The sequence below is a fragment of the Vibrio sp. MMG023 genome (genome assembly GCF_021654215.1).
GTDB lineage: Bacteria > Pseudomonadota > Gammaproteobacteria > Enterobacterales > Vibrionaceae > Vibrio > Vibrio jasicida.
The window spans coordinates 230,687-461,372 of sequence record NZ_JAKFZP010000005.1 but is presented as its reverse complement, the minus strand read 5'-3'; the positions used below and the strand labels follow the sequence as shown (position 1 = coordinate 461,372).

Annotated in this window: 169 protein-coding genes and 1 pseudogene (2 of these 170 cut by a window edge); 90 read left to right on the top strand and 80 right to left on the bottom strand. The window is 44.2% G+C overall.

Annotation, left to right across the window (positions count from 1 at the left end):
* The 11 genes from L1076_RS18435 to L1076_RS18385 all read right to left on the bottom strand — a co-directional run.
* Window positions 1-921, bottom strand: the 5' portion of a protein-coding gene (locus tag L1076_RS18435; RefSeq protein ID WP_038874979.1) for an O-antigen ligase family protein. It extends 447 nt beyond the left edge of the window; the window shows 921 of its 1,368 coding nt (coding positions 1-921); it begins with the start codon at window positions 919-921; the stop codon falls past the left edge of the window.
* Window positions 918-2,348, bottom strand: a complete 1,431-nt coding sequence (locus L1076_RS18430) for an oligosaccharide flippase family protein (protein ID WP_237304237.1) — start codon at window positions 2,346-2,348, stop codon at window positions 918-920. Before L1076_RS18430 ends, L1076_RS18435 begins: the two co-directional genes overlap by 4 nt.
* Entirely contained in the window at window positions 2,341-3,513 is a 1,173-nt protein-coding gene (locus tag L1076_RS18425; RefSeq protein WP_038872662.1) for a glycosyltransferase family 4 protein, read from the bottom strand. Before L1076_RS18425 ends, L1076_RS18430 begins: the two co-directional genes overlap by 8 nt.
* Window positions 3,514-3,523: 10 nt before the next feature.
* Window positions 3,524-4,708, bottom strand: coding sequence for a glycosyltransferase (locus L1076_RS18420; protein ID WP_237304236.1), 1,185 nt, complete (start codon window positions 4,706-4,708; stop codon window positions 3,524-3,526).
* Between the two features lie 152 nt (window positions 4,709-4,860).
* Window positions 4,861-5,940, bottom strand: a complete 1,080-nt coding sequence (locus tag L1076_RS18415) for a glycosyltransferase family 4 protein (protein ID WP_237304235.1) — start codon at window positions 5,938-5,940, stop codon at window positions 4,861-4,863.
* The gene (locus tag L1076_RS18410) at window positions 5,915-7,441 is read right to left on the bottom strand and encodes a sigma-54 dependent transcriptional regulator (protein ID WP_038872671.1); all 1,527 of its coding nucleotides are present in this window, start codon (window positions 7,439-7,441) and stop codon (window positions 5,915-5,917) included. The genes L1076_RS18415 and L1076_RS18410 overlap by 26 nt, the downstream gene beginning before the upstream one ends.
* Window positions 7,442-7,719: 278 nt before the next feature.
* Window positions 7,720-8,103: an Hpt domain-containing protein gene (locus L1076_RS18405; RefSeq protein ID WP_237304234.1), complete on the bottom strand. Its 384-nt coding sequence runs from the start codon at window positions 8,101-8,103 to the stop codon at window positions 7,720-7,722.
* A 12-nt stretch (window positions 8,104-8,115) separates the two neighbouring features.
* The gene (locus tag L1076_RS18400) at window positions 8,116-8,802 is read right to left on the bottom strand and encodes a CpsD/CapB family tyrosine-protein kinase (protein ID WP_237304233.1); all 687 of its coding nucleotides are present in this window, start codon (window positions 8,800-8,802) and stop codon (window positions 8,116-8,118) included.
* Window positions 8,802-10,901 (bottom strand): SLBB domain-containing protein, encoded by a 2,100-nt coding sequence (locus L1076_RS18395; protein WP_237304232.1) that lies wholly within the window; start codon window positions 10,899-10,901, stop codon window positions 8,802-8,804. Before L1076_RS18395 ends, L1076_RS18400 begins: the two co-directional genes overlap by 1 nt.
* Window positions 10,898-11,746: an OmpA family protein gene (locus L1076_RS18390; protein WP_039977309.1), complete on the bottom strand. Its 849-nt coding sequence runs from the start codon at window positions 11,744-11,746 to the stop codon at window positions 10,898-10,900. The genes L1076_RS18395 and L1076_RS18390 overlap by 4 nt, the downstream gene beginning before the upstream one ends.
* A 26-nt stretch (window positions 11,747-11,772) precedes the next feature.
* The gene (locus L1076_RS18385) at window positions 11,773-12,093 is read right to left on the bottom strand and encodes an STAS domain-containing protein (RefSeq protein WP_038872685.1); all 321 of its coding nucleotides are present in this window, start codon (window positions 12,091-12,093) and stop codon (window positions 11,773-11,775) included.
* A gap of 316 nt (window positions 12,094-12,409) precedes the next feature.
* Here L1076_RS18385 and L1076_RS18380 point away from each other — a divergent pair, with 316 nt between their 5' ends.
* Complete coding sequence (locus L1076_RS18380) at window positions 12,410-13,252, top strand: DNA ligase (RefSeq protein WP_237304231.1); 843 nt, start codon at window positions 12,410-12,412, stop codon at window positions 13,250-13,252.
* Between the two features lie 30 nt (window positions 13,253-13,282).
* Here the strand turns inward: L1076_RS18380 and L1076_RS18375 are convergent, their stop codons facing one another.
* A complete protein-coding gene (locus L1076_RS18375) occupies window positions 13,283-14,314 on the bottom strand; it encodes a DUF3080 family protein (protein ID WP_237304230.1) in 1,032 nt (343 codons plus the stop codon).
* Between the two features lie 106 nt (window positions 14,315-14,420).
* Window positions 14,421-15,791 carry an MATE family efflux transporter gene (locus L1076_RS18370; protein ID WP_038872695.1) on the bottom strand — a complete coding sequence of 457 codons (1,371 nt, stop codon included), beginning with the start codon at window positions 15,789-15,791 and terminating at the stop codon, window positions 14,421-14,423.
* A gap of 281 nt (window positions 15,792-16,072) precedes the next feature.
* Here L1076_RS18370 and L1076_RS18365 point away from each other — a divergent pair, with 281 nt between their 5' ends.
* On the top strand, window positions 16,073-16,684 hold the full coding sequence (locus tag L1076_RS18365; RefSeq protein ID WP_045423534.1) for a riboflavin synthase: 612 nt from the start codon (window positions 16,073-16,075) through the stop codon (window positions 16,682-16,684).
* Between the two features lie 107 nt (window positions 16,685-16,791).
* Here L1076_RS18365 and L1076_RS18360 read toward each other — a convergent pair whose 3' ends face one another.
* Both L1076_RS18360 and L1076_RS18355 read right to left on the bottom strand, forming a co-directional pair.
* Window positions 16,792-16,986: a CPXCG motif-containing cysteine-rich protein gene (locus L1076_RS18360; RefSeq protein WP_038872701.1), complete on the bottom strand. Its 195-nt coding sequence runs from the start codon at window positions 16,984-16,986 to the stop codon at window positions 16,792-16,794.
* Between the two features lie 251 nt (window positions 16,987-17,237).
* Window positions 17,238-18,104, bottom strand: a complete 867-nt coding sequence (locus tag L1076_RS18355; RefSeq protein WP_039977305.1) for a fructosamine kinase family protein — start codon at window positions 18,102-18,104, stop codon at window positions 17,238-17,240.
* A 224-nt stretch (window positions 18,105-18,328) separates the two neighbouring features.
* Here L1076_RS18355 and L1076_RS18350 point away from each other — a divergent pair, with 224 nt between their 5' ends.
* The 22 genes from L1076_RS18350 (at window position 18,329) to L1076_RS18245 (ending at window position 63,970) form a co-directional block, all read left to right on the top strand.
* Window positions 18,329-19,297: a response regulator gene (locus tag L1076_RS18350; RefSeq protein WP_038872772.1), complete on the top strand. Its 969-nt coding sequence runs from the start codon at window positions 18,329-18,331 to the stop codon at window positions 19,295-19,297.
* Window positions 19,297-20,259: a GGDEF domain-containing protein gene (locus tag L1076_RS18345; RefSeq protein WP_038875011.1), complete on the top strand. Its 963-nt coding sequence runs from the start codon at window positions 19,297-19,299 to the stop codon at window positions 20,257-20,259. The genes L1076_RS18350 and L1076_RS18345 overlap by 1 nt, the downstream gene beginning before the upstream one ends.
* A gap of 245 nt (window positions 20,260-20,504) precedes the next feature.
* On the top strand, window positions 20,505-21,464 hold the full coding sequence (locus tag L1076_RS18340) for a hypothetical protein (protein ID WP_237304229.1): 960 nt from the start codon (window positions 20,505-20,507) through the stop codon (window positions 21,462-21,464).
* A 392-nt stretch (window positions 21,465-21,856) separates the two neighbouring features.
* Window positions 21,857-25,180 carry an STY4851/ECs_5259 family protein gene (locus L1076_RS18335; protein WP_237304228.1) on the top strand — a complete coding sequence of 1,108 codons (3,324 nt, stop codon included), beginning with the start codon at window positions 21,857-21,859 and terminating at the stop codon, window positions 25,178-25,180.
* The gene (locus L1076_RS18330) at window positions 25,181-31,582 is read left to right on the top strand and encodes a DEAD/DEAH box helicase (RefSeq protein ID WP_237304227.1); all 6,402 of its coding nucleotides are present in this window, start codon (window positions 25,181-25,183) and stop codon (window positions 31,580-31,582) included.
* 127 nt (window positions 31,583-31,709) lie between these two features.
* Window positions 31,710-34,586, top strand: a complete 2,877-nt coding sequence (locus L1076_RS18325) for a DEAD/DEAH box helicase (protein WP_237304226.1) — start codon at window positions 31,710-31,712, stop codon at window positions 34,584-34,586.
* Between the two features lies 1 nt (window position 34,587).
* On the top strand, window positions 34,588-39,546 hold the full coding sequence (locus L1076_RS18320) for a hypothetical protein (RefSeq protein WP_237304225.1): 4,959 nt from the start codon (window positions 34,588-34,590) through the stop codon (window positions 39,544-39,546).
* A gap of 709 nt (window positions 39,547-40,255) precedes the next feature.
* Window positions 40,256-41,290: a hypothetical protein gene (locus tag L1076_RS18315; RefSeq protein ID WP_237304224.1), complete on the top strand. Its 1,035-nt coding sequence runs from the start codon at window positions 40,256-40,258 to the stop codon at window positions 41,288-41,290.
* Window positions 41,291-41,429: 139 nt separating this feature from the next.
* Entirely contained in the window at window positions 41,430-41,693 is a 264-nt protein-coding gene (locus L1076_RS18310) for a hypothetical protein (protein ID WP_237304223.1), read from the top strand.
* A gap of 181 nt (window positions 41,694-41,874) precedes the next feature.
* Window positions 41,875-44,634 carry a hypothetical protein gene (locus tag L1076_RS18305; RefSeq protein WP_237304222.1) on the top strand — a complete coding sequence of 920 codons (2,760 nt, stop codon included), beginning with the start codon at window positions 41,875-41,877 and terminating at the stop codon, window positions 44,632-44,634.
* A 1-nt stretch (window position 44,635) separates the two neighbouring features.
* Window positions 44,636-45,355, top strand: coding sequence for an OmpA family protein (locus L1076_RS18300; RefSeq protein WP_061008655.1), 720 nt, complete (start codon window positions 44,636-44,638; stop codon window positions 45,353-45,355).
* Window positions 45,352-46,494: an HNH endonuclease signature motif containing protein gene (locus L1076_RS18295; RefSeq protein WP_237304221.1), complete on the top strand. Its 1,143-nt coding sequence runs from the start codon at window positions 45,352-45,354 to the stop codon at window positions 46,492-46,494. The genes L1076_RS18300 and L1076_RS18295 overlap by 4 nt, the downstream gene beginning before the upstream one ends.
* A gap of 183 nt (window positions 46,495-46,677) precedes the next feature.
* Window positions 46,678-53,094 (top strand): DEAD/DEAH box helicase, encoded by a 6,417-nt coding sequence (locus tag L1076_RS18290; RefSeq protein WP_237304220.1) that lies wholly within the window; start codon window positions 46,678-46,680, stop codon window positions 53,092-53,094.
* Between the two features lies 1 nt (window position 53,095).
* Complete coding sequence (locus L1076_RS18285) at window positions 53,096-55,231, top strand: UvrD-helicase domain-containing protein (RefSeq protein WP_237304219.1); 2,136 nt, start codon at window positions 53,096-53,098, stop codon at window positions 55,229-55,231.
* A 190-nt stretch (window positions 55,232-55,421) separates the two neighbouring features.
* Window positions 55,422-56,552 (top strand): PcfJ domain-containing protein, encoded by a 1,131-nt coding sequence (locus L1076_RS27070; protein ID WP_237304218.1) that lies wholly within the window; start codon window positions 55,422-55,424, stop codon window positions 56,550-56,552.
* Between the two features lie 291 nt (window positions 56,553-56,843).
* Window positions 56,844-59,174 (top strand): AAA family ATPase, encoded by a 2,331-nt coding sequence (locus L1076_RS18275; RefSeq protein WP_237304217.1) that lies wholly within the window; start codon window positions 56,844-56,846, stop codon window positions 59,172-59,174.
* Entirely contained in the window at window positions 59,174-60,118 is a 945-nt protein-coding gene (locus L1076_RS18270; protein WP_237304216.1) for a hypothetical protein, read from the top strand. The genes L1076_RS18275 and L1076_RS18270 overlap by 1 nt, the downstream gene beginning before the upstream one ends.
* 213 nt (window positions 60,119-60,331) lie before the next feature.
* Window positions 60,332-60,934, top strand: coding sequence for a hypothetical protein (locus L1076_RS18265; RefSeq protein ID WP_237304215.1), 603 nt, complete (start codon window positions 60,332-60,334; stop codon window positions 60,932-60,934).
* Window positions 60,935-60,946: 12 nt separating this feature from the next.
* Complete coding sequence (locus L1076_RS18260) at window positions 60,947-61,387, top strand: DUF488 domain-containing protein (RefSeq protein WP_237304214.1); 441 nt, start codon at window positions 60,947-60,949, stop codon at window positions 61,385-61,387.
* Window positions 61,384-62,001, top strand: a complete 618-nt coding sequence (locus L1076_RS18255; protein WP_237304213.1) for a DUF4326 domain-containing protein — start codon at window positions 61,384-61,386, stop codon at window positions 61,999-62,001. The genes L1076_RS18260 and L1076_RS18255 overlap by 4 nt, the downstream gene beginning before the upstream one ends.
* Window positions 62,002-62,087: 86 nt before the next feature.
* Complete coding sequence (gene csm6 / locus L1076_RS18250) at window positions 62,088-63,218, top strand: CRISPR-associated ring nuclease Csm6 (RefSeq protein WP_237304212.1); 1,131 nt, start codon at window positions 62,088-62,090, stop codon at window positions 63,216-63,218.
* 407 nt (window positions 63,219-63,625) lie between these two features.
* Window positions 63,626-63,970 carry a DUF3802 family protein gene (locus L1076_RS18245; RefSeq protein WP_038875014.1) on the top strand — a complete coding sequence of 115 codons (345 nt, stop codon included), beginning with the start codon at window positions 63,626-63,628 and terminating at the stop codon, window positions 63,968-63,970.
* 34 nt (window positions 63,971-64,004) lie between these two features.
* Here the strand turns inward: L1076_RS18245 and L1076_RS18240 are convergent, their stop codons facing one another.
* Window positions 64,005-64,493: an NlpC/P60 family protein gene (locus L1076_RS18240; protein ID WP_039977304.1), complete on the bottom strand. Its 489-nt coding sequence runs from the start codon at window positions 64,491-64,493 to the stop codon at window positions 64,005-64,007.
* A gap of 139 nt (window positions 64,494-64,632) precedes the next feature.
* On the opposite strand from L1076_RS18240, the gene L1076_RS18235 reads away from it, so the two are divergent.
* From L1076_RS18235 to L1076_RS18205, 7 genes are all read left to right on the top strand, one after another.
* On the top strand, window positions 64,633-66,651 hold the full coding sequence (locus tag L1076_RS18235; RefSeq protein WP_237304211.1) for a methyl-accepting chemotaxis protein: 2,019 nt from the start codon (window positions 64,633-64,635) through the stop codon (window positions 66,649-66,651).
* A gap of 207 nt (window positions 66,652-66,858) precedes the next feature.
* Complete coding sequence (locus L1076_RS18230; protein ID WP_038875021.1) at window positions 66,859-67,272, top strand: NUDIX domain-containing protein; 414 nt, start codon at window positions 66,859-66,861, stop codon at window positions 67,270-67,272.
* Window positions 67,262-67,678 (top strand): NUDIX domain-containing protein, encoded by a 417-nt coding sequence (locus L1076_RS18225; RefSeq protein WP_054756120.1) that lies wholly within the window; start codon window positions 67,262-67,264, stop codon window positions 67,676-67,678. The genes L1076_RS18230 and L1076_RS18225 overlap by 11 nt, the downstream gene beginning before the upstream one ends.
* A complete protein-coding gene (locus L1076_RS18220; RefSeq protein ID WP_054756122.1) occupies window positions 67,675-68,151 on the top strand; it encodes a hypothetical protein in 477 nt (158 codons plus the stop codon). Before L1076_RS18225 ends, L1076_RS18220 begins: the two co-directional genes overlap by 4 nt.
* Window positions 68,152-68,301: 150 nt before the next feature.
* Window positions 68,302-68,628, top strand: a complete 327-nt coding sequence (locus tag L1076_RS18215) for a YceK/YidQ family lipoprotein (protein ID WP_237304210.1) — start codon at window positions 68,302-68,304, stop codon at window positions 68,626-68,628.
* Between the two features lie 201 nt (window positions 68,629-68,829).
* Complete coding sequence (locus L1076_RS18210; RefSeq protein ID WP_020197396.1) at window positions 68,830-69,210, top strand: hypothetical protein; 381 nt, start codon at window positions 68,830-68,832, stop codon at window positions 69,208-69,210.
* A gap of 39 nt (window positions 69,211-69,249) precedes the next feature.
* Window positions 69,250-69,468: a hypothetical protein gene (locus L1076_RS18205; protein WP_038872726.1), complete on the top strand. Its 219-nt coding sequence runs from the start codon at window positions 69,250-69,252 to the stop codon at window positions 69,466-69,468.
* A gap of 6 nt (window positions 69,469-69,474) precedes the next feature.
* On the opposite strand, the gene L1076_RS18200 is transcribed toward L1076_RS18205, so the two are convergent.
* Window positions 69,475-69,699, bottom strand: a complete 225-nt coding sequence (locus tag L1076_RS18200) for a hypothetical protein (protein ID WP_050566735.1) — start codon at window positions 69,697-69,699, stop codon at window positions 69,475-69,477.
* The gene (locus tag L1076_RS18195; RefSeq protein WP_237304209.1) at window positions 69,696-70,514 is read right to left on the bottom strand and encodes a sterol desaturase family protein; all 819 of its coding nucleotides are present in this window, start codon (window positions 70,512-70,514) and stop codon (window positions 69,696-69,698) included. The genes L1076_RS18200 and L1076_RS18195 overlap by 4 nt, the downstream gene beginning before the upstream one ends.
* A gap of 183 nt (window positions 70,515-70,697) precedes the next feature.
* Between L1076_RS18195 and L1076_RS18190 the strand changes: the two genes are divergently transcribed.
* From L1076_RS18190 to L1076_RS18180, 3 genes are all read left to right on the top strand, one after another.
* Window positions 70,698-71,447 (top strand): tRNA-uridine aminocarboxypropyltransferase, encoded by a 750-nt coding sequence (locus L1076_RS18190; protein WP_237304208.1) that lies wholly within the window; start codon window positions 70,698-70,700, stop codon window positions 71,445-71,447.
* Window positions 71,448-71,620: 173 nt separating this feature from the next.
* On the top strand, window positions 71,621-72,529 hold the full coding sequence (nagK, locus tag L1076_RS18185) for an N-acetylglucosamine kinase (protein WP_005445828.1): 909 nt from the start codon (window positions 71,621-71,623) through the stop codon (window positions 72,527-72,529).
* Window positions 72,530-72,745: 216 nt separating this feature from the next.
* Window positions 72,746-73,243, top strand: coding sequence for a hypothetical protein (locus L1076_RS18180; protein WP_039977297.1), 498 nt, complete (start codon window positions 72,746-72,748; stop codon window positions 73,241-73,243).
* 73 nt (window positions 73,244-73,316) lie between these two features.
* Here L1076_RS18180 and L1076_RS18175 read toward each other — a convergent pair whose 3' ends face one another.
* The 6 genes from L1076_RS18175 to L1076_RS18150 form a co-directional block, all read right to left on the bottom strand.
* Window positions 73,317-73,589 carry a DUF2960 domain-containing protein gene (locus tag L1076_RS18175; RefSeq protein ID WP_237304207.1) on the bottom strand — a complete coding sequence of 91 codons (273 nt, stop codon included), beginning with the start codon at window positions 73,587-73,589 and terminating at the stop codon, window positions 73,317-73,319.
* 74 nt (window positions 73,590-73,663) lie between these two features.
* Window positions 73,664-75,442, bottom strand: a complete 1,779-nt coding sequence (locus tag L1076_RS18170; protein WP_237304206.1) for a bifunctional molybdopterin-guanine dinucleotide biosynthesis adaptor protein MobB/molybdopterin molybdotransferase MoeA — start codon at window positions 75,440-75,442, stop codon at window positions 73,664-73,666.
* On the bottom strand, window positions 75,439-76,026 hold the full coding sequence (mobA, locus tag L1076_RS18165) for a molybdenum cofactor guanylyltransferase MobA (RefSeq protein ID WP_237304205.1): 588 nt from the start codon (window positions 76,024-76,026) through the stop codon (window positions 75,439-75,441). Before mobA ends, L1076_RS18170 begins: the two co-directional genes overlap by 4 nt.
* Window positions 76,004-76,723, bottom strand: a complete 720-nt coding sequence (locus L1076_RS18160) for an energy-coupling factor ABC transporter ATP-binding protein (RefSeq protein ID WP_005441550.1) — start codon at window positions 76,721-76,723, stop codon at window positions 76,004-76,006. The genes mobA and L1076_RS18160 overlap by 23 nt, the downstream gene beginning before the upstream one ends.
* Before the next feature lie 43 nt (window positions 76,724-76,766).
* Window positions 76,767-77,465: an ABC transporter permease gene (locus tag L1076_RS18155; protein WP_005427748.1), complete on the bottom strand. Its 699-nt coding sequence runs from the start codon at window positions 77,463-77,465 to the stop codon at window positions 76,767-76,769.
* A gap of 6 nt (window positions 77,466-77,471) precedes the next feature.
* Window positions 77,472-78,290, bottom strand: coding sequence for a substrate-binding domain-containing protein (locus tag L1076_RS18150; RefSeq protein WP_005441551.1), 819 nt, complete (start codon window positions 78,288-78,290; stop codon window positions 77,472-77,474).
* A 343-nt stretch (window positions 78,291-78,633) separates the two neighbouring features.
* Here L1076_RS18150 and L1076_RS18145 point away from each other — a divergent pair, with 343 nt between their 5' ends.
* Both L1076_RS18145 and L1076_RS18140 read left to right on the top strand, forming a co-directional pair.
* On the top strand, window positions 78,634-80,085 hold the full coding sequence (locus tag L1076_RS18145; protein ID WP_038872736.1) for a sigma-54 dependent transcriptional regulator: 1,452 nt from the start codon (window positions 78,634-78,636) through the stop codon (window positions 80,083-80,085).
* A complete protein-coding gene (locus L1076_RS18140) occupies window positions 80,075-82,117 on the top strand; it encodes a cache domain-containing protein (protein WP_039977293.1) in 2,043 nt (680 codons plus the stop codon). Before L1076_RS18145 ends, L1076_RS18140 begins: the two co-directional genes overlap by 11 nt.
* Window positions 82,118-82,224: 107 nt before the next feature.
* Here L1076_RS18140 and L1076_RS18135 read toward each other — a convergent pair whose 3' ends face one another.
* Both L1076_RS18135 and L1076_RS18130 read right to left on the bottom strand, forming a co-directional pair.
* Window positions 82,225-83,103 (bottom strand): mechanosensitive ion channel domain-containing protein, encoded by an 879-nt coding sequence (locus L1076_RS18135; protein ID WP_038872738.1) that lies wholly within the window; start codon window positions 83,101-83,103, stop codon window positions 82,225-82,227.
* A gap of 2 nt (window positions 83,104-83,105) precedes the next feature.
* Entirely contained in the window at window positions 83,106-85,451 is a 2,346-nt protein-coding gene (locus tag L1076_RS18130; protein WP_237304204.1) for an ATP-binding protein, read from the bottom strand.
* A 400-nt stretch (window positions 85,452-85,851) separates the two neighbouring features.
* On the opposite strand from L1076_RS18130, the gene L1076_RS18125 reads away from it, so the two are divergent.
* The gene (locus tag L1076_RS18125; RefSeq protein WP_038872740.1) at window positions 85,852-87,444 is read left to right on the top strand and encodes an ABC-F family ATPase; all 1,593 of its coding nucleotides are present in this window, start codon (window positions 85,852-85,854) and stop codon (window positions 87,442-87,444) included.
* Between the two features lie 284 nt (window positions 87,445-87,728).
* Here L1076_RS18125 and L1076_RS18120 read toward each other — a convergent pair whose 3' ends face one another.
* Entirely contained in the window at window positions 87,729-88,553 is an 825-nt protein-coding gene (locus tag L1076_RS18120) for a formate dehydrogenase accessory sulfurtransferase FdhD (RefSeq protein WP_038875099.1), read from the bottom strand.
* A gap of 320 nt (window positions 88,554-88,873) precedes the next feature.
* On the opposite strand from L1076_RS18120, the gene L1076_RS18115 reads away from it, so the two are divergent.
* The 10 genes from L1076_RS18115 (at window position 88,874) to cobB (ending at window position 98,713) form a co-directional block, all read left to right on the top strand.
* Window positions 88,874-89,338 carry a DUF3305 domain-containing protein gene (locus L1076_RS18115; protein ID WP_237304203.1) on the top strand — a complete coding sequence of 155 codons (465 nt, stop codon included), beginning with the start codon at window positions 88,874-88,876 and terminating at the stop codon, window positions 89,336-89,338.
* Window positions 89,328-89,951: a DUF3306 domain-containing protein gene (locus L1076_RS18110; protein ID WP_237304202.1), complete on the top strand. Its 624-nt coding sequence runs from the start codon at window positions 89,328-89,330 to the stop codon at window positions 89,949-89,951. Before L1076_RS18115 ends, L1076_RS18110 begins: the two co-directional genes overlap by 11 nt.
* Window positions 89,952-90,261: 310 nt before the next feature.
* Window positions 90,262-91,923, top strand: coding sequence for a 4Fe-4S dicluster domain-containing protein (locus tag L1076_RS18105; protein ID WP_005441573.1), 1,662 nt, complete (start codon window positions 90,262-90,264; stop codon window positions 91,921-91,923).
* Between the two features lie 9 nt (window positions 91,924-91,932).
* Window positions 91,933-92,565 (top strand): molecular chaperone, encoded by a 633-nt coding sequence (locus tag L1076_RS18100; protein WP_012127966.1) that lies wholly within the window; start codon window positions 91,933-91,935, stop codon window positions 92,563-92,565.
* Between the two features lie 73 nt (window positions 92,566-92,638).
* Entirely contained in the window at window positions 92,639-92,839 is a 201-nt protein-coding gene (locus L1076_RS18095) for a twin-arginine translocation signal domain-containing protein (protein WP_005427585.1), read from the top strand.
* 10 nt (window positions 92,840-92,849) lie between these two features.
* A complete protein-coding gene (locus tag L1076_RS18090; RefSeq protein WP_033006499.1) occupies window positions 92,850-95,705 on the top strand; it encodes a formate dehydrogenase subunit alpha in 2,856 nt (951 codons plus the stop codon).
* 11 nt (window positions 95,706-95,716) lie between these two features.
* Entirely contained in the window at window positions 95,717-96,325 is a 609-nt protein-coding gene (fdh3B, locus tag L1076_RS18085; RefSeq protein WP_005427693.1) for a formate dehydrogenase FDH3 subunit beta, read from the top strand.
* 13 nt (window positions 96,326-96,338) lie between these two features.
* Window positions 96,339-97,391 carry a formate dehydrogenase subunit gamma gene (locus tag L1076_RS18080; RefSeq protein WP_042600801.1) on the top strand — a complete coding sequence of 351 codons (1,053 nt, stop codon included), beginning with the start codon at window positions 96,339-96,341 and terminating at the stop codon, window positions 97,389-97,391.
* Complete coding sequence (locus L1076_RS18075) at window positions 97,375-97,791, top strand: hypothetical protein (RefSeq protein WP_038875061.1); 417 nt, start codon at window positions 97,375-97,377, stop codon at window positions 97,789-97,791. Before L1076_RS18080 ends, L1076_RS18075 begins: the two co-directional genes overlap by 17 nt.
* A gap of 190 nt (window positions 97,792-97,981) precedes the next feature.
* Entirely contained in the window at window positions 97,982-98,713 is a 732-nt protein-coding gene (gene cobB, locus L1076_RS18070) for a Sir2 family NAD+-dependent deacetylase (protein ID WP_038872748.1), read from the top strand.
* 179 nt (window positions 98,714-98,892) lie between these two features.
* Here the strand turns inward: cobB and L1076_RS18065 are convergent, their stop codons facing one another.
* The 5 genes from L1076_RS18065 to potA all read right to left on the bottom strand — a co-directional run bounded on the left by L1076_RS18065 (window position 98,893) and on the right by potA (window position 104,034).
* A complete protein-coding gene (locus L1076_RS18065; protein WP_038875062.1) occupies window positions 98,893-99,930 on the bottom strand; it encodes an extracellular solute-binding protein in 1,038 nt (345 codons plus the stop codon).
* Window positions 99,931-100,173: 243 nt separating this feature from the next.
* The gene (locus L1076_RS18060) at window positions 100,174-101,205 is read right to left on the bottom strand and encodes an extracellular solute-binding protein (RefSeq protein WP_038872754.1); all 1,032 of its coding nucleotides are present in this window, start codon (window positions 101,203-101,205) and stop codon (window positions 100,174-100,176) included.
* Between the two features lie 102 nt (window positions 101,206-101,307).
* The gene (potC, locus tag L1076_RS18055) at window positions 101,308-102,078 is read right to left on the bottom strand and encodes a spermidine/putrescine ABC transporter permease PotC (protein WP_005389180.1); all 771 of its coding nucleotides are present in this window, start codon (window positions 102,076-102,078) and stop codon (window positions 101,308-101,310) included.
* A complete protein-coding gene (potB, locus tag L1076_RS18050; RefSeq protein ID WP_237304201.1) occupies window positions 102,078-102,938 on the bottom strand; it encodes a spermidine/putrescine ABC transporter permease PotB in 861 nt (286 codons plus the stop codon). Before potB ends, potC begins: the two co-directional genes overlap by 1 nt.
* Entirely contained in the window at window positions 102,919-104,034 is a 1,116-nt protein-coding gene (gene potA / locus L1076_RS18045) for a spermidine/putrescine ABC transporter ATP-binding protein PotA (protein ID WP_009706100.1), read from the bottom strand. The genes potB and potA overlap by 20 nt, the downstream gene beginning before the upstream one ends.
* A 401-nt stretch (window positions 104,035-104,435) precedes the next feature.
* On the opposite strand from potA, the gene L1076_RS18040 reads away from it, so the two are divergent.
* The 4 genes from L1076_RS18040 (at window position 104,436) to ttcA (ending at window position 107,834) form a co-directional block, all read left to right on the top strand.
* A complete protein-coding gene (locus L1076_RS18040) occupies window positions 104,436-105,233 on the top strand; it encodes a hypothetical protein (protein ID WP_038872759.1) in 798 nt (265 codons plus the stop codon).
* Entirely contained in the window at window positions 105,226-106,062 is an 837-nt protein-coding gene (locus L1076_RS18035) for a glucosaminidase domain-containing protein (protein WP_045404413.1), read from the top strand. Before L1076_RS18040 ends, L1076_RS18035 begins: the two co-directional genes overlap by 8 nt.
* Before the next feature lie 17 nt (window positions 106,063-106,079).
* Window positions 106,080-106,742, top strand: coding sequence for a DUF2987 domain-containing protein (locus L1076_RS18030; RefSeq protein WP_237304200.1), 663 nt, complete (start codon window positions 106,080-106,082; stop codon window positions 106,740-106,742).
* A gap of 198 nt (window positions 106,743-106,940) precedes the next feature.
* Entirely contained in the window at window positions 106,941-107,834 is an 894-nt protein-coding gene (gene ttcA, locus L1076_RS18025; RefSeq protein ID WP_038872920.1) for a tRNA 2-thiocytidine(32) synthetase TtcA, read from the top strand.
* A 125-nt stretch (window positions 107,835-107,959) separates the two neighbouring features.
* Here ttcA and uspE read toward each other — a convergent pair whose 3' ends face one another.
* The 10 genes from uspE to ccoN form a co-directional block, all read right to left on the bottom strand.
* On the bottom strand, window positions 107,960-108,907 hold the full coding sequence (gene uspE / locus L1076_RS18020; RefSeq protein ID WP_038872922.1) for a universal stress protein UspE: 948 nt from the start codon (window positions 108,905-108,907) through the stop codon (window positions 107,960-107,962).
* Between the two features lie 181 nt (window positions 108,908-109,088).
* A complete protein-coding gene (locus L1076_RS18015) occupies window positions 109,089-109,835 on the bottom strand; it encodes an FNR family transcription factor (RefSeq protein WP_038872924.1) in 747 nt (248 codons plus the stop codon).
* Between the two features lie 90 nt (window positions 109,836-109,925).
* On the bottom strand, window positions 109,926-110,603 hold the full coding sequence (locus L1076_RS18010) for a sulfite exporter TauE/SafE family protein (RefSeq protein ID WP_038881923.1): 678 nt from the start codon (window positions 110,601-110,603) through the stop codon (window positions 109,926-109,928).
* A 9-nt stretch (window positions 110,604-110,612) separates the two neighbouring features.
* Window positions 110,613-110,777 (bottom strand): cbb3-type cytochrome oxidase assembly protein CcoS, encoded by a 165-nt coding sequence (gene ccoS, locus L1076_RS18005; protein ID WP_054757377.1) that lies wholly within the window; start codon window positions 110,775-110,777, stop codon window positions 110,613-110,615.
* 15 nt (window positions 110,778-110,792) lie between these two features.
* Window positions 110,793-113,156: a heavy metal translocating P-type ATPase metal-binding domain-containing protein gene (locus tag L1076_RS18000; RefSeq protein ID WP_054757379.1), complete on the bottom strand. Its 2,364-nt coding sequence runs from the start codon at window positions 113,154-113,156 to the stop codon at window positions 110,793-110,795.
* A gap of 4 nt (window positions 113,157-113,160) precedes the next feature.
* Window positions 113,161-113,637, bottom strand: coding sequence for a FixH family protein (locus L1076_RS17995; RefSeq protein ID WP_038881926.1), 477 nt, complete (start codon window positions 113,635-113,637; stop codon window positions 113,161-113,163).
* A gap of 89 nt (window positions 113,638-113,726) precedes the next feature.
* On the bottom strand, window positions 113,727-114,701 hold the full coding sequence (ccoP, locus tag L1076_RS17990) for a cytochrome-c oxidase, cbb3-type subunit III (protein ID WP_038881927.1): 975 nt from the start codon (window positions 114,699-114,701) through the stop codon (window positions 113,727-113,729).
* Entirely contained in the window at window positions 114,701-114,877 is a 177-nt protein-coding gene (locus L1076_RS17985) for a CcoQ/FixQ family Cbb3-type cytochrome c oxidase assembly chaperone (protein ID WP_009706108.1), read from the bottom strand. Before L1076_RS17985 ends, ccoP begins: the two co-directional genes overlap by 1 nt.
* Window positions 114,878-114,886: 9 nt before the next feature.
* The gene (gene ccoO, locus L1076_RS17980) at window positions 114,887-115,507 is read right to left on the bottom strand and encodes a cytochrome-c oxidase, cbb3-type subunit II (protein ID WP_237304199.1); all 621 of its coding nucleotides are present in this window, start codon (window positions 115,505-115,507) and stop codon (window positions 114,887-114,889) included.
* A gap of 12 nt (window positions 115,508-115,519) precedes the next feature.
* Window positions 115,520-116,947: a cytochrome-c oxidase, cbb3-type subunit I gene (gene ccoN, locus L1076_RS17975; protein WP_033006505.1), complete on the bottom strand. Its 1,428-nt coding sequence runs from the start codon at window positions 116,945-116,947 to the stop codon at window positions 115,520-115,522.
* A 256-nt stretch (window positions 116,948-117,203) separates the two neighbouring features.
* On the opposite strand from ccoN, the gene L1076_RS17970 reads away from it, so the two are divergent.
* The 4 genes and pseudogenes from L1076_RS17970 to L1076_RS17955 form a co-directional block, all read left to right on the top strand.
* Window positions 117,204-117,560: a hypothetical protein gene (locus L1076_RS17970; RefSeq protein ID WP_038881928.1), complete on the top strand. Its 357-nt coding sequence runs from the start codon at window positions 117,204-117,206 to the stop codon at window positions 117,558-117,560.
* Between the two features lie 113 nt (window positions 117,561-117,673).
* Window positions 117,674-118,861 carry an FIST N-terminal domain-containing protein gene (locus L1076_RS17965; protein WP_054757381.1) on the top strand — a complete coding sequence of 396 codons (1,188 nt, stop codon included), beginning with the start codon at window positions 117,674-117,676 and terminating at the stop codon, window positions 118,859-118,861.
* A complete protein-coding gene (locus tag L1076_RS17960; RefSeq protein WP_237304198.1) occupies window positions 118,851-120,581 on the top strand; it encodes an ATP-binding protein in 1,731 nt (576 codons plus the stop codon). The genes L1076_RS17965 and L1076_RS17960 overlap by 11 nt, the downstream gene beginning before the upstream one ends.
* Window positions 120,582-120,894: 313 nt before the next feature.
* Window positions 120,895-121,233: pseudogene (locus L1076_RS17955) on the top strand (ISNCY family transposase); the annotation flags it as partial.
* Window positions 121,234-121,334: 101 nt separating this feature from the next.
* Here L1076_RS17955 and L1076_RS17950 read toward each other — a convergent pair.
* The 4 genes from L1076_RS17950 to matP form a co-directional block, all read right to left on the bottom strand.
* Window positions 121,335-122,549, bottom strand: coding sequence for an HDOD domain-containing protein (locus L1076_RS17950; RefSeq protein ID WP_237304197.1), 1,215 nt, complete (start codon window positions 122,547-122,549; stop codon window positions 121,335-121,337).
* A 131-nt stretch (window positions 122,550-122,680) separates the two neighbouring features.
* Window positions 122,681-123,004 carry a hypothetical protein gene (locus tag L1076_RS17945; protein WP_104026305.1) on the bottom strand — a complete coding sequence of 108 codons (324 nt, stop codon included), beginning with the start codon at window positions 123,002-123,004 and terminating at the stop codon, window positions 122,681-122,683.
* A 113-nt stretch (window positions 123,005-123,117) separates the two neighbouring features.
* The gene (locus L1076_RS17940) at window positions 123,118-123,429 is read right to left on the bottom strand and encodes a DUF3634 family protein (RefSeq protein ID WP_237304196.1); all 312 of its coding nucleotides are present in this window, start codon (window positions 123,427-123,429) and stop codon (window positions 123,118-123,120) included.
* A gap of 11 nt (window positions 123,430-123,440) precedes the next feature.
* The gene (matP, locus tag L1076_RS17935) at window positions 123,441-123,890 is read right to left on the bottom strand and encodes a macrodomain Ter protein MatP (protein WP_045404428.1); all 450 of its coding nucleotides are present in this window, start codon (window positions 123,888-123,890) and stop codon (window positions 123,441-123,443) included.
* 211 nt (window positions 123,891-124,101) lie between these two features.
* Between matP and L1076_RS17930 the strand changes: the two genes are divergently transcribed.
* Both L1076_RS17930 and fabA read left to right on the top strand, forming a co-directional pair.
* Entirely contained in the window at window positions 124,102-125,742 is a 1,641-nt protein-coding gene (locus L1076_RS17930; RefSeq protein WP_105068092.1) for a Lon protease family protein, read from the top strand.
* 70 nt (window positions 125,743-125,812) lie between these two features.
* The gene (gene fabA, locus L1076_RS17925) at window positions 125,813-126,331 is read left to right on the top strand and encodes a bifunctional 3-hydroxydecanoyl-ACP dehydratase/trans-2-decenoyl-ACP isomerase (RefSeq protein WP_038872958.1); all 519 of its coding nucleotides are present in this window, start codon (window positions 125,813-125,815) and stop codon (window positions 126,329-126,331) included.
* A 129-nt stretch (window positions 126,332-126,460) separates the two neighbouring features.
* Here the strand turns inward: fabA and rmf are convergent, their stop codons facing one another.
* The 14 genes from rmf to L1076_RS17855 form a co-directional block, all read right to left on the bottom strand.
* Window positions 126,461-126,634 carry a ribosome modulation factor gene (rmf, locus tag L1076_RS17920; RefSeq protein ID WP_005532367.1) on the bottom strand — a complete coding sequence of 58 codons (174 nt, stop codon included), beginning with the start codon at window positions 126,632-126,634 and terminating at the stop codon, window positions 126,461-126,463.
* A gap of 170 nt (window positions 126,635-126,804) precedes the next feature.
* The gene (locus tag L1076_RS17915; RefSeq protein ID WP_237304195.1) at window positions 126,805-128,544 is read right to left on the bottom strand and encodes a DUF3466 family protein; all 1,740 of its coding nucleotides are present in this window, start codon (window positions 128,542-128,544) and stop codon (window positions 126,805-126,807) included.
* A 7-nt stretch (window positions 128,545-128,551) separates the two neighbouring features.
* Window positions 128,552-130,471: an ABC transporter ATP-binding protein gene (locus L1076_RS17910; RefSeq protein WP_237304194.1), complete on the bottom strand. Its 1,920-nt coding sequence runs from the start codon at window positions 130,469-130,471 to the stop codon at window positions 128,552-128,554.
* Window positions 130,449-130,700, bottom strand: a complete 252-nt coding sequence (locus L1076_RS17905; protein ID WP_038872965.1) for a glutaredoxin family protein — start codon at window positions 130,698-130,700, stop codon at window positions 130,449-130,451. The genes L1076_RS17910 and L1076_RS17905 overlap by 23 nt, the downstream gene beginning before the upstream one ends.
* A 22-nt stretch (window positions 130,701-130,722) precedes the next feature.
* Complete coding sequence (gene rlmKL, locus L1076_RS17900) at window positions 130,723-132,849, bottom strand: bifunctional 23S rRNA (guanine(2069)-N(7))-methyltransferase RlmK/23S rRNA (guanine(2445)-N(2))-methyltransferase RlmL (RefSeq protein WP_038872968.1); 2,127 nt, start codon at window positions 132,847-132,849, stop codon at window positions 130,723-130,725.
* A gap of 512 nt (window positions 132,850-133,361) precedes the next feature.
* Entirely contained in the window at window positions 133,362-133,904 is a 543-nt protein-coding gene (locus L1076_RS17895; RefSeq protein ID WP_237304193.1) for a cell division protein ZapC, read from the bottom strand.
* 164 nt (window positions 133,905-134,068) lie between these two features.
* Window positions 134,069-135,079 carry a quinone-dependent dihydroorotate dehydrogenase gene (gene pyrD, locus L1076_RS17890; RefSeq protein WP_038872975.1) on the bottom strand — a complete coding sequence of 337 codons (1,011 nt, stop codon included), beginning with the start codon at window positions 135,077-135,079 and terminating at the stop codon, window positions 134,069-134,071.
* A 305-nt stretch (window positions 135,080-135,384) separates the two neighbouring features.
* Window positions 135,385-140,226 (bottom strand): NAD-glutamate dehydrogenase, encoded by a 4,842-nt coding sequence (locus L1076_RS17885; RefSeq protein WP_104034529.1) that lies wholly within the window; start codon window positions 140,224-140,226, stop codon window positions 135,385-135,387.
* A 199-nt stretch (window positions 140,227-140,425) separates the two neighbouring features.
* The gene (locus tag L1076_RS17880; protein WP_078607003.1) at window positions 140,426-140,644 is read right to left on the bottom strand and encodes a DUF2835 domain-containing protein; all 219 of its coding nucleotides are present in this window, start codon (window positions 140,642-140,644) and stop codon (window positions 140,426-140,428) included.
* A gap of 66 nt (window positions 140,645-140,710) precedes the next feature.
* Entirely contained in the window at window positions 140,711-143,317 is a 2,607-nt protein-coding gene (gene pepN, locus L1076_RS17875; RefSeq protein ID WP_237304192.1) for an aminopeptidase N, read from the bottom strand.
* Between the two features lie 232 nt (window positions 143,318-143,549).
* Window positions 143,550-144,215: a hypothetical protein gene (locus L1076_RS17870; RefSeq protein ID WP_054757164.1), complete on the bottom strand. Its 666-nt coding sequence runs from the start codon at window positions 144,213-144,215 to the stop codon at window positions 143,550-143,552.
* Window positions 144,216-144,425: 210 nt separating this feature from the next.
* Window positions 144,426-146,420 (bottom strand): carboxy terminal-processing peptidase, encoded by a 1,995-nt coding sequence (gene prc / locus L1076_RS17865; protein ID WP_005440088.1) that lies wholly within the window; start codon window positions 146,418-146,420, stop codon window positions 144,426-144,428.
* Window positions 146,421-146,437: 17 nt separating this feature from the next.
* Window positions 146,438-147,064 carry an RNA chaperone ProQ gene (gene proQ, locus L1076_RS17860; RefSeq protein WP_038872990.1) on the bottom strand — a complete coding sequence of 209 codons (627 nt, stop codon included), beginning with the start codon at window positions 147,062-147,064 and terminating at the stop codon, window positions 146,438-146,440.
* A gap of 98 nt (window positions 147,065-147,162) precedes the next feature.
* Window positions 147,163-147,636 (bottom strand): GAF domain-containing protein, encoded by a 474-nt coding sequence (locus L1076_RS17855; protein ID WP_038881975.1) that lies wholly within the window; start codon window positions 147,634-147,636, stop codon window positions 147,163-147,165.
* Window positions 147,637-147,728: 92 nt separating this feature from the next.
* Here L1076_RS17855 and L1076_RS17850 point away from each other — a divergent pair, with 92 nt between their 5' ends.
* From L1076_RS17850 to rsmF, 4 genes are all read left to right on the top strand, one after another.
* Window positions 147,729-149,525, top strand: a complete 1,797-nt coding sequence (locus L1076_RS17850; protein WP_045420910.1) for an ABC transporter ATP-binding protein — start codon at window positions 147,729-147,731, stop codon at window positions 149,523-149,525.
* 24 nt (window positions 149,526-149,549) lie between these two features.
* On the top strand, window positions 149,550-150,797 hold the full coding sequence (locus L1076_RS17845; RefSeq protein ID WP_038872999.1) for a paraquat-inducible protein A: 1,248 nt from the start codon (window positions 149,550-149,552) through the stop codon (window positions 150,795-150,797).
* The gene (locus L1076_RS17840; protein ID WP_237304191.1) at window positions 150,790-153,444 is read left to right on the top strand and encodes an MlaD family protein; all 2,655 of its coding nucleotides are present in this window, start codon (window positions 150,790-150,792) and stop codon (window positions 153,442-153,444) included. The genes L1076_RS17845 and L1076_RS17840 overlap by 8 nt, the downstream gene beginning before the upstream one ends.
* 132 nt (window positions 153,445-153,576) lie before the next feature.
* Complete coding sequence (gene rsmF, locus L1076_RS17835; RefSeq protein ID WP_237304190.1) at window positions 153,577-155,013, top strand: 16S rRNA (cytosine(1407)-C(5))-methyltransferase RsmF; 1,437 nt, start codon at window positions 153,577-153,579, stop codon at window positions 155,011-155,013.
* 324 nt (window positions 155,014-155,337) lie between these two features.
* On the opposite strand, the gene L1076_RS17830 is transcribed toward rsmF, so the two are convergent.
* The gene (locus tag L1076_RS17830; protein WP_038873007.1) at window positions 155,338-156,174 is read right to left on the bottom strand and encodes a S1-like domain-containing RNA-binding protein; all 837 of its coding nucleotides are present in this window, start codon (window positions 156,172-156,174) and stop codon (window positions 155,338-155,340) included.
* A 182-nt stretch (window positions 156,175-156,356) separates the two neighbouring features.
* Between L1076_RS17830 and L1076_RS17825 the strand changes: the two genes are divergently transcribed.
* Window positions 156,357-157,709, top strand: coding sequence for a hypothetical protein (locus L1076_RS17825; protein WP_038873010.1), 1,353 nt, complete (start codon window positions 156,357-156,359; stop codon window positions 157,707-157,709).
* Between the two features lie 25 nt (window positions 157,710-157,734).
* Here L1076_RS17825 and L1076_RS17820 read toward each other — a convergent pair whose 3' ends face one another.
* Window positions 157,735-158,226: a DUF4442 domain-containing protein gene (locus tag L1076_RS17820; protein ID WP_038873013.1), complete on the bottom strand. Its 492-nt coding sequence runs from the start codon at window positions 158,224-158,226 to the stop codon at window positions 157,735-157,737.
* Between the two features lie 396 nt (window positions 158,227-158,622).
* Here L1076_RS17820 and L1076_RS17815 point away from each other — a divergent pair, with 396 nt between their 5' ends.
* Both L1076_RS17815 and L1076_RS17810 read left to right on the top strand, forming a co-directional pair.
* Window positions 158,623-159,675: a 3-deoxy-7-phosphoheptulonate synthase gene (locus L1076_RS17815; protein WP_038873016.1), complete on the top strand. Its 1,053-nt coding sequence runs from the start codon at window positions 158,623-158,625 to the stop codon at window positions 159,673-159,675.
* A 32-nt stretch (window positions 159,676-159,707) separates the two neighbouring features.
* Window positions 159,708-160,190, top strand: coding sequence for a YajQ family cyclic di-GMP-binding protein (locus tag L1076_RS17810; protein WP_237304189.1), 483 nt, complete (start codon window positions 159,708-159,710; stop codon window positions 160,188-160,190).
* Window positions 160,191-160,295: 105 nt separating this feature from the next.
* On the opposite strand, the gene L1076_RS17805 is transcribed toward L1076_RS17810, so the two are convergent.
* On the bottom strand, window positions 160,296-161,216 hold the full coding sequence (locus L1076_RS17805) for an NAD(P)-dependent oxidoreductase (RefSeq protein ID WP_039976839.1): 921 nt from the start codon (window positions 161,214-161,216) through the stop codon (window positions 160,296-160,298).
* A gap of 461 nt (window positions 161,217-161,677) precedes the next feature.
* On the opposite strand from L1076_RS17805, the gene L1076_RS17800 reads away from it, so the two are divergent.
* From L1076_RS17800 to L1076_RS17780, 5 genes are all read left to right on the top strand, one after another.
* A complete protein-coding gene (locus L1076_RS17800; protein WP_038881965.1) occupies window positions 161,678-162,706 on the top strand; it encodes an amino acid ABC transporter substrate-binding protein in 1,029 nt (342 codons plus the stop codon).
* 82 nt (window positions 162,707-162,788) lie between these two features.
* A complete protein-coding gene (locus tag L1076_RS17795) occupies window positions 162,789-163,994 on the top strand; it encodes an amino acid ABC transporter permease (RefSeq protein ID WP_038873025.1) in 1,206 nt (401 codons plus the stop codon).
* A gap of 1 nt (window position 163,995) precedes the next feature.
* The gene (locus tag L1076_RS17790; RefSeq protein ID WP_039976838.1) at window positions 163,996-165,093 is read left to right on the top strand and encodes an amino acid ABC transporter permease; all 1,098 of its coding nucleotides are present in this window, start codon (window positions 163,996-163,998) and stop codon (window positions 165,091-165,093) included.
* Window positions 165,094-165,116: 23 nt separating this feature from the next.
* Complete coding sequence (locus L1076_RS17785; RefSeq protein ID WP_038873031.1) at window positions 165,117-165,866, top strand: amino acid ABC transporter ATP-binding protein; 750 nt, start codon at window positions 165,117-165,119, stop codon at window positions 165,864-165,866.
* A 342-nt stretch (window positions 165,867-166,208) separates the two neighbouring features.
* The gene (locus L1076_RS17780; RefSeq protein WP_005446774.1) at window positions 166,209-166,871 is read left to right on the top strand and encodes a Bax inhibitor-1/YccA family protein; all 663 of its coding nucleotides are present in this window, start codon (window positions 166,209-166,211) and stop codon (window positions 166,869-166,871) included.
* Between the two features lie 75 nt (window positions 166,872-166,946).
* Here the strand turns inward: L1076_RS17780 and L1076_RS17775 are convergent, their stop codons facing one another.
* Window positions 166,947-167,303 carry an antibiotic biosynthesis monooxygenase gene (locus L1076_RS17775; protein WP_038873032.1) on the bottom strand — a complete coding sequence of 119 codons (357 nt, stop codon included), beginning with the start codon at window positions 167,301-167,303 and terminating at the stop codon, window positions 166,947-166,949.
* 419 nt (window positions 167,304-167,722) lie between these two features.
* Here L1076_RS17775 and L1076_RS17770 point away from each other — a divergent pair, with 419 nt between their 5' ends.
* Complete coding sequence (locus L1076_RS17770; protein ID WP_038873035.1) at window positions 167,723-168,052, top strand: TusE/DsrC/DsvC family sulfur relay protein; 330 nt, start codon at window positions 167,723-167,725, stop codon at window positions 168,050-168,052.
* A 47-nt stretch (window positions 168,053-168,099) separates the two neighbouring features.
* Here L1076_RS17770 and yccX read toward each other — a convergent pair whose 3' ends face one another.
* Complete coding sequence (gene yccX / locus L1076_RS17765; protein ID WP_038881962.1) at window positions 168,100-168,372, bottom strand: acylphosphatase; 273 nt, start codon at window positions 168,370-168,372, stop codon at window positions 168,100-168,102.
* Window positions 168,373-168,462: 90 nt separating this feature from the next.
* Between yccX and L1076_RS17760 the strand changes: the two genes are divergently transcribed.
* Together L1076_RS17760 and L1076_RS17755 are read left to right on the top strand one after the other, a co-directional pair.
* The gene (locus tag L1076_RS17760) at window positions 168,463-169,866 is read left to right on the top strand and encodes a methyl-accepting chemotaxis protein (RefSeq protein ID WP_104026296.1); all 1,404 of its coding nucleotides are present in this window, start codon (window positions 168,463-168,465) and stop codon (window positions 169,864-169,866) included.
* 186 nt (window positions 169,867-170,052) lie between these two features.
* Window positions 170,053-171,246, top strand: coding sequence for a class I SAM-dependent methyltransferase (locus L1076_RS17755; RefSeq protein ID WP_042605434.1), 1,194 nt, complete (start codon window positions 170,053-170,055; stop codon window positions 171,244-171,246).
* A gap of 67 nt (window positions 171,247-171,313) precedes the next feature.
* Here the strand turns inward: L1076_RS17755 and L1076_RS17750 are convergent, their stop codons facing one another.
* Entirely contained in the window at window positions 171,314-178,636 is a 7,323-nt protein-coding gene (locus L1076_RS17750) for a Calx-beta domain-containing protein (protein ID WP_237304188.1), read from the bottom strand.
* Window positions 178,637-179,029: 393 nt separating this feature from the next.
* Here L1076_RS17750 and L1076_RS17745 point away from each other — a divergent pair, with 393 nt between their 5' ends.
* Both L1076_RS17745 and L1076_RS17740 read left to right on the top strand, forming a co-directional pair.
* Complete coding sequence (locus L1076_RS17745) at window positions 179,030-180,346, top strand: TolC family outer membrane protein (protein WP_237304187.1); 1,317 nt, start codon at window positions 179,030-179,032, stop codon at window positions 180,344-180,346.
* Window position 180,347: 1 nt separating this feature from the next.
* Window positions 180,348-180,971 carry an OmpA family protein gene (locus L1076_RS17740; protein ID WP_038873742.1) on the top strand — a complete coding sequence of 208 codons (624 nt, stop codon included), beginning with the start codon at window positions 180,348-180,350 and terminating at the stop codon, window positions 180,969-180,971.
* 82 nt (window positions 180,972-181,053) lie between these two features.
* Here the strand turns inward: L1076_RS17740 and L1076_RS17735 are convergent, their stop codons facing one another.
* Window positions 181,054-196,656, bottom strand: coding sequence for a tandem-95 repeat protein (locus L1076_RS17735; protein WP_237304186.1), 15,603 nt, complete (start codon window positions 196,654-196,656; stop codon window positions 181,054-181,056).
* Window positions 196,657-197,059: 403 nt separating this feature from the next.
* On the opposite strand from L1076_RS17735, the gene L1076_RS17730 reads away from it, so the two are divergent.
* From L1076_RS17730 to L1076_RS17715, 4 genes are all read left to right on the top strand, one after another.
* A complete protein-coding gene (locus tag L1076_RS17730) occupies window positions 197,060-198,370 on the top strand; it encodes a TolC family outer membrane protein (protein WP_038867610.1) in 1,311 nt (436 codons plus the stop codon).
* Between the two features lie 3 nt (window positions 198,371-198,373).
* The gene (locus tag L1076_RS17725) at window positions 198,374-198,988 is read left to right on the top strand and encodes an OmpA family protein (RefSeq protein WP_038867609.1); all 615 of its coding nucleotides are present in this window, start codon (window positions 198,374-198,376) and stop codon (window positions 198,986-198,988) included.
* A 113-nt stretch (window positions 198,989-199,101) separates the two neighbouring features.
* On the top strand, window positions 199,102-199,455 hold the full coding sequence (locus tag L1076_RS17720; RefSeq protein ID WP_038867608.1) for a DUF2750 domain-containing protein: 354 nt from the start codon (window positions 199,102-199,104) through the stop codon (window positions 199,453-199,455).
* A gap of 191 nt (window positions 199,456-199,646) precedes the next feature.
* Complete coding sequence (locus L1076_RS17715; RefSeq protein ID WP_038867605.1) at window positions 199,647-201,614, top strand: GGDEF domain-containing protein; 1,968 nt, start codon at window positions 199,647-199,649, stop codon at window positions 201,612-201,614.
* On the opposite strand, the gene queC is transcribed toward L1076_RS17715, so the two are convergent.
* The gene (queC, locus tag L1076_RS17710) at window positions 201,571-202,269 is read right to left on the bottom strand and encodes a 7-cyano-7-deazaguanine synthase QueC (protein WP_038867603.1); all 699 of its coding nucleotides are present in this window, start codon (window positions 202,267-202,269) and stop codon (window positions 201,571-201,573) included. The genes L1076_RS17715 and queC overlap by 44 nt on opposite strands.
* A gap of 14 nt (window positions 202,270-202,283) precedes the next feature.
* A complete protein-coding gene (queE, locus tag L1076_RS17705) occupies window positions 202,284-202,934 on the bottom strand; it encodes a 7-carboxy-7-deazaguanine synthase QueE (RefSeq protein ID WP_237304185.1) in 651 nt (216 codons plus the stop codon).
* A 164-nt stretch (window positions 202,935-203,098) separates the two neighbouring features.
* Here queE and L1076_RS17700 point away from each other — a divergent pair, with 164 nt between their 5' ends.
* A complete protein-coding gene (locus L1076_RS17700; RefSeq protein ID WP_237304184.1) occupies window positions 203,099-203,908 on the top strand; it encodes a Cof-type HAD-IIB family hydrolase in 810 nt (269 codons plus the stop codon).
* Window positions 203,909-203,965: 57 nt separating this feature from the next.
* Here the strand turns inward: L1076_RS17700 and L1076_RS17695 are convergent, their stop codons facing one another.
* The 4 genes from L1076_RS17695 to L1076_RS17680 form a co-directional block, all read right to left on the bottom strand.
* Complete coding sequence (locus tag L1076_RS17695; protein ID WP_045406308.1) at window positions 203,966-205,396, bottom strand: bifunctional NUDIX hydrolase/phosphatase PAP2 family protein; 1,431 nt, start codon at window positions 205,394-205,396, stop codon at window positions 203,966-203,968.
* A gap of 305 nt (window positions 205,397-205,701) precedes the next feature.
* Window positions 205,702-207,243: a trypsin-like serine protease gene (locus L1076_RS17690; RefSeq protein ID WP_237304183.1), complete on the bottom strand. Its 1,542-nt coding sequence runs from the start codon at window positions 207,241-207,243 to the stop codon at window positions 205,702-205,704.
* 200 nt (window positions 207,244-207,443) lie between these two features.
* The gene (locus L1076_RS17685; protein WP_038867591.1) at window positions 207,444-207,926 is read right to left on the bottom strand and encodes a GNAT family N-acetyltransferase; all 483 of its coding nucleotides are present in this window, start codon (window positions 207,924-207,926) and stop codon (window positions 207,444-207,446) included.
* A 121-nt stretch (window positions 207,927-208,047) separates the two neighbouring features.
* Complete coding sequence (locus L1076_RS17680; RefSeq protein ID WP_104029077.1) at window positions 208,048-209,610, bottom strand: arylsulfatase; 1,563 nt, start codon at window positions 209,608-209,610, stop codon at window positions 208,048-208,050.
* A gap of 159 nt (window positions 209,611-209,769) precedes the next feature.
* Here L1076_RS17680 and L1076_RS17675 point away from each other — a divergent pair, with 159 nt between their 5' ends.
* Entirely contained in the window at window positions 209,770-210,687 is a 918-nt protein-coding gene (locus L1076_RS17675; RefSeq protein ID WP_104038409.1) for a LysR family transcriptional regulator, read from the top strand.
* 23 nt (window positions 210,688-210,710) lie between these two features.
* On the opposite strand, the gene L1076_RS17670 is transcribed toward L1076_RS17675, so the two are convergent.
* The 7 genes from L1076_RS17670 to L1076_RS17640 all read right to left on the bottom strand — a co-directional run bounded on the left by L1076_RS17670 (window position 210,711) and on the right by L1076_RS17640 (window position 220,848).
* A complete protein-coding gene (locus L1076_RS17670; RefSeq protein ID WP_237304182.1) occupies window positions 210,711-212,594 on the bottom strand; it encodes a propionyl-CoA synthetase in 1,884 nt (627 codons plus the stop codon).
* A 240-nt stretch (window positions 212,595-212,834) separates the two neighbouring features.
* The gene (gene prpF, locus L1076_RS17665) at window positions 212,835-214,022 is read right to left on the bottom strand and encodes a 2-methylaconitate cis-trans isomerase PrpF (protein ID WP_237304181.1); all 1,188 of its coding nucleotides are present in this window, start codon (window positions 214,020-214,022) and stop codon (window positions 212,835-212,837) included.
* Window positions 214,023-214,045: 23 nt separating this feature from the next.
* Complete coding sequence (gene acnD / locus L1076_RS17660; protein WP_237304180.1) at window positions 214,046-216,655, bottom strand: Fe/S-dependent 2-methylisocitrate dehydratase AcnD; 2,610 nt, start codon at window positions 216,653-216,655, stop codon at window positions 214,046-214,048.
* A gap of 133 nt (window positions 216,656-216,788) precedes the next feature.
* Window positions 216,789-217,931, bottom strand: coding sequence for a 2-methylcitrate synthase (gene prpC / locus L1076_RS17655; RefSeq protein WP_237304179.1), 1,143 nt, complete (start codon window positions 217,929-217,931; stop codon window positions 216,789-216,791).
* A gap of 120 nt (window positions 217,932-218,051) precedes the next feature.
* Entirely contained in the window at window positions 218,052-218,948 is an 897-nt protein-coding gene (prpB, locus tag L1076_RS17650) for a methylisocitrate lyase (protein ID WP_050940856.1), read from the bottom strand.
* A 12-nt stretch (window positions 218,949-218,960) separates the two neighbouring features.
* Window positions 218,961-219,680, bottom strand: a complete 720-nt coding sequence (locus L1076_RS17645; protein ID WP_038884161.1) for a GntR family transcriptional regulator — start codon at window positions 219,678-219,680, stop codon at window positions 218,961-218,963.
* 277 nt (window positions 219,681-219,957) lie between these two features.
* Entirely contained in the window at window positions 219,958-220,848 is an 891-nt protein-coding gene (locus L1076_RS17640) for a hypothetical protein (protein WP_237304178.1), read from the bottom strand.
* Between the two features lie 134 nt (window positions 220,849-220,982).
* Between L1076_RS17640 and tssI the strand changes: the two genes are divergently transcribed.
* The 10 genes from tssI to tssF form a co-directional block, all read left to right on the top strand.
* Window positions 220,983-222,965, top strand: coding sequence for a type VI secretion system tip protein TssI/VgrG (gene tssI, locus L1076_RS17635; protein ID WP_237304177.1), 1,983 nt, complete (start codon window positions 220,983-220,985; stop codon window positions 222,963-222,965).
* Window positions 222,965-223,573, top strand: coding sequence for a hypothetical protein (locus tag L1076_RS17630; protein ID WP_237304176.1), 609 nt, complete (start codon window positions 222,965-222,967; stop codon window positions 223,571-223,573). Before tssI ends, L1076_RS17630 begins: the two co-directional genes overlap by 1 nt.
* Window positions 223,570-223,872, top strand: a complete 303-nt coding sequence (locus L1076_RS17625; protein ID WP_005426629.1) for a PAAR domain-containing protein — start codon at window positions 223,570-223,572, stop codon at window positions 223,870-223,872. Before L1076_RS17630 ends, L1076_RS17625 begins: the two co-directional genes overlap by 4 nt.
* Window positions 223,873-224,073: 201 nt before the next feature.
* Window positions 224,074-225,522: a type VI secretion system ImpA family N-terminal domain-containing protein gene (locus tag L1076_RS17620; protein ID WP_237304175.1), complete on the top strand. Its 1,449-nt coding sequence runs from the start codon at window positions 224,074-224,076 to the stop codon at window positions 225,520-225,522.
* A gap of 33 nt (window positions 225,523-225,555) precedes the next feature.
* Window positions 225,556-226,077: a type VI secretion system tube protein Hcp gene (locus L1076_RS17615; RefSeq protein ID WP_005443647.1), complete on the top strand. Its 522-nt coding sequence runs from the start codon at window positions 225,556-225,558 to the stop codon at window positions 226,075-226,077.
* Window positions 226,078-226,097: 20 nt separating this feature from the next.
* Window positions 226,098-226,601, top strand: coding sequence for a type VI secretion system contractile sheath small subunit (tssB, locus tag L1076_RS17610; protein WP_005443648.1), 504 nt, complete (start codon window positions 226,098-226,100; stop codon window positions 226,599-226,601).
* The gene (tssC, locus tag L1076_RS17605; protein ID WP_005451931.1) at window positions 226,601-228,079 is read left to right on the top strand and encodes a type VI secretion system contractile sheath large subunit; all 1,479 of its coding nucleotides are present in this window, start codon (window positions 226,601-226,603) and stop codon (window positions 228,077-228,079) included. The genes tssB and tssC overlap by 1 nt, the downstream gene beginning before the upstream one ends.
* A 227-nt stretch (window positions 228,080-228,306) precedes the next feature.
* On the top strand, window positions 228,307-229,701 hold the full coding sequence (locus L1076_RS17600; protein ID WP_237304174.1) for a type VI secretion system contractile sheath large subunit: 1,395 nt from the start codon (window positions 228,307-228,309) through the stop codon (window positions 229,699-229,701).
* On the top strand, window positions 229,701-230,123 hold the full coding sequence (gene tssE, locus L1076_RS17595) for a type VI secretion system baseplate subunit TssE (protein WP_005451929.1): 423 nt from the start codon (window positions 229,701-229,703) through the stop codon (window positions 230,121-230,123). The genes L1076_RS17600 and tssE overlap by 1 nt, the downstream gene beginning before the upstream one ends.
* Window positions 230,116-230,686 carry the start of a type VI secretion system baseplate subunit TssF gene (tssF, locus tag L1076_RS17590; RefSeq protein ID WP_237304173.1) on the top strand. Its footprint extends 1,181 nt past the window's final position, so 571 of the gene's 1,752 nt are visible here — the first part of the coding sequence; the start codon lies at window positions 230,116-230,118; its stop codon lies off the right edge, out of view. The genes tssE and tssF overlap by 8 nt, the downstream gene beginning before the upstream one ends.

The window sequence follows — 230,686 nt, the reverse complement described above, 5'->3', positions numbered from 1 at the left end:
CCCTTCTTCCGCGGCACCGCCAGACGAGCGGCCAGAAATCCCTGCAACGGCATAAAGAACGAGCGCCCCAACCAGCCCTAGAGAGATAACTAACGCTTTGCTTTTGATGTGTTTAAACGCGAAGTACGCAAAGACAGAAAGCGCGCCAAGTAGGCCTCCTCGGCTTTGTGTTTCTAATATCGCGAAGAACAACACGACACAGGTGATCAATGCAAACAAGCGAAGAACAAAGCTGGCTCTTTTCTCTAGCAATTGGCTAACAGTAAATGCAAGTGGGAACATCAGTACTAAAGATAAATCATTTGGATCACCAAGTACCGAACCTAAGTCGCGGCTGATGGTCACGCGTGAGCCTTCGACCAATCCTATACCATTACTCGCGTTAGACAGGGCGGTTAAGCCAACCAATAGTCCTGCTAGCATGATGGCTTTCGACATTTGAGCAACTTGTTTTGGTGTGGTGATGAGCCAAGTTATCGCTAGCGTCATTACGATGATCTTCCAATAAACACTGTTGAATTCATCAATCGCAACAGGGCGGTTTGAAGCGAATGCTACGCCTAATGTCACCAGAACCCAAAAAATGGATAGCCATTTCAAGCAAGGGTGCCAAAACGCAATAATTTGACGGCTAATCAATAAATGAAATGACAAGGCCATAAGAGCCCCAAGTGAAAGCAGCAAAGGAATTTTGAAGTTGTAAATCACCGGAAAGGTTTCGTGAATCCGAAAGAAAGAAAAAATCACAAACAGAGTCACGAACCAGAAGGTTTGGTTGAGAACAAACAAGATAGCCAATGGCGCAAAACAAAGTACGAGAATCAGAATTGGATTTGGCATCACTAACCATAACAGCGCGATACACGTCGTGAGCGCGATCGCGATGATGGACTGCTTCATTCTCAATTCAGCGCTGATCATAGCGGTGTTCTCTTCATTTGGCCGCGCCACTTGAGCCAAAAGTGGTGCACGTTACTTTTGGTTTGCGCATCAAAGTAACGAAACGCTATGGTCGCGATGAGCACGCAACTTGTGAAACATACCAGCATGATAAGTGGGGTAGAACCGGCTGAATGAATCAAGAATAACGACGCGCCAGCAAGGATATGTAGTATTACCATTAAGCTCAGGTGGAAAGGGAGCTTCATGCATTGTTGACCAATGCTAAAGGTCAACGCCAGTCGACAAAGCTGAGCATAATAAAGAGCGATAAACACACCGAAGATCCCTAGTGCTGATAAGCTGAACAACATCGCAAGACCAATTGCGGCCGGTATTGCATTAATGCCCATTAACCAGTGGGTCTTCCTTTTGTATAGGATGCTAATACACAGCAAGTCACTCCATTCTTTAAGTAGGGCTATCGGTAAAAGAAACAGAACATAAAGCGACGCTTCTCGATACGCCACAGGCAAGAAATTGTTGATAATGATTACGGCTAATGAGCCTACGACTACGACTAGAAATGTCAGATAAATCATACCTAGGTGGGTGATTCGCGTCGCTTCGTTGGCGCCCTTTTTCTCTAAAATCGAAAACCGTCTTGGCGACCACCACATGGCAAAAGGTTGTGCCAAAAAACACATACCAATTGCGAATTTAAATGCGATTGTGTACACCCCTAGCGTTGCTAACGATGCATTTGCCCCAATAAACCAACGTTCTGCACCATTTAAACAAAACATGATTAAGCCCGAGCACATAATGGGATAGCAGTATTTAAAGAATTGTTTTGTCGAGATAAAACTCGGAAGAACCAATTGATAGCGATTGATGAAGTGTAACCAAATTAATTGTGCCGCAGCAGCGAGCAGCCCACCAAGTAAGACGGACAGCACCGTTTGGCTAAATTGAAGCGCGATGATAATGAACGCCGCTTGAAGTGCCGTGGTCGTCACCATCACATACAACAAGGTTTTCGCCTTGTCGTCTTGTAGTCTTAGCCACGCTGTCCCTATCGCAATCGCGCCCTCGAAAGCAATGGCAACTAAGGCAACCATCCATTCTGTCTTAGTAAAAGGTTCTGGTACGGGCATAACAACGATGATCGTAGCCAAGACCAAAGCGATAGGAACAGAGATAAGCAATGAAAGAGAGTAAATTTGGTCTAGCAGTGACTTCCTTTTCTGCGGGTCGTCTTCCACGCCAGCGAAGCGATTTAGGGCTTCATGCAACGCTAGGCTAATGATTAAAGCAATCACAATACCAACAGACGCGATGATTTCCATTTTACCGATTTGTTCCGGTGTCAAATATTGCGGAAGTATTGGTAGCATGATTAAGCTAATGCTCTTGTTGATCACCAGTGCAATGGCAAAGAGTGACATGTTGGTCATTGCTCTAGACATGGTCATATCCTTTGACGTTGTTGCGCTTTTTCGCGCTGGATTCGTTTTGTTGTTCTGGGCCTGAGCACAAATGCTGAGTGATTGGGAAGTAACAACGTTCAGCCGTATAAAGTTGAGCGACATTGAGTGCTTCGATTCCCATCGTTACCTTTAACCATGGAGACTCATTGAGTAAGCGAATCGCGTTGTGCAGTGAGGCCGCGTCGTTGGGTGTGTATTTGATGCAATTTTTTCCGTCAGTAAGGATTCGATCCCAGTAACTATCATCATGTGGAATTACCACACACATTCCTGCGGCTAATGATTCCAAAATTGCAAGACCAAACGGCTCATTCTCTGCTGTTGCAACAAACACACCACATTGTGCTCTTAGGTCATCAAGGTTTGCTGGTGACTCGTACCAATCGACGCCTTTTGCAGTTAAATCAGGGGTTAAGCATTCATCATCAATTAGGTTGGGTTGGATATAACACACGGTTGCTTTGAAGTTTGTGCCGTTTTCCAATTGAATGGCGTCTAAGAGCAAGTCGACGTTTTTGCGTTTTAGGAGAGTCGCTGCCCAAAACACGCGAGAGGACATAGGATTCGCTTGCTTTGGCCAACGCTCTGAAGAGAGACCGTTAACGAATGATGAGGTATTTAGGTCTGCCCAGTAACGTTTAACTGCAGCAATGGGTTGGTTGAGATACGCTTGCAATGCGTGGATTATGGATTCGCGACAACTTGCCAAGTAATAGATACTGGTTGCTTTTGTGACGCAATAACCTGCAGATCGTGATTTACCAACCGATTGGCTGATGATTTGAACGATTGGTTTACGGTTCAATAAGCGCAATAGATACAAAGGCATATCGTTGTTGGGATTAGAAAGGCCGAGTAGCCAATCAATTTTGGGTAATCTGCACAAGATGAACAACAATTGGAAAAGGTAAAACCCATTCATTAACCAATAAGCCAGGCCATGCTGAGAAATAATCGGCGAGCGACGAACTTTAACGACTTGAATACGTTCGTCATCTTTCAGTAACCGATTCCAGTGCTCTGGGTGAGTCGTTGCGACATAACCGACGACATCTCGCTGATCGCACTGTTTTAAGAGTTCAGCATTTGCTGTTTTTGAACCGCTTTGCAACGGGATAGTGTCCAACATCAGTACGTATTTCATGACCCTATCCTCAATTGTGTTTTAGCCAACGAGGCATAGGTTTAAGACTGTGCGTGGGTGGTATAGAAGCCGTAGGCTCATGTGCCAGCTCTGCATGATAAATTGACTCTATCGCGTTCACCGAAGCCGAAACGGTAAGGTGTTGCGTCGCGTAGTGATAAGCATTGTGAGCAATTTGATTTCGCAGCGGAGCATCATTTAGCATGCGCTGCACAGAATTGAGTAGACCGGCCATCCCATGATTGGAATACAGAAGAGCACTGTGATTGTGTTCGACTAATTCAGGGATAACACCGATTTTTGGGGCCACGATAGGCAATTTTGCTAACGCAGCTTGCCCAATCACCAGACCGTAGTCTTCTTCGTAAGCACCACTGATAAAGGCGTCGACGTTGCCTGTCATCCATGAGTCTTTGTTATGCTGTTCCCCGACAAAATGCACACGGTCTTCAACACCAAGATCCGCTGTGAGTTGTTGTAAGGGGGCTTTTTCTTCCCCGTCTCCAACAATCACAAGGTGCGGATTATTCTGATGATAGTTGTGCATGTGAATCGCGCGAATCAGGCGATCAAAACCTTTACTTTTAATCAGAGCACCAACGGATAGGAAGGCGAAAGCGTTTTTTGGGATACCGAGGTAGTCCTTCACATCAACCGACGGTTCATTTCGGTTTAACGAAACGCCATTGTGGATCACGTGTAAGTTCTCTTTTGGGTAGCCGTCGCGGGCCAGCTCTTGGCTTATTCCCTTACTGACACAGATCAGCTTTGGCGACATGTGCAAGTCAAGTGAAAACCGATCACGGATGGGATAATGGCAATGCAGCTGCGTAACCAAAGGTATGTGGTTCATTTGTGTCGCCAGACACATCCACTGACAGGTCGCACCACTGTTCACATGCACAAGATCGATAGCGTGCTTTTCGATGAGTTCAGAGCCTTGCTTGATAAGGCGATTCCATGCGCTGATGTCCCAGCGGGGCGTACTCCAGCCTCCGACTAACTTGAAGGGAGAATATTGAGTTTCAATCCCCATCTCTCGGCATTTTTCAATTAAAGGCTCACAGTTCGTCCAGACATAAGGCAAGAACTGCTCACGATCAATGCGCGACAAAAGATCAAGTAATACAACTTCGTTGTGGCGAAGCCAGTTGTCGCCATAATGAACATATAGAATGCGTTTTGGAGTAGCCATCGTCGTCACCTCGGTTTGCCCTTTTGTTTACTGGGATACTGCAACCGAGATGCCAAACCTTATCATTTGTTTAAGTTACTGATTTAATGGAGTAAAGATGTTTAAGAGTAGGTAGGGGAAAGCAAGTTTTTCATAATGAGAATGCATATGCATCAAGTTTGATTTTCAATTTGATAGCGTTCAATCAAAATAGGAATGATACTTTGTGAAGAATACTGCTCCGAGATGGTCTTAATGGCCTTTTTGCGAATAAGCGATTGGGTATAGGTGCTCATGGTTATCCAATGGTTGAGCTTGTCTATCAAATTGAGAATATCTGGCGCAATAAATCCATTACTGCCATCTTCAATAAGATCAGATAATCGGCCGACATTTAGGCTGAATACCACAATTCCTCTCGACATCGCTTCTAATGCCGCCATTGGGAGGCCTTCATAGCGAGAAGAGATAATCAATACGCCAATATTGTTCCATACCGCGTTCATGTTGTGTTGATGCCCATGAAACACAACATTACCGGGCGCTTGTTGGGCAAGGTCTTTTCCTTCAGGACCGTCGCCGTAAATAGAAAACTGACGATCAGGAAAATGCTTCGCGATGTCGATAAAGCGATCCGCGCCTTTTTCATGGCTCAATCGACCAACGAATGCGATTTCTTTATAGCTGCTGTTTTGTGCAGGAAGTGAAACAAAGTTGTTCAATAGCTCGGTTTTTATCGGCAGTTTATTTTGAATACTTTGGCTAACCGCAAAACAATGATCGGACAAACGACCGCTATAACGATCAAGCCAATCGTAAAACCACACTTTTCCCGTTGGTGTTTCTCCGGCATGGTAGGTAGAAATAAGACGAGGGAAGGTACGTGTAAACAGTTCGGCGCTGCGCGCAAGTAAGCTCGCTTTGTAGCCGTGAGTGTGGATAACGCTTGGTTGATGCTCAGCAACCGCAATGGTAAGTCGTTTTACCGCAATGACAGAATGTGTGTCATTATTCTTGGGGCAAAGTTGGTGTAAGTAGCTTACGGGAACATCGGAATCGGCCAACCTAGAAACAAGCGATGCTGGTGGGTTGTACTCAACCACCAATACCACTCTAACGTGGACATGAAATGCTTGTAATCCTTTGGCAAGCTCAAGGACGTGACTTTCTATGCCACCAAAAACGCGGCTGTCGAGTAAAATCCAAACCTCGCCAGCGACAGGTATCTCACGATTGTTCGAGATTAGCCTCATCCGCTTCCCACGCTTGTTTTTTACGATAAACAGTAGATGGACTCAGCTCTAACATTACCGCGGCGTTGAGTACGTTACCATCGCAGTAGGCTATCGCATTTTGAATTGCTTCCCGTTCCACCTTCCACATCGGTCGAATGGTGCCATCCGTATTAAAGTACGGCGACGCGACTTGTGCAGAAGCACTCATTGGTATCGGTTCGGGTCTGGTTACCGGTTCTTGAGGCAGCATATCGGTAGCGATATGTTCAACGGGCTGTATTGGAGAAGGCTTAGCAACGGTGGTCGGTGCGGGTTCTACGGGCTGCGTAATTACACGTGCTTTTGATGGCTTGCGAGTTAGCTGCGCGGGTAGATGCGCGACGGTGACTTTGTCTTCATTGTTTAACACCACGATGTTACGGATGATGTTTTGCAATTGACGAACATTCCCCGGCCAGTCGTAATGTTTGATCACGTACTGTGCTTCATTATCGATATTGTTGAACTTCTTTTTGTCCTGCTTGGAGTAGGTGGTCAGAAAATGCTTAGCAAGAGTGACAATGTCACTACCTCGTTCTCTGAGTGGCGGCATATCAATAGGTACAACATGGACGCGATAGTATAAATCTTCGCGGAAGCGGCCTTCTTCGACTTCCGTAAGTGGGTCGCGGTTTGTCGCACAGATGATGCGAACATCCACTTTCATTTCTTTGGTCGCGCCAAGTGGCGTGTAAGTGCCTGTTTGTAGAAAACGGAGCAACTTTTTCTGCATTTCCAATTCCATCTCACACAGTTCATCTAGGAAGAGGGTTCCACCATGAGCAACGGTTGCTGCACCTTTCCTATCTGTTGTTGCACCAGTAAATGCGCCTTTAACGTGACCAAAAATTTCGCTTTCCATTAAATCTCGTGGAATCGCACCACAGTTGATGGCAATAAAGGGTTTATCACGACGATCACTTTGACGATGGATTGCTTCGGCACAGACTTCTTTACCAGTACCACTCTCACCAACGATAAATACACTAGCAGAGGTTGGAGCGACAGCATCAATGGTTTTGTAGACGGCTTGCATTGGCAAACTAGAACCGATGAATCCATGGTAATTGTGTCGGTCGAAGGTAGATTGAATGTTTTCTACTAAGTTTTCTAACTTGGCACGTTTAAGGTGAAGTGCAACAGAGGTCTTGAGTCGGTCTGCATTGATGGGCTTTTCAAGAAAGTCTTCCGCACCTTTTTGAATTAAACCTACCGCAATGTCTACGCTGCCATGTGCGGTTGCAATGATGACTGAAGTTGGAATTTCATTCTCATTGATCCAATCAAGAACGTCTTCCCCGGACATATCGGGTAATTTTAAATCGAGAATGATGAGTTGCGGTTTACTTCTCTCAATGAATTGGATGGCCTCACGTCCAGTTTCTACGTGAAAGATGTCGTAAGGTTCGTCCTTGACATACTGTTTGTATAGTATGGCTAGTGAGGTAGAGTCCTCTACCAATAACACCCTTGGTCTCATAGTCCTTTCCCAACTTTTATTCGTTTTCCGTTTAAACCTTTAATCAGTACTGACACTGTATTGGTTCTAACGTTGCTTTGTCAGCTTGTGAGTCAGTTCGCGAGAATGAATAGTTGTCGTACTCTCAAGCAGATAGCTTCTTTTCTATTCTCATTTTGAGAATCGTTATATTTAAGTATTAGCACAGGTTGGGAGTCTTGCAGAAAATTCTTTATTTTTTAGCTAATTAAATAAATCAATATATACCCAAGCATGTTGAAGTTACTCAGGTATAGGCCTTAATCCTCAAATCCTTGTTCCTTTCTCTGATTCAAGGCAATAAAGGAATTTTCGGCGAGTTGCGGCAATGATTGGCATAGGAGTAGGGCTTGTTGAGTTTCACCTTCCACGCAGTGTTTCTCAATGGTTCTCGCATGTCGAGAAAGGGTACGGTTCCCTAGAGCAAGTGCGGAGCTGCCTAGAGTGTGCACCTCAAACTCTAGGGTGTTGATATTGCAGGTTTCTAATGCTTGTTTGATCTTTTCTACCCGTTCGCGAGACTCGTCGATGTAGTGCTCAATGAGTGTGGGCATTATCTCAGCGCACGTATCTTTGATCATTTGTTGAAGAATCAATTCATCGACCAATTCAGGCTCTACGGCCAAACCTGTGTGATTGTTCATTGGATACGCTCCCTATAAGGTAAATAATTCGCTGTCTTTAATCTGTTGCGATATTTTTGCTTTTAACTTGTCTGGCAAAAAGCGCAGCTTTTTTACCTGACGAATCAATTCGCCTTTTAAGCCTGCATTGTGCTTCATGTTTAATACCGCCCCAAGTAGGTTGGCGTTACTGTTCTCTAATAGTTTTTTGGCTTGGTTAATTTGTGTAGTTGTGGTCGAACCGTAACTGGCGACTAATATGCTCGCATCACAGACGCCTGCAACCACTTGAGCGGGGATGTTATTACGATTTAAGCTCAATAATGGTGAGGTGTCGATGACGACACGATCATATTGGTCCAACCAAGTCTCAATGACTTTTTTAAGCATGGTTGGATCGCGATAAGCGAGTTGCGTGCTGGCCATCGATGGGGCCGTTAAGCCGACTAAGGTCTGATGATCTTCTTCTCTTGCGATGAGCTGTCCGATACCGTCTTGCTCAGGAAATTGATGCACCGTATTGTATGCAGGCTTGAACAAGTTCAAATCCACGTAAAGCGTGTTATGCCCTGCAAGAATCAAACGCTCGGCCAAAGCGGAAGCCACGGATGTCACGCCGTCTTCGGATTGACAAGCGACGATGCATAGGGATCGATGGCCTTTTAATTCGCCCTGTAAGTAGATTTGTTCGATTTCAGCATGAGTCGCAGGAATAGTCATTACAGCGCTCCTATTAACACAATGGTGGTCGTGATTTGCAAAAGGTCACGTAAGCCCGCCCGTGCTTTCTCTGCAAAACTCTCATCTTTGTGTGGAATATAGATAGTGTCGCCCGCGCGGATAACCGGAAGGTCATAAATGTTAGCGGTTTTACTAAACTCGGTTAGGTCGAATGTACGAGCTTGGCCTTGGCAACAAGACATGTTGACCACGCTAATTTTTTCTACGTAAGCGTTATCACTTGGTCCTCCGGCTTCTGCCAATAGGTCAAGGATTGTCATATTGTCATTAAATACGTAACGACCTGGGTCTCTCACTTCGCCCAACACTCGTACGGTCGATTCTTTTGAGCGGTCAAGCCAGTTCTTATTCTTCTCAGGGATGTAGATGGTGTCGCCCGGGCGAACATCCGGCAAGATGTTTTCATCACCGGTTTCAAAATACATCGATAGGTTTAATTTGCTGACTTTAGCGTAACCAAGACCACGGTGCGTTACTCGAATATTATGAATATCGGCATCTTTCGTTGGGCCGTCAGCCGCAGAAAGAATGTCGAGAAAGTGCATCTCGTTGGTAAAACGGTAGCGGCCTGGAGAGTTGATTTGTCCAAAAACATAAATAGACGCATCTGAACTTTGGCTAACCCATTGTGATTTGTTGTCTGTTGGATCATCTGGCAGGGCATGAATTCGAACCACGGTTCCTGCAGATACGCTCGGTAACTTGGAGGTTGGTGAACCTTGTAGGATGTACTTGTCCAAATCAAACTGAGTCATCTTACCGTTATTCGCCACTTCTATTTTGCTGGTGTCTGCGTGGCGAGTTGGGCCGCCAACGTGGGCGAGTAGGTCAATCAAATCCATTTCATTGGACCATTCGATTCGACCTGGACGAACCACTTCCCCCATCACTGCGACAGCTCGGCTTGGTGCGACTTTCAACCATGATTTTTCATTCATATCGGTTTTCTCAGGTACGAAAATAGCGTCTCCTGAGGATATTGCAGGCGGTCTCGCAGAAGTGAGCCCCTCTGTGTGTGCCGTAAGGTCGAATTTGATCACTTGTCCGTTCGCTTTAATCACACGGATTTGGCGGGATTCAGCAAAACGAGTAGGGCCGCCAGCGTTAGCGAGAATGTCCATAAAGCTCGCGCCTTTTTTGCCTTCAAATGCTCCAGGGTTTGCGACTTCACCCATAACATAAACAACATTGGCACCCGCTTTTATCTCTTCCTCTTGCTTAGGCACAAAGATGGTTGCCCCTGGTAAGATGTCTGGTAGTAAGTTGGAATCACCTGAGTCTAGGTAGCGCTTTAGGTTAAAAATCACTGGTGTATTGTTGGTGATCACACGGATTTGTTCGACACTCGCGAAGCGCGTAACACCACCCGCTCGCATCACAACGTCGACGAGTGTTGTGTTTGGCTTGTATGTGAATGAGCCGGGTGCGTTCACCTCACCAAACACTTTGATAGCTTTCGTTTCATCTGCACTGTCGCCAGAGTTGGCCAGTTTAGCAGCGTCAAATTCTTGCTCTATGTTACCAACGAGAGGAGAGGCAGGGACGAAGAGAACATCCAGAGATTCAAGCGTCGGCAGTTGGGTGTCATCACCAGTATCAAGGAAGCGTTTGTAATCGAATTCGATGTTCTTGTTACCGCGCTTGACGATGATTTTATCCAGCTGCGCACCAGCACGGAGTCCACCGGCTTCGTATAGGAACATTTGAATGTTAGAGCCGGCTTGTAAAGTGTATTCTCCGGGTTTGACCACATAGCCTTGAACGGATATGAGTAGTTGCTGCTGCTTGATGAAAACGCGCGCGTTGTTCACGTCTCGATAAACGGATTTCAGGTTTTCGATAATCACATCTTGAAGTTGCTTTTCATTATATCCAGCTACAAATACAGGTCCGATTTCCGGTAGGCTGATGCGACCTCGTTTATCGACTTGGAAGCCTTTGTTTAGTGAGGCTTCTCCTGGAAGGTTGATTTGGACTAAATCACCGACTTTAACGACATCGTCTTCCGCAGCCCAACTCGCATTTATGTTGATCATGCAAAGTAACAAAAGGGCGACAATCGATTTGAGGATGCTCATAGCGTGTCTCCCATTTCTGTTGTGCTGTCAGAATTTGAGTTGAGTACTTCAATGCTTACTCGACGGTTGGTCAAGCGAACCGCTGGTGTTTGTCCTTCGTAGAGTGGGAGCTTTTCACCCACGGATTTTGTTTGCACGCGGTCAGAGGTGATACCGAAGACATTGAGGTATCGTTTTACTTGTTCTGCACGTTCTTGTGCGAGCTTTTGGTTGTATTCCGGTTCGCCAGTAACGTCGGCATGACCGGTTACCACCAAGGAGAGAGAAGGGTGCTCTCGTAAAATGTAAGCCGCTTCCGCAAGGTGCCCCATGTACTTTGGATTGATTTCGGCAGAATCGACGGCGAACTGATTATCGATATTGAGCAGGTCATAGACGTCAGCGACGATGTTCAAGTCGCTGCGCAGAGCTTCAATGTCTTGCGGCGGCGAGCAAGTGGTTTGAGAGAGCACGTAATCAAGTTGTTGTTCTAGTTGGCTCAATCGACGACGCTGAATCACGATATCGTTTGCAGCATCAAGTAAAAGCCCGCCCTCGAGTTCTCTTGCGATTCGATTTTGCTTTTCTAATGCTTGCACTACGGCAGCAGGGAAACACCATCTTGCGCCTTCATCAATTAAGGCATCTAAATGTAGTTTTGTGAGTTGCCAATCGAAGCGAAGCCCATGCTCTGGGCCAAGAGGCTCATCAGGCATAACCGGTGAAAACTGATAATTCTCGATAGAAATATCTTGGTAACTTTCCGCCATGCCGCCCTGACCATGATCGGGGTAGCTAAACGCTGAGCAACCAACAACGCCGACAACGAGACCGCTCATTACACTTTGTCGTATTAGATTCACCATGCCAACCTCCGTATTAACCGGTGTTTTTAGTGGCCTTTTGAATTGACGGGAATCGCATGATTGATACGTAACAGGCTCATTATCTCTAACGGTTGTCCCGATACGTTTTCGATTATCATACTGCGTTCACGTTCAACTAGGCGCTTATATAAATAAACAATGGCACCAATCCCTGAGGAATCAAGAAATTGGACGTGTTTGAGGTTGATTTCGACTTCCTTGTGATCATCGCTGTGAATTACCTCATCAATATGATGCTGAGCTTGACGACAGCCTTTTGCGTCTAAATCACCAAAAAATTCGATGGTCAATGTGTTTTGGTCGGTTTCCAATTTTCGCAGTTCCATTGTGCATTCTCCATTAACAAACTGTCTGCTTGGTATAGAGCACGGAACATGCCAAGAATAAAAGCTCATAAAAACATACAGTTACTTATGCAAGTTCTTGGTTTTTATATTGAGAATTAAGGCGATTTCATTTTGAGAATCAAAAACGCATACAGATCGAAGAATTTATAAATGCTATTTCGATCTGAACTTTATGTGCTCGTTTGCATTTGCTTGCTTATGAGTGTTGCTGTAGATCGTAGAATGCAAAATGTTGAGTAGGTTAATTGATCGACTTACGGTTCAATGGAGATGCTTTTTTGTACAAGGTCCCCACATGCCATTAAGAATGACATTGATTGCCCTCGCTGTAATTGCTTCTGCTCAGCCACAAGCTGATCCTAATTTACTTCCACCTGTCTCTTTAGCTGAATCATACCAAGATGGTATCGATGTCTCTCAGTATTGGTATAGCGAGAAACTGGATGGGATTCGAGCGTATTGGACCGGTCAACATCTCGTTACACGCAACGGCAACCGAATTTACGCGCCAGAGTGGTTTACCAAGGTATTGCCAGATTACCCTTTGGATGGCGAGTTATGGGCTGGTCGAGGAAATTTCCATCTTGTTCAACAAACGGTATTGGATAAAACGCCAGTAGAAGGCGCATGGCGACGAATCGATTTTATGGTTTTCGATATGCCGTATTCTGCGGGTGATTATCAAAAGCGCTACTACAACATTCAAGATCTGGTGTTTACGATTGACGCCCCTCATATTAAATACGTTGAGCATCGTGCAATTCAAGATGAGAAACATTTGTTCACGCAATTGGACCGAATTTCGCAATCTGACGGTGAAGGTGTGATGTTGCGAAAGGTATCAAGCCGATACCAAGCGGGTAGAGGTAGTGATTTACTCAAACTTAAGCGTTATGAAGATGCAGAGGCCTTAGTATTGGGCTACAAACCAGGAACTGGTCGTTTATTGGGTATGATGGGCGCCTTGTTGGTTAGGTTGCCTGACGGCACTGAGTTCTACATTGGTAGCGGCTTTACCGATGACGTTCGAAAAACTCCTCCTCGAATAGGATCTACCATTACGTTTCGCTACAACGGTTTTACCCATAATGGCAAACCAAGATTTGCCCGATTTTTAAGAGAACGGGCTTCACAATAAATCTAAATAACGGCGTATAAACGGCTTGAGCTAACTATTTCCGATTTTCACACCACAACGTTTAAATAGATTTTTCCAAAATTGCACATGCTTCATTGTTTCCTCACGAAACTGATCGTGTGCTTTTTCTATTCCATAGTTTGCACCATGAGCTTGCATTCTCTTTTCAACAAGGGAAAGTCCCCCGTCGAGTTGCTGATAGGTACTGTCGACGTATGCCATGTAAGGTTGAACTTCTGCAACATAAATTGTTTGGAAGACGTTTCTCAAGTAACGAAATGGAGTGGTATCACGGTTGGCACCACAAATGATTTTGTCTTGGTTTGCTTCGAGCATGTGTGTGGTTTGTTCTAACCAATGAGTCGCATCGATCAAAGTGTAATAGAGTCGACCAACGAGACGTGTTTTTTCGATCTCTTCTTGGTAGTTCACAATGGTCACATCGGGCAAGCGAGAAAGAGTGCGATATGGTGTTTGATACATTTCATCCAAAGCAAGGAAAGCATCTCGTACGTGTGCAACTTGGTCTTTGCTTTCCAATGGTAACCATTCAGATCCTGTTAGCTGTTTGCGCATGGCATCGCTAGTCAGCAACATATTGTCGAGATGCACTGTTAGATGGTGCCACTTCTGGTCGTACAAACCGTTCAGCTTTGTATTTTCTTCATCACTCAATGGGTAATCACTCAAGCAGCCATTCAGTGTTCTCAGCAGGTTGATTTGATAATCAAAGTCGTAAAAGGCGTCTTGAACTTTACCCAGTTGAGAGTTTTTTTCTGCTAATAAATTAAACAAACCACATTGACGCAGTTGGTAGCTTTCGAGTAAGCCAAGTGATAGACGAGGGAGTTCTTGAAACAGTTCTCTTTTGTCAGGAATAGTGACAGCAGGAGAGGCTTCTAACTCCGATTCCGACGTATCTAACACATTTGCTAGGCGTTGATTGTATTTTTCGAAGACCGCTTTCTCTGGGTTAAACCAGTCGTTGCACCCACTGAGTAAGGTTGTCAGTAGTACAAGCGCCGCAGCAACAAGGGAGCTTCTTACAGGGGAACTTCTCACAGCATTTCCTTTTTAATCACTTAGATAAGTATACCGCTTAACGAATATGAGAGATCAAAAAAGCCAGCGAGTGCTGGCTTTAAAATTTGGCGGGTTGAAGTTCGAGTTATTGCTGAGAGAAATTCAACTGAACTTCTGGCTCTTGATGGTGCATCCAACGTAAACGAATACCCAATAGGAAAGCCGCTGAAGATAGGCCTATGATGAAGCCCAACCAAAAGCCTTGTGCGCCCATTGGTTCAACAATCCAATCTGTGCGGCCAAGAATGTAACCAATTGGAAGTCCCAATAACCAGTACGCAACAAAGGTACGGTTGAAGATTGCACGCATGTCTTTATAGCCACGTAGTGCACCAGCAGCGATAACCTGAACCGCATCAGTGCATTGGTAGATTGCAGCAAACAGCAATAGCACCATCGCTAGTTCGATAACTTCTGGGTTATTCGTGTAAAGCAAAGCGATTTGCTCACGGAACAGAACCGTAAGAATCGCGGTCATCATTGCTAACGCTAAACCGACCATGACGCCAACACGAGAAGCGACGCGTGCGCCATCGACGTTTTCTTCCCCTAGACGGTGACCAACACGAATACTGACTGCGGCACCCACACTCATTGGCAGCATAAACACCAATGAAGAGAAGTTAATGGCGACTTGGTGCGCGGCAACAATGATTGAACCTAATGGAGAGACCAAAAGCGCGACCACTGCAAACAATGTCACTTCAAAGAACAATGCAGCGGCAACAGGAAAGCCGAGCTTAAACAGACGAATCTGAGCTTTCAGCTGTGGCTTATGAAATTCGCCAAACAGATTGATGCTTTTTAGACGAGCAGACGTAGTCACATAAAGGAAAAGCAGCCCAAACATCACCCAATAAACGATGGCGGTTGCGACGCCACAACCAACACCACCAAGGGCTGGCATACCAAATTTACCGTAAACGAAAATCCAGTTTAATGGGATGTTCAACATTAGGCCGATGAAACCAATCACCATGGCAGGCTTGGTTAGCGACATGCCATCAGTAAAGCTGCGTAACGTTTGGAACAATAAGAAAGCGGGTACCGCAAAAATAACCGCGTGGATGTAACCAACGGTTTTCTCTGTCATCGCTGCTTCTACATCCATCAATCCAAGTATGAACTTAGTTTGGAACAAAACGCCGATAATAGGGATGCTGATCAACAATGCCAAAACGATGCCTTGTTGGATCTCAAAAGGAATTTTTACTCGACGGCCAGAACCATTTAATTGAGCGACAACAGGTACAAGGGCCATCAATAAGCCAACGCCAAATAGAATTGACGGTAACCAAATACTTGCTGCAACAGATACCGCAGCCATGTCAGTAGCACTGACGCCACCAGCCATGACGGTATCCACAAACCCCATCCCGGTTTGCGCGACAGAAGCGATCAACACAGGGGTCGCCAGTTTAATAAGACTCGATGCTTCTTCTTTATAGCGATGCACGAAATACTCCAGAGCGGAACAATAAGTTGAAAATGAAATAAGTTGAAAAGATAGGGAGTACTCGAGGACAAAAGATGTGATGAACTGATCTGATGGTTGATTTTAGTCACTATAAGGTGAAAAAATGCCTCGGAGGAACTCCGCGCAGATGATAAACAATTGTATGCCCAGATGCCATACCCACAAGATAGGGATTTTTGGTTAATTGATAGACAATGGTAAAAACAGCTTGCGAATGTTCGTTCTAGCTATCAGTCGCATCTAACAAATAGGTAAAGAGAATGTTTACAGGAATAGTTCAGGGTACGGCTAAAGTCGTTCAAATCGAAAAAAAAGAGCGCTTTCAAACTCACGTTATCGAACTTGAAGGCTCGTTAAGCGAAGGGCTAGAGATTGGAGCCTCGGTCGCACACAATGGTTGTTGTTTAACCGTCACCAAAATTGAAGGAACGCACATCAGTTTCGATCTAATGCAAGCGACCTTAGCTCTTACAAACCTAGGTGAATTGATAGAAGGCGACAGCGTAAATATTGAGCGAGCAGCTAAGTTTGGTGATGAGATTGGTGGCCACAGTATGTCTGGGCACATCAGTTTAATGGGCGAAATTGTTGATGTGATTGATACGCCAAATAACCGCACCATTTGGTTTACACTGCCGCAAGAATCGATGAAATATGTACTGGCTAAAGGGTACATCGGTTTGGACGGTTGTTCACTGACCATCGGCGAAGTCGAAGAGAATCGATTCTCGGTGCATTTGATTCCGGAAACCCTGCAAAGAACCTTGTTTGGTGCGCGCCAGGTTGGAGAGAAAATAAACATTGAATTTGACCCGCAAACTCAAGCCATCGTCGATACGGTTGAACGTGTATTAGCAGCAAAGCAGTTGTAAGGCGTTTACTTATGACCGGAAACAAGAAAGGAGCTTAACCGCTCCTTTTTATATTTTGTGTAGATGTTTACTTCATGTGGATGATTACTCGGGGGGATTAAAGCTCTCTATTCGTAGTTATCGTCAATGAACAGTTCTACCTTTTCGTGCATCTCATCCACTTTCATGTTGAGGTGGATGGCGTGGCAGCACGCAGGGCAGTCGTCATAAAACTCTTGGTTACCATTACTTGCATCTAAAGTGATACCGATAGAGTGCCCACAGTGAGGGCATTTAACATGTCTTTCAGTGTAATTTTGCATACAAAAACTCCTAGTATTGCAGGGCTTTTAATACTTTGGTGTCTCGAAAATTCAGCCCTTGAACACTCGTCTTCTCTCTGGTTCAGAGATTCAAATTAAGTCGAGTTACTTTGAATATTAGGTGCTGTTGTTGCTAATTGAGTCGAAATAAGTACAAAAGTTGACCCCAAACTCATGATTGAGCTTGGGGCCTCAAACTAGGGTGATATGCGTCGAATTTTTACATTCGGCAATGATCTTTCCCTTCCAGATCAATAAGAAATAATCTTCTTAATTATCGATTGGGCCTGTTCAAGATAGTGACCTCCGAACAAGTTACAATGATTGAGGATGTGATAAAGGTTGTAGATGTCTTTTCGTTCATCATAGCCTGCGGGTAATGGCGCAACGGATTCATATCCCTGATAAAACTCCGGTTGGAACCCACCAAACAGCTCAGTCATCGCGATATCACATTCACGATCTCCCCAATAGCAAGCAGGGTCAAAGCAGATAGGGCCAAATGGTGTCAATGCCGTGTTCCCATTCCATAAATCACCGTGAAGCAATGATGGCTCTGGAGCGTGATTGGCTAAAAGCTGTTTTACCACATCAATAAAGTCATCGATATCGACGAGGGTGACACCTTTTTCTTTCAGCAACTGTAACTGCCAACCTATTCGTTGCTCAGAAAAAAAGACACACCACTTTTTATGCCATTGATTTGGTTGAAGGGTAGAGCCTATGTAATTATCGGAATCAAATCCGAACTCTTTCTGTTCTCCCCACAAATGTAAACGCGCCAGTTGCTGGCCAAACTTAAAGCTGTGCTTTGCATCTTCAAGTGGTTTGGTTGGTAGGTAATTCAGGATCAAGAATGAGTGGGTTTTGGTTTTGCCCGCTAACACGACTTCAGGGACAAAAACCGTCGAGGTTTCACGTAACAAGTGAAGGCTTTCTACTTCAACTTCGAACTTAGATAAAAAATCTCGATCATTGAGTTTGACGAAATAGCGCTGTTCTCCGTCATTGATCATGTAACTCTCATTGATGTCTCCACCAGAGAGGCGTGTCTTCTCAGTGATTTGATATTCGAACATCAAGGTATCAGAAAGCTGTTGCGATATTGCTTGCCACATACAAAACCTCGCTTATCTATTTGACCAACAATAGTTTAGGATAAACGGCGGAAGATTGACGCGCAGTTGAGCAAACTTCGACAATAAAACTGCTGCACATAGTAGAAAATGTGCATAAGTGTGAATCATGTCGCCTATAACCCTATGATTTATGGACTTAACATATGGAGCTATTGGTATACAACGAGTATTATTATTTTTTTGACTTTAGTTCCATTGGTGGCATGAAAATACTGATTTGTGATGATTCGGCGGTAGCACGAAAGTTGATATCCCGTTCCATCGTACACGAAACATCATTGCACCTGATCGAAGCCCAAGACGGTTACGAAGCGTTGACGATTCTAGCGGAACAAAATATTGACGTTTTGTTTCTCGATTTAACGATGCCGATTATGGACGGGTTCGAGGTACTAGAGTCTCTACCGGTCAGCAATTATCCCACTCAAGTTGTCATCATTTCTGGTGACGTTCAGCAAGAGGCTAAACAACGTTGTTTAGATCTTGGCGCAATCGACTTTATCGCCAAGCCTCTGTCAGAAGAACAGGTTATCCCGCTATACGAAACGTTAGGGTTGCAATACGCATTTAGCTCGAGTGGGAATGCAGCGCCAGCCCCCGAAATTGAGATTACCCCTCTGGCGAAATTTCGTGAAGTCGCCAACATCGCGTTAGGTAAGGGTGCTGCGATTATGGCCGACCATCTTCATGAGTTCATTCAACTGCCAGTGCCCCACGTTGGTCCATTGTCGTATGGAGAACTGCATATGACGTTAGTGGATGTGATCGGTCGAGACAGTTCAGTTGCCGTTGCTCAGCGATTTGTTGGTGGTGGTATCCATGGTGAAGCTTTAGTTTGTTTGCGTGGTAAAGACATTAATCAAATCGGAGAGCGCCTTGGTTATTTACTTGAGTTCACTCGGCACAACGAGATTATCCTAAATGTGTCGAATCTTTTGGTATCTTCATTCTTAACGTCACTGGGTACACAGTTGGATAAGCAATTTTCGTTGCGCCAGCCTGCCATTATAGAAAACGTCATTCCATACAATGAAGAGAAGAGTGAATCTGGTGAACTCTTTACCATCGAATACACCTACATGGCAGAGGCGCTCGATTTTGAGTGTGAAGTTCTGTTTTTGATAGATAAATCATCCGTAGAAATCATCTATGAAATTATGGAGCTAATCTAATGTCCGAAATTACGCTGGACATAGCAGACTTTCATTGGGTTACCCAAATACTCGATACCATGGACTCAGGGCTCATCGTATTAGATGAAGACTATAAAGTCTGCGTGTGGAACAGTTTTATGCAGTCTTATAGTGGCATACTATCGCAGAATATCCTCGGTGAATGTTTGTTTGACCATTTCCAAGATTTACCCCGAACTTGGCTAGAGACCAAGCTCAAAACGTCCGCGGATTTAGAAACTCGTTCATTTTCAAGTTGGGAAAACCGTCCATACCTTTTTAAATTCAACAACTTTTCGCCGGTTTCCAACAGCAGTCATTTGATGTTCCAAGATATTGTTATCACGCCGTTACGCTCGTTATCAGGCGACGTGAGCCACATAGCCATTCAAATCAACGATGTCTCGGAAACCGCGCGTAATAGAATCCACTTAAGAGAAACCAACCAACACCTGTCTGAAATCAGCCGCAAAGATGGATTAACCGGATTATTTAACCGTGCTTATTGGGAACAGTCACTGAAGGAAGAATTCAATCAACTTAAAGTGATGGAAGGGTCGTGCTCATTGGTTATTTTTGACATCGACCATTTTAAAAAAGTCAATGATACCTATGGTCACCATACTGGGGATGAAGTAATCCGTCGGACGTCCAGTTTATTGCGGAAAACCGCACGCAGTAGCGACGTGTGTGGGCGTTTTGGTGGAGAAGAGTTTACCGTTTTATTGCCACATACCAACCAAGAACAAGCGTCCTATTTCGCAGAGCGTCTTAGAAAACGAATTGAGCAAGAAATTGTGAAAGTTGAAGACTTTTTGATTAACTACACGATAAGTATCGGTGTTTGCGAGTATAAATCTAACTTTGAGAGTCACACACAATGGCTGAAGAGTGCCGATGCAGCGTTGTATCGCGCGAAAGAGAATGGACGCAATCAGACTTGTTGTCATCAAGACGACTAACCTAATTGGTTGAAAACCATTCAGGTCTAGTTATGGGCTTAACAAGTTAATCTAATGCAAAAAGATCTAGTACTCATTTTAAAGTAATTTAAAGAGAAGCTTGTTAATTAATTTTCCCTTACGGTGCCTTTGAGTGAGGATTGGAGGTAAAGTCAAATCAATCTCATAAGCTTACGAACCTCAATTCATCAAAAAACATCACTAATATACCTCTCAACGAAACGATTCATTGAGAGGTATTTTTTATGTGTAAACAAGCAACGTTCAGCAAATATCAAAAACGCGCGATTAAATTCCTGTCTGATTACTTAGGTGCAGATACCCCATTTTCCTACGAAAGAACACAAACTAACCATCTCAAAGTATTAATTGATGGGGTAGCGAAGCCCATCTTCACTGGTTCGACGCCTTCGGATTGCAAATCGATAAACAACTTCATGGCGGAAGTAAAACGAGAAGTGAAGGCAAGCAAGCTAGAAAGCGAAAGTACACAAAACATCGCGGCACCGATGCAATTGCCAAATCCAATTAAATTGTCGCAAGACAGACTAATCCAAACCTGTGTGAAATCATTGCGTGCTCGAATCGACACGATGAAGTCGAAAGAAGAAGAACAAGTACTGTCAAGCAAATCTCTCAACGACGTGGGTGAATATCGTCTATCGGTTATTAAACATGCGATATCACTGGCGCTTCAAGCTCGTAAGCAAGGAGCGTATATCAAATCAAAAGAGATGAAGGCCATAGAATCAAAAATCTTAACGCATTTGGATTTCATGATGCCAACATTGGCTTATTACGCAGAATTGTTAGAGAGCACAACAAAGTATCAAAACAATGGTGCTCAATCTAAAGCAGCAAAAGAACCCTCAACTAACAACGTCATTAAGTTGGAAGGTACTGCCAAGCCCGAGACTAAAAAGGAAAACAGCTTGGTGGGAGAAGAGCCACAACCGGAGGTCAATATGAAAAACAATAAGAACCAGCAAAAAGGTGGTTCAGCCTCCGAGTTGATGGCTATGTCTCCAAACAACCGTATTTCGTTGTTACGTCAATTGTCGAAAACAGCGGCACTGCAGCTGATTGATGATGTGAACCAAGCATTAGCAATGAACCGCGAGCAAGACATTGCAGAAGTGGTTGGCATGATAAAAGAGAAAGATTTACCACTAGAAGCAATCATTTCACGCTTAGAGGCCGCTTAAGGGGCTCAATTAAATAATGTAATTTGAATATAAGTTGTCAAATTTAAACACTTTAGCTCAAATCTGGAGCAATGATGATTCTAAAACTAGATATTGCTATCTATTTTGAAGATCGCCCTTGATATTGAGTTTGGTAAAGCATGTAGCAGGCAGAGCTATATGCTACCATGTACTCAATACGTAGTATGCTCTCGTAGCGGGGCAACAACCAATATCATGAATAGGTTGGCATCAAATAAGGATTTAGTTGGAGTATTCATATAGCTCATAGGTATTAACAGAGCGATGAAGGCGAGGGCATGGATGCTGTGTTATTTTCCCCAAAATATAATCTGTCGTTTAGTTGGGCGAATTTTAGAAATTTAGGTATTCGTTTAAAGGCACTTTAAGTTATGTATCGAAACCCGTTGTACTCGGTTTTGCATAGTATTTTTGCTGTTAATGGGCATTCTGTCCCTAGTGGCTTACCTCTATATCGCTATCGTTGTAGTGACGAGCAGTATGAACAGCTGAAAACACTTCTCTCAAGTCATAATCAGTCTATGCGTCAAGGTAGGCGCGCTCCTCTCTATGTTCATGAGGCGTTTTGTTTGTTTTGCTCGGAATGGGTTCGCCGAAATCATTTAACGGGGCACGTAAAATGGTCTGACATAACGGAAGCTTTAGATTGGCCGAACTTAAGTAGCAGTACACTCACTTATCTGACTGAAAGTGGTTTAAAGTTTTGGAAAAGACCACTACGAACTAAAGGTAACAAACCAGCTTACCTATTAACACTAGTGTTGGAAGGTGGACTTCCTCTGAAAATGGTTTCTACAAATGAGGGGACATTAGTAACTTACTTCCGCAAAGTGTTAACAGCTATTCGCCAAAACACTCAGCAGACTGTTGATGTATATGAGTTGGCGGCGAGCTGTGAAGAGTTTCTACCAACATCTCTTCGTAATGATGTTGTATTTAACTTAGCTGGTGAGTTTTGCCGAACGCTAAATGATTTAGCTCGTCAGGTTGATGTATCGCGTTCTGACGTTGTTTATAAAATTAAAGCTAACGATAAAAACTGGTATAAGCAGCTTCCTGTGGTGTTGAGTGAAGTTGATGCAGAAAAGCTAGCTAAAGCCGTATTTGCAAGTGACTCATCTTCGACATCGAATGTTCGCTCGTCTCTTAGGATCCAGCGAGAGTGGATCAAAGAAGATGACATTTGGTTTTGTGAGACAACGTTCAAGTTACCTTTGCAAGTAAAAACTAAAGTTTTAGAAAATCACTTCAACCTTAATCCAAACAGCAAGGCGACTAGATTGGTTCTAGCGTGCACATATTCAGATGAAGCCAAAACGCTAGCTTTACTTTCAAAGCACGATGAAGACATCTGGAGTGTTGAAAAGTATGCGGCAGCCAATGACATTATTAGTGGGCGACATTCACTAAGTGAGTTTAGCTTTCAACTGTTTGATGGTGGTACAGAGTTAGGTGCTTATGTACCAGTTGGTGGCGAGGCGTTATCTGGTGACCTTCCTTGGGTCTTAGAGCCGCTTGATGAGGATATGACAAAGCTACGATTGATCGGTAGCGGAAGTCTATCTGCGAAGTCTCCAAGTGTATTTTTAGCTATGCCTTTATCTAACAGTTTTATTACCTTAGATAGTGATGGTGATTTTGGCATTCCTGAATTGATTGATAACTGTGAAAGGTTCTTAACTCAGGTGCGCGGTGATTACATTGTTACGCTTGAAGATGGCGTTCGTTGTAATATCAAGACAGGACAGGTTGAAGATGAAGTGCCTCACTTTGTTTTTGGTCGAACCGCTTTTAAGAATATCTTCAGTAAGTATCCAATATTTGTTGGTGAACCCATTATATTTCAAGTTATGGGGGCAGAATATCAACGTGTTAATACGGAGTCTTTTGTCTGGCGTCGCCTGAGACCTGGTCAGGCCGAGTGGATTCCTTGTTCAGAAAGAAAGCCTTTAGGTAAAGTAGAAATTAGACAAGTAGTCGATGGTGTCGTTCGTTACAGCTCTCGCTGTGTAATTGTGCCTGAAAACGCCAATGTATCTTTGCTACCCAAAAGTGAGGTTTCTGGAGTAGTTCGATTCGTAGGATTCAAAGACGCTAAGCTTGAAGATCTTCACGAGGGGGAGTTTTATGAATCCCATTCTGATTTTTCAGAGAATGATATTCGCCTAGAGGTTTTGTCGAAGTCTCAGTATAAACAGTCCCTTAAACTCAAAATTAGCTGGCCTGATGTTGAACCGGTGGAGCTTTTGATCCCATTCCCAGCTAAAGGCAGTCGATTTGTTAGTTTTGATAAGAATCTTAGCGACTTAGTTTCGGTTGGTCATCTTTTTGGTATGAGAGCGGAAGGCATTGAAATTGACGGTCAGGATGAAAAGTATTGGGTTGAGGCTGAAAAATCGTTATCAGGCCTCCAATCCCCTTCAAACGGGGCTAACTTACTCAAGATCAAGTTTCCAATGCTGGGGACTGGTAGTGAGGGGACAAAAGAGCTGTCGTTAGCATGCATGCAGCGACCCGTTCAAAGTCTACTATCAGCGGCTGAAACGGATGAAGTCATTAACTTGCGCGCTTATTCTGCAGGGACCAAGGAAAGTACACTTTCAATCGGTCGATATTCATTGATTTTGTCTTGTCATAGTAGTGGTATCAGCTTGACGCCTGAGTCAATGCAGAATCTTAATGATGATGTTTCAGTGTTTGCCATGAATTTGTCATCGTTAGATCAGGAACTTATACAGCTAACCTTTTCGGAGCATGGCGGGGTTGAACTATATAACTTAGCTGGAAAACAAGGTGCTTGGCTGCTCTATTGTGAAAGAGATGGTGTTGTTGTTTCCAATCAAACTATCGTAAACAACATTGAGAACGAAGGTGAAGAAAGTTTAGTATCGCGTTCACTGTACTGTGATGACGCCGCTACAAAATTCCTTGTTGAGGAACTGAGCTCATTTGCGTCTGTAAGTTGGTATGAATTACTCAAGAAACTGATTGGTATGGGGCGTTTCGATGCCAAGACATTTTCGATATGTAATCAACTGAAAAAGAACAACAAACAGCTGATAAACCTCCTGTTCATTTCTACGTTTACCGGTAACTATGAGCAAATATATGGCTTAGAGAATCAACTTGGTTTCAGTTGGGGCTGTATTTCGCTAGAAGACTGGGAAGCCGCAGCAGAAAAGCTGGTTTTGGATACTAAAAACGATCCAAATATGTTTGTTGGCATGTTAGCGATGATGCAAATTCCTTTGCGAACACTGGCTCACCGAGATTGGCGCATCAGAACAGGGGTCAATATTGTTCTTAGACACTTATCCAAAGAGATCGGTCAGCCAATCGAATTAGTGGAGGACGCAACGCAGGAGCAAGTCAAAGCTGCTATTCAAGATCTTATTCGACTTGTCGACAATCTTGCTCGAATTGATGGTTATGCTAGAGACGTTTACATAAATGCATTGAGTACAAATAAGGAACTGTCCAAAGCGGTAGATAACTATTGGGCGACTCGACAGTATTCGATAGAAGTATCCAATCTTCTGAATCACGTGATGCTCTCTGCTGCTTTCACGTTATTACGGGCTGATGAAGCTAAGAAATATATAAAACTAAACACATTATTTAACTTGGCCTACCAACAAGCTCCTGAGCATTTTGGTCCAATTTTTAATTTTTTTCAGAATAATTTGGTGAAATAGATGACGCAGAATAGGCATTTAGAATTCGCTCCTCTACTGGAACAACTGCAGAAACGTTCAGAACGTTCGGTTGTTAGTCAATATGCTTTTAAGAGTAAAGCTCTTACCTCATTTTTGCGGAATGCACTGTCCTCTGCGCCAGGTTCTGAAAGCGCGCTAATGGCTGATCCTGTATTTGAGGCAATGTTCCCTTGGCAGCAGGCAGATGAAACGATGAACTCGCTTAAGGGCTCATTACTCTCAGAGCATTTGGTTGATGTTCTTAAAGGGATAGAGGCGCCTTTCAAGCACCAATTGACAGCTTGGCGTTCTATTTTGGAAGAAGGTAAATCAACCTTGGTCAGCAGCGGTACGGGTTCTGGTAAAACCGAATGTTTTATGGTTCCGATTCTGGAGGACCTTGTTCGCCAACAAAAAGCTCGGAAGGGTAAGCTTATCGGTACTCAGGCTTTATTCCTGTACCCATTAAACGCTCTGATCAACAGTCAACAAGAGCGACTCTCTAAATGGACAAAAGAGTTTAGAGGAGATATTCGCTTTGCTTTGTACAACGGTGAAACAGAACGTTACCGCTCTAAGGTTAAAGAGCAACAATTAGATCATCCGGAACAGGTTCTGAGTAGAGAAGAACTTTGGCAATATCCGCCTTCGATTCTTGTAACCAACGCGACAATGCTTGAATACATGTTGGTCCGTAAAGAAGATCAGCAACTGATCGAGCAGTCAAAAGGTATGCTCAAATATATCGTTCTGGATGAAGCTCATACTTATGTTGGTTCGCAGGCGGCTGAACTTGCCTTATTGCTACGTCGCGTGATGCAAGCTTATGGGGTAGGGCCTGGAACAGGTTATCCAGTTCAAGTTATTGCTACATCGGCAACTATTGGTGAAGACACGGCTGAAGGAAATAGAACACTTGCTAAGTATCTTGCTGCTCTTGCGGGTGTAGAAGATGCTGAAGTAGAACAAAAGGTGAAAATTGTCCGCGGTTATCGTGACATTCCAAAGCTACCTGCAATTGAGATCGCTAATTTGGACTTTCCATTTGAGCATGTTGGTCGTCTTAAAGCGCTTACTAGAGAAGAATTGTATTCCACGCTAAGCAACTACACGCTAACCCGATTATTGCGACAGGTTTTTTCTAATGACCCGAGGGTATTAGAGCAGTTTAATTTAACACCAATGCCTGCTTACCAGCTTTCAACATTACATCGTGTTGCTAAATCGGTTGATTCATCTATTACCAAGCAGCAGGTTCTAACTGTACTTGATCTCATGACTTATGCCATGAATGGTGAAGCATTTACGCCGCTACGTATGCACGCGTATTTGCGAACAACTTCAGGCTTATGGGCATGTAGTAACCAAAGTTGCTCTCACAAACATGAGACCTTACAGTCTGACGATTGGAACTTTGGCAAAGTATTCACCAATCTCAAGCACAACTGTGAATGCGGTGCGCCAGTCTTTGAGCTTGTAAGCTGTCAAGGATGTGGCACATCCTATTTGGCGTGTGAGGAAAAGTTACATCAAGGCAATACTTATCTCCGTTCCCGCATATTGGATTTTGATGAAGATGAGTTTGTTTTAGATATCGAGCAACCTGAAAGTGACGCTGATGAAGAAATTGGTGGCACTGGATTTGAGCGCATGCTCGGTGAAGGTGGGGAACCTTTTAAACTGGGGATTGGACGCGAAAATCTTGGTCTGTTGTCACCCAAAGAAGGAAACGCCATCAACATTGGTTTATTGAGACCGCTTCAATCAGCGGACGATGGAGAAACCCGCAGTCATTTCCGATGTGGATGTTGTGGCGAGAAAGAAACTAAAAACGGTGGATTGTTCCGCTATGCACGACTTGGTGCACCTTTCTTCCTGGGTGACATGATTCCAACCATGCTCGATTTTTCTCCTGCACCACAAGAGAAAGATCAACGTATGGGTCCGAGTCAAGGTAAGCGCCTTTTGACGTTTACCGACTCTCGTCAAGGAACGGCACGAATCTCAGCGAGACTTCAGCAAGACGCAGACCGAAATACTCTAAGAACATTGACTTATCATGAGTTGGTAGAAACGTCGACAGGTGATGCGGGCGTCGATTTTTCTGTAGAATTTGAGCCGCTTTGTAAAGAGCTTGATGGGCATCCAATGACAGCCATGACAGCGGCGATCATCAGAAAGTTTCTGGCCGGAGAAGAAGTGCCAGCACATGAAAGGACGATGTTGGAATCGATTCCATCAATGTTACCGATGTGGGGTAAACCTGAGTATGTTGAGTCTTTCCAGCAAGCGCTAAAAGGGACAGCTAAGAATTCAGGGGTATTGCTGAGCTGGAAGCAAATGGCTCAACAGTTGGCAAATAGCCGTTCTGATTTTGACACGATGCGTGGTCGCCTCAACAAATTGTCTGGCCTAAATCTTGACAAAGAACAGTACGCTGATTTCTGTTTGTATACAGAGTTCGGTCGTCGCCCTAAGAAAACGTGGTCATTGGAAAGTCTTGGACTGGTCTCTGTTCAATACCCTGCACTTGAGAAAATTATTACAGTTCCGAGTGAGTGGAAGCACCTGCTAACGGATACCGATAGTCAAGTAGCCGAATGGCGTAACTTCTTAAAGATCATTCTGGATTTCTACCTTCGTGAAAACAGTGCGGTATTCTTTGATAACGAGCATTACCAACGATGGATGGGGGCGCGCTTCCCAAGAAAGATTCTTCGTGGTCCAGCGGTTGATTTTGCAGAGCAACGCCGTGATTTGCTATGGCCAAAGTTTAGGAAAAAACAACATAACCGCATCATCAAACTGCTGGTGGCGGCTTTTCCTCAGATCCTTCCGGAAGAGGCTTTTTGGCGAGAGAGCGTTAATCATTTGATGGTCTCAGCGTGGGAAGCGATCAAGCCTATGTTGCATTCACTTGAATCTGGTTATCAACTCAACCTCAAAGAGCAGGTGGTGTATGCAACGCCGAAGAAAGTGTGGATTTGTCCTTATACGAGAAAAGCACTGGATGTGACTCTTTGTGGTTATTCACCTTATTTGCCAAACAAAGATATCCGTGACGTTTTCAAAGCAACACAAGTTGAAATGCCTGCTATTCCGAACAAGCATTGGCGCAATGAAGATGACTCAACGATCCCTAAAGCAGAACGGTTAGCGTGGCTAGAAAGCAACCCGGTGGTATTGGAAGCGCGTCAGCAAAACATGTGGCCGAACCGAAGCGACAGGATTGCAGCGAAAGAGTCATGGTACCGATTAGAAGAACACTCAGCGCAACAAAGCTCAGAGGTAAACAAATCGAATGAAGCTCTGTTTAAAGAAGGCAAAGTCAACGTTCTAAACTGTTCTACCACGATGGAAATGGGGGTAGATATTGGTGGCATGTCTCTTGTTGCTATGAATAACGTTCCGCCGGCGCCAGCTAACTATTTGCAGCGTGCTGGTCGTGCTGGTCGCCGAGGAGAAACTGCAGCGGCGGCTGTGACACTATGCAAAAACACCGCTCATGGTATGGAAGTGTTCGAAAATACACTGTGGCCATTTGTCGTGACGTGTCAGCCACCACAAGTTCGTTTGGAAAGTGAAGCGATAGCACTGCGTCATATTAATGCATTCGCGTTAGGTAGTTTCTTACACCAAAAATCGAATGATGCCACCAAACTGAACTGTGAATGGTTCTTTGAAGGCGACGTGAGTCAGTGTGAAAAATTCGTTTTATGGCTAAAGGATCTTGCTCAAGAAGGCAACTCAAGTGACTGGGCAAAAGGGACTGAGCGCATTGCCAAAGGTACCGCAATTGCCCATTTGTCGACCAAAGCATTGCTTGTAAAAGTGATATCATCCATTGAATTTGTTCAAGAGCGATGGCTCGACCAGCTTCAAATTATGTTGGATAACATTGAGTTACTGAAGAATGAGGATAAAAACTGGCAAAACTCACCAGCTGGAAAAGCGGTGTTGTTCCAGCTTCGTGATTTCCGCGGGGATTATTTGTTCTCATCGCTTGCAACTAAAGCGTTTTTACCGGGGCATGGTTTCCCTGTTGGTGTTGTTAACTTCAATTATCAAACTATTGAAGATTTGAACTTTAAGAAGATCTCAGAAAACGATGCTAAAGCGATCGCTGCACCAGAAAAAGAGCGAAAAAGTTCACGTAACTTTGCATCAATGCCAAGTCGTGACTTGCCAACAGCACTAAGAGAATACGCTCCTGGAGCCGATGTTGTATTGGGCGGAAAGGTGTATCGTAGTGCTGGGGTTATGCTAGGCAAAGTCTTGGCTAGTGGGCAGGAACTTAAGGGAGATTCACAGCACCTGCCTTTCTTCTGGCATTGTTCGTCTTGTGGTGCAGGTGCTACTCAGCAAACCATGCCAAGAGTATGTACACACTGTGGTTCAAAGCTAAAACAAGATGACATCAATCGCTACTTACAACCAATCGGATTTGCCACGGATATTCGTTATCAATCGCATAATGACGTGAACCAGCCAAAACAGATGCCGTTTAAGCAGCCAAGGGTGCTGTTACCAGTATCGCAGTGGCTACCTCTACCGGATCCAAGTATGGGCCGTTACCGTTTTAGCAATAAAGGTGAGATTTATCACTACTCGAACGGTGAGTGTGATTTGGGGTATTCAGTTTGCCTTAGCTGCGGCCGAACGGAATCTCAATCTCAAGAAGGGAGAAAGCCACGTTCACTCATCAATCCAGAATTAGAGAACACACACTTTCGTTTACGAGGCGGTAAATCAACTAATGATGGTGATGGTAGAGAAGCCAAACTTTGTCACGGCAGTGTAATTACTGACCTACAGCTTGGATATAGCGCTCAGACAGACGTGATCGAAATCCAGCTAAAAGATATGGATGGTATTTCAATTAGCAATGACACTGAAGCTTGGTCGCTAGTTGTTGCGTTGCGTGAAGGTTTAGCCCGTCACCTGGGGATTGAAACGTCAGAATTGGGGCTATCGGTTCAACAAGCACAAGATGAGCGTGAAGAGTTTACATACTCCTTGTTTATCTTTGATAAATCGGCAGGGGGCGCAGGTTACGCGGTACAACTGGTAGATTGTTGGAAAGCTGTATTTGAAAAAGCACGTGATGTATTGGATTGTAAGTGTGACAAGGCGTGCCATAACTGTTTGTTGAGCTACGACACGCAATTCTTTATCGATAAGCTCGATCATTCTGAAGCGTCGCGATGGGTAAGTCCAGAAATGGTGAATCGCTTGGAGTTAGGCTCGCACCTAAAATATCTTGGTGAAAACAGCGTTTTTGAGACCCTTTCAATGACCGATAGACTTCGTTTGGAGCTATCAAAGGGTAACGTACTTCGTTGTGGCGTTCTTTTGTCAGGGAACGCGGCAGAGTGGCAACTGGACCGTTGGCCACTATTTGAAGATATGATCCGATACGCTGCCAATAATGACGGTAACGTGCAACTTATGTTGACCAAGGAAGACATGGAACAACTTGACAGCTCGGTGAAATCTCAGCTGGCAGGTCTACAAATGTTACCAGGCGGGGCAGTGGATATTCGCATCGTTGATGAGAAGTATTTGTCTGCAAAGGAAGGTAAGCGTATCGCTTGGTTAGACAAAGGTTCAACCTTTACCGAGTGGGCGGCGGCACCTAACGTTGATACCTCATTATCAGGAGCGTGGGGACGCGTATCTGATGGTGTGGTTGTCTCAGCAAATCAGGTGGAATGTGCGTTAGCAAATGTTGGCGAATCAGTGCAGCTTGAAGCCTTGCAACCAATGGATCCTGCTACGGATGTACGCATCACATTTACCACAGAGTTTGATGGTTCGATTGATAGCTTTGGCGAAAGATTCTGGTCAGTATTGAGCAAGCATCATCCAGATTTTGTAAATACAGTTAGGGCGGGTACTAAGGTGAAGCGAGTTAGCTACAACGACCGTTTCCTAAAAAGCCCTGCAACGGTAAGACTGATTGGCGAAATCATCACCAAAATTAATGAGTACGCTGATTGCACAAATGCTTCTTTGCTGGTGTCCGCAAACAGCCTTGAAACGCAAGAGAGCTATTCTCAGAGAATCTTCCAAGATTGGAATGACAACATAGCACGAGAAAATGTACTTCGTATTTTGCTAAATGACGGCTACTTGGGGCAAAGCTGGGAAGGTGACATCAGCTTCTTTGCTGGTGGTTATGGTGAAGTAGGGCATGGACGTGAACTAGAGATTGAATTTGAAGATGGAACAACGGCATACGTTTTGTTCGATTACGGTTTAGGCTTTTGGCGCGTGGATGGCTACAGCAGCTTCGACTTCTTTGATGAAGAGGAACGACAGGCGCAAAAGCTGGCCGCAATGAAATACGATTTGGTCGCACCTGAAAGTATGTCTAGCTATATGATTGTTGGATTTAAATAAGGTAATCAGAGCAGATTTTGATCGCTTAGGTATAAAGCAAGGTTTTCATCATGGAGACCTTGCTTAAACTCCCCTAATATATGCAGCAAAATATCGATGCTATCGATTTTGCTGAGCAGAGAACATCATGTCACAAACAAATACACACTATGCGCCCGGAATGCGAATCGTCATCCGTGATGCGGAATGGGTTATTCAAAAAGTCGATCACAGTTCCGATGGAGGACACCTCATCACTTGCGAGGGGATCTCAGAACTGGTTCGTGGTAAAGAAGGTCGTTTCTTAACATCGCTTGAAGGTGATGTGGAAGTGCTAGACCCAAAAAACACCAAACTTGTGGAGGACGACTCTCCAAGCTACAGCGCATCCAAGCTTTATATAGAAAGTATGTTGCGCAGCCGAGTTCCGACAGATGAAACTGTTCACATGGGACACAAGGCTGCGATGGATCCGCTGCCATTTCAGTTAGACCCAACGAAAATGGTGTTACAACAACCGCGACATCGCATTCTGATTGCCGACTCTGTGGGTTTAGGTAAAACCCTTGAGGCAGGGATCCTAGTCTCTGAACTGATCCGCCGAGGCAAAGGAAAACGTATCCTTGTGCTTGCGGTAAAATCGATGCTAACCCAGTTCCAAAAAGAGTTTTGGAGCCGTTTTTCTATCCCATTGACTCGCCTGGATTCGGCGGGCTTGCAAAAAGTGCGTAACCGAATTCCAACCAACCACAACCCGTTCCACTACTATGACAAAGCAATTATTTCAATTGATACGCTTAAGCAAGATGTAGAATACCGTCATTATTTGGAGCAAGCCTACTGGGACATTATCGTTATCGATGAAGCGCATAACGTCGCTGAGCGGGGTTCGCATTCACAACGTAGTAAGCTTGCAAAATTGCTTTCTCGTCGCAGTGATACCCTAGTCATGTTGTCTGCAACACCACACGATGGTAAAGCAGAGAGCTTTGCCAGCTTGATGAATATGCTGGATGCGACGGCTATCGCTAATCCAAGTGAATACAGCTATGACGATTTTAAAGACAAAAACCTGATTGTTCGACGTTTCAAAAAAGACGTAAAAGATCAGATGAAAGGCGAATTTCCTGAGCGTAACATCCAATCAATCTATGCGAATGCGAGCTCGCAAGAAGAAGAAGTCTATCGTCGACTGGTAGCGGCATCGCTCAAGAGCATGGACAGCAGCAGAAAAAGCAGCCGCCTGTTTAAAGTGACGTTGGAAAAAGCACTGTTCTCTAGCCCAATGGCGTGTTTATCGACAGTTGAAAATCGTATTCGAAATCTGGAAAAGAAAAATGATCCTGATTTTTATGATGATATTAGCGAGTTGGAATCGCTAGCATCCGCTTTACGCAATATTGATAAGCAGAGTTTCAGCAAGTACCAGTCTTTACTGGGTACGATTAAAAATGATCTGAAATGGAAAAAATCTCAGGGTGATGACCGTCTGGTTATCTTTACTGAAAGCCTAAAAACGTTAGATTTTCTGTATAACAACTTAAAAGAAGACCTAAAAATAAGCGATGGTGCGATTGCGCAGCTTCATGGTGGTATGTCTGATACCGATATCATGCAAGTGGTCGAAGATTTCGGTAAAGAGAGTTCAAAACTGCGTTTGCTGGTTTGTTCGGATGTCGCGTCTGAAGGTATCAACTTACACCATCTCAGCCACAAAATGGTCCACTTTGATGTGCCATGGTCATTGATGGTCTTCCAGCAACGTAATGGTCGTATTGACCGTTATGGTCAAACGCATCAACCACAGATCCGCTATTTGCTGACTCAAAGTGTTAATGAGCGCATTCGTGGTGATATGCGAGTTTTGGAAGTGTTGATTGAGAAAGATGACCAAGCGCAGAAAAACATCGGTGATAGCTCTGAGTTCACCCGTTCTTACTCTCAGGAAGAGGAAGAAGCGCAAGTCGAAAACGTTATGTTTAGCGACGAAAACGACTTCGATGCAGCGGCATACTTAGAAAGCTTCTATGACTCAAATATTGAGAGTGATGAAGACGATATTTTTGCCGGTTTCTTTGATGACTCTCCAGTCAGTGAAGATCAATCAGAAGCGAAAGAGATGGTGAGTTTGTTCAATGATGATTTGGAATATTGTCAGCAAGCACTGAAGTACCTTAAGCATCAAGGGCAACATATTATTTCAGAAACCGATGACTCTGGAGTGCTATCGCTGTTTGCGCCTAAAGATTTGCGCCAACGCTTCAAATTCCTACCGCCTGAAATTCAGCCAACGGAAGAGAACAAATACACCTTGCGTTTAAGCAATGATTTAAACGTGATCAATCATGAGATTGTGCGCTGTCGTGGAGAGCAAACCGCATGGCCTGGTATTCAATATTTGTGGCCAATCAACCCAGTTGCACAGTGGCTCGGTGACAAAATGATGAGTGCCTTTGGACGCCATCAAGCGCCTGTACTGCGAATGCCAGCGCAGTTTGACAATTATGAAGATCACTTTGTCTTATCTGGCTTGTTCCCAAACCGCAAATCTCATCCAGTGGTTAACCCGTGGTTAGTGGTGAGTTTTGAAGATGGCGAATTAAGTGGCATCGAACGTTTTGAAGATTTCGTTGAAAAGCATCCTTTCCACGTTAGCACACTATCGAACAAAGGCGGAGAGCGTGTTCACGAACGCCAAGAGGAATTATTGGGTCGTGCAATCGACGCAGCATTACCGTATTTGCAATCCATTCGTGATGATGTCGAACGAGATCTCGACAAAAAGCTCACCGATCAAATGGACAAGCTAGAAGCACTTAAAAACAAACAAATTCAACAGCTCGAATTGGACTTTGGTGACAGCAAACAAGCGGAAACTATCGTGCAGAGCCGTAAGGCCCAACGCGAGCGAGAAATTGAACAGATATTTAATGAATATCTGCATTGGATTGAAGACACCATGACCACCGAAAAAACGCCGTACATTCAGTTGGTGGCGGTACTAACAGGCGCTGAGGGTTACTAATATGGCACTGGTTGGCATTTCAAACGAAAACGACTTCTACTCTCACCACTATCTCAGCGAGATTTTCGTTGGTGATATTCGTGGCGTATTAGAAGGTTGGCAACAAAAAGAAAACGAAGCGCGTGAACAAGAGCGAACCGAGCGTGAAAAGGGTGGAAATCCAGTTAAGGGCTACCGTACACCTTTTGAAGCGCTGCGGAGCTACTCGGGTGAGTATTTTCGCCAACTGAATCAAAACAAAACGGCAAAGGGTGAAACCAAGCGTCTGAGCGATCAACGCAGCCGTTGGTCACCGGTTTTAAATGCATTGGGTTATGAACTTAAACCTACCTCCGTATTGATTGATGGCGCAGAGTTGCCAGTGCTATCGGCTTATCAAGATACGCAAGGACAGCCTTTACTGTGGATCGTAGAAGCTCATGATTTGAGCGGTGATGATGCAGATCCTCTTTCATTACCATTACTGACTAGCCAGTTAGCAACAGTTAATGAAGAAAGCCAGAAATCACTTAAGCAAAATGCTCATGGTGAACTTCTGACATGGCAAGACTTGGTGTCGAAGAAGGTATTCAGTGCGCAAGAACCGCCTCGCTGGGTACTTCTGCTCGGTAACCGTCAGTGCTTGCTGCTTGACCGCACTAAATGGGCGCAAAACCGCCTGCTTCGTTTTGACATTGAAGAAATTCTTAGCCGAAAAGAAGCCGATACGCTAAAAGCCACTGCAGCATTGCTACACAAAGATTCGATTTGCCCAGAGCAAGGTCAAAACCTGCTGGATAATCTCGATGAAAGCTCGCACAAGCATGCTTTTGCCGTGTCTGAAGATCTCAAATACGCGCTGCGTGAATCGATTGAACTGTTGGGTGATGAAGCAGCCAAGCAGCTGATCGAAAGAGGCTTCACCTATGAAGGTAAGAGTAACATCGATCCGAATCAGTTGAGTTTGGAATGCTTGCGATACATGTACCGCATGCTTTTCTTATTCTACATCGAAGCCCGACCAGAGCTGCAATATGCGCCGACAGATTCGGAAACCTATCTGAAAGGCTACAGCCTTGAAGCACTGCGTGAGCTGGAAATGGTGGATCTCACCACCGAAGAGTCTCGCAATGGTCGCTACATTCATGACAGTTTACAAATGCTATTCCGTTTGGTATCGAACGGCTTCAGTGGCAAGAAAACCTCATCTCGTGACAAAAAGAAAGGCGAGCGTGATGAAGATCTGTTTGCAGAAACCAGCCACTCATCGCTAGTAAACAGTTTCAGTATCCGTAAGCTGGAAAGCCACTTGTTTGATAATGAACGCATGCCGTATTTGGGCCGCGTGATCTTCCGTAACGAAACCCTGCAACGCATTATTGAGTTGATGTCGTTAAGCCGCCCAGGTAAAGGAAAAAACAAGCGTCGTGGTCGCATCTCTTATGCACAGCTTGGTATTAACCAATTAGGTGCGGTGTATGAGGCGCTGCTTTCTTACCGTGGCTTCTTCGCTAAGACCGATTTGTACGAAGTGAAGAAAGAAAAAGAAGAAGTCAATGAACTGGAAACGGGCTACTTTGTCACTGCTGAGCAGCTGGCGGATTACAAAGAGGGTGAAAAAGTCTTCAACAAAGACGGCTCACTGAAATGCCACCAGCGCGGCAGTTTTATCTACCGTATGGCAGGGCGCGACCGTGAAAAGTCGGCTTCTTACTACACGCCAGAAGTGCTCACCCAATCTTTGGTGAAATACGCATTGAAAGAGCTGTACAAAGAGCAGATTGAACAGCTTGAAAGCGCAAGTGAAAAAGCAGACAAGATCCTCACTTTAAAAGTGTGCGAGCCTGCAATGGGTAGCGCAGCGTTCTTGAATGAAGCGATCAACCAACTGGCTGAAAAGTATCTTGAACTGAAACAGCTCGCTGAAGACAAACGTATTCCCCAAGAGCAATACACCCGTGAACTGCAACGTGTGAAGATGTTCATTGCCGACAACAACGTCTACGGTGTCGATTTGAACCCGATTGCGGTAGAACTGGCCGAAGTGTCGCTGTGGTTGAATGCCATCAGTGATGAAGCGTTTGTGCCTTGGTTTGGCTATCAGCTCTATAACGGTAACTCGCTCATTGGTGCGCGCCGTCAGGTGTTCTCAACCGGCGATCTTGCTTATAAAAAAGCCAAAGACCCAAGTTGGCTAAACATTGAGCCAAAACGTTTAGGTCATAGCGACTCACGTAAAGATCAAGAGGTGTACCACTACCTGCTGCCAGACAATGGCATGGCGGACTACAGCGATAAAGTGGTGAAATCGCTCAAAGAGAGTGAAATCAAAACCATCACTAATTGGCGCAAAGAGTTCGTCAAATCGTTCACGCCAGATGAAAAAGCCCAACTGCTGCGCATCTCAAATAAAATCGATGAATTGTGGCAAGAGCATACGGCGCAGCGCCATAAAGAGCGTGACATTGTCACTGATAGCCTAAAAGTGTGGCCAGAGTCTGAACACTCAGAGCAGCTCAGCTCCACTCACAGCAAAGATGCACTGCTGAAAAAATCTCAGCATGAAGGCTCAGCCGTTTATCCACGCTTAAAAATGGTGATGGACTATTGGTGTGCACTTTGGTTCTGGCCAATCGACAACGCCAATGATCTGCCAAGCCGAGCGGAATACCTGGGTGAAATCGAACAGGTGCTAGAAGGCTATACGGTGACAGAAGCCGTAGTGACTGAGGAAAGCTCAGGTCAAATGGCGATGTTCGCTGAAGGCAGTCAACAAACACAAGATCTGTTTTCTACCAACAGCAGCGGTGTAGTCAATAAGAACTTCTTGTATGGTATTTTCCCGCGTTTGCGTAAAGTGGACGAATTAGCAGCGCGTTATAAGTTCTTCCATTGGGAGCTTGAGTTTGCGGACATTTTTGCAGATAACGGCGGTTTTGATCTGATTCTTGGTAACCCACCTTGGCTGAAAGTGGAATGGCAAGAAGGCGGCATTATGGGTGACTATGAACCGCAATTTGTGCTGCGTAAGTTTTCGGCATCCAAGTTGAATACGTTACGTGAAGAAACGCTGCTGCGTATGCCAGCATTAGAGCAAGCCTATTTCTCAGAATATGAAGAAGCATCAGCCACGCAAAACTTCCTAAACGGATTGGTTAATTATCCAGAGCTGAAAGGTATTCAGACCAACCTGTATAAGTGTTTCTTGCCGCAAGCTTGGCGTATTTCCAATGAAGTTGCAGTTAGTGGATTTATACACCCAGACGGCTTGTATGATGACCCTAAAGCAGGATCGTTTCGGTCAGAGGTTTACCATCGACTTTTAGCACACTTTCAGTATCAAAATGAAAAGAGCTTATTCGCAGAGGTTGGTCATACTACTATTTTCTCTGTTAACATCTATGGGAAAAGAAAATCTACAGTTTATTTTGATCACATGGCCAATATTTTCACACCAACTTCTATAGATAGTAGTTACCTACATGATGGAAGTGGTGCAATACCAGGTATCAAAGATATTGATGTGGTAAATGGGAAGGTCATATCGAGCTGGAGCATTGGTGCGCATTTAGAGCGCATAGTAAAAATAACAGATAAAGAGCTTAGTTTGTTTTCTAAGTTGTACGATAAAAGCTCTGAAAGTATATATTTTGCAAAGCTTCCTGCTATTCACTCAAAGTCACTTATTTCAGTTCTAGAAAAAATTAAAGGTGAGCAATCTGACGATAGGTATAAATTAGGCGATTACATTATCACTGAAATGTGGCATGAAACAAATTCTCAAAAAGATGGGACAATTGAGAGGGAAACCCATTTTTCAAATAGTATAGGCAGCCTTCTGATCTCAGGTCCGCATTTTTTTGTTGGTACACCAATATATAAAACCCCTAGGCGTGTTTGTTCTGAAAAAGGGCATTATGATAACGTTGATTTGATTGAGATATCTGAAAATTATCTTCCAAGAACCAATTATAAAATTTCTTGTGATCATTTAGAGTATCTAGCTCGTTCTCCAAGAGTACCATGGTTGGAGAGCGAGCACTCTGATGCCCGATATACAACTGAATATTATCGAATGGCAAGTCGGGCGATGATAGGTCCTTGGGCTGAAAGAACAATGATAAGTTGCATTATACCTCCAGGCGTTGGTCATATTAATGGTGTTCAGACTGCCGCATTTAAATCAAATGAGTTACTTTTATCAACAACATTTTTTGGTAATAGTATCGTTGGTGATTTCTTTATAAAGTCAACAGGTAGACAAAACCTCCACAGTATATGGGAAGCTTTTCCAAAAGTAGATCTTAAGCCCGATCTTCTGATTCGTGGTTTAGTCCTCAACTGTTTAACTAAAGAATACAAGTACTTGTGGGAAAAGGAGTTTGATTACATAAATGTATCCAGTTGGGCAAAGGATGACTCTCGGCTACCTAACAGTTTCTTCCAAAACTTAACCCCAGAATGGCATCGTGATTGTGCGTTACGTACCGATTACGCTCGTCGTCAAGCATTGGTAGAAATTGATGTGTTGGTTGCAATGGCACTGGGAATGACCTTGGAAGAGTTAAAAACCATCTACCGTGTTCAGTTCCCAGTAATGCGCCAATATGAGGCGGATACTTGGTACGACCAAACTGGCCGAATAGTGTTTACCGCATCAAAAGGCTTGGTCGGGGTAGGTTTAGACCGTAAGTTCAACAAGAAAAACGGTTTTACCACCACGATTGAAAACGGTGTGTATGAGAATCGCGCTCAAGGTTTGGGCTCAAAAGCCGAACCGCTGACAGACACTAATGTGCAACTGGGCTGGGAAGATATCCGTGAACTGAAATCCGGTAAGGTTTACAAAGCCTACATGGATGACACCCAACCAGGTGGCCCAGTCGAGCGCACAATCGAATACGTTGCCCCATTCGACAAGTGCGACCGCGAACGCGATTACGATGTGGTTTGGGCCGAGTTTGAGCGGCGCTTTAAGTAGCAAATTACATAAAATATAAGTTGGTTGTAACTGACTTCTGATATAACCCGCGAAAATCAGGGCCTCAGTGCTCTGGTTTTTTTTCGAATGTTTAATGATTGCATGAGGAAACGATGTTCGAGCCAATATTCTCAGAACCTCTAAGCGACGAAGAGATCAAAGAAATCATTAACACCTGTGATGATAATGTTTCCACTAACTGTTTAGGGTGCGCAGCTTGTGAGGTTTGCCCGTACCTAAGGCGCTCATTTGAGTTAACTGAGCATTATTAAACTTGCACTTAATAGTAAACACCCCACGAACCCGACGGGGGATTTGCTAATGGAAGACATGCTGCACAGCAGAGCTACGCCATTGAATACATCGCGCCATTCGACAAGTGCGATCGCTAACGCTACTACGATCTGGTGTGGGCTGAATTTGAGTGGTGCTTTAAGCAATAAATTACATAAAATATAAGTTGATCGAAATCACACTTCTTCCTTATAATCCGCGCGAAAACCAGAGCCCTAGTGCTCTGGTTTTTTTGTGGGATTTTGAGTCCTCGAACCATCACCTTAGCAACACTAAGACTTTGTAAGCTTATGAAAGCATATTATTCGATCTATTTGATAAGCTTATCAACGTTAGGACAGTTCAGGTTTCCTATTACCTTAATTCGTTTGTTATTCGTTAACGGATTTGTATAAAGCAGTAAAAATTAAAGTTAATGAGCACGTTTGTTAAAGAATATAAGCATACCGGCAACTCTATTTTAGCGTATAAAAATGCTGTTGATTGCAGCAGTAAAACTAATAAGGAAATTGCTGACGGCGCATTTAAGTATTTTGATGAAGTGTATGAAGAATTGGAATTCTTTGTACCAGCTAAAAATAAAAGATCAGTACTTAAGAATGTAGGTAAAGCAATGGGGGCTATGGTTTCTCTTGGTGGCTCCTTTATGCTCGAACTGCATAATAAGCATTACACTGATATGTATGAGGCGATCTATAAGCCGGCTTTTGAGCGTATAAAAGCCATTGAAGCGTCTACAAACGAGAGCCTATCTTCTATTGGTGTTGATCTGAGTCGTTTGAAAAACACGCTTAAACCAGTAGAAAAGATTCTTAAGTCAAAATCGAATGTACGCTCAGTCCAGAAGCGAACTTTGAATCAATTTGATAGGTTCAACTCAGGTTTTAATACTTCGCTCAACGTTGGCTTTGGTGGTCTTGTTGGCGGCACGACCGCGCTTGGCGCGTGGGGGCTGGTTTCTTTGATTGGTTCTGCCTCTACAGGTACCGCAATCTCTTCGCTATCCGGTGTTGCTGCGACTAACGCAACGTTAGCTTGGTTTGGTGGCGGCTCACTCGCAACGGGGGGCGCAGGTATGGCAGGCGGCTTTTGGGTGCTTGGTGGGATCTTAGTCGCGCCGATGGTCTTCTTTTCTACTAGAAGCTCTTACAAGAAAGTCGAAAAAGTAAAAGAGCAGAAAGAGACGCTAATTCAAGAAGCAGACAAGTTGATCTGCTATACAACGGAAGCTTCTAATCAATTGATTGCTGCTAGAGAGCATGCTCTTCGTGTGAAGACGCTTGTGAATGAGTACGTACCGAATATTGAAAAAGAGCTCAATACATACAGAAACAATTGCTCATTTTTTAGAGAATTATTTGGTTTAAAAATGAAGCCAGAACAAGAGAAGTCATTCCATAGACTCAACTTACTCACTAATGAGTTATTAGAAAAGTTAGGAATGAACTGAAAAATCTCGCTTCTAGAATTTACAGAAGTGCAGAAAATAATAGTAAGTTGATAAATTCTTGTTTATTTCGTATTTACATAAAAGTGTATCAAATCATCCAGAACTTTAACTGGATTGGTGTTAGTTATTGGTGACGATAATGAAAGAAAAGTTAAGGCGTGTGTTTATAAAATTAAAGGTGTTTGTTATTAATAACTACCTTTCTATTTTTGGTTTATATTTGATTCTTGCTGGTGCCGCGATGATTTCTAAGGGGTATTGGATCAATGGTTATACCACAGAACCGGAACACCTTAGACTGGCTTTGAACGATGCGCTTCAAGAAGTCGCTGGAGCAATTATATTATTCTCTGGCGTGTTCAGTTTTGTAATGGATAGGCGATTCCGAAGAAAAAATAACTAAGATGACAGCATTACCGAAAATGCTCAATTTATTAACTTAAAGAACCCATAAGCTCAAACCAGAATAGACCAACGTTGGTACACTTCTGCGTTTGTGGTTAAATCCCGGCAGCCTATCTGCGTACTGATTTCAAACGGCGTTATGCCTGTTTTTTTAAACCTTACAATATATTGTCTTAATAATGAGTGAATATCTATCCGGCTTGATTGCCTCTGTATCTGCAAATGCATTTTCTGATCTGTTTATCTACATCATTGGTGCTGTTTTTGTCTTTAGTTTGTTCCTAGCTTTACTAGGGAAAGCAAATGGGTTTGTGAGTGGTGCTCCTAACCTAATGACATCACTAGGTATTCTGGGGACTTTTGCCGGTATTGTTGTCGGCTTGATGGAGTTCGACCCTCAAAACATTGATGGCAGTATTTCGTTACTATTATCAGGTTTAAAAACGGCGTTTTTGACCAGCTTGGTCGGTATGTGCGCCAATATTGCTTTTAAAGCCATTGAACCCTTTATTCCTGCTAAAAACGTGGTCGTAGAGGGGGTTGGTCCTGATGAAATATATTCAGTGATGGACCAACAACTGAAGGTTTCTCAGTCACTGGTTGATTCAATCCGAGGCGATGAAGAGTCTTCTTTAGCTTCACAAGTTCGTTTATTGCGAAGTGATGTGAACGATGGCAACAAGTTGGTTAAGAACGAGTTGTCTGAAATCAATGCCCACCATAAGAACACTGTTGAGAGTCTGTCACTGATGCACACGTCGCACTCTGCATTTAGTGAGCGATTATGGGATGAGATGGATAAATTTGGTGAGATGCTATCTAAATCTGCCACCGAACAGGTTATCAACGCACTAAAAGAAGTGATTGTCGATTTTAATAACAATTTGACAGAACAATTTGGTGAAAACTTCAAACGTCTTGATGACTCGGTGAAAAAATTGGTTGATTGGCAAGAAAATTATCGTCAACAACTCAAAGAAATGGCCCATACGTACCAGTTAGGTGTTGATGCGATCGCGTATACAGAAAAATCCGTTGCCCATATTAGCGAACGCACGGAAAGTATTCCTAAAACCATGGAAAAACTGCATGCCGTTATGGAACTTGGGCATGGACAAGTAACTGAGCTTGAACAGCGTTTGGATGCATTTAAGGAGCTACGTGATAAAGCCGTTGAGGCAATGCCAGAAATTCAACGACAGCTAGATGACACCATGACAGTGATCAGTAGTTCAGTTTCTGCTGCATCAAGTCATTATGAAACCATGCTTTCTGAATCGAAAGCGATGATCGACAGCTTTAGCGATGAGCATAAACTGGCTACTCAGCAGTTTACCGAGTCTACGGGGCAGGGTATCGATACAATGACTTCTGAGCTAAGTGTAGCATTGTCGAACATGAATGACTCAATTACCAAGACGATAGATGAATCGGGTAGCCAATTACTTTCTACCGTTGAAGGAAGTATGAGTAAAGTGACGACATCGGTCGAGTCTACATGTGCTTCATTTGACCAGCTTATAAACCAGACAAACGAGACAATCAGCGATTACACTGCCTCTGCTCAAGAAACGTTGAAAGCGGCAAATCAACATTTAGAAAGCGCAAAAGAAGAAACGCGTATGGCGATGGATGATTTTGCATCGGCGCATACAAGCGCGACGCAGCAGTTTTCAACGACTGCCGATGACAATATTCACAAGATCAATGTGGGCATAGAGAGTGCTGTTACTGAGTTCTCTACAAAAGTAAACGAGACAGTCGATGCTGTTGGCAAGTCACTCATTGAAAATACAGAAAACTCTCTGTCTCTGGTTTCTGTAGCCGTTCAGGCATCTTCAGAAACATGTGAAAAGTTGATTGCTGACACCAACGACACTATTGAACAACACGCGTCTTGCGTTCAACAGTTGCTGAGTTCAGCAAATGAACATATGGAAAAAGTGGGCGAAGAAAATCGCGTTGCTTTGGATAATTTTGCCTCTGCTCATACCAGCGCGACTCAGCATTTCACGACGACGACTTCTGACGGCATTCAATCCATCAATGATGGTATCGAATCTGCGGTTGGAATGTTCACGACTAAAGTGGCTGAAAGCGTCGATGCTGTTGGACACTCTTTAGTAGAGAGTACGGAGAGTGCGATGAACGATATTTACAATATGGTTGGAGAGTCAATAGAGACGTTTGAAAAAATGAACGAGTCTTCGCACTCACTTATTGACCAATATGGTAAAGACTTTAGTGAAGCGCTAGTACGCTATTCATCAACAGTGAAAGACAATTTGCAAACTATCAAATCTGAGTTGGATGCAAGTGCGGTTGCGATGTCTGACGAACTTAAACAAGGAGCTAGAGAGCTTGCTGGTTCGTTAGTTGAGAGTGCTGATGACATTAGTTGCCAAATGGGGGATGCATCCGCCCGTGTTCAATCGATGATTGAGTGCATCACCAATCAAACAACAGAAATACAAAATAGCCTACGTAGTGCGATGATTGATTTGAATGATAACGTGCGTGAAATGGTCAATGATGTTGCAACATCATCGGCCGATACCGTAGAAATTCTTGCAAAAAGTAACGAAGACTTAAGTCAAAGAACACAGCAAACACAACAACACATGGTCCAAGGAATCAAAGAGTTGCAAGATCGCCTTGAGGGGGTTCTAGAAGAAATCTTTGAAGCTCAGGTGCGTGAAGTGAAGCGAACATTTGAAAGCCTTGAGGAACAAGTGATTGATAGCGTTGCACAAACGGGCCAAGCGGTTGAGAAGCAAGTAGAAGTACTGGATCTTCAAATGCAGCAAGAGATTAACCGTGTCATTAATGAGATGGGACAAGGTCTTGCAACGGTAACTCAACAGTTCACTCGAGACTACGGAAAATTGACGAATGAAATGAAAACAGTTGTCGGCAGTGTAACTAAGTTGGCGAGCTAATATGAGCAATTTGTTTGGTAAAAGGTCGGCCTCTGCTGATGGAGGCGACCACTGGATGTCAGTATCAGACCTTATGGCAGGTTTGATGATGGTGTTCTTGTTTATCTCAGTGGCACTGATGCGAGATGCAATGAATGAACGAGACAAGATCAAAGAAGTCGCTGTTACGTATGAGAAAACACAGGAAGCCATTTACCTTGCTTTGGTCGAAGAGTTCTCTGAAGACCTTGAGAAGTGGGGTGCTGAAATTGAACGAAGTACTTTAAGTTTAAACTTTACCGCACCGGACGTTTTGTTCGCCAACGGGAAATCAGATTTAAGCAGTAAGTTTGAGGTCATACTGAGCGACTTTTTCCCGCGTTATTTGCAGGTATTGAATAAATATAAGCCGTCGATACAAGAAATAAAAATTGAAGGTCACACATCAAGCCGTTGGAACCATGATTCAACAGATTATGAGGCCTACTTTAACAATATGAACCTATCACAATCTCGCACAAGGGCTGTTTTAGGTTTTGTGATGAGCCTTGATTATGTTCGCAATGACCACTTTAACTACTCTTGGGTTAAACAGTATGTGGCAGCCGTTGGTTATTCTTCTTCGAAGGTTATTAAAAATAAATATGGTGTAGAACTTGCCCAGCGGTCTAGGCGTGTTTCGTTCCGCGTAATAACCAATGCCGAAGAGCAAATTCGTAAAATTTTAGGGGGAGAGGAATGAAGCTCTCCTTTGATATGGAAGCGTTACGTGCAGCCATTGAGCTTATGCCTCCTGATAAGCCTGGACAGTTCAACCTACAATACACGCCAACTAATATCGACCCAATTGATATTGAACTGGGTGAAGGTAAGGTTGTAGAGCTTAAGGATGTCGATACTGATTCTGGCCTCCTTAGTTACAAAGGCCGTCAGGTACTACTTTATATACAAGATGTGGGCACTTCGGTTACTGCTGCGTTGAATAACCCAGAAAAAAGTGGCCCTAAATACCATGTAGCGGATTGTGCTAAGTTGAAGGGTATGAGGACCCAAGGCCTGTTTGAGCGATACGTGGTGACCAACGATGTGAGCGGTGAGTTTTTGATTACAGGGACAAACTATATCGATGGTAGGGATATAGAAGGGAAAGCGAAACTAAAAGTATGTAAGTCTTGCATCAGAGCCCTTAACTATCAGGGCTACGGGACTGGCGATAGGGTACGCAAAGAAGCTGTTTTCAATGGATTTGATATGGCGCGCTTCTTCTCCACGTATAGTTCGGTGTTTCCTCATATTCCAAAAAGACAGTCTGGAGATACCCGTAATGATCATACCGACGATTGGGAGAAGCTTTCGAGGAGCTACAAACAAGAGAAAAAGTACTGTTGTGAGAAGTGTCAAGTTGATTTGAACAAGCATAAACTCAAGTACAATGTTCATCATGTTAACGGTATTAAATATGATAACTCACCATCGAATTTAATAGGTTTATGTGCTGACTGTTTGAGTAAAGAAAAAACAGCTAAAGAAGCTTATGTCATGCATGACGTTCGGCAGTTAATCGCTACGCTTCGTAGAGAGCAGGGCTTGACCAATGACCTTGGCAGTTGGGACGACGTCTTTGAAATGACGGACCCAGCTGTACACGGTGTGTTGCATCATTGTCAAAAGGCGAGAGTGAAAATGCCTGAGCCTGGCTATGACGTTCAAAACGCGAACCAAGAGATTGTTTCGATGCTCGAGTTAGCATGGCCTAGTCGTAAATTTGGTGTTGGCATTGCGTCTCGAGACCTTGCAGTCGCGAATGAAAATGGTTGGTATGCCATTAGCGTTCACGAGTTTTTGAGCGATACCAAAAAAGCATTTACTTGCATAGGATAGTATATCAGGCCTCATTAAGAGGCCTTTGTTGCTTTATGGCCATACGCTCAACAAGGATTGATTCAGATTTGAACAGAATTGGCTAAAAAACTAAGTAGAAAGTTGAGTTAACAAATTATTAGGCTGTTTTATCGATGCATTTAGCAATAAAATTAGCGGGTTAGTTAGGATTGGGAAAAACACATGCTGCCATCAGTCGTTAGTGAGCAAGTAGTTAAAACATTAAGAAAGTACGTTAAATCAGCATTTAACATGAATAGTCCTTGTTTTGAGAGTGAGAGCTATTCGATGATGGAGTCTTTCTTACAAGATAAAGAGAACTTAGTTAAAGGGCCGTATTTATCTATTCAATTGCCTTTTAGGCAAAGTGAACTGTCATTAGACTATTTTGACCATCTTTCTCTTCCATTCACTCCATACGCGCACCAGGCTATTGCGTATCAAAGGTTATCATCTGAAAGCCCACTATCGACGTTGGTAGCAACAGGGACAGGCTCAGGCAAAACTGAGTGTTTCCTTTATCCGTTATTGAACTTTTGTGCTGGTCAGCAGAACAAAGGGGTAAAGGCAATCGTCATTTATCCGATGAACGCGCTAGCGACGGATCAGGCGAAACGCTTTGCTTCTACGATATACAAAGATGAACGCTTAAAAGGCAAGGTTAACGTTGGTTTATTTGTTGGTGGAGAGCAAGCCGATACTGCTTCGACCAACATGGGGCCAAATGAAGTTATTACGTGTAAACACCATTTAAGAAAGAATCCACCTGATATTTTGTTAACCAACTATAAGATGTTGGACTATTTGTTGATGAGGCCAGAAGACCAGACTCTTTGGCAACATAATGAACCTGGCACTTTAAAATATTTGGTTGTTGATGAGTTACATACTTTTGATGGAGCCCAAGGCTCGGACCTTGCCTGTTTGGTGCGTCGATTAAAGTATCATCTGTCTGTTGACGATCAAGGTTTTGCATGTGTTGGCACTTCTGCAACTGTAGGTGATGATGTGAGCGCGCTACTCGAGTATGCGGGCAGTATTTTTGACTCTCAGTTCGAAGAAAGTTCTGTAGTCAAAGAGGATAGATATCGCTACGAGGAATACTTAAAAGACGCATCGGTTAAATATTTTACTTATCCTAGCTTCGGTGAATTTGAAAAACTCGATTCAGCGGTGTATTCCTCAGAAGTTGAGTATATCAATGCCCAATTAGCGTTATGGTTTCCAGAAAACTCAATTTTGTTGCCTATTGATATCGATAGTGATGCTGGTCGAGCCACTCGAATTGAATTGGGGCTAGCGATTTTATCACATCGCTTTTTTCATTCTTTGCTCCAGATGATTAACGGAAAGATTGCTTCCTTTAAAACACTGTCCGCAGACATGAGTTCTGTCTTTTCAATCTCAGAAGAGGAAGCTGGTCGGGTAATTCAAAGCTTTTGCTCTTTAATATCAATTGCCAGAAACTCCGTCGAAGAAACATCAGAAAAGCAAAAACAAAGAGTGCAAGAGGGTAAACCACGACCTGTACTGCCATTTCTACAAGTACGTCACCAACTTTGGTTTCGTGAACTTCGACGTCTTGTTGCTAGCGTCAATCCTGAGCCACGCCTGAATTTTGGGGACGACGTCTCTGATGATATGTTGGACAAATATCTCCCCGTCATTAATTGCCGTGATTGTCATGCAACAGGCTGGGGTAGCTTTGTCAAAGGTCAAGTAGAGCAGCTGGAAAACCAGATTGATGTATTTTATCGATTGTTCTTTGGGGCGAACCATAGTATTCGAGTCGCGTTCCCGCTTGAAGATAACGATGACACTCCTGGCAAAGGTGTCATAAGGCGTATCTGTACAAAGTGTTTATCGTTAAATAGTGATGGTCAGACTGCTGGATGTAAGTCTTGTGATCACTCTGAGTTAGTCAGGGTTTTCCTACCGGATCAAATTAAGATTAGTGAGAAAAAAGGACCGCATTTTAGTAATGACTGTCCTTATTGCCAGAGCAAAAATGGCCTATCAATTGTGGGTGCTCAATCTGCAACATTGTCTGCTGTTGCTATTAATCAGATATATAGCAGCCGTTATAACGAAAACAAGAAGCTGATAACTTTTTCTGACTCGGTGCAGGACGCTGCTCATCGAGCGGGGTTCTTTTCATCTCGAACATGGCCACTAATGATGCGTGGCCATATGGGCATGGTGGCCAAATCTACTGAAGGCATGAATCTGTATGATTTTGCAAGAGAAGTCATCGATGTGGCGAAAAAGAGCTGTGGCACAACGGAATCATTTGCCGCAACTTTTATTGCGCCTAATATGGAATGGCTCAACGACTATCGAGAGATGGTAGAAAGTGGCGAGCCCTTGCCAGTGAATAGTGCTTTACCAACGCTTGTCGAGAAACGTTTAAGTTGGGAAGTATTTAGTGAGTTTGGTCTTAGGGCTTCAATTGGTCGCACGCTCGAGAGAACGGGTGAATATACAATTGATGTCTGTGATGAGGCTTTAATTGGGCTAACTTCTCGATTACATACAGCATTGATGGACGAATTGGGCTCTGAAATTCAAGGTGTTAACGATACCGATGTTCTTCATTTCTGTTTAGGTTTACTACATCGTATGCGTAACAGAGGAGCGATTGTTCATGAGTCATTGACCCGTTATATCGCTGATGGAGGTGAAACGTACTACCTGACTAAAATTGATAAACAAACTTCAAAATACATGCCGAACTGGGGTAATAAAACTCGAACCCCGGCATTCCTGACTTTTGAAAAGAACAAGCGTTTTGACCAGGTCATTGCCACAAAGTCTAAACATACTTGGCACCAAAATTGGGTCATTAAGTGCTTTGGCAAACATGACAACATCATGATTGCGAATCACACTCAAACCATTTATCGATTGACGCTGGAGACTTTGAGGAGAGGCGGCATCCTCCAAGAACTTGATGTTAAAAGTTATAAGGCTTGGGGTATTGACTCTACCGCGCTGAAAATCACTTCAGTAGTTGCAGCTCTCGGTTGTGATCATTGCTGTGAACAGTTAATTGTTCCTGAGGCTGCATTAGGCTATTGGAAAGGTAAGGCATGTGTCAGAGAATCCTGTCAGGGTCATTTCACTGTTGATAAACAGTTACCAGAAAAAGAATGGTCACATTCGCAAGTTTGCCGAGTCAATGCTGCAGAGCATACTGGCTTGCTAGAGCGTACAGTGAGAGAGCAAACCGAAAATGCCTTTATTAACGATGGTAAAGCATGGTCGGTAAACTTGTTGTCAGCGACTCCAACTCTCGAAATGGGTATTGATATTGGTGATCTTTCGTCAGTATTGCTTTGCTCTGTGCCGCCTGCTCAAGCTAACTACTTACAACGAATTGGACGTGCTGGTCGTAAGGATGGTAACGCGTTTAACATGACTGTTGCAGAAGGTAACGCGCACGATCTGTTTTATTTTGAAGAGCCTGTTGAAATGATGGCGGGTAGCGTTAGTGCCCCTGGCGTTTTCTTAGATGCTTCAGCCATTCTTGAGCGACAGCTCACCGCTTTCTGTATGGATCGCTGGATTAAGACCGGTATTGATAGTAGTCAAATTTGCAAACGCGTTAAACAGATGTTGGATGCAACTGAAGCGGGCTTGAGAGACCAGTACCCTTATAACTTCCTCTCTTTTGTTGACAGTCATAAGGAGACTTTGTTTGAACAGTTTACTCAAGTCTTTCACTCTCTATCTCCATCATCATATGAAAAGTTAAAGTCTTTCATTTTAGGATCGGATATTGAATATGGATTAGCACCAAAGATACAAGAGTCTTTGGAGATGTTAGTTAAAGATCGCAAGTCGTTGAAGAGTCGTGCGGAAAAACTAAAACGAAGTATTGATAAACTTAAATCCTCTCCGGTTAAAGATCAAAACTACCAAAATGATTTGAACGAATTAGAGAATGAACGTAATGCTCTCTTGGCTTTACTTAGAGAGATTAACAGTAAAAATACCCTTAACTTCATGACAGATGAAGGGTTGTTACCGAATTATGCATTCCCAGAAGCTGGTATCACGTTGCGTTCTGTTCTTTGGCGCAAGAAAGACACCGTCGAGGTTGAAGATGGTAAAAGTCAGTATGTTACTTCAACATTTGAGTACGAACGACCAGCAGCGGCAGCAATTTCTGAGTTAGCGCCAACCAATCATTTTTATGCCGGTGGGCATAAGGTTGAAATTGAACAAATCGACATGAAGGTCTCTGAGCCTGAAACATGGCGAGTTTGTAGTCACTGCAACCACAGTGAGCTTTTAGAGAGCGACCAGTATTCAGCGTGCCCTAAGTGTGGACACCCTGGGTGGGCTGACGCAGAACAAAAGTTGCGCATGCTGAAACTCCGACAAGTCTATGCTCGTTCTAGCGTCCGAGATTCAAAAATTACAGATGATGCAGATACAAGGACGCCAGCTTTTTTTCAGAGACAAATGCTTGTTTCCTTTAAGCCGGAAGACGTTGAGTTCGCGTATCAAGTACAAAACAAATCCATCCCATTTGGCTTTGAGTACATACGTAGAGTTTCTATGCGTGACATTAACTTCGGCAGCTCAGTTGAAGAAGCGAATGAATTTAGTGTTGCGGGTGAGAAGAAAAAGAAGACGGGCTTTAAAGTGTGTTCTGACTGTGGTTTTGTTCAAAAGAGCAAGGGACCAGAAGCTCACGATATAAGCTGCAAATACCGTGGAACGGTGATGGAAGCAAAGTATGAAGACTTCCTGTTTCTCTATCGCCAGCTTGAATCTGAAGCGATACGCATTCTTTTGCCCGTTAGCGGCTATGGTAATGGACAAGTGACGGAAGCCTCATTAAGCGCGGCTCTGCAATTGGGCATGAAACGTTACTTTAAAGGTAGTGTCGATCATATTAAAGGCATCATTTATCGAGAGCCTGAAGATTCGGGAGAGAGCTACAGACACTATCTAGTGGTTTATGACTCTGTTCCAGGAGGTACGGGGGCGCTGAAAGAGCTAATGCAAGAGCCAGAAAACTTACTTCTTCTTTTGAAAGAAGCGTTATCGGTGATAGAAAATTGTGGCTGTGCGTCTGAAGGTAAGGATGGATGTTATAAATGTGTTTATGCGTACCGTGACCGAGGAAAAATGCGGTCAATATCGCGTGAGCACGCGAGAAGTTTGTTAAGGTCGATACTTGATGATGAAAGTGCATTAACGCAAGTTAAGTCTCTCTCTGATATCTCACTAAACAAGATGCTGGAGTCAGAACTTGAAAGGCTCTTCGTAGATACGCTTCAACAAACCGTGTCTGAATTTGTTGTCACGAAAGAGTACGCACGAGGGAAGGCTGCTTGGATTGTGTCATCCAAACTTAACAATAAATCGTCTTGGCAATTAGTCCCTCAAGTGAGTCTTGGGGACAAAGATGGGGTTTGTATTGATACACGCCCTGACTTTGTTTTGTATCCATCTTCAGAATTAAAGAATGTGAAGCCAATCGCTGTATATTTGGATGGTTTTGCACACCACTATAATATTGTTTCTGATGATGTTGAGAAACGAAATGCAGTATTAGATAGTGGAAAGTACAATGTCTGGACTCTTTATTGGAATGATCTGGCAAAACAAGACGCGAAACATGTGCGAGAGGTCATAGGCATAAGTCGACAGGATGTTGCAGCGAAAGACAGTAAGGCGCATTACAAGCAGTTTTTAAGTACAAATTATCAGACATTGAGAGATTCTTATGAGAATCAAAATAGCTTTTCTCTTTTGAAACGCTATCTTCACGATCCGCTTGAAATGTCAATGACTTATCAGCAGGCCATGTTTGCAAGCAGTTTTTATTGGCTCTCGATTTCTGCATCGAAAGATCTGGCTAGAAAAAACAAGTTTGAATACGAAATGCGAGAAAACGCGGAGCCGAGTAGGTTGCCCGATCTGTGCTTGGAAGGCCCTTATTTCTTTGGCGGGCTTTTGGATTCACTTGGCACATCCCAACGAAGTATTGAACTCGCCGCTGTTATGCCAGCTGAAGTTTACGTCAACGTTGTTGCAGGGAAAGTTCGCGGTCAGTGCCCTTATGATTATGCTGAAGCTTTGACACGTTTACACGCATGTTTTGATGACCGATTCCCAGAGGATGATGGTTATGAGCAAGCATTGTATGGGTACTGGCGATTAGTAAACCTTGGGCAATTTTTGAGTGATTTCTCATTTACTTCGCACAAATTGCTTGTGCAAGGCAGCACCAGTTCAGCGGTGAAAGGTGGAGATACAGAAGTTTCGATTGATGCTAGAACAGAGGTTGTAATCACGGATGATTGGGCTGAGCTAATCGAACTAGAGGTTATTAGTGAGACAGTAGTTATTGCAATGTTGGAGCTTGAGATCCAAATTCCAGAAGTCGGTTTTGCTCTCGTCGGTGCTGAAGGTGAGATAGTTGCCGAAGCTGAATTAGCATGGGCTGATTACAAAATCGCACTTTTACTTCCCGATATGGAAAGCGATAAAAAGTTATTTGTTGAGAAGGGCTGGAAAGTAGTCGTTGGTGACTTAACTGATCAGGCTTTAAAAGAACTAAAACAATATATGGGTAATGATTAACATGACTGCAGTTGAAATGCCAAAAGTTGCTATCGCGGGAGACTTCTTGATGTCTTTTGCAAAAATTCCTAAGCAACAGCAGAAGAAAGTTCAAGAATTTATCAGTAAGTTCCGCCAAAACCCAATGAGTAGCGGTATTAACTATGAAAAGATTCGCGATGCTAAAAGTTCTAATGTGCATTCTGTACGGATAGATCAAACTTATCGCGGCATAGTGTTGAAGCCAGAAAAAGGCAACATCTATATGCTTATGTGGGTAGCTCACCACGATGATGCTTATGATTGGGCTCGCCGTCATGATTGTTTGATCCACCCATCTACAGGGGCAATTCAAATCGTAGAGGTTAGCAACGTCGTTGAGGAACCTAGAGTTGATACATTAGAGTCTCGTATCCAAAAAGCACTCTTTAATGATTTCTCCCGAGAGCAAATTCTTGCCCTGGGTATTCCGAGTGATTTTATTGATGCTGTAATGGCAGTGTGTTCTGAAAAAGATCTCGAGTTACTTGAGAAAAAACTACCGGCAGAATCTTATGAGCCTTTATATCTGCTTGCTGCGGGTGAGGATTATGAGGATCTTTTAGCTACTTACAATGAATCCCATGGTGAAACCGTCGATGTTACGGACTTTAACGCTGCTTTAGAGAGAGCTTCTTCTCAGCGTAACTTCCGAATGGTTACTGATGATTTAGAGCTACAAAAAATGTTGAACGCTCCACTCGAAAAGTGGCGAGTATTTTTACACCCAAGCCAGAGAGTTCTTGTTACACGAAAGGCGAAAGGGCCTACACGTGTTCTAGGTGGGGCAGGCACGGGCAAAACCGTGGTTGCAATGCATAGAGCAGTTCATTTGGCTGAACAACTTTCTACAAGTAAGTCTTCATCAAAGGTGTTGTTTACGACGTTCACAAGGAACTTGGCGTCAGATATTAAAGCCAATCTCAAAAAAATTGCTAGTGAGGATCAACTAGCAAGAATTGAAGTCTCCAACATCGATGGTTGGATTTCTCGGTTTTTGAAGCGATTTAATTACGACTACAAAGTTGTTTATGACAATGACAAAGAGCGCAAACTTTGTTGGGATTACGCTATTGATTTAGCGCCCTCTGAGCCATATTTCCCAGAGTCTTTTTATGAAGAAGAGTGGCGACATGTGGTTCAACCGAATGGTGTAAAAGCTAAGTCGGAGTATTTTAGTGTGAGCCGTGTCGGCAGGGGAACACCTCTGAGTCGGATTCAACGAGCGAAAATTTGGCCGGTCTTTGAAGAGTTTCGTAATCAAATGAATCGTAAACGGTTACGAGATATAAACGAGGCAATGCTTGATGCTATTGAAATTATCAAAGAGCAAAAAATTACGCTGCCTTATTCATCGATTATTGTCGATGAGGCTCAGGATATGGGGAGCCAAGCGTTTTCACTATTGCGAGCAATTGTCCCTGAACAAGAAAATGATATGTTTATTGTTGGTGATGGCCATCAACGAATCTACCGTAACAAAGTCGTATTAGGGCGATGTGGAATCAATGTACGTGGACGTCGATCTCAAAAGTTGAAAATCAATTATCGTACCACTGAGGAAACAAGACGTTTTGCCACTTCAATTTTAAATAATGTCCAAGTTGATAACCTGGATGGCGAATTGGATAGATCATCAGATTACTTGTCCCTATTCCACGGAGAGATGCCAGTCGTTAAAGTACTGCCATCATTTGATGAAGAGGTATCGTTCCTTAAGCAACAGCTTGATATGTTGTTGGCAAATGATGTGCTTTTGAAAGATGTTTGTTTAGTTGGCAGGACTAACTTTGTCAGGGACAGCTACGCTAAGTCTTTAAATGAATTGGGTATCCAAACTCACGCATTATCTGCAGACAGTGCTGACAGCGATAAAGAAGGGCTTCGTGTTGCAACTATGCACCGTGTCAAAGGTTTGGAATTTAAGTATATTTTGATTGCAGGGGTAAACAAGGACGTAATTCCTCTCAAACAAGTGCTAACAGAAGATCCAGTAGAGAAGCGAGACTACGATTTTAATGAAAGAGCGCTTCTTCATGTTGCCGCGACGCGAGCAATTAAAGGGCTTTATGTGACGGCATCTAACAACCCTAGCCCTTATCTTGCAGATTTTGTCTAAGAGTTAATTCAATTTAACTTTATCGCCGTTCATATCGTATCGAAACTATGAATTGATTGACGGTGTTTTCCGAAAATAGAGCATGGTTACGACTGTACCCATGCTCTAGTTCGTAAGCTTACAAACCTCCCTGATTGACGCATTAGATCTATACTGAGGACTGGTTTTTACATTTCATTCTGGTTTTATAGTGAATAACGCAACGATTACGCTACCAACGACAATGTTAGGGTTCAATTACGATATTGAGTTGGAACATTGGCAGAAAAACCTACATGGTTACCGAGTATTCTCTGATGGGAAAAAGGTACTGCTCGATGGGGGGCTAGGAATAAGCCTGAATTTACTGTTTGGGGACAACCAGTACGAAACTTGGCTTGATGGTATTCCTCAACACTATCTAACAGCCTCTAGTGCTTTTGCTGAATACCAGTATCAAATGCTTTGGTTGGCGGCAAATTGCTTTGAAGCGGCGCAGTTGTTAGAGGGTCGCCCGATATTATTGGCATTGATATGCGCCAAGTACAGTGTTGATAACGATGCTGCGCTTGAACTTGCTAAGCAAGGGCAACGAGAAATTTTAGCTCAGCTTGGCTTGGATTCATCTAAAGCAGTATTGAAGTTCATCGACAAGCTGGCACTTGATTTTGAGTATTCTAGTGAGTTGAAGCATGTACTCAAGCAACTGGACGCTAACTTTTCCCGGTTCAAGGTTTTTAGTCACTACAAAGCGGTCACCTATAGTGCGCTTTTACTAGACCATAGCCACCCATTTCTTACCGGAACGAATCTAGGGCGTTCAATAGCAGAACAGCGCCAGAGCGTATACAGAAATATGATGGCGTATATGAGCGATACTTTGCGCCTAGGGAATGCAATAGGCATTAACGATCCAGTTCGTCATGTTGAGAGGCTGAGCAGCGTAGAAGATTTGATTGAGTTACATGATGCTTGGGTTGCTCGACAAATAGATCTTCGCTTTGAAGCAATGAAGCCTGAGAGAACGGAAGTTCCATACCCTAAATGTTTAGCTGATGGATACGGTATTTCACAAATCGTCGATTTTGAAGATTTATGTGCAGAAGCTAAAGAGCAACTTCATTGCATTGCGGTATACCACAACCGAATTGCAGCGGGTCATTACGCCGCATTTCGTATGGAGTATCCAGAGCGAATGACCATTGGCGTAAGCATAAACCCTAAGAAAGCGTACCCTTATGAGGTTCAACAGATAGCGGGATATAAGAACGCCGTACCAAGCGAAGAAACACGGAGTGTAGTTCACGAGTGGTTCGATGCTTGTAAGCAACTGAATTGTTGATTAAGAATCATACGACGGTCTTTAATTTCTATATTCAATCGACCAAGTAAAACTTATCTTCGCAACTTAATATAATGCGACCAGTTTGGGTTTCCTATGAGGAGACTGTACTGTGTCGCAGTGCCAATGGTTACACTACTGGTGAGTACGTATGGAACTTACCATCACCGCTGAAACCAAAGTTAAATAGTTACGATTACCGAACGTAATCTTACAAGCAAAATTGGGTTATTTCCGCCTTGTCGATCAAGCTCGACTTTGTCATACTCGAAAAAAATATGAAAAATTAGTATGGCATTTGATACTTTCACCTTTAGTAACTTTAAGAGCTTTGGTCCAAAGCCGCAAACCATCAACCGAAAGCCTCTCACTTTAGTTTACGGTCCAAACAGCGTCGGTAAGTCTTCTTTGTTGCATGCTATGATGTTAGCCGGCTATCAAGCGAACAATATACAACCTATCCATAAAAGTAGTCATTTCGCTGGTGATGTATTAAATCTAGGCGAAGGTAACAATTTTATTCATAAGAAAGCTAAGTATACCAGCTGTACATTGACTTACCGTTACAAGTCAGACCGTTTTTTAGATCACTTTAGAGGCAGTGGCTATCCAATTGCAAAGTCGTTAAAGGATAATGGTTTTAATATTGCTGATTTTACGTTTGAAAAATACATCACTTTTATTAAAAATATAAATTTGATGGGATATGTTTTGCCTAATCGTATAGTTTTATCTATGGCGATTGCTAACCCTAATGATTTGAATCTTGAAAGACATATTAAATATAACAAAAAGTATTTCAATCCAATGTTTAAAAAGTGTGGAGTGATAAGTTCAAAAGAAAAGCTTGCTTCTCTAATAGATGAAATTTCAAATAAGGCAAATAAAAATTACGACATTGAAAATATAAGTTTAAAATCGCTTATATCTATGTTTGATCTAGAGTTGTACAAGAATGAAGTTGATCAAGATTTTCTATCAAGCCAAGAATATGTTTTTTTGCGTGATGCATATCAATTATTTGGAAAGGACGTTTTTAAAGATAAATTTGAGTGTTTCAGTTATAACGCGTCGATAAAAAGAGCATTGAATAACAAGGGTTTTATTAAATTACTGTACGATATTGATATTAAAAACCACACATTGTCAAATAATGTTGATTGTATCAGTAGCTCTTTTAATGAGTTGGAACGAGCTCTAATTCATGTTATTGAATATTACACATATCACGAAGTTAATGCGCTTATTAAATGGGCGAGGGTATACACTTCAAGTGATGAGTCATCCGAGCAATTTCTTGATTATGAAAGAATATTGAAGAAACACTATGACGAAACATATGTTGAACTAGAGAAGTTAATAACTACTCCATTTTGCTCATCATTTGAATTGGAGTCGAAATTTAGTTATGGAAATAATCTTAAAGTATGTAAGTCTTCGAAAATAGAGCGGTCATCTATTGATGATGGAGCTGGTGAGTTACAAAGTAATAATTACTTTATTGATATGGTAGATAAAGTATCTCTAGAAGAACATTTTAAATTTCTCTCAGTCATATTTAGTGACGTCAATAGTAATATAGAAAGTGTTTACCCATACCTGCAAAACTCATTTTCTGGTGTAAACTACACCTTGAAGTGTGAGTCTTCAATACAATACTTTTCTCCTTTGCGTTTACTTCCTACTAGGTTAGATCTACAACTAAAAAGAGTTAAAGCCAATAAGCGTGAGGGTAAGCCACTACGAAATAGCACAATTTCTGATTTTACGAATAGTTTGGCTGTCAGACTTTATCTTGCTTATGTTCGCTCTGAACTTAGTGAACGAATGATACAAAAACTACCAAAAATATTCGTTGGTATTTTTATTAAGAAAGGAAAGTTTAATTACTTGCCTAGAATTTTTGCTGCTTTGTTTAGCTTACCTTATATTATTCCAAGACTTTTTAAAACCGACCAGCGATTTGTTGATGTAATTAATGAGTTCAAAGGTCAGAAATATAAAAAACGACTTGGTCGAGCTGAAAATAGCTTGCAGTTGTGGCATAGCCTAATTACTGACCCGTCGCACTTAGAGTCTGTTAATGATTGGCTTAGGGATGAGCGTAAGATCAATAACAGGTACCAAATTGTCGTACTAGACGGCGGTCAGAAGTTAAAACAACTTGCATTTAAAGATATGCAAAACGGTACACTGGTTTACCCTCAAGATATGGGGCTGGGAATTTCACAAATTCTACCGATCATTTTAGCATCAAAAATCCATCGCGAGCACAAAATCTACATCGAGCAGCCTGAACTCCATTTACATCCTGCTATGCAGTGTGAGATAGCTGATGATTTCATACAAAGTGTCAATGAACGAGATAATGAGTTTATTATCGAGAGTCATAGTGAACACATGCTACTTCGAATAATGCGTCGTATGAGAGAAACCGCTAATGGTGATCTTGCGCCAGATAGTCCACTCGCTCTTACGCCAAGCGATGTTTGTTTGCTTTACGTGGATAATAATGGTGAACATACCTATGTGAATGAACTTGAGTTAGATGAAGACGGTACATTACTTGATCCTTGGCCGAATGGCTTTTTTGAAGAGGGATATAAGGAGCGTTTTGCATAATGCTGAAAGAAGTATCATTCACTCCTCAAGTGTTCAGCCGTGATGTAATTGGAGATTTCTTATGGCGAGACGTATTACGTTTACTTGAGTTACTCAGTGACAGCGGGATCATTGTAGGTGCGCAAAAATCTGATTGGATTAAAGCTGTTTATGCTCAAATTGACAGTTTGGATGACAAACCCAAAAGCAAACTACTCGCAACACTATCGTTACTAAAAGAAAGAAATCGGCTTGTTTCGCATCCAAAACTTGATGATTGCCAACCTGAATCAGAAGAGGAGTGGCTTCAGGTTATTGAAAATATCCATGCTATTCGACATTTAGATACAATCTATTCTTCTGTAGGGGATAGTAGTAATACTAAGCATATTGAAGAGCTTGAAGATATCAATCTCTACAAAGAATATGGCGTCTCTGGTTCAACACAATTGCCAACAACAGGTAGTGTGTTGAAAGCGGTGCTTTTGCCATTTTTAAGCTACGCTAGAAAGCTCACTATCATAGATCCATATTTTCATTTGGATCAGGAAAGATACCAAGAGACTCTGATGCTTATTGCGCAGAGCTTTCGAGAACGTAGAGGGAAATATCAAGCGGGTAAGATTATTATCAATTGCAAATGGGATTCAAATAAAGAAGATTTTCGGTTAGGAGATTGGCGTAGGTTTCTCGCTCAATTGCATCTGAAGCAACACCACGAATGCACAGTGAATATTTGGCAACCTCAAAAAGGTTCAACAAAAATGCATGATAGATACATAATCACTGATCAAGCTGGTCTAGTAAGTGCTGCCGGTTTAGCCCGTGATAACAACCAAAACTCTGAATGGTCGCTTAAAAACTACGCAGAACTAGGGAGAATACTCGCACAATATAAGCCCAATTCTTCGCCTTTTGTATTGAAAGGGGTTGTTGATAGGCATGGTATAACGATATTAAATTAAATTTCTCCTATCATTTAATTTGTGAATATTTAGAGCTGACAGAGAGTAGGACTCTGTAGGCAGTTAATGTTTTTATAGCTCGATGCAAACAGACAATACATCACTTCGTAAGCTTATAAAAAATTGTTTCACCGCATAAATATTAATATACCTCCAGAACGATGAACTGTCTGTGAGGTAAGCAGTGTGTGCCTGAATCAATCGAGTTGCACAATGGTTGTGTTAGCGAATTCCATTAAAAAAGGTCAACGTTGTGTGGCTGGAAAATGTTTAGAAACCAAGAAATGGATTCGTCCGGTTGCTACACCTTTTGGTGCTGAGTTGACTACTATTCAATCTAGTGCTCGAAACCCATATGGAATTTATCCTGTAAAGACATTACAGAAGGTAAACATTTCATTTAAGGGAGCAGTACCGCTCGAAAATCAACCCGAGAATAGACTAGTAGATGGGTCTGAATGGCAACAGCGTTACAACGTTTCAAAGGATGAATTGACCCAGTTCTTGGATTACCCGAACAGCTTATGGGGACCTGGAACTCGTGTGAGTTATAGCGATATACAAAGCAAGTTGGTTCATGTAGAGCAGTCGTTATTCTTGGTGCGAGTTGATAATTTATCGCTTTACACTGCGGACTTTGGCTCTAAACGCAGAGCGACATTTTCATACAACGGATTCGATTATGATCTGCCTGTTACGTCACCTAATTTTGATGATTTAGTGTACAAGCAAGATGGCCTGATGGGCATTCTTTGTATTAGTCTTGGGGAAAATTACCAAGGGAATTGCTATAAAATTATTGCAGCTATCTATTGAGCAGGAAATGAAATGAAGATTTATACGATAGGCTTTACAAAGAAAAATGCGGAACGTTTCTTTTCGTTATTGAAGTCAAACGGTGTTGAAACTTTGATAGATGTAAGATTGAACAACGTATCTCAATTAGCCGGGTTTGCTAAAAAAGATGACTTAAAGTACTTCCTTAAAGAACTATGCAGTATTAACTATATTCATATGCCTGTATTTTCTCCCACGAAAGAGATCCTAGATGGTTACAAGAAAAAGAACCTTGATTGGAGAGAGTATGAGTCTCAGTTCAACCAGTTATTGACGGAGAGGAATGTGCATAACTTGTTTGAACCTGTTGAGTTAGATGGTGTTTGCTTTCTGTGTAGTGAACATGAAGCAGACCGATGTCATAGACGCCTAGTCGCTGAATTTATTGCAAAAAACGTTGACGTTGATATAGAGATAGAGCACTTACAATGATGAATACAGTATTAGTTTTATATCCAAAAGCGTTTAATTGTCAGTCAAAATTTAATAGGAAGCTGATTAACATTACCCGTAATATGAGTCACTACCGTTTAGTTTGCTTAAATGATTATAGAGGGTTGATTCGTCATTATTCGGCGGACTTTAATGTGAGTATGTCAGTAGAGAAAATATCGCTTGAAGATTTAGACTTTACCCATGCAATAGTTTTTGATGATGGCGAAGAGTTCGTTCAGCAGGTTCAAACTATTGAGGCACTAAATCGCCCGCTAAGGGTTATTAATGTATCAATTACGCGAGTGATTAACATAAAAAACAACCCAGAATTTAAAGAGACTTCCACAGATTCATATGAGTACATAGGGCGGGGCTCATATTGGGGAAATCCACACTCGATGTTTGAAACGTTTGAAGATAGTGATGAAGACCCGCGTGATGCTGTTATTCGAATGTTCAAGTATGACTTCGATTACGATAAGTTTTTGAATATTGATAAGAACAAGGTTTATGAGCTCGCAGGTAAACGCCTAGGCTGTTTTTGTAAGCCACAGGCTTGTCATGGTGACATCTTAGCGGACTATCTTAATCAGTGGGATGATGGAAAATAACTGCTTTAATACTTAAAACAATAAGTACTGCATCATTCGCTGATAGTCGTTTAATTCAAACAAGAAAGATTCTCAAGAAATAATTTATGAAAAACATACTGTTATCAACAACTGGGGCAAGTCCTCAAGTTCTTACTGAAACTCTGTTTGCAATAGCGCAAAGTGGACGTCCATTTCCAGATGAAGTGTATGTGATCACGACAATGAGTACCAAAGACATGCTACTCAACGGTTTGATCAGGGATGGGCACTTAGAAGCATTAAAGAATGAATATGAACTTCCAGAGTTTAAATTTGATGAGCGCAACGTTTGGTTAATAGAGAACGATAAAGGCGAATTCATTGATGATGCTAAATCCATAGAAGACCAGACTTTTATGGCCGACTTTATTACTCGTAAAGTTTATGAACTGGCTCTTGATGGAAACACTGCCATCCATGCATCATTAGCTGGTGGGCGAAAGACAATGGCATTTTATTTTGGCTATGCAATGTCTATGTTTGGTAGGGCCCAGGATACACTAAGTCATGTTTTTGTTGATGATGACTACGAATTTGTCAGAGATTTTTGGTATCCGACTAAACAGCCAAAATGGGTAACTGGTAAAAATGGACAAGGGGAAATAGACGTTAGTCAAGCCACGGTAACTCTCGCAGAAATACCGTTTGTGCGAATGCGAAATGCCATTGACCAACATATTTTCTCAAACATGGCGAATCTATCATTTAGTCAAACGGTGGCCATGCTGAACTCTTCTCATGAAGAGAAGGTCGCAGTTTCCATCGATATGTCATCAAAACTGCTCTCTGTCCATGGTGTAGATGTTGTGTTTACAGCAAAAGAACTCGCTTTCTATCTGTGGCTATTTGATAAAGGCGAAGCAGGGCTCCTAGTAGACCGCGACTTTGAAGATAAAGAAGAGCACGGCAGAGAGTTTTTAAATTATTATCAACAGATTGCTAAAGATCCTAGAGTCTTCGGTACGTTTGGTACGACACCTGAAGACTTCAAAGAAAACCAGCACACATCATTGGTTGGAATGGGGAAGGATTTTCTTCAACCTATTTGCTCAAACATAAATAAAAAGTTGAAAAAAGCGTTGCCAAGCCAGACCGTAAGTAAATTGGAAATAAAGTCCCAATCACACAAAGACAATCAGCGTTATGCAGTGTTGTTTTCTCAATCAGACGTAGTGGTTACTAGGGGTAAGGTGTAAATGGTAAGTCGACTCAAGTTCACCTAGGTTCATCGTGTGTGATGTTTGTAATTGTACTTTAGTAGGAACTAACAACTACAATCGCCTAATTAAGGGCTGATGTGTGAGGGATACCAGTTTAGCAAGCCTTGTAACTCTCAATGAAGGCTGTATGGAGCTTTAGCGAAGCGCTCCTCAATTTTACTAGTGTATATTACCTATATGTGAACCTCTTTACATTGTTTGTGGATGAAATCGAGTTCACAGGAAAGCCGTTGTAGTTTCTAATCTGGTTGATTAAAAAATATCCGGTTAGTGTGCCAGTTCTCATTAATATGAAATAAGTTAATGAAATTTTCTCGGCATGTCTTACTATTGAAACTAATTCGCTTTCATCTTCGAAGGCTTGCATTAAACGGAGAAAAACAGTGGTTGTAGAAACCGATGGATATCTCGCTCTTATAGAGCACCTGTCACTTAACTTAGATATTTTCACGTCTGAAATTGGTGACACAGGATCAGAAAGCATCGAAGATGTCGTGAATGACATGGTGGCGTCGAACATCATGGCGATTTTCGAACAAAACCCAGAACTGCATTCAAGTGTACGTTTCAAGCTACTTAAAGAAGCGGATGCCGTCGTTGAAGACCTTGGCGAAGTGTTAGCTGGCGTTTGGGGTAAGAAAGCGACCAACGAGCAAATTGCATTCCTTGATGAATACATTGCGCTAGTGAAAAACTTATTTGATACCGCTGTCGCGACTTACGATTGAATCTAGTCTCTCGTCATTTCGATCTAAAGAGGAGTTACATGGTAACTCTTCTTACTTGCCAAAACTTCGATGCCCAATAAGGGTTGTCTATTCTTGAAATGATCACGCCTTTCGATGTAGAAGCGTGCATAAACTGCTTATTCCCTAGATAGATACCAACATGGTAAGTGGTTCTTCTTGTTTTGAAAAACACTAGATCACCCTGTTGTGCATCTGACCAGCTCATCTCTACGCCTTGCTTAGATTGCTGTCTTGTCGTTCTTGGTAACGACATTTGATATGCCTCGACAAAGGCTTTCTGTACGAAGGCAGAACAATCAATACCAGACTTTTTGGTTCCACCCAAGCGATAAGGCGTGCCTTCCCACTCATCATAAAAGTCGAACAGGCCCCGATTGTCGGAGAGCAGTTCAGTAACAGGAAGAGAGACCTCAGCTTGTGTTTCTGGATCGGGGGCGGACGAACATGCACTAAGTAGTACACTGATTATCAAAGGAAAATAAATACGACGCACATCACCCACCTGTCATCCCTACAACTTAAAACTGAAATATTAATGTCATGACCAATACCTAGTATGGGCAGCAAATTACGTTTTGTCTCACTTCTGTGACGAATAAACGGAAAGTTGATTCAAACCCAAGAAAGAACATTAATTGATTATGACAACGCGCAAACGTCTACGCTTTTCTTTTTCACTGATTCAAACGATCAGTGCAACATTTTTAACTATCATCGCTCTTGTTATAGCTCTTTCTGTCTCAAGTTTCAAAGGAATGGAGCAGGTTGGCGAACAATTTGAAGAGTTGTCTCAAAAAGCGTTACCGATGGCGATGGCAAATGCGACACTGACAAGAAATGTTTTAGAGCAAGTAAAGTTGCTTAACTATGGAATGCAAATTTCTGATCCAGATGAACTTCCTCTCATCACCGCCAAAATTGACGCTCTCGCACAGCAAACTGAAGGTTTAATAGAACAAACATCGGGAGTCGCGGAACATTTATCTAACATGTTACAAGTAAATGTTCAGGAGTTGCATCAAGTCACCAATTCCATTTTATCGAAACAATCTGCGGTGATTAAAATGCAAAGCGACATTAACTCGGCCGTTGGTGGGTTTCGGTATGGGTTAAGTTCGATTGGTCCAGAGATGAACCGTATCAGCTCGTTTCTCAGCAACGACAACCCTGAATCGAGTGATGCGGCAAATCGATTCATTGCATCCGCGAGCTCGATGGAAAGCACTTTCTTGGTCATGATGATGCAAACCGAGCTAGAGAAAGCGGAGCAAGAATACAGAGAAATGCGAAACCGTATCGCTGGTATAAATCTCGCTTACGATGACTTCAAAGAATGGCACCCTGAAGTGACTGAGTTCGCCAGCCTAACAGCACCTTATGAGATGGTACAGGCAGGCTTCAAAGATGACGGGGTTTTGCGTTTGATTCTGGCGAAACTCGAACAGAGCGAACAGCAAAAAGTGGAGTTTCAACGTGCCTCTCAGCTCTCAAACGAAACCATGTATTTGCTCGACCAAGTATCTGATTCCGCCTCAGCGTTGATTGATGAGCGTGAAACTATTGTCCACAGTACCATTCAAAACGTCAGCTTAATGGTTGTTGTTGCCGCTGGCGTCATCTCGCTTGTGGTGTTAGCGACTTGGTTTGGCCTCCGTACTTGGATCAATCGAGGGTTGAAAAACATCCTTACTCGTCTCTCCGCTTTAACGGAACATGATTTCCGAGATAGAGCGCAAGAGATTGGCCCGTTTGAGCTTAAAGAAGTCGCACGCAAACTCAATCAAGTTATCGATTCAACACACGATTCGATTTCTACCGTCACACGTAACTGCGAAACCTTGTACCAAACCGCTGAGATAAGCCACGATGCGGCCGAGCAAACAAATCAAAGCTTAACTGTGCAAAATGAAGCGCTAGCGAGCATGGTGACGACCATTACTCAGTTAGAAGCATCGATTAGAGAGATCGCGACGGTGACAAATGCCTCTTCCGAAGATTCGCATTTAGCGACAGAACACACAGTGAAGGGGGTTGGTGTGGTAGAGCAAAACCGTCAGCGTTTGGAGTCTCTTGAAAGCTCCCTTAATTTGAACGAGCGGTCGATGTTAGAACTCGACCAACGAGTTAAGCAGATCCGCGAGATGGTAGACATGATCAGTGGTATTGCTGATAACACCAACTTACTTGCTTTGAATGCGGCGATTGAAGCGGCGCGTGCAGGGGAGCAAGGGCGAGGTTTCGCAGTCGTCGCCGATGAAGTACGCCAGTTAGCGAGTGATACGTCCCAACAAACCACAAATATTCGAGAGATGATGAATGAGCTGGTGGCTGCCGCAGAACGTTCACGTAAAGCGGTAAGTGAGTCGCGTGAAGAGATGGCGCATGCACTTCAATCGAGTCATGAAGTAAAGTCGGCTTTTTCGGATATCGATGCGGCGGTTCGACATATACAGCTACGTGTCGAACAGATTTCTGTTGCGACAGAAGAGCAAGAACGAGCAACAGCCGATGTATCGCAAGCCATTACACATATTTCTGACCAAGGTGAATACACTAAACTCCAATTAGAATCCATGGTTGAAAGCTCGGAACAAGTCGCAGACATCGCGGGGCACCAACAAGCGATGCTGCATAAATACGAACTGCATCAGGTGAGTTGATCCAGCATTAGGTAAGACCAAACCAACTTCCAATACGACCAAAGGCAGGGCATCGCTCTGCCTTTTTATTTTTTGACTCCAAGAGTGAGTGACCCAAATCGCAAATTGATTAACGGCACGGGAGAAATGTGTCATTAGTATTTGTTAATTCTTTGTTGTCGCTTCAGGGTTGTTAGAATGTTCCGTTAAATCAAGGGAGTGAGATGAATGCCGGAGCGAGCAAGTTTGATATTAATAAACGATCACCGAGAAGTTTTATTGATTGAACGAGTGAAGGGCGATAGACACTATTGGGTGTTTCCTGGCGGTAGTGTAGAGGATGGAGAAATTCTTTCTGAAGCGGCGAAACGCGAGGCACTGGAAGAAACCTCTATAGAGCTGACATCGCTCACACCTGTGTTTCAGATTCAAAATCAAGGCCGAAAGGATCATTACTTCTTATCCCATATCGGCTCAGCCACCCCTACGCTAGGTAGTGGCCCCGAACAACAAAGGCAATCGGCTTCCAATCAATATATTTTGAGATGGGTGAATTTTACTGAGCTAGCCATGTTGCCTCTCTTTCCAGTCGAGGCGAAACAAATATGCCTTCAGAGCGAGGAGGTACTCTGTGGTCGATAAAGTGTGTCCTCTGGTGTTACGAAAACAAAACCGCGAGATTCTTATTTTCAAACATCCTCTTGCGGGCGTTCAGTTGGTGAAAGGCACTGTTGAACCCTTCGATTACGACTTCTTCAGTGCGGCAAAAAGAGAATTGGCAGAAGAGTCGGGCATCGAATTGGTCAATCACACAACCTACTTAGGGGCTTGGGAGAGTGGGTTTAAAGAGCAACTTTGGCATTTCGTTTTGTGTGAATGTGAAGCATTGCCGGAACATTGGGTCTTCCACACTCAAGACGATGGTGGGCATGATTTCGAATTCTTTTGGCATGAAGTTACGAACGACATTTCTTCTCGTGCGCATCCTGTTTTTCAACGTGCTTTAGAACAGGTTCGTGAACTTATCCGCCTTGGAGCAATGAAGTGAAAGTTGAAATCGGTAATCACACGAATGCAGAGTTACTTAAAGAACTCAAAGAACAACGCATTCAATTCAATCCGTTTGCCTTACAGCTGTTTGAAGACCAAATGATACAAACCAAACAAGGTGGCCAGACATTGTCTGTATTGGTAACAACGCCTTCGGAATTGGGGGCACCTTTTGGCGCAACGCTGGCTGAGCTTCTTGCTCATGCAGCTCTGAAAGGGCTAGAGCCTTGTCCGCTCGCCGTCGCACCATACTTGTTACTTCAAGGTATTTCACTCACAAAAGACGAATACAAAACGCTAGCTTCTTTGCCTCTTGCTCAGGAAGAGACCTATCCCAGAGGTTTGTATTTGCGTAAGCGGGATGATGGTGTTTGGCTAAGAGGTTATCGATGTGATGATGCTTTTATCTTTCCTCCTTCGATGAAGTTTGTGTTCATTGATGCGAAGACTAAAGAGGGGGAGCAATATTGACGTTTGACTATTACTCGTTCCCGACAATTTCACTGGGAGATTTGTTGCAGCTTCTAAACCACATCCAAACGTCACATCTCACGTTTATCAGCAGTAAGCAAAGAAATACGTAAATCATTCTCACGAAGGAAACACAAACAAGGAAAGTTCATGAAAAAACGACTCGTCATATTGGCAGCCATTGTGTTGCAAGGTTGTGCCACGATAGAGACCCTAAACCCAACAAACAATCATGTGAGAATCTCTCATGAGGGGAAACGGAGCTACTGCGAGGAAATTCCAAGAGTTTATAGTGGAGTGAATTACAACATGTGCTTGTTGAATGGTGAGCCTAGCTATTCTGAAAACACGGGTTCCAAACTAGATGGGGTGCCTTTCTTTGTGTTTGATACTGCTTTTTCAGCGTTGGCTGATACCTTATTCCTACCATACACAATAACGATGCAGGCGCAGAAAGGGCCAATAGAGGTTAATTAAGCTTTCAAGCGAACCATCAAACCAAACGCTATGCTTTTATCAGGAGCGAAATGATAAGGAAGAACAGCCATTTTTGTTCTTTCAACCTCTCACGTACGGTTTAAAGGCACTGTCGCTCTCAAAAATGGCGTTGAAATTACAATTATTTAGCTGATTTCTATATGCTTTGCGCATTCATTCAGATAAGGAAAGGAAACGATAATGGATAAATTCGTACTGTTTCTCCTATGCCTTTGCCTGACAGTGGGTGGTGTCATCCACATTTACGACAATATTGTCGATGGCTTTTTGCCTTACGATTTTGCCCCAGGCTGGTTAAACATGTATTGGAGCGCGCTTGGTCTCCTTGATTTACTCGCCGTTTATTTGCTGATTAGGCACCGCCGGACTGGGTTGGTTTTACTGTTATTGATTATGTTGAGCAGCGTAGGCTTTAACTCTTATGCGCACTATGGATTGGGCGTATTGGAGAGCAGTGGACAGCTGCAATGGCAAACGTTGTTGTTAGGGTTTTCTATTGGAGTATCAATTTGGCTGTGGAATTCGCAAAAGCATCGCCATTCACGTCAGATATTCCGTTAATTATTGTTTTGTTATTAAGTATTTTTACAGGGATGAGAAATGGACAATTTTAAGGATCTCGCGAGCTTCGGAATTTTTGCCGCGCTATCGGGCTTTAGTTTTGGCGCAATCTTTTTTGGTGCTGCATTTGTTTACGCAGCCATCAATAAACAACAGGATGTGAGTGTATTCGCCATCTCTTCAATTGTTCTTGGGATTATCGGTTTGTTTGTTGGTGTGACCCAATCAAACAAAAAACGCGATTTGATTAAAGCCTAACGGTTTCTATTCAATCCGAAATACATTGGGATGAGTTGCGGTCGCGTGTTCGTGATACATATCATCTAGGTAGGTCAGTAACTCGTCTTCATCGAGAAAGGGCGGCACTACAAAGTCTCTGATTGGGCGCTTTATCGAAGTTTCCGAATCGATATAAAGCGTCCAAATCCCATCTTTGCATTCAGCAAGCATGATTTTTCCAAACACATTCACTTTCATTGAACTGCTCATGAGGAAGACTTTTCCTTGTAACGAAATGGCTGGGTGATCAGTTTATCCAACCTTTGCTCGTCTTTGTCGCGAATCTCTGGAACACCAATCACAACATCATCATGACCTAATTCCGGTTGAGCGCGGTAAGTGCCAAACAAACGATCCCATATCGACAAGAAGAAGCCAAAGTTTGAATGTGTCTCGCGCACGATGACAGAGTGGTGCACGCGGTGCATGTCTGGCGTCACAACCAATTTGCGTAACTTCGAATCCCAAGGTAGTGGCAGCTTTGCATTGCTATGGTTAAACATCGCGCTAGCATTCAATACGATTTCAAACACCACGAGGGCGATAGGAGACACGCCTAAAGCAAACACCGCAGCGATTTTTACAATCATTGAGAGAATGATTTCTATCGGGTGGAATCGTGTTCCGGTTGTGACATCGATATCCAAGTCTGCATGATGCATGCGGTGAAGTTTCCACAGCGGTTTAACGCGATGGAAAACTAAATGCTGCAGGTAGATGATGAGATCGAGTAACACAACGGCTATCAGCACATTTAACCAAGTCGGGAAGGAGAGTGCATTGAGTAGACCCCATTGGTTTTCATAAGCGATGATGGCTGCTTGGAAAGCGGCAATAGGCATGACAACGGCAATAACGACGCTATTTAGTGCGACCAATGTGAGGTTATTAAACCAGCGAAATGAACGGTCGACGGTCAACTGCTTTCTCGGTAGCTTGTTTTCCCACAGAGTACAAAGCAACAAAACACCAATAAAGATGCTGAGTCGTAGCCAAGAAGGGTCGTTAAATGCAGTTTCGGTCACGCTAATTTCCTTGATTGATTCGCTTATTTGTTAAGACCTTAAGACTCCACCGTATCTTTCACCGAGAAGAAAGGAATGTGAATATCAGTCCGTTTACGAGCATTTCTTGAGACTCACTGGCGATGCAAGTAGAATCGCGCTCTACTTTATACATGCACTTATTCTAACTGGCACTTTCTATCCATGAGAACCCACGCTTTCCATCGTTTATACCAGCACCGTCAATCTATCTCAACGAAGCCGTTTAACGCTCGTGGCTGTAAAGTGGTTCGCTGTCCATATTGTCAGGTTTCTGAGCAATATTGTTTGTGCGACATTCAGCCGAACATCGAATCCAATATTGCCTGCATGCTGGTCGTATCGGAAAACGAAGTGTTCAAGCCAAGCAATACCGGGCGTCTAATTGCTGATACGATTCAAGAGACCTACGTGTATCAATGGAATCGTACCGAGCCTTCTCAAGAGATGCTTGCACTGCTAGAAAACGATGCTTATCAACCTGTGGTTGTGTTCCCAGCAGATTACGTGGATGAGCCTGAGCGTTTATTGGATGGTTTGAATCCAGAGCGATTGAAGGCTTCCGATGGCTCAGATAAAAAATGGTTACTGATCTTCATTGATGGTAGCTGGCGAGAAGCGCGCAAGATCTTTCGCCGTTCAGAGTTTCTTAAATCTTTGCCTGTGCTTTCTATTGAGCCGGAATCACTGTCTGAATACATCATGCGCCGCTCGGACAATGAGCAGCATCTGTCTACAGCAGAGGTCGCGACGTTAGTGTTCAAACAGGCAGGTGAAGAACAAGCTTCGGAGTGTTTGCAATTGTGGTTTGAAGCCTTTCGTGAAACCTACATGCTGACGAAAACTCGAGTAAAAACTGACTGGTCTCGACCGCATCTGAAACATTTCAAAGAGTGGGCTAAAATCGAGAGCTAACTCTAAGGAATGAACTTTTGTTGATGGCTTGTTGTTCAACTGGCTTAAACGAGGGGATAAATCTGCATTCGGTCACGGTTTGCAGGCGTACAGATATGGATAATGCTCGGAGTTTATCTTTTTTGACTCCAGCATTTTTTGGGAGTCGTTTGAGCTTTTTAGGAGAGAATTGCATGTATTACGGCTTTGATGTCGGTGGCACTAAAATCGAGTTTGGTGCGTTTAACGAAAAACTTGAGCGTGTAGCAACTGAACGTGTACCAACACCAACAGACAACTACGATTTGCTGGTAGAAACTATCGCAGGTCTGGTTAACAAATACGATGCGGAATTTGGTTGTGAAGGTACGATTGGTCTTGGTCTTCCTGGGATGGAAGACGCTGATGATGCAACTGTACTAACGGTTAACGTACCTGCAGCAAAAGGCAAACCACTTCGTGCTGATCTTGAAGCTAAAATCGGTCGCAGCGTAAAAATTGAAAACGATGCAAACTGTTTCGCGCTTTCTGAAGCATGGGATGAAGACCTTCAAGATGAACCATCTGTATTGGGTTTGATCCTTGGTACTGGTTTTGGCGGCGGCTTTATCTACGAAGGTAAAGTATTCTCTGGCCGTAACCACGTAGCGGGTGAGGTAGGTCATACACGTCTTCCTATCGACGCATGGTTCCACCTAGGCGAAAACGCACCTCTACTAGGTTGTGGTTGTGAAAAGAAAGGTTGTCTAGATAGCTACCTATCTGGTCGTGGTTTCGAGCTTCTTTACGCGCATTACTACGGCGAAGAGAAGAAAGCGATCGATATCATTAAGTCACACGCAGAAGGCGAAGCAAAAGCGGTTGAGCACGTTGAGCGCTTTATGGAGCTTCTAGCAATCTGCTTCGCGAACCTGTTTACTGCGACTGACCCACACGTTGTTGTACTAGGCGGCGGTCTATCTAACTTCGAACTGATTTACGAAGAGATGCCAAAACGTATTCCTAAGTACCTACTTTCTGTAGCGAAGTGCCCGAAGATCATCAAAGCAAAACATGGTGATTCAGGCGGCGTACGTGGTGCTGCGTTCCTAAACATCAAATAATCGTCTGAGTTTTCGGTAAGCGAAAACACATAAGACCAGAATTGAAAGCCTCGTTTTCCCTTAAGGTGAAACGAGGCTTTTTTATTTTTATCGAACCATCCTGCTGCTTTGTATTATTGAGCTGCCATCTTTACCCAGCTTTACGCTTCGTTTACGTCCCTTGAACTCTCGTTTGATAAGCTGTTTGTATTGCTTCCACGAACAGTAGGAATGAAGATGTTTAACTCATCAAAATTGCGCTACGGCGTTCTTAGCATCGCCTTAGTTGGTATGGTTTCACCGACGTTTGCTAAGCCTTCAGCACCTAAGCCACCAAAGCATGGAAAGAAGGTGGTGGTGGTAAAGCCTGTCTACCGTCCCGTTTATAAAGCGCCAGTTCACCGTGTATACCATTACAATAAAATTCCGAGAACCGCGACTTACCTAGTGATAGCGGGGATCACTTATGCCGTCGTGGATAATGTCTATTACAAGCGAAGTGGCGATCAGTATATTTACGTGGAGCAACCTCCGGTATCTGTGCAAAGCCAAGTGAATACGGGGAGTACCACTGTCGTATCAAATAAGGGGATGGCAGGTAAGATAGTCGACGTGTTGCCGAATGAAGCAACCACGGTGACCGTTAATGGGGCGACTTTCTACGTTCAAGGCAGTGACTGGTATGCGCCAATTGCGGGAACGAACCAGTTTGTGATCGTAGAGCCTCAGCTATAGTGTGTTGATTTTGGATTTCATACATAAAAAAACTCGCGATTTGCCGCGAGTTTTTTGTTTTTAACTTTTGTGGTTAAGCTTGTTTGTTCTTTTTACCTACGCCCAAGTTTTCTTTTTGAGCTAGGGTGATTTTGCTAAAGCCTAATTTTCTGAAATGATTGTCGCGGTAGTTACGTACTGCCTTCGTGTCAGATACTGCTTCGATTTGCTGCTCCATCTTTAGGTACTCAGTGATGTCGATACCTTCCGCCTCTGCAACTGCTTCTTGAATGTTGCGGTGTTGCTGGTACGAGAACGTCAGTTCTTTGTCTTGGTCTTTGTAAGTGTAAAGAATGGTGCGAGCCATAGCTGTCTCTCTGAAAAATTTTTCTGTTATCAATAAAAAGGTCAGACGTGCTGACCTTTGAATTCTGAATCGGCCTAGATTCTGCCTTGAAGTGGGATAATTGTCACGCTTTCTCCCGTTTTTACTGTATCAACAGCAGGGGAGATTTCGATCAAACAGTTTGCCTCACTCATTGAGCGCAGAATACCAGAGCCTTGTTTGCCTGTTGTGCGAACGGTTAGACGACCTGTTTCGTCTAGCTCGTAGATACCACGGCTAAACTCGGTACGACCTTGGCGAGAGCGCAGATTTTCTGCCGCAATAGCAATGACTTTAAGTGGCTTCCAACCTTGTTGACCTTGCATTTTACGCAGAGCAGGTTCAACAAAGTTGATGAATGAAACCATCACAGCCACAGGGTTACCCGGCAAACCAAAGAAAGGCTTATCGTTGATTTGACCGAACGCAAGCGGACGACCAGGGCGCATGTTGATACGCCAGAAATCAATTTGCCCAAGTTTGTCCAATGCCAGCTTAATGTAATCCGCATCGCCAACGGAAACTCCGCCAGAAGTCATCACTACGTCGGCTTGCGCAGAAGCATTTTCAAGCGCTTCAATCATCAACTGCTCGTTATCTTCTAGGATACCGAAATCCAAGATCTCGCAACCTAACTTCTCTAACATGCCCATGATGGTGAAACGGTTTGAATCGTAGATTGAATTCGCTTTCTGTTCTGTACCCGGCGCTTGAACTTCGTCACCGGTAGAGAACACGGCAACTTTCAACTTGCGGAACACGTTCGTTTCGCCAAAGCCAAGAGAAGCAATCATGCCCATCTCAGGAGAAGCTAGACGAGTGCCTGCAGTAAACACATCGCTACCAATTGCTAAGTCTTCGCCCGCTTGGCGAACGTTTTGACCGGTTTTGATGCCCGCACCATTGAACGTGACAGTATCGCCATCTTGGGAAGCTTGTTCACGCATAACAACAGTATCACCATTGATAGGGGTTGGTGCGCCTGTCATGATCTTAACAGCTTGACCAACTTCCAGAGGTTGATCGTAAGCGTGACCCGCCATCACTTCAGCAACCACTTGGTAGCTTTCACGCTCGACGTCATCACCGCGAATGGCGTAACCGTCCATCGCTGAGTTGGTGTATTGCGGAACATTCACTGGTGACACAACATGCTCTGCAAGCACACGACCGTATGCACCTTCAATCTTGCACGCTTCGGTTTCAGCAACCGTGTTCACCAAAGATAGGATCTTTTCTTGGCCTTGAACGACAGAAAGGAAAGCTGGAGAAAGGGTATCGCAGCAAGCGGCTTCTTTCTCTTTACTCTTTGGCGCTTTCGCTTCTTGAACATACTGAATAACGAACTGAGCAATCGCTTCAAGATCGTTGATGTTCATTTGTGGCAGTTCAGAGTCCAATTCGCCGCTGTCTGAAGCAATCGCGATGATGTTGTCATCGTTTGGATGAAGCCAAGGCTTGCCGACTTCTTCACGGTGCAATTCGATCTTAGGGAACGCAATGTTTTTGCAGCCTTCCACTAGAACCACGTCTAGCTTGTTTTCATCAAAACGCGTTAGTAGGTAATCAAACTCCGATTCTGACTCTGGCGTTTCTGTCATCAGTGCGAAGCGGTTACGAGAAGAGATCAGCATTTGCGATGCGCCTGCTTTACGTAGGCGATGGCTGTCTTTGCCCGGTTGGTCGACATCGAAGTTATGGTGAGCGTGCTTTAGCATACCGATGCGTAAACCTGCTTCGGTCAACTTTGGTAGTAATGCTTCAAGTAGCGTAGTTTTGCCCGTACCAGAGTAGGCAGCAAAACCAAGAATAGGGATGTTTAGCGTGTGTTTCATGATTCAAGTTGTCCAAATTGCGCCAATTCTTCAGGCGTATTTAAGTTGACGAAACAGTTTGGTGAGTCGCTAAAGTCAACGTAACTGGTGTTGCACTCTTTGTAGAGTAGGATGATCTTACGATCGCCACGTTCTAAAAACGCGGTCAGCTTTGGCAGTACGCGCTTGTGATAAAGCGTGAAGACGGGTTGCTGGTGGTCGCCATCATGAGCAACCAAAATATCGGTGTCTTCTTCTACTGCATTACAAAAACGCTTAACAAGATCAGTGTTGATTTGTGGGCTGTCGCAAGGAACGAAGCCAACCCAGTCGGTTTCTGCATGAACCAAGCCCGCGTGTATACCGCCCATCGGACCTGGGAAATCTTTAAATTGATCGCTGAAGACGAAACCAAACGCACGGTATGCGTATTGGTTTCGGTTCGCATTGATTAGAATGCGTGGTGTTTGCGGAGATAAACGTTCGATAACGTGTTCGATGAGTGGCTTCTGATTCAGTTCGATCAGACCTTTGTCTTTTCCACCCATACGGCTGGCTTGACCACCAGCCAAAATGACCCAACTAGTTTGTGTTGGCTGAAGCATATGCGTTCTCTTGGGATGTTTCTTTTGGTATGACATACAAGAGTGGAGACTCTACCAAAGTCTTGTCTTTAATCCACCACTGTTTTTTACATAAATCCGTCAACGCGTTCGCTTGGTGGCTAGTCACAACAATACTAGAACCGCGATCAAGCAGATCTTTTGCCATGATAACCAGACGTTCAATCGACTCTTGGTCGAGAGAGGCACTTGGTTCGTCCATCAACAAAATCGATGGTTTTAAGATCCAAGCTCGTGCCATTGCTACGCGTTGCTTCTCACCGCCGGACAATACAGAGATATGTTCGTCGGCTAAGGTTTCTAACCCTACCATGCGTAGCGCACTAATAACTTGAGCTCGCTTATCTTTTGCCGTGTCTTGTTGATATTTAACTCCATAAACGACGTTTTCATAAACAGTGCCGTCAAAAAGGTAAGGAGACTGATGGAGATAAATCACATCAACACGACCATTGCGGCGCGTCCACTTCTTCAACCAAGTATCTTTCGGTGCCACCACTTTACCCGTTGAAGGCTTTAGCAAACCTGCAAGGATCTTGAGTAGGGTGGTTTTACCAACGCCATTGTCACCTTTTAGGTAAATCGCGTCGTTTGGACCAATGGCCAATTCAGGGATGTGGAAAAGCACACGCTCTTTAAAGCGCATGGACAATTGCTCGGCGGTAATTTTTATAGTCATAATTCACCCTTACATTGGGTCGATGGCGAGTCGATTGCTTGCTTCATGTTCTTAGATAGCCTTTGCCTCTCATGCTCGATAAGAGGAAGTTGAGCGCTAACGCTAACGATAGTAATACAATTCCTAATGCAACTCCTTGCGCAAAAGCACCTTTACTACTTTCCATAGCAATGGCAGTCGGAATATTACGAGTTACGCCCATAATGTTGCCACCAACCATCATTGAACAGCCTACCTCTGTGACGATTCGTGAGAATCCCGCAATGATAGCTGCCAATAAAGGAAAACGTGTCTCCCAGATCATAGTAGCAGCGATACGAGGGATTGACGCACCTAACGTAATCGCTGTTTCAACTGCGCGACGGTCACTTGATTGAAGCGCGCCGTGCATCATGGAAACCAGAACCGGAAAACAGACGATCATTTGTCCTAAGATCATGGCTTTTTGCGTAAACAGCATTTGCCAATCACCCAAAGGGCCTGCTCTTGAGAGCATCATGTACAGCAGCAAACCAATCACGACCGTTGGCACCGCCTGCAAGGTATTCACAATGGACAGTAAGAACCACTTACCACGAAAGTCGGTGTAAGCTAGGACAAAGGACATCAAAATAGACGGCAACACCACCAAAGATATTGCCGTAATAGAAACACTAAAGGAGACCGCAACGATCTCCCATAGGTCTGCATCAAAATTCACCAGTAAGCGCAAGGCTTCTAGTGTTGTATCAGCAAGATTCATATTGCGTTATTTGCTCTCAGCATTCGCAACGAACAATTGTTTACCATTTAGACGGAAGCCATTGATCAGCTCTTGACCGCGTGGGTTCACCAACCAATCACTGAATGCCTTCGCACCTTGGTAATTGATGGTTGGGTAACGCTCTGGGTTCACCAAAATCACTTGGTACGGGTTAAACAGTTTTTCGTCGCCTTGGAATAGAATCGCAAGATCCAATTTGTTTTGGTAAGCCAACCAAGTGCCACGGTCAGTCATGGTGTAGCCTTGCATTTCTGACGCCATGTTTAGAGTAGGACCCATGCCTTGGCCTACACTGCGGTAGCCACCAAAGTTTGGTTCCATCTTAGTTTGCGCCCAAATGCCCAATTCTTTTTTGTGTGTACCAGAATCATCGCCACGAGAGATAAATGTCGCGTCTTTGTTTGCGATCTCTTTGAATACATCTAGTACTGACGCATCGTCTTTTACTTGCGCTGGGTCAGCTTTAGGGCCAACGATAACGAAATCGTTATACATCAGTTTACGAGGAAGGACGCCGTAGCCGTTCTCAACAAACACACCTTCTGCTTTAGGTGCGTGTGTCATAACCAAATCAACGTCGCCGTTTTCACCCATCTTCAGCGCTTTACCAGTACCAGCAGCGATGATATCTACTTTGTAGCCAGTGTCTTTTTCAAATTGAGGAAGTAGGTAGTCCAGTAAGCCAGAGTGGTAAGTACTTGTTGTTGTCGCCAGACGAATGTGTTCGCCATCTTGAGCTGAAAAAGCAGAGTAGCTTACAAGAGTGATCGACGTTGCAGCTAGAGTCAGCGCAATTTTTTTCATTTTAGTTGTTTCCTTTCCAATGATTCTTTGGCTTCTTAAGTCTTGGGTTACTAAAGAAGTCGCCAGAGCGTCAGAGAGCGCTCAAATCACAAGCTACCTTAGGGTGAGGGAGCGAGAAGCGATGGTATTGCATTAATGTCTCCCACATCCTGACGTCACTTGGACACTCCATATAGCAAACAAGATGCCAACATTTTACAAGCTCAAAATGTTTGATTTATGCGCTAATTCATGGACTTATTTGCATAAAAATTTGCGTTGGTACAAAATGTCGCACTTTTTGTAGGGTATCTCTGTTTAAACTTGGTACACTCTGTCCCATTCCAATCCAACTGGGGTAAATATGTCTACTCAATCCCATATTAGTACAAACCAACAATACAACGCTTTTTCAGTACTGGTCGTTGATGACGAACTCGGTATGCAAGCCATCCTTAAAAAGGCTCTGGGCAAACTGTTTTCGCAAGTCGATACAGCGGGCAGCATTGAAGAAGCGGAAGAGCTACGTAACTCACGCCACTACGATTTGATTCTGTTGGATATCAACTTGCCGGGGCGTTCAGGGATTGAATGGGAAGAGGCGTTTGAAGATGACGACAAACGCGCGGATGTCATCTTCATGACTGGCTACGCGGATTTGGAAATTGCAATTCGAGCACTGCAGCTTGGTGCGTCGGACTTTATCCTCAAGCCGTTTAACCTAGAGCAGATGTTGAAAGCGGTCAGCCGCTGTATGGATCGTCGTTTGACTGAGCGCATGCAATACGCGATGAAACGTGACTATCAGCGTCTTCACACGTCAGAAATCATTGGCGGCTCTGAGAAAACCCGTCAACTCAAACAGCTGATTACCCAGTTTGCGCCTTCTCGCGCATCAGTCTTGGTCGAAGGTGAGTCGGGAACAGGTAAAGAGCTCGTTGCGCGCGGCATTCACCAAGCGAGTGGTCGCACAGGACCATTTGTCCCACTTAACTGTGGTGCGATTGCACCAGAGCTTTTAGAGAGTGAACTATTCGGGCATACCTCAGGTGCTTTCACGGGCGCTAAAAAGTCTCGTGAAGGCCTTTTCCGCGTAGCGAACGGAGGTACATTATTCCTTGATGAAATTGGTGAAATGCCGTTATCCATGCAAGCGTCACTGCTGCGCGTGTTAGAGCAGCGTACCATTCGTCCGGTCGGTTCTGAACGCGAAATCAGCATTGATGTGCGCATTGTCGCGGCGACCAACCGCAACCTGCAAGAAGAGGTCAACAAAGGCAACTTCCGTAGCGACCTTTACTACCGTTTGAACGTGTTGAAGATCGAAGTCGCTCCCCTGCGTGAGCGCAAAACCGATTTGTTCGAGCTTGTGCCTTATTTTAGCAACATGCTAACGAGCGAACTGGGTATGCAAGCACCGAAGTGGGCGCATGAGGATATGGAAGCGATGAGTGAGTACGAATGGCCAGGTAATATTCGTGAGCTGAAAAACCTCATTGAGCGCTGCATCTTGTTAGGCAAACCGCCCGCGCACCATTGGCGTGAATTGAATGGAGGACATGCGCTGCCTAACGTGTCGATTACGGTTTCTCATACTGCAGAGCTGCCAACATTCAAAGAGGGCAGAGAGTTCAGCGGTGAAGGTTATCCAAACACTTGGACACTAAAAGAGGTTGAAAAAGCGCATATACAACAAGTAGTTACTCTTCATGAAGGCAATAAATCTGCCGCTTCACGTGATTTGGGTGTGGCAAGAAAAACCCTAGAGCGCAAATACAAAGAGTGGGACTCTGAGGACGAGGATTATGCCGAATAGTACTTGGCAGCAACGCAAGGGATTGTCTAAATGGGCGTATCGGTTCAAAACAATGGTGCGCTATCGATTATTGATTTTGACCTCCGCGCCAATCTTTTTAACGTCATTGGCATTGATTGGTATCACGATCTATTGGTCGATTCACTATACGTGGCAAAATGCGCTGCTGGACGTATCAGAACGTCTTGGTGTGGCCAATAACAGCATCACCTTGCTACAACAAAAACAAGCGAACTACGTGAAATCGTTCGCGGACTCTTATGATTTTCGTACCCGAGTGAACCAAAATGTCCCACAAGCAGAATTGCAAAAGTGGGTGACTGCGCAGAAGAAACGCTACGGGTTGGATTTTTTGTCCTTCCAACGTGTTAATTCGATGGAAAACAAATTCCGCTTTATGGATTTAACCAAGCGCGAATCTTTCTTCGATGTTCTGGACAGAAAAGAACTGGAAAAGCTAGACCCCGAACTCGCAAAACGTGCTGAAGTACCGATTCTAAAAAATGGTGGTGTGGAAGCGCGTGGCTTGGTGAGTCGAACCGTAATACCGGTTTACAGCCAGCAGAATGATTTAATTGGCTTCTTAGATGGCGGTTTGCTGCTCAACAACAGCACGGTATTGGTCGATCAAATTCGTGATCTTATCTATTTGAGTGATAACGACACCCTCCGTCCAGTGGGGACTCTGACGGTATTTTTGGATGATCTTCGTGTTAGTACCAATGTTCCCTTAGACAGTGACCAACGTTTGGGGCGCGCTATTGGTACGCGAGTGAGTTCTGAGGTGTACAACAAGGTATTGGAGGAAGGTGAGCAATGGGTCGACCGCGCGTTTGTTTACGATGCTTGGTATATCACCGCATATCAGCCAATCAAAGACCAATACGATAATGTCATCGGTATGCTCTACACCGGTTACTTGATGTGGCCATTCGTAAAAGCCTACATGACCAATATCGTCGAGATAAGCTTGATCACTTTAATGCTGCTCTTAGTTTCTGGTGTGATGGTATATCGAGGCTCGCGAGACTTATTCCGTCCAATTGAACGCATCCATAAAGTCGTGAAATTAGTTCAGTTGGGTAAAGAAAAACGTATTGGGCCTCTCGGACTAGACGAACACCACGAGCTGGCTCAGTTAGCTCGCCAATTCGACAATATGTTGGATGCACTTGAAGATCGTAAAGTCGAGCTTAAAAACTCTGCGATGCAACTTGAAGGTAAAGTTCAAAAACGTACGGCGAGTTTGAAGGAAAAAACAGAACAGCTCGAACTCCATATTCAGCTGCTCAACCAAACGCGTGACAAACTGGTGGTCAACGAAAAGCTTGCCGCACTGGGTGAGTTAACTGCGGGTATTGCACACGAGATTAACAACCCAACCGCAGTGATTCTGGGTAACGTTGAATTGATTCAGTTTGAGTTAGGTGAAGAGGCAAGCCGCGTTCAGGAAGAAATTGACGCCATTCACGCTCAAATTGACCGTATTCGTAATATCACGCGTAGTTTACTGCAATACAGCCGTCAGGGTGGTGTGCAAGACGAAATTACGTGGCAACACGTGAACCCAATCATCGATGAGAGTATTACGCTGGTTAAAACCGGTACTAAGAAGCGCGACATCGAGTTTGTCACCGATTTACAGGCTCATACTTCGGTCGAGATCAATCGCCACCACTTGTTGCAGATTCTAGTGAACTTGCAGATGAATGGCATTCATGCGATGGACGGCAGAGGTAAGCTAACCGTCGTGAGTGAAGATTGGATTGAAGACGGCGAACTGAAAGGCGCAGCGATTCATGTCACCGATGAAGGTTGCGGTATCAAGCCAGAAAACTTAAGTCGTATCTTCTCGCCGTTCTATACAACTAAGCGTGACGGTACTGGTCTAGGGCTTTCTGTTTCGCAAAGTATTCTTAGCCAAACAGGCGGCGAACTAAAAGCTGAATCGGAATGGGGCAAAGGAAGCACATTCAGTATCTATCTGCCTAAAAAAGCCGAGTTGCTACTTGACGTTATGAATATTGTTTAGCGCTACTCTTGAACTGACTATGAGTCCCAATCAAATAAAAAGGGTCAGTAAATTTACTGACCCTTTTTGTATCTGTTTCTCTCTAAGTGCGAGAGGAAAACGTCGAACTAACCGGTATGCACCGCAATCTTTGGAGGATTGATTCCGTGCTTTTTAAACTCTTTCATTACACGTAGAGTAATGTCGGTTTCAAAGAGCTTCTCGTAGGCGGTATCTACCACATACGCCTTACACGTTAACTGAATTGCTAAGTAGTTATCAGTAATCGTCTGTTTTACGAGAACCGTCACAGGCTTCGGTAGATGGATATAGCGACTTGAAGAGGCCGCTTCCTGAATCAAATCACGTGCTAACGCAATGTCTTCATTCATGCCTACATAGAACGGAATCACCACCTGCATATCCAATGCACCATAGTTGCCGCTGACCACAACTTCACTCAAGAACTTGTTGTTTGGAATCGTAATGATGTCATCGGTTAGGGTACGCATACGCACAGAACGCAAACCAATAGCAATAATATCGCCGTAATTTCCTTCAAAGGTGACGCGGTCACCAACTTGGAACGGTCTATCCACCATAACCGTCATACCCGCGATGAACGATGCCGCTAGGTCTTTCATTGCAAAACCAACGGATACCGCCAACGTACCACCAATCAAAGCAAGGATCTGGTCGTTGATGCGAAAGCTCATCATAAATACCACAGAGCCGGCGGTTAAGTAGATAAAGAACTGCAGGAATGATTGGAGCTTTTGCAGCACCATTCGATACTGCACAAATTGGCTACCAATACTTTCTACCATCGAGCTCATGAACTTAAGCAACAACCATGTACATGCAATTACGATGATAGAGAAGAACACGCCGCTCCAGCGAATTAAGCTGGCAATTTGCGAGATATTATCGACACTCGCGATTTCTTCAGTCGCCAATGCAGGGGAGCTCAATAAACATAGAGCCAATACGGTGAGTAGTTTTTTCATCGTTATTTCACCAATAAATGTTGACGGTCGAGAACGTTAGTAATGTGACGGAACCAGTGGTCCGACACGCGAGCTTTGTCTTCGCTCCACTCAATAAAGCCACGGCTTTGGAAGTAGCGAAGAGTACCGATAACTTCCGCAATACTGAGCTGGGTACATTCAGACAACTCTTCCGGCGATGCCACTTCAAGCTGAACAATAGAACGCAGAACGGCCAGCATAGGCTTCGGCATTTTTTCTAGCTCTTGAGATTCTGGTGCGTGGAATAATCGAACCACCACTTGCTGCGTCTCTTTATCCTGACGCAGGGACAAGCGGAAAAAGCGTAAGCCAACTGTCGGGTTACCATCTGAGTAATGCCACAGAATACGGTAGAAACCTTGTTTAGCACGTTCTTCTTCCGTGATGTCTTCTTGGTCCCATTGCTTAGGGACGACAAGTCCATCAAACGTTACTGGGTTCTCAATCTCTTGGTTAATACGCGTATCAAACAGCGCAGACAGTTGTTTTTCACTCCAGCGCGGCATAAACGCCACCCAGTCAAACAACAAACGTTCGCCACGAGCACGGTCGACAAAACGCCAACTTGCTTTCTCAATCGCCATGACAACGCGGTGGTTCTTCTTAGAGCGACGAAGTAGGTTAGTCAGTTTAATCAAACCGCTTAAACCGCCTACCATTGGCTTAACTAAGCGCTGGGCGTTATCAACTGCGATAAGGTAAGGCGTATCACTTTTACGAAGATGCGCAAGAACCTGAATTTCGGACGCGTCCTCTTCTAAACCGAGTTGTAAAGCGAGTTCTTTAAGCAGTTCACTGTAACCCGCATAAGGGCAGTTTAGATAAACCGATTCGGCGTTCTTCACTTTATTCAAGATAGTGCGAAGGAAGGTTGTTGTACCAACGCCACGCTCACCCGAGATAACGCACACGGCAGGGCTGTCTGTCAGGAGATATTTAGACAGATGCTTGATTTCATCAGAGGCGTAGTCCACCAACTCGCTTTCTTCGCTACCTGGGAGAATATAGTCGAACGCTTGATCGCCTTTTATTCGCACAAGATTGGTATCTGCACCGTTATTTCCCGTTTGTTTTGCGACTTCAATACGGAACAAATACGCTAAAGCTTGGCTAAACATGGTGTAGTTAGACAACATGGCAACAATGCGGTGTTTAAAGCTGTGCAGCATGATCCACATAGCAGCAATGGCGGTGCCGATAATGCTTAGTAGCACGGTGTCTTTACGTCGGATGGCCCAGTTTACCCAAACAGGGCGGTCAGAGAGCTTTTCCGCGACTTCAAATACCTTCTTACGCCATAGGCGCAATACCGACAGCGTCACCAATACAAACCAAAAGAACAGTGCGCTGTAGATCCAAGAATAAATGGTGCCTTTGCCTAGTGTTCGAATCGAGATTTGCAAAATCACGCCTGCGACAATCGCGCTCCATACATAGCGACGAATGGTCGATAGACGCAGCGCAATCACTTCTTGGCTGGTACTGCGACTGTTACGGTAAGCAAACTCTAAAATGAAGCTGATGGCAATAGAACCACCCACCACCCACCACGTGAAGATCTCGAGAATGATCAAATGCTGCAAGCTCGGGATTTCTGATAGCACGCGAAGAGAAAGCGTAATTGCAATCAACCACGCAATCGCTCGGTGTGCACGACTAATGTACCAAATCAAACGAACCCAAATCGGAGGCTTGGCCACATTGTCTAATTGCGTTTCACGGAACAGCGTAATGATGCGCTTGCTGTTGGTTAACCACCAAACCAAGCCAAAGTAAATAAACAGTACTTTAATGCCTGCCCAAAGTACTGGGATTGGTGAAATGAACACCTCTTTTATCAGCGATTGGAATGAACGAATCTGGAAGAACAGTAAGTATTCCGCATTCAATTGAGTTTGACGCCACTCTTGCTTGAATTGGGTCACACCATAAGGACCAAAGCCAGTTAGCTTGTCGTGTGTAATCGGATCCGTCAGCGCTAATAATCGCTCTTTGCTTTGACCAAGGCTGTTCAGAGTCAAATTGCTAGACTGCGTTTCAAACCACTCTTTGTCTTCACCAGACTCGCGATAAGCTTTTAAATGTTGGTCAAAGATGAGGGTTTGTTTGCGCTGCTCGTTCATCACTGCATTAAGCAGTTGATTGACTTTGCGTTTGTCTTGGTCAGACATAAACAAAGGTTCAGGCAATTTGTTTATCTCCTGAGTGATCTCTTGCGCCACTGGCAATACTTGAGGCTCAGGTTGGAATTCGTACTCCCACTCAGCGTGAGCGGGTAAAGAAAGCACGAGACCGACTAGCATTAAAATGCGCGCCATGAAATACATAAAATTCTCTTAAAACTTATAAGGTTAGAGTTAGTGTAGTTGCTTTATCGCGATATGCGAGTTTTACCCAATGACCGTGCGTGATGTTGCGATTTCCTTTGAGAAACGGATGCTCAATAAAGGAATAACGTACGGAATTGATAAAAGGGGACGCACTATAAACCCAATCTCATGGGGTATGTCAATGCTTAGTCATGACAGATTTATGTCTCACTTTTGAACCCGTTAGGGTAATAACCCTTAGGAATGGTAAGGTTTATGTTAGCCAAATCTCAAAAAACAACTGAACGAAGAAAGCTTTTTCTCATTAATTAATAAAAACAAAACTTGAAGTGTGTAGCCTTAAGCAGTAACGTTGCGCGGTTTTTCCCAATAAACTTGAATTGCTAAGGTAAAGGTTTTGATTTCCACAGCGAATATTACTCAACAATTTGGCGCTAAGCCGCTATTTGAAAACATCTCAGTTAAGTTCGGCGAAGGTAACCGCTACGGCTTAATCGGGGCTAACGGTTGTGGTAAATCAACCTTTATGAAAATCCTGAGTGGTGAGCTAGAGCAAACTAGCGGTAACGTAAGCTACGATCCGAACGAGCGCGTTGCAAAACTGAACCAGGACCAGTTCGCATATGAAGAGTTCACGGTTATCGACACGGTAATCATGGGCCATAAAGAACTATGGGAAGTGAAGCAAGAACGTGACCGCATTTACTCTTTACCAGAAATGAGCGAAGAAGACGGCATGAAAGTGGCTGACCTTGAAGTTCAGTTCGCGGAAATGGACGGTTACATGGCCGAGGCGAAAGCGGGTGAGTTGCTTCTTGCTGTAGGTATCCCAATGGAGCAACACTTCGGTCTAATGAGTGGAGTGGCGCCAGGCTGGAAACTTCGTGTGCTTCTAGCGCAGGTTCTATTTGCTGACCCTGATGTGATGCTTCTTGACGAACCAACCAACAACTTGGATATGGATACTATCCGTTGGTTGGAAGACACGCTAAACGCGCGTAACTGCACCATGATCATCATCTCGCACGACCGTCACTTCCTAAACTCAGTATGTACGCACATGGCTGACTTGGATTACGGTGAACTACGTGTTTACCCAGGCAACTACGACGAGTACATGACAGCGGCTTCCCAAGCTCGTGAACGTCTGTTGAACGACAACGCGAAGAAGAAAGCACAAATCGCTGAACTACAAACGTTCGTTGCGCGTTTCTCTGCAAACGCATCGAAAGCAAAGCAAGCGACATCTCGTGCGAAGCAAATCGACAAGATCAAACTGGACGAAGTGAAAGCGTCTAGTCGTCAAAACCCATTCATTCGTTTTGAACAGTCTAAAGAGTTGTTCCGTAATGCTCTGATTGTTGAAAACCTAAGCCAAGGTTTTGAAGACGATCTGTTTGCTAACTTCAATGCGATTTTTGAAGTCGGTGAGCGCGTTGCAATCATCGGTGAGAACGGTGTGGGTAAAACAACCCTACTAAACACACTTGCTGGCGTACTAGAGCCACGCTCTGGTGAGTTCAAGTGGTCTGAAAACTCAAACATTGGCTACTACGCGCAAGACCATGCGCATGACTTTGCAGAAGATATGAACCTGACAGATTGGATGGGTCAATGGCGTCAAGAAGGCGACGACGAGCAAGTGGTCCGTGGTTTCCTAGGTCGTATGCTGTTTGGTCAAGACGACATTAAGAAGTCAGTAAAAGTACTGTCGGGTGGTGAGCAAGGTCGTATGTTGCTTGGCAAGCTAATGATGCACAAACCAAACATGCTGCTAATGGACGAACCAACCAACCACATGGATATGGAATCTATCGAATCATTGAACACGGCACTAGAGCAGTACAAAGGCACATTGTTCTTCGTATCGCACGACCGTGTATTCGTAGACTCACTAGCTACGCGTATCATCGAAATCCGTGATGGTAAAATCACAGACTTCAAAGGCACTTACTCTGAGTTCCTAAAATCTCGTGGTATTGAAGGCTAATCCTTCTTCCGAATAAAGAAAAAGACCTCATCGCGAGGTCTTTTTTTATGTCTATTCTTTGTGAACGCTAATTCTTTGCTAGCGCTAGATTGTGGCGTTCAATCCTTAAATTGCCTCATTAGATAAGCATAAATCCCAACGAGCCCAAAGGTAATGATCATCGAAACGATGATGCCGCTTGGGGTGAGTAGATAATTCCACAGTTGATCGTTGTTCATCGTTCACATCCTTTGTGAATCCATATGATTGTTTAAGTCTAACTCATTTGGCGACTTAATGATGAGTTATTGATTTCCTTTTACGTCAAAATCAATTTTCTCTGCGCCTGTGAATACTTGGAAACGTAAACCTTTAGCACGAGCGATAGTGGTAATGCCAAACTTCTTGGCTAGATCTAAGCCCATTTGCGTAACGCCAGAGCGAGACAGCAAAACTGGAATGCCCATTTGAGCGACCTTGATTACCATCTCTGATGTAAGGCGACCAGTTGTGTAGAAAATTTTATCTTCGCCGGTTTCTTGGTTAAGCCACATTTCGCCCGCGAGGGTATCAACAGCATTGTGGCGACCAACATCTTCCACAAATGACAGTACTTTATCGCCTTTGCACACTGCACAGCCATGAACTGCACCAGCTTTCTTGTAAGTGTCATTATAGTGCGTCAACGCTTCTAACGAGGTGTATATCTCAGACTGTTTGAGTGGCATTTGTGGTACTTGATAATCTTCAAGCTGCTTCATTACGTTGCCGTACATAGTGCCTTGACCACAACCAGACGTGACGGTCTTCTTCTTCAATGCACCTTCAAGATGTTCAATGTTCTCTTTGGTGATAACCGCAGCTGTGTGCGTTTCCCAATCGATAATCACAGATTCAATCGCTTCAGGATCTGAAAGGAAGCTTTGATTCTTCAAATAACCCAATACAAGTGCTTCTGGGCGAGAACCGAGTGTCATCAGTGTGACAATCTCTTTCCAGTTCAACATGACGGTAAGAGGGCGTTCACACGCAATTTGCTTAGTCAGCTTCTCACCGTATTCGTCAAACACTTCTACTTCGATGGTCTGTAGGGGATTTTCACTGGTTTTAATAATGTTTGGTTTTACCACAGTCATGTCCTGATGAATGAGAGAGCTCATGGACGCTCTCATTGATGGGTTCTTTTGTCTTAACAAGGATTACAAAGCAATTCTCATTCCAAAATAGCGGGTGTAAATGAAATTGCGAGGCTTTACGTCAAATGTCTGCTAAAACTGAGAGTTCGCAGTAATGACACAGACTCACACTGACGGCTAGACTAATTTTGTATAGAGAGAAAAGTGAGTTTGATTTGGCGCGTTTATTGCTTTGTAACGCTAAAATGGTTGAAAGCAAAGTACAAAATGTCCTTTTCTGTCTTCAAGCCTACATAGAACAAACTGGATGAGTTATGTCGAATACGAAAGAGTTCGAGAACAAATACGAAAAAACAGAAGATTCATGGCCAATTGGCGTTGATTTGGTAGAGCACGAAATCAGCACTGGGATTTGGGTTACGACTCAATGGCAGCTTGCAGGTTTTGAAATCACGCCAACGGATGAGACTCAAGGTGTGTGTTTACTGCAACTGCATAAAGATGAGCGCACTGATTACCGATTTAATCTAAGTTCTCAGCAACCTAAGTTGTTTTTAATTATGGATAATGTGGACTCTGGTGATACACCGACGATTCAATTGCTTACGGCGTCTCAAACTGTCGCTGCACAATATATGGATGGCGATAACCTAGTATTATCTAATGATATGCCGTTAGCTATTCAAGCTTGGATGGAAGCCTTTATTGGGCGCCACGGTGAGTTGTTAGAAGTAAGACGCAAGAAACGCAAAGGAGCGGGCAGAGCAAATGGCAACTAGTTTTTTTAGCCGTTGGTCGAAACGTAAATTAGAAGAAACCACAACCGAGCCTACAGACGCGAAGGTTGTGGAGCCTGTTGAATCTACTGAACCAGAAACCGCGCAAGCTCATGAAGAATTAAGCACTGAAGCGCAAGCATTGGTTACCGAGGCTCCTGCTATAGAGACTGAATCTCAAGAAGCATCAAGCGAAGCCACTGATCCTGAAGAGATGTCCGTAGCGCAGTTATTGGTGTCTGAGGCTTCAGAGAGCGTTAAGAAAGCTGCACTGCGTAAGATGTTCTTATCAGAAGAGTTTAACGTTCGCGATGGTTTGGATGATTACGACGATGACTACAGTAACCTCAAGTCGCTTTCTGAAGGGGTGGCTGAAACACTTCGTGATTGGGTGAAAGAGAAAACGGAAGAAGAACCAGCAGAAGAAACCACGCAACCAACTGAATCTCATGAAGAAAGTGATATTGAATCGGATGATGTAGAACTTGCTGAAGGTGCCGAAATTCCCGAAGAACAAAAAGCACTGGATATAAATACAGTGCCTAATGAAAGCGATGTTCTAGAGACAGAACTAGCCCCTGAAGAGGTGGGACAAAATATACCACACAAAGAATAGGTACATTTTGACTAAACGCTCAATGAACCGACTGAGACAAAATGTCCCAGTCGGTTTTTTTATCCCTACAATTTCTAAGATAAATAGCTAACCTATTGAAAGTTAGCTGATATTTAATTGGCACGACATTTGCTATCTGTTGCTCATTACCATTCTTGTTGAAGTTAGACCATTTGCCTAACAGGCAGTGATAACCCGGGTGGGACTACCTAAAAGGGGTAGTTACTGACGAGTTAATCAGCAGAATCGCCTGCGCTAACTACAATGAAAGATGGAAGAAACTATCCATGCGTATAAATGGAACTGAGCAATGTTGAAACAACTATTAGAACAAGCAACTTCCAATAACGGTAAAGCGCGTCTGTATGCGTTTGAGAATACCGTAGAGTTGACCAATCTTATTCCACCAACGGTGAGCTACGAGAGTGGCGGTAATACACTGATTGTTGGACCGACTGCCATCATTGAGAGTGCAGCCGCGCAGCTATCTCAAATGAACAGCTTGACACTTCTTTCTACAGACGGAGAGAAAGGCACCAATCCAGAACTGTACTTTGCAAACTCAGTTCAGGTTTCTGGTTTCCTAGGCACGTTTGAAGTGCTTATCGAAAATAACGGTCTAACAAGCAACCTAGCAAAAGTCGCTATTAATAGTGATTGTTTCGATGTTGTTCTCGATCTTTGTCTAAGCAGCTGTATGTCAGAAGAGGTTCCGGTTCCGGGTTACTACCCAGTGGGACGCGGCTATCCAAAACTGGCTGAAGCGCTAGAAGAAATCCCAACATTAATGGGTACGTTTGATAAGCCAAAATTCTTCCGTCTGGACACTGACCTATGTGCGCACAGTTCTCGTGGCGTAAAAGGTTGTGAGCGTTGTGTGGATGCTTGTCCTGCTGGTGCACTATCAAGTGAAGGCAGCGATAAAACCGGTCATCGCATCGAGATTAACCCATACCTATGTCAGGGCGTGGGTACTTGTGCAACGGCTTGCCCGACAGAAGCGATTCATTACGCGCTACCTAATCCTGAAGATACGCAAAAATTCATTGAACGCACGCTAGCGAACTACGAGCAAGCGGGCGGTCTGGATCCTATCGTTCTTATCTGTAGTTCTCGTCACGAGACTTACAACGTGATGGCACTGAAAGCGCTACCAGATAACGTGATTCCAATTGTGGTTGAAGAGCTTCCTTCTATCGGTATCGATACATGGTTCGCAGCTCTAGTTAATGGCGCGACGCAAGTGCTATTTGCAGCTTCTCGTTTTATGCCTGCAACCATCATTCGTGTTCTAAATAACGAAGTAGGTATCGCGCAAGAGCTATTGGATCAACTTGGTATCGCAAAAGAGACCATCGATATCCTTTACTTGGAATCGCTTCGTGAAGGTCCTCCAACACTATGTACAGATTCATTCGACCTTGCCCTTGGCGATCTTCAAGGTAACAAGCGTCAACGTTTGTTTACTGCGCTGGATGCAATGTCTTCTTCTCGTATTCCGGTTGAGAACATTGTTGAACTGCCTGCGAACGCGCCTTACGGCAATGTTTCTTGTGAGAGCAAAGATTGTACGTTGTGTATGAGCTGTGTGGCAGTTTGTCCAACACGTGCGCTTCATACCGATGGTGAATCGCCATCACTTAAATTCGTTGAACAAGATTGTATTCAATGTGGTTTGTGTGAAAAGGCATGTCCAGAGAAAGTTCTGACTCTAACGCCACGCATGAACTGGGTGAAAGAAGAGCGCCAAAAAGCGGTTGTGATTCACGAAGAGAAAGCAGCGGAATGTATTCGCTGTCATAAGCCATTCGCACCTCAGTCTATGATCGACATGCTACAAAACAAGTTACGCGGTCACTCTCATTTCTCTGATGAAGCGGCGATCAATCGTATCGCGATGTGTGAAGACTGCCGTGTGATCGACATGTTTGAGTCGATGGCAGAAGACCCAATGAAACAACTGAAATACTAGGAGCTCGCAGTGGATACACAACGAGAACAAGAACAAACACTGAGAACAGAGATCTACTTGGTTTTGTCAGCGCTTTTCCGTAGCGCACCAAGTGAAGAGATGATCGAGTTCCTGACTTCTCTAGAAGTTGAACCATCAGAAAGCGCAATGCAAAAAGCGTGGATTGCGCTTCAGCAAGCGGCAAAAGATTCCAACCGCGAAGCGCTCGAAGATGAATACCAAGATCTTTTCATTGGTATCGGTCGTGGTGAAGTGATGCCATTTGGCTCATGGCACATGACGGGCGCAATGATGGAAAAACCACTGGCTGAAATTCGTCACGATTTGGAACTGCTTGGTTTCGAGCGCGATGAAAATGTGAAAGAGCCGGAAGACCACATCGCAGCACTTTGTGAAGTGATGTCGATGCTAACGGGTGAAGAAGAAGATCTTCAACAAGCGGTGTTTAACAAACACATCTCACCTTGGTTTAACTCTTTCACTCAGCAACTAGAAAACGCACAGAGCGCGAACTTTTATAAGCCAGCAGCTCAACTGTGTGAGGCGTTCTTAACACTGGAACAAGTGCGCTTTAGCGTGAACACCAAAAGCAGTAAGCACAAATTAAAAATTGATGTGAAAAACGTCACTGATTACGAGTAATCGAGCAGTACTTGGTCATATCGATAGAGGGGCAATAGCCTCCAAAGATCTACCGTAAGGTAAGGAAGCAATGATGAAAGATAATAAAGAAATAAACACAAGCCGTAGGGATCTCCTGAAAGGCTTAACGACTGCAGCCGTAGCTGGTGCGGTTGTCGCTGGAACAACAAAAGTGGCAAGCGCTTCAGAAACGGTTGAGCCTTCTGAAAAAGACGTGAAGAAGAAAGGGTATCGTGAAACTCAACACATTCGCGATTACTACGACACACTTTAGGAGATAACGGATGAAACTTGTCAAACGCTCCGACAGTGTGAGCAAAGAAACCAATCAGCTTGGCGTTTCTCGCCGTGCATTCATGAAAAACACCTCGCTTGCTGCTGGTGGTGCGGTTGTAGGTGCAAGTCTTTTTGCACCGGGCATGATGAAGAAAGCACAAGCTAAATCGGTGGATCCAGAAGCGAAAACAGAGGTAAAACGTACCATCTGTTCTCATTGTTCTGTAGGTTGTGGTATTTACGCTGAAGTTCAAAACGGCGTATGGACAGGTCAAGAGCCTGCATTCGACCACCCATTCAACGCTGGTGGACACTGTGCAAAAGGCGCAGCACTGCGCGAACACGGTCACGGTGAGCGTCGTCTGAAATACCCAATGAAGCTTGAAAACGGTAAGTGGAAGAAGCTTTCTTGGGATCAAGCGATCGAAGAAATCGGTAACAAGGTGATGGACATCCGCAAAGAGTCGGGTCCAGATTCCGTTTACTGGTTGGGTAGTGCGAAGCACAACAACGAACAAGCGTACATGTTCCGTAAGATGGCGTCGCTTTGGGGTACCAACAACGTTGACCACCAAGCGCGTATCTGTCACTCAACAACCGTAGCAGGTGTAGCAAACACTTGGGGTTACGGTGCGATGACCAACTCTTTCAATGACATGCACAACTGTAAGTCAATGCTGTTCATTGGTTCAAACCCTGCAGAAGCGCACCCTGTTGCGATGCAGCACATCCTAATCGCGAAAGAGAAGAACAACTGTAAGATCGTTGTTGCGGATCCTCGTCGTACCCGTACCGCTGCAAAATCGGATCACTACGTATCGCTACGTCCGGGTTCTGACGTTGCGTTTATTTGGGGTGTGCTGTGGCATGTCTTTGCGAACAACTGGGAAGACAAAGAGTTCATTCGTCAACGTGTATTCGGTATGGATGAAATCCGTGCAGAAGTAGCGAAATGGACACCAGCAGAAGTTGAGCGCGTAACTGGCGTTCCTGAGTCTGAAGTTTACCAAACAGCGAAACTGCTTTCTGAAAACCGTCCGGGTTGTATCGTTTGGTGTATGGGTGGTACTCAACACACGACTGGTAACAACAACACACGTGCTTACTGTGTACTTGAGCTTGCGCTAGGTAACATCGGTAAGTCAGGCGGCGGTGCAAACATCTTCCGTGGTCACGATAACGTACAGGGCGCAACTGACCTTGGCGTACTATCTGACACGCTACCAGGCTACTACGGCTTGTCTGAAGGTTCATGGCGTCACTGGTCGAAAGTGTGGGAAATCGATTACGAATGGATCAAAGGTCGTTTCGATGACAACGCTTACGGCGGTCAAAAACCAATGAACAGTGCAGGTATTCCTGTATCTCGTTGGGTGGATGGTGTTCTTGAAAACAAAGACAACATTCGTCAACGTGAAAACATCCGCGCAATGTTCTACTGGGGTCACGCAGTAAACTCTCAGACTCGTGGTCCTGAGATGAAGAAAGCGATGCAGAAGCTGGATATGATGGTTATTGTTGACCCATACCCAACAGTTGCAGCGGTAATGAACGATCGTACTGACGGCGTTTACCTGCTTCCTGCAACGACTCAGTTTGAAACGCACGGCAGTGTGACAGCATCTAACCGCTCACTTCAGTGGCGTGATCAGGTTATCGAGCCATTGTTCGAATCTAAACCTGACCACGAAATCATGTACCTGCTAACTAAGAAGCTAGGTTATGAAGATCTGCTGTTCAAAAACGTACGCGTAGAGAACAACCAGCCAGTAATTGAAGACATTACTCGCGAATTCAACAAAGGCATGTGGACCATCGGTTACACAGGTCAAAGCCCAGAGCGTCTAAAAGCGCACCAACAAAACTGGCACACATTCCACAAGACATCTCTGGAAGCAGAGGGTGGTCCTGTGAATGGTGAGACTTACGGTCTACCTTGGCCATGTTGGGGCACGCCAGAGATGAAACACCCAGGCACACACATTCTGTACGATACGTCGAAGACGGTCGCAGAAGGTGGCGGTAACTTCCGTACGCGTTTCGGTGTTGAATTCGAAGGGCAAAGCCTACTTGCTGAAGACAGCTACTCAAAAGGCTGTGAAATCAAAGACGGTTACCCAGAGTTCTCTGACAAGCTAATCAAACAGCTTGGTTGGTGGGACGACCTAACGGCTGAAGAAAAAGCAGCGGCTGAAGGTAAAAACTGGAAAACTGACCTGTCTGGCGGTATCCAACGCGTAGCAATCAAGCACGGTTGTATCCCATTTGGTAACGCAAAAGCGCGCGCGATTGTTTGGACATTCCCAGACCGCGTGCCGCTACACCGTGAGCCGCTATACACGCCACGTCGTGACCTTGTAACGGATTACCCAACTTGGGACGACAAAGAAGCGATCTTCCGTGTACCAACGCTTTACAAGTCTATCCAGAAAGAAGACAAGTCTGGAGAATACCCAATCATCCTGACTTCTGGTCGATTGGTTGAGTACGAAGGTGGTGGTGAAGAAACACGTTCAAACCCTTGGCTTGCTGAACTTCAACAAGAAATGTTCGTTGAAGTTAACCCGAAAGACGCAAACGATCTTGGCTTTAAAGATGGCGATGATGTTTGGGTTGAAGGTGCAGAAAAAGGCCGCATCAAGGTGAAAGCGATGGTAACTCGTCGTGTTAAACCGGGTCTGGCGTTCATTCCGTTCCACTTCGGCGGTAAGTTCGAAGGTGAAGACCTACGTCCTAAGTACCCTGAAGGTACGGATCCTTATGTTGTTGGTGAAGCAGCCAACACGGCAACCACTTACGGTTACGACCCTGTTACTTTGATGCAGGAAACTAAAGTAACCCTATGTAACATTCGTAAAGCGTAAGGAGTCTGACAATGGCACGAATGAAATTCCTATGTGACACCAAACGCTGTATCGAGTGTAACGGCTGTGTTACTGCATGTAAGAACGAAAACGATGATGCGCTTGAGTGGGGTATTCAACGTCGTCGCGTGGTAACACTGAACGACGGTGAACCAGGTGAAAACTCAATCTCTGTTGCTTGTATGCACTGTACAGATGCGCCTTGTATGGCGGTTTGTCCAGCTGACTGTTTCGAGCACACAGAAGATGGCATCGTTCTTCACAACAAAGATCTTTGCATCGGTTGTGGTTACTGTCTGTTTGCTTGTCCATTCGGTGCGCCTCAGTTCCCGAAACAAGCGTCATTCGGTGAGCGTGGCAAAATGGACAAATGTACTTTCTGTGCAGGTGGTCCAAACACAGAACCAGGTTCTCTAGAAGAGCGTGAGAAGTACGGTGCGAACCGTATTGCTGAAGGTAAGCTACCTATGTGTGCGTCACTATGTTCAACAAAAGCACTGCTAGCGGGTGATGCAGAGAAAGTTTCTGACATCTTCCGTCAACGTGTGGTTGAGCGCGGTGCGAAAAACGCAGGTTGGACAGACGGTAACGATCTTTCTTACGACGCAACCAAAAGCTAAGTAGGAGAGACACATGTTAAATACTCTTAAACGTGCGTCTCTTGTAATGCTGTCTATGATGACAGCATTACTGCTGACCTTCACGATGCCAGCGTCTGCGCAAGAAGATACATCTCCAGTGGTACAACAGGAGATGACGCAACTTGCAGGTGCAGATTTTTGGCGTCAGGTCAAAGAGGGGCAAGAAGGCTATACCACGTCGAAATCAGCGGAACACGGTGTGCTGATCAGTACTCCGGGTGAGACTTGGTACATTCTTAAAGAGAAATGGATGTCTCCTGCGGGCGCTGTCGCGATTTTCGGCAGTATCGCAATGGTTATCATGGCTTACGTATTCGTTGGTCCTCTGATGCTAAGTAAACCACGTACTGGCAAGAAGATGAAACGCTGGTCTCGACTAGACCGCGCACTGCACTGGAGCATGGCGTTTACCTTCTTAACGCTGGCATTCAGTGGTTTGATGCTGGTTTACGGTAAGCACTTCTTGAAGCCGTACGTACCAACTGAGTTTTGGGGCTTCATCGTCATGTTGGCGAAGCAGTACCATAACTACATGGGTCCTTTGTTCTTTATCTTGCTGATGTTTGTTTTGTTGAAATGGTGGCGTAAGTCCATTCCAACAATGACTGACATTCGTTGGTTCATGAAAATGGGCGGCATGGTTGGTAAGCATAAAGGTACGCATCCATCTGCTGGTTTCTCAAACGGTGGTGAGAAGGCGATTTACTGGCTGTTGATCTTCTTCGGTGCTATTGCTGCAGTGAGTGGCTTAGTTCTGGATTTCCCAATTTTCGGCCAAACTCGCCGCGATATGGAACTATCTAACCTTGTTCACGCGATTTCAGCACTGATTCTGATCTGTGGCTTTATCTTCCACATCTACATCGGTCTATTCGGTATGGAAGGTGCACTAGAAGGTATGGTTACTGGTGAAGTTGACGAGACATGGGCGAAAGAGCACCACGACCTTTGGTATGAAGAAGTGAAATCTAAAGAAGCGATGGGTGAGGCTGATACAGCTCAAACGGACGTAAAAGGAGCGAAGACGAATGAACAAACCTCATAACGGGATTTGGGTTGCCTACATCCTGAGTTGTTTTACCCCGTTTACGTTTTTGATCTCAGGCGTTATCGCAATCATTTACGCGGGTTACCGTTTGGATAAAGGTGAAGACAGTGACGTAGTGAATTCACATTACTACGGCTTGATTCGCACATTCTTCCTGTACTTCACGTTCTTTGTTGTTCTGATCGTAACAGTGGCAACATCGAATGGTGTATTGGTTGGCGTAAGTGATTATTGGGTGCACAGTACCTTGTTAGACACGGTTGCTTATTTCATTCCTTGGGTAGGTATGCTGTTCGCAACGCTTGCGATTCTCGTGTGGTTCCTACGTATGTACCAAGGTATGAACCAACTGCGCAACAATATGCCGCACAGACCGTCTACAGGTCCAAACCTTTAAAACGGTCTATCTGTTCAAAAGCCTCGCAAACGCGAGGCTTTTTTATTGTAGAAAATCTTCTTAATGTCACCAGTTTTTAAGCAGAAATTAGAGGCAAATCAGCAGGCTTACGACCATGGTCTAATCCTTATTGCTATTGTTGTTTTTGTATCGGTGTTAAGCTTAATAAAAAGAGCAACAAGGATAGGTTATGAATTTCCCATACAGAAATATTGTCGTACTTACTGGCGCTGGCATCTCGGCTGAGTCTGGTATTCAAACATTTCGAGCTCAAGATGGTCTTTGGGAGAATCACCGAATAGAAGACGTGGCAACGCCAGAAGGTTTCGACCGCGATCCGGATCTTGTTCAAAGCTTTTACAATCAACGTCGTTCAAAGCTTCAAGGCGAAGATATCAAGCCGAATGCGGCTCATATCGCACTAGGACGCCTAGAAGAGCAGTTGGAAGGCAAAGTGACTATTATCACTCAGAACATTGATAATCTGCACGAGAGAGGCGGTAGCGCCAATATCATTCACATGCACGGTGAATTGCTTAAAGCACGTTGCAGTGAATCCAACCAAGTCATCGAACATTCAGAAGACATTGAAACCGGTGAATTGTGCCATTGTTGCCAGATCCCAGCGCAAATGCGCCCTCACATTGTTTGGTTTGGTGAAATGCCACTACGCATGGGTGAGATCTATGCGGCTTTGGAAGAAGCAGACTTGTTTGTTTCTATTGGTACTTCTGGCGTGGTATATCCAGCTGCAGGCTTTGTACATGATGCGAAGATGCATGGTGCACATACGATTGAAATTAACTTGGAGCCAAGTGCTGTCGAGAGTGAGTTTGAAGAGAAGCGTTACGGCAAAGCAAGTATTGAAGTGCCAAAATTGGTTGACGAAATTCTTGCTCTGGAAAACGAAGCCAGCGCTTAATTAAACGGATAGAACCTTCTTTAACAAAGGCATCGAGTGATTCGATGCCTTTTTGTATTTTGAAACGTTGTATTCTGATGCTTTGCAATTCGAGCAGTAAGGATTGAGCCACAAATAGCGATCTTCAGATACAAGAAAAGCGGCCTAAGCCGCTTTTCTAAACTATTTCGACAGAGTGATTAGTTGTCTACTTTTAGCTTTTGGAAGTACTCATCGTAAAGCACGCTTGCTTCACCAACTTCGTCTTGCCATGTACCGCTGTCCATCACTTCTTGTGGTGGGAAGATGCTTGGATCGTTAGCAAATTCTTTCGGTAGTAGGTCATGCGCTGTTTTCACTGGAGTAGGGTAACCAATCTCTAGTGCAATCTTAGCAGCATTCTCAGGACGTAGTAGGAAGTCGATCATCTTATGAGCTGCATCAACATTCTTCGCGCCAGCTGGAATTGCTAGGCTGTCCATCCAGAAGATAGTGCCTTTTTCTGGCCAGATGATGTCGATGTTCGCGCCTTCTTGACGAGCCATGTAAGCAGAACCATTCCAAAGCATACCAAGTGATACTTCACCTGCTAAGTATGGGTTCGCTGGGAAGTCTGAGTTAAATACCAACACGTTTGGCATTAGCTTTTTCAGTTCTTCGTAAGCTGCTTTGATCTCGTCTGGGTTAGTCGTGTTTGGTGAGTAACCAAGCTTAGTCAATGCAATATGGAATACTTCGCGAGAATCATCCATCAGCATTAGTTGACCTTCCCACTTGCTATCCCAGAAATCGTCCCACTTAGAAACCGATGACTTGTCTAGCATGTCAGCATTGATACCAATACCGGTCGCACCCCAAATGTAAGGGATAGAGTAGTTGTTGTTCGGGTCGAACGGCTTGTTCAGGAAGTTAGTGTCTAGATCAGCAAAGTGAGAAAGCTTCTCTTTGTCGATCTTTTGCAGCATGCCTTCTTTACGCATTTTAGATACGAAATAGGTAGACGGTACTACCAAGTCGTAACCAGAACCTTGAGTTTTCAGCTTTGCGTACATGCTCTCGTTAGACTCGTACGTAGAGTAGATAACCTTAATTCCAGTTTCTTTTGTAAAGTCTTCAAGAACTTCGTTTGGAATGTATTCCGACCAGTTGTAGAAATACAGTTCTTGATCAGCAGCCATTGCAGGGGAAGCGATTAGCGTCGCTGCACACAGTGCGCTTGCGTAGAATTTACTTTTCATTTTATTTCCGTTTTGTTCAGCAACAGGTCAAATCAATACTAGTAACAGATACCGATTTGAGCCAAGTTGCGATAAGCACAATCCTGTTTATTTGAGCACGAACGTTAAACATCATGTCTTCATCGACGGAGAATGTTGAAGCTGTGTCAAATAAACCTAGCAACGTGTAATTATATCAGTCAATTACGAAAATAGGCAGCGTATTGCTGCCTATTTTCATTTACTAGATGGCTTATTAAGCGATTATTGGCCCGCTTTAAGCTTTAGGAAGTAATCTTCGTACTTCGCTGTCATGTCACCAACAGAGTCTTGCCATTCAACACGGTCAAGATCTTCTTGAGAAGGGAACAATGGTGCAACGTCTTTAAACTTAGCGTTAGACTCTGCAACAGCAGTCAGGTAACCCGTGTCAGCCGAGATTTGCTCTGCGATTTCTGGACGTAGTAGGAAGTCGATCATCTTGTGAGCAGCTTCTACGTTCTTCGCACCAGAAGAGATTGCAAAGTTATCAACCCAGCCGATACCTCCCTCTTTAGGGAATACAAGCTTTAGGTTCATGCCTTCGTTTTGAGCAGCTGCCGCGCTACCATTCCAAAGCATACCAACGCCAACTTCGCCAGACATGTATGGAGCGCCTGGGTTATCAGAGTTGAATACTAGAACGTTTGGCATAAGCTTTTGTAGCTCTGCGTACGCTTCGTCGATTTGTTTTGGATCCGTAGAGTTACCTGAGTAACCTAATTTACGTAATGCGATATGGAAGACTTCACGAGTGTCATCCATAAGCATTACTTGACCTTCAAGCTCAGGTTTCCATAGGTCAGCCCAGCTTTGGAACTCGTTTGGATCGTACATGTCAGCGTTAACCGCTAGACCTGTAATCGCAACAACGTGTGGAATAGAGTAGTCGTTGTTCGGATCGTAAGGCTTGTCTAGGTAGTTAGTATCTAGGTTACCGAAGTTTTTCAGTTTAGTCTTATCGATCTTTTGTAGCATACCTTCGTCACGCATCTTCGCTACGAAGTAAGTGGAAGGTACCACTAGATCATAACCTTGGTTATGAGTTTTTAGCTTTGCATACAAGGTTTCATTCGACTCGTAAGTCGAGTAGATGACTTTGATGCCAGTTTCTTTAGTAAATTGTTCTAGGATATTACTGTTGATGTAAGGACCCCAGTTCATAAATACTAATTCTTTATCATCCGCTGCCGCTGTACCAGAGAACAGAGAAAGCGCACATGCACTACCAGCTAATAGAGTAGCCCATTTTTTCATTGACGTTAGCTCCAAACCAAACGTTGTCCAATTTTGGACGATAGATAGAAAAACAGAATGGCATGTAACCATTCTGTTTCGTGATGTTAACGGATGCGGATACTACTTTACTTTTTCTCTTGCTAGCAACTGAGAAATCACTACCAATACCAAAGAAACAATCAACATGACCGTTGCTAGGGCGTTCACTTCTGGTGAAATGCCCACCTTAACCATTGAGTAAATCTTCAATGGCAAGATTTCGTAAGTTGGACCTGTTACGAACGAGCTAATAATTACGTCGTCCAGAGACAGGGTAAAGCTCAATAGCCAGCCCGCAGCTACCGCAGGTTTTGCAAGAGGAAGAATGATCTGTTTTAAGATTACCCATTCACTCGCGCCTAGGTCTTTCGCTGCTTCCAACATTTTCACATCAAAGCCATTTAGTCGGCTGTATACTGTTACCACAACGAATGGTAGACAGAAGGTGATGTGAGCAATCAATAAGGTAAAGAAGCCAAGCTGTGCACCTAATACAAGGAACAAAGCAAGTAATGAAATCGCCATAACGATATCTGGTGACATCATTACAACAAATAACATGCCGTTGACCGCGCCTTTACCTTTGAACGAGTAACGGAATAGGGCAACAGCCGTTAAGCTACCAATGATGGTTGCCGCTGTTGCAGAGAATACCGCTACGTTCAATGAATGCCATGCAGCCTGCATTAGGCTGTCGTTGTTTACTAAGGTTTCGTACCATTTCGTGGTGAAACCACCCCATTTCATACCAAATTTGTTGGCATTAAATGAGTTAACAATTAAGACGATAATTGGTAGATACAGAAAAGCATATACCAGCGCCATAAAGCTAAATCTAACTGTGCGTCCCATTAGTCTAGCTCCACTTTCTTATTCAATAGTTTGCCTGCTCTGTAGTAAGCATAAAGCATAACAGCCATTGCGAAGGTGAGGGCGATACTGGTCGCAGCACCAAATGGCCAGTCACGAGCGTTCAATACTTGGCTCTTAATTACGTTACCGATCAGTAGGTTCTTCGCGCCGCCAAGAAGGTCAGAGATGTAGAACATACCCAGTGCAGGTAGTAGAACCAATAAACAACCGCCGATAATGCCAGGCATTGTTAAAGGCAAAATTACTCGCGTAATGGTTTGAAACTTGTTCGCACCAAGATCTTTTGCCGCTTCAATGTAAGTGTTGTCTAGCTTCTCGATTGCCGAATAAAGCGGCAAAATCATGAACGGAAGCAGGATGTATACAAGACCGACCATCACTGCCGTTTCTGTATACATTAAGCGTATCGGCTTATCGATGATTTCCATTGCCATCAACGATTTGTTTAAGACACCTTGTGTACCAAGAACAATCTTTAGCCCGTATGTACGGATCAGAGAGTTTGTCCAGAACGGTACGATAACCAAGAACAACATAAACGGACGCCATTTTTCAGGCATTTTCGCTACGATGTAAGCAAATGGATAACCGATAACCAAACACAACAATGTCGCGATGATCGCCATGTAGAAAGAGTGCATTAGCACTTTCGCGTACAGAGGGTCAAGCAAGCGAAGGTAGTTGTCGAAAGTAAACGTTAATTCAATTAGGTTTGCTTCATCACGCGTCAAGAAACTTGTACCAATAATCATTAGGTTTGGTACCAACACGAAAAGTGTTAACCAACCAACAATTAGGGCAATGATCGCGTTCTGAAGATTAAGCTTCTTGCTTATCATTTAGTACTACCTCCCAGCTCTCAACCCAAGTGATAGCGACTTTCTGGCCGAGTGAGTGGTCCACATCTGGATCATCTTCGTTAAAGAATTCGCTTACCATCACGCGCATGCCAGAATCCAATTGAATAACTGAATCTAGCGTCATACCTTTATAGGTACGCTCGGTCACGTGACCTACGATGCCTTTTTCTTCAGACTCTTTAATCTCTTCGATACGCAAGTCTTCTGGGCGAAGTAGTACTTGAAGTTTGTCACCGGCCTGTGCTTCTTGATCGTAGTAAACCACCGATTCAACACCTTCAATTTCTGCACGGATACGTTTCTCATCGATACGATCTAGCATGGTTGCGTTGAATACGTTGATCTCACCGATAAAGCGAGCAACAAATAGGTTCTTAGGTTCTTCGTAGATCTCACGTGGAGAGCCATCTTGTTCGATAACACCGTCGCGCATAACAATAATACGGTCAGACATCGATAGGGCTTCTTCCTGATCGTGCGTAACGAAGATAAAGGTAATACCAAGTTGACGCTGAAGCTGTTTAAGCTCGATTTGCATTTGCTTACGTAGTTTGTAATCAAGTGCAGATAGAGATTCATCTAGCAGCAGTACTTTTGGCTTGTTGACAACCGCGCGAGCAATCGCGATACGTTGTTGTTGTCCACCAGAAAGTTGGTGTGGCTTACGCTGTGCCATTTTTTCTAGGCGAACCATGCGCAGCGCATCCATTACTCGTGGCTCGATCTCTGCAGCAGGTGTTTTCTGCATACGAAGACCAAATGCAACGTTTTCAAATACGGTCATATGAGGAAAGAGTGCGTAACTCTGAAATACCGTGTTGACGTGCCTTTGCTCTGCAGGAACCTGTGTTACATCTTGGTCATCTAATACGATTTGACCGTTGTCTGCCGTTTCAAAGCCAGCGATCATGCGTAAAACCGTTGTCTTACCACAACCAGATGGGCCAAGAATCGTCAGAAACTCACCATGATTAACATCCAGATTTAAATTACCGATGATTTCCTTGCCATCGAAACTTTTGCTAATACCAGATAGACGAACTACTGGCTTTCCTGCTTGCTGTTTAGCGTTCAACGTCTGTATTTCTCCCACGTTCAAATTGGGTTATATCCCATTGATGTGACATTAGTCATTCACTTTTGAGGCGCGCATCATAATCACCAAAATTGTGAAATCAAAGCATTTTCTTATCTTGAAACAGAAAAAATTTTGCAGGCAAAAGTAAACATTCCTTACCATACTGTTTTTATGGGGGTATTTACGCTTTCGCTATCGTTTTGTAGGGTTTTAATTTCGCCAGCAAATGTTTTCAATTTCATAGATTTGCGAGTGGTTAATTATCGACCAAATAGAAGATATTGCAAGTATTGAGGCCGAGATCTGATTTTAGACTTGGAAAGATTTCTTTATAATGACGCCCTTATTAATTGGCTGGTTTTCCAGAAAAAAATTTACAAGTTAGCCTTGGATAACATATGAACAACGATTTTGAGAAAGATTTCAATTTAGGAGGGAGTGTAGAGCGAGCTCTTTCTGGCAAGTATGAACTAAAAGCGGGCGCTGTTTTTAGTGAGGCTTGGCGCACGACCATTCAACAATTTTTGTCCTTCTCGCCAGCGATCATCTTGTTGCTTTTCGTTCAGTTGGGCATCTTCTATATCGCATTGCAACTTCAATTAGGTGACCCAGGTGTGATTCTTGATGCGTTGCAAGACCCTGAGTCTTTTACCACTGACATCGTCTCTGCTATTTATGTCGCTAACTTTAGTTACGAAGTGATCAGTGCGCCAATTTATGCGGGTATCAGTTTGATGGCTATGAGCCATGTCGCTGGGTTGAAAACAAAAGTACGTCACGTTGGTAAAGGCCTACAATTCACGGTGCCAGTGATTTTAGCGACGCTATTTAGTCTAATGCTGCAGGGCGTAGCTGGGATGATTTTCCCTCTGCTATCGTTATACCTTTCTTTAGCTTTTAGTCATTCTATCTTATTGATTTGTGAGAAAAGAGTGCCACCAATGCAATCATTATTATTGTCTCTTCGTGCAGTCAACAAGAAGATTTTTGTTCTTGCAGGGCTTTACTTGGGCGTGATGTTGATGTTTATTATTGCTGCAATGTTCTACGGAATTGGCTTGATCTTTGTGCTACCGTTCTTCTTCCATTTGAAGGGAATCCTGTACCGCGAAATGTTTGGTATCAAGTTAAAGATCGTAGCGACACAGCAAAATGATAACGATCACGATGGTAACTCTCAGGTGTTTGATGCCTAAATCTTTAAAATCAATGAGTTTACGAGTGGCGGCTATCACAATAGCCGCCACTTTTGTTTCTGTAGGACCATACTTGCACTACGACCGCGAATATCGCAATGCGATTGACTCGCAGTTGGTGCACGGCCCGGTAACACACCCAGACTTGTCTAACCTCCCTTATATTGGTGACATTCCTGATTTCAACTCGATTAAGGACACGAAAGATAAGAAGACAGCGTTCTTTGACTTCCTTCGACCGAAAATTACGTTAGAAAATCAGCGCATAGAAAAAGAGCGTGCCTTCTTAACGGCTTTGAAACTTGCCGAGTTAAGCTCAGAACAAACTTCATATGCTAAACGCTTGGCTGCACTTTACTCTTACCCATTGGAAGATGAGACGGTAACGGAAGCTTGGTTGGATGAAATGCTTAAGCGAGTTAATGTTTTGCCTGAGGCTTTGGTGTTAACACAGGCTGCGAATGAATCTGCGTGGGGTACCTCTCGTTTTGCAACCGAAGCAAACAACTTGTTTGGTCAATGGTGTTATAAGAAGGGCTGCGGAATCGTCCCTGCGAAACGCGGTGCAGGTAAAACGCACGAAGTAGAGAAGTTTGACACTGTACAAGAGTCTGTACATGGCTATTTTATGAATGTGAATCGTAATCGTGCGTATGCTGATTTACGTGATATTCGTGCGAATTTAGCAGGGAAACACAAGGATTTGTTATCTGTGGCGACGGCATCAGAACTTACTCACGGTCTGCTTGCTTATTCTGAACGCGGTATCGCTTATGTGAATGACTTGCGGGCGATGATTCGTCACAATAACGCTTACTGGACACAATAAAAGAAATAACGGATCGGATGAAGAAGTTAAGCCTAAGTTTACTGGGTAGTGCGGTACTGATCTTGGCATCGCCTATCACTCACGCTCAAGAATACATGTTTACGTATTCTAAACTTTACACGCAATTAAAGAACAATATTAAAGACGGCCATGATGACGTTAGAGTCGGTGTTTTCTTTGTTGATTCTGATACAAAACAATTGTGTGAAATCGAAAAAGCATGGATGGAAAAGGAAGAGCATTTTGAGGAGTTTGTGATACCAACTTCGAAAGAGTTACCGCTTCCTATAGATAAAAACCTAAAGTCAGCGAATCCACTTGTCTTTGTACAAACGCCCAAAGATACGCGCTGTGATTACTCTCTTGTAGTCATGACGAAAGAACCGTTACAGGGTAGCGTTACGTACGAAGAATTGAAGCCTTTGATGCCTCAAATGCAAGCCTTACTTGAAGATCTTGGAGGTATGTTTGCGGGTTGGTTTACGCCCCAAGTACAAGGTGTAACCATGGAGTTCGCTAACGAACTTAATGATACTATTACGTTCTCTAACGGGGCTCAAAAAGCGATTGTTAATGGGAAGGTGCAAGTCGCAATGAGTGAAATGGGCGAGGGTGGTCATATGACATTACCTCAACCAACGACTCGTGTATTACCTTATCTACCGAATGCAAAAAAATAAGCATAAGAAACCGAAGAAGAGCTGCAATTGCGGCTCTTTTTTTGTTTCTAACGTTCATGACGCTGTTTTTGAGTGCATTTATTGATGAGTCCGTCACACAAACATTTAATCCTGCGCAAAAAGCTCGTATAATCCACGCCCCATAGAAACCCATGTTAGGAAGCCCTAGTCGATTTATCGGCGATGTGAGAGCCCGCAATGAACCAAGTAGATACAAGAAAAGAAACCCTAGAATTCAACAAGCTTCAGAAACGTCTTAGAAGACATGTTGGAAATGCCATTACTGATTACAACATGATCGAAGAAGGCGATGTTGTGATGGCATGCATTAGTGGTGGTAAAGATTCATTCGCGATGCTTGATATCCTGTTGAACCTACAAAAGGCAGCGCCTATCAAGTTTGAAGTTGTCGCAGTTAACCTTGACCAGAAACAGCCAGGTTTCCCTGAGCATATTCTTCCAGACTACTTTGAAACGCTGAACATTCCTTACTACATCGTAGACAAGGACACTTACTCAGTGGTTAAAGAGAAAGTGCCAGAAGGCAAAACAACTTGTGGCCTATGTTCACGTCTTCGTCGTGGTACACTTTATTCGTTCGCAGAGAAGATTGGCGCGACTAAACTGGCGCTTGGTCACCACATGGATGACATTGTAGAAACGATGTTCTTGAACATGTTCCATGGCTCGCGTCTAAAAGCGATGCCACCAAAACTTCGTTCAGATGATGGTCGTAACGTAGTTATCCGTCCACTGACTTACTGTCGTGAAAAAGACCTAATCAAATACGCAGAACATAAAGAGTTCCCAATCATTCCTTGTAACTTATGTGGTTCTCAAGAGAACCTTCAACGTCAATCGATTAAAGCGATGTTGATCGATTGGGATAAGAAAACACCTGGTCGCGTAGAAGCTATCTTCAAGTCAATCCAGAACGTAAGTCCAAGCCAGCTTGCTGACCGTGAACTCTTCGACTTTGTAAACCTACCATTAGATCGTGAAGGTAACCGCGAAGAATACGAATTCAGTGAAGCAGTGGTATCTTCGACAAACATCGACGAATCAATGTTTATCGATGTAACCAACATCTAATTCGAAAAGAGGAGGCGAAATGAGCCTCCTTATTAATTTGCGTGCCTTAAGGCCGTGAACAGAATAAAAAATCCCCCAACAAGTGGGGGATTTTCATTTCTATATCATTTCAAAAACAAGCACTGTTATGTCGCTGTATTCGGATCGAGCGGGCTGATGTAACCGTTTGGTTTTAATGCCAGTACGTCGCAATTGATTTTATCAATCACATGCTCAGCAGTGTTACCAATAAACACAGCAGAAAGCCCAGTACGACCAGTTGTACCAAGAATCACCATCGCTGCACTTAGTTTTTCTGCTGTTGCTGGGATAATGTCTTCTGGTAAGCCTTGCTCGACGATCGTTTGCTCTTCATCAAGACCATGTTTCTGGCGAAGTGCTTTCATTGCGGTTAAATGATGCCCACGTACAGCGTCTGTATAGGTTGTAGGATCAAATTCCGGCAACTCAATTGTGATATTGGCTGGCGTAACAGGGTACGCATTAACAAGGTATGGGTCGGCATCAAGTCGGTTACTGATTTCTTTAAGACGCTCTACCATCGAATCATTCAAGTCAATATGTGTTGGATTTTCCGAGCCTACGTGAACAGAAGCGAGTATCTTCGCATGCTCAGGCCAATCAGCGTTCTTAATTAAAAGTACAGGGATAGGGCACTTACGTAACAAATGCCAATCTGTAGGAGTGAAAATGACGGATTCTAGAACGTCGTGCTTACGCGTTCCTTTAATAACGATGTCGTGACCGCCAGCAAAGACTTCAGCGATGATCGCTTCATAGGGGCGATTATGCCAAACAACACAAACATCAAAGTCGAAGCTATCGTCTAAATACGGTTGGGCTATCTTACGCATCCATTGTTCACGTTGGTGGATAACACCGCGACGCATAGCATCTCTTTCATCGACCGACAGCATTGAGGTCATGTCATACGAAAAATCGTAGATTGACAGAAAGAAAGTGATTCGGCTTCTGGATACACTTTTTCGAGCGAGTTGAACCGCTCTTGCAAGTGCTGGCTGCTCATCATTATTGATGTCAGCAACAACAAGGATCTTACTGTATATACTCATATCTAAGCCCACTTATTATTGTAAAACCAAATACTGAATATAAAGTAAATCAGTATATTGGAGTACACAAGGTACATTTTTACTGTAGCTCAGTTTGAACAAGAATTTGAGGACTTTCGAAGGGATTTTAGAAGAAATATGATGTAGCTCATTTTCGAGCTACATCAATTGATAGGGCAAATTAGTCTTTGCTAACGCCTGCAAGTTCCATCAATGCATCGTGATCTAAGATGGTGATGTACTTACCTTTTACGCTCAGAATTTCAGATTTCTGGAAGCGACCAAGTAAACGGCTAATGGTTTCTACCGTTAGACCAAGATAGTTACCAATGTCACCACGAGTCATGGTTAAACGAAATTCACGAGGACTAAAGCCGCGCTGGGAAAAACGTGTTGATAGGTTGTACAGGAATGCAGCAAGACGCTCTTCTGCATTCTTTTTAGAAAGAAGCAGAATCATTTCTTGGTCGCCTTTAATCTCGTTACTCATCAAACGCATGATTTGTTGGCGAAGCTTAGGCATTTTTCCTGATAGGTCATCAAGGATTTCGTATGGAATCTCACAAACCATAGAAGTTTCAAGCGCTTGAGCAAAACTTGGGTGTTGGTCACCTGTTATTGCGTCAAAACCTACAAGGTCACCAGCTAAGTGAAACGCAGTGATTTGCTCATCGCCTTGCTCTGTAATGGTGTAACTCTTTATCGTGCCAGAGCGGATAGCGTACAGAGATTTTAGCTCATCACCTGCTTTAAAAAGCTCTTGGCCTTTTTGGATTGGCTTTTTACGCTCGATGATTTGATCCAACTGATCCAGCTCAGACTCGTTTAGAGTGAACGGAATACACAGTTGGCTAATGCTACAATCTTGGCAATGAATCGCGCAACCACCTGATTGGATACGCTTTGTTGCAGGTTTTTCAGAAATCATAACAACCTTTCACTATTTGATATACATCAATATTTTATCACCGCTTACTTCTAAAGGGTAGCAAAAAAATTATTGAAAACGACTTTCATACTATATGAAACCGAGCATTCGCATAGCTCCGGCGGCAGTATACACGCCATAAGTTATTAAGATTAACGCTGAGATGTTTCTAAATATTAACGACTTTTGCAACTTCTGAAAGTGGCTCGCTCCGTATCCGATCGCGAGCATCGATGGAAGAGTACCAAGACCAAATGCCAGCATGATCATCCCGCCACTTAATGCGCTTCCTGACACTGCTGACCAAGTGAGAGCCGAGTACACTAAGCCGCACGGTAACCATCCCCAGATAAACCCAAACGGCAGGGCATGTAAAGGGTGTTTGAGTGGGAGTAAGCTCCTACCGGCAGGTGAAATCAATTTCCAAAGGGACTGCCCAAGTTTTTCAATAATCAGCAGGCCTTGCCACCATTTAGCAATATATAAAGCAACCAAAATCATGAATATAGCCGCAATAAAGCGGAGCCACGCTAATGATTGGGTTAATCCACTCAGTTCAGACAAGCCAGAAATAGCCCCACCAACCATTGCTCCAACACAACCGTAGCTAGCGAGGCGTCCAATATTGTAGAAGAGAGGGATAACGGGTGAAGGCTTAGTGTTTTTTGTGCCCATAGAGAGTAGTGACGCGATACCACCACACATCCCCATACAATGACCAGCCCCGACCAAGCCAATCATAAAAGCACCGATAAAATCTGGACTCATAGAGTAACGTTACGTTTTTTTGTTATTTGGTTTTTCATCTTCATCGAGAAGAATGTTGTGGCCTTGTCGCTCTAGATCTTCAAACTGATCACTGCGAACGGCCCATAGGAAAATAGCAACCGCCACACAGACCAAAACAATGGCGATAGGGATTAAAATGTAAAGACTTTCCATGTTAGCTCTCTTACTTTACTTCTCTTTAAGCAGTCGCAATGAGTTGGATACTACAATGATAGAACTCGCAGACATACCAACAACGGCAACATAAGGTGCGACAAGACCTGCAACTGCCAATGGCAAAATTAGCAGGTTGTAACCTAAAGACCAAGCCAAGTTTTCTCGGATTATCTTTCTTGTACGTATCGCAAGTAATCTTGCTTCTAATAGCTTCTCTAAATTATCGCCTAGAAGGGTCATATCTGCAGAAGCTTTGGCGACATCCGTACCACCACCCATCGCAACGGATAGGTGTGCACCTGCAAGAGTAGGTGCATCGTTAATGCCGTCACCGACCATCATAGTGATGTCGTTTTTATCTAGTCCTTGAAGATACGCGAGTTTATCTTCTGGTTTTGCTGAGGCGATCACATGGTCAATACCCATTTCGTTAGCAACTGGTTGAGCGTTTTGCAAAGAATCACCTGTCAATAGCGTTGTCTTGATACCTGCATCCGCAAAACGCTGGATGAATGCTTTGCTCTCTTTACGAATCGGGTCACGGTAATAGAAGGTCGCAACGTGTTTTTCGTCGACGGAGAGATAGACGGCGTTGCTTTCATCTCGGTTCTCACCAACCACAAAAGTAGCACTGCCGATCTTTACTGTCTTATTGTTCCAATTACCTTGAATGCCAGAACCAATGATGTTTTGAACATTACTTACAGTAACGTCTTCTTGACCAAACCCTGAGAATGCCCGAGCAATAGGATGGTTTGCGTGCGCTTCAAGTGCCGATGCGATCGCAAGTGCTTCACCTTCGTTAAAGCTAGCGAAGGTTTGAGTTTGATTAATTTCGATGTCGCCTTTGGTCAGCGTACCTGTCTTATCTACGACAAGATGATTAATCTTACACAACGTTTCGAAAACATGGCCTTTACGTAGCAAAATACCAAAATTACCCATTCGAGAGGTTGCACAAGTTAGTGCGGTTGGCGTTGCTAAGGATAGGGCGCATGGACAAGTCGCTACCAAAACAGACAGCATAATCCAGAACGCATCATCAGGTTTGGTTTGGTGCCAGTAAAGCCACGTGCCAGCTGAAATGATTAGAATCGCGCCGACAAAATAACGTGCTACTACGTCGGCAATTTCAGCGATTTTAGGCTTAGAATGCTGAGCTTCATCTTGAAGACGAACGATATTAGAAATCATCGAATCTGCTTTTGAATTCGTCACTTCGAGATCGAAAGACTCATCGCCATTCAATGTGCCCGCATAAACGGCATCTCCCGCCTTCTTAACTACATGAACAGACTCTCCGGTCAGCATAGACTCGTCGATATGGATACGACCAGAAATCACTTTGCCATCGGCAGGAATATGTTCGCCAGGAAGAACGCGAATACGATCGCCGACCTTTAGTGTTTTAACTGGGATTTGTTCACCGTCTAACGTGGTGGCAATCGCAGGGATGAGTTTAAGAAGGTTACCGCTAGCAGCCGCGGCTTTGCGACGAGCACGCATTTCTAAGAATCGACCAACCAACAAGAAAAAAGTAAACATCGAGATGGATTCAAAGAATACTTCACCTTGCTCTGTCACCGTTGCGACTAGACTTGCCACATAAGCAAAGATTAATGCGATGGACACAGGAACGTCCATACCAAGCGTTCGTCCTCTAATACTTCGCCATGCATTGAGGTAAAAGGGAAGCGCAGAATAGAGCAGTACAGGAGTTGCGAAGATTAAGCTTACCCATCGGAAGTAGTTTTTAAACTCCGGCTCTAAATCGCCAAAAACTTCCAGATACAACGCCACTGCTAACATCATTACTTGCATGGTTGCAAGGCCTGCAATGCCTAAGCGATACAGGTATTGCTTCATTGTGTGGTGATATGCGGCTTCTTGTTTATCCGCTTCAAAAGGTGCAGCCTTATAACCGAGTTTGTGAATCACAGAGAGCAATTCGCTAAGACGAACTTGTGTTTTATCCCACGCAAGTAAAGCTCGGTTCGTGGTGGTATTTACACGGATAGACACTAAGCCTTTTACGCCCGAGACTTGCTTTTCGATTAGCCAAGCGCAAGCTGCGCAAGAAACGCCATCCAAGGAAAGCGTGACTTCAGAGGTGTTCTCATTATTACGAACAAACTCCGATTGCACTTCTTCATTATCATAATGAATCAGCGCTTGGAGCTGTTCCGGAACTAAATCTGCTTTTTCAGCTGGTGCAGTGCGGTATTGGTAGTAGGAGACGAGCCCACTCTCGACAATGGTCTGCGCCACAGTTTCACAACCCGGGCAACACATGTCGCGAATTTCACCCAATATTTCTACTTTGAAATCCGTGTTGGCTGGTACATCTTCACCGCAGTGATAACAGGATTTACACATAGACTTACTTCATTAATATTGTTGGTTGTGCAGGGAATTCAACTCGACCTTGAATCATCCATTCTTTGTTGTGTGGTTCAAGTTCAACAAACCAAGGACCTTGAATAGAGTCTTCTTGCGTCAAACGATAGTTGCCTTTCGCATCGGCAGTGAGAAGCTTAGTAAAATCACGGTCTGGCAACGTGCGGTGTGTAAACGTCGCGGTTAGCGCAGGGAAGTGCGGCAGTTCCCCTTTGTTAAAAGAGATAACTACCGTGTTATCATCTGATGAAACGGTAGCGTTAAGACCAAGGTCTCGAGCGACATTCATTTTACTGATGTCGATGTTGATACCTTTGCCTTTTTTATAGTAATCCTCAGCGACCAAAGATACCGAGTTGTTGGCGAATACGACCACAGTAACGATTGTCCAAATCACCACAGTTAGAGGTAGGATGATCAGGAACCACGGCCAAAATTGTTTATACCAAGGCTTTACCATAAAAAAGTTCTCAACAGCTAAATGAAAAAATGTAAGGCTTTAAATTTAAAGGAAAGACAGCCCCTATGAAAGGGGCTGTTATTGAAATGTTACTTATTGTCAGAGTTGCTTAAACTCCAGACGTATGCCGCGACAAGTTGAACTTTGTCTTCGCCTAGAATGTCCTTCCAAGCTGGCATCACACCAGAGCGACCGTTCATAACTGTTTCTGTTACTGCAGCGCGTGAATCGCCGAATAACCAGTCTTGGTCAGTTAGGTCAGGTGCACCTACAGCAGGGTTACCTTTACCATCTGTGCCGTGACAAGCTGCACACACTACAAAGCGAGCTTTACCAGCTTCCGCTTCACGTGCATTCACTTTACGACCAGATAGGCTTAGCGTGTAGCTTACTACTTCTTGAACACCTTGTTCGCCAAGTGCATCTTTCCACGCAGGCATCTGCCCGATACGGCCTTGCATGATAGTAGTAACAATAGCTGCTGGTTCGCCACCGTATAACCACGCGTCGTCAGTTAGGTTAGGGAAGCCTTTCTGACCGCGAGCATCAGAACCGTGACATTGCGAACAGTTCTGTAGGAACAAACGTTGACCAACTTTAATCGCTTCAGGATCTTGCGCAATCTCAGGGATAGGGCGTAGACCTTCTGCATTATGAGCAAGTGCACGGAACGCTTCTCCGAAGTAAGCATCTGCATCATCAAGCTCTTTAGCATATTGGTTAAGCTGCTTGTTTTCTTGTGCTCGTGCGATGGCTTCTTTAGATTCTTCCAACGTACGTACGGTTTGATCTGAACTCTGCCAGTTGAGGACGCCTTTAAAGCTACCTAGACCTGGAAATAGAGTTAGATATACAGCTGCAAACACAAACGTGCTCACAAATAAGTATGTCCACCATTTTGGCAGAGGGTTGTTAAGCTCGCGAATACCATCGTACTCGTGGCCCATGTCTTCCCCTTCCTCGACGCCCATTTTATCTTTAGCGCACCAAGTCAAGAGGATCGCACAGCCTACCAGCGTACCGACAGTAATCACGATAATCCAGAGACTCCAGAATGTAGTCATTACTTCTTCACTCCTTGGTTATTTGGGGTCGTTTTTTGCTCTTCGTCTGCAAACACCAAGTTAGCATCTTCTTCGAAACGTGCTTTACGTTTCTTACCAAATGCCCACCATACGATGCCAATGAAACTCGCGAAGAGTACTACGGTATAAATACTATGAATTGTACCGAAATCCATGTAACCCCCTTACTTCATTGCATGACCAAGAGACTGAAGGTAAGCGATGATTGCATCCATCTCTGTTTTACCTTCTACATCTTTAGCCGCATTCGCGATTTGTTCATCCGTGTACGGAACACCGAACTGGTTGCGGAATACTTCTAGTTTCTTCTGCGTCAGTTTGCCGTCTAGTACGTTCTCTTCTAGCCAAGGGAAACCAGGCATGTTTGATTCAGGTACTAGTTCACGAGGATCAATAAGGTGAACACGATGCCACTCATCAGAGTAACGTCCGCCTACACGAGCCAAATCTGGACCAGTACGCTTAGAACCCCATAAGAATGGGTGTTCCCAAACACTTTCACCGGCTACAGAGTAGTGACCGTAGCGCTCTGTTTCAGAGCGGAACGGACGAATCATCTGACTGTGACAAACGTTACAACCTTCACGGATGTAGATATCACGACCTTCCATTTCCAGAGGAGTGTAAGCGCGTAGGTTTTCTACAGGCTCCGTCGTTTGCTTCTGGAAAATTAGAGGAGTGATTTCTACGAGCGCACCCCAACTAATTGCAAAGATGATGAAAATTGCCAACAAACCGACATTACGTTCTAGGATTTCGTGGCGATTATTCGAATTATTACTCATTCTTTAATCTCCTTATGCCGGTTGAGGGATAGCTTTTAGGCTTTCTTTAGGCGCCGTTACTGTTTTGTACGTGTTGTATGCCATTAAGAACATACCGAATAGGAAGATGAAACCACCTAAGAAACGTACGAAGTAGAACGGGTAAGATGCTTCTACAGATTCTACAAAGCTGTAAGTCAGTGTGCCGTCAGAGTTAACTGCACGCCACATTAGGCCTTGCATCACACCAGAAATCCACATTGCTACGATGTAAAGAACTGTACCGATAGTTGCCAACCAGAAGTGAACATTGATTAGGCTAACAGAGTACATGCGCTCTTGACCAAATAGACGAGGAACAAGGTGATATACAGAACCAATGGAAACCATAGCAACCCAACCTAGAGCACCGGAGTGAACGTGACCAATGGTCCAGTCGGTGTAGTGCGATAGTGCGTTTACAGTCTTGATAGACATCATTGGACCTTCAAAGGTAGACATACCGTAGAAAGACAACGAAACGATTAGGAAACGTAGGATAGGGTCATAGCGAAGCTTATGCCATGCGCCAGACAGCGTCATGATACCGTTGATCATACCACCCCAAGATGGAGCAAATAGAACCAAAGACATCACCATACCTAGAGACTGAGTCCAGTCAGGTAGTGCTGTGTAATGCAGGTGGTGAGGACCAGCCCAAATGTACAGAGAGATCAGTGCCCAGAAGTGAACAATAGATAAACGGTAAGAGTAAACAGGACGTTCAGCTTGTTTAGGGACGAAGTAGTACATCATACCAAGGAAACCAGCGGTTAGTAGGAAACCTACCGCATTGTGTCCGTACCACCATTGAACCATCGCATCCACGGCACCGGAGTAAATCGAGTAAGATTTACCAAGCGATACTGGGATTGCCATACTGTTCACGATGTGAAGTACTGCTACTGTGAGGATAAAGGCCCCGAAGAACCAGTTAGCCACATAGATGTGAGACGTATTACGTTTGACCAATGTTCCAAAGAACACGACCGCGTAAGATACCCATACAATCGCGATTGCAATATCAATAGGCCATTCTAACTCAGCGTACTCCTTACCTGAGGTAAAACCTAAAGGTAGGGTGATTGCTGCGGCTAGGATAATTGCTTGCCATCCCCAAAAGGTGAAGGCAACGAGTGGGCCACCAAAAAGACGTGTTTGACAGGTGCGCTGAACAACATAATAAGATGTTGCGAACAGAGCACTGGTACCAAACGCAAAAATTACCGCATTAGTATGCAGTGGACGTAAACGACTGTACGTCAACCACGGCGTATCAAAGTTTAGCTGTGGCCAAACTAATTGAGCGGCAATCAAAACACCAACAGCCATACCAACTATGCCCCATAAAATGGTCACAAGGGTAAATTGGCGAACGACTGTATAGTTGTAGTTTTGTTCAAGCTGCTTTACTTGGCTCATTTGCATGCTTCCAATTTCTAATTAACTACACTTTACTTCCAACACGACTTGCGTCGTAACACCACCCAAGTAAACTCTAGAATTTAAGTGTTATCATCACTTTATTTCCATTGCTGACTTTAATAAAAAGTGGCATTTTCAGCGAGTCACTATACTTGAATTAACAATTCAATGACAGAGTAGTAACCTTACTAGGCCTCTGGAAATCATTTTTTATTTAAAAAGTTTGAAGTTTGTAACAAGGATATTAGGAATTATGGCTGCACAAAAGTTAACAAAGGCAAGACTTGCACAAATCTTAATCATGCTCAGTCTTTTAATTGGTGCATTTTTCTGGAGAACCTTTACTTATGAGACGAGTAGCGTTGTGGATTGTTCACAAAAACAACGATGTGATGTAACAATCGGAACAGAAAAAATCACGATAAACAAGGGTTCTGATGGCTTTTCGATCGAAAGCACAGAAAATGGCAGTATAAAAATTGATCTAAATCAATCTGGTGAGTTTATAGATCTGTCGGATAAATATCGCCAGAGTAATTGGAGTGATATTTCTGAGACTCGAGTAATTAATTTCAAAATAAGCGAAAACATTGTCCAAGTTCATTTATAAATCAGATCTGACGCGAGATAATGACGCTTCTTTATACAATTATTACTTTATTGTCTAGCGCTATATTGTCGTAATGGTATAACGGTTAAAGATCACACAATAATTAAACTCGTATGCAGTGCCAATCATTATTTACTCATATTACAGACGAATATTTAGCGATTAAGAAATTTCGCACGGAACTCTTTGAAGAGAACCTCTCTCACCTCATCTGCTATTACACAGAGGAGTATGACTTCCGTGCTATTCAATCAGCGTTTCGAGAGCTGTTTCCTAAACAGTCTCTCCACGGTGCGAGCTCGTGTCAGGCAATTATGACCAACCAAGGTTACCATCGTGGACCAGTCATCGCCGTTCTGGCTATCTATGATTCGGGACCACATTCCTATGGTACTGGAATTTCGAAATGTGGTGATTCTGTCGATACTTATGTGAATGAAGCGCTGAACATGGCCTTATCTCATGCTAACCGGCTCGGCGAGGTACCCAACCTTATTCTTTTACATGCCACGCCAGGGAATGAAGAGGCTGTAATTGAAGCGATCGATCAGCGGTTTGGTACTTTGGTTCCCATTATTGGCGGCTCTTCTGCCGACAATAACATAGAAGGGAACTGGTCTATTATAACCACGCAAGGAAGTGAAAAAGCTGGCATTAGCTTAACACTATTTTATTCATCTCAACCTGTCGATATTGCGTTTAGTGCAGGGCATTCCCCAACGGATATTACGGGAACTGCAACGAAAACCCACAACCGATGTTTATTAGAAATTGACGGTGAGCCAGCACTAGATGTTTATCGAAGATGGACAAACCACCAAAATAATCAACCAGATAACGAACAATTTCTGTTTACTAATGCCAGTGCTTACCCGTTAGGTCGTGTTGCCGGGTACTTATATGAAAGGCCTTATTACAAGCTGTCCCATCCCATTCGCGAGACCTCACACGGTGGCATCGAGTTGTTCACAACTATCGAAGAAGGCGAGCAATTAACGCTAATGAAAGGGAGTAGGGAGCATCTAATTGCAAGAGCTGCAAGGGTTGTGAATGCTGCTTTTAATCAAAAATTAGAAGAGTCTCGAAAAATAGGTGTGATCAATATCTTTTGTGCTGGTCCTATGTTGCACTTAAAGCAAGATATAAACAGTGTTTGCGAACAAATTAACCAAGAATTAGAACACCTGCCTTTTATTTGCCCATTCACATTTGGTGAGCAAGGAAGATTCATTGGTGGTGAAAATGGACATGGAAACTTGATGATATCATCAGCGATTTTCCATAAACCTTATGAAAAATAAATATTTAGAGATATATCAACAAGAAGCGTTGCAAGAAGCGTTAGTCGAACTTAAAGAAGCAAGGCAACGAGAAAAGCTTCTGGCAGATGAAAATAAAGCCATTCTATCTGCTATCTCTGCAATGAGTGAGGCTCGAAATCGACACGAAATATTTTCCGGCCTTAACAACGTACTTAAAAAGTACATCAATTTTGATGACTTCATCGTGATCACTCGAGACCATACTAGAGACGCATTTAAAACCTTAATCTCTACAAATAGTGTGTTCGATAACTTAGATTGGTTACAGGGTAGCGTTTCCGAGCGAGCTTTAAACGGTGAGTGTATTTTACTGTTTGAGCCGCTAAGGTTACGTGAGTTTGAAAACCTTAACAGCTTTATACAAAGCCATGTTAATTCAGTTGTCTTAACTGGGATTAGAACCGAGGTAACCCAAAATATCATCTTATTGATCGGTGCTCAAAAAGGGCATTTTAGCATCGAGAACAAAGAGACATTAAGACGCTTTAGCCCCTTAATTGAACGCGCTGTTATAGATATTGAAACCAAAGAGAAGTTACAACGTATCGTTGACGTGCGTACATCTCAACTCGCCAGAGCAAGAGAAGATGCGGAAAAGGCAAACCAATCGAAATCTGAATTTCTTGCCATGATGAGTCATGAGATTCGAACGCCGTTAAACTCGGTATTGGGAATGTTAGATATACTGCGCCAATCCATGCTTACCGATGACCAGTCCGAAGTCCTTGATCAAATGGAATGCTCGGCAGAACTCCTATTAGCGATCATCAGTGACATCCTTGATTTATCTAAGATAGAGTCGGGCAGCTTTCAATTAAATGAACAGTGGGTTGATTTAAGTGACGTTGTAACATTTGTTATTTCCCAACAAAAACAAGTAGCTACCAGTAAAAATTTGAACTTTAATTTAAGCTTCGGATTAGAAAAAAGTAAACAATATTGGATAGATTCCACCAGACTTTCTCAGGTGTTGTTCAACCTGATCGGGAATGCCATAAAGTTCACTGACTTTGGTGAAGTTAATGTTACGGTCGAAGAACAAAATAACGAACTTAAAGTTTCAGTTATGGATTCCGGTATAGGTATTCCAAAGGCAAAATTGAATCACTTATTTACTGCATTTCATCAAGGTGATGGATCGATCACGCGTCGTTTTGGTGGCACAGGTTTGGGGCTTGCAATTACCAAACATTTAGTGGAAATGATGCGTGGTTCGATTTTCGTAAACAGTAAAGAAAATGTCGGGTCTCATTTCTCTATAAGGATTCCAGTTCTCACACGTAATAACCAAGAGCGCCCAGTAAAGATTGAAGCGAACAGACCATCGAAGGCCCTGAATATACTTATTGTCGAAGATACCGAATCAAACCAGTTGGTGATCAAACTGATTCTAAATAAGTTGGGACATAATGTTTGTATAGCAAACAACGGATCTGAGGCCATCAAATTCTTGGAGCAAAATAGCCAAGAACTCGACATGGTACTCATGGATGTTTCAATGCCGGTAATGGATGGCATAACAGCGACAAGACTTATCAGAAAAAAAAGGATTTCAATTCCTATTATTGCTCTGACAGCCCATGCGTTGGAGAGTGATAAGAGAATGTGTTTGAAGGCAGGAATGGATGGCTTCATTTCAAAGCCAGTTCGCAGGCAAGATATTTACGAAGTGATTCAGTCACTAGTAGAAACTGCATAGCTCCTTAATATAGATCTTAACAATCGCAAGATTATTAAGATCTATATTAAGTATTTTATGGTAAATCACCATTATGTTTAATGAACCTAACAAACGATGTCTGAATTTGAAATCTGAGAGGGATAGGAGACCAATGTAGAGAAGATTTGGCGTACGTCTACATTGCATTTAACATAATATACATAATGCGCACTAAGGATGTAGGCGCAAAGTTGTAATGTCACTATTTACCAAAGTTAAAATGTCTCTTTAGCTCGTAGTCACTAAGCTTTGCTTACAACCAGCTAAGGATGCGTTTAAGATGCTAGTGACTATGAATGATTCTGATATCAATCGTTTTAAAGTAATCCAAGATGTTTGCGATCGTAGGATCCCAAGTAATAACCGCTATCCCAGTGACTACCGAGACACAGTTTTAAAACTGATTCGTGATCACTATTCTGATTTTACTCCAACGCTTGCTAGAGAAAAACTATTTGAGTTACATAGCCTTCCAGTATCTAACGAGACCTTACGAAGTTGGATGATTGCAGATGGTTTATGGACGCCTCATTCGCAACGCAAGCCTAAAGTTTACCAACCTCGCTACCGACGTGATTGTTTAGGCGAGCTCGTTCAAATTGATGGCTCTCACCACGATTGGTTTGAAGGATCGTGACGACGTAACCTTATCTTATTCAGTTCTATTTATTACGACATTAAAAAAGCGACTTGATATAGTCGCTTTAAACTTTTTGTGACACTGTCGCTTCTTTATATCATGAGCGTCATCTTCCCTGGAGCACTCATTCTAATTGATGATAATGCTTCCGCCGATATCTGGACGTTAGCAAACCAAAATGGTTTGTGCTTTTTTGCAAACACTGCACTTCTTGATAATCCATCATAGATTGCATATGCCCTAGCCTGCGCTAATGCTGCGCCATAGACACTACGCTCTAAGATGGGTTTGCTTTCAATGTCTTCAAGAACAGCAACTTTTATATGTTCTACATTCTTCGGCCAATGAAAGTTTTCTAAAAGTCTTTTAGTCACCAGAGCTTCCATATCGACAATGACTTTAGGCAAGAAAGCGGAATTTGGTCGGACATCTGCACAGGCATAATACTCATCTTTCCTGTTCGTTTTTCTATAGTTCAGCATGACTTCAATGAGTGCGTCTTCAAACGTATCTGTGAAGTGATTAATCAATACGATGCTACCTAAGCTACGAAGCGTTCCGATCAAAACACCACAATCGGAATCTTGAACATCTGCCGATTCCAATCGCATTTTGGTGACGTTGGCAGTCAAAACCAATTGTTGCCAAAACTTGGGAGTCAGGATTTTAGTATTACTATCTGACCATCTCATCATTGGGCGCGCCATTAAAACTGGGAATAGTTTGCGGCAATTTTCAATTCCAAGGCGACCAATCGCGACTCTTGCATCTGAACTAGTTTTAGCAGCACTTCCTCGCTCACGCAGTCTTGAGTTTTCAATCAGGTCTATAATCGTTGAGCTTAGCTGATGGCTATTGTTAGCCAAGTCTGTCAGTTTTGAAAAGCTTAGAGATGGAGAATAGGCAAACGATGCGAACAGCTCAAATGCGGGTATAATGCTCGATAATTTATCAATTGGAAGCGTTTCAAGCTTTTTCATTAACATTCGATCGGCGACTTTCGATACATCGCTGATGACTTTTTGCAGTGTTTTCTGCTTGTTTTCCACGATTTGGCGCTTTTCTTTTACTCGCTCTTGTTCGCACATGAGAAGTATTCTTTGGTTGCGCGTGATTCTGTCTTCTTCACTAAAGATCACGTCGTCACAATATCGCCCCTGTAAACTAAGGAGCTTATCCACTTGTGACTGATCCACTTGGTGATTCATACTAGCTAGCCACTTGGCATGTCTAAGTTCGACTTCTTTCGATACCTTGACTGCGATGTCCATTGCTTCTGGTGTATAGTTTTTCTGCGTGAGCAACAAACTGCTATTCCTAACGTTGTTTTTATTTTCCTGTTGGCAAGTTTATCTATAAAGACACAAGCAGTAAATGGAATGTGACATTAATTCCACTTATAAATATATCCAAGTTATCGAAATATTATTAGTGAAGGCTAATCACCCGTTGTTATGTGAAGTCGTATGTATTTTTCCGCAAACTTATAACGATATCGTTTACCAATTTTTAAGTTTGATTTTACAAATTTACATACGCTTTTATCACCACTTCCCTTTACTTTTTTAATCTTCGCAGTCTTACCTTTATGCTCCATCTCAATCATTAGGTCACAATAACCTTCATAGCTATCAAATCGTCTATTGGTCTTCTTTTGCAATTCTGTTTTAATTTTCTTTGCAATGGGGTTCGTCTCTGAATCATCGGCTTTCGCGGCTGATGCCCCAATTAAAAAACAGATTAAAGTGACAGTGTATCGCATGGAGCTTCCTTATGATTCATAAAAGAAAAACTCTAACTTACTGACTTAATAGATATAAAACGGGGCGCAATTAATGCGCCCCATTTAACAAGAATAAGCAACTGATAGTTTTCTTAAGCTCTTTTTTTCCCTTTGCTTGACTTAAAGCCTTGATGAGGGAAGACGTTACGAATTCGCTGCTGCACTTTCTTCGGAACTTGTTTCGAAAAGGTCAAACGCATTCCTGTTCGCTGATTATAAGCTTTCATCTCACCATCAAAAGGGTCATGCTCAGCAATGTCTTGCAAGTTGTGTTTAAAGGAAGGAGGAATATGACCTTTCACTTTTGTAATGTGCCCTTTCTCAAACGATATTTTTAAGACAGGTCTATCTACAGCGATAAGCCAAAAAATAACAACAGCAGCAATCAAGATTACATAAAGCATTTGATACTCCATTAACTAGACAATAGTTTATTTAAATCTTCTTTAATCGAGGTTACTTTTTGACTGGCCTTCTCACTGCGAGAAGCTTCTGAGAGTAAATATTCAATTGCGTCAGAGAGTGTACAACCTAACTCGTTCGCACGATTTGACAGTTTCTCCCAAACTCGATAGTCAAGATCAATCGATTTCTTTTTGGTATGAACTTGTTCAGCATTGAAATGGCGCTTACGCTTGGCACGAATTGCCTGTTTGAGTTTATTCTCTAACTCTTCAGACATATGATTTTCAATCCAAGCAAGCACTAAAGTTGGTTCATGTTCTAATTTTCGTAGTTCTGCAACGGCAGCATCCGCTTCACTGGTATCAATATACTTGGTGACCGATTCACCATCTTTCCATTTTTTGATCAGATATTTCCATTTCCAACCACACTCTAGATTTTCAAGCTGCTGATATTTCATCCTTTCGACCCTTAAAACACACCTGGTGACAGCGTAACCCAGATATTGCTATACAGCAATTAAAACTCCATAAAGTATCGATGTTGATCACTCATTTGTCGAAGGTTTAATCATATGAATATTCAGTATTTTTATATTGCTCAAATTCTCGCTATGGAGTTATAGGACGTTTCGTTATAATGACCTCAACATTGAATTAAGACGATTATTAATGAACCAACTTGACTGGCAAGACGTAACTCCTTCATTTCAGCCATATGAAGCACTATTAGAAACCGCCCCATTTCTCCCTGCAAAGACATTTACTGACCTACAACCTCGCTTGACGGCAACGTTGAGTCGATTTGCTCGGGTAAATGGCCTCACAAGAGTCCTACTCGTAAACTGCGCAGATAATGCAATTTACCGTGAATTCGTTCGAGAAGCTGTAATCGATATTGCGTCTTTGCCAGTGGTTTCAACAGAGTCTCTAGACGCAAAAGATCTATTTGATCGATATAGCGTAAATACTGAAGGTCAATCAACTTTCGAGAATGGCTTATTATCGAAGGCTCATGGTGGCTATCTAATCGTTCCTGCTAACCTCATTTTGGCAAACGCAGTAAGATGGCCGAGTGTGAAAGCTGCGATACAAGGGGAGGCTTTTGCTCCGATTAACTTAACCCCGAATCGTATTGCATCCTCTCCTTTTGTAGCTCAGCATTATGACGTTAAGTTGATCATCACAGGTGACCGAACTCAATTGGCAGAGATTGAGTTTGTAGATGACGATTTTTCTACGGGAATGACTATGTACACCGAAGTAGAAGAAGATATTCACATCTCTGAGCGTAGCCTCGCTCTTTATTTCGGCTTAGTGAATTGGATATGTAAAAAATATCAGCACCCTAGTTTGGACGATTCGGCATTTAAACGCTTAATGCTTGCCGGTATGCGTTATACGGAAGATCAACATTACCTACCTCTTGGTGTTCTTTGGCACAATCAATTGATTAGTTTAGCCAGTCAATATACTGAATGTGACACTATCAATTTTACATCGATTGATGCTGCCATTGATGACAAATACTATCGTGAGTCATATCTACCACAACGCGCCGTTGACGACATTCTTGATGGGCAAGTGATCATTGAAACTACCGGTGAACAAGTTGGGCAGATCAATGGCCTAACCGTTATTGATATGGCCGGACACCCTGTTTCTTACGGAGAGCCCGCTCGCATTTCGTGTGTGATTCATTTTGGTGATGGTGACATCTCCGACGTTGAACGAAAAGCGGAATTAGGCGGTAACTTGCACGCCAAAGGTATGATGATCATGCAAGCATTCCTAAGCTCGGCGTTAAACCTTGATGAGCCTCTGCCATATTCTGCATCTATTGTATTTGAGCAATCTTACAGTGAGGTTGATGGCGATAGCGCCTCATTAGCGGAATTGTGCTGTTTGGTGAGTGCCCTGTCTGAGTTTCCCGTTGACCAACAAATTGCGGTTACTGGCGCGGTTGATCAATTTGGCCGTGTCCAAGCCGTTGGCGGCTTAAATGAAAAAATCGAAGGTTTTTACCAAGTCTGTAAGCACCAAGGCTTTACCGGGGAGCAAGGGGTTATTTTACCTAAGTCAAACCTTAAACACCTTGCGTTACATAAAGATGTAATAGAAAGCATTAAAAATGGCGAGTTCCATATTTGGTCGGTTTCTACGGTAGATGAAGCTATCCCAATTCTGATGTCGAAGCCATTCCGTGGTGAAGATGACAGCATCATTGGCAAGATCGCCGAACGTATTGAAAACTTTGAAAGACATGAGCATCCTTTAGGAATTGTGGAGCGCATCAAAAACTGGTTTGTCTAGTACTGATCGGAGTTGTTTAGCGTACACGTGTTCACTAAGATGCAGCTATCAAAAATTGGAGTAATTGATAATGCAAAACAAACGTGATTCTTATAACCGTGATGATCTTTTAGCCTCTAGCCAAGGAGAGCTGTTTGGTCCTGGTTATCCGCAGCTTCCTGCGCCGAACATGCTAATGATGGATCGCATCAGTAAAATGTCTGAAACTGAAGGGGATTTCGGTAAGGGTTTGATCCTTGCAGAGTTGGACATTACTCCGGATCTTTGGTTCTTTGATTGCCACTTCCCTGGCGACCCAGTAATGCCAGGCTGTCTTGGTCTAGATGCAATGTGGCAACTGGTTGGTTTCTTCCTCGGTTGGGTTGGCGGCAAAGGTAAAGGTCGTGCTCTAGGTGTCGGCGAAGTTAAATTTACTGGCCAAATCCTACCAACAGCGAAAAAAGTAACGTACGAAATCCACATGAAACGCGTTGTTAACCGCAAGCTTGTAATGGGCTTAGCTGATGGTCGTGTATGTGTTGATGGTAAAGAGATCTACGTTGCGAAAGATTTGAAAGTTGGTTTATTCCAAGATACTTCTAGCTTTTAATCTCCTGCTTACAGATTATTCTTAAGGCTCCTTTTTGGGGCCTTTTTCATTTCTACATTCATCCTCGTTACAAATGTAGAAAAGGCTCTTAAAGAGCCTTTTCAAATCCTTCTGTTTGTATGTGGAGAGTTATTTGTAGAGACCAGATTGTTTTTCATCTCTGGCATCACGCCAACCACCTAACCAATATGACCGAGCATCAATTTGTTGATACGGACAAGCCTCTTGAGACCTCCCATTCAACCCAGCTTTATAGCCTTGAGATTGAGCTCGTTCTAGGCGATCACGCTTTTGTCTCTTCATAGTTAATTCCTCATACAGGTCCATTTACTAACGTACAGCTGATATTGTGAAACTTTGATGGAGCTTTTATGACTCCAGTTATAAGAATCGATCAATTTGAGGATTTTCTCAAGGCATAAAAAAACAGAGGCTCATTTCTGTGAGCCTCTGCTTGATTTAAAAAATACTGACTATTTTCTACGGAACCCGAACAAACCTAGCATGGTCAAAGCCAACCAACCTAGGCCCGCACCTTGTCGTTCTGAAGACTCTTCTTCAATACTACGTTTCTCAATATCTTTTGCTGTTGCATCAGGAATAGGCATAAGCTTAACAGCAACGATTTGCTCAGTTCCATTACAAGAGGCGTTATGTTGAGTTGTCTTGTAACCACCTTCACACTTCATTGCGGTTGCTGAAATTACACCTGCATCGTTGATATCCGAAGCATTAATGATGCGGAATGCATTGTTTTCTTGTGAAAACTCACCGCCATTTGTGAGGTTGTCTAAAAACCATGCCTTATCTTCAAATAGGGTTTTGGACCTATCTGACGGACTATATGGATAAATGAAGCCACGTTTACGGCGAGGTTTACCCTCGTCTTCACGCGAGTTCTCAGCATCAAGTTGACCCACTATCTCATTTGATGCATTGATGCTGCCCATTGACCCGCCAGCGCCGTTAAAGAAGATTCCACTTGTTGGGTAAAATGCTTTGGGTGAGCTTTCTCTTATATCCTTCACGATAAACAAACGGTTTGGGTACGAACCAGTTGGCATCGGATAACGGCCAGAGCGCTTTGCCTCGCCTATGGCGACGAAATTATCATTAACGTCGGTCAGACGAGAGTTCGTATGTACAGTTTCATCATCAATTCGTTGTTGCGCACCATCAACAGATTTGTTAACCCATTCAACGTTTTCTAGGGAACCTTCTTTTTCTAAAGAACCAATAAACACTGTTGCATTCATATAGTTGTTATCAGAATAAGTGTTGTAACCAACACCATAAACGGTTAAACCTTCAACTTTAAGATCACGCATACTGCCTTGAGCCAATCGTTCACCATCTTCAGCTTGGTTACTTGGCCAAGCCAGTTCTGATACAAGGCCGGTATCATCCCATATCGCTGCTTTTGATGTATGGTGAGTACCATTCGTATTGGTAGCTTTTCGAGATACACTACCAACAGTAAATGTACCATCAGTGTTCCACGCGTGACTTTCTACAACGCTCGCTTGCCCTTCCTCCGTTATAATATTTGGTAGTTCAGGCGCGACAACGGTGTTCCTTGTCTCTAGTGTTGAATCATTTTCATTTACAACACTTTGGTTACCAATAACCGATAAGTTTTCAGTTAACTTATTGATTACATTGTTATACTTATTGTTGTAAGCATCAGGTCGGCCTTCGACTACTACCAAAGCATTTGAAGCCTCGTAGTCTTTGTAAAACTTCTCTTTCTGCCATGGCTTCCAGTTTAATGCTGCCCATGAGTCACAAGTTGAATAACCAAGTTCATTATAACAGTAGCGTTTGAAGTCCTCATCATCGCCAGCATCAGATGTGTTCTCGACAGTATAGAAGCTAGAATCCATAGCAAATGGAACCTCCTCTCTGTAGCTTACTCCATCTACCGCTTGTCCAACAGAAATTGGTTCGGCACGAGTCTCAATTGCTAATTTAAACTGGTCCGAAGTACAGTTCGCTCCTGCATCAAAACAACCTAGAGCGAATGGCGCGTTTGTCCCTGGGTTTTCTACATCGCCCTGTTGAATAGCTACACCGTAAGCGGTCTGGTAATCTAGAACGTCGCCATTAACTTCTGGCTCTACTTCCACCACTTGATACAATGCTGCATTCGCATTCATTGCCGTGCCAACCATCATCGCGACGGCGGTCAATTTGAATTTGTTACTACAATTCATCGAATTCTTAACTGTCCTGTTGCATTGCTTCGAGTTCTTCCCATCTCTCGAATGCGATTTCCAACTCCTGCTCTACAGCAGCGAGCTGTTCCAATACCGGTTGAGTTTCTTCTACAGATTTGGCAAAAAACGATGGGTCATTCACCTGTTCTTGTAGTGCCTCAATATCCGACTCTAATTGTTCTAGTTTAGCTGGAAGAGCTTCTAATTCTCTTTGCAGCTTATACGATAACTTCTTCGAGTTGTTCTTAGGTTGCGTAGTTTTGGGAGTTTCCTCAACCACTTTATCTTTCTTCGCTGTTTTTTCAACCGAGTTGCGCGAAGCAAGAGCTTGTTCACGTTGCTGTCTTGCATCGTGATAACCACCAACAAACTCCTCAATTATACCGTTACCTTCAAAAATCCAACTGGTCGTTACTGTGTTGTCGACGAACTCACGATCGTGGCTAACTAATAGTAACGTACCCTGATAATTGGCAAGCATTTCTTCTAAAAGTTCCAACGTTTCGATATCCAAATCGTTAGTTGGTTCATCAAGAATAAGTAAATTGTTTGGTTTCAACAATATACGAGCAAGTAATAAACGGTTCTTTTCACCACCTGAAAGTGCTTTAACTGGCGTTCTAGCACGCTTCGGAGCAAACAAGAAATCCTGTAAATAACTCAATGCGTGACGCTGGCGACCACCAACCATCACTTCTTGTTTGCCGTCTGCTAGGTTATCGATAACCGTTTTTTCAGGATCGAGAATTTCTCGGTACTGGTCGAAGTAAGCCACCTCGAGTTTTGTACCGCAATGCAAACGGCCGCCTTGAGTTTCTAACTGACCTAATAGCAGCTTGAGCACGGTACTTTTACCGCAGCCGTTAGGACCAATTAGTGCAATACGATCGCCGCGCATAATGTTGAAGCTGAAGTTATCAACGATATTTTTACCGTCAAAAGCAAAAGAGATATTCTCTGCTTCAAAGACAATCTTGCCTGAACGAGAGGCATCATCGATGTTTAAGTTTACCTTACCCTGAACTTCACGGCGGTCACTGCGTTCTTCACGTAATTTTTTTAGAGCTCTTACTCGGCCTTCGTTACGAGTTCGACGTGCTTTAATTCCCTGTCGAATCCACACTTCTTCTTGAGCAAGTTTTTTGTCGAATTCTGCATTTTGCATTTCTTCAACACGAAGCATCTCTTCCTTCTCTACAAGGTAGTTCTCGTAATCTCCAGGGAATGATGCTAATTGACCACGGTCGAGATCGACAATACGCGTTGCCATTGACTTGATAAACGTGCGGTCGTGCGAAATAAAGATGATCGAACCTTTAAAGTCTTTCAGGAAGCCTTCTAACCACTCAATGGTGGTCACATCAAGGTGGTTCGTCGGTTCGTCCAAAAGCAATACATCTGGATCGCATACAAGCGCACGCGCAAGTGCTGCTTTACGTTGCCAACCACCGGATAAATCCGTCAATTTTGTTTCGGGACTCAGCTTGAGAGCGCCCAAAACGTTATTAACGCGGTCATCAAAACGCCAAGCGTTCAAGTGGTCGAGTTGCTCTTGCACTTTTGCAAGACGATTAATGTTCTTTTCGCTCGGGTCATGCGTAACAAGATCAAGAAGATCATGGTAGATCTTGAGTAAATCGCCGACTTCTGCCAACCCGCCAGACACGAATTCGTAAACCGTGCCCTCTTGGTTACGAGGTGGATCCTGTTCTAAACGCGAAACCACCACATCTTGAGTCACTTGAATTTTGCCATCATCAAGCAAAATATCTCCAGCGAGTACTTTCATCAAAGTTGATTTACCAGCACCATTTCGCCCTACTAAACAAACTCGTTCGTTTTCTTGTAGAGCAAATTCTGCTTTATCAAGCAGTGGATGGTCCCCAAATGCAAGTTGTGCATTATGAATGGTAAGTAATGCCATTATTTTCCAACCAATTTTTGAGTTGTTCCAAGTTAAACGGCCAGTTCAACTCAGAATTTTGATATTTTAACACAGGGATTGTGACGCCGTAACGCGAGAAGAGTTCATCATCTAGTGCAATATCGACAATGTTTGTGTGTTCGGCGAGACCTGCCTGACCCATAAGGTCATATGCCATCTCACAGAGATGGCATCCTTCAGTGCTGTATAGTGTGAACGCTTGTAACATCCTTTTATCTTTAATCCTTTGTTTATTCTACGTGAGACACTAACCAACAGTTGTGAATATGTTTATTGCGAGAGAAGTCTAGTGGCAATGTTTGCGAAGAAATATTCTGCGCTTTTAGCCCTAACTCTGCCAACGCAGCTTCATCCATTTTAAAGTGGCGTTTATTGTTTGAGAAAACGATCGTGCCACCTGAACGCAACAAACGCTTAAGATTGGTCATCAGCTTAATGTGATCACGCTGCACATCAAATGAAGTTTCCATACGCTTAGAGTTGGAGAATGTCGGTGGGTCAATAAAAATCAAATCATACTCACCTTTCGCATTCTCTAACCATTGCAAACAATCTGCTTGTTCAAAACGATGTTGACGACCAACACGACCATTTAACTGCATGTTGTCTTTTGCCCAGTTCAGATAAGTATTCGACATATCTACCGTGGTTGTCGAACGTGCGCCACCCATTGCTGCGTGTACGGTTGCACTACCTGTATAAGCAAACAAGTTAAGGAAGTCTTTACCCTGGGCCATTTCACCCAAGCGACGACGAGTGATTTTATGATCCAAGAACAGACCTGTGTCTAGATAGTCGTGAAGGTTTACGATCAACTTCACGCCGTACTCGTTCACTTCAAGAGTTTCAGACTCCTGACCTAATTTTTGATACTGGCTACGACCTTTCTGCTTTTCACGAACTTTAAGAACAACTTTATTCGCTTCAACACCTGTCACCTGAATTGTGGCACGGATGATATCGGTCAAACGGCGTTTCGCTTTCTCTTCTGGGATATTCTTCGGAGCTGCGTATTCCTGAATCACAATTTGGTCGCCGTAAACGTCGATTGCTACGTTGTATTCTGGAAGGTCTGCGTCATAGATACGGTAACAATCTAACTTCTCTTTACGAGCCCACTTACCAATCTTACCAATGTTTTTCTTCAAACGGTTTGAGAAGTCAGGTGCGATTTGAACCGTGGTACCGTTCGCTCCCTTCACTTCATCAGCGCTACGCTCTGCAATGCTGTAGTTCTTTTGGTGACACGGTAACGCACCGTTATTCAGTTTAAACTGTTTATCAGCACGCATGCGAAGACAGCTTAATAGTTCGTCTGAACTAGAGAAGATAGACGCGTTACAACCGCCAAATTCTGCTTTTAATTGGCCACCAAATGCTGTGTATAGCGCAATTAGACCTGGCTCAGTTCCAAGACGTTCACCATAAGGAGGGTTAGAAACGATAACGCCCGCTTCGAAACCAGCCGGACGGGTAAGAGTTGCAGCATCACCCTGAGCGAATTCAATCAACTCTTCGACACCAGCTCTGCGAGCATTGTCTTGCGCTACTTTCAGAACTCTTGGGTCGTTATCGAAGCCGAAAAACTTAGCGTCAACTTTTTTGACGCCACGACGAGCTTGTACATTAGCTTCAGATTTAATCTCTGCCCAAAGCTCAGGTTCGAAGTCTTCTAACGCTTCAAAGCCCCACTGTTTACGTTTAACACCTGGTGCCATGTTAGCGGCCATCATTGCTGCTTCAATCAATAAAGTACCAGAACCACACATAGGATCCAAAAGCGGTTGGTGAGTGTCCCAACCGCTACGCATGATAATAGCTGCGGCTAGCGTTTCACGAAGTGGAGCTCGGCCAGATTCTGGACGGTAACCACGTTGATGAAGACCACTACCCACCATATCGACACCAAGAATCGCTTTGTCTTTATGCAGACGGACGTGAACACGGATATCCGGGTTCTCTTTACTGATGTTAGGACGAGGGAGCCCTTTTTTCTCGAAGCAGTCTACGATGCCATCTTTTACTTTCATTGCACCATACTGGCTGTTGCGGATTTCGCGGTTAGTACCGTTGAAGTCAACCACAAAACGCTTTGAGCTATGGAATTGGTTTACCCAGTTGATTGCAGACGTTGACAGGTAAAGGTCCATGTCGTCGTTACAGGTAAACTCCGATAAAACACGTACAAATCGAGACGCCAAGCGGCTCCACAAACAGCAACGGTAAATCTGCTCATTCGTTGCTTTAAATTTTACGCCTGCCTGTACTGGTTTGGCGTTTTCAATGCCTAGTTTAGTCAGTTCTTCAACCAGCAAGTTTTCCATGCCATTTGAAGTTACCGCGAGATATTGATTCATAGTGTTCTTTCGTCGATAAAAAATGGCTTTGATTATACCTGACTTTACGATCAATGCCTCGTTTTTAAAGGCTTTTTCGATTTGTTAGCACAATCCATCACCAACCCTTCCTGATGAAAGTCAAAACACAACACCTGTCATCAAGAAATAAGTCTCTTTTTCACTACCTAATAAGAACAAGCCCTCCAGAAGGAGTGAATACTTATTTGCCTTAAGTTTGGTCTATACCAACCGAGAGTTGAGGATGTAATTTACTTACAAAGTGAACGTATAGGGGAATAAAAGGTGAAATATTAGGCGCCAAGTTGTCTAATTTAAGGAAACGCTAAAATGAAAAAAGTGAAATAAAAGTGAGCTGCTTCATATATGAGATACGAAATCCCCCTCACCTAGGGGTGAGTTTTGAGTATGTACTAGGAGAGATTTGGAAAATTCTAGGCAAAAAAAATCGACCTAGTACGGTCGATTAATGCAAACAAAGGAACGAAATACAAAGAAAATCAAAAAGGAAACTACCCTACCATTGCCATTGGTGTCATTATAAATAAGTGATTAGCACATGACATTCTGTCATGCATGACTTTGATAGGCTGGCCGAAACCAAGTGCTTTACTTCCATTGAGCAAGAACTCTTCTTGCCCTACATAAGCACAAAAGCTAGAAGTATCACCTGCCTCAAGGACAATGAACACACCTTCGGAGTGTTCATTCGTTAAGAAAACCATATCCCCTTCTTCCGGTTTGTGATCGCATGCTTGAGCATCGAAGAACCAGCTCTTAGGCTGTACAGGTTTGTGGAAGCGTTTGGCGGCTACACAATAAAGTGTTAACTCTGCTTGGCGGTATTCGTTTATGTCGAGACAGCGAATTCGTTCGTTGTATGTTTGAAACGCGCTTGCATCATCAACTGTGAATTCATTTTCTGAGAAGGCGCAATTGACCAACAGCTTACGGCATAGATTGGTTTGGAAAATCATTTCCTCCCCTAAATCCAGCATTAAGCAAGCTTTGTGCTCGTCAAAATACCAATTCCATTTGTCGCTGGGTTTAAGCATTATTCCGTTCTCTTGTGACTAATTAAACAGCAATAAGAGGTAAGACGCTTAATTACCTACTCATGATTTTTAAATTTTACAAACGAACGGACAAAAAAAAAGAGGAAACGAATTCCTCTTTTTTAGTAACAAGCGTCGATTTCTCAACGATTTAGCGATTGATCTTATAGATTTTTAACAATATCGCGTACGAGACCAGGTCCGTGGTAGATAAAGCCTGTGTAAACTTGAACAAGTTGCGCACCTGCCATCATTTTCTCTTTTGCGGCAACGTATGAGTCAACACCGCCCACACCGATGATCGGAAGTTTGTCGCCAAGCTCTTCATGAAGTTTACGCACAACTTCTGTTGAACGTGATTGAACCGGACGTCCGCTTAGACCACCCGCTTCGTTTGCATGTTTCATGCCTTCAACAACAGTGCGATCCAGCGTTGTGTTTGTTGCTATAACGCCGTCAATGTTGTTCTTGATCAGAGACTCACAAATCTGGCTGATTTCGTCATCGCTCAAATCTGGTGCAATTTTCAGAGCAAGTGGTACGTACTTGGCATGCTTTTCTGCAAGTTCTGACTGTTTTTCTTTAAGTTCAGACAGTAATTCGTCTAACGCTTCTCCGTACTGAAGTGAACGAAGTCCTGGTGTATTTGGTGACGAGATATTCACAGCGATGTAACCTGCGTACTCGTACACTTTTTCCATACAAATCAGGTAGTCCTCTGCCCCGTTCTCAATTGGTGTGTCTTTATTCTTACCAATGTTAATACCAAGAACGCAGTTGTATTTTGCCTTTCTCACATTCTCAACTAGATGATCCACACCTAGGTTGTTAAAGCCCATACGGTTGATGATACCTTCCGCTTCAACTAGGCGGAACAAGCGTGGCTTGTCATTACCTGGTTGCGGACGAGGAGTAACAGTACCAACTTCGACAAAACCAAAGCCCATAGCGTCAAATGCTTCGATACATTCGCCGTTTTTATCCAAGCCAGCAGCAAGACCAACTGGGTTACGGAATGTAAGTCCCATGCATTCTACTGGACGGTTCGGTAATTGTTGACGATAGAAAAGATCGAGAGGAGTGCCGTTGAAGCGTTGGAAGTTTTTGATTGCAAGATCATGTGCCTTTTCGGCATCAAGTTGAAAAAAGCCAGTTCTGGCTAGACGGTAAAGCATTGTGCCTCCGAAAGAAAAAAGCCCCGTGTAAACGGGACAATATTATTTACTGTTTTTCGTCTCAATTCAATGAAAATGAATGAATTCAGCAAAATTGTACTTCTTATTTTAATTTTTCTTATAAAAACAGTCTATTATAGCGCTATTACCTATACAAAACTGATGGCTTTTTCGTTAAAAGCAAACGATTTCACGCCATGAAAACTTAAACTCTACGTTACATTGTCACTAATATTTGTGGTTTAGATTGCTTTAAGCATTAAAAAGCCTCGCATTTGCGAGGCCTTTATCTGAGTCAACTTACCCTATTCGTTCGAGGAACAATTTAGGTTAAGCAAAACCAACTCTCGAAGTGCTACTGAGAACTTCGCAAACTCATGAACTGAACCGACTTTAAATTCGTTTAGAATACTCTCCCAACGATGTAAAGACAGCTCATTCGTTGACATCCAATCCTCTAACGCTTGAATCACATCAAGATCTTCGCTTGAACAACCACAAGTCAACACTTGAGCCGTCAACTGACGTTGTTGCCAGTCTAGATCTTCACGGAATGCCGCTCGCGCCAATGCCTGCCAATTATTATCAACGGCTTGGCTATTGATTTGCTTCAAGAACCAGTGAAGTGATAAACGGTCACCCAAGTTAAAGTACAACTTCGAAGCTTGCTCTACTGTTTTACCTGTTTCGCTTGCTACTGTTGAAATATCCAGTGCTGATTGTAAGCTTGATAGACGAGCAACATGATGTGCTAGCTTCTCTTCTACTCCGCGTTCAACCCACTTCTTCGCAAGTTCGTTGTGCTCTTCTACTTCAGACTCAACTAGCATGGTGTCTAGTGTTTCAGTGATAGTGTGAACATCGTCTTTATACAAAGCAACCAACTCAGTCACTGTGCTCTTACTGCTACGATTACGTAGTAACCAGCGAGAGATACGACGCAGTGCACGGCGTACGTAGAACATGATTTCGTACTGTGCTTCCGCTGTTGCAACGTTATCTAGAGCACGGGTTTGCTTGAGGATATCTTCCAATCCGAAGATTTCACGGGTTGCACTGTAAGCATTTGCGATATCAACTACACTCGCGCCCGTTTCTTCTTGAAGACGAGTCACGAAATTACAGCCCATTTCATTAACCATTTGGTTAGCTAACGCCGTCGCGATGATTTCTGCACGCAGCGGGTGGTTCACCATTTGATCTTTGTAGTTACGGCGTAACTCACTTGGGAAGTAAGCAACTAATTGTTTCCCATGGAATTCATCATTCGCAATCTCGTCAGCAACGAGTTGCTCTTTTAGAACCATCTTGCCGTAAGCAACCAACACTGAAAGCTCGGGACGCGTCAGACCAAGACCTTGTTTTTCGCGTTCAATCAGTGTTTCGTCGTCAGGAATGTATTCAAGTGCACGATCCAAGTACCCAGCTTTCTCCATCGTATGGATAAAGCGGATTTGCTCTTTAACAATGCCAACACCTTGCTGCTCGGTCACTGAAATCGATTCAGATTGACGGTAAGCATCGTCCAAAACAATTTCGCCGACTTCGTCTTCCATTGATTCAAGAATCAGGTTGCGTTGTTTAACCGTTAAATCACCATTTGATACAAGGCCGTTCAAGAAGATCTTAATGTTCACTTCGTTATCTGAACAATCTACACCACCAACGTTATCCACAAAGTCGGTATTTACACGTCCACCTGTGGTTGCGTACTCGATACGACCAAGCTGAGTCATACCTAAGTTACCGCCTTCACCAACGACTTTCGCTTTTAAATCACGTCCGTCGATACGGAGCACGTCGTTTGCACGGTCACCAACATCGGTATGCGTTTCGCTAGATGCTTTAACGTAAGTACCGATACCACCATTCCAAAGTAGATCCACTTCCATTTGTAAGATCATCTTAATCAGATCGTTTGGCGGCAAAGATGCTTTCTTCGTGCCCAACATCTTTTGGATTTCTGGTGTTAATTGGATCGATTTAGAGCGACGAGAGAAAATACCACCGCCCTTCGAGATCAAATCCGCGTTGTAGTCTTCCCAGCTTGATCGAGGGAGGTTGAATAAGCGATCACGCTCTACCCAACTGGTAGCAGAGTCAGGATTCGGGTCAATGAAAATGTGCATGTGGTTAAACGCAGCTTGTAAGCGAATGTGCTTAGAGAGCAACATGCCGTTACCAAATACGTCCCCAGCCATATCACCGACACCAATAGCCGTAAAATCAGTGGTTTGACAGTTGATACCCATTTCTCGGAAGTGACGTTTTACCGACTCCCAACCACCTTTCGCAGTGATACCCATTGCTTTGTGGTCGTAACCATTAGAGCCACCTGATGCAAACGCATCACCTAGCCAGAAGTTATACTCGTTAGATACAGAGTTTGCCAAGTCAGAGAAAGTTGCAGTGCCTTTATCGGCTGCAACAACCAAGTATGGATCGTCCTCATCATGACGCACGACACTCTTCGGCGGAATGACTTCACCTTCGATGATGTTATCGGAAACATCCAATAGTGCGCGGATGAAGCGTTTATAACAACGCTGACCTTCGGCAAAAATTTCATCACGGTTAGTTAGAGTGTGCTGACGTTTACATACGAAGCCACCTTTTGCTCCCACTGGAACAATCACCGTGTTTTTAACTTGTTGAGCTTTGACCAGACCAAGAATCTCAGTACGGAAGTCTTCTTGACGGTCTGACCAACGCAGACCACCACGCGCGACTTTACCGCCACGTAGGTGAACACCCTCGATATCCGGTGCGTACACGAAGATTTCAAACGCAGGCACTGGCTGAGGAATGTCAGGGATTTCGCTTGGCTTCATCTTCAATGATAACCAAGGTTTTGGCTGCTTATCTTCGTCTAACTGGTAATAGTTCGTACGTAGCGTTGCTGTGATCATTTCCATATAACGACGGATAATACGATCATCATCTAGGCTTTCAACGCGATCCAATTGCTCGGTTATTTTCTTGATAAGATCGTTCTGACCTTTCTCACTACCCTTGTGTTTTGGATCGAATCGCTTAGCAAATAGATTCACCAAACCTGTTGCTAAATCAGGGTAATGGCTCAGGGTATCTTCAATATATTGTTGACTAAATGGGAAGCCAACTTGGCGCATGTAGCGAGCGTATGCACGAAGAATAGAAATTTCACGACCAGACAGTGAAGCGCCTAGCAACAAACGGTTGAAACCATCACTCTCTAAATTACCTGCCCAAATCGCCGCGAATGCTTGCTGGAAACGATCTCGAGCTTCACGAAGATCAACGGTCTTGTCGCTCTTATGTAGCATTGAGAAATCAAGGATCCAGAACGTTTGACCGTTGTTGGTTTCGATCTCATATGGAGATTCGCCGATCACACGTAGGCCTAGGTTTTCCAACATTGGCATAACGTCAGATAGGTGAATTGGCTCGTTGCGGTGGTAAAGCTTTAAGCGAACCGCTTTAGATTCTGCCGCTTCTTCTTGCGGACGGTAGAACAGCATGCCCAGTTTGTTGTCATCGCTTAACGCTTCTAGACGTTCGATGTCTGCAACCGCAGAACCAGGCATCATGTCTTCTTTGTATGAACGAGGGAACGCGCTCATGTATTCTTTTGAAAGAGGAAGACCTTTACTCTCACCGAAGTTAGCAATGATGGATTCTTTTAGGCGGTCATCCCATGAAGTCGATACTTCCATTAAGTTCTGCTCAATCTTTTTCACGTCTACGTCAATGTTGTTGTTGTCTACACGAACGATGTAATGGGTTCTTGCCAACGGACTTTCAGAGAAGAAAGTCGTAAATTCAACCTCTTGCTCGCAGCCAAAGTACTGCTTAAGAATGCGTTGAGTTTGGCGACGTAGTTCGGTGTTGTAACGATCTTTTGTCACATAAACCATGCAGCTAAAGAAACGCCCAAAAGGGTCTTTACGAACAAATAGACGTAACAAGTCACGGTCTTGCATTTGCACGACGCCCATCCCCACTTCTAATAGCTCTTCTTCACGAGCTTGAAGTAGTTCATCACGAGGGTAGTTTTCTAGGATGTTGTGCAGCGCTTTGTACGAGTACGATCCATTGCGATATCCACTCGCTTCTAGAATACGATCCACTTTCTCGCGAATCAGGGGAATGCTTTGTACGGCTTGATTGTATACCGCAGAAGTGTATAGACCAGTAAAGCGATGCTCACCGACTACTTTGCCATTCTCATCGAATTTTTTAACACCAATGTAGTCAGTGTATGCTGGACGGTGAATACGTGATGCTTGATTGCCCTTAGTGATGATCAGCGCGTAAGGTTTTTTCGCTTCAAGGCGCGCAGAGTCTGACAGCTCAGAAAGCTTGATGCTGCGAACGCGACTGTCATCAGCAAACATGCCAAGGCCTTTCTCTTTCACCGGCTGAAGCTCAGTATCACCATTGACACTGACAAGATCATATTCCTTATACCCCATGAAGGTGAAGTTATGATCCCCTAACCAGCGTAGGTATTCGATCGTTTCATCTAAACGATCTGTTTTCATTGAAACACGATCTTTATTCTTCTCAAGGTCGTTGGTGACGATCTTAAGTTTTTCAACCATTTGCTTCCAGTCATCAACGACTAAGCGCGTGTCAGACAAGATAGTGAGCAGCTCATTTTTTAACGCTTGCATTTCATCTTTACTGGTTAAGCGATCAACTTCGATGTGGAATAGAGATTGAAGGACGCCGCCTTCACCATTAATGTCTGTCACTTGCCCTTTCTTATCGCGTTCTAGTTGCGTTGGGTTGTTAAGCATTAAGTGAGAGACAAGATCGAGTCGCGTTAGCGCCATCTTGATGGAATCCACCAAAAATGGGCTATCTGGAACAACAATTTCAACAATAGTGTGAGTCGATTGCCAACCTTGGCGGCTGACTGCTGGGTTAAATACCCTTACAGAGATGTCTTCTGGTTTCTTTTCATTGACGTGATGCCACAGACTAACCACGGCACCATAAAGGTCGGATTCGTTTCGCTGAATCAAGTCATCATCAGCAATGTTACTAAATAAGTGTTGAGCAAGTTTAGTTACAAGCGGTTGGTGAGAAAGCTCGAGTTTGTCTTGAATTAGTTGGTATACCTTTTCAAGCAGAACCGGCACTACATTTTCACGCGCGGTCATATTCACACTCCACATTAGAATTGTTGTTTTGTAGGGGGACTTAACTTCGGGTTTTAGCCTCGAAACTAAGCATAGGTAATGCATACACTTATTGTAAAAGCATAATTACAAATGTTTAACAAAAATTCGCAGTGGTAAGAGGTGAAATGTTTGATTATGTGACTAAGATTCCTGTTTAACTCACTAGGAATATCAGGCATCACAGAGTTTCTAACTTTAGAAACTTATTATTTTGGTCAGTTGTGAGTCTAAAACGACCTCTAACGCCTAATTGACTAAGAAATGGTCTAAATTTTGATGCATCTAGTTGCACTCTTAAACCATTGTCAGTAATGACTTGTACCGAACTAGCGGCACCGGAATAGTGTGAAAGAAATGTTTGATAAGAGATATTGAGAGAGAAGTAATACTGGTTCATTAGAATGGATTATTGTCAGAACAAAAAACTAGGGTGACCTTAACGACCACCCTATTCTTTTGTCGATTATTCGTCTAGTGCTTTAGTCACTTTTTCGAATAGGTCTTTCGCTAAATTGTCCATCGCTTTAAGCTTTTCAAGCTCTGCACGGATAAGCGCTTGGCGGCCTTCATCGTATTTACGGAACTTCAATAGAGGATCGATCATACGAGACGCCACTTGTGGGTTGGTATCGTTCAACTGACGAAGGATCTCACCAGCAAACTGGTAGCCAGAGCCTGATTTATCATGGAAGCGCACAGGGTTTGCGTTTAAGAAAGAACCAATCAAGCTACGCGTACGGTTCGGGTTCTTCAAGCTAAATGCTTCGTGGCTCATGGTTTCTTTCACTTTCTCAAGTGCGTTTTCAACCGGGTTGCTGCCCTGAAGAACAAACCATTTGTCCATAACCAGACCATCGTGCTTCCACTTGTCACTGTAGTCCGCCATTAGGGCTTCACGACATGCAAGTTGCGCATTGTTCGCTGCACTCATTGCCGCGATCGTGTCTGTCATGTTGTTTGATGACTCGTATTGCGCTTTCGCTAGTTCATTACCCTTCTCAGTATGAGCGAGGAACTGCAGACATTGGTTACGCAAAGCTCGTTTACCAATAGCGTCGTGGTCAATGCTGTACTCTGCTTGGTTCAATGCATGGTAAGTAGCACTCAGTTCATCTTCTAGTTCTTTAGAAAGTGACACTGTAATGTTATTCAGTACTGTATCTACCGCATCAATATCAATCTGCTTATACCAACCGGTGATTTCGTTAATTGAAGGTAAAGACAGAACTTGTGCGATAAACGCTGGCTCAAGATTCGCATCAAGTAACACGCCACGGAATGCATCGATTAAGTCTTCTGATAGCTTAACCTCATCACCCGCTTGAACGTTAGTTACGTTTTGACGAATGTACTTCGCTAGCAGCATTTGGCTTGCATCCCAACGAGCAAAATCGTTTGTTGCGTGCTTCATCAAGAAGATCAGTTCATCATCGCTGTAATCGTATTCCAATTTAACCGGTGCAGAGAACTCACGAAGCAATGATGGCACTGGTTGTTCTGCAACGTTTTCGAATACGAAAGTCTGTTTGTCTTGCTTCACGTCCAGAACGTTGTGTACGGATTCACCGTTGATAACCAGTGGAATCACGTCACCGTTTTGCGCGTATAGCTCAATATCGAATGGAATATGTAGCGATTGTTTTTCTGATTGGTCGTGCGTTGCTTCAGTAAATTGCTCAACCGTTAGTGCGTAAGTTTTTGCTTCCGCATTGAATTCACTGTTTACACGAAGTGTTGGCGTGCCAGACTGGCTGTACCATAAACGGAATTGCTTAAGGTCAACGCCCGTTGCGTCTTCCATTGCAGAAACGAAATCTTCACACGTTGCTGCAGTACCATCATGACGGTCGAAGTACAGTTTCATGCCTTTTTGGAAACCTTCTTCGCCAAGTAGCGTATGATACATGCGGATCACTTCGCTGCCCTTTTCGTACACGGTTAGCGTGTAGAAGTTATTCATTTCAATAACTTTATCCGGACGAATTGGATGCGACATTGGGCTTGAATCTTCCGCGAATTGAGGACCGCGGATAATGCGAACGTTGTCGATGCGGTTTACTGCACGTGAACCAAGATCAGATGAGAACTCTTGATCGCGGAACACCGTTAGGCCCTCTTTCAAACTCAGCTGGAACCAGTCACGACAAGTAACACGGTTACCCGTCCAGTTGTGGAAGTATTCGTGACCGATTACCGCCTCAATACCAAGGTATTCACGGTCAGTCGCGGTTTTTTCATTCGCAAGGACAAACTTCGAGTTGAAGATGTTTAGACCTTTGTTTTCCATCGCGCCCATGTTGAAGAAATCAACGGCCACGATCATGTAAATATCTAGATCATACTCAAGACCAAAGCGGTCTTCATCCCACTTCATTGAGTTGATAAGTGAAGTTATCGCATGACCAGCACGATCTAGGTTGCCTTTGTCGACAAAGATTTCTAGGTCTACTTCACGACCTGATGTGGTTGTGTATTTGTCACGTAGTACATCAAAATCACCGGCTACCAACGCAAACAAGTAAGCTGGTTTTGGGTGTGGGTCTTGCCATTGAACCCAATGACGACCATTTTCTGCCTCACCTTCAGCGACGCGGTTACCATTGCTCAATAGGTATGGATACACGGCTTTGTCTGCGATCACTTTTGTTGTGTATTTCGCAAGAACGTCTGGACGGTCTAGGTAGTAAGTAATGCGACGGAAGCCTTCTGCTTCACACTGCGTACAGAACGCACCACCTGATTTGTAAAGACCTTCAAGTGCCGTGCTTGCTGCTGGGTCGATTTTAGTAATGATTTCTAAATCAAATTCCGCAGGCAAATTGGTAATAACTAAAGAGGCTTCTTTTACTTCATGATGAGCCCAATCTTCACCATTTACTTTTACGGAACGAAGCTCTAGCCCTTCACCGTCTAATTCTAAAGTTGTTGATTCGCCCTTTTGAACTACTTTTGATACTGCGGTCACGATAGTGTCGTTGTCGTAAAGATCAAACGTTAAATCGATATCAATAATCGCATGCGAAGGCGCTTGATAGTCTTTGCGATATTTTGCTTGGGGAGCTTGAGACATGTCCATAAATCCTTGTATATAGAACCACAAAAATACCAGGACCGGAGGCTCAAACACCTCACACTGGTATCACGATATAAGCTATTTGTAGGGGTTGTGGTATCAGAATACAAGTCTTTCTATAAAAAAACGGAGCTTTTAGTGGCTTAGCTCCGCTTTCTGTTTAACATTTAATCAACATCAGAATATTTCACTATTAATAAACCAGCGTGAAATAATGGAAATGAATCATTTAGGGTGTGACTCGATTGAGTACCGCGTACATCTCTCCACTAGAATCCTCAATAGTAAGCTCGTTTTGGTTCAGCTTATAGCGCGTACCATGCTCACCGTTTTCGTACAAAAGGACTAGGTGTTCACCCTCGGTATAAAAGACACCCTGTTTCACTGATTCTTCTCCGGATTCATTAGCGACACGGAACATAAAGACAAAATCAGGCTGGAGGATAAGGTCCATTTGGTTGATGTTGTTCGCCAACATACCGTCTCCTGCAACATGAGAGCTTGACCAAATACCAGCTAGTGCGTTGGAGAGTCCTTTGGTAAAAGTCACACCGTTTAGGTCAAGTGTGTTGTGGTTGTTTTGATAGGCGTAGATTTGAGGTTCATCTGTGTTTAACCCAAGAACAATGGTGTCCTCATTAGCGTTATATAGTCCTTCCCAATGATCGATAGAATAGTCTTTCTTTTGGATATCTATTGAGAAAGTATAATTAGAACCAAGTGTCAGTTTGATTGCGCGAAAATTCTCCGCTGAATCCTCAGGGTTTGGGTTCATTAAGTACCAATCCCCTATGAGAAAAGGAGTATCAAAGTGACTGAGTTCGTCTTCTTTGTTGGTTTCCGCACTAGAAACGCTATAGCAGCAAAAGCTAAGTAAAATAATGAACCATTTCATAACGGTATCCTTATCGTTTTCTTTTAGCTTAGGCTTTAGATCTCACTTTCGCGAAATATTTGATCTACATCACGTAAATTGTTTAAGAAAATTAAGCGCAGAATTAACTCATTTGCAGTGAATACTCCTAGCGAAAAGCGCATAAAAAAAGAGCGAATCGCTATGACTCGCTCTTAATACACAGAATTGTTAGTCATTATGACTGAATTATTAGCTTTTCAGCATATCGACCATAACAGCAACGGATTCATCTAGATAAACGTCTGGTGCTTCGTAATCTTTTGGCACATCATCAAGCGTTTTGAATGGTTCTTTACCCATTGCAGCTTGACGTTCATTGATGCGCTCTAGACGTAGAGCCTCGGCTTTATCCGATTCATCTTCACGAACTTTCTCGTTAAGAGACAATAAGTTATCGTCTTTCTCTTTACGGTACTTCTCGATATCTTCTTTGATGAAGCGGAATTCCATTTCATCTGCGATACGTTTGTTGTGAAGTTCAGTCAGTTGAGTTACAAGTGCGTCGTTACTTGGGAACGTCTGATATTTTGCTTTATCAATGCTATCCCAAGGCAGCGCGTTATCTTCAACACTTTCACCTGTTTCGCTTGGCTCAACTGGCGTTGGATAAGCGATGTCTGGTGCAACACCACGGTTCTGAGTACTGCCACCATCAATGCGGTAGAACTTCTGAATCGTGTATTGAACATAACCAAGCTCTTTATCGAAAAGATCGTAGATATGGTTCAGTGAACGATGTTGCTGAACGGTACCCTTGCCGAAAGAGTTTTCGCCAAGAATAATCGCACGGTTATAATCCTGCATTGCTGCCGCAAAGATCTCAGACGCTGAAGCACTGTAACGGTTGATCAATACAGTTAGCGGGCCGTCATAACTTATTTGGCCATCGGTATCTGCATTTACCTTGATGCGTCCGTAGCTATCACGAACTTGAACAACCGGGCCCTCTTTAATAAAGAGACCGGTTAAAGCGGTTGCTTCTGTCAGTGCACCACCACCGTTGTTTCGTAAATCAACGATCACGCCATCAACGTTCTTGGCTTTTAGTTCAGCAAGCAGTTTGTCTGTATCTTTCGAGAGACCAACGTAGAAGCTTGGAACTTCAAGAACACCAATCTTTTTACCGTCTTTTTCGATGATTTCAGATTTAACCGCGCGGTCTTCTAAGCGAACTTTGTCACGAACAATAGTGACAACGTAACTCTTTGCATCTTTGCCTTCTGGCAAGACTTGTAGGTTAACTTTGGTTCCCTTAGGGCCTTTGATTAACTGAACGACGTCATCAAGACGCCAACCAATGACATCGACAACTTCTTCGCCATCTTGACCAACACCGATGATGCGGTCACCCTCGCCCAACTGTTTGCTCTTAGAAGCAGGACCGCCGGCAACCAAAGATCGAATCACTGTGTAGTCATCGGTCATTTGAAGTACGGCACCAATACCTTCAAGAGACAAATTCATCTCTGATTGGAATTGTTCTGCATTTCGAGGAGACAAGTAGCTAGTGTGCGGATCAACTTCACGAGCGAAAGCATTCATGTAAAGTTGGAAAGCATCTTCGTTGCGAGTTTGCGTAATGCGTTTCATCGCGTTGTTGTAACGCTTCTCTAAAACCTCTTTGATTTCTGGCCATTCTTTACCAGTCATTTTAAGGTTTAGAGCATCGTACTTAACACGTTTGCGCCATAACTCATTTAGCTCGGCTTCGTTTTTAGGCCATGCGGCTTCAGAACGATCCAGTTCGATAGATTCGTCAGTATCAAACTTGATTTCTTTATCGAGTAGAGTCAGTGCGTAGGCAAAACGGTCAAAACGCTTCTGCATCGAAAGGTTATAAACATCAAATGCAATCTTGTTGTTGCCAGCTTTAAGCTGATCATCAAGGCTAATTGACCAATCTTTGAAAGAATCGATATCGGCTTGAGTAAAAATATTTCTATTGTAATCAAGCATTTCTACATAGCGTTCGAAGATCGCTTTGGAGAAATCATCATTCAGATTGAAGTGCTTATAATGAGAGCGGGTAAATCGAGAAGTCACTCGTTTGCTGGCTGTTTCATGCTGAACTTCAGGAGCAAGAACCGGCAAATCATCTTTGTTTAGTTTGGCTTCTAGAGCCTGAGCTGATGCTGCTAGCCAGAAGCTAGCAGCAATCAGTGTCACTTTTGAACGGCAATTCATGCGTAGGAGTATCTCCCTTATGCGCGCAAGTGCTCCGCTTTCACAACCATTTGTAGGCCGTTAGCAAGTTGAACACGTACATCTTCCTTATTGACTTCAACAATGGTCGCTGCCATGTTTCCTTTACCCATGTTCACGTTTACTGCATTGCCGATTGTGATTTCATCAGCGTTTAGCGCGCGTGTTTCAACAGGCTTACTTTCTTTTTGTACTTTTGGTTTGTTAGTACGACGAGGCTGTTGTGGCTTTTTAGCCGCAGGTTTCGCTTTCGCCTTACCCTCTTCACGAGCTTTTTGTGCTTGTTCTTTACGACGAGCCTGAACTTTCGCTTTGCTTTCAGCTAGTGTTGCTTTTGCGTGTTCTACGTGTTCTTCCTCTAGCTCACCACATGGGTTGCCATCTAGATCAACACGTACTGCACCTGGTTTTACACCGTGTAGGTAACGCCATGATGAAGTGTACTGTCTTAACGCTGCACGAAGCTGAGTTTTGCTTACTTTTTCGTCTTCATTTAGACGTTCCGCAAGATCTTGAAAAATACCAATTTTCAGAGGCTTTGCTTCACCTTCTAAAGTAAAGCACTTAGGGAAACATTCAGCAATGTATGCGATAACTTCTTTGCTGTTTTTTAACTTTTCAGTCATGAGGGTTCCTGGTTTGAGCGGATTTCCGCGAAGCATTAAGAAAAAATATTCTCGTATTATAGTGACATGCCAAGGAAAAACCACACTAGAGGACGAATTTATGCGTCGTTAGCGTGCGAATTAAGCAGCTTTTCTACTTCTGACATAAAATGAGTGAGTCCTTCTTCGTCTGTTTCATCGAATCGGCCGATATTTGGGCTATCAATATCCAATACGCCAGCCACTTCTCCATTGATAGTAAAAGGAATAACAATTTCCGAATTACTCGCAGCATCACAGGCAATGTGACCTTCAAACTCATGAACGTCGTATACTCTTTGTACGGTATTAGTTTGAGCAGCTGTACCACAAACACCACGCCCCATTGGGATACGAACGCAAGCAGGTTTGCCTTGAAATGGCCCAAGTACCAGTTCATTTCCTTTTTTAAGGTAAAAACCCGCCCAGTTGAGCTCGTCAAGCTCCATAAATAGTAGTGAGCTGATGTTGGCAAGGTTCGCGACGTAGTCTTTTTCTGACTCGATCAGCGCTACGGCTTGTTTGGTAAGTCTTTGGTATTGTTCTATGTTCATATTAACTTCCTACTTTTTATTTAGGCTTCCATTCTTACAGTATGGCGCTACAATGCAGCCCTACTTTTTAATAGGACTTATTCTCAATTACAATGAATCCGAAAAACGACACTATTAGCCGTTCTTGGTTGATAACACAAGTCAAAAAGCACAAGTCCAAGTTGATTGTGGCGAACTTGATTGCTGTTCTTGCAACCTTGATTAGTGTTCCAATCCCTCTTCTTATGCCTTTAATGGTGGATGAAGTCTTATTGGACAAACCGGCATCAGGCCTTGCGGCAATGAATGCAGTCTTACCTGAAACGTGGCATACACCGACGGGATATATTTTCTTTACTCTCTTTTTGGTTGTGCTCATGCGGGCGGGCAGTCAAGCGTTCAATATTCTTCAGAGCCGACAATTTACTTTAGTCTCCAAAACCATCACGTTTGAAATGCGAAGTAAAATGATCGACAAACTCGGTCGCATCAGTATTCGACAATACGAGACAAAAGGCAGCGGTGGCATCAATGCTCACCTTATCACCGACATTGAGACTATTGATAAATTCATTGGTTCTACGTTAGCTAAATTTGTTATCAGTTTTCTAACGGTGATTGGTACCGCCATTGTCCTTCTATGGCTCGACTGGCGTCTCGGCCTCTTTATTCTTTTGGTTAACCCTATCGTTATCTACTTCTCTCGCAAACTGGGGAGCATGGTTAAACACCTAAAACGTAAGGAAAACCATTCATTCGAAATCTTCCAGAATCGATTAGTCGAAACGCTAGATGGTATCTATCAATTACGCGCAGCAAACAAAGAGCGCGAATTTCTACAGCAATTGAAGAACAACGCTGACCAAGTTCGTATTGATGCGGACAAGTATGCATGGCAATCCGAAGCCGCGGGTCGAGTTTCTTTCCTCTTATTTTTAATTGGCTTTGAGCTGTTCCGTGCTGTTGCGATGTTAATGGTGATGTTCAGTGACCTCACCATTGGTCAAATCTTCGCAGTATTCGGTTACCTTTGGTTTATGCTCTCTCCTGTCCAGGAACTACTGGGTATCCAATTCTCTTGGTATAGCGCAAAAGCCGCACTAAAACGCATTAACGACCTATTAGAATTGGAAGAAGAACATAGACCTGTCTCTAAGGTAAATCCTTTCAAAGAAAATAAAGAAGTTGATGTGAAAATCGAACATGTTGATTTTTCATACAATAATGAAAACAAAGTGTTGGACGATCTCTCGTTACACATCCCAGCTGGTAAGAAAGTAGCCTTGGTCGGTGCAAGTGGTGGTGGTAAATCGACGCTGATTCAGCTGTTGATTGGTGTATACAGACAAAACGCAGGTTCAATCCGTTTTAATGATGAACTGACAGACGACATTAGCTTTGAAGTGATACGCGACAAAATTGCCGTGGTTTTACAACAACCTATACTATTTAATGACTCGTTGAGGCATAATCTGACCCTCGGTGGGGATTTTGACGAAATGTCATTGTGGCGCGCTCTAGAAGTTGCGCAGTTGCAAGATGTAATTTCTCAACTAAACCACGGTTTGGATACGCAAATCGGACGCAATGGTATTCGCCTATCTGGGGGCCAACGTCAACGTTTAGCTATTGCACGAATGGTGTTGAGTAATCCACAATTTGTTATCCTAGATGAAGCAACGTCTGCATTGGATACCGCAACTGAAGCGGCTCTTCATAAGGCGTTAACTGAATTCTTACGTGGTAGAACGACACTAATCGTCGCGCACCGCTTATCTGCCGTTAAGCAAGCTGATTTGATTTATGTGCTTGAGGACGGAAGAGTGACGCAAACAGGAACCCATGGTGAGCTTGTTGAGCAAGAAGGCTTATATCAAACCCTATACGGGGGCATTCAGTCCCACGCTTAAACCATTCTTAGTGGAGAGGTCGTTGTGACCTCTCTGTCTAAACATGCGTCGCAACCCAATAATGTTCGCTTATGCCAAGGTTGCGAGTTACCTGTCGATATTGTCGATTTACCTAATCGAAGAAATGCGCACTGCCCACGCTGCGGTACTGAGTTGTATCGAGGTGGCAGTCCAAGCTTGTCTGGTAATCTTGCTATCGCGGTTACCTGCATTCTCCTGTTCATCCCTTCACATTTTTTTAATTTCATCAGCATTCGTCTGTTCGGTGTAATGATACCGGCAACACTGCCATCTGGGATGATTACGCTGTTTCAAGAAGGCTTTGTCCTTCTTTCTATCTTAATTCTGTTTTGCAGCTCCCTCGCCCCACTCATCGTATGCAGCTCTGTCGTAACCGCACATTGGTCATTACACAAGCGTTGGTTTAAAGGACTTAGGGTTTCACTGTGGCTAATCCAACACCTTAAACATTGGGTCATGCTGGATGTATTTTTGGTCAGTATTGCAATCTCCTGTTTCAAGCTTCAGGACTACTCTGACATTTTCGTCGGACCAGGATTGATCGGCCTCGTACTACTGCAAATCTTCACTGTTTTGTTGATTTCTCGTATTAGCGTCCGTCGCTACTGGGAGTCATGGCAGTCTGAGACGAGCTATGACTTTGAACACAAGGACGTACATTGTCACGAGTGTCACCTTTCTCAACCAGAAGGTGATAAATGCCGCCGTTGTAATCATGCGCTTTACCATCGTAAGCCAAATTCAATCCAAAAAACTTGGGCTTACCTAATCGCAGCAACCATTGCTATTTTTCCGGCGAACCTAATCCCTATCTCTATCTTGCTTACGAACGGCAAACGTTTAGAAGATACGATATTTTCGGGCGTTGCTGGTTTAGTCAAAAATGGGATGTACGGTATCGCAGTGATCATTTTTGTTGCCAGTATTGTCGTACCTGTGGCAAAAATCCTTGGTCTCACCTACATCTTGCTATGTATAAAATTTAAACGTTCGGTGTTTCGAAGACAGCGAATGATGGTTTACTTTGCAGTAAAGTGGATCGGTAAATGGTCCGTGATGGATTTGTTTGTTATCTCTATCATGATGACATTGGTCGATCGTGGACAAATTCTCGATTTCACACCAGGCTACGGTGCGGTAGCGTTTGGTGTAGTTGTCGTTCTTACAATGCTCGCCGCGGAGAGCATTGATCCAAGGCTTATCTGGGACCAAGCCCCAAAACAATCAGAAAAAGAGTCAATTAATGAGTGATCAGAACAGTTCTCAAACGTCATACAAGCCAGAGATAAAGAGGAGTAAAGGCATTTCTCCTCTTTGGCTCCTGCCGATCTTGACGATGATTTTAGCCGGTTGGCTAGTCGTTAAGTCCATTCATGACGCTGGACAGCGGGTACAAATCCACTTCTCTGATGCAGCCGGTTTAATTGCTGGCCGTACGACGATTCGCTATCAAGGCTTGGAAGTGGGTATGGTACGCGACATCAACTTGTCTGAGGATTTAGGCAGCATTTATGTCGATGCAGACATTTACCCAGAAGCAACCAAATTGCTTAATGAGAAAACACGCTTTTGGCTCGTTAAACCGACCGCAAGTTTAACTGGTGTATCTGGGTTAGATGCTCTTGTCTCCGGTAACTACATTTCTATCCAACCGGGTGACAGTAAAGAGTTTGAAACGTCGTTCCACGCACTTGACTCCGCACCGACTGATCTTCGCGTCACTCAAGGGCTCAATATCAAACTAAAAAGTCGTGACTTAGGCGGCGTTTCTATTGGTTCTCAGATTGTTTATAAAAAAATCCCTATTGGTGAAGTTTACAGCTACCAATTAAACGAAGATGCGAAATCCATTACGATCCAAGCCAACATTCAGGATCAATACCGACACATCATCAACAACCGCAGTCGTTTTTGGAATGTGAGTGGTATTGGTGCAAGCATCGGTTTTGAAGGCGTTGATGTCCGCCTAGAAAGCATGAGCGCCCTACTTGGGGGTGCGATCGCGGTCGACTCACCAGACGATGGTGAGCCAGTCGAAGATTATAAAGAATTTCGTTTATATAAAGACCTTAAAACCGCAGGCCGTGGTATCGCAATCAAAATTGCCCTTCCAGATGACAACAAAATCAGCGCTGAAGGTGCTCCGATCATGTATCGTGGGATTGAAGTCGGCCAAGTCACGGATTTAAACCTATCTGAAGGTCGTGAGGTCATTCTTGCTTCTGCTGCAATCCAACCCGCATTCAGTGACATGCTTACCTCTGGTACACGTTTTGTTCTTGAAGAAGCAAAAGTATCACTTTCTGGTGTCGAAAATATCGCTAACCTTGTTCGTGGCAATTTCTTAACCATCGTTCCAGGTGAAGGTGAACGTGCACGTCAGTTTACTGCTATTCGTAAAAACGTCTTTAATCAGCAGCAGGAGAAATCGATAGCGATTCGCCTTGTTTCGGATAACTCATTCGGCTTAGATAGCGGTGCAAACGTCCTCTACAAAGGCATTGTTGTGGGTTCAATCATTAAAGTAGGGCTACTCGATGAAGAGAAAGCTCAGCAAGCGAATCATGAAGTTTTCATGGATGTGTTGATTGATCAAGAATACAAACACCTCATCAAATCCAACAACCGCTTCTATGTAACAGGCAGTGCATCGGCCGAGCTCACCGAATCGGGCCTCAGTGTGACGGTCCCACCGGCCAAACAACTGTTAACAGGTTCAATCAGCTTTGTTAGCCAAGGTGCGGAAAAGATTCAAAAAGAGTACCAGCTATTCCAAAGTGAATCTTTAGCTGAATTAGCGCAATACAACCAGAGTGGTTCGAAAACGCTTAACTTATTTGCTTCTGAGTTGCCTCCGATTTCGAAAGGCAGTCCTCTGCTCTACCGAAATCTGCCCGTGGGCAGCGTGTCTGATTTCAATTTAGTCGATGGTGGTGTCATCGTAAAAGCAACGATTGAAAACCGCTACGCACATCTGATTACGGCTCAAACCGTATTTTGGAATCGCTCAGGCGTTGAGGTCGACGCTTCACTTGCTGGAATCACCGTTAAGGCACACCCGCTTAAATCCTTAATTAAAGGTGGTATCGCGTTCGATTCAATTCCAGGTATTGAGAACAAAATTGGCCAACGCTGGAAGCTCTATCAAGATCAAAAGCAAGCGCGTAAGTTTGGACGTGTCATCGCTTTGGAAACAGACGGTTCTCAGGAAGTAAGCAAAGGGATGCCAATCAAATACCAAGGTGTCAAAGTCGGTGAAGTCACTTTAGTGGTCCCTAACTTCCGCCGAGAAATGGTTGAAGTGACTGCCCGTATTTTACCTGAATATGTGGAAGACATTGCCGTTACCGGGTCACACTTTTGGCTAACTGAGCCAGAAATTGGCTTAGGCGGCGTTAAAAACCTAGGCGCATTAGTGTCTAAATCCATTAGCGTGGAACCGGGCCAAGGTGCAGCAGCATTCAAATTTGATCTAGAGAAAGGTAATGCGCGCTCACAAGGGATGCGTTTTACCTTACAAAGTGAACAGCGTGGCTCAGTGCAGATTGGCACCCCTATCCTATACCGTCAAATGGAAGTTGGTCAGGTAACGGATGTGCATTTAGGAGAATTCGCTGATCGTGTGATTACCCAGATTGAAATTCAGCCAGAATATGCCTACCTAGTTCGTCAGAACAGTGTATTCTGGAACGTGTCTGGCGTTGATGTTTCGATTGGTTTAGGTGGAGCAAACATTAAAGCAGGTACAATTGATAGCCTTGTACGTGGTGGTATCGCTTTCTCAACACCAGAGCAATCTCAAATTCCACCAGCAGCAAAAAAAGGTCACTCTTTCTACTTGTACCCTCAAGCTGAAGAGAGTTGGTTGGAATGGCGCACAGCAATCCCCAAACCATGATTCATAGATAACCAAGATAGACTAAAGAGCAGCAATCGCTGCTCTTTTTTATTACCGTAGCCTTTGTGGCTATTCGTTTCTAACCCAGTTTCGTATATCATTTGCAGCAAATTCTGCAATCGAGATTCCACTTTGCATCCTAATGTTTACATCCCAGAAGCATTTCTGGAAAAAATCAAAACTATTCTTCCTGCTCACCTCAACATGGATGACTTCCTAGCGTCGTGCCAAAAGCCGTTGCGCAAGAGTATTCGCGTTAATACGTTGAAAGTCAGCGTAGAAGCGTTTTTAGAGCGAGCAAAGGCAAAAGGTTGGAAGTTATCTCCTGTACCCTGGTGTGAGACTGGTTTTTGGATCGAAGCAGATGAATCGCTCGTACCATTAGGCAATACCGCAGAACACATGTCTGGGTTGTTTTATATTCAAGAAGCCAGCTCAATGATGCCGGTATCCGCCTTATTCATGAATGAAGAATCGTATGACGCAGTGCTCGATACCGCTGCGGCTCCGGGCTCTAAAACAACTCAAATAGCTGCCTTAATGAACAATGAAGGCGTTTTGGTCGCGAATGAATACGCGGCAAGTCGTGTAAAAGTGCTACACGCAAACATCGAACGTTGTGGTGTGCGTAACGCAGCATTAAGTAACTTCGACGGTCGTGTGTTTGGTGGCTGGCTACCAGAACAATTTGATGCCGTTCTGTTAGACGCACCATGTTCCGGTGAAGGCACCGTGCGTAAAGATGAAGACGCAATGAAGAACTGGACGCAAACATCAGTCATTGAAATTGCAGACACTCAAAAAGATTTGATCGAAAGTGCGTTCCACGCTCTTAAACCCGGCGGCGTGATGGTTTATTCAACCTGCACGTTGAGCACGGAAGAAAACCAACAAGTTTGCCATCATCTTAAAGAAACATTTGGTGACGCGGTTGAATTCGAGAGCTTAAAAGATCTGTTTAATAATGCCGAGGCGGCGTTGACTGAAGAAGGCTTCTTGCACATCTTCCCTCAAGTGTATGACTGTGAGGGTTTCTTTGTTGCACGTATACGTAAGCTTGCTGCCGTAGAAGCACCAAAAGTCAAAAAACGCATGGGTAAATTCCCATTTGTTAAAGCGTCTAACAAAGAATCCACTGATATCGCTAACCAGCTTCAAAGCGCAATGGAAATCAAGTTACCTGAAGACAGTACGGTTTGGATTCGTGATAAAGATGTGTGGCTTTTCCCAGACGCACTAGAGCCGATGATTGGCGAACTGCGTTTCTCTCGCATGGGTATCAAGATTGCCGAAGCGCATAAGAATGGCTACCGTTGGCAACACCAAGTTGCGACAGCTCTGGCAACCTGTAATGAAAGTAATGCTATTGAACTAACCATCGAAGAAGCGCGTGAATGGTATATGGGTCGCGATGTTCGCCCTCAAAACATTCCAGCTGAAATGAAGACAGGTAAAGGCGAAGTTCTTGTGAAGTACGAAGGTGCCATTATTGGCCTTGGGAAATGGGTAAGCAACCGCATCAAAAACGGTCTTCCACGCGAATTAGTGCGAGATAAGAACTTATTTTAGTAGCAAAGTGAAATGCTATAAATAAATGAAAAGCCATCGTATTTACGATGGCTTTTTGGTTCTAAAGCATGATTGGAACTGGGTTCACTAGCGATTCGAGTCCCCTGTACTAAACTGAAGATATCAAAGCATCGCTTTGAAACGGCATTTCTCTCTATGTTCACCAACAATATGTGTTGGTCAAAAGTTTAGCGCAGGCTCTATGAAAGGAGCCGTTTCCCCTAGGCCCAAAATAAGGACGAGTTTGGGCCATTTTTTTTACTGCTATTTTCGTCCAAATCGAGTTTGAACTTGATGAACCTCCGCCACCAGCAACTTAAAGCTCTATTCAGCGAGACGAATACCGTCTTTTTCAATCACGAGCTTACCTTGCTTGTACAAACCGCCGATGGTTTTTTTGAACGTGCCTTTACTTGTACGGAAAGCTGCAAAAATCGCTTCTGGCGTAGATTTATCGTTTAGAGGTAGGAAACCACCCTTCTTCTCTAAAAGCTCTAGGATTTTACTCGAAAGATCATCCATTTTCGCCACGCCTACTTTTTGTAGCGCAAGGTCGATTTTGCCGTCTTCGCGAATTTGCTTAATGTAGCCTTTCAGCTTTTTACCAATAAACAGCTTACCGAACACATCCGATGGGAAGATCATTCCCCAATGCTCGCCGTTCACAATCGCTTTATAACCAAGTTGGCTACGTTCTGCGATGATTAGGTTAACTTCTTCGTTCACTTCATAGTTTGCTGGCGTTTTATCCAGCCACTTATTGAACTTAGTTGTACCGACAATACGACCAGATGCTTTATCTGTGTACACGTAAACCAGAATGTTTTGACCAGCGGTAAAGCGCGCACGTTGCTCACTAAACGGGATAAGAAGATCTTTTTCTTTGATGCCCCAATTTACGAAAGCACCAGTGCTACTGACACCTTCGACTTGCATTAGGCCCCACTCGCCAACCTGAGCAATGGGTTTATCAATGGTCGCAGCTAGCTGACTTTCTGAATCAAAGTAAAGAAATACGTCAATATGATCGCCTACATTCGTACCTTCTGGTACATATTTATTAGGCAGCATGACTGAACCGTAATCATCACCATCCAAAAATACGCCAAAATCAGCCGTTTTAGTGACTTCTAAGCTGTTAATTTGACCAATTTTAATCATTGAATTTGTCTCTTTTTAAATTTACTGGGAATTATACCCAAACTGACAAGAAAATCAGAGAGAAATACCATCCTCTCTGCTATGCTGTCGTCGTTCAACTACTTATCCTAGTCGACCTTAAGTTATTGTGCTTAATGGACGCTTATGGGTATAGGATGCTTTAGCAAAATCAGGAGCCTTCCTTGGTCACCGTCGACAAACAGGATTCGATAACCTTAAAAATTAGCCATGCATTGGCAAAGAGCAAAACGCTTGATCTTGATATCTATATTTTTGTGCCTGGTGAATTAGGTTTAAACTCCGACATCATCAGCGAGTCTGAGTTCTATTACACTTCCATCACGCAAAAACGTTCTTACTACAGTACAGAAGTGCTACTACCTCTCGTGCATAGCCGCTTGGCCAAACGAGGGCGCCTATCTAATCGACAGTATCGCGTAAGTTTGAGTTTGTTTGCGTATCAATACGTCACAGCTCTGGATAAAGCCGTTGCAGCATTGAATAAGCATGACAACGACAGTGTTACCGCAGAAGAAGTGGATGAAGTCATCGAATTGACTATCGACATTCTTAAGCGCTTGAGACGTTCCATTCCTTACGAAGAAAATCTCAAGCGTTATTATGTGAACATTGATAACTACTTGTCTTGGTACACAGAGCAAAAATTTTTGTCTCTTGTCGCGCACCTTCCTCGCGAAGGCGATTACAGCACAATTAAAGATCGTCTGATTACTTTATGTGAGAAAGAGCAAGCCCACCGTAAACTCAACAACTATAACTCGCCGAGTGTCGTTGAAGATGTAACTCGTTTGTCGAATAAAATGCGTTTGCTGAGACGTTTGATTGAGCACCCTATCGTTTTAAGCGAAAAAACGATGTCGATGGGAAACAACATCAAGCGTGCGATTAAGGGCATAGCCACGGGTTTGGTGATGGTCGTGGTCACAAGTACCGTTATTCTTGCCCGAGATTACTTAGGAGAGATTTCTGCATCTTTTATCATTGCGATGTCGTTTATCTATGCTTTACGTGAAATCTTTAAAGATGACCTACGCGACGCGATGTGGCGTTGGATCCGCAAAGGCAAACCGAAGTGGCGCAAGAAGTACATGGACCCGACAACAAAGAAAGTGGTGGGTCGAAAATTGGAATGGTTGGACTATCGCTCCCTTTCGAGCTTGCCTGATCGCATTCAGAACATTCGTAAGAAACGCGTCGTCCAGCGTGAAGAACAAATTCTTCATTACCACGCAAAAACGGAGATGGCGACGTCGTTATTTTTGAGTGGCTATGAACAAACTCGTGAAACGCTAAACATCAGTTTGCGCCCAATTATCCGTTTGATGGACAAAAGCTCTAACCGCGTATATCGCCTGAACGAAGGGCAAGTGAGTAAAGAGTCTGTAGAGAAGCGACACTTGGTCAACGTGATTGTGAAAGAAGACAACCACACTGACGAGCCTGTCTTCTATCGTTGGAAAGTCGTGTTAAACCGTTCGAAAATCGTGTCTATTGAGAAAATAGAGTTGAATTAAACTAACGTCAGTCACCATTCTTAAGTTAAGCAGCCTGCTTTTGGGCTGCTTTTTTGATGGAGAGCGTTAAAGAGAACTCGGCCATTGGTTCATCACCATTAATCTTTGGACACAATGCGGTGATCTTCACATCTCGATTAACGCGTTCACCGGTTTCTAGCGTGATTTTGAGCATTTCATCAATCACAGGGCCATCATGACAGACAAAGTGTACGTCACCCTCAGGACGTTTTAAGAATTCAGCACTTACTCCTTTAAACGCGAGTGAAATCTTCTCTCCTTGCTCTTGTGCTTTACTCATAGCAAGAAAGCCACCAGCAACATCTGCCCCAACAGCCAATGCTCCAAAATACATACTATTAAGATGATTCTTGGTTCTTCGCTTGAGCGGGATTCTTACTTCGACATGCTGATCATCAATCGCAAGGATCTTCGGTCGACATAGCCAAATTAAAGGCACTTTTGAAAAGCCAAACAGATTGAGGTAAAGGTTTGCACGACGAACCGCTGAAAACATTTTGAAACTCCCCTTAAACTAGTCTGACCAGTCAATCAACAAACTTCAAAGATGTCAAAGAAATGTTAACGAGAAATCGATCTTGGTTAAAAAACAAATCGTTTGCGCATTTTCGCGTGACATGGTCACAATATATGAAACTCCCAACCTACAACGCTTTGCTTACGATTTGGCACAATTATTCTGTTAGCAAATAGAAAAAACGGTTATAAATTCAAACAACTATGTATTGATATCCAGAGCATGTTTTGTCATTTATATATAAGCAACACCAATGAATACCAACAGCAGTACATACAATTCGGTATTTACTAGATAAGAATCCCGTGAAACGGTTTATTCCTAACTATAATTCCGTTATCTTTACCGCTTCGCAATAGAGAATAAAGCTATAACATGCCTATAAAAACAGATGAATTGAGAACCCAACCTTTGGGTCCAATGCCGACACCCGCAGAGCTAGGTAGTGTACATCCAATCACTGATGATGTAGCTGACCGTATCGCTCAATCTCGTCGACAAATTGAAAAGATTTTAACTGGTGAGGATGACCGTATCCTCGCTATCGTTGGCCCATGTTCAGTGCATGACACTGAAGCGGCAATTGACTACGCGACGCGTCTTAGCGAAATTCAAGATCAGTACAAAGACGAACTGTTCATCGTTATGCGTACATACTTTGAAAAGCCGCGTACAGTAGTTGGTTGGAAAGGTTTGATTACTGACCCTAACCTAGATGGTTCTTATGCGCTTGAAGCCGGTCTTCACAAAGCGCGTAAACTGCTACTGGATATCAACAAGCTTGGTCTTGCGACTGCTACTGAGTTTCTTGATATGATTACAGGCCAGTACATTGCTGATTTGATCACATGGGGCGCAATTGGTGCTCGTACGACTGAATCGCAAATTCACCGTGAAATGGCGTCTGCCCTATCTTGCCCAGTTGGCTTCAAGAACGGTACTAACGGCAACGTGAAAATTGCCATTGATGCGATTCGTGCGTCTAAAGCATCACATTACTTCTACTCCCCAGACAAGAATGGGCGTATGACGGTGTACCGCACTAGCGGCAACCCTTACGGTCACATTATTCTTCGTGGTGGTGAGAAAGGCCCTAACTTTGACGAAGCTTCTGTTAAGCAAGCTTGTGACGCGCTAGCAGAGTTCGATTTGCCGCAGCGTTTGATCGTCGATTTCAGTCATGCAAACTGCCAAAAACAACACCGTAAACAAATCGATGTTGCTCAAGACATTTGCGACCAAATTAAGTCAGGCAGCACACGTATTGCTGGTATTATGGCAGAGAGCTTCATTATTGAAGGCAATCAGCCAATGACTGATATTAACAACCTAACTTACGGTCAATCGATCACTGACCCATGTCTAGGTTGGGATGATACTGTAACCATGCTAGATATGCTGGCAGCCGCAGTTAAATCCAGTAAGTAATTTCCCTATAACAAGATAATCAAGGAATCTTCATGCCATCGTTTGATATTGTTTCAGAAATCGATACCGTCGAACTACGTAACGCGGTTGATAACGCTAACCGTGAACTGTCTACTCGTTTCGATTTCCGCAATGTGAATGCGAGCTTTGAGCTAGTAGAAGAAAATGTAAAAGTGTCAGCAGAAGGCGAGTTTCAGCTCAAGCAAATGCGTGACATTCTGCGTAGCCACTTGGCTAAACGCAACATTGATGCAAATGCTATGGACGCAAAAAATCCAGAAGCAACAGGTAAAAACTGGCACCAAAACGTTGCTTTCCGCCAAGGCATTGATACACCAACCGCAAAGAAAGTGGTTAAGCTAATCAAAGACGCAAAGCTTAAAGTTCAAGCTTCTATCCAAGGCGACAAAGTTCGCGTAACAGGTAAGAAGCGCGATGATCTCCAAGCGACGATTACAGCGATCCGTGAAGCAGATATGGGTATCCCATTTCAGTACAACAACTTCCGTGATTAATTCGGTTCCTCAATCAACACCTGTCGATTGAGGAAACCGAGAATTGAAAACGCCGACGAGTTATTCGTCGGCGTTTTTTATGTCCGTAAACTATATGCAAAATAATCAGATAACTAGGTCTTGCCCTTGCAATAAAGAGAATTCACTCGTCCCTGAAGGTACAAACACGCACACACGTAAGTTTTCTTTTCTCGCTTTAGTCAACATATCAGAAAGTTCGGTGGCACTTCTAAAAGGTTCACGTTCAGCATCCCTTCTTACCAACTCCATGACGTCCACTTCGCACATCGTCGAATACAAGGCAAGTTCGGCTTGCTGCATGTAACGGACTGCTTTGATAGGCAGCATTTCGACATCTTGCCCAACTTGAATCCAGGTACAGCTTCCCTCCTCGTCCAAAGGTTTTGCCATGGTTTGTTGATAAATGATTTCCAATTCGCGATTATCGCGAGCGTTCTCTACTTCTGGATGAGAGAAATAACTTTCCCAAAATTTCCTGCGTAAGTCGACGCTCGGTAGTGCCTCTTTAATCGAATTGCGTTTGGAGTTAGCGAACTCCGCCATCAATCCCATATTTTGCGGAAGAATAGCTTCAAGCTTTTCACGAATATTTCGAATCAAAACAGGAGACGCGCCACCACTTGAAATGGCAATTTGAATGCGGCCACGATTAATCATTGAAGGCGTAATAAAATCACAGTACGGCTTGTCATCAACAACGTTAACTAATATGCCAAGCTCTTTAGCGTCTTTGTAAACCTGATGGTTTAACTCTGGATTATCCGTGGTTGCCCAAACTTGAATGAACGATTTCGTGACAATGTCACTAGAATAAAAACGTTGAATCCATCGCACTTGTTGCTCTTGCGCAAGCTTATCAAGAAAGTCGACAAGGCTTGGGGAGACAATCGTAACGTCCGCCCCAGCTTTAAGTAGGGCTTCTACTTTACGGCTTGCTACTTCACCACCACCTACAACCAGCACGGGTTTATCTACTAAATCTAAGAACAGAGGAAAATATCGCATTTCAATCCATGATTACTTCAAATAACTGTCGAAATTCATGCTACCAAAAACAGGGCAACCTGTTCACCTAGTTTCGATGTCACAAATAATTTTTGTTCAAATTTTCGGCTTACTCAGCCCGCCTCTACTAATGATACTTTTAATAACAAATTATTATCCTTTTGTTTTTGACACTCTTTTAGTGATTGTTCTGATGCACTAATTTGACAACCAGTTGCACTATTTACAAACATTTAACATTTCGCCATTCTAAATCGCAAGGTTCTTTGTAAGTTCTCTCCAAAACTCTTTTTAAATTATATATTTGAGAATTAGCAGATCCTTACCTACGCTTATAACTGGTTGATTTGTCGATTACCGTTTCATTGAAAATCAACCAGATAGGACGATAACACAAATAAATTGGACACGTTGTATCAGGTCGCTCCTGATTAAACATGGATCATACAGGAAGGATACAAATGGCAAATAAACTCACAGTTCTTGCTTCCGTCGTAGCGGCTTCTACTGCCATGATGACGACATCAGCGCAAGCAGCAGACACGACTCTGGACAAAGTCACAAAACAAGGTTTTATCACTTGTGGCGTAAGTACCGGTCTACCTGGTTTCTCAAACCCTAACTCTAAAGGCGAATGGGAAGGTATCGACGTAGAATATTGCCAAGCACTGGCCGCAGCCGTTCTTGGGGATAAAACGAAAGTTAAATATGTACCCCTAACCGCGAAAGAACGTTTCACTGCTTTACAATCGGGTGAAATCGATGTGCTTTCACGTAACACCACCTGGACACTTCATCGCGACACTGCTCTTGGTTTGAACTTCGTAGGCGTTAACTACTACGATGGTCAAGGCTTTATGGTGAAGAAAGATCTTGGTATCTCTAGTGCAAAAGAACTTGATGGCGCTTCTGTATGTGTGCAATCAGGTACAACCACAGAGCTTAACCTAGCAGATTACTTCCGTAACCAAGGTATGGCTTATAAGCCAGTGGTATTTGATACCGCCGCGCAAACCTCTAAAGGTTTTGATGCTGGTCGATGTGATGTTCTTACTACTGACCAATCTGGCCTTTATGCCCTTCGCTTAAACCTTAAAGACCCTTCTTCAGCAACCGTACTTCCAGAAATCATTTCAAAAGAACCACTAGGTCCTGTTGTTCGTCAAGGTGATGATCAATGGTTCAACATCGCTAAATGGACGCTATTTGCAATGGTGAATGCGGAAGAATATGGCATCAGTTCTAAGAACGCCGATGAAATGTTGAAATCGAAAGATCCAAACATCAAACGCATTCTTGGTGTTGACGGCCCTAAAGGTAAAGGTCTAGGTATCCGTGACGATTGGGGTTACCAAGTTATCAAGCAAGTCGGTAACTATGGTGAGAGCTTTGAGCGTACGGTAGGTACTGGTTCGCCTCTTAAGATTTCTCGCGGCGTAAATGCGCTGTGGAATGCAGGCGGCTTTATGTACGCACCACCTATCCGATAGAAACGAGTTAAATAAGGGCGGTGCATGCCGCCCTTTTTCTTGGCTGAATCTATTCTATATAAGGGTTTGAGGTTATCGCTGTATGAAACCGACGAATAATGCATCGCAAAGTACGATGTCCAAACCAAGCGGAAGCAAGAGTCTGATTTATAACCCAGCTTTTCGCTCTGCTATTTTTCAGATCATTGCCATCGCCGCACTGGTATTTTTCTTTTACACAATCATCAACAATGCACTAACCAATCTCGACGCTCGTGGTATCGCCACCGGCTTTGGTTTCCTTAATCAAGAAGCGGGCTTTGGTATTGGACTCACACTCATCGAATATGACGAAACGTTCTCTTATGGGCGTACGTTTGTCATTGGCTTACTTAATACTGCACTCGTATCTGTGTTGGGTATTATCCTCGCAACCGTCATAGGTTTCGTTATGGGGATTGCACGCCTTTCTTCTAACTGGCTGGTCAGTCGTTTAGCGGCTGTTTACATTGAAACGTTCCGAAATATCCCTCTACTTTTACAGATCTTTTTTTGGTATTTCGCGGTTCTACAAGCCCTTCCATCTCCAAGACAAAGCTTAAGTCTTGGCGAATCCGTTTTCCTGAATGTGCGCGGTCTTTACTTCCCCTCACCGGTAATTGAAGCTGGCGGTGGTCTTGTGGTTGCAGCACTCATCATAGGTGTCATTGCAAGTTTCTTAATCAATCGTTGGGCTAAAAACAAACAGCGATTAACAGGCCAACAAACACCAATGGGACGAATTGTGTTCGGTCTAGTGATTGGTCTGCCTTTGGTGGTTTACTTTGTAACAGGCATGCCGATCTCTTTAGAGTACCCAGAATTAAAAGGCTTCAACTTCCGCGGTGGTATCAGCATTATTCCGGAGCTCGCAGCCCTTCTGTTAGCGCTAAGTGTTTACACTGCATCGTTTATTGCTGAGATTGTTCGATCTGGTATTAATGCAGTGAACCATGGTCAGACCGAAGCCGCTATGTCGCTGGGCTTACCAAGAGCAAAAACATTGAAACTGGTGGTGATTCCGCAAGCATTGCGAATCATTATCCCTCCTCTAACAAGCCAATACTTGAACTTGACGAAGAACTCTTCGTTGGCAATGGCAATCGGCTACCCAGACCTTGTTTCGGTCTTTGCTGGTACAACGCTGAACCAGACTGGACAAGCGATCGAAATCATCGCAATGACGATGGGTGTATACCTAACATTGAGCTTGATAACGTCGGCGTTGATGAACTTGTACAACCGAAAAGTAGCGCTGGTGGAGAGATAATATGAGCACACATCAATTTCAGCCTGATCTCCCACCTCCGTCCAATACCGTCGGTATTGTGGGATGGCTGCGCAAAAACCTATTCAATGGCCCAGTTAACTCGGTTGTTACCATCATCCTTGCCTACATCGTGTTTTCTGCACTTTGGAACATTGCGGATTGGGCATTCATTAATGCCGATTGGGTTGGCACAACGAGAGATGACTGTTCCCGTGAAGGCGCATGTTGGGTATTTATCAGCGTACGCTGGGAACAGTTTATGTACGGTTTCTATCCAGAAGCTGAACTGTGGCGTCCACGTCTGTTCTACATTACCTTGGCGATATTCACAGTACTCCTTGCTTACGAAAAGACTCCAAAACGTATTTGGATTTGGTTGTTCTTTGTGAACATTTATCCGTTCATTATCGCAGTATTGTTGTATGGCGGGGTATTTGGCTTAGAAGTGGTTGAAACACACAAATGGGGCGGCTTGCTGGTTACTCTGATCATCGCCTTAGTCGGTATCGTTGTCTCCTTACCTATTGGTGTGGCGTTAGCGTTAGGCCGTCGTTCCGATATGCCGATCATCCGCAGTATTTGTACTATCTATATTGAGGTATGGCGTGGGGTACCTTTAATTACAGTACTCTTCATGGCGTCCGTCATGCTCCCGCTCTTTCTTGCCCAAGGCTCAGAAACAGATAAGCTCATCCGCGCCCTAATTGGTGTTGTGATGTTTAGTGCCGCTTATATGGCAGAAGTGGTTCGTGGTGGCTTACAAGCCATTCCAAAGGGCCAGTACGAAGCCGCTGATGCGTTGGGTTTAAGCTATTGGAAAAAGATGGGACTGATCATCTTGCCTCAAGCTCTTAAAATTACTATCCCTTCTATCGTGAACACCTTTATTGGTTTGTTCAAAGACACCAGCCTTGTGCTTATTATCGGTATGTTTGATGTACTGGGTATAGGACAAGCAGCGAACACTGACCCTGAATGGTTAGGCTTCGCTACAGAAAGTTATGTATTTGTCGCGTTAGTGTTTTGGGTATTCTGTTTTGGCATGTCACGCTACTCGATATGGCTCGAAAATAGACTTCATACCGGTCACAAACGATAACTCATCAAGATCAAGGACGTATTATGACGCAACAACAAGACTATATGATCCAGCTGAAGGACATGAATAAGTGGTATGGTGAGTTTCACGTACTAAAGAACATCAACCTCGATGTAAAGAAAGGCGAAAAGATTGTTATCTGTGGTCCTTCTGGCTCTGGCAAATCGACCATGATTCGTTGTATCAACCGCTTGGAAGAACATCAAGCAGGCAATATCTATGTGTCAGGCACCGAATTAACCGAAGACCTAAAGAACATCGAAGCCGTTCGTCGCGAAGTCGGCATGTGTTTCCAGCACTTTAATCTCTTCCCTCACCTAACGGTCCTCGAGAACTGTACACTTGCCCCAATTTGGGTGAAGAAGATGCCAAAGGAAGAAGCGGAAGCCATCGCGATGCAGTACCTAGAGCGTGTTAAGATCCCAGATCAAGCAGATAAGTATCCAGGTCAGCTTTCAGGAGGTCAACAACAACGTGTAGCGATTGCACGCTCTCTTTGCATGAGCCCAAAGGTAATGTTGTTTGATGAACCGACATCAGCGCTTGATCCAGAAATGGTACGTGAGGTTCTTGATGTAATGGTTGAACTGGCGGAAGAAGGCATGACCATGCTTTGTGTAACACACGAAATGGGCTTTGCGAAAGAAGTCGCTGACCGAGTTATCTTCATGGATGCAGGTGAAATTATCGAAGAGAATAACCCTGTCGACTTCTTCGAGAATCCGCAATCGGATCGAACCCAGAACTTCCTCGCGCAAATTCTTCATCATTAATTAGTCGCAAAAAACGCTAAAAAAGTGAAGCGTCGATTCGAAAAAATCGGCGCTTTTTGTTTGCCTCAGGTCGATGTTACTAAAATCCAGTTGATTCAATACGTTGTAAATTTGTTCGATTTTACAAAAAAGTTCGTGAGGTAACCTTCATCCCTTTGATTGCCAAGCCCTTCCTAACTATGCAAGGCAGTAATATTGTGTTACAAGTTGCCACATACATAACACACTATTTCTATTATTATTTTGTTCTAGAGATAGACGTGTCGGGCTTGATTTTTTGAACTTTCGGGCCCATATATGTCTATATATCAAAGATAAGACGGTCCCTTATAGAGGAAGATTATGAACAGTCCTATGTTTTCACGCACTACTACTCAAGAGAGTGCTCTACAAACCAACAAAGTATTGCGTAATACATATGCACTACTTTCAATGACTTTACTATGGTCAGCACTGGTTGCTGGCGTTTCAATGGCGTTTAACTTGCCACGTCCGGGCATTATCCTGATGTTGGTTGGTTTCTACGGCTTACTATTCTTGACTGAAAAGAACCGTAACAACAGCATGGGTTTGGTATTCACATTCCTATTTACTGGCTTCTTGGGTTACACAATCGGTCCAATTCTAAACATGTACATCGGTGCTGGTATGGGCGATGTGGTTCTTACTGCACTTGGCGGTACCGCACTGTCATTCATGGCAGCTTCTGCTTACGCTCTAACGACCAAACGCGACCTATCTATGATGGGTGGCCTGATGTTGTCTCTATTCGTTGTTCTAGTAGTGGGCATGATTGCGAGCATCTTCATCCAATCAACTATCCTGCACCTAGCAATGAGCAGCTTGTTTATTGTTTTCTCTACCATGGCTATTTTGATGACTACGCAAGGCATCATCCGTGGCGGTGAAACAAACTACATCTCTGCAACGATTACGCTATATGTTTCAATCTACAATATCTTCATCAGCCTACTAAGCATTCTAGGCATCATGAACGACGACTAATTCGTTAGATTGAATCCAAGACTCAAAAGCCCGAAGTTATACTTCGGGCTTTTTCTTTTCACTTTTTAGCAGTGTCTATTCTGGTTCATAGATGGGCGCATCGTAGTCATACCCTTCATCGCTGTATGCCGTAACCATCGCGTCTTCAACTAATCCTGTCTCGGCTTTCACTTGAGTTTCAAAGAAATGTTGAATCTGCTTTCTTCGCCCATGCGCTGCCCAAGATTCTGCATCTTCCCAAATTTCATTAAACACAATCGGATAGTCATTTCTCATCGCACTGGGGTGATCAATTTGCCGAGTGAGCATATATTGGATGCATCCCTCTTCTCGATAGGAATCTGGCTCTAGTGCTTTGAGTACTTCAAATAACTCGGCTTCTTTTCCTTCTTTTGGTTTAAATTGAGCTAAAACATAGACACGGCTTGTCATTCGATTTCCTTCATTGTTGAGTAGTGCTATCAAAAAGGTAAACGAACAATGAAAAAGTTCACGTCCAGTAACGATAAAGTGCGATACACATCGCCAGCAATAGCTGAATAAAACAAAAGGCAGTGAAATAACGGTAACTCTGCTCTATTCCCACTAATAAAACAGAGGCATTATTCCAAATTCAGCATAAAAATGCAGATACCAAAATACTCACCCCGATAATTTTCCAACAACATGAATAAACTTACACTTTTGTGAATAATGGAAAAGTAGTTAGGCTCAACGCCCTTACCTTTACGTGAGCTCTCGATTGTGTAAATTTACTTCGCTCAGAAGCTTTCATAGATTCTTTTGTTGAGTCTAAGCTTCGCTCTACGCTACCCTATACACACCAGTGTTTACTTAGCGGATACAAAGCGATGTTCGTATACAACGGCAAAGAAATAGAAACCGATTCTCAAGGTTACTTACTTGATCACACCCAGTGGGAAGAAGGTATGATTGCGCTTCTAGCAAAAGATGAAGAAATCGAACTTACCGAAGCTCACTTAGAAGTAGTTCACTTCGTGCGTAATTTTTATGAAGAGTTCAATACATCACCAGCAGTTCGAATGCTTGTGAAGGCGATGGAAAAAGCGCACGGCCCAGAAAAAGGTAACAGTAAATACCTATTCAAATTATTTAAAAAAGGCCCTGCAAAACAAGCGACAAAATTGGCAGGATTGCCAAAACCAGCGAAATGCTTGTAGTACTCTAGTTTGCAAAAACACGACTAAAAAGATCACTGCTTATAAAACTATAAGATTTTAAATCCGCGGAAAGGTTTGTAAGATACACTCTCTTGGGTAACGCTATCTACTGTTGCCGTCCGCGGCCCATCCTCCAACCACGCCGAAAACGCTGCGATTTGCGCCTCTGTACCACAAGCGATTACCTCAACATCACCATTGTTCAAATTCTTTGCATACCCCGTTAAACCTAACTTCAAACCTTGATGTGACGTGTGGTATCGAAATCCTACCCCTTGAACATGCCCTACTATCAGAAACTTCTCACACTTTAGTACCATCCGTATACCGCTCCCTATATTTGAGTGATATATTATTTGCGTCTATTTACCCCACTAAGGATAGTGGGTTTTTATATGGTTATAATAATTATGAAAGAAATTCCCTTCCGTTGGATTGATAAGTATCTCATCCATTTAAAAATTCAAGAAAAGTTCTATTTACTCTTGTTTCTTCCTCTTCTTGCATTGGTCATTCTCACTTTAGTCTTAAACAGTGCTGCTGACTCCATGATTTCTGGTTTGTATCAGGAAGAATTAATGCTGATGAAAGGGCTAATCGAGGCTGGTAACCTTTCGCAATCTCAAGTTGCAAACCTTATTGCTGGCTCAGACACCATTACCTTTGGTACTGGTCCAGATTCCGTGTCCGTGCTGAATGGCGCATTTAGCCTTGTAGCAAACCATGAGCAGTCTTTATGGACCGCACTTTCTACAACGCAAGTCAGTATTATTCTTGTGACTCTATTCATCATCGCGATGGGTGTTTACTACATCATGACTTTCATCGGTGGTGCGATGTTTACGATGAACAAAGCGCTCAACACGCTGGCAGATGGTGATCTAACCGCGCGTATGAATTTCTTCCGTGTTCGTGATGAGTTCAGCGAAATCGCGATTACTATCGACAAAGTAGCGGATCGCGAACAAAAGATGGTTCAGTCGATTCAAGAATCCGTAGCGCTGATGCAGCAAATCAGCTCTGACCTTAACCTTTCGATTCACAACAGCTCCGAGATCTCTAATACCCAACAAGAGCACCTTAACTCACTAGCAAGTGCAACAGAGCAGATGGCTTCCACGATTCGTGAAGTAGCAACACTGGCTCATGACTCAAGCACACAAACTGATGATGCTCGCAGCGTCGCGCAATCAGGTCAGGTGAAAGTGGAAAATACCCTTCACTCTATCTCGAACCTTTCTACTGAGATCCAATCGGCATCTCAAGCGGTTGAAGAGCTAGATGCAAACGCAGCGCAGATTGATGAAGTGGTCACAACCATCAACGGTATCTCTGAGCAAACTAACCTACTCGCCTTGAACGCTGCAATTGAAGCGGCTCGTGCAGGCGAACAAGGCCGTGGCTTTGCGGTTGTTGCTGATGAAGTTCGTGCTCTTGCAGGTCGCACTCAACAAGCGACGGTAGAGATTCAAGCAATGATTGAAGCGCTACAACGTAACAGCCAATCACTGACTAAACTGATGGAAGTAACGGTTCATAATGCGAACGAAGGCCAAACTCTGATGGCCGAAGTGAATCACGAGATTGGCTCACTAGCAGACAAGAACCAAACTATCTCAGACAGCAGTATTCAAATAGCGACAGCAGCTGAAGAGCAAGGTGTCGTGGCAGACAATATTGCATCAAGCGTTGAAGAGATTCGCATACAAGCAAACAATGTATGTACGATGATCAGCACAACGTCGCAAAACGTTGAGCAGCTTCGAGCTCAAAGTGACACCATGGAGTCGCTACTGACTGGCTTAAAAGCGTAATCGCTAAAACGAATAACTAGGGTCACTTCGGTGGCCCTTTTTTGTGTCTGGAAAACCCATCCGTTACTCCACTTATCAGTTTATAATTAAAGCCTCTACAAATGATTGGATTGTCGATGGATATTGCTTTTGCGGGCAACATCCCGGACAATACGCCCCTTTCAAAATTCAACAAGAGCTAAAGAAATGACAGCTGCTATCTATTTGGTAAAAGGTCGTGAGAAATCGGTTAAGCGCAAGCACCCTTGGATCTTCTCTCGAGGCATCAGTAAAGTTGAGGGCGAACCAGCGCTCGGCGAAACCGTTGATGTATTCACTCACGACGGAAAATGGCTAGCTAAAGCAGCGTACTCACCAGAGTCTCAAATTCGTGCTCGCATCTGGAGTTTTGAAAAAGAAGAAATCAACAAAGCCTTCTTCGTTAAGCGCTTCAACAACGCTCAGCTTCTTCGTGAAGACATTATCGAACGCGATGGCCTAACTGGCTACCGTCTTATCGCGGCAGAATCTGATGGTATGCCTGGGGTTACCATCGACCGTTACCAAAACTTCTTTGTTTGCCAACTTCTAAGTGCGGGCGCAGAGTACAATAAGCAAGCGATTGTTGATGCTTTGGTTGAGTGCTTCCCTGACTGCAACGTTTACGAGCGTTCTGATGTCGCGGTACGTAAGAAAGAAGGTTTGAAAGAAACCACTGGCATTCTGCACGGTGAAGAGCCACCAAAATCTGTGGTAATCGAAGAAAACGGCGTGAAAATCAGTGTCGATATCGTCGGTGGCCATAAAACGGGTTTCTATCTAGACCAGCGTGATAGCCGCCAACAAGCGATGAAATACGTGAAAGACAAAGAAGTTCTGAACTGTTTCTCGTACACCGGCGGTTTTGGCCTGTACGCACTAAAAGGTGGCGCGAAACGTGTTATCAACGCGGACGTATCACAACCAGCTCTAGATACTGCAAAATTCAATGCAGAACTGAACGAGTTTGATATTTCGAAAAAGCGTGCTGTGTTCCTAAACGCAGACGTGTTCAAATTGCTACGCGAATACCGTGACCAAGGTACGAAGTTCGATGTTGTGATCATGGACCCACCGAAGTTTGCAGAAAGCAAAGCACAGCTAAACGGTGCATGTCGTGGCTACAAAGACATCAACATGTTGGCGATGCAAATTCTAAACCCAGGTGGCACACTACTGACCTACTCTTGCTCAGGCTTGATGGACCAAGTTCTGTTCCAAAAAATCATTGCTGACGCCGCAGTAGATGCAAACCGCCAAGTTAAGTTCGTAGAGCGTTTTGAGCAAGCTGCCGATCACCCAACGGATACGGCTTACCCAGAAGGTTTCTACCTAAAAGGTTTTGCGTGTAAGGTCCTATAATCGGGCTTAGTCATAGCCAACGATAAAGAATTGAAACAAAGAAAAAGGGCCTGTTGGCCCTTTTTTATTATGAATCTAAATTAACTTTCGTGAGAGCCGATAAGACATCTCTTTCAAAGTCCATATTTCCGATGATCAAGTCGCTAAACTCGGAAGCTCCTTTTTCAATGACGATCGTTTGGATGGAATTACCCTCGTTGTGGGTGATTTCAAGCGATAGATCTTCGCCGTCCACATTTAGGTCGATACTATTGAGCAGCTCTTCAATGGTGTTATGCCCTGCATCTTCGACAACTTGGTTTAGATCTAGAGTGTCGAGGTCTCGTTCAAAGCCACGCACCAAGTCCGTGCCGGAATCTAGTGAGTCATTAACCCATCTAAATATGTCCGCTTCGTTGTCATTACCAATTAAAATGTCATGGCTTACATCCACTTCCGCTTCAATGATGTTCGCAGTACCACCGCTCGCCGCGTTTACGCCACCATTTTCGTCAATCACAAACTGAAGTGTATTTTCAGATTGGTCACCATCGTTATCAGTCAGTACGTAATCGAAGTCTAACGTTTCTACTGTGTCGCCTACCGCACCATAGAAGGCATATGCGCCATCATCCAAATCGACTTCCAACGAGTGCTTACTGTCGATGTAGATAGTGAGCAACTTCGTGATATCGTCAAACGCATGTGAGATGTCGTTGTTGTTGTCTACAACCGTTAAGTCTGTACCGTCAAATGAATAAGTGACACCGTCATGTTCTATTTCGCTGATGTAACCGCCATCTGCACCAATACCTGTATCCGGTGATGTGGTGTACATGAGGTTACCACCAACAGGTTGAATCACGGACTGCAACATAACTGGAGGCAGCTGAGTAACGTCAGGCACGACTACACCATCAAGGTCTTGGTTTAAGAAACCATCGTAAGCAACACGGTCTAACTGATCAGGCATCAGGTTCACACCCATACCATAAGCCAGCGCCGTGATCTTATTATCAGAATCGGTCAAGTGATCTATCCAACTGTTCTCACGAGCATCGTTGATGAATGATGAGGCTGGATTTGGTTGACCATCAGATAAGAAGTAGCTCACGTTTGATGCACTAGGTAATTTACCCGCATCATCCCAAGAGCCTTTCGCTTCATTAATTGCGCGATTGTAGTTAGTTGCACCGCCAGCAGTAAGTGTATCAATGTACGCTTTCGCTTCATCTACGGTTAACCATGTTGCCCCAGCAATAGCGTACGTTGTTGCTGAACCGCTGTATTTGATGATTTGAACCCGAGTTTGGCCAATCGATTCGTACTGATTTAATAACTGAGTTGCCGAGTCCTTCATTATTTGAAGGCGATTACCCGTACGCATCGAGCCTGAAACATCCATAATCAATTGAACGTTAGCGCTCTCTTTTGTTTCCGCGACCACATCATGAACAATGGATGTCGAATCAGGTGAATCATCTTCAATAACAACATTTGCTATCGCTGAGTTCGTCAACCCAAGAGCATTCGAAACAACGACAGGAACCTCAATGTTTAAAGAGTCCTCGCCAGAAGTACCTGGGTGATCTATTGGACCAAGGAGTTCAGTAGAGATTGCCCCCGTATCACTAACCGAGATCTTAATGACCTCTTCTCCATCCGCTGAGCCAACAAGCAATTGGTCGTTGTTGGCCAAGGTCCATGTGATTGCCTCACCGTTACTGGTTAGGTTCGCAGTTGGGACATTCAGTGCGACAGAGTCAACGGTTTGACCAAGTGTTAACTGATCCATATCTAACGTTGAATCTGTCGTGTCCATAAAACCATTCAACGCAAAGTCATCGGCAATGGCATGACCCAAACCCTCTTCAGAAACATTAAGCGTGACGCCTTCTACAATCGGAGGCGCATATGGATTAACCGCAAAATTCCCCGCTTTACTGTCACCATCGTTATCGGTAATCGTGTAACTGAAGTCGATATCACCGTCACCACTTGGAGCGGTCAAAGGTACGTACTGGAAGAATTCCCACTTCCCGGTACTTGGCGTTAATTGAACTTCAAATGCCAACTCGCCGTTCGCTTCACCGACTAACCTGTTTGGGTTTTGAGGATCAATCGCAACACTAATAGCCATGCCATCAAGCGTTTCTAGACCACTCTCTGCACCATTAAGAACGATACTTCCTGGGCCATCAGCACCATAGAGTGCGCCTAAATTCCCCTCTGCTGTTGCAATTGGAATGGAGGAGTCAGCCCCAGTAAAGGTGATAGATTTGACGGTAAAGTCACTGTTGTCTGCGGTATTTGGCCCGTTCCCGTTGCCAGTTGCTTCAAGAATAACCTTGTCAAAACCACCCTGTTGAACACTAAAGTTAGCCGCATAGTCACCACTTGCCGCATCAGAGTTAAACGCTTGCTGTGCGATCAAAACACCATCTCGATAGAAAGACGCAAGACCTTCTTCTAGCTCCCCACCAAACATCTTCTCGAATTCGATCTCAGCCCCAAATGCAATCTTATCGCCCAAGTCGATGACCAATTGCTCTGAGACACCAGTATCATTGGCAAAACGATAGTCCACTTCATTAGCAAGTGGATAGCCGTTATTACCGACACTTTTCACACCAATACCTGATGAAGTTTGATTAATCTCTGCGGCGCCAAGATCGGTAGACTCATTAGACAAAAATCCCAAGGCAGTCACTTCGACATCTCCGAAAGTTCGGCTGAATGCATCGGATTCATTACCAACAAAACTAATATTGCCGGTGAGAATTTCCGGGATATCTGCCAGCGACACATCTACGGCTTGAGAAGACGTTGGAACATGTGGACAATCATCCTCGACAACCACGTTCATACTTTGGGAGCTCGTGGTTTGACCATCACTCACTGAGATCTGCAAATCAAAGTCGATCAAATCTTCGACGTCATTAACTGGGTGATCGAGTGGCTCTAAGAGTGTGATGGTGTAACCCCATGTTCCTTGCCCTGCCGCATTTGGTTCTGTCAACACGACTGTTGCTACACTCGCAATACTTGCCGTCGATGCGGTGAGTGTTTGAGTATTGGCGTTCCAAGACCAAGTAACAGGTTCACCTCCAGATGCCAGTCCATTGGGGCCGGAAAGTACAACACTGACGTTCGTCGTATCAGGATCACTGACGGTGAATGAACCAACAAAACTCGCCGAGTTCGTGGAGTCTGAAGGAGTTCCCATAGTATCGGCGATACCATCAGGTAACCCTTCTTCAGAAACAATCGCATCAACCACATTGCCGATGGCCGGAGGCGCGTCGTTATCTAAAATCGTACCAGTACCTTGCACTGGCGTATTTTGGATAGAGGTTGCACCAGCAAGCGTGAAGGTTTCGGAACTCTCAAAGACAGTATCATTGATGGTGTTTACAGTAACGCTGTAGGTTGTGTCATTCGCAGGGACGTTCACATCAAATGTGCCATCTGGATTCACAACCACCACTTGCGTTGAGTTATCTGCGTAGGTGATGGTGACTGAGGTATCGGTATAATCCACGCCACCGTCAGCAGTGCCATCAGCAAGTGTCATGCTCACAATTGTGTCCGTCGTACTTGGGTTACTTAACGTGACATCTAGTGTCGCTGGGTCACCTTCATTGACTGTCGCGCTGCTAATTGCAGCAACCACTGGACGGTCATCATCCGGTTCAGCCCCCGGTCCAGTGCCATCATCAACAATCGTGCCTGTGCCCTGCGCGGGAGTATTTTGAGTTGAAGTGGAACCTGATAACGTGAAAGTTTCAGGTCCTTCAAAAACATCGTCATCGGTGGTGTTCACAGTAACACTGTAAGTCGTGTCATTCGCAGGCACAGTAACGTCAAACGTACCATCTGGATTTACAGCCACAACTTGTGTTGAGTTGTCCGCATAAGTGATGGTGACTGAGGTATCGGAGTAATCCACGCCACCGTCAGCAGTGCCATCAGAAAGTGTCATACTCACAACAGTATCTGTCGTACTCGGATTGCTTAACGTGACATCTAATGTGGCCGGATCTCCTTCGCTCACGGTTGCGTCTGTGATTGAAGCGACGGTTGGGCGATCATCATCTGGCTCAGGACCTGGGCCAGTACCATCATCAACAATGGTACCCGCGCCTTGTGCTGGTGTGCTTTGTGTCGATGTTGTGCCGGACAATATGAAGGTCTCAGGACCTTCGAAGACATCGTCATCGATAGTATTTACAGTAACGCTGTAAGTTGTATCGTTCGCCGGTACGGTAACATCAAAAGTACCATCTGGATTCACAGCCACCACTTGCGTTGAATTGTCCGCATAAGTAATAGTTACTGAGGTCTCAGTGTAATCAACGCCACCATCTGCTGTACCATCAGCGAGTGTCATACTCACAACAGTACCTGTCGCACTTGGGTTACTTAACGTGACATCTAATGTGGCAGGATCACCTTCATTGACTGTCGCGTTGCTAATTGAAGCAACAACTGGACGGTCATCATCTGGATCAGGTCCCGGGCCGCTACCGTCATCGACAATGGTACCCGTGCCTTGTGCTGGGGTATTTTGAGTTGACGTAGAACCTGACAATGTAAAGGTTTCAGGTCCTTCAAAAACATCGTCATCGGTGGTGTTCAAAGTAACACTGTAAGTCGTGTCATTAGCTGGCACAGTCACATCAAACGTACCATCTTGATTTACAGCCACCACTTGCGTTGAGTTATCGGCATAAGTGATAGTCACTGAGGTGTCTGTGTAGTCCACACCTCCGTCGGCAGTACCATCAGCGAGTGTCATGCTCACAACTGTATCGGTCGTGTTTGGATTGCTTAGTGTGACATCTAATGTCGCAGGATCACCTTCATTGACCGTGGTGTTACTAATTGAAGCAACAACTGGGCGATCATCATCTGGATTTGGTCCTGGGCCGCTACCGTCATCGACAATGGTACCCGTGCCTTGTGCTGGGGTATTTTGAGTTGACGTAGAACCTGACAATGTAAAGGTTTCAGGACCTTCGAACACATCATCACCGGTGGTATTCACCGTAACGCTGTAGGTTGTATCGTTCGCTGGCACAGTCACATCGAATGTACCATCCGGATTTACAGCCACCACTTGGGTTAAGTTATCTGCATAAGTGATAGTTACTGAGGTCTCAGTGTAATCAACGCCACCGTCGGCAGTACCATCAGCAAGTGTCATGCTCACAACTGTATCGGTCGTACTCGGATTGCTTAACGTGACATCTAACGTAGCTGGCTCACCTTCGTTCACGGTTGCATCTATGATTGAAGCGACGGTTGGGCGATCATCATCTGGCTCAGGACCTGGGCCACTGCCATCGTCAACAATCGTACCTGTACCTTGTACTGGAGTGCCTTGATTTGGCGTAGCGCCAGACAATGTAAAGGTTTCAGGCCCCTCGAACACATTGTCATCGTTAGTATTCACCGTAACGCTGTAGGCTGTATCATTCGCAGGCACAGTCACATCGAACGTGCCATCTGGATTTACAGCCACCACTTGCGTTGAGTTATCTGCGTAAGTGATGGTGACTGACGTATCGGTGTAGTCCACTCCACCGTCAGCAGTACCATCAGCAAGTGTCATGCTCACAACTGTATCGGTCGTGCTTGGATTGCTCAAGGTGACATCTAATGTGGCAGGATCACCTTCATTGACTGTTGCGTTGCTAATTGAAGCAACAACTGGACGGTCATCATCTGGATCAGGCCCCGGGCCACTGCCATCGTCAACAATGGTACCCGTGCCTTGTGCTGGTGTGCTTTGTGTCGATGTTGTACCAGTCAGCGTGAAAGTCTCCGCACCTTCCAAAATATCGTCATCGAAGGTATCGACCGTAACACTGAAAGTCGTTATGTTTTCGGGTACATTTACCTCAAACGTACCGTCTGGATTCAGTAACACGACTTCGCTGGTATTATCTGAAAACGTGATCGTGACGGTTGTGTCCGAAAAATCCACACCACTTGTCGCAGTATCACCTGCAAGTTGCATGGTGACTACGGTGTTTGTTGTACTCGGGTTACTGAGATTTACGACAAGCGTAGCCGCCTCGCCCTCATTTACCGTTGCATCCGTAATAGATGCAACATTAGGTCGATCATCGTCTGGATTTTGCCCAGGACCATCACCATCATCGCTTATGGTTGCTGTTCCTTCTGCGGGCTCTTCTTGAGTAGGTGTACTTGCAGTGAGCGTAAACGTTTCATCCCCTTCAAGTATTTCATCATTGTTCGTTACGACCGTGATAGAAAAGTCAGTATCATTTGCAGGAACCATCACTGTGAAAGAACCGTCCTCTGCAACACTTACAGATTGCGACGTACCGTCTGAGAAGGTAACCAAAACAGATGTGTTATCGAAGTCACTCCCTCCTGTTGCACTGCCGTCGGCAAGTGTAAGAGTGACAGACGTTTCAGATTCACTTTGATTGCTTAAGACGACCTCAAAAACCGCAGGCTCTCCCTCATTAACGGTGACATCTGAGATAGAGAGAACAGTAGGACGATCATCATCAGGATTCTCTTCCGGACCATCCCCATCATCGCTGATGGTTGCTGTGCCAGTGACGGGGTCTTGTTGATTTGGCGTTGAACCACTGAGAGTGAAAGTTTCATCACCTTCTAAAAGTTCATCATTAAACGTTTGTACAGTGACAGTAAAAGTGGTCGTCTCGCTTGGTACAACAATAATGAAATCACCATTCTCGTCGACGCTCACTTGTTGTTCTGTGCCATCTTCAAAAGTAATCGTCACGATGTTATTGAGGAAATCAGCTTCACTATCTTCTTGTCCACCTGACGCACTGCCATCATCCAAAGAAAACGCTAACTCGGTTTCTTCGCTTGTTGGCCCATCAAGAGTGACATCAAAGTTTACATCTTCACCTTCGCTTACCGTTGGACTTGATATGTCCTGTATGATGACGTCAGCAATTTGACTCGGTTGTGAGACAAAACCACTAAAATACAACTCTAACAAGGTTAAGATCTGTGTCTCTGAAAGGCCAAGAGAGGCCAACCCTACTGTTTCGAAATCAGTCGCAGCAAGACTTTCAGCACCAGTCCGATCGATTACGCCACTCGCCTGGGGACTCGAACCGTCACTCTCACCCGCTGCTGGTTCAAATTCTGTTCCTAACAGTGCTGGGTCATCACCTTGTGCTATCGCCTCTACAACTCTCGCAACGTCGTCTGTAATCTCTATAGGCTCCTGACTTTCCTGAGTCACAATCCGCACGTTAGGCGTAGATTCATTCGATAAATCAGAGACTAGCACTTCACCTTGAGCCGGAGCTTCGCCCTGTTCCAACTCTCTTAAATTACCGTCTAAACCGATAACCACTGTCTGGCCCAATAATGAGCGTAAGGTTGCATTATTCATAGTTACCTCGACTCGCACCGTGCTGCGTCAAAAGTTTGTCACCTCATCATTTACGACTATAGTTTAGTCAAAATAATCGCAAATTTTGCTTACCTACACGGTTCTCAGAGCTTTACTTTCCTAGGGGCGGGACAAGTGAAGATCGATAAAGCCAAACGGTTCAAAAGCGCTATGACCTTAAAAAATCAGGATTTTTTTTGAGGGATTTCGCTTAAAACATAAGCAAACTTAGTCATATGTGCTACGGTGTTATAAGGGGTCAGACTGAGAATTAACCTCAAAAGCCTAGGGATAACAGTGAGTTGATAAATAATGCATTCAACCGCTGTTTAATGTCGTTGAATCTCATTTGTGAGAGCGGCAAATTGTATGGATTTTTCTGGGAGAATCGCCGTGAAGTGGAGCCGACTAAGCATAGCGTGCTGCAGTTGCCTAATAGTGTCATTTCCTATTTTCGGTCAAACGTTAGAACAGGCTGTAGCCTTAACGCTGAAAACAAACCCTGATTTGAAAGCTGCATTTAACGAATTCACAAGTAGTCGTTACGTTAACGACGCTTCATCAGGCGCATATTTACCACAAATTGATTTAGACGCTGGTATTGGTTACGAGGGAATTGATCCAGCCGAGAGTGTTGGACGTGGACAAACCGACTTAACCCGTAAAGAAGCGGCCGTGACCTTAACCCAACTTATCTGGGATGGGTCTGCGACTCTGAACGACATCGATCGAACTGCGGCAGACGCAGAGTCACTGCGTTATCAACTCCTTGCTGATGCATCGGACAAAGCGCTAGAGGTGACAAAAGTTTATTTAGATGCGGTGAAAGCCTATGAAATTTTGACCTTGTCTGAAAACAATCTAGCGGTGCACAAACGCATTTACTCAGATATTAAAAAGCGTGTGAACTCCGGTATCGGTTCCACCGCGGATTTGACGCAGGTAGAAGCACGTTTAGCAAAAGCGCACGGCAATCTTGCTGCTGCACAAAACAACCTCTATGACACACATACCATGTTTACTCGGTTAGTGGGTCAATCCCCACAAGGCTTAATTTTCCCTAGAGCTGATGAGAACTTCATTCCATATACTGTCGATGAAGCTGTAGGAATCGCTTTTGAGGAACACCCAGTGGTGAAAGTAGCGGTTGCTGATGTCGACTCAGCTAAGTTCCAGTACAAGCAATCCAAGGGGGTTAACCTCCCTACTGTCTCTATCGAAGCTTCACAGACTTGGCGAGATGATGCAGATGGTATTGAAGGTCGAAGTGACGAAACACTCGCAATGTTGCGTTTAAGATACAACCTTTATAACGGAGGCAGCGATGCGGCAAACTCAGAAAATTTCGCCTACCAATTAAACAAGGCGAAAGATTTACGCACGTCCGCATACAAGAATATAGAAGAAGGGTTACGACTTTCTTGGAGTGCTTTAGATTTAACCTTGCAGCAAAAAGAATTCTTATCTGATCACGTAGACTCCGCAGCAGAGACCGTAATTGCCTACGAAAAGCAATACCGCATTGGCAAACGAACTCTCTTGGATTTGCTCAACACTGAGAATGAACTTTTCGAAGCACGTAAGGATTATCTGGATTCAAAATACGCCGAGCAATACGCAAAATACCGCGTAATGAATGCTACAGGACAACTGCTCAACTCTTTGCGCGTCGATATTCCGCAAGAGTGGCTAGAGAAAGTGGAGTATTAATATGAGAGTAATACCTATTTTTTTCATGGCGTGTTTGATTTCAGCGTGCAGTTCTAATTCTAATACCGAAACGGGCGATGAATACGAGTACATTGAAACACCCACCGCCAATCAAATTGCCGACCTGATCGATGATGATCGAGATGGTGTCATCAATGCTCGAGATTTGTGTCCTGGTACACCGATTGGTTCAGAAATCGATAATGATGGATGTGGGGAATTCTTAAAAACGTCCCAAGAAATGCAAATTCGAGTCTTGTTTGCGAACGATTCAGACGAAATCAATCCTATCTTTTCACAACAGCTCCGTGAGTTATCTGAGTTCTTAAAAGAATACCCAAGCACTTCTATTGAACTTCAAGGATATGCGAGCCGAACAGGGACTTCGCAACATAACTTAGACTTATCCAAACGCCGAGCTGAAAATGTAAGAAGAATCTTGCTTCAAAATGGCATATCACCGAACCGAGTAACCATTGTCGGCTACGGAGATACGATTCTGGCGTCTACTGGCACGGATGAAACAAGTCATGCGCTTAACCGACGAGTCACCGCTACCGTCGTAGGATACAAAGGAGAAGTGAAGAAAGAATGGACCATTTTCACCACTCTTCCTAAAAGCTAGCTAAGCCCATACGCTCACATAAACTAAAAAGGTCTAGTGTTTACTAGACCTTTTTGATTGATAGCGCTGCCTTACGGTTTACCTAGTTACTAGATAAATCGTTGATCTTAAGCAGATCATTCAAGATTGCACTGCCATCTATTGGGGATAATACGCCATCGTTAAGGTATTCACCGTACTGACTTGAGCCTCCCTCAATCACGAGTTTCTGGCTAGATGAACCATCCGATTCTGAAATCGTTAGGATCAGGTTCTCTCCATCGGCTTCCAACCCGATCTCATTGTTCGCAAGTAGTGAATCAATAGAGTCTGAATTATCAGTATGAAGCAAATCAGAAATATCAATCTTATCTTCGCCTTTAGTGAAGTCTGTGATCGTATCAATCTCACCATCTCGAATTCCGGAACCGTCATCGACAAGTTTAAAGATATCATCACCAGAACCACCTATAAGGATGTCGTCCCCTTCGCCACCGACCAAGATATCGTTCCCGCCGTGACCAAATAAGATGTCGTCACCTTGTTCTCCATAGAGTGAATCTGCTTTATCTCCTTGGTGGTTTTGATTAAATTCATCGATATGATCTTTCACATAAGTATGAATAGCTTCGGCATCAACTTTAGAAATATCTTGACCAGTTTCTTGTGCGACATGGGATTGAATTGCACTGATTCCCTGTTCATTGCCACCAAACTCGATCAAGTCACCAAGAAGGATGTCATCACCCTCTCCACCGCGGATGATATCCGAACCTTGTTTCAATGGAACATCTTGACCAAGTATCGTTTCTGCAAGTTTCGTAACATCAATTTCTGATTCGACAACGCCATCGGTGTCGTATTGTTGCAGTATGCTTTCCGATACGCCGCTTCCCAGACCGATTGCCTCCACACTCGAAAGGAGAGCTAGAACTTGATACATATGCTGAGCCTGAACGGAACTTCCACCTCTGTCATCGTATTCAAGGATTCCATTCTTACGGTCTATATCACCGATTTTCTGCCCCGTTTGAGGAGAGAAAAGATGCCCATCACTGTTGATTAAGACGTTACCTTTGTAACTAACGGTTTGACCAAAGCTGTAGCTGTTATCATTAACCACATCTTGCAACGTAACAAGCTGCCCATCGTCACCCACATCAAGTATGACTTTAGAGAATTCAGGACGCTTTATATTGTCGAGGTTATCGTATGTATTTGGCTGACCGTCGGTAATAAAGTATGTGATATTTTCTCCATTGACGTTTGGCTGAGTACCAAACCAATCGACTGCCGATTGCAAACCAGATTCATAGTTCGTATTACCACTACCGTAATCACCGATCTTATTGAGTTCCTCGACAAAATCAGTTCTTGCAGTTGCAGAACTCAGATCCACTTCAATCACCTTCGTCGCCCCGGTAGCAAACTCAGAAAGCAATATGTTTACCGTACCAGGCTCAACACCTTGGTTAACGGATGCAAGTAGCTCATCAAAAACGTCCAGAACTTCATCTTTTGCACTACCAACCCAGCTGCCCATGCTGCCAGACGTATCAAGCACAAACGCAATGTTGTAATCCTGTCCCGCGATGATTTCTAAACCTTGGACATCACCAACAATGAGGTCATTGTCGGCATTACCTTTGATCGTGTCATCTCCGTGCGAACCTGACTTAAGCTCAAACTCACGAGCAGTAATGTCAACCGATTCCGTTGTCGTTGCGGCATCATTATTTGATGCTTCTACAGACGTTGCGGTAACACTCATAGGAAAATCAAAGCTGCCTTCATAATCGAATGGTACTTTAATCTCCAACGATGCGTGGCCTTGACTATCGATATTGACAAGGTAACTGCCATTGAGCTCAGGAGTAACTATCAGGTCATTTACGTATAGCTCTACGCCCGACGGTAAGCCGTCGATGAGAACAGTTTGGTTCAAGCTCTCGCTGCCATCAGCGTCGACTAAATCGACATTAATATCGATAGGAATCCAACGATCTTGCAGTATCTGATAAGTCCCGTCAGGGTTAAGTTCTACTACTTTGTCGGCAAAGACGACACGCTCGATCTCATATAAGTGATCTCCACGGTCTTCTTGTCCTGTATTGTCATTAACCGAATCGATGGAGCGGTTATCCAAGAAGATCCAGTATGGAACATCACCACCGTGGTTATTCTTGAAGGTAAACTCGTAGTCACTAAAGTTACCTGTTAAGTAAACCGTATCTGTCCCATCGTGTTCCGTGATGGTTGAAGCATCATCACCATAGAATGAGTCATTCTGCCCACCTCCAACAAAGACATCGTCACCGCCACCACCATAGAAGGTATCGTTGTAATCGGTACCAACAAACAGACTATCTGTATCTGAAATGTCGTTATTATTGCCGAGCATTACGTTTGCTGGTGGATTGTCTTCTTGATAAACACTGTCTAGCCCCAGCCCAGCAGCAACTGATGCATTCTGGGGTTTGGTACTATCAATCGCTGATGTAACTAGGCTGTGGTTTGAATCAACCGCATCGTTCTTTGAAATATCGCCAACTGAAATCGTAACTTTTGGCGCGTCTGCGACAGCAACGACCTCAATATCCAATGTCTCTGTTGCGCCGGTGTTCGTGGTGTATGTAATCGATGGAACATCACCAGACCAATGTTCAACCGGTTCGAACTTGTAGCTACCGTCTTGGTTTACCACCAATGAACCACTATCTAGCGAGACCGTTTCACCAACAGCGTAGTCTGTATTGTTAACGGTAATATGGTCGACCAATAGGACATTATCGCCATCAGTATCATTCAATAAAACGTTACCCTGTAGCGACACATCTTCATTCGTGATGCCAACATCACTAGTTGTGTTTGTCGCTAGATTTTCATGCACGACGACATTAATCGTGGCATGTGAGTCTTCAGTATCACCATTCGAGCTTTCTGTACTTGTCGCCGTTACCGTAATGGTAAAGTCATCGTGCGATCCCGCTGGTGGTGTCACCGTCAAAGAGTCAAGTGACCATCCTGTAACATCCAGTGCTTCGTTCACTGTCGCTACCGTAATAGAATTCACTCCATCAGAGAGCACCGCCCCAATTGGCAAACCTTTTAATGTCACTGCAAGTGATTCAGAGCCATCAGTATCAGTCAGACTTGCTGGAATTTCTGAAATTGGAATAGCGGTATCTTGCAACCCTTCATTGACTTCATACGTCTCATAGAACTGAACGCCGTCCACTTCTTTTAACTCAGAAGTTCTTGCATCGATTGCATCCAAAGCAACTGAGTCACTCACCACATACAAGTTGCTGTTACTTAAATTAACTGGCGTTTGGCCATTGATAGAGACATCTACATTAAAATTGCCTGGCCCACTCTGGTTGTGATGATAAATCTCTATCGGGTAGAAGCCGGAAACAGAAGGTACAAATTCACCACCTTTAATGTCGCCACTCCCATTACCCCAGCGAGCCTCATCAACAAGTGTTCCACCAATTTTAATTGCTAAACTATCATCAGCGGTACCTACGAAGTCGTAGCTTGTACCAGCTTCTAGGTAGACTAATGCTGTCACTAATACGGCTTCATCCGCTGCTGTTGCCCCTGACGCGGTATCCTGAACATTGGTGGTGGTCGATTGGCTGCCATCTTCTAAATCTAAAGCTTCAATAGCATCAACCAAAACTTGTCCTGCAACACCTTGACCGTTATCAGAACCAATAATGACATTTGTCCAAGAAGTCACGTTGAAATCTTGTTGAGGAAGAGATAACCCTGGAGTCACTGTAACCAAATTCGGCGCATCTGCATCTGGGGTAACATCAATCGTCAATACAGATTCTTGCCCCGTATCTTCCCCATCCGTTGGTTTAAAACCAATTTGCGCATAGCTCCCTTCTTGATTACCAACTCCATTTCCAGTGAAGCTGTCATCACCAGATTCGTTTACCTCTGGAGTGAAACGTACACTATCGGCATCAAACTGCGATTTACTCAATACTTGGTCTATTTGAACCGTCTGCCAATTTCCTTGCTCATCTTTGTACTCAAGTACACCGTCGCTAGGAAGCGACGTAATTTGGACAGACAGCGTCGATGTTTCTGAGTCGGCATCCGTGACGCCAAATGATGCCCAATCCAGAGTGACTTGGGAATCTTCTAGAGTGGTAACTGACGAAGGCGAAGCTTCTGGTGCATCATTCACGTTTACAAGTGAAACATTAACCTCTGCTGTGTCTACGCCACCCGTACCATCGGCAACCTTCACCTGCAGTGTATAGTCGCCTAAATCAACATCATCAATAGTCTTGTTGAGTGAAACCTCACCCGTCGATGGGTCGATATCAAATAGGCCGTTCGTTGTTGTTCCATCAGCAAAACTGTAAGTAAGTTCATCATTATCTAGATCTTCAGCAACAAGCGTACCCACAACAGTGCCACTAACACTGTTTTCATTTACGGTGTCAAAGTCATAAACATCATTGTTTGCTGCATCGCCAGGAAGATCACCGTCAGAAATAAACTCCGGTGCGTGCTGAGCGTCTGCGATAGAAACCGATGCCTCTTTCGAAGCCGCATTCAACGAAGAATCTGCACCACTCGTTTCAATAAGCGTCACTGTCAGATCTTCAGCACCTTCATAGATACCGTCATCTAGCGTCTCAATATCAAGGTCGACTGAAGTTTGACCCGCAGGAATAGTCACGGTGTAAGTGTTTGGCGCGGTGTAATCATCGCCGTCAACGTCACCACCAATCGTGAATGTCACCACGACATCTTCATCCGCTTTCTGGTCGATGCTTACAGTAAAGTTCGCATCATTACCCTCGGCTGTAGACCCAGAGTCAGCAACAATACTTACTTTCGGTGCTTGTTGAGCGTCATTGATAGTCACGCTCGCACTGTTATTTGTCGAAGCCGTTGCGTCTGCACCTTCGACATCTTTGATTGTGACAGTAAATGACTCTGTACCTTCGTAAGTGCCGTCAGTAAGCGTAGTTATGTCTAGGCCAACTGAAGACTGACCTGCCGGTACTTCAATACTTGCTACGCCAGTAAAGTCAGTACCATCTTGAGCAGTACCAGAGTACTCGAACTCAACCGTTACTTTCTCATCAGCGACTTGGTCTAAGCTCACAGTAAAGCCAGCGGTTTGACCTTCGTTGACACTGTCTTGGTCGGAGACAATACTCACTTTCGGTGCCGTCTGTTCATCTGTTACAGATACCGATGCCTCTTTAGAAGCCGTATTCAACGAAGAATCTGCACCACTTGTTCCAGTTAGCGTCACTGTCAGATCTTCAGCACCTTCATAGATACCGTCATCTAACGTCTCAATATCAAGGTCAACTGAAGTTTGGCCTGCAGGAATAGTCACGGTGTAAGTGTTTGGCGCGGTGTAATCATCACTGTCAACATCACCACCAATCGTGAATGTTACTACGACATCTTCATCTGCTTTCTGGTCGATACTTACAGTAAAGTTCGCATCACCACCTTCAGCGGTAGAGCCTGTGTCAGCAACGATGCTCACTTTCGGTGCCGCTTGTGCATCTGTTACAGAGACCGATGCCTCTTTAGAAGCCGTATTCAAAGAAGAGTCTGCACCACTCGTTTGAGTTAGTGTCACTGTCAGGTCTTCAGCGCCTTCATAGATACCGTCATCTAGCGTCTCAATATCAAGGTCTACTGAAGTTTGGCCAGCAGGGATAGTCACGGTGTAAGTGTTTGGCGCGGTGTAATCATCGCTGTCAACATCACCACCAATCGTGAATGTCACCACAACATCTTCATCCGCTTTCTGGTCGATGCTGACAGTAAAGTTCGCATCACTACCCTCGGCTGTAGACCCAGAGTCAGCAACAATGCTGACTTTCGGTGCTTGTTGAGCGTCATTGATAGTCACGCTTGCACTGTTGTTTGTCGAAGCGGTTGCGTCCGCACCTTGCACATCTTTGATCGTGACAGTAAATGACTCTGCACCTTCGTAAGTGCCATCAGTAAGCGTAGTGATGTCTAGGTCAACTGAAGACTGGCCTGCCGGTACTTCAATGCTTGCTACGCCAGTAAAGTCAGAGCCATCTTGAGCAACACCAGAGTATTCGAACTCAACCGTTACTTTCTCATCAGCAACTTGGTCCAAGCTCACTGTAAAGCCTGCGGTTTGACCTTCGTTGACGCTGTCTTGGTCGGCGACAATACTCACTTTCGGTGCCGTCTGTGCATCTGTTACAGAGACCGATGCCTCTTTAGAAGCCGTATTCAGCGAAGAGTTTGCACCACTCGTTTCAGTTAGCGTCACTGTCAGATCTTCAGCGCCTTCATAGATACCGTCATCTAACGTCTCAATATCAAGGGCTACTGAAGTTTGACCCGCAGGAATAGTCACGGTGTAAGTGTTTGGCGCTGTGTAATCATCGCCGTCAACGTCACCACCAATCGTGAATGTCACCACGACATCCTCATCCGCTTTCTGGTCGATGCTTACAGTAAAGTTCGCATCACCGCCTTCAGCGATAGAGCCTGTGTCAGCAACAATGCTGACTTTCGGTGCTTGTTGAGCGTCATTGATAGTCACGCTTGCACTGTTGTTCGTAGAAGCCGTTGCGTCTGCACCTTCTACATCTTTGATTGTGACAGTAAATGACTCTGCACCTTCGTACGTGCCGTCAGTAAGCGTAGTGATGTCTAGATCGACAGAAGACTGGCCTGCCGGTACTTCAATACTTGCTACGCCAGTAAAGTCAGTACCATCTTGAGCAACACCTGAGTACTCGAACTCAACCGTTACTTTCTCATCAGCAACTTGATCTAAGCTCACAGTAAAGCCAGCGGTTTGACCTTCGTTAACGCTGTCTTGGTCGGCGACAATGCTGACTTTCGGTGCACTTTCTGCGTCTAAAATTGTTGCCTGGCCAGTCGCTTGACCATTAGTTGTCACCCCATTACTTTCTGTCACAGTAAGGCCAAACGTTTCATTTCCCTCGTAGATATGATCTTCGTTAGTCGGCACAGCAACCGTAATATCCTGTATTCCCGCAGGTATTGTTACATTCCCATTTCCATCAACATTCAATGATTGTGTTTGGCCATTAGCGTCAACATAAGTCACAACTAAATCGCTAAGGTCATTATCCTCTGCTGAATAGTTTCCGTCCGTCTCTACCGATAGGTTAACAACAACAGCACTTTCAGTTTGATTTGATAACGAAACCGTAAAGACTGCATTTTCACCTTCATCGACATTCCCGCCACCATCTACGGTTAGCGTAGGCTTGTCGTTGTCTGGTGTTGTCGGGCCCACAACAGAGCCGTCATCTTTTATGTTCGCTTGACCAACGGCAGAACCATTTGAAGTGATGCCAGCAGACTCCGTCGCGATTAGGCCAAAGCTCTCAGAGCCTTCGTAAACATCATCCTGAGTCGTAGGAACAGATACTTCGATTGCAGTGATACCTGCAGGAATAGTGACATCACCATTGTCTGAAACGGCTAGTGATTTCGTTTCGCCTTCACTGTCTTTGTAAGTTACGACAAAATCTTTAATGTCAGAGTTTTCTGCTGTATATGCGCCACTCGTGCTCGTAGTCAAATTGATAACGACTGGTGACTCTGTTTGATTAGACAAAGAAACAACAAATAGTGCTTCTTCCCCTTCATTAATATCACCACCACCGCTAATAGATAGCAGCGGCTTATCGTTATCAGGCGTTGTTGGACCGACAGCTGAGCCATCATCCTTTATCACTGCCTCGCCACTCGCCACGCCGTTTGAGGTAATGCCGCCAGATTCGGTCACCACCAAGCCAAAAGACTCTGCGCCTTCGTAAACATCGTCTTGTGTCGTTGTTATTGTTACCGTGATATCAGTAACTCCGGCAGGAATAGTAACGTCTCCACTTGGACTAACATCCAGAGTCTGCTCTTGGCCTTCTCCGTCAATATAAGTCACCGTCATGTTACCAAGATCTTCATCTTCAGCGGTGTAGTTGCCATCTGTCTTTGGACTTAGATTGACGACAACAGGACTTTGAACTTCGTTAGACAGCGACACCGTGAATACTGCGTCAGAACCTTCACTCACGTCGCCAGCATTACTCACTGAAAGTGACGTACTATCATTGTCTAAGATTGTTGATGAGCCCGACTCGCTACCGATTTCAACTTCCATCGTCTCGTCATTTTCAACAACAAGATCATCAATCGTTGGCACAATGATTTCAAAGCTACTAACACCGGCAGGAACAATCAGGTAGCCCCCGGCAAAAACAACACCATTCGTGTAGGTTGCATTAGATAGGTTGACGTCTGAATCATCTGCCGATGAGCCTGGAGCCAATGTAGTTATTGGATACTTAACCGCCGTTTCTGTCGCCTCATCCAGTACTACAGAAAACGTAACGTCTTCTCCTTCTGTAACAGTGTTCCCTGTTAAAGATAGATCCGGACCGTTTTCCGACACGTTGCCGTCTAGAACCTGATTAGCAATAGTAACCGTTGCAGGGTCACTTTCAGCGTTACCAGAATCAACTACAACGTAGTCAAAACTATCTTCAGGTGGGAAGCCCTCTACATAACGCAACTCCCAATTCCCAGATGTTTTGGTCGAGAAGTCTAATTGAGTAATTACCGCCCCTTCAGATAGAGGGTAATCCTTACCGAAGCCAATACTAGTCTCCTGGAATAGCATGTTGTTGCCTTCTGGCTTCAAGAACTCAATAACTTGAGTTTGCTCTGTGCCGTTAGCATCAAGGTATGTCACCGTGATAAGAGCAGCATTGTTGTCGCCGTGCTCAAACAAGCCTCCTAGGCCATCCAGACCAAGATTCACGCTGCCAACAGGGTTCTCAGACAAATCAATGCTGATGGTTTCGCCGCGCTGAATGCCTTGGCCATCGTTATCAGCAATACCATGACCAATATGTGAGACTTCTCGGTTGTATTGAGCTAGCACACCACTATCGGAGGAGATATCAATAGACGCTCCATTTACTAGATATTCGGTTCGACTGTGTGACTCACCACCGTCTGCACTTAAACCCCAGTTGTAGAAATCCGTCGTTGACTCTTCTCCATTTGGAGAATTAGGTCTGTCTTTGATACCAAGCAAGAACCCAACATTATCCGCTTCGTAGTAGATGCTGTCTTTGTTGTACAACGAGCCATCGGCCGATGTAATTTCTTGAAGATCGCCATTTTCATCTTTGAAATACAAGGTGCCAGATGTAGGTAGCTCTGTTATTCGGATCTGAAGATCATCACCATTTAAGTCATCCTCAACGTCAGAAATATGATCGCTTTCTGAACCTTGGTCCAAAGGCTTATCATCAGTATCAAAAATTACGTTAGTAATAAGTTCGTCAGCGCTATGGTCAAAGTCTTCGTTAAGTGGCTTGTCGTTAACTGGTGTAACGTTCAGCGTAACTGTTGTGGTTTCGGTTACACCGCCGGAGGTGACTGTATAAGTGAACTCATCAGCACCGTTGTAATCTTGGTTTGGTGTGTAAGTGATCGTGCCGTCGTTGTTAACAACCACACTGCCGTTAGTCGGACCATCTCCAGATTCAACTGTAACAACTGGTGATTGTCCTTCGAAGCTATCGTTGTCCAACACGTTCAAAACGGTTGGTATATCTTCAACGATATTCGCGCTGTCCGAAACAATATCGGCAACGGCATTGACTGTGAAATCAACCGTTTGACTCACTTCCAAACCACTTGGGTCTGTCGCGGTAAACGTCAACTCTTCTGAGCCATTCCAGTCAGCGGTTGGTGTGATCGTCGCAATACCATCGACAATCGATACTTGAATATTGCTGTTGCCAGAAACAGTAAACGTTAGCTCGCTATCTGAGTTATCAACATCACTAAATGCGTCATTCAAGTTAATCGTGTATTCAGCAAAGTCTTCCGGTAGAACTTGGTTAGCAATGGTTTTCTCAACCACTGGCTTGTCGTTTACAGGGGTAACGTTTAGCGTAACTGTTGTTGTTTCAGTGACGCCGCCAGAGGTGACCGTGTAAGTGAATTCATCAGCGCCGTTGTAATCTTGGTCTGGTGTGTAGGTAATGGTGCCGTCGTTGTTAACAACCACACTGCCATTTGTAGGACCATTGCCCGCTTCTACGGATACCACTGGGGATTGGCCTTCGAAGCTGTCGTTGTCTAACACATCCAAAATGGTTGGTGTATCTTCAACGATATCCGCACTGTCAGCGACAATGTCGGCAACGGCATTGACTGTGAAATCAACGGTCTGGCTAACGCTTTTACCATCAGGATCTGTCGCGGTAAACGTCAACTCCTCAGAACCATTCCAGTCTGCCGTTGGTGTAATCGTCGCAATACCATCAACAATCGAAACTTGAATGTTACTGTTACCAGAAACGCTGAACGTCAGTTCGCTGTCCGCGTTATCAACATCGCTAAATGCGTCATTCAAGTTAATCGTGTATTCAGCAAAGTCCTCAGGTAGAACTTGGTCAGCAATGGTATTTTCCACCACTGGCTTATCGTTAACAGGCGTGACGTTTAGCGTAACCGTCGTAGTCTCAGTGACACCGCCAGAGGTGACTGTGTAAGTGAACTCGTCAGCACCGTTGTAATCTTGGTTTGGTGTGTAGGTGATCGTGCCGTCGTTGTTCACAACCACACTGCCGTTCGTCGGACCATCTCCAGATTCAACTGTAACAACTGGTGATTGGCCTTCGAAGCTATCGTTGTCCAACACATCCAAAATGGTTGGTGTATCTTCAACGATATCTGCGCTGTCAGCGACAATATCAGCAACAGCATTGACTGTGAAATCAACTGTTTGGCTGACCTCTAACCCACTTAGATCTGTCGCGGTAAACGTTAACTCTTCTGAGCCATTCCAGTCAGCGGTTGGTGTGATTGTCGCGATGCCATCAACAATCGAAACTTGAATGTTACTGTTCCCAGAAACGCTAAATGTCAATTCACTGTCTGCGTTATCAACATCGCTAAACGCGTCATTTAAATCGATGGTATAAGGCGTAAAGTCCTCTGGTAAAACTTGATCAGCAATGGTGTTTTCTACCACTGGCTTATCATTAACAGGAGTTACGTTTAGCGTAACCGTTGTGGTTTCGGTCACACCGCCTGAAGTAACAGTGTAAGTAAACTCATCAGCGCCGTTGTAATCTTGGTTCGGTGTGTAAGTGATCGTGCCGTCGTTGTTCACAACCACACTGCCGTTCGTCGGACCATCTCCAGACTCAACCGTAACAACTGGCGATTGACCTTCAAAGCTATCGTTATCTAACACATCCAAAATGGTTGGTGTGTCTTCAACAATATTCGCATTGTCCGAAACGATATCGGCAATCGCGTTAACAGTGAAATCAACTGCTTGACTGGCCTCTAACCCGCTTGGATCTTTTGCAGTGAACGTTAGCTCTTCTAAACCGTTCCAGTCTGCGGTTGGAGTGATCGTTGCGATACCATCAACAATCGATACTTGAATATTGCTGTTACCAGAAACACTAAACGTCAGTTCGCTATCTGCATTATCAACGTCACTGAACGCGTCATTTAAATCGATGGTATAAGGCGTAAAGTCCTCAGGTAGAACTTGGTCTGCAATGGTATTCTCAACCACCGGCTTATCGTTGACAGGAGTAACGTTCAGCGTAACTGTTGTGGTTTCGGTCACACCGCCAGACGTAACTGTGTAAGTGAACTCATCAGCACCGTTGTAATCTTGGTTCGGTGTGTAAGTGATCGTGCCGTCATCGTTAACAACCACACTGCCATTCGCAGGACCATTGCCCGCTTCTACGGATACCACTGGGGATTGGCCTTCGAAGCTGTCGTTGTCTAACACATCCAAAATTGTTGGTGTATCTTCAACGATATCTGCACTGTCAGCGACAATATCGGCAACGGCATTAACCGTGAAATCAACCGTCTGGCTCACTTCCAAACCACTTGGATCTGTCGCGGTAAACGTTAGCTCTTCAGAACCATTCCAGTCAGCGGTTGGGTTGATAGTTGCGACACCATCAACAATCGAAACTTGAATATTGCTGTTACCAGAAACGCTAAACGTCAGTTCGCTATCTGCGTCGTCGACATCACTAAATGCATCATTTAAGTTAATCGTGTACTCAGCAAAATCTTCCGGTAGAACTTGGTCTGCAATGGTGTTTTCCACCACTGGCTTATCGTTTACAGGAGTAACGTTCAGCGTAACTGTTGTGGTTTCAGTGACACCGCCAGACGTGACTGTGTAAGTGAATTCATCAGAACCGTTGTAATCTTGGTCTGGTGTGTAGGTAATAGTGCCGTTGTTGTTCACAACCACACTGCCATTTGTAGGGCCATTGCCCGCTTCTACTGATACTACTGGCGATTGACCTTCAAAGCTGTCGTTATCCAGCACATCCAAAATGGTTGGTGTATCTTCAACGATATCTGCGCTGTCAGCGACAATGTCGGCAACGGCGTTGACTGTGAAATCAACCGTCTGACTCACTTCCAAACCACTTGGGTCTTTTGCAGTGAACGTTAACTCTTCAGAACCGTTCCAGTCTGCTGTCGGTGTAATCGTCGCGATACCATCAACAACCGAAACTTGGATATTGCTGTTACCAGAAACGCTAAACGTCAATTCGCTATCTGCGTCGTCGACATCGCTAAATGCATCATGTAAGTTGATGGTGTATTTTGCAAAATCTTCCGGTAGAACTTGGTCAGCAATGGTGTTTTCAACCACTGGCTTGTCGTTAACAGGCGTAACGTTCAGCGTAACTGTTGTGGTTTCAGTTACACCACCAGAAGTAACGGTGTAAGTGAACTCATCAGCACCGTTGTAATCTCGGTCTGGTGTGTAGGTAATGGTGCCGTCATCGTTAACAATCACACTACCGTTAGTCGAACCATCTCCAGATTCAACCGTGACAACTGGTGATTGGCCTTCGAAGGTGTCGTTACCCAACACATTCAAAACAGTCGGCGTATCTTCAACGATATCTGCGCTGTCAGCGACAATGTCGGCAACGGCGTTGACTGTGAAACCAACCGTCTGACTCACAGCCAAACCACTTGGATCTGTCGCGGTAAACGTTAGCTCTTCAGAACCGTTCCAATCTGCGGTTGGTGTGATCGTCGCAATACCATCGACAATCGACACTTGAATATTGCTGTTACCAGAAACGGCAAACGTCAGTTCGTTGTCTGCGTCGTCAACATCGCTAAAGGCATCATTCAAGTTAATCGTGTATTCAGCAAAGTCCTCAGGTAGAACTTGGCCTGCAATGGTATTCTCAACCACTGGTTTATCGTTGACTGGAGTTACGTTTAGAGAGACCGTCGTAGTCTCAGTAACACCACCGGAGGTAACTGTGTAAGTGAACTCGTCAGCACCGTTGTAATCTTGGTTAGGTGTGTAAGTGATCGTGCCGTCATCGTTAACAACCACACTACCGTTTTCAGGCCCATCGCCCTCTTCTACGGATACCACTGGCGATTGACCTTCAAAGCTGTCGTTATCCAGCACATCCAGAATTGTTGGTGTGTCTTCAACGATATTCGCGCTGTCCGAAACGATATCGGCAACGGCATTAACCGTAAAATAAACCGTCTGGCTTACGCTTTCACCGTCAGAATCTGTCGCGGTAAACGTTAATTCTTCAGAACCATTCCAGTCTGCTGTTGGGGTGATAGTTGCGATACCATCAACAATCGATACTTGGATATTGCTGTTACCAGAAACACTAAACGTCAGATCGCTGTCTGCATTATCAACGTCACTGAACGCGTCATTTAGATCGATGGTATATTCAGCAAAATCTTCCGGTAGAACTTGGTCAGCAATGGTGTATTCAACCACTGGTTTATCGTTCACTGGTGTTACGTTTAGAGACACTGTTGTGGTTTCAGTGACTCCACCGGAGGTGACTGTGTAAGTAAACTCATCCGCACCGTTGTAATCTCGGTCTGGTGTGTAGGTAATGGTGCCGTCATCGTTAACAACCACACTACCATTTGCAGGGCCATTGCCCGCTTCGACTGATACAACTGGCGATTGACCTTCGAAGCTATCGTTGTCCAACACGTTCAAAATTGTTGGTGTGTCTTCAACGATATTCGCGCTGTCAGCGACAATGTCGGCAACGGCGTTGACTGTGAAACCAACCGTCTGGCTAACGCTTTCACCATCAGAATCTGTCGCAGTAAACGTTAGTTCTTCTAAGCCATTCCAGTCTACTGCTGGGGTGATAGTTGCGATACCATTAACAATCGAAACTTGAATATTGCTGTTACCAGAAACGCTAAACGTCAGTTCACTATCTAAGTTATCTACATCGCTAAATACGTCATTCAAGTTAATGGTGTATTCAGCAAAATCCTCAGGTAGAACTTGGGATGGGATAGCATTTTCGGTTGTCGGAGCATCATTAAGTGGATTAACTGTTACCGAAACTTCTGCTTCATCTTCTAATGCACCATCAGAAACTGTGTAGCTAATGGTTGCTTCACCGTTGAAGTTTTCTGCAGGAGTAAAAACAAGCTTACCGTCTACGATCTCAACGGTGCCTTGCTCTGCAGGAACAGACGCATTCACTATGGTCAGTGTGTCACCGTCAACATCGGTGTCGTTTGGTAGCACATCAATGGTGACTGGCGTATCTTCGTCCGTCGTAGCGCTGTCATCATTTGCTATTGGTGCATCATTTACAGGGTTAACAGTAACCGAAACCGTTGCTTCATCTGTTAGTTCACCATCGCTAACAACATAAGTGATAGTTGCTTCGCCGTTGAAATTCTCCGCTGGAGTGAAAACAAGTTTGCCATCTACGATCTCAACAATACCTTGTTCAATAGGAACAGATGCACTCACGATGGTTAACGTATCGTTATCTAGATCAGTATCATTTGGCAAAACATCAATCGTAACCGGAGTATCTTCATCGGTAGTAGCGATATCGTCTACTGCTACTGGCGCATCGTTAACAGGATTCACACTGATTGTCACAGATGCTTCGTCTGTCATTTCTCCATCAGTCACTACATAAGTAACCGTTGCGTCACCATTGAAATCCTCAGCAGGAGTAAAGATCAACTCACCATCAACAATTTCTACTGTTCCTTGCTCATCAGGCACGGTGGCAGATTCGATAGATAAGTTTTCACTGTCTTGATCGGTATCATTAGCTAGAACATCAATTGTGACAGGTATATCTTCGTCGGTTTGAATATTGTCATCTTCCGCAACAGGCGCCACAGGGGTAACTGTCGGAGATGTTTCGTCAGAACGGATATTACTTAAGTAGAGCTCAGCTAATGACAAATTCTGAGTTTCAGAAAAACCTAGCGCTGCCAACCCGGTCGTTTCAAAATCCGTGTCGGCTAATAATTCTGCAGCAGTGCGTTCAACAGTGCCGCTAGTTTGCAAACTAGAACCGTTACTTTGACCTGCAGCTGGTGCAAAATCTTCGTTTAGCAACGTTGGGTCTTGCCCTTCTCGAAGAGCGTCAATAATTTGAGCAACATCGTCAGAAACGTCTTGCACCCCTTCTTGTTTTGCAACTAAAACCTGAAGCTTGTCTGGTTCAGCTCCAGTTTTAGAAACAATCAACTCACCAGGTGACGGTTGTTCGTTTTCGGCAAGCGCTCTTAACTGCCCATCCAAACCTATTACGACTAATTGCCCACCAAGTGAAACTAAGGCTGTACGATCCATATAAACCTCTGACCTAAAATTACTGTCAACATTTTGACCATTGATACTTATTCGTTATATATTGCCCGAATATATAACGCAATAACAGTGCATTAACACTAAATTACAACTTCTAAGTCACATATTACTCAGAAGGATGTGTCACGTGATAAAAAGAGACTACCGTCACTAATATATGGACACCCATGCTGAATAAGGCATTGAAAATATGATCTTTATTCAGAATATAAAGTGCCTTCCGTGCGGTAACTGAAGATTTACTTACACATCGATAAGTATAGCAACTAGTTCCATAGTTGATTGTTAATAGCTTTGTACGTTAAATTATTGACGCCTATAGAGGTGTCGCTATCTATAAGAACGATTTCTCACCCCAGACAATTCACAATCTAGGAGAATCACAGTGAAGTGGACTCGTGCCAACGCCTTTTGCTTGGGTGTGCTCGCCGCTAGCCCTGCTTTAGGGCAAACATTAGAGCAAGCGGTTGAAAATACGCTTAAAACAAACCCAGACATAAAAAGTGCGTTTAATGAATTCGTAAGTAAGCAGTATGTGAATGAAGCCTCGAGTGGCGCTTACCTTCCCTCTGTCGACCTTGACGCGGGTATTGGATACGAAGGTATCGATCCTGCGGAAGCGGGCCGCGAATCAACGGATTTAACGCGTAAAGAAGCAACTGTCACGCTTACCCAGCTTATTTGGGATGGTTCGGCAACATTGAATGATATTGATAGAACCGCAGCTGATGCAGAATCAGTACGCTATCAATTACTTGCTGATGCTCAAGATACAGCGCTAGAAGTGACTAAAGTTTATTTGGATGCAGTGAAGGCTTATGAAATCCTGACACTCTCCGAAAATAATTTGAAAGTTCACAAGAAAATTTATCAAGACATTAAAAAGCGCGTCGACTCTGGTATTGGTTCAACAGCTGACTTGACTCAAGTTGAGGCCAGACTGGCAAAAGCCCACGGCAATTTAGCGGCAGCGCAAAATAACCTGTTTGATAGCCATACCATGTTTACTCGCATTGTCGGCCAATCTCCACAAGGGCTTACCTTTCCGCGTGCCGATCAAAACTTTATCCCATATACGGTAGATGATGCTGTAGAGTTGGCATTTGATTCCCATCCGGTCATTAAGATTTCTACTGCAGATGTTGATTCAGCTAAGTTTCAATATAAGCAGTCAAAAGGTAACTATTACCCAACCCTTTCGGTTGAAGCAGCTCAGACATGGCGTGACGATGCTGGTGGTATTGAAGGGCGTGGTGACGAAACAACTGCGATGTTGAGAATGCGCTACAACCTTTACAATGGGGGCAGTGACGCAGCAAATGCAGAGAGTTTTGCCTACCAACTAAACAAAGCAAAAGACTTACGTGAACGCGCTTATAGAAACGTTGAAGAAGGCTTGAGACTCTCATGGAGTGCTCTCGATCTGACGTTACAACAAAAGGAATTCTTATCAGATCACGTTGACTCTGCTTCACAAACCGTCATCGCGTATGAGAAACAGTACCGTATCGGTAAACGAACCTTGCTGGACTTACTTAATACAGAAAATGAATTGTTTGAAGCGCGAAAAGATTATTTAGATGCTAAATACGCTGAACAGTATGCAAAGTATCGAGTCATGAACGCCACTGGCCAGCTATTAAATGCATTACGTGTTGACGTCCCGACAGAGTGGAATCAGAAGGTGGAGTACTAAACCATGAAAGTAACAAAGGTTCTATTCACTCTAAGTATTTTTGCTTCTGCCAGCTTCGCAGCAACGAATGATGAATATGATTACATGCCAACCCCAGATGCTCAGCAAATTGCCGATCTGCAAGATGATGACAATGATGGCGTGATCAATGCTCGTGACTTGTGCCCTGGCACTCCGGTAACGTCAGAGATCGATAATGATGGGTGTGGTGAATACATTAAAGCATCCGAGAAGATGCAAGTCCGCGTTTTATTTGCCAATGATTCAGACGAAATAAACCCTGTATTTCGTCGTCAAATTCGAGAACTCTCAGAATTTCTGAAAGAGTACCCTTCTACCTCAATTGAACTGCAAGGTTACGCCAGTAAAGTGGGTGGTTCTTCCCACAACTTAGACCTTTCAAAACGACGCGCAAATAATGTTCGCGAAGCGCTATTGCGTTATGGCATTGATACTAACCGAGTTCGCATTGTCGGTTTTGGTGATACCCATTTAGCGACAGAGGGTACCGACGAAGTGAGTCACGCACTGAACAGAAGAGTAACGGCTTACGTTGTCGGCTATAAAGGTGAGATAAAGAAAGAGTGGACCATATTCACTACTCTTCCAAAAACCTAATAAAAGGAGCTTCGGCTCCTTTTGTTTTTTCAAGCGTACGAAAACCGTATTATGCTTTAGGAATCGACACTTTAATGGTAATCTAGCCGCGTCATAACAATGAGAGTTTTGAAATGAGCAAACTTACAACAGATATCCAAGCAAACCTTGATCTTTTTGTTGCTGAAACAAAAGAAAACCAGCTAGTTTGGGGTCTACGCAATGAAGAAGGTTGGTTATCTTGCGATTCAACTGAATTCGAAAACAGCGAAGTCATGCCTTTTTGGTCTGCTAAAGAAGATGCAGAAGCACACAACGTTGAAGAATGGGCAGATTTTGAAGTACTAGAGATTCCTCTGGATATCTTTGTTGAAGATTGGCTTTTAACTCTTGCTGAAGATGGTGTTCTTGTTGGTGCTAACTGGAACGCACAGCTAGAAGGTAAAGAGCTTGAACCTCAAGACCTAGCTAAACTATACCTAAGCTAATTCTTTAAGACCTCAGCACCAAGCTGGGGTCTTCCTCTTTTCACTTACCTTTTCGATATAAAGCTCGACCGAGCGCATAGTTTTCTTCATTTCATTATCTATACCCTTCGTGTTTTGTCACAATGACTCAACCTCAATTGGTATATCATACCGAACAAACTATATTAAAAAGAACATAAGGTTACATCACTATGCGTACGCTGCTCTCTTTGCTTGCGTCACTATTTTTAGGTAGTCAAGCAAACGCAAGTGACACTCAAAGCATCACCCAATGGCATGCTGTCTATCAATCGACTTTGAAGACGAATGTCGAATCGGCTTTGAGTATGCTCCAAGATCGCTATCACACGGCAAATACCGACAGTGAAAAGCTGTACGTGAGCGGGCTCATCTATGAATACATGGGCAACATCGATCAGCCCTACTTTGGCAGCAGCCAAATTTTAGACAACCGTTTCGCGAAGCTAGAATCTCGATACATTTTAGCGCTAAAAGAACGTAAACAAGGTAACTATGATGATTCTGTCAACCTTTTCACCGCGTTGCTACAAAGCACCAAGCAGCATCAGGATGTAGAGAGCAAAGCCTTAATGAACTATCAATTGTGCTACACCTTGAATCAACAAGGTCAGTACCACAAAGCCAATTTCTTCTGCTCTTCTTTGAACAATCATTTAGCAATCGACCACCCAGAAAGTTTCCCAAGTGATCTAGCTCTGCGCGTTATTGCTAATAACTTCGATTACCGCGGCGAATACGATGTAGCTCTAGAGCTTTATCGTCGCTTGTTAACCAAAATGCCAACGCAAAGCGATCCTTCAGGAGTTTACAATGATGTAGGCAATTTGTTGAGTGTACTTGGGCAGTACGAACAAGCAGAACAGTACCTTATTCAAGCGCTCCTCGCTCGACAGCTTGAAGCCTCCCCACTTGAAGTTGCTCAGGTCGAACACAGTCTTGCGGCTATGTATAACAAATCTAAAGACTATGATAAGGCCATTAGTCACTACAAAAATGCACTAACTATCTTAGAAGACATGGACTACCCATACGGTAAGGGCTTGACCTATCTTGGTCTTGGTTCTGCGTACGTTGAATCAGGAAACTTACAAAGTGCTGTACCTTACATCAGGAACGCACTAGAGCTCGGTAAACGATATGAAAACAAACGCTTAGAGACAGAAAGTCATTTGGCGGCAGGGTTTGCATACTTAAAAAACACAATGCTCGCAAAAGCGCTAGAACATGGTATTGCCGCACTTGAACTTGCGACAGAAAACTCAAATTCAGCCTTGCAAGCTAAGGCCCAACTTTTGCTTTCGCAAACCTATCGAGAACAGGGCAACCATCTTGCCGCCCTATCTCATTATCAAGATTACGCCACGCTAGAACTTGCGAACCGTGATGCAAACAATGTCAAAGCAATAGAGGCACTCGATTTAACCAAGAATGAATATGAATACGAGTTGCAGCTGACAAAAATAAATAATGAGCGCAACTTAAAGTTACTCGAAGTCGAAAAGCTTGCAGAACAAAAAAGAGCATATAACTTCGTCATTTTCTGCTTACTGACTTTGCTATTCGTCGCCCTATTTATTCAACGAAAAACGAACATAAAATCGAAATTAGATCGTCTTACCGGTTCACTTAATCGAAGTACAATTATTGAGAAAATTAGAGCACAAACAATCAACGCGCCCGAAGACATGCGTTATGTTTTAGCGCTTATCGATCTCGATAACTTCAAGTCTATCAATGATCAATATGGCCACCCTACTGGCGACATCGTATTAAAGCACGTATGCAAAGCGATTAGAGCTAAGTTGAATAGAGGGGAATATCTTGGGCGCTTAGGCGGTGAAGAGTTTATTTTACTTCTGAAGAATGTCGATGAGATCGACGTGCCATTTCGTGTTCAAAGCCTACACAAAACGATATCTGATAAGCAGATCAAAACTGAAAATGCTACGGTACTGAATGTAACAGCAAGCTTGGCCTATTTGTCTACATCAAAACCATTAACGAACTTTGATGAACTGTATTCGATACTAGACCAAGCTTTATATCAAACGAAGCAAAGTGGGCACAACGTTATGATTGATGCTTACAACGAGCCTATTGACCTTCCGTCTTCTGCTTTTGAATCAACGACTGCGTAACTGCGTCTTTGTTGTTCAGATAGTCATCTAAGCCCGCTTTGCGCAGGTCGCATGACGGGCAATCACCACAACCATCACCGATGATGCCGTTGTAACACGTTAGCGTGTTTTCACGGACTAGTTGCAACGCATCATATTGATCTGCCAGCGCCCATGTCTCTGCTTTGTTCAGCCACATTAGCGGTGTTTTGATTTCAAACTGACGATCCATACCCTTAACCAAGGCACTGTTCATCGCTTTCACGAAATCATCACGACAATCTGGATAGCCACTAAAGTCTGTTTCACAAACACCCGTGATGACGGTTTCTGCGCCAATTTGGTATGCGTATATGCCAGCAAGCGTCAGGAACAAAATGTTGCGACCTGGAACGAATGAATTCGGCAAACCGTTTTCTTGCAGTTCATGAGAAACTGGAATGTCGTCACGTGTCAGAGAGCTGATGGCCAGTTCATTCAGTAAGCCAACATCCATCACTTTGTGTGCAGCGACGCCAAGATCTTTTGCGACTTTCTCAGCCACTTCAATCTCCAGCTTATGACGCTGACCGTAATCGAATGTGATGGCATGTACTTCGTCAAACTCTTTTAATGCTTGAACCAGACATGTTGTAGAGTCCTGCCCACCACTGAAAACAACGACTGCTTTTTTCATCTTTCTCTCCGAGCTTAAGCAATACTTAGGTATTTATGAGTTTGAACCGACAAACGCCAGTTGCGATCAACACAGGTATCAATACACAGTTGTGTAGCGCGAGGCTTCTGACTGATAGGCTGAAGTGCGATTACTGTCTTTTCAGCGATTTCTGCTGAGGCCAACAATGCATCAAGCTGATCGATGTCTTTTTGAGTGCCAACCGGATGCTTAATTTCATTCGCTCGCTCCAAAGCACTCTTTAATACTGGCAACTTACCCTTCATCGCAATTTTAGGTGACACCGTCACCCATGTACTTTCTGAAGTCACGACCTCTGAAGTGCCGCTGGTTTCGATTTGGCATTGGCAACCCATTTCTTCAAATACAGCCGTCAAAGCACGTAAATCATAAATACATGGTTCACCACCAGTGATCACAATATGCTTCGCATTAAAGCTCTGCTTTTTGTATTCAGCTACGATGTCTTCCGCAGATGCGAAACACCACGTTGGAGAATCTTCTGTTTTCACCAAGATATCACCGATCTGGCGCTGGTCTTCTTCTTCTGCGTACCAAGTCTGTTTCGTATCGCACCAAGAACACCCAACCGGACATACTTGCAAACGCACGAAAACCGCTGGCACACCGGTGAAAACCCCTTCCCCTTGGATGGTTTCAAACATCTCATTTAGCTTATACAACGTAGAACTCACTCAACTCACAATACTTCGAGGCGAAGACCTTAATGGAGAGGCGCACTCAGGTCAATTTAAACCAAAAATAAATTGTTAAAATAGGTCTTTTTGTAGTTTCATACACGGGTTCCCCAATTTTAAGGTAAGTAAAGATGTACAAGCTGATCGCCCTCGACATGGACGGTACGTTGTTAAACAGCGACAAAGTAATTTCAGATGAGAACAAACAGGCAATAGCCAAAGCTCGCGAAGCCGGTGTGACTGTCGTATTGGCATCTGGTCGCCCTCTTGAGGGTATGCAAGACAAACTTGACGAATTGAACATCAATTCCGATAAAGACTTCGTGCTTTACTACAATGGATCAATGGTAAAAAACACTGGTACAGAAGAAATCATCCACCAGCAGATCATCGATGGCAAAGCAGCAAAGAAGATCGCACGTAAAGCGCGAGAGCTTGGCGCTTATGTTCACGCATTTAGCCAAGAGCACGGCCTAATCACAGAAGAAAGCAACCCTTACACAGACATCGAAGCGAGAATTAACGGTCTTGAAATTACCGAAATGAACTTCGACGCGCTAGAAGATGATCACGCGATCATTAAAGCAATGATGGTTGCAGAGCCAAGCAAACTAACTGAAGTTATCTCAGCCCTACCAGCAGAGCTAAAACAAGAGTTTACAGTTGTGCAAAGTGCGCCTTTCTTCTTGGAGTTTTTGAATCCATCAAGCAACAAAGGCGTCGGTGTTTCGGCAATCGCAGAATACTTAGGCATCAAAGCTGAAGAAGTGATTTGTATGGGCGATGCCGAGAACGACCACCACATGCTTGAATACGCAGGTCTTGGTATCGCAATGGCGAACGCAATGGAAGAAACCAAACAAATCGCAGACTACATCACAGTAAGCAACGATGACCACGGTGTAGCAAAATCGATCGAGAAATTTGTACTTAACACATAACGCTGCCCAAACAACAAAGCCTCGCACTTAGCGAGGCTTTGTTTTATTAAATGTTGCTTAAGCGTTTTTGCTTCGAGTCGTGAGCTTTCTCGCAAGTACTATAAAAATCAACATCAACAACGGATAGTGGAAGGTTTTAAATACTAACGACCAAAAGCCGCTGAATGACACAACCGTTTCAGAATACAAATACAACTGGTCCACAAGAAGTAATGCCAAAATCACAAACAGCATCTGTTGGCGCTCAAATCGAATTTCAGACTCTTTAAACGTCAGTACTAAAGCAGAAGCAGTAATCAGAATAGCCAACCAACTTGTAAATACAGGGAGGGGCCAAATTACCGCGATAGCTGCGGTGATTGCTGTCATTACAAACCAAATACCCTTCGAGCTTAATAGGTGGTCCACGTTAACTTCTGGGTTGCTTTCCAAACGCAAAATGTGCCACGCCACGAGTGCCCCCATTAACGCACCAATTAGCATGTCGAGAATGAATGCAGTACCCAAGAAGAACTTACATACCATAACCGCCAAAGTTACCATTGCAACTAAGAAAGTGATGCGATTCAATCCAAAGCTTTTTGTTCTTTGGAACATAAATGTCATGACACAAAACCAAATAGCGATCGGCAAGCTTGGGAAGCTAAAGCCAAAACTGTGCGTTAACTCCGCCATTGGCATATAGACGTGTGGCCTAGGTAAAGAAAACCCTTGCTGAGCAACTAGCGTCATCAAAGACGTCGCAGTGATTGCAAAAAACAATCGATATACAAATCGACTGTCAAACTTCATCATGACGAACGGGAACAAAAACAGCAAAAATGTTGGATTACTTAAACTCGTCACGAGCTTCGCAATTTCACATGCCGTATCGCGACTTGTCATTGAAAACGAGCTGACCCAACTTTGAAGATCTACCATCCAAGAGAGTTCTAACTGGCGAAATTTAGGTGCTGACTCAATTAATTGGTTTACATAAACAACGGGTTGATCGGTCGCTTTTGAATAAAAGCCAGCCACATCTTTCCACTGTGATGGATAGCGATACAAAGAAGACGCCATATCGCTTGGGTTCAATAACATTGCAGACGCCACTTCGACGCCATAATGCGGAGCAAACCATATAGGCAGTTCGTTCCCATCCATAGCATTAGCCATCGAAAAAGCGATAACTTCAGAATCAGAGACGCAATCGTAAAAAATCGCCGTATCTGTTTTGCCGAGCTCCTCTCCAACCGTAACAACTAGCCCCGTCTCTTCCCACGTCTCTCTTTGCGCGGCCAGTTTAGGAGATTCGCCTTCTATAATGGTGCCACCTGGAAGCGAAATTTTATTCGTCAATATTTCATGGATAAGTACAAGTTTGTTATCTGCTCGGACAACGCATAGCGCCCCTTTTACGTCTTCAGGAAGGGGATTCGCGGCAGATATAGGAGAAACAAACAATGAAATGGAATACAGGATGAGAAAAAACAACTGTCTCAGCACAAAATACAACCTTTAATGAAGAAGAGAATCACGCGCAATGATGGCAGGATTACCAATATTTTTCGACATAAATTAAGTAACCAGTTGTACATTTAGCACACATGTCAAAAAACGCTTTGCGACACTCTTCAAAATAGTTCTGACAAAAATCAGACATAACTCGAAATATTGGCTGCGATTTTGCCAGTTATATTAAGTTAACGTCAGAGGAATTTACGTGGATTTTACGCCTTCTCAGAATTGAAACAAGAAAGAGAGCTTATTGTCGACAACAAATAAACTCTCTTTATGATTCATTTATACTTTTACAGCTTTAACCATGCATCTGTCCAAGCTGAGCCCACGCCCGGCTCATATGCACTTGGAGTTGAGCCACACCACAAACTGTTTGGCCAAGGCTTACATTGATAACTTGCACCATTATTCGTCACCACATCCCCTGCAGAATAATTCGTACCCGCTTGGTAAGCATCACCCGAAGTTGGCGGCGTTGGTGGTGTAGGCTCTACCGGAGGATTAGTCCCAGAACAATCTGAACTGCCAATTGGCTGCCATACTCCCCATGGGCCAGATTCTGATGGGTTATCGCCTTGACTCCACCATTGCGCTTGCCATAATTGACCAGCCCAAGTAACGGTTTCACCCGTGTTGTATACACCACTCGCTTGCCACTCATTGTCACAACTGCCTGACGGGGGTGTCGTTGCACTGGTCGCGGAAGCTGTTGCCACAGCTTGGTATGTAGTACTGGCTTTATCAATACCAAAGTTCAGCGTAACACTCGCATTCCCAGTTTGAGATGCTCCAAACTCAACGCCAACAACACATGAACTTCCTGCACTAAGGGTCGATAGTGCACATTGGTCTCTGGTTATCATCGCAGATTTTGTGACACCAGAACTTTGTAGTCCCACATTTTCTACAGTAAACGCGACATTACCGATATTTTGAATACTGAAACTGTGTTGCTTCAGCTCGCCCACTTTAAAAGAACTCAAAGTCTGATTTGCCGTGTAACCGACAGAAACATTATCTGTCGGCGGTGTTGTCGTACCTACAACGCCATCAACAAAACTGCGCAAAGCCGCTATATCGCTATACACACCGAACTTACCCGGTCGGGCACAACCGATACCCCAACTGACGATACCTAGCTGAGTGACAAGGCCATTATTATTAACGACGATAGGCCCCCCGCTGTCTCCCTGACAAGAATCAATACCACCTTGCGGAACACCCGCACAGAATGATACTGAACCAACCGTGGTGTAATTACCGCCAGCTTGTCGACAAGTCGCATCAGAGACCAGAGGAACATCCACTTCTTGCAGAACGGTTGGTGAGCTGCCGCCCTCCGAAATTCGCCCTAGGCCAGCGACAGTTAACCAATCACCTACACCTGCATATTGCGAGACACTGCCTGCTGCGATATCCACTTTCGCAACACCTTGAGGGATAGAAGTGAGCTTAAGCAGTGCTATGTCATTTGAAAGCGTAGAGGCATTATAAGAAGGGTGAACATAGATCTGGCTGACGTTGGAACGCACGCCATCAGTGCCGTTATAAATCACACCACCAATTTTTACCGCTATTTGATTTGGTGCGTCACCGTCAACACAGTGAGCAGCAGTAAGTACGAAACCATCCCCAATGTAACTCGCTCCGCAAAAAGAACGATTACCATTGCGGCTGACTATCTGCGTGTAAAATTTCCAGTCATTGGGGTTTGCCGTGATACCACCCACGATATCCGGCTGAATTTCATTGTTTTGTGTCTGCGTGACTTGATCTGCACTTGCCAACATTGGCAATAACGCCGTTGCAAGTAAGGTTTTTGATAGGTTCAATGTTATTTTCCTCTTGTTTTATGAGGCACTATTCATGTGCCACTTACAAAACAAGCAAACAAAAACAACATCACCAATTTGGATGAGAATGAGTCGCCGCACATTGCGACGCAACTAATAGCAAATACTGACTAGTAGACTCAACTTTTGCACCGTCAGATTACATAAGTCACTAAGTTACCGTCTTAGCTACGCATTAATTAACGTTCAGATAACGACTTTCTTAACCAATGAATATGATGATCAAACCCTTGGTTTTCATAAAGAGAAATTGCGGTTTGATTGAAATCCCACACCTCAACGAACATTTGTTTTACGCCATAGTCGACGAACGTCGCTTCAATTTTTTCAATCAAAGCCTTCGCGGTACCTTGCTTGCGATACTCGGGTAAAACGTATAGCTCATCAACGCTTCCCATCATCACAGGCTTACTAACCGTAGAAATAAGCTCGCAGAAATGCCCGGACACAAAGCCGATGATCTCATCCTCTACTCTAGCGACATACACCAAACATTCAGGATTATCGAGATAGCGAGCAATGCTCTTTTCTTGTTCGATTTCTTCTGCGGTTTTAAACAGCTCTGGGGATTGGATATGGTGCTCATCATGCAGCTCGAACATCAAATCATTAAGTTGTTCAAGATCGTCAAAAAGCGCTGGTTTGATTACAAAAGTAGACATAGGAAAAGAAGCCAAAAACAAGAATCCATATAGTGTGTGTTTAAACATGCATTTAGGCAAGCAGGAACAAACAAAGCCCCAAAAAATGGGGCTTTTCTTAATGTTGAAGTTGAACAACGGATTACATTTCTTCTAGTTTCTTCTGCATCGCATCCATTTGTTTAAGCTTTTCTTGTAGGTTTAGTGTTTGATAGTTCAGACCACCCGCATTAAAGCGAACACTCGGTTGCATTGGATATTGATCTAATGTTTCAGTAAATGCTTTAATCTCTGCACCAACTGGAACGAACAACCACAAGTTGTCAGCCATCCATCGGAAATACATTGGTGATTCGTCTTTACCACGCTCAAACGGATCTGCACGCATATGTGCAACCTGTGGCCAGTTTGGCTCGAAGCGAACTGCGTCTGTCATATCGCCTTCCATAATGGCGAAATGCAACTTCCAATCATTCCAACGAATCGCGTTCAATTCACCGTTTGCAGAAAAATACAACAAAGACTCACGTGGCACCTTATCTGTTTCACCTTTCAAGTAAGGAAGGTAATTGTAGCCGTCAATATGCACACGCCAATCTTTGCCATTCGCCTTATAGCCTTCAGCCAACTTTTCTTTCACATCATCAACACCAGCAGCAGCAAGAATCGTTGGTAACCAGTCTTGATGAGCCATCATTTCATTCATTTGTGTACCTGGTTTGATTACACCCGGCCATCGAACAATCTGAGGCACTCGGAAGCCACCTTCCCAAGTTGTGCCTTTCTCACCTTTAAAAGGAATGGTACCGCCATCTGGCCAAGTAAAGGTTTCTGCTCCGTTATCCGAGGTAAAGATAACTATGGTATTGTCTGCAACCTTGAGCTCGTCCAATTTATCTAACAAAATACCAATTTGGTCATCAAGCTCTAACATGCCATCCGCATAAATGCTGACACCTGATTTCCCTTGATATTTTTCCTGAAGACGCGTCCAAACGTGCATGCGGGTGGAGTTATGCCAAATGAAGAATGGTTTGTCTTCTCTCACGGCTTTTTCCATAAAGTTAAGCGTTCCTTCTAGGAACTCTTCATCTACCGTCTCCATGCGCTTACGCGTTAGCGGCCCGGTATCTTCAATCTTTCCATCCGCATAAGAATGAATCACCCCACGCGGGCCGTAGTTCTTTTTGAATTCAGGATCTTTCGGGTAGTAATACGTTTCTGGTTCTTCTTCCGCATTTAAGTGGTACAAGTTACCGAAAAACTCATCAAAGCCGTGGTTTGTAGGTAAGTGTTTGTCTTGATCGCCTAGGTGGTTTTTACCAAACTGTGCAGTGACATACCCCTGCTCTTTCAAAAGGTCAGCAATCGTTGGTGTCCAATCTGCGATACCATGATTGGCTCCCGGCAAACCAACCGTAAGTAGACCTGTTCTGAAAGGCTCTTGCCCAGTTATGAATGCTGCTCGTCCTGCCGTACATGACTGCTGGGCATAGTGGTCGGTAAATAACGCACCTTCACTAGCAATTCGGTCAATATTTGGGGTGCGATAACGCATCATCCCTTGATTGTACGCACTGATATTCCAATAACCAACGTCATCACCAAATATCGCCAAGATGTTAGGTTTTTCTGCCGCTAAAACGCTGGGAGATATAGCCAAAACACTTAACGAGACAGCCCGTTTAAGCCCTATAGAAGTCATACACTTATCCTCTTTACACTAACTAAAATCAATACAGATCTTACCTATATGAGCTATAACTAGTGGGCATAACAATTCGCCAAAACGGTTATGAAAGAAGGCCGTTTTTACGTGTTATATTTAAATGAGAAAACAATAAATGAGCGAAAAGGTTAACGAATGCCGAAAGAGATAGACTTCAATTTAATCCCATTTTTTCTGGCTATATATGAAGAAGGTAGTATCTCTGTCGCAGCCAAAAAGCTTGGCGTTACCCAACCCGCAGCAAGCAAGAACCTGAAGCGTCTACGAGAAAAGTATGATGATGTCCTATTTATCCGCCACCACAACGGTGTTTCTCCATCCAATAAAGCCATCGAAATCTATCCTGCACTTGCCGCAGCGAACAAACTGTATGCTTCGACGCTAGAACATCTAAATAGGTTCAGCCCTGTTTCGTCAGACAGAAGCTTTTCCATGGCATGCATCAACATCGCAAGTTATCAATTGATACCTGAACTACTCGCACAAGTAAGAGAGAAAGCTCCGAATATCACTATCGATGTTCATCCACTCTACAGCGAAGATTATGAAATGGATCTGCGTGTAAAAAGATACGATTTTGTCATCGATGCCCCTCAACTACGAACTTCTTCCCTGAGGTATAAGCCTATAGGTAAGCGCGAGATTGTCGTAGTTTGTGCGAAAGGCCACCCCCGACTTGAAGACACCATCTCGCAAGAGGAGTTTTTAAACGAGGAGCATATCGTTCTAGGTTCTTGGCAACACAAGGTAAACCCTTTATCGAACAGTGATATAGTAGAGCTGTCTCACCGCAGCACTCCTTATAGCGTTTCCAATGCCTTAGACATGTTGAAAACTGTAGAGAAAACGGATGTTATATGTTTGATGGATTCAACGATAACTCAATCTTTCGAGCAGTTAGTGGAAATCAAAGTTCTTCCGTTTCCATTTGAGCAAACGAAATGGGATTTATGTCTAATCTATCACCCAAACAGAATTGCTGATTCTGGGCATAAATGGATGAGAAATGCGATAATGACAGCATCTGAGAGAGTAAATAAGGCTCGTAGTTAAGCCTTATTTACGATAGTTAGACCTTATGAGTCACGTTTAAGCACTCGCTCGATTTCGCCTAGACTGGATGGGTCATCAATGGTTGATGGCACCACGTATTGTTCACCATCGGCTATTTGACGAATGGTTCTTCGCAGAATTTTACCTGAGCGAGTCTTTGGCAAACGGTCAACAACCAGCGCATGTTTAAAGCAAGCCACAGCGCCAATCTCGTTGCGTACTTTACCAACTAGCTCGCCTTCTAGCGTTAGATCATCAACCTTCACGCCATCTTTAAGAACCACGAAACCAAGTGGTAGCTGCCCTTTTAACTCATCGTGGATACCGACTACCGCACATTCCGCTATCGCTGGGTGACCGCCAACGATTTCTTCCATTTCGCCGGTAGACAGACGGTGACCTGCGACGTTAATTACGTCATCAATACGCCCCATGATAAACAGGTAACCTTCTTCATCTAGGTAACCGCCATCTCCCGATACGTAGTAACCCGGGAATTGACTTAGATAACCGGTTTCAAAGCGATCATGGTTGCGCCAGACAGTCGGTAAACAGCTTGGTGGTAATGGGCGCTTCAAAGCCACAAAACCTTGTTGATTTGCGCCCACTGGCATGCCCATTTCGTTCAGAATCTCGACCTGATAGCCAGGAATCGGCTTGGTAGCGGAGCCTGCTTTTACCGGCATCATCTCGATACCGGTCGGATTGCCCGCGATCGCCCATCCGGTCTCCGTTTGCCACCAGTGGTCAATGACCGGCTTATCTGCTTTGCTTTCGACCCATTCTAGCGTTGGTGGATCAAGGCGTTCGCCTGCCATAAAGATAGAGTCGAGATTGGACAAGTCGTATTGCTTAATGAACTCGCCTTCTGGGTCTTCTTTCTTAATTGCACGAAAAGCGGTTGGCGCGGAAAAAAGCACATCCACTTTGTATTCGTCACAAACACGCCAGAATGCACCCGGATCCGGTGTTCTCACTGGTTTGCCTTCAAATAGAATAGTTGTACAGCCATGAATCAACGGTGCGTACACAATATAAGAGTGACCAACGACCCATCCTACATCCGATGCAGCCCAGAACACGCCATCTTGGGGGATGTTATAAATCGACGTCATCGAATATTTCATCGCCACGGCATGACCACCATTGTCACGCACCACGCCTTTTGGTTTCCCTGTTGTGCCTGAGGTATACAGAATATAAAGAGGATCTGTCGCTAGCACAGGGACACACGCATGAGGCAAAGCTTGCGCGTATTCTTGCTGCCAATCTAAATCACGTTCAAGGTTAAGTTCGGCTTCGCACTGCGGGCGTTGAAGAACAAAGACTTTCTCAGGCTTCCAACGGCTGTCCATAATGGCTTTATCAACCATTGGTTTGTACGGGATCACCTTGTTAATTTCGATGCCACAAGACGCCGTCATGATGACTTTGGGTTCCGCATCTTCAATTCGAACGGCAAGCTCATTCGGGGCAAAACCGCCAAACACCACCGAGTGAATCGCACCCAATCGAGCACAAGCCAGCATCGCCATCGCCGCTTCTGGGATCATCGGCATGTAGACGACCACACGATCGCCTTTGGTTACGCCTTGATTAGAAAGCATGCCCGCGATTTTTGCCACTTGGTCGCGCAGAGCTTGATAGCTGTAAGTTTGTTTTTGACCCGTCACTGGCGAATCATAAATCAGTGCGGTTTTATCCCCCCTTCCTTGCTCGCAATGATAATCCAAGGCGAGCCATGATGTGTTCAATACGCCATCAGGAAACCAACGTTCAATCCCATGTTCGTCAGCTTGCAAGATGGTATTTGGCGCTTCAAACCAATCGATGTTTTCAGCTTGAGCACGCCAAAAGTTTTCCGGTTCATTTTGTGCCCAAAGGTATTCTTTCTGATATGCAGACATATTGCTTCCTCCAGTATGTCCTGACATTGCTTTTTAATACCAATCGCATTAATTAGATGTTCAGAAAATTGCTCAGGTAAAACCGCTTAGAACAAGGCAAAGATTGCAGCTAGCTAGTTGTTCTACCTACACCTTCTTTAACTAAGAAATAGGTTTAACGAAGTTATCAGCGGTTTTAACAAGCAAGAATCATCAAATAATTGATGTGGTTGGTATAAGTATCACTACCATGCAATTGTGTTATTCAAAGACATTGGAGGGAACACGCACACAGCCCTCCATCAGTATTCTCGCGCTGCGGCTCATAATGGCTTTCTCAACCACCCAACCTTGTTCTGTTTGTTTGGCTTTTGCCCCCACCTTAAGCATTCCTGATGGATGCCCAAACGTCACAGATTCTTTCTCTCCGCCACCAGCCGCTAGGTTCACCAAAGTACCCGGGACGCATGCCGCCGAGGCAATAGCGACCGCTGCGGTTCCCATCATGGCGTGGTGAAGTTTGCCCATAGATAAAGCTCGGACGAGAATATCGACCTCACCTGCCTCTACGGCTTTACCACTCGACGATAAATAGGATTTAGGCTGGGAAACAAACGCAATCTTAGGCGTGTGTTGACGTGTTTGAGCCTCTTCGAGCGAATCAATCAGCCCCATTTTTAGCGCGCCATGAGCACGAATGGACTCAAACCTCGCAAGGGCTGATTCATCGTTATTGATGTCATCTTGAAGCTCAGTGCCTTGGTAACCGAGCGCTTCTGCATCAATGAAGATCGTCGGTATGCCTGCGTTAATGAAGGTGGCGTTGAACGTCCCAACATCCGGCACGACCAAATCGTCTACTAGATTGCCGGTTGGAAACATGCTGCCTTCGCCATCAGCAGGGTCGACAAAATCAACTTGGATTTCTGCTGCAGGGAACGTCACTCCATCAAGCTCAAACTCCCCTGTTTCTTGAACGAAACCATTTACGATTGACACATGAATCAAAATGGTTTTTCCAATATTTACCTGCCATACACGAACGGTGACGATGCCATTTTGGGGAATATGTTCTTCGTCGATCAACCCTGCATGAATGGCGAAAGGTCCGACTGCAGCAGAAAGGTTGCCACAGTTACCACTCCAATCGACAAACGGCTTATCTATCGATACTTGCCCGAACAGGTAATCAACGTCGTGATCGACTCGCTGACTGCGCGACACAATCACAGTTTTACTGGTGCTGGAAGTCGCGCCACCCATGCCATCAATTTGTTTGGCATACGGGTCTGGGCTACCAATCACACGAAGTAGCATTTTGTCTCTTGCCTCGCCTGCAACTTGCGCTGGCTGTGGCAAATCTTCAAGGTTGAAGAACACCCCTTTGCTCGTACCGCCGCGCATGTAAGTCGCTGGGACTTTGATTTGGCTTTGCATCTTGCTATCCATATCTTGCTCCGTTATTGCGCTATCTATTGCGAGAGGAAGTCTTGAGCAAAGCGCTGTAACACACCACCCGCTTTGTAAACGTTAACTTCATCTTCGGTATCTAGTCGACAAGACACCGGCACATCAACCTTGTCGCCATTCGCACGGGTAATCACCAACGCCAAATCAGCACCAGGAGTGATATCGCCGATAACGTCATAAAGTTCAGTGCCATCTAATTCGAGCGTCTTTCGGCTCACGCCATCTTTAAATTGCAGAGGAAGCACGCCCATCCCAACTAAGTTGGTACGGTGAATACGCTCAAACCCTTCAGCGACAATGGCTTCTACACCCGCCAAGCGAACGCCTTTCGCCGCCCAATCTCGCGACGATCCTTGACCATAATCCGCACCTGCGACCACGATAAGCGGCTGCTTGCGATTCATGTAAGTCTCAATCGCCTCCCACATGCGTGTCACTTTGCCTTCAGGTTCGACTCTCGCCAGCGATCCTTGCACGACTTCGCCATTTTCCGTGACCATTTCGTTGAACAATTTCGGGTTAGCGAAAGTAGCGCGCTGCGCGGTTAAGTGATCGCCTCGGTGAGTCGCGTATGAGTTAAAGTCTTCTTCTGGCACACCCATCTTCGCGAGGTATTCACCTGCGGCGCTGCTTGCCAAAATTGCGTTCGATGGCGACAAATGATCGGTCGTAATGTTGTCGCCTAAAACGGCGAGAGGACGCATTGAAGACAGAGTTCGCTCACCAGCCAATGCTCCATCCCCCTCTTTTTGCCAGTAAGGAGGTCTTCGTATATACGTACTCATCGGACACCAATCGTAGAGCGGATTCGGGTTACGAGCCTCATCATTCAGTTTGAACATTTGAATGTAGACTTGATTAAATTGCTCTGGCTTAACGTACTCACCCACCACGGCATCAATTTCTTCATCCGTTGGCCATAAATCGTTGAGATAAACCGGCTTGCCGTTTTTGTCTGTGCCTAAAGAATCACGTTCGATATCAAAGCGAATCGTACCGGCTAACGCGTATGCAACGACCAAAGGTGGCGATGCTAAAAATGCTTGTTTTGCATAAGGATGAATTCGACCATCAAAGTTTCGGTTCCCAGAAAGTACCGCCGTTGAATACAGATCTCGGTCGATGATTTCTTGTTGGATTTTCGGGTCAAGTGCGCCACTCATACCGTTACAGGTTGTACACGCATAAGCGACGATACCAAAACCAAGCTTCTCCAATTCAGGGAGTAAGCCAGATTCTTCAAGGTAGAGTCGAGCAACTTTAGAACCCGGAGCAAATGAAGACTTCACCCAAGGTTTGCGTACCAATCCAAGCTGATTCGCTTTCTTAGCAACCAAACCGGCCGCCACAACGTTTCTTGGGTTACTGGTGTTGGTACAGGAGGTAATCGCCGCGATGATCACCGCGCCATCTGGAAGTTCGCCTTCTTTTTCTTGCCACTCGCCAGAAACGCCACGTTCAGCAAGCTCTGCGGTAGGTAAACGACGATGAGGATTAGATGGACCTGCCAAATTGCGCCCGACTTGGGACAAATCGAACTCAAGCACGCGTTCGTAAACCGCCGTGTCTAAATCATCCGCCCACAGACCGGTTTGCTTGGCGTACTTCTCTACCAAGTCGACCTGTTGTTCGTCACGCCCCGTCAGTTTGAGGTAATTAATGGTCTGCTCATCAATGTAGAACATCCCGGCGGTTGCGCCGTATTCTGGCGTCATGTTTGAGATGGTTGCGCGGTCGCCAATGGTTAGGTCTCGCGCCCCTTCGCCAAAGAATTCGAGATAGGATGAAACCACGCGTTCACTGCGTAGGAACTCGGTAATCGCCAACACGATATCGGTGGCCGTAATACCCGGTTGACGCTTACCAGTAAGCTTCACACCAACAATGTCCGGTAGACGCATCATCGACGGGCGACCAAGCATAACCGTCTCCGCCTCTAAACCGCCGACACCAATCGCAATAACGCCAAGTGAATCAACGTGAGGCGTGTGACTGTCTGTGCCGACACAGGTATCTGGGTAAGCAATGCCTTGCTTGGCTTGCACCACAGGAGACATCTTCTCCAAGTTGATTTGGTGCATGATGCCGTTACCCGCAGGAATAACGCTAACGTTCTCAAACGCTGTTTTACACCATTCAATAAAGTGGAATCGGTCTTCGTTTCTGCGCTCTTCTATCGCGCGGTTTTTCTCAAACGCGTCTGGGTCAAAGCCTGCGTGTTCGACCGCCAGTGAATGGTCGACAATCAATTGTGTTTCAACCACCGGATTTACTTTCGCTGGGTCACCGCCTTGTTCGGCAATCGCATCACGCAGACCAGCGAGGTCGACTAATGCGGTTTGTCCAAGGATGTCATGACAAACCACGCGCGCCGGATACCAAGGAAAATCAAGGTCACGCTTGCGTTCTATTAACTGTTTTAGGCTATCAGTGAGCGTATTCGGGTCGCAGCGGCGAACCAACTGCTCAGCTAAAACGCGCGAGGTGTATGGGAGCTTTTCATAGGCTCCAGGAGAAATATCGTTGACCGCTTCTCGGGTATCAAAATAATCGAGTTGGGTTCCCGGGAGCGGCTTACGATATTGAGTATTTATATTTGTGGTGATGCTCATGGGCTTGCTTCCGCTTTAGTGTACATCTTGTGCCTGAACGCACCGCGATACTGTTTTTGAAATGGATTCGCGGTGAATGAGACGCCCCCTTGAGATTGCGATCAAGACGAAACTCACAAAGAGGCGTCACGCGCTAGCGTTGTTCGATTGGCACCCAGTCTTGATGATCCGGTCCGGTATAATCCGCACTTGGACGAATGATTCGGTTGTTCGCACGTTGTTCATACACGTGCGCCGCCCAACCTGTCAGTCGACTCATCACGAAGATTGGCGTAAACAATTTGGTCGGAATATCCATGAAGTGGTAAGCCGAAGCATGGAAGAAATCGGCATTACAAAACAGACCTTTCTCTCGCTTCATGACAGATTCCACGCGCTCCGAAACCGCGTAAAGATGTTTGTCACCCACCTCTTTCGATAACACTTCTGACCAACGCTTTATCAGCGCATTGCGAGGGTCACTTTCACGATAAATCGCATGACCAAAGCCCATGATTTTGTCTTTGTTCTGTAGCATCTGCAGAATATTGGCTTCTGCTTCATCTGGCGTTTGCCAATCTTGAATCATTTCCATCGCTGCTTCGTTTGCACCGCCATGAAGTGGACCACGCAACGTACCGATAGCAGCCGTAATACAAGAATGAAGATCAGAAAGCGTCGAGGCACACACGCGCGCCGCAAATGTGGAGGCATTAAACTCATGCTCTGCATAAAGGATCAAAGAACAGTGCATCACCTTTTTGTGCGTTTCACTTGGTGCTTTATCAGTAAGCAGTTTCAGGAAGTAGCCGCCAATGCAGTCTTCGCTGTTATCGTGAGTCTTGATTCGTACGCCATCGTGGCTGAAGCGATACCAGTAACAGATGATCGCAGGGAAAAGCGCCAGCATTCGCTCAGTAGCATGGAGCTGTTGTTCAAAGTCCATTTCTTGCTCTAAGTTACCCAGCATAGAGCAACCTGTGCGCATAACATCCATCGGATGTGCGTCAGCAGGAATCAACTCTAACGCTTGCTTAAGCTCCGCTGGTAAGCCACGCAAGCTCAATAGATGTGTCTTGTAGGCGTCTAGCTCTTGCTGATTAGGTAAGTGACCGCGTAACAGCAAATGCGCCACTTCTTCAAATTGAGCATGATTTGCCAAGTCCGTAATATCGTAACCACGATACGTTAGACCCGTCCCCGTTTTACCGACAGTGCATAAAGCTGTGCTTCCAGCGCTTTGACCGCGTAGACCTGCGCCACCTATCTCAGCTTTCTTTTCTACAGAATGAGGCATTGTTGAACTCCTTTTCTGTCTGATTTGGCTCTCTTAATGGGCTCTTTTGAATCAGACAAGTTTCACGTTATTGGATTAGAGATTCTTTTCTTGGGCTTCCGTTTGTTTCCTTTGTTGACCTTATTTACCCTCCGAAAACAGCTTGTCTAACTTATTCTCGTAGTCGTGGTAATTAAGGTGCTCATACAGCTCTTTTCGTGTCTGCATTGAATCAAGCATCGCTTCTTGGTTGCCAACTTCAAGCAAGTGTTTGTAAACCATCTCGGCAGCTTTGTTCATCGCACGGAATGCGCTCAATGGGTACAAAACCATATCCACTTTGGATTGGGCTAACTCTTCACAGCCGTATAACGGCGTTTGTCCAAATTCAGTAATGTTGGCAAGAATTGGAACGTGCTTCCCTGTCGCGTCTTCAAGCGCTGCCGAGAACTGTTGATATTGGTCTAGCTGATTCATTGCCTCTGGGAAGATCATGTCTGCGCCCGCTTCCACACATGCAATCGCACGTTCAATTGCACTGTCCATGCCTTCTACTGCTAGTGCATCAGTGCGAGCCATAATGACAAAGTTCTCGTCATTACGTGCATCCACCGCCGCTTTCACTCGATCAACCATTTCTTGTTGGCTAACAATCGCTTTGTTTGGGCGATGACCACAACGCTTCTGCGCCACTTGGTCTTCCATGTGCACTGCCGCCGCACCGGCTTTTTCCATCGCTTTGATAGTGCGTGCGATGTTAAAAGCTCCACCAAAACCGGTATCGATATCAACCAATAACGGCAAATCACACGCGTTGGTGATGCGGTCTACGTCCACCAAAACGTCGTTCAATGTCGTAATGCCAAGATCTGGCAAGCCGTAAGATGCATTGGCGATGCCGCCACCCGACAAATAGATAGCTTGGTGACCCAAGTTTTTCGCCATCATGGCGCAGTATGGGTTAATGGTGCCGACGATCTGCAGCGGGTTGTTTTGCTCAATGGCGAGTCTGAACTTCGCCCCCGGAGATAAGCTCATGACAATTTCCTTCTAGTCTTGTTCTCTATCTTTACTTTCAGAATGTAAAATCTGTAATTCGATAAGTTTTCGGCTGCCTGAGATGTGCCTTCTCATCAGCATTTCTGCGAGTTCTTCATCACGGTTGCGAATCGCTTGCAGAATGAATTTGTGTTCGTTGAGTGCTTCATTAGGACGAGATTGCGCACGCGGTGATTGGTAACGATACATGCGCAACAAGTGATACAGCTCGTCGCAAAGCAAAGAGATAAGCTTGCTGTTTCGGCTCGCTTGAATGATTCGGTAATGGAAGTCGAAGTCACCATGCTGGTGGAAGTAAGACGCCCCTTCAACTTCATCAATATGTTTGGAATGTGTCGACAATAGCATTTCCAAACTGAGGAGCTCTTCTTGAGTGATATAGCGAGCCGCTAGCCTTGCCGCCATGCCCTCTAATGCTTCGCGGACGGAATACAATTCGATGAGTTTTTCTGGAGAGAAAGTAATAACACGAGCACCAACATGCGGAATGCGCTCAATCAACCCAAGTCCTTCTAGGCGCATCATGGCTTCACGCAAAGGACCTCTACTCACCTGATATTTCTTGGCTAATTCAGGCTCTGAGATTTTACTGCCCGGTTCAATTTCACCACTCACAATCGCTTCCACTAACGATTCGGTCAGCGATTCAGATTTAGTGTGCTCCTTCTCAGAGACAATCACTTTATGACGAGTTTTCAATTCTGTATTCATATTCAAGGCACTCGTATTTAGAAATCAAAGTGTCAACAATTTGTTAACTTGAATATAAAATAGACGATCAAATTGTCGACAATCAAGCGAATTGTCGACAATTTAGACTAAGGTATAGTGTTATTGAGTGATTTATGAGTGGAAAAACATTCAGTTTGATAAGAGCAAGCTGAAATTGTCGACAATAAAAACCCAATAAATTCAGCAAGTAAAAAGAATTAGGCAGCACAACAGCTCCCTACTTGGGTTTAATTTGCTAACGAACGGTCGGATTTGCCTAGTTGACCAGTTTGTAGGTTAAGTCTTTTTCATCCAACAAACCGGATTCAACGAGGTTTCTCTCTAGTATCATATCTTGCAGTTGTTTCAGCGAATTGATGTTGCCGTAACTGCGGCGGATCTGGTCAAACGCTTCTTCCAGTTGCGGTAAGTTTTGCGCATTCATTTGATCAGTCGTTGCTTCAGAAGCCGCCAAGAACCATTCCACATCCTTGGTGATTTCTTGCACTTGAATCAGGCTTTCACGCAATTTCGCTTGGTAGTGCTCCACCTCTTTGATGGCAGAAAAGAACTCCGTCCAAGCTTGCATGTTATCGATAGCCGATGTGGAAGACATGGTGGTTTTGTTGAGTTTCACACGGGATTCATTGATCGCCTCTTTCAGCTTGAATAAACGCAAACTGAGCTCATCAGAACGCTTTGGTAACAGCTTCACCTCGTACTTCACTAGCTTACGAATCGCATGAATGTGTTCATCACGCTTACGCGCAGAAAGCGCCAAGAACTCGTGATCGACTTTTCCTACCGAGTTAGTTTTAAGTTGCTTGCGAGCAGATTCAATTTTTTTGTTAAGAAGAGATTTAACGCCTTTCTTTGAACCCTCTTCCCACGCTTTGCGAGATGCTGCTTTTAACGCTGCGCCACCTGCGACTTCCAACAGGGCAGCCCCCTCTTTCGAGCCGGGAAATGGAATCATCCCGATGCCAGTCCTCACCCCTTTTTGCGCAATATCCATCGCGACCATTTTCTTGTCACGTTTTACCCAGTTCTTGGCAGATTGGTATTTATTACCGAATTTTCTCGCCCAACTTTTGTGATATGACTTACTGTCCTTTTCTACATTTTGCAAAAATTCTTTCGCCATCTTTTTTGCATTTTGACTCGCCATAAAGAACTCCTTTTCTTTTAATAAATCGAATAGCGAATAAGATCTAATACTGCTATTTTTTGAGTAATTTGATTAATAATAGTATTTATATTTCAAATTTTTATTATTGAAAAGTTCAAGCATAAGGATATGCAATGGCTGATAAATACAGCAGTTCGGCTAGTTTGATGTCTGCAAAAGACTCAAGTAATCAAGAACATATCATAAGTAATGCAACAATAAAGCAAGCCTTGTCAGAGCCCTTTGAAATCAAAGCAATGCTGGTATCCAGTGGCTTTGACATGCAAGATCAGCTAGGTCAGTTCCTTACAATAAACCGTTATTTCAACGAATCTGGCAGCAATACCCTCAATCGTTCCTACAATGGAGTTGTGACATTGATCCAACATTTAGGAATGGATTCTAATTTACAGAATCACCAATACGAAATAACGCTTAAACCTTGGTTTTGGTTATTAAAACACACACATTCTTTCCGGGTTTATCAAAATCAATCCACACAAGAAATTGTCAGTGATATTTTCGATAACGCTGGTTTCAAAGGAAACTATAAAATATCCAGCATGCCTTCGACCAAGCGTGAATATTGTTTGCAATATAACGAATCGGATTTTGACTTCGTTTCTCGCCTACTCGCTGAGGAAGGCGTTCATTATTATTTTGAGCATGCGAGTGGTTCACACACTATGATTTTGCAAGATGCTCAAACTCCATTTGATAAAGCCAGCACTGCAAAATTTGATATGAAGGAAACGCCGACAGGCTCACTTCCTTTGCTTGAAGATTGGTGCCCTACCGTTGCTTTTCATGGCGCGAGTGTCGAGCTATCAAGCTACGATTATTCGCAGACGAAACTCATCACTAGCGGCAATAAAACCTCCAGCAATACCATTGCCAACAACACGAAACTCGCCAACACGCGTTACCCGACTTTGGGTATCAGCGGGGACATGACGGATCTCTCTAGCAATCTTGCCAAACGACGAATCGAGTATGTTGAGCAGGATTACCAAAGCGTCATTGCCAGCGCAAAACATGATCTCTTCGAACTCGGTACTTACTTCTCGCTCTCAAGCCATCTAGATAAAGATCAACTTGGTGACTTTTCGGTCATCAGTATGGAAGTGGAATACACTGAAAATGCACAGAGCAGCACCAGACTAAAAGTGATCCCAAAAGATACTCCTCACTACCCGCGACCTCGCTCAAAACAAGTGGTTCAGGGTTTACAAAGCGCAGTCGTTGCTGGCTCAACCGCGGGTGATATTAATCAGGACGAACAAGGTCGCGTGCGTATTCAGTTCCAATGGGACACAGACGCAAGTGGCGACAAAACCAGTTGTTATGTTCGTGTCGCACAAATGCTTGCGGGAAGTGGTTACGGTGCTCAGTTTGTGCCGCGTGCCGGGCAAGAAGTTCTGGTCTCTTTCATTGATGGCGATCCAGATAGACCAATCATCACGGGCAGCGTTTACAACAGCAAAAATGTCCCGCCTTATGCCGAAGCCAGTACAACAAAGTCTGGCATCAAAACCCAACTTTCTGGACAGAGTAACGAGCTCTACTTCGATGATAAAAAAGACAATGAACTGCTTTACCTTCACGCAGCCAAAGACCTGACACAAGAAGTTGAAAACAACCAAACCGAAACCATCAAGGGTGAATTGAGCCAAACAGTCACCAAAGCGGTATCAGTGTCGACAGAAGACAACTACTCGCTGAGCGTAACCAAAGCATTAAGCGAAAAAGCCAAGTCGATTTCGATTGAAGCTGACGATTCTATCGAGCTCAAAGTTGGCTCAAGCAAAATAACCCTGTCCTCATCATCCATTGCCATTGAAGCAACCAATATCGACGTCAAAGCCAGCAGCGCGTTGAATTTGGAAGGGACCAACGTCACCAGCAAAGCCACTTCAGCCAACAAGGTTTCAGGCACCACGACGGCGCTTGAAGCAACCAGTTCAAACAGCATTTCTGGCCTGAGTATTTCCATCAAAGCGGACACCACGCTCTCTGCTGAAGGCTCTTTGAGTGCGGAGTTTAAATCGGGTCTCAAAGCGACATTTGATGGCGGCGTAATGGGTGAAGTAAAAGGCGCAATTGTAAAGGTTAACTAATGAAATATAAGAAGATTCCATACCAAACGGCTGGGAAAATACTACCGAGATTCAAAGCCAGTGACGAAACAAAGGCACTGCTCGACGAAGAAACCAGCATCAGCGATGCAATTCAATCACTCAAAGACAAAGAGCTCTACAACGACCTAGTACAGTTTTTGACCCACGCTCTACCCGTCCGTGAAGCCATCTGGTGGGGAGCACTGTGTTTAAATCAACGTAATCAAGAATGGTCACCACTTCAAAAGCAGAGTGTCGAAACTTGCATGGCTTGGGTGCGGTCACCCTCCGAAGAATTGCGCCGCAAAGCCGAACATCTTTCTCATCGATTGGAACTGAATTGTGGGCCATCTTGGCTTGCTCAAGCGGTATTTTGGAATGGTTCTGGCAGCATCGTTGCACCAGATATTCCACCCGTTATGCCTGAGCCATTTCTGTACGCGAAAGCGACTGCAGGAGCGATCAATCACGCAGCCGCCCTTCCTGAATGGGACAAAACGAAACCTTACTATCAAGCCGCAATCACCATGGCTCTGGATATTGCTGCGGGCGGTCAAGGTACTTCAGATAGCCAATCACAAACTGCAGTACAAGGAGAAGTGCGATGACGTTACCTGCCGCTCGTATCACTGACATGCATGTATGCCCAATGCAGACACCAGCAACCCCACCAATTCCTCATGTGGGTGGTCCGGTAACCGGCCCTGGAGCTCCAACCGTACTGATCGGTAGCTTACCTGCTGCCACAGTGAGTGATGTTTGTGTATGCGTTGGAACGCCGGATTCTATCGCGATGGGAAGCACGACCGTGCTATTAAGCAATAAGCCTGCAGCCCGAATGGGAGACACGACGTCTCACGGCGGAAGTATCGTTGCAGGAATGCCCACTGTACTTATAGGGGGATAAAACCCCTTTATAAATCAGGGCATTATATTGATAGATGTATTCCTCCGACCAATTTTTTGGATCGACATCTTAGTTTTTATTAAATAGTTAATTTTTATCGGCTATTTAGGAAAATCCTCACTAGACTGAAGTTTACAAACTATGAAACCAGAGTAATGGATTTATCTCTGACTTAATAAAAAAATAATTCATGGATTGAATATGGTTAATATTGATAGTCTTTTGGCTCCGATCACAGATGGCTCGCCAAGTGGTGTCTATCTGAAGCTTGATAGAAGTGCCTATCGAGCACTTAGAAACAGTTACAATGCCGCGCAATCATCGTTTCGCCAATTGGTTGAAACGCCTGATGCATCCAGTGATCAAGCACTGCTTGAAAGCAATGATGACAACTGGGCACAGTTGCGTACCGCGACATACCACGCCCTCACCCAGTCAAGCAAAGACTTGGAGCTGCTAGGTTGGTATATCACCAGTCAGTTGTTCACCGACGCTCCCTATCGAAATCTTGCCGACGCAACGCAAGTGCTTCTAAGCACCGTGGAGCAGTTTTGGGACTCGCTCAATCCGTTCCTTCCTGAAGACAAACTAAAAAGCGCAGAAGAGTCTGGCATCGCAAGAGAACGAGCTGAGTTCCGGATGAAACCTCTGCTACAACTTGTCGGCGAAACTCACGATACCACTGCCCTGTATATGCCTTTGCAGTTGATTGGCTTGATTGACGATGTCACCTTTGGTGATTACCTACGCGCAGAGCGCAACGGTTCGCTTGGCGAAATCAAAACTAAAGCGCAAAACCTATTCAATGCTGACACGCAAGACACCTTAATGGATTTGGCGCAAACCTATCAAAATCTTGATGCTATAGAACAAGCCATCGCTCAACAGTGCCAACCCGTTAATGCAACCCATGTAAGTTTTAAATTCATCAAAGAAAACATCGCGGAACTGATTAACACGATCCGTTATCTCACTGAAGACAAGTTTTCTAAATGGCCTCTGGATGATCAATTTAGATTGATTACCGAAGAAGATCAGGCTCCCCCCGTCGTATCAAACTCTCCTGAAACAACCTATCAGGCAACTGAAAATGCAGAAGTAGCACCAACCTCATCAGAGCCAGAAGCAGAACAAATTACGACGACGCCGTTGCTAGAATCGATTCCTTCAAATGAAACACACCAGCCAGCGGCACCTACTACGATGAATATCGCTGGCCAGATCCAAAATCGCGACCACGCTTTTCATGAACTTAGAAAGCTCGCCGATTACTTCAAACAAACCGAGCCACATAGCCCTGTTCCGTTCTTGTTAGAGCGCGCGATTCGATGGGGTTATCTAAGCTTGCCAGAACTACTCCAAGAAATGACAGGCGGCAACAGCCAAGTTCTGAGTCATATCAATCAACTCACCGGAATGGACAACTTAGAACAAACCATTCTGAAGACAATTCCTGAACCACAATCAGTGCCAGAGCCGGTTCCAACCGTTTCTGTGTCTGAGGTTCAAAACACCTCTAATGAGGAGTCTCAAAGTGCAACGTCAATTGAACCTACAACGTCAGAGCAAAGCGACACTCCTAATACAACCAACCAACCAGAAGTAAAAACTACTCAATCGTCGAGCGGTATTACCGATTTCGAGTGGTGAAGCAAAAAATGCTAATAAGCAAAGGAGAACCAAATGGCTTCTATTTACATGAGAATTGATGGCACTACACCAAAAGGTGCTGCAACGGTAGATAAGATCGGTGGCAAGGATGGATTTTTTGCTATTGATACAGTGAACTGGAGTGCCGTTCGTGGCGTTGGCATCGACGTCGGTAACGCGAACAACGCAGACCAAGGCATGGTCGCGCTAGGTGAAGTGAACATCACTCGTGGCTGTGATGGTGCAACGCCATACTTAACGACTTTCCTATACGCACCAGGTGGTGAAGGTAAAACTATCGAGATCGTGATGACCAAGCCAAACCGTGAAGGTTCTGGTGCAGATCCATATCTAATCCTGACACTAAGCGCAGCACGTATGTCGAGCTACAACATGGGCGCGTCGGATGGTCACCTGCCAAATGAATCATTCAGCCTGACATACACCGAGATTTCGAAAGCGTACTACATCGAAGGCGAAGGCGGCAAAATAGAGAAAGGTCCTGAAGTGGGCTTTGACGCGACGACAGCGAAAGTTACTTCGACAGCTTCTTAATGGAATAAGGAGATACCATTATGGCACTGAACTCCCAACACAAGCGAGTTAGCAAAAACCGTGTAAGTATTACTTACGATGTCGAGACGAATGGCGCAGTAGAAACCAAAGAACTCCCTTTTGTGGTGGGAGTCGTCGGTGATTATTCGGGTCACAAGCAAGACAAAGAAGACGTGGAAGATCGCACCTTCTATAACGTCGACAAAGACAACTTCGATACTGTTATGAAACGTGTCGGCCCTGAGCTATCACTCAAAGTGGACAACGTTTTGGTTGATGACGACAGCCAAATCGAAGCGAGTCTGAAATTCTCATCAATGAAAGATTTCGAGCCTGAAGCCATCGTTGAGCAAGTTGAACCGCTCAAGAAGCTTGTTGAGACTCGTAACCAACTCAAAGTACTGCTTTCAAAAGCGGACCGTTCTCGTGATCTAGAGAAGCTACTCAAGGAAGTGCTGCAAAGCGCAGACACTATTAACGCCCTTTCCGATGAGCTAGGCATCCAGAAAGAAGGAGCAGAATAATGACGACGGAAGTTGAAAACCAACCACAAGCAGAAGCGGCTGAAGCTTCGCTGAGCTTTCTGGATCGTGCAATCGAAGCGACCACGCAAACGCCAGCGGACACAACAAAAGAACTGTTCTCAGTGTTGGCAGAGCAAGCGCTAAGCGGCACAGTAACATGGGACAAGAACGTCACCAAAACGATTGAAAACGCCATCGTAGAGATCGACAAAAAGCTTTCGAAACAGCTATCAAAAGTCATGCAAGAAAATGACTTCCAAAAGCTAGAAGGTTCATGGCGTGGTCTACAAAAACTGGTTAAAGAGAGCGACTTAGGACGCTCACTGAAAATCAAAATGGTCGACTACACCAAAGACGAGCTACTTGATCAATTTGAAGATGCACCAGCCATCGACCGTAGCCCACTGTTTAACGCAGTATACCAAGGCGAATACGGCACAGCAGGTGGTGAACCATACGGCACCTTCATCGGTGACTACGAGTTCAGCGCAAAAGATGAAGACGTCGCCCTACTACGCTACATGGGTGAAGTAGCCGCTGCGTGTCACGCTCCGTTCGTTGCCGCAGCAAACGCAGAAATGTTTGAGTTCAATGACTTCACTACCTTCGAAGAAGGCAAACCTGTCGCGGCTGGTTTTGATTCTCCGGCTTATGCTGCATGGAACTCGTTCCGTGAGAGTGACGACGCGCGCTACGTAACTCTAACACTACCTCGCACACTGGCTCGCCTTCCTTACGGTGAGAAAGGTCTTGGCACCAAGCTGTTTAGCTACGAAGAGTTAAACACTGACCAAGATGGCAACCCGAATCCATCAAGCAATGATGAGTTGGTTTGGTCAAATGCGGCTTACGAGTTGGGCCTGAAAATGACGCAAGCGTTCACTGCGTACGGTTGGTGTACAGCGATTCGCGGTCTGGATAACGGTGGTAAAGTAGAAAACCTACCAAATCTAACTTACAAGACCGAAGCTGGCGACTTGGTTCAGCAATGTCCGACAGAAGTGAACCTAACCGACGAACGCGAGAAAGAGTTAAGTGACCTAGGCTTCTTGCCACTGGTTCACTACAAGAACTCAAACTACGGCGTATTCATTGGCGGTCAAACAACACAGCAACCGAAGACGTACACAGATCCAGATGCAACAGCAAACGCAGCGATTTCAGCGCGTCTTCCTTACATCATGGCAAGTGGTCGCATCGCTCACTACTTGAAAGTCATGGGTCGCGACAAGCTAGGTTCAAACCTAGAAGCGCCAGACATTCAACGTGAACTTCAACTGTGGATCGATCAATACACCAACGCAGGTGCAATTGGTAACGATCAACGAGCGAAAACGCCATTGGCGGAGTCTCGCATTGAAGTGGTTGAACAACCGGGTAAGCCGGGCGCGTATTCAGCCGTTGCTCACCTAAGACCTTGGCTACAACTTGAAGAACTGACTACGTCGGTTCGTATGGTAGCGAAGATCCCAGGTTAATACCGATCACAGTAAGTGGTCAGAGGTAGCGCAGGAATAACGCTTGAGAACAAGGCTAAAATTTTCGATAAGTAGTTATTCTACAATCAAAATTTTAAACGAAGTTATCGAGCGTTATAACCAGCTAGAATGACCAGTTATTTACTACGATTGGTATACGCACGATAAAGCTTGGTCGAAGTAGGATGCTTCGACCAAGCCAATTCGATTTAGGTCACAAGGATAGTATGAGTAAGATTTATCACTCAGGTTGGCAGACCCAATTTACACAGCTAGACGATAAAGACAGCGACTTTTTACAAGAGGCGCTCTCTTTACTGTCTCAAGTGTCTCGCTCCGCGCTAGACAGTTCCGATGCGCTTATCACACATGTTTCACGCTTAATTGCAGAGATTGACAATAAGCTCTCGAAACAGATGGATGAGTTATTGCATCATCCAGAATTTGAGGCACTGCAAACCAATTGGCTTGGGCTTCAAGGCTTAGCCACCCTGCCCGTTAATTACCAACGCACTCAACTCAAGCTACTCAATATGAGTTGGGAAGAAGTGTCTTCCGACGTCAATCAAGCCTACAGCACCAAAACGTCTGAGCTGTACAACAAGATCGGCAACCAAGAGTTAAACACCTTAGGCGGACATCCATTCGGTTGCTTGCTGTTCACACAACCTATCGCGGCAGATATGGATTTCGAATCCGACTACGATGATTTGTTCACCGTAGAACTGTTGAGCAGCTTGGGTGAAGCAACGTTATGCCCAATGCTATTTGCTCCTAATCGCGATTTCTTTGTCGAATCCGGCGCAGACTGGCTGTCTGATATCAACCGAATCGAGAAGATCCTTGCCAGCCCTGATTACCAATCGTGGCAGTCTTTACGCAGTAAGTCCTCTGCGCGTTTTGTCGGTTTAGTGATGCCAGAAATGTGCATGCGTACACGTTATCAAAACGCCAAAGTGGGATTCATCTACAACGAGAAGCAAAACGGGCTTTGGGGCAATGCGGGCTTTGCGTTTGTATCCACCATTATGCGAGAGCATCAACGGGTGAGTTGGTTTGGCTTCTTGAAATCTCGTTGGAACGACAACAACCAAGGTGCCGTGGTCAATCAAAGCCAAAGCGATAGCCATTTTCTGATTCAACCACAAACCAAAGTGACCTTGTTTGGGCAACTGTCGACCTTCTACAGTCGAAGCGGTTTTATCCCTCTTACTAAGAGTCCTTTGAGCGATAAGTTTTACTTCAATGGCAACAATTCGATTTGGCACAACAGTGAATCTGATAACGAGAAAGTCCTCACTCAAATCCAAACCTCGTTGATGTCTTGCCGTATTGCACATTATCTCAAAGTACAAGTGCGAGAGATGATTGGCAGCTTCAAAACAGCGGCTGAGTGTGAATTATTCCTCTCTCAATGGATAGAAAAATTCTCTAGTAACGTGGCGTACGCCAACGAAGAAACCCTATCAAAATACCCATTGAGCTTTGCAAAGATCAGCGTGTGCGACTCTGACCATCATCCGGGCAATTTCGTCTGTACCTTGCGTATCGTCCCGCAGTATCAATACGACCATTTCAGTGGCGAAGTGGTGCTGACAACAGAATTGGATGAGGTGGCGTAATGAGTTTTTGGCGTACCTTTGTGCAAACAGCCCCTACGACTCGTCGAGATGATATCGAGGACATCAAGTATCACCTGACTCGTCTGTTCGATTCGGAGGCGTCACTGATGAGCATTGACGATCGGTTAACCGAAGTGCAGCGCTCTAACTATCGTTTTGGCATCGAGGATGTGCACCTGTTGAGTGCTAGTCTCGACCACCAGCAATTAGCCCTCAAACTAGAAAACTACATTCGACATTTCGAGCCACGCCTTAGCCAAGTCATGGTTGAACTGGTTGAGCGAAAAGCGGGAGAAAACACCATCGCGTTCAATATTGTCGCCAAAGCCAAAACGGCACAGGGCGAAAAAGAGCTGATTTTTGATTCCAAGATTTCATTAAGCGACATGACCACCGATATGAAGGAGGATTTGTATGAGTGATCCTCTACTGCGTTATTACGAACAAGAGCTGACTTTTGTCCGTCGAGCCCTCGGTCAATTTGGTTCTGAACATCCAGAACACGCACAACGCCTAAACATCCATCAGGGACAAATCGAAGACCCAAGTTTGGCTCGCTTATTGGATGGCGTGGCACTATTGAATGCCAACGTCGAAAAACGTCTATCTGAGCAAATCCCTGAAGTTGTCGAAGGGCTACTTGGCGTACTCTACCCAAGTTACATTCAAACTGTGCCAAGTGTGGCGTATCTAGAAATGAGCACAGACGCGCCTTCCACAGACAGCACGACGCTTCCCAAAGGCACACGATTTTCTTCCGAGTCTCAAGGCAAAACATGTTTGTTCACTACAACGGATGAAATCAAAACGACACCATTTGCACTGATTGACACCAAGGCAAGCAGCGCACCTTTTGACTTCAATCGCCCACAAGGTAGTGAACAAACTACCGCCGTTATTCAACTCACTCTGTCTACTGGTGATGATGATGTGCACTTCAGTCAATTAGCGTTAGAAGATCTCGACTTCTTCGTTCAAGGTTTCG

Bases quoted from the DNA above. Each gene is read 5' to 3' on its own strand.
- L1076_RS18350 (WP_038872772.1), top strand. From the start codon at position 18,329: ATGAAAATACTGATTTGTGATGATTCGGCGGTAGCACGAAAGTTGATA.
- L1076_RS18160 (WP_005441550.1), bottom strand. From the start codon at position 76,723: ATGACTATAAAAATTACCGCCGAGCAATTGTCCATGCGCTTTAAAGAG.
- L1076_RS18015 (WP_038872924.1), bottom strand. From the start codon at position 109,835: ATGATTTCTGAAAAACCTGCAACAAAGCGTATCCAATCAGGTGGTTGC.
- L1076_RS17725 (WP_038867609.1), top strand. From the start codon at position 198,374: ATGAAAGTAACAAAGGTTCTATTCACTCTAAGTATTTTTGCTTCTGCC.
- prpC (WP_237304179.1), bottom strand. From the start codon at position 217,931: ATGCCTCATTCTGTAGAAAAGAAAGCTGAGATAGGTGGCGCAGGTCTA.
- ccoO (WP_237304199.1), bottom strand. From the start codon at position 115,507: ATGAGTAATAATTCGAATAATCGCCACGAAATCCTAGAACGTAATGTC.
- L1076_RS18065 (WP_038875062.1), bottom strand. From the start codon at position 99,930: ATGAAAAGTAAATTCTACGCAAGCGCACTGTGTGCAGCGACGCTAATC.
- L1076_RS17810 (WP_237304189.1), top strand. From the start codon at position 159,708: ATGCCATCGTTTGATATTGTTTCAGAAATCGATACCGTCGAACTACGT.
- ttcA (WP_038872920.1), top strand. From the start codon at position 106,941: ATGAACCAAGTAGATACAAGAAAAGAAACCCTAGAATTCAACAAGCTT.
- L1076_RS17820 (WP_038873013.1), bottom strand. From the start codon at position 158,226: ATGTTTTCAGCGGTTCGTCGTGCAAACCTTTACCTCAATCTGTTTGGC.
- L1076_RS18385 (WP_038872685.1), bottom strand. From the start codon at position 12,093: ATGGAACTGCGAAAATTGGAAACCGACCAAAACACATTGACCATCGAA.
- L1076_RS17735 (WP_237304186.1), bottom strand. From the start codon at position 196,656: ATGGATCGTACAGCCTTAGTTTCACTTGGTGGGCAATTAGTCGTAATA.
- L1076_RS17830 (WP_038873007.1), bottom strand. From the start codon at position 156,174: ATGATTAAAATTGGTCAAATTAACAGCTTAGAAGTCACTAAAACGGCT.
- L1076_RS17985 (WP_009706108.1), bottom strand. From the start codon at position 114,877: ATGGATTTCGGTACAATTCATAGTATTTATACCGTAGTACTCTTCGCG.
- L1076_RS18315 (WP_237304224.1), top strand. From the start codon at position 40,256: ATGAGCACGTTTGTTAAAGAATATAAGCATACCGGCAACTCTATTTTA.
- L1076_RS17615 (WP_005443647.1), top strand. From the start codon at position 225,556: ATGGCTTCTATTTACATGAGAATTGATGGCACTACACCAAAAGGTGCT.
- queE (WP_237304185.1), bottom strand. From the start codon at position 202,934: ATGTTTGAAACCATCCAAGGGGAAGGGGTTTTCACCGGTGTGCCAGCG.
- L1076_RS18325 (WP_237304226.1), top strand. From the start codon at position 31,710: ATGTCACAAACAAATACACACTATGCGCCCGGAATGCGAATCGTCATC.
- L1076_RS18410 (WP_038872671.1), bottom strand. From the start codon at position 7,441: ATGAGACCAAGGGTGTTATTGGTAGAGGACTCTACCTCACTAGCCATA.
- ccoP (WP_038881927.1), bottom strand. From the start codon at position 114,701: ATGACTACATTCTGGAGTCTCTGGATTATCGTGATTACTGTCGGTACG.
- L1076_RS18235 (WP_237304211.1), top strand. From the start codon at position 64,633: ATGACAACGCGCAAACGTCTACGCTTTTCTTTTTCACTGATTCAAACG.
- yccX (WP_038881962.1), bottom strand. From the start codon at position 168,372: ATGGTACTAAAGTGTGAGAAGTTTCTGATAGTAGGGCATGTTCAAGGG.
- L1076_RS17855 (WP_038881975.1), bottom strand. From the start codon at position 147,636: ATGAACATAGAACAATACCAAAGACTTACCAAACAAGCCGTAGCGCTG.
- fdh3B (WP_005427693.1), top strand. From the start codon at position 95,717: ATGGCACGAATGAAATTCCTATGTGACACCAAACGCTGTATCGAGTGT.
- uspE (WP_038872922.1), bottom strand. From the start codon at position 108,907: ATGAGTATATACAGTAAGATCCTTGTTGTTGCTGACATCAATAATGAT.
- L1076_RS18390 (WP_039977309.1), bottom strand. From the start codon at position 11,746: ATGGTGAATCTAATACGACAAAGTGTAATGAGCGGTCTCGTTGTCGGC.
- L1076_RS18130 (WP_237304204.1), bottom strand. From the start codon at position 85,451: ATGTATTTCATGGCGCGCATTTTAATGCTAGTCGGTCTCGTGCTTTCT.
- L1076_RS18145 (WP_038872736.1), top strand. From the start codon at position 78,634: ATGTCTACTCAATCCCATATTAGTACAAACCAACAATACAACGCTTTT.
- L1076_RS18010 (WP_038881923.1), bottom strand. From the start codon at position 110,603: ATGAGTCCAGATTTTATCGGTGCTTTTATGATTGGCTTGGTCGGGGCT.
- L1076_RS18190 (WP_237304208.1), top strand. From the start codon at position 70,698: ATGAGAACCCACGCTTTCCATCGTTTATACCAGCACCGTCAATCTATC.
- L1076_RS17915 (WP_237304195.1), bottom strand. From the start codon at position 128,544: ATGAATTGTAGTAACAAATTCAAATTGACCGCCGTCGCGATGATGGTT.
- L1076_RS17840 (WP_237304191.1), top strand. From the start codon at position 150,790: ATGAGTGATCAGAACAGTTCTCAAACGTCATACAAGCCAGAGATAAAG.
- L1076_RS18310 (WP_237304223.1), top strand. From the start codon at position 41,430: ATGAAAGAAAAGTTAAGGCGTGTGTTTATAAAATTAAAGGTGTTTGTT.
- L1076_RS17685 (WP_038867591.1), bottom strand. From the start codon at position 207,926: ATGTCTACTTTTGTAATCAAACCAGCGCTTTTTGACGATCTTGAACAA.
- prpB (WP_050940856.1), bottom strand. From the start codon at position 218,948: ATGAGCTTATCTCCGGGGGCGAAGTTCAGACTCGCCATTGAGCAAAAC.
- L1076_RS17700 (WP_237304184.1), top strand. From the start codon at position 203,099: ATGTACAAGCTGATCGCCCTCGACATGGACGGTACGTTGTTAAACAGC.
- L1076_RS18230 (WP_038875021.1), top strand. From the start codon at position 66,859: ATGCCGGAGCGAGCAAGTTTGATATTAATAAACGATCACCGAGAAGTT.
- L1076_RS17775 (WP_038873032.1), bottom strand. From the start codon at position 167,303: ATGACAAGCCGTGTCTATGTTTTAGCTCAATTTAAACCAAAAGAAGGA.
- L1076_RS18290 (WP_237304220.1), top strand. From the start codon at position 46,678: ATGCTGCCATCAGTCGTTAGTGAGCAAGTAGTTAAAACATTAAGAAAG.
- L1076_RS17805 (WP_039976839.1), bottom strand. From the start codon at position 161,216: ATGCGATATTTTCCTCTGTTCTTAGATTTAGTAGATAAACCCGTGCTG.
- L1076_RS18265 (WP_237304215.1), top strand. From the start codon at position 60,332: ATGGTTGTGTTAGCGAATTCCATTAAAAAAGGTCAACGTTGTGTGGCT.
- L1076_RS18205 (WP_038872726.1), top strand. From the start codon at position 69,250: ATGGACAATTTTAAGGATCTCGCGAGCTTCGGAATTTTTGCCGCGCTA.
- L1076_RS18035 (WP_045404413.1), top strand. From the start codon at position 105,226: ATGCCTAAATCTTTAAAATCAATGAGTTTACGAGTGGCGGCTATCACA.
- mobA (WP_237304205.1), bottom strand. From the start codon at position 76,026: ATGCTTCAGCCAACACAAACTAGTTGGGTCATTTTGGCTGGTGGTCAA.
- L1076_RS17620 (WP_237304175.1), top strand. From the start codon at position 224,074: ATGGTTAATATTGATAGTCTTTTGGCTCCGATCACAGATGGCTCGCCA.
- L1076_RS18345 (WP_038875011.1), top strand. From the start codon at position 19,297: ATGTCCGAAATTACGCTGGACATAGCAGACTTTCATTGGGTTACCCAA.
- L1076_RS17780 (WP_005446774.1), top strand. From the start codon at position 166,209: ATGAACAGTCCTATGTTTTCACGCACTACTACTCAAGAGAGTGCTCTA.
- L1076_RS18395 (WP_237304232.1), bottom strand. From the start codon at position 10,901: ATGAGCATCCTCAAATCGATTGTCGCCCTTTTGTTACTTTGCATGATC.
- L1076_RS17750 (WP_237304188.1), bottom strand. From the start codon at position 178,636: ATGAATAATGCAACCTTACGCTCATTATTGGGCCAGACAGTGGTTATC.
- L1076_RS17790 (WP_039976838.1), top strand. From the start codon at position 163,996: ATGAGCACACATCAATTTCAGCCTGATCTCCCACCTCCGTCCAATACC.
- L1076_RS18260 (WP_237304214.1), top strand. From the start codon at position 60,947: ATGAAGATTTATACGATAGGCTTTACAAAGAAAAATGCGGAACGTTTC.
- L1076_RS18170 (WP_237304206.1), bottom strand. From the start codon at position 75,442: ATGAAACACACGCTAAACATCCCTATTCTTGGTTTTGCTGCCTACTCT.
- L1076_RS17720 (WP_038867608.1), top strand. From the start codon at position 199,102: ATGAGCAAACTTACAACAGATATCCAAGCAAACCTTGATCTTTTTGTT.
- L1076_RS18275 (WP_237304217.1), top strand. From the start codon at position 56,844: ATGGCATTTGATACTTTCACCTTTAGTAACTTTAAGAGCTTTGGTCCA.
- potC (WP_005389180.1), bottom strand. From the start codon at position 102,078: ATGGGACGCACAGTTAGATTTAGCTTTATGGCGCTGGTATATGCTTTT.
- L1076_RS17815 (WP_038873016.1), top strand. From the start codon at position 158,623: ATGCCTATAAAAACAGATGAATTGAGAACCCAACCTTTGGGTCCAATG.
- L1076_RS17960 (WP_237304198.1), top strand. From the start codon at position 118,851: ATGAAAAATAAATATTTAGAGATATATCAACAAGAAGCGTTGCAAGAA.
- L1076_RS18415 (WP_237304235.1), bottom strand. From the start codon at position 5,940: ATGAGGCTAATCTCGAACAATCGTGAGATACCTGTCGCTGGCGAGGTT.
- L1076_RS17970 (WP_038881928.1), top strand. From the start codon at position 117,204: ATGGCTGCACAAAAGTTAACAAAGGCAAGACTTGCACAAATCTTAATC.
- L1076_RS18210 (WP_020197396.1), top strand. From the start codon at position 68,830: ATGGATAAATTCGTACTGTTTCTCCTATGCCTTTGCCTGACAGTGGGT.
- L1076_RS17880 (WP_078607003.1), bottom strand. From the start codon at position 140,644: ATGAACCAGTATTACTTCTCTCTCAATATCTCTTATCAAACATTTCTT.
- L1076_RS17870 (WP_054757164.1), bottom strand. From the start codon at position 144,215: ATGAAATGGTTCATTATTTTACTTAGCTTTTGCTGCTATAGCGTTTCT.
- L1076_RS18030 (WP_237304200.1), top strand. From the start codon at position 106,080: ATGAAGAAGTTAAGCCTAAGTTTACTGGGTAGTGCGGTACTGATCTTG.
- potB (WP_237304201.1), bottom strand. From the start codon at position 102,938: ATGATAAGCAAGAAGCTTAATCTTCAGAACGCGATCATTGCCCTAATT.
- ccoS (WP_054757377.1), bottom strand. From the start codon at position 110,777: ATGGAAAGTCTTTACATTTTAATCCCTATCGCCATTGTTTTGGTCTGT.
- L1076_RS18115 (WP_237304203.1), top strand. From the start codon at position 88,874: ATGTCGAATACGAAAGAGTTCGAGAACAAATACGAAAAAACAGAAGAT.
- matP (WP_045404428.1), bottom strand. From the start codon at position 123,890: ATGAAATATCAGCAGCTTGAAAATCTAGAGTGTGGTTGGAAATGGAAA.
- L1076_RS17625 (WP_005426629.1), top strand. From the start codon at position 223,570: ATGACGTTACCTGCCGCTCGTATCACTGACATGCATGTATGCCCAATG.
- L1076_RS18255 (WP_237304213.1), top strand. From the start codon at position 61,384: ATGATGAATACAGTATTAGTTTTATATCCAAAAGCGTTTAATTGTCAG.
- cobB (WP_038872748.1), top strand. From the start codon at position 97,982: ATGAATTTCCCATACAGAAATATTGTCGTACTTACTGGCGCTGGCATC.
- L1076_RS17885 (WP_104034529.1), bottom strand. From the start codon at position 140,226: ATGACCGCGCGTGAAAATGTAGTGCCGGTTCTGCTTGAAAAGGTATAC.
- L1076_RS17965 (WP_054757381.1), top strand. From the start codon at position 117,674: ATGCAGTGCCAATCATTATTTACTCATATTACAGACGAATATTTAGCG.
- L1076_RS18110 (WP_237304202.1), top strand. From the start codon at position 89,328: ATGGCAACTAGTTTTTTTAGCCGTTGGTCGAAACGTAAATTAGAAGAA.
- rmf (WP_005532367.1), bottom strand. From the start codon at position 126,634: ATGAAGAGACAAAAGCGTGATCGCCTAGAACGAGCTCAATCTCAAGGC.
- fabA (WP_038872958.1), top strand. From the start codon at position 125,813: ATGCAAAACAAACGTGATTCTTATAACCGTGATGATCTTTTAGCCTCT.
- L1076_RS18360 (WP_038872701.1), bottom strand. From the start codon at position 16,986: ATGCAAAATTACACTGAAAGACATGTTAAATGCCCTCACTGTGGGCAC.
- tssE (WP_005451929.1), top strand. From the start codon at position 229,701: ATGAGTTTTTGGCGTACCTTTGTGCAAACAGCCCCTACGACTCGTCGA.
- rlmKL (WP_038872968.1), bottom strand. From the start codon at position 132,849: ATGAATCAATATCTCGCGGTAACTTCAAATGGCATGGAAAACTTGCTG.
- tssI (WP_237304177.1), top strand. From the start codon at position 220,983: ATGGCTGATAAATACAGCAGTTCGGCTAGTTTGATGTCTGCAAAAGAC.
- L1076_RS18320 (WP_237304225.1), top strand. From the start codon at position 34,588: ATGGCACTGGTTGGCATTTCAAACGAAAACGACTTCTACTCTCACCAC.
- L1076_RS17850 (WP_045420910.1), top strand. From the start codon at position 147,729: ATGAATCCGAAAAACGACACTATTAGCCGTTCTTGGTTGATAACACAA.
- L1076_RS17995 (WP_038881926.1), bottom strand. From the start codon at position 113,637: ATGGTAAAGCCTTGGTATAAACAATTTTGGCCGTGGTTCCTGATCATC.
- L1076_RS18150 (WP_005441551.1), bottom strand. From the start codon at position 78,290: ATGAAAAAAATTGCGCTGACTCTAGCTGCAACGTCGATCACTCTTGTA.
- L1076_RS18270 (WP_237304216.1), top strand. From the start codon at position 59,174: ATGCTGAAAGAAGTATCATTCACTCCTCAAGTGTTCAGCCGTGATGTA.
- L1076_RS17930 (WP_105068092.1), top strand. From the start codon at position 124,102: ATGAACCAACTTGACTGGCAAGACGTAACTCCTTCATTTCAGCCATAT.
- L1076_RS18405 (WP_237304234.1), bottom strand. From the start codon at position 8,103: ATGAACAATCACACAGGTTTGGCCGTAGAGCCTGAATTGGTCGATGAA.
- L1076_RS18155 (WP_005427748.1), bottom strand. From the start codon at position 77,465: ATGAATCTTGCTGATACAACACTAGAAGCCTTGCGCTTACTGGTGAAT.
- L1076_RS17600 (WP_237304174.1), top strand. From the start codon at position 228,307: ATGAGTAAGATTTATCACTCAGGTTGGCAGACCCAATTTACACAGCTA.
- L1076_RS17680 (WP_104029077.1), bottom strand. From the start codon at position 209,610: ATGACTTCTATAGGGCTTAAACGGGCTGTCTCGTTAAGTGTTTTGGCT.
- L1076_RS17795 (WP_038873025.1), top strand. From the start codon at position 162,789: ATGAAACCGACGAATAATGCATCGCAAAGTACGATGTCCAAACCAAGC.
- L1076_RS18000 (WP_054757379.1), bottom strand. From the start codon at position 113,156: ATGTGTAAATCCTGTTATCACTGCGGTGAAGATGTACCAGCCAACACG.
- csm6 (WP_237304212.1), top strand. From the start codon at position 62,088: ATGAAAAACATACTGTTATCAACAACTGGGGCAAGTCCTCAAGTTCTT.
- tssC (WP_005451931.1), top strand. From the start codon at position 226,601: ATGACGACGGAAGTTGAAAACCAACCACAAGCAGAAGCGGCTGAAGCT.
- proQ (WP_038872990.1), bottom strand. From the start codon at position 147,064: ATGACTGAAAAGTTAAAAAACAGCAAAGAAGTTATCGCATACATTGCT.
- queC (WP_038867603.1), bottom strand. From the start codon at position 202,269: ATGAAAAAAGCAGTCGTTGTTTTCAGTGGTGGGCAGGACTCTACAACA.
- L1076_RS18425 (WP_038872662.1), bottom strand. From the start codon at position 3,513: ATGAAATACGTACTGATGTTGGACACTATCCCGTTGCAAAGCGGTTCA.
- L1076_RS17910 (WP_237304194.1), bottom strand. From the start codon at position 130,471: ATGGCATTACTTACCATTCATAATGCACAACTTGCATTTGGGGACCAT.
- L1076_RS17905 (WP_038872965.1), bottom strand. From the start codon at position 130,700: ATGTTACAAGCGTTCACACTATACAGCACTGAAGGATGCCATCTCTGT.
- L1076_RS18200 (WP_050566735.1), bottom strand. From the start codon at position 69,699: ATGAGCAGTTCAATGAAAGTGAATGTGTTTGGAAAAATCATGCTTGCT.
- L1076_RS17640 (WP_237304178.1), bottom strand. From the start codon at position 220,848: ATGGCGAGTCAAAATGCAAAAAAGATGGCGAAAGAATTTTTGCAAAAT.
- prc (WP_005440088.1), bottom strand. From the start codon at position 146,420: ATGAATTGCCGTTCAAAAGTGACACTGATTGCTGCTAGCTTCTGGCTA.
- L1076_RS18175 (WP_237304207.1), bottom strand. From the start codon at position 73,589: ATGGCTCGCACCATTCTTTACACTTACAAAGACCAAGACAAAGAACTG.
- L1076_RS18335 (WP_237304228.1), top strand. From the start codon at position 21,857: ATGTATCGAAACCCGTTGTACTCGGTTTTGCATAGTATTTTTGCTGTT.
- L1076_RS18420 (WP_237304236.1), bottom strand. From the start codon at position 4,708: ATGGCTACTCCAAAACGCATTCTATATGTTCATTATGGCGACAACTGG.
- L1076_RS17645 (WP_038884161.1), bottom strand. From the start codon at position 219,680: ATGAATACAGAATTGAAAACTCGTCATAAAGTGATTGTCTCTGAGAAG.
- L1076_RS17770 (WP_038873035.1), top strand. From the start codon at position 167,723: ATGTTCGTATACAACGGCAAAGAAATAGAAACCGATTCTCAAGGTTAC.
- L1076_RS18400 (WP_237304233.1), bottom strand. From the start codon at position 8,802: ATGACTATTCCTGCGACTCATGCTGAAATCGAACAAATCTACTTACAG.
- L1076_RS18105 (WP_005441573.1), top strand. From the start codon at position 90,262: ATGTTGAAACAACTATTAGAACAAGCAACTTCCAATAACGGTAAAGCG.
- L1076_RS18095 (WP_005427585.1), top strand. From the start codon at position 92,639: ATGAAAGATAATAAAGAAATAAACACAAGCCGTAGGGATCTCCTGAAA.
- L1076_RS18380 (WP_237304231.1), top strand. From the start codon at position 12,410: ATGCCATTAAGAATGACATTGATTGCCCTCGCTGTAATTGCTTCTGCT.
- L1076_RS17715 (WP_038867605.1), top strand. From the start codon at position 199,647: ATGCGTACGCTGCTCTCTTTGCTTGCGTCACTATTTTTAGGTAGTCAA.
- L1076_RS18430 (WP_237304237.1), bottom strand. From the start codon at position 2,348: ATGTCTAGAGCAATGACCAACATGTCACTCTTTGCCATTGCACTGGTG.
- L1076_RS18305 (WP_237304222.1), top strand. From the start codon at position 41,875: ATGAGTGAATATCTATCCGGCTTGATTGCCTCTGTATCTGCAAATGCA.
- L1076_RS18135 (WP_038872738.1), bottom strand. From the start codon at position 83,103: ATGAAAAAACTACTCACCGTATTGGCTCTATGTTTATTGAGCTCCCCT.
- L1076_RS18140 (WP_039977293.1), top strand. From the start codon at position 80,075: ATGCCGAATAGTACTTGGCAGCAACGCAAGGGATTGTCTAAATGGGCG.
- pepN (WP_237304192.1), bottom strand. From the start codon at position 143,317: ATGTCTCAAGCTCCCCAAGCAAAATATCGCAAAGACTATCAAGCGCCT.
- L1076_RS17755 (WP_042605434.1), top strand. From the start codon at position 170,053: ATGACAGCTGCTATCTATTTGGTAAAAGGTCGTGAGAAATCGGTTAAG.
- L1076_RS17785 (WP_038873031.1), top strand. From the start codon at position 165,117: ATGACGCAACAACAAGACTATATGATCCAGCTGAAGGACATGAATAAG.
- acnD (WP_237304180.1), bottom strand. From the start codon at position 216,655: ATGAGCATCACCACAAATATAAATACTCAATATCGTAAGCCGCTCCCG.
- L1076_RS17940 (WP_237304196.1), bottom strand. From the start codon at position 123,429: ATGCTTTATGTAATCTTGATTGCTGCTGTTGTTATTTTTTGGCTTATC.
- L1076_RS18090 (WP_033006499.1), top strand. From the start codon at position 92,850: ATGAAACTTGTCAAACGCTCCGACAGTGTGAGCAAAGAAACCAATCAG.
- L1076_RS18075 (WP_038875061.1), top strand. From the start codon at position 97,375: ATGAACAAACCTCATAACGGGATTTGGGTTGCCTACATCCTGAGTTGT.
- L1076_RS18180 (WP_039977297.1), top strand. From the start codon at position 72,746: ATGTTTAACTCATCAAAATTGCGCTACGGCGTTCTTAGCATCGCCTTA.
- L1076_RS18365 (WP_045423534.1), top strand. From the start codon at position 16,073: ATGTTTACAGGAATAGTTCAGGGTACGGCTAAAGTCGTTCAAATCGAA.
- L1076_RS17630 (WP_237304176.1), top strand. From the start codon at position 222,965: ATGAAATATAAGAAGATTCCATACCAAACGGCTGGGAAAATACTACCG.
- L1076_RS17800 (WP_038881965.1), top strand. From the start codon at position 161,678: ATGGCAAATAAACTCACAGTTCTTGCTTCCGTCGTAGCGGCTTCTACT.
- L1076_RS18080 (WP_042600801.1), top strand. From the start codon at position 96,339: ATGTTAAATACTCTTAAACGTGCGTCTCTTGTAATGCTGTCTATGATG.
- tssB (WP_005443648.1), top strand. From the start codon at position 226,098: ATGGCACTGAACTCCCAACACAAGCGAGTTAGCAAAAACCGTGTAAGT.
- L1076_RS18330 (WP_237304227.1), top strand. From the start codon at position 25,181: ATGACGCAGAATAGGCATTTAGAATTCGCTCCTCTACTGGAACAACTG.
- L1076_RS18300 (WP_061008655.1), top strand. From the start codon at position 44,636: ATGAGCAATTTGTTTGGTAAAAGGTCGGCCTCTGCTGATGGAGGCGAC.
- L1076_RS17945 (WP_104026305.1), bottom strand. From the start codon at position 123,004: ATGCGATACACTGTCACTTTAATCTGTTTTTTAATTGGGGCATCAGCC.
- L1076_RS17675 (WP_104038409.1), top strand. From the start codon at position 209,770: ATGCCGAAAGAGATAGACTTCAATTTAATCCCATTTTTTCTGGCTATA.
- L1076_RS17760 (WP_104026296.1), top strand. From the start codon at position 168,463: ATGAAAGAAATTCCCTTCCGTTGGATTGATAAGTATCTCATCCATTTA.
- L1076_RS18355 (WP_039977305.1), bottom strand. From the start codon at position 18,104: ATGTGGCAAGCAATATCGCAACAGCTTTCTGATACCTTGATGTTCGAA.
- L1076_RS18295 (WP_237304221.1), top strand. From the start codon at position 45,352: ATGAAGCTCTCCTTTGATATGGAAGCGTTACGTGCAGCCATTGAGCTT.
- L1076_RS18215 (WP_237304210.1), top strand. From the start codon at position 68,302: ATGAAAAAACGACTCGTCATATTGGCAGCCATTGTGTTGCAAGGTTGT.
- nagK (WP_005445828.1), top strand. From the start codon at position 71,621: ATGTATTACGGCTTTGATGTCGGTGGCACTAAAATCGAGTTTGGTGCG.
- L1076_RS18340 (WP_237304229.1), top strand. From the start codon at position 20,505: ATGTGTAAACAAGCAACGTTCAGCAAATATCAAAAACGCGCGATTAAA.
- L1076_RS17895 (WP_237304193.1), bottom strand. From the start codon at position 133,904: ATGCTTAAACCCAGCGACAAATGGAATTGGTATTTTGACGAGCACAAA.
- L1076_RS18040 (WP_038872759.1), top strand. From the start codon at position 104,436: ATGAACAACGATTTTGAGAAAGATTTCAATTTAGGAGGGAGTGTAGAG.
- L1076_RS17740 (WP_038873742.1), top strand. From the start codon at position 180,348: ATGAGAGTAATACCTATTTTTTTCATGGCGTGTTTGATTTCAGCGTGC.
- L1076_RS17670 (WP_237304182.1), bottom strand. From the start codon at position 212,594: ATGTCTGCATATCAGAAAGAATACCTTTGGGCACAAAATGAACCGGAA.
- ccoN (WP_033006505.1), bottom strand. From the start codon at position 116,947: ATGAGCCAAGTAAAGCAGCTTGAACAAAACTACAACTATACAGTCGTT.
- L1076_RS18285 (WP_237304219.1), top strand. From the start codon at position 53,096: ATGACTGCAGTTGAAATGCCAAAAGTTGCTATCGCGGGAGACTTCTTG.
- L1076_RS18060 (WP_038872754.1), bottom strand. From the start codon at position 101,205: ATGAAAAAATGGGCTACTCTATTAGCTGGTAGTGCATGTGCGCTTTCT.
- pyrD (WP_038872975.1), bottom strand. From the start codon at position 135,079: ATGCTTTACCGTCTAGCCAGAACTGGCTTTTTTCAACTTGATGCCGAA.
- prpF (WP_237304181.1), bottom strand. From the start codon at position 214,022: ATGGATAGCAAGATGCAAAGCCAAATCAAAGTCCCAGCGACTTACATG.